The organism is Tenacibaculum gallaicum (genome assembly GCF_003387615.1).
Taxonomy (GTDB): domain Bacteria; phylum Bacteroidota; class Bacteroidia; order Flavobacteriales; family Flavobacteriaceae; genus Polaribacter; species Polaribacter gallaicus.
The window spans coordinates 230,687-461,372 of the sequence record NZ_QUNS01000002.1 but is presented as its reverse complement, the minus strand read 5'-3'; the positions used below and the strand labels follow the sequence as shown (position 1 = coordinate 461,372).

The 230,686-nt window shown below is 31.5% G+C and carries 193 protein-coding genes, 5 tRNA genes, 1 other RNA gene, 1 pseudogene and 1 riboswitch (1 of these 201 only partly in view); of the genes and pseudogenes, 83 read left to right on the top strand and 117 right to left on the bottom strand.

The window, feature by feature from the left end:
* The 7 genes and pseudogenes from C7448_RS06420 to C7448_RS06390 form a co-directional block, all read right to left on the bottom strand.
* A pseudogene (locus C7448_RS06420) lies at positions 1-11,620 on the bottom strand (amino acid adenylation domain-containing protein) (its annotated part extends 2,081 nt beyond the left edge of the window); the annotation flags it as partial.
* 120 nt (positions 11,621-11,740) lie between these two features.
* A complete protein-coding gene (locus tag C7448_RS06415; RefSeq protein WP_115900533.1) occupies positions 11,741-14,989 on the bottom strand; it encodes a condensation domain-containing protein in 3,249 nt (1,082 codons plus the stop codon).
* Positions 14,990-15,015: 26 nt separating this feature from the next.
* Positions 15,016-16,332: a KamA family radical SAM protein gene (locus C7448_RS06410; protein ID WP_115900532.1), complete on the bottom strand. Its 1,317-nt coding sequence runs from the start codon at positions 16,330-16,332 to the stop codon at positions 15,016-15,018.
* A gap of 46 nt (positions 16,333-16,378) precedes the next feature.
* Positions 16,379-26,374, bottom strand: a complete 9,996-nt coding sequence (locus C7448_RS06405) for a non-ribosomal peptide synthetase (RefSeq protein ID WP_115900531.1) — start codon at positions 26,372-26,374, stop codon at positions 16,379-16,381.
* Positions 26,375-26,424: 50 nt separating this feature from the next.
* On the bottom strand, positions 26,425-27,084 hold the full coding sequence (locus C7448_RS06400) for a 4'-phosphopantetheinyl transferase family protein (protein WP_115900530.1): 660 nt from the start codon (positions 27,082-27,084) through the stop codon (positions 26,425-26,427).
* 168 nt (positions 27,085-27,252) lie between these two features.
* A complete protein-coding gene (locus C7448_RS06395; protein ID WP_115900628.1) occupies positions 27,253-27,771 on the bottom strand; it encodes a UpxY family transcription antiterminator in 519 nt (172 codons plus the stop codon).
* A 150-nt stretch (positions 27,772-27,921) separates the two neighbouring features.
* On the bottom strand, positions 27,922-28,527 hold the full coding sequence (locus tag C7448_RS06390; protein ID WP_115900529.1) for a hypothetical protein: 606 nt from the start codon (positions 28,525-28,527) through the stop codon (positions 27,922-27,924).
* Positions 28,528-28,709: 182 nt separating this feature from the next.
* On the opposite strand from C7448_RS06390, the gene C7448_RS06385 reads away from it, so the two are divergent.
* Positions 28,710-29,468 carry a response regulator transcription factor gene (locus tag C7448_RS06385; RefSeq protein ID WP_115900528.1) on the top strand — a complete coding sequence of 253 codons (759 nt, stop codon included), beginning with the start codon at positions 28,710-28,712 and terminating at the stop codon, positions 29,466-29,468.
* Positions 29,469-29,470: 2 nt separating this feature from the next.
* On the opposite strand, the gene C7448_RS06380 is transcribed toward C7448_RS06385, so the two are convergent.
* The 5 genes from C7448_RS06380 to C7448_RS06360 form a co-directional block, all read right to left on the bottom strand.
* On the bottom strand, positions 29,471-30,226 hold the full coding sequence (locus C7448_RS06380) for a ThiF family adenylyltransferase (RefSeq protein WP_317124706.1): 756 nt from the start codon (positions 30,224-30,226) through the stop codon (positions 29,471-29,473).
* A gap of 366 nt (positions 30,227-30,592) precedes the next feature.
* Positions 30,593-30,666: transfer RNA gene (locus C7448_RS06375), tRNA-Arg, on the bottom strand.
* 29 nt (positions 30,667-30,695) lie between these two features.
* Positions 30,696-30,770: transfer RNA gene (locus C7448_RS06370), tRNA-Pro, on the bottom strand.
* A 23-nt stretch (positions 30,771-30,793) separates the two neighbouring features.
* Positions 30,794-30,875: transfer RNA gene (locus C7448_RS06365), tRNA-Ser, on the bottom strand.
* 92 nt (positions 30,876-30,967) lie between these two features.
* The gene (locus C7448_RS06360; protein ID WP_115900526.1) at positions 30,968-33,010 is read right to left on the bottom strand and encodes an HD family phosphohydrolase; all 2,043 of its coding nucleotides are present in this window, start codon (positions 33,008-33,010) and stop codon (positions 30,968-30,970) included.
* A 207-nt stretch (positions 33,011-33,217) separates the two neighbouring features.
* Here C7448_RS06360 and C7448_RS06355 point away from each other — a divergent pair, with 207 nt between their 5' ends.
* Together C7448_RS06355 and C7448_RS06350 are read left to right on the top strand one after the other, a co-directional pair.
* On the top strand, positions 33,218-34,393 hold the full coding sequence (locus C7448_RS06355) for an acetyl-CoA C-acyltransferase (RefSeq protein ID WP_115900525.1): 1,176 nt from the start codon (positions 33,218-33,220) through the stop codon (positions 34,391-34,393).
* Positions 34,394-34,416: 23 nt separating this feature from the next.
* Positions 34,417-35,190: a C40 family peptidase gene (locus tag C7448_RS06350; protein WP_115900524.1), complete on the top strand. Its 774-nt coding sequence runs from the start codon at positions 34,417-34,419 to the stop codon at positions 35,188-35,190.
* A 72-nt stretch (positions 35,191-35,262) separates the two neighbouring features.
* On the opposite strand, the gene C7448_RS06345 is transcribed toward C7448_RS06350, so the two are convergent.
* Complete coding sequence (locus tag C7448_RS06345; protein WP_115900523.1) at positions 35,263-36,501, bottom strand: tetratricopeptide repeat protein; 1,239 nt, start codon at positions 36,499-36,501, stop codon at positions 35,263-35,265.
* 16 nt (positions 36,502-36,517) lie between these two features.
* The gene (gene gyrA / locus C7448_RS06340) at positions 36,518-39,019 is read right to left on the bottom strand and encodes a DNA gyrase subunit A (RefSeq protein WP_115900522.1); all 2,502 of its coding nucleotides are present in this window, start codon (positions 39,017-39,019) and stop codon (positions 36,518-36,520) included.
* Between the two features lie 308 nt (positions 39,020-39,327).
* Here gyrA and C7448_RS06335 point away from each other — a divergent pair, with 308 nt between their 5' ends.
* The 9 genes from C7448_RS06335 to C7448_RS15790 all read left to right on the top strand — a co-directional run bounded on the left by C7448_RS06335 (position 39,328) and on the right by C7448_RS15790 (position 49,252).
* Complete coding sequence (locus C7448_RS06335) at positions 39,328-41,889, top strand: ATP-dependent Clp protease ATP-binding subunit (protein ID WP_115900521.1); 2,562 nt, start codon at positions 39,328-39,330, stop codon at positions 41,887-41,889.
* A 104-nt stretch (positions 41,890-41,993) separates the two neighbouring features.
* A complete protein-coding gene (locus tag C7448_RS06330) occupies positions 41,994-42,338 on the top strand; it encodes a 5-carboxymethyl-2-hydroxymuconate Delta-isomerase (protein WP_115900520.1) in 345 nt (114 codons plus the stop codon).
* A 62-nt stretch (positions 42,339-42,400) separates the two neighbouring features.
* A complete protein-coding gene (locus tag C7448_RS06325) occupies positions 42,401-42,961 on the top strand; it encodes a helix-turn-helix domain-containing protein (RefSeq protein WP_115900519.1) in 561 nt (186 codons plus the stop codon).
* 86 nt (positions 42,962-43,047) lie between these two features.
* On the top strand, positions 43,048-45,465 hold the full coding sequence (locus C7448_RS06320) for a heavy metal translocating P-type ATPase (RefSeq protein ID WP_115900518.1): 2,418 nt from the start codon (positions 43,048-43,050) through the stop codon (positions 45,463-45,465).
* 156 nt (positions 45,466-45,621) lie between these two features.
* Positions 45,622-45,843 (top strand): heavy-metal-associated domain-containing protein, encoded by a 222-nt coding sequence (locus C7448_RS06315; RefSeq protein ID WP_047789774.1) that lies wholly within the window; start codon positions 45,622-45,624, stop codon positions 45,841-45,843.
* A gap of 566 nt (positions 45,844-46,409) precedes the next feature.
* Entirely contained in the window at positions 46,410-47,246 is an 837-nt protein-coding gene (locus C7448_RS06310; protein WP_115900517.1) for a hypothetical protein, read from the top strand.
* A 153-nt stretch (positions 47,247-47,399) separates the two neighbouring features.
* Positions 47,400-47,900: an N-carbamoyl-L-amino acid amidohydrolase gene (locus C7448_RS06305; protein WP_115900516.1), complete on the top strand. Its 501-nt coding sequence runs from the start codon at positions 47,400-47,402 to the stop codon at positions 47,898-47,900.
* An 89-nt stretch (positions 47,901-47,989) separates the two neighbouring features.
* Positions 47,990-48,922 (top strand): hypothetical protein, encoded by a 933-nt coding sequence (locus C7448_RS06300; protein WP_115900515.1) that lies wholly within the window; start codon positions 47,990-47,992, stop codon positions 48,920-48,922.
* 168 nt (positions 48,923-49,090) lie between these two features.
* Positions 49,091-49,252, top strand: coding sequence for a hypothetical protein (locus tag C7448_RS15790; RefSeq protein WP_170137006.1), 162 nt, complete (start codon positions 49,091-49,093; stop codon positions 49,250-49,252).
* Between the two features lie 151 nt (positions 49,253-49,403).
* On the opposite strand, the gene C7448_RS06295 is transcribed toward C7448_RS15790, so the two are convergent.
* Positions 49,404-50,003 carry a leucine-rich repeat domain-containing protein gene (locus C7448_RS06295; protein ID WP_115900514.1) on the bottom strand — a complete coding sequence of 200 codons (600 nt, stop codon included), beginning with the start codon at positions 50,001-50,003 and terminating at the stop codon, positions 49,404-49,406.
* Between the two features lie 211 nt (positions 50,004-50,214).
* Between C7448_RS06295 and C7448_RS06290 the strand changes: the two genes are divergently transcribed.
* The 17 genes from C7448_RS06290 to C7448_RS06205 all read left to right on the top strand — a co-directional run bounded on the left by C7448_RS06290 (position 50,215) and on the right by C7448_RS06205 (position 65,181).
* A complete protein-coding gene (locus C7448_RS06290) occupies positions 50,215-50,592 on the top strand; it encodes a nuclear transport factor 2 family protein (RefSeq protein ID WP_115900513.1) in 378 nt (125 codons plus the stop codon).
* 17 nt (positions 50,593-50,609) lie between these two features.
* Positions 50,610-51,233 (top strand): hypothetical protein, encoded by a 624-nt coding sequence (locus tag C7448_RS06285; protein ID WP_115900512.1) that lies wholly within the window; start codon positions 50,610-50,612, stop codon positions 51,231-51,233.
* Positions 51,234-51,359: 126 nt separating this feature from the next.
* Entirely contained in the window at positions 51,360-51,887 is a 528-nt protein-coding gene (locus C7448_RS06280) for a sigma-70 family RNA polymerase sigma factor (RefSeq protein WP_115900511.1), read from the top strand.
* Between the two features lie 93 nt (positions 51,888-51,980).
* Positions 51,981-52,982 (top strand): zinc-dependent alcohol dehydrogenase family protein, encoded by a 1,002-nt coding sequence (locus C7448_RS06275; protein ID WP_115900510.1) that lies wholly within the window; start codon positions 51,981-51,983, stop codon positions 52,980-52,982.
* An 11-nt stretch (positions 52,983-52,993) separates the two neighbouring features.
* On the top strand, positions 52,994-53,896 hold the full coding sequence (locus C7448_RS06270; protein WP_115900509.1) for a PhzF family isomerase: 903 nt from the start codon (positions 52,994-52,996) through the stop codon (positions 53,894-53,896).
* A 15-nt stretch (positions 53,897-53,911) separates the two neighbouring features.
* Positions 53,912-54,721, top strand: a complete 810-nt coding sequence (locus tag C7448_RS06265) for a hypothetical protein (protein WP_115900508.1) — start codon at positions 53,912-53,914, stop codon at positions 54,719-54,721.
* A 7-nt stretch (positions 54,722-54,728) separates the two neighbouring features.
* A complete protein-coding gene (locus tag C7448_RS06260) occupies positions 54,729-55,697 on the top strand; it encodes an aldo/keto reductase (protein WP_115900507.1) in 969 nt (322 codons plus the stop codon).
* Between the two features lie 209 nt (positions 55,698-55,906).
* Positions 55,907-58,237: an endonuclease/exonuclease/phosphatase family protein gene (locus C7448_RS06255; protein ID WP_115900506.1), complete on the top strand. Its 2,331-nt coding sequence runs from the start codon at positions 55,907-55,909 to the stop codon at positions 58,235-58,237.
* A 572-nt stretch (positions 58,238-58,809) separates the two neighbouring features.
* Positions 58,810-59,775, top strand: a complete 966-nt coding sequence (locus C7448_RS06245) for a hypothetical protein (RefSeq protein ID WP_115900504.1) — start codon at positions 58,810-58,812, stop codon at positions 59,773-59,775.
* A 185-nt stretch (positions 59,776-59,960) separates the two neighbouring features.
* Positions 59,961-60,779, top strand: a complete 819-nt coding sequence (locus tag C7448_RS06240; RefSeq protein WP_211321890.1) for a bifunctional helix-turn-helix domain-containing protein/methylated-DNA--[protein]-cysteine S-methyltransferase — start codon at positions 59,961-59,963, stop codon at positions 60,777-60,779.
* 220 nt (positions 60,780-60,999) lie between these two features.
* The gene (locus C7448_RS06235) at positions 61,000-61,476 is read left to right on the top strand and encodes a DUF1203 domain-containing protein (RefSeq protein ID WP_115900503.1); all 477 of its coding nucleotides are present in this window, start codon (positions 61,000-61,002) and stop codon (positions 61,474-61,476) included.
* 132 nt (positions 61,477-61,608) lie between these two features.
* Positions 61,609-62,055 carry a MarR family winged helix-turn-helix transcriptional regulator gene (locus tag C7448_RS06230; RefSeq protein WP_211321889.1) on the top strand — a complete coding sequence of 149 codons (447 nt, stop codon included), beginning with the start codon at positions 61,609-61,611 and terminating at the stop codon, positions 62,053-62,055.
* Positions 62,039-62,461, top strand: a complete 423-nt coding sequence (locus C7448_RS06225; protein ID WP_115900502.1) for an organic hydroperoxide resistance protein — start codon at positions 62,039-62,041, stop codon at positions 62,459-62,461. Before C7448_RS06230 ends, C7448_RS06225 begins: the two co-directional genes overlap by 17 nt.
* An 11-nt stretch (positions 62,462-62,472) precedes the next feature.
* Positions 62,473-63,108, top strand: a complete 636-nt coding sequence (locus tag C7448_RS06220; protein ID WP_115900501.1) for a nitroreductase family protein — start codon at positions 62,473-62,475, stop codon at positions 63,106-63,108.
* 194 nt (positions 63,109-63,302) lie between these two features.
* The gene (locus C7448_RS06215) at positions 63,303-63,773 is read left to right on the top strand and encodes a DinB family protein (RefSeq protein WP_115900500.1); all 471 of its coding nucleotides are present in this window, start codon (positions 63,303-63,305) and stop codon (positions 63,771-63,773) included.
* Between the two features lie 21 nt (positions 63,774-63,794).
* On the top strand, positions 63,795-64,484 hold the full coding sequence (locus C7448_RS06210; RefSeq protein ID WP_115900499.1) for an ArsR/SmtB family transcription factor: 690 nt from the start codon (positions 63,795-63,797) through the stop codon (positions 64,482-64,484).
* A gap of 19 nt (positions 64,485-64,503) precedes the next feature.
* Entirely contained in the window at positions 64,504-65,181 is a 678-nt protein-coding gene (locus C7448_RS06205; protein ID WP_147300504.1) for an SGNH/GDSL hydrolase family protein, read from the top strand.
* On the opposite strand, the gene C7448_RS06200 is transcribed toward C7448_RS06205, so the two are convergent.
* The 3 genes from C7448_RS06200 to C7448_RS06190 all read right to left on the bottom strand — a co-directional run bounded on the left by C7448_RS06200 (position 65,178) and on the right by C7448_RS06190 (position 68,586).
* On the bottom strand, positions 65,178-65,804 hold the full coding sequence (locus C7448_RS06200; protein ID WP_115900497.1) for a tetratricopeptide repeat protein: 627 nt from the start codon (positions 65,802-65,804) through the stop codon (positions 65,178-65,180). The genes C7448_RS06205 and C7448_RS06200 overlap by 4 nt on opposite strands.
* An 84-nt stretch (positions 65,805-65,888) precedes the next feature.
* Positions 65,889-66,308: a DUF2141 domain-containing protein gene (locus C7448_RS06195; RefSeq protein WP_115900625.1), complete on the bottom strand. Its 420-nt coding sequence runs from the start codon at positions 66,306-66,308 to the stop codon at positions 65,889-65,891.
* A gap of 121 nt (positions 66,309-66,429) precedes the next feature.
* A complete protein-coding gene (locus C7448_RS06190; protein WP_115900496.1) occupies positions 66,430-68,586 on the bottom strand; it encodes a TonB-dependent receptor in 2,157 nt (718 codons plus the stop codon).
* Positions 68,587-68,821: 235 nt separating this feature from the next.
* Between C7448_RS06190 and pdxH the strand changes: the two genes are divergently transcribed.
* From pdxH to C7448_RS06175, 3 genes are read left to right on the top strand one after another with little or no spacing between them, the layout of a single operon-like run.
* Positions 68,822-69,469 carry a pyridoxamine 5'-phosphate oxidase gene (pdxH, locus tag C7448_RS06185; protein ID WP_115900495.1) on the top strand — a complete coding sequence of 216 codons (648 nt, stop codon included), beginning with the start codon at positions 68,822-68,824 and terminating at the stop codon, positions 69,467-69,469.
* Positions 69,470-69,499: 30 nt separating this feature from the next.
* Positions 69,500-69,988 carry a SixA phosphatase family protein gene (locus tag C7448_RS06180; RefSeq protein ID WP_115900494.1) on the top strand — a complete coding sequence of 163 codons (489 nt, stop codon included), beginning with the start codon at positions 69,500-69,502 and terminating at the stop codon, positions 69,986-69,988.
* Positions 69,989-69,996: 8 nt separating this feature from the next.
* Positions 69,997-70,893 carry a Ppx/GppA phosphatase family protein gene (locus C7448_RS06175; protein ID WP_115900493.1) on the top strand — a complete coding sequence of 299 codons (897 nt, stop codon included), beginning with the start codon at positions 69,997-69,999 and terminating at the stop codon, positions 70,891-70,893.
* 125 nt (positions 70,894-71,018) lie between these two features.
* Here the strand turns inward: C7448_RS06175 and C7448_RS06170 are convergent, their stop codons facing one another.
* From C7448_RS06170 to C7448_RS06135, 8 genes are all read right to left on the bottom strand, one after another.
* On the bottom strand, positions 71,019-72,467 hold the full coding sequence (locus C7448_RS06170) for a DUF389 domain-containing protein (protein ID WP_115900492.1): 1,449 nt from the start codon (positions 72,465-72,467) through the stop codon (positions 71,019-71,021).
* A 246-nt stretch (positions 72,468-72,713) separates the two neighbouring features.
* Positions 72,714-75,215 (bottom strand): toxin-antitoxin system YwqK family antitoxin, encoded by a 2,502-nt coding sequence (locus tag C7448_RS06165; protein ID WP_115900491.1) that lies wholly within the window; start codon positions 75,213-75,215, stop codon positions 72,714-72,716.
* 215 nt (positions 75,216-75,430) lie between these two features.
* Positions 75,431-76,543: a C1 family peptidase gene (locus C7448_RS06160; RefSeq protein ID WP_115900490.1), complete on the bottom strand. Its 1,113-nt coding sequence runs from the start codon at positions 76,541-76,543 to the stop codon at positions 75,431-75,433.
* 70 nt (positions 76,544-76,613) lie between these two features.
* Positions 76,614-79,013, bottom strand: coding sequence for a TonB-dependent receptor (locus tag C7448_RS06155; RefSeq protein WP_115900489.1), 2,400 nt, complete (start codon positions 79,011-79,013; stop codon positions 76,614-76,616).
* Positions 79,014-79,127: 114 nt separating this feature from the next.
* Positions 79,128-79,210, bottom strand: a tRNA-Tyr gene (locus C7448_RS06150).
* A gap of 47 nt (positions 79,211-79,257) precedes the next feature.
* Positions 79,258-79,330: transfer RNA gene (locus tag C7448_RS06145), tRNA-Lys, on the bottom strand.
* Between the two features lie 132 nt (positions 79,331-79,462).
* Positions 79,463-80,227: an ABC transporter ATP-binding protein gene (locus tag C7448_RS06140; RefSeq protein WP_115900488.1), complete on the bottom strand. Its 765-nt coding sequence runs from the start codon at positions 80,225-80,227 to the stop codon at positions 79,463-79,465.
* On the bottom strand, positions 80,227-80,967 hold the full coding sequence (locus tag C7448_RS06135; protein WP_115900487.1) for an MlaE family ABC transporter permease: 741 nt from the start codon (positions 80,965-80,967) through the stop codon (positions 80,227-80,229). Before C7448_RS06135 ends, C7448_RS06140 begins: the two co-directional genes overlap by 1 nt.
* A 118-nt stretch (positions 80,968-81,085) precedes the next feature.
* On the opposite strand from C7448_RS06135, the gene pafA reads away from it, so the two are divergent.
* Positions 81,086-82,723, top strand: coding sequence for an alkaline phosphatase PafA (gene pafA, locus C7448_RS06130; protein WP_115900486.1), 1,638 nt, complete (start codon positions 81,086-81,088; stop codon positions 82,721-82,723).
* 123 nt (positions 82,724-82,846) lie between these two features.
* On the opposite strand, the gene C7448_RS06125 is transcribed toward pafA, so the two are convergent.
* The gene (locus tag C7448_RS06125) at positions 82,847-83,002 is read right to left on the bottom strand and encodes a YqaE/Pmp3 family membrane protein (RefSeq protein ID WP_073184478.1); all 156 of its coding nucleotides are present in this window, start codon (positions 83,000-83,002) and stop codon (positions 82,847-82,849) included.
* Positions 83,003-83,258: 256 nt separating this feature from the next.
* Here C7448_RS06125 and C7448_RS06120 point away from each other — a divergent pair, with 256 nt between their 5' ends.
* Positions 83,259-84,164 carry a hypothetical protein gene (locus C7448_RS06120; protein ID WP_115900485.1) on the top strand — a complete coding sequence of 302 codons (906 nt, stop codon included), beginning with the start codon at positions 83,259-83,261 and terminating at the stop codon, positions 84,162-84,164.
* 156 nt (positions 84,165-84,320) lie between these two features.
* Here C7448_RS06120 and C7448_RS06115 read toward each other — a convergent pair whose 3' ends face one another.
* The 4 genes from C7448_RS06115 to C7448_RS06100 all read right to left on the bottom strand — a co-directional run bounded on the left by C7448_RS06115 (position 84,321) and on the right by C7448_RS06100 (position 88,979).
* Positions 84,321-86,819: a M14 family metallopeptidase gene (locus C7448_RS06115; RefSeq protein WP_115900484.1), complete on the bottom strand. Its 2,499-nt coding sequence runs from the start codon at positions 86,817-86,819 to the stop codon at positions 84,321-84,323.
* A gap of 114 nt (positions 86,820-86,933) precedes the next feature.
* The gene (locus C7448_RS06110) at positions 86,934-87,554 is read right to left on the bottom strand and encodes a thioredoxin family protein (protein WP_115900483.1); all 621 of its coding nucleotides are present in this window, start codon (positions 87,552-87,554) and stop codon (positions 86,934-86,936) included.
* Between the two features lie 7 nt (positions 87,555-87,561).
* Complete coding sequence (locus tag C7448_RS06105; RefSeq protein WP_115900482.1) at positions 87,562-88,062, bottom strand: TlpA disulfide reductase family protein; 501 nt, start codon at positions 88,060-88,062, stop codon at positions 87,562-87,564.
* 128 nt (positions 88,063-88,190) lie between these two features.
* Positions 88,191-88,979 carry a S1/P1 nuclease gene (locus tag C7448_RS06100; protein ID WP_115900481.1) on the bottom strand — a complete coding sequence of 263 codons (789 nt, stop codon included), beginning with the start codon at positions 88,977-88,979 and terminating at the stop codon, positions 88,191-88,193.
* A 122-nt stretch (positions 88,980-89,101) separates the two neighbouring features.
* Between C7448_RS06100 and C7448_RS06095 the strand changes: the two genes are divergently transcribed.
* The 11 genes from C7448_RS06095 to C7448_RS06050 all read left to right on the top strand — a co-directional run bounded on the left by C7448_RS06095 (position 89,102) and on the right by C7448_RS06050 (position 101,317).
* Entirely contained in the window at positions 89,102-89,962 is an 861-nt protein-coding gene (locus tag C7448_RS06095; RefSeq protein WP_115900480.1) for an SPFH domain-containing protein, read from the top strand.
* Positions 89,963-89,965: 3 nt separating this feature from the next.
* The gene (locus tag C7448_RS15785) at positions 89,966-90,133 is read left to right on the top strand and encodes a hypothetical protein (RefSeq protein WP_170137005.1); all 168 of its coding nucleotides are present in this window, start codon (positions 89,966-89,968) and stop codon (positions 90,131-90,133) included.
* A gap of 1 nt (position 90,134) precedes the next feature.
* The gene (locus C7448_RS06090; RefSeq protein ID WP_115900479.1) at positions 90,135-90,302 is read left to right on the top strand and encodes a DUF4177 domain-containing protein; all 168 of its coding nucleotides are present in this window, start codon (positions 90,135-90,137) and stop codon (positions 90,300-90,302) included.
* Between the two features lies 1 nt (position 90,303).
* Positions 90,304-90,804: a hypothetical protein gene (locus tag C7448_RS15935; protein WP_211321888.1), complete on the top strand. Its 501-nt coding sequence runs from the start codon at positions 90,304-90,306 to the stop codon at positions 90,802-90,804.
* A gap of 138 nt (positions 90,805-90,942) precedes the next feature.
* Positions 90,943-91,107: an Arc family DNA-binding protein gene (locus C7448_RS06080; protein WP_115900478.1), complete on the top strand. Its 165-nt coding sequence runs from the start codon at positions 90,943-90,945 to the stop codon at positions 91,105-91,107.
* A 99-nt stretch (positions 91,108-91,206) separates the two neighbouring features.
* On the top strand, positions 91,207-94,401 hold the full coding sequence (locus C7448_RS06075; protein ID WP_115900477.1) for a WD40/YVTN/BNR-like repeat-containing protein: 3,195 nt from the start codon (positions 91,207-91,209) through the stop codon (positions 94,399-94,401).
* 45 nt (positions 94,402-94,446) lie between these two features.
* On the top strand, positions 94,447-96,366 hold the full coding sequence (locus C7448_RS06070) for a S9 family peptidase (RefSeq protein ID WP_115900476.1): 1,920 nt from the start codon (positions 94,447-94,449) through the stop codon (positions 96,364-96,366).
* A 140-nt stretch (positions 96,367-96,506) separates the two neighbouring features.
* Positions 96,507-97,172, top strand: coding sequence for a DUF2490 domain-containing protein (locus C7448_RS06065; protein ID WP_115900475.1), 666 nt, complete (start codon positions 96,507-96,509; stop codon positions 97,170-97,172).
* Positions 97,173-97,216: 44 nt separating this feature from the next.
* Complete coding sequence (locus C7448_RS06060; RefSeq protein ID WP_115900474.1) at positions 97,217-98,524, top strand: DUF819 family protein; 1,308 nt, start codon at positions 97,217-97,219, stop codon at positions 98,522-98,524.
* A gap of 39 nt (positions 98,525-98,563) precedes the next feature.
* Positions 98,564-99,268, top strand: coding sequence for a DUF4369 domain-containing protein (locus C7448_RS06055; RefSeq protein WP_115900473.1), 705 nt, complete (start codon positions 98,564-98,566; stop codon positions 99,266-99,268).
* 765 nt (positions 99,269-100,033) lie between these two features.
* On the top strand, positions 100,034-101,317 hold the full coding sequence (locus C7448_RS06050) for a glycosyl hydrolase family 18 protein (protein WP_115900472.1): 1,284 nt from the start codon (positions 100,034-100,036) through the stop codon (positions 101,315-101,317).
* A gap of 58 nt (positions 101,318-101,375) precedes the next feature.
* Here the strand turns inward: C7448_RS06050 and lgt are convergent, their stop codons facing one another.
* The 6 genes from lgt to C7448_RS06015 all read right to left on the bottom strand — a co-directional run bounded on the left by lgt (position 101,376) and on the right by C7448_RS06015 (position 106,795).
* Positions 101,376-102,236, bottom strand: a complete 861-nt coding sequence (lgt, locus tag C7448_RS06045) for a prolipoprotein diacylglyceryl transferase (RefSeq protein WP_115900471.1) — start codon at positions 102,234-102,236, stop codon at positions 101,376-101,378.
* Positions 102,237-102,322: 86 nt separating this feature from the next.
* Positions 102,323-102,565, bottom strand: a complete 243-nt coding sequence (gene yidD / locus C7448_RS06040; protein ID WP_211321887.1) for a membrane protein insertion efficiency factor YidD — start codon at positions 102,563-102,565, stop codon at positions 102,323-102,325.
* 91 nt (positions 102,566-102,656) lie between these two features.
* Positions 102,657-104,138, bottom strand: coding sequence for a cysteine--tRNA ligase (gene cysS / locus C7448_RS06035; protein WP_115900470.1), 1,482 nt, complete (start codon positions 104,136-104,138; stop codon positions 102,657-102,659).
* A gap of 108 nt (positions 104,139-104,246) precedes the next feature.
* Positions 104,247-105,704, bottom strand: coding sequence for a hypothetical protein (locus C7448_RS06030; protein WP_170137004.1), 1,458 nt, complete (start codon positions 105,702-105,704; stop codon positions 104,247-104,249).
* A complete protein-coding gene (locus C7448_RS06020; protein ID WP_115900467.1) occupies positions 105,685-106,254 on the bottom strand; it encodes a hypothetical protein in 570 nt (189 codons plus the stop codon). Before C7448_RS06020 ends, C7448_RS06030 begins: the two co-directional genes overlap by 20 nt.
* A complete protein-coding gene (locus tag C7448_RS06015) occupies positions 106,247-106,795 on the bottom strand; it encodes an RNA polymerase sigma factor (RefSeq protein WP_115900466.1) in 549 nt (182 codons plus the stop codon). Before C7448_RS06015 ends, C7448_RS06020 begins: the two co-directional genes overlap by 8 nt.
* A 100-nt stretch (positions 106,796-106,895) precedes the next feature.
* Between C7448_RS06015 and meaB the strand changes: the two genes are divergently transcribed.
* The 4 genes from meaB to C7448_RS05995 all read left to right on the top strand — a co-directional run bounded on the left by meaB (position 106,896) and on the right by C7448_RS05995 (position 109,696).
* Complete coding sequence (gene meaB, locus C7448_RS06010) at positions 106,896-107,969, top strand: methylmalonyl Co-A mutase-associated GTPase MeaB (RefSeq protein WP_115900465.1); 1,074 nt, start codon at positions 106,896-106,898, stop codon at positions 107,967-107,969.
* Between the two features lie 83 nt (positions 107,970-108,052).
* Positions 108,053-108,394, top strand: a complete 342-nt coding sequence (locus C7448_RS06005; RefSeq protein ID WP_115900464.1) for a tRNA-binding protein — start codon at positions 108,053-108,055, stop codon at positions 108,392-108,394.
* Between the two features lie 48 nt (positions 108,395-108,442).
* Entirely contained in the window at positions 108,443-109,231 is a 789-nt protein-coding gene (locus C7448_RS06000; protein ID WP_115900463.1) for a helix-turn-helix domain-containing protein, read from the top strand.
* A 102-nt stretch (positions 109,232-109,333) separates the two neighbouring features.
* On the top strand, positions 109,334-109,696 hold the full coding sequence (locus C7448_RS05995) for a cupin domain-containing protein (protein ID WP_115900462.1): 363 nt from the start codon (positions 109,334-109,336) through the stop codon (positions 109,694-109,696).
* A gap of 43 nt (positions 109,697-109,739) precedes the next feature.
* Here C7448_RS05995 and moeB read toward each other — a convergent pair whose 3' ends face one another.
* From moeB to thiS, 8 genes are all read right to left on the bottom strand, one after another.
* Positions 109,740-110,798: a HesA/MoeB/ThiF family protein gene (gene moeB, locus C7448_RS05990; RefSeq protein ID WP_115900461.1), complete on the bottom strand. Its 1,059-nt coding sequence runs from the start codon at positions 110,796-110,798 to the stop codon at positions 109,740-109,742.
* A gap of 111 nt (positions 110,799-110,909) precedes the next feature.
* Positions 110,910-112,022, bottom strand: a complete 1,113-nt coding sequence (gene thiH / locus C7448_RS05985; RefSeq protein WP_115900460.1) for a 2-iminoacetate synthase ThiH — start codon at positions 112,020-112,022, stop codon at positions 110,910-110,912.
* 195 nt (positions 112,023-112,217) lie between these two features.
* Positions 112,218-112,988, bottom strand: a complete 771-nt coding sequence (locus tag C7448_RS05980) for a thiazole synthase (protein ID WP_115900459.1) — start codon at positions 112,986-112,988, stop codon at positions 112,218-112,220.
* A gap of 5 nt (positions 112,989-112,993) precedes the next feature.
* Positions 112,994-113,644: a thiamine phosphate synthase gene (thiE, locus tag C7448_RS05975; RefSeq protein WP_115900458.1), complete on the bottom strand. Its 651-nt coding sequence runs from the start codon at positions 113,642-113,644 to the stop codon at positions 112,994-112,996.
* Positions 113,634-114,401, bottom strand: coding sequence for a hydroxymethylpyrimidine/phosphomethylpyrimidine kinase (locus C7448_RS05970; protein ID WP_115900457.1), 768 nt, complete (start codon positions 114,399-114,401; stop codon positions 113,634-113,636). The genes thiE and C7448_RS05970 overlap by 11 nt, the downstream gene beginning before the upstream one ends.
* 35 nt (positions 114,402-114,436) lie before the next feature.
* Positions 114,437-115,039, bottom strand: a complete 603-nt coding sequence (locus C7448_RS05965; RefSeq protein WP_115900456.1) for a thiamine phosphate synthase — start codon at positions 115,037-115,039, stop codon at positions 114,437-114,439.
* Between the two features lie 9 nt (positions 115,040-115,048).
* The gene (gene thiC / locus C7448_RS05960; protein ID WP_115900455.1) at positions 115,049-116,908 is read right to left on the bottom strand and encodes a phosphomethylpyrimidine synthase ThiC; all 1,860 of its coding nucleotides are present in this window, start codon (positions 116,906-116,908) and stop codon (positions 115,049-115,051) included.
* Positions 116,909-116,956: 48 nt separating this feature from the next.
* Positions 116,957-117,157 (bottom strand): sulfur carrier protein ThiS, encoded by a 201-nt coding sequence (gene thiS, locus C7448_RS05955; protein ID WP_115900454.1) that lies wholly within the window; start codon positions 117,155-117,157, stop codon positions 116,957-116,959.
* A 74-nt stretch (positions 117,158-117,231) separates the two neighbouring features.
* A riboswitch (TPP riboswitch) is annotated at positions 117,232-117,326 on the bottom strand.
* Between the two features lie 237 nt (positions 117,327-117,563).
* On the opposite strand from thiS, the gene C7448_RS05950 reads away from it, so the two are divergent.
* Together C7448_RS05950 and C7448_RS05945 are read left to right on the top strand one after the other, a co-directional pair.
* The gene (locus C7448_RS05950) at positions 117,564-117,848 is read left to right on the top strand and encodes a hypothetical protein (RefSeq protein WP_115900453.1); all 285 of its coding nucleotides are present in this window, start codon (positions 117,564-117,566) and stop codon (positions 117,846-117,848) included.
* 16 nt (positions 117,849-117,864) lie between these two features.
* Positions 117,865-118,323 carry a hypothetical protein gene (locus C7448_RS05945; protein WP_115900452.1) on the top strand — a complete coding sequence of 153 codons (459 nt, stop codon included), beginning with the start codon at positions 117,865-117,867 and terminating at the stop codon, positions 118,321-118,323.
* Positions 118,324-118,414: 91 nt separating this feature from the next.
* On the opposite strand, the gene C7448_RS05940 is transcribed toward C7448_RS05945, so the two are convergent.
* Together C7448_RS05940 and C7448_RS05935 are read right to left on the bottom strand one after the other, a co-directional pair.
* Entirely contained in the window at positions 118,415-119,368 is a 954-nt protein-coding gene (locus C7448_RS05940; protein WP_245939439.1) for an arginase, read from the bottom strand.
* 62 nt (positions 119,369-119,430) lie between these two features.
* Entirely contained in the window at positions 119,431-120,717 is a 1,287-nt protein-coding gene (locus tag C7448_RS05935; RefSeq protein WP_115900450.1) for a citrate synthase, read from the bottom strand.
* 456 nt (positions 120,718-121,173) lie between these two features.
* Here C7448_RS05935 and C7448_RS05930 point away from each other — a divergent pair, with 456 nt between their 5' ends.
* On the top strand, positions 121,174-122,028 hold the full coding sequence (locus C7448_RS05930) for a neutral zinc metallopeptidase (RefSeq protein WP_147300503.1): 855 nt from the start codon (positions 121,174-121,176) through the stop codon (positions 122,026-122,028).
* Positions 122,029-122,110: 82 nt separating this feature from the next.
* Here C7448_RS05930 and C7448_RS05925 read toward each other — a convergent pair whose 3' ends face one another.
* From C7448_RS05925 to rpsL, 36 genes are all read right to left on the bottom strand, one after another.
* The gene (locus C7448_RS05925; RefSeq protein ID WP_147300502.1) at positions 122,111-122,704 is read right to left on the bottom strand and encodes a hypothetical protein; all 594 of its coding nucleotides are present in this window, start codon (positions 122,702-122,704) and stop codon (positions 122,111-122,113) included.
* Between the two features lie 137 nt (positions 122,705-122,841).
* Positions 122,842-123,249: a hypothetical protein gene (locus tag C7448_RS05920; RefSeq protein ID WP_245939438.1), complete on the bottom strand. Its 408-nt coding sequence runs from the start codon at positions 123,247-123,249 to the stop codon at positions 122,842-122,844.
* A gap of 121 nt (positions 123,250-123,370) precedes the next feature.
* Positions 123,371-124,660 carry a phosphopyruvate hydratase gene (gene eno / locus C7448_RS05915; protein ID WP_115900447.1) on the bottom strand — a complete coding sequence of 430 codons (1,290 nt, stop codon included), beginning with the start codon at positions 124,658-124,660 and terminating at the stop codon, positions 123,371-123,373.
* A gap of 107 nt (positions 124,661-124,767) precedes the next feature.
* Positions 124,768-125,877 carry a glutamine-hydrolyzing carbamoyl-phosphate synthase small subunit gene (carA, locus tag C7448_RS05910; RefSeq protein ID WP_115900446.1) on the bottom strand — a complete coding sequence of 370 codons (1,110 nt, stop codon included), beginning with the start codon at positions 125,875-125,877 and terminating at the stop codon, positions 124,768-124,770.
* 96 nt (positions 125,878-125,973) lie between these two features.
* Positions 125,974-126,450, bottom strand: coding sequence for a 50S ribosomal protein L17 (gene rplQ / locus C7448_RS05905; RefSeq protein WP_115900445.1), 477 nt, complete (start codon positions 126,448-126,450; stop codon positions 125,974-125,976).
* Between the two features lie 63 nt (positions 126,451-126,513).
* On the bottom strand, positions 126,514-127,506 hold the full coding sequence (locus tag C7448_RS05900; protein WP_115900444.1) for a DNA-directed RNA polymerase subunit alpha: 993 nt from the start codon (positions 127,504-127,506) through the stop codon (positions 126,514-126,516).
* Positions 127,507-127,604: 98 nt separating this feature from the next.
* A complete protein-coding gene (gene rpsD, locus C7448_RS05895) occupies positions 127,605-128,210 on the bottom strand; it encodes a 30S ribosomal protein S4 (protein ID WP_115900443.1) in 606 nt (201 codons plus the stop codon).
* 134 nt (positions 128,211-128,344) lie between these two features.
* On the bottom strand, positions 128,345-128,731 hold the full coding sequence (gene rpsK, locus C7448_RS05890) for a 30S ribosomal protein S11 (protein ID WP_115900442.1): 387 nt from the start codon (positions 128,729-128,731) through the stop codon (positions 128,345-128,347).
* 33 nt (positions 128,732-128,764) lie between these two features.
* Entirely contained in the window at positions 128,765-129,130 is a 366-nt protein-coding gene (gene rpsM, locus C7448_RS05885) for a 30S ribosomal protein S13 (RefSeq protein WP_115900441.1), read from the bottom strand.
* A 2-nt stretch (positions 129,131-129,132) separates the two neighbouring features.
* Positions 129,133-129,249, bottom strand: coding sequence for a type B 50S ribosomal protein L36 (ykgO, locus tag C7448_RS05880; RefSeq protein WP_010519235.1), 117 nt, complete (start codon positions 129,247-129,249; stop codon positions 129,133-129,135).
* Between the two features lie 12 nt (positions 129,250-129,261).
* Complete coding sequence (infA, locus tag C7448_RS05875) at positions 129,262-129,477, bottom strand: translation initiation factor IF-1 (RefSeq protein WP_024740627.1); 216 nt, start codon at positions 129,475-129,477, stop codon at positions 129,262-129,264.
* 1 nt (position 129,478) lies between these two features.
* Entirely contained in the window at positions 129,479-130,798 is a 1,320-nt protein-coding gene (gene secY / locus C7448_RS05870; RefSeq protein WP_115900440.1) for a preprotein translocase subunit SecY, read from the bottom strand.
* Between the two features lie 12 nt (positions 130,799-130,810).
* Positions 130,811-131,260, bottom strand: coding sequence for a 50S ribosomal protein L15 (gene rplO / locus C7448_RS05865; protein ID WP_115900439.1), 450 nt, complete (start codon positions 131,258-131,260; stop codon positions 130,811-130,813).
* Positions 131,261-131,272: 12 nt separating this feature from the next.
* Entirely contained in the window at positions 131,273-131,455 is a 183-nt protein-coding gene (gene rpmD, locus C7448_RS05860; protein ID WP_115900438.1) for a 50S ribosomal protein L30, read from the bottom strand.
* Positions 131,456-131,466: 11 nt separating this feature from the next.
* Positions 131,467-131,991, bottom strand: a complete 525-nt coding sequence (gene rpsE, locus C7448_RS05855; protein WP_115900437.1) for a 30S ribosomal protein S5 — start codon at positions 131,989-131,991, stop codon at positions 131,467-131,469.
* An 8-nt stretch (positions 131,992-131,999) separates the two neighbouring features.
* Positions 132,000-132,350 (bottom strand): 50S ribosomal protein L18, encoded by a 351-nt coding sequence (gene rplR / locus C7448_RS05850; protein ID WP_115900436.1) that lies wholly within the window; start codon positions 132,348-132,350, stop codon positions 132,000-132,002.
* An 18-nt stretch (positions 132,351-132,368) separates the two neighbouring features.
* Positions 132,369-132,914: a 50S ribosomal protein L6 gene (gene rplF, locus C7448_RS05845; protein WP_115900435.1), complete on the bottom strand. Its 546-nt coding sequence runs from the start codon at positions 132,912-132,914 to the stop codon at positions 132,369-132,371.
* Between the two features lie 16 nt (positions 132,915-132,930).
* Positions 132,931-133,329: a 30S ribosomal protein S8 gene (gene rpsH, locus C7448_RS05840; RefSeq protein WP_115900434.1), complete on the bottom strand. Its 399-nt coding sequence runs from the start codon at positions 133,327-133,329 to the stop codon at positions 132,931-132,933.
* Between the two features lie 375 nt (positions 133,330-133,704).
* Positions 133,705-133,974 carry a 30S ribosomal protein S14 gene (gene rpsN, locus C7448_RS05835; RefSeq protein WP_028890738.1) on the bottom strand — a complete coding sequence of 90 codons (270 nt, stop codon included), beginning with the start codon at positions 133,972-133,974 and terminating at the stop codon, positions 133,705-133,707.
* Between the two features lie 4 nt (positions 133,975-133,978).
* Positions 133,979-134,530, bottom strand: coding sequence for a 50S ribosomal protein L5 (rplE, locus tag C7448_RS05830; RefSeq protein ID WP_115900433.1), 552 nt, complete (start codon positions 134,528-134,530; stop codon positions 133,979-133,981).
* Between the two features lie 2 nt (positions 134,531-134,532).
* Positions 134,533-134,847: a 50S ribosomal protein L24 gene (gene rplX / locus C7448_RS05825; protein ID WP_115900432.1), complete on the bottom strand. Its 315-nt coding sequence runs from the start codon at positions 134,845-134,847 to the stop codon at positions 134,533-134,535.
* 14 nt (positions 134,848-134,861) lie between these two features.
* Complete coding sequence (rplN, locus tag C7448_RS05820; protein WP_115900431.1) at positions 134,862-135,230, bottom strand: 50S ribosomal protein L14; 369 nt, start codon at positions 135,228-135,230, stop codon at positions 134,862-134,864.
* A 1-nt stretch (position 135,231) separates the two neighbouring features.
* Complete coding sequence (rpsQ, locus tag C7448_RS05815; protein ID WP_099215304.1) at positions 135,232-135,489, bottom strand: 30S ribosomal protein S17; 258 nt, start codon at positions 135,487-135,489, stop codon at positions 135,232-135,234.
* Positions 135,490-135,507: 18 nt separating this feature from the next.
* Positions 135,508-135,699 (bottom strand): 50S ribosomal protein L29, encoded by a 192-nt coding sequence (gene rpmC, locus C7448_RS05810; protein WP_028890733.1) that lies wholly within the window; start codon positions 135,697-135,699, stop codon positions 135,508-135,510.
* Between the two features lie 12 nt (positions 135,700-135,711).
* Positions 135,712-136,143, bottom strand: coding sequence for a 50S ribosomal protein L16 (gene rplP / locus C7448_RS05805; RefSeq protein ID WP_115900430.1), 432 nt, complete (start codon positions 136,141-136,143; stop codon positions 135,712-135,714).
* Positions 136,144-136,162: 19 nt separating this feature from the next.
* Entirely contained in the window at positions 136,163-136,879 is a 717-nt protein-coding gene (rpsC, locus tag C7448_RS05800; protein WP_115900429.1) for a 30S ribosomal protein S3, read from the bottom strand.
* A gap of 11 nt (positions 136,880-136,890) precedes the next feature.
* A complete protein-coding gene (gene rplV / locus C7448_RS05795; RefSeq protein ID WP_115900428.1) occupies positions 136,891-137,295 on the bottom strand; it encodes a 50S ribosomal protein L22 in 405 nt (134 codons plus the stop codon).
* A 9-nt stretch (positions 137,296-137,304) separates the two neighbouring features.
* Entirely contained in the window at positions 137,305-137,583 is a 279-nt protein-coding gene (rpsS, locus tag C7448_RS05790; RefSeq protein WP_028890729.1) for a 30S ribosomal protein S19, read from the bottom strand.
* Positions 137,584-137,589: 6 nt separating this feature from the next.
* Positions 137,590-138,414: a 50S ribosomal protein L2 gene (gene rplB, locus C7448_RS05785; protein WP_115900427.1), complete on the bottom strand. Its 825-nt coding sequence runs from the start codon at positions 138,412-138,414 to the stop codon at positions 137,590-137,592.
* Positions 138,415-138,425: 11 nt separating this feature from the next.
* Entirely contained in the window at positions 138,426-138,716 is a 291-nt protein-coding gene (gene rplW / locus C7448_RS05780) for a 50S ribosomal protein L23 (RefSeq protein ID WP_115900426.1), read from the bottom strand.
* Positions 138,717-138,724: 8 nt separating this feature from the next.
* The gene (gene rplD / locus C7448_RS05775) at positions 138,725-139,354 is read right to left on the bottom strand and encodes a 50S ribosomal protein L4 (RefSeq protein WP_115900425.1); all 630 of its coding nucleotides are present in this window, start codon (positions 139,352-139,354) and stop codon (positions 138,725-138,727) included.
* Positions 139,354-139,971 carry a 50S ribosomal protein L3 gene (gene rplC / locus C7448_RS05770; RefSeq protein WP_115900424.1) on the bottom strand — a complete coding sequence of 206 codons (618 nt, stop codon included), beginning with the start codon at positions 139,969-139,971 and terminating at the stop codon, positions 139,354-139,356. The genes rplD and rplC overlap by 1 nt, the downstream gene beginning before the upstream one ends.
* Positions 139,972-140,262: 291 nt before the next feature.
* Positions 140,263-140,568 (bottom strand): 30S ribosomal protein S10, encoded by a 306-nt coding sequence (gene rpsJ, locus C7448_RS05765; protein ID WP_024740605.1) that lies wholly within the window; start codon positions 140,566-140,568, stop codon positions 140,263-140,265.
* 5 nt (positions 140,569-140,573) lie between these two features.
* Complete coding sequence (gene fusA, locus C7448_RS05760; RefSeq protein WP_115900423.1) at positions 140,574-142,691, bottom strand: elongation factor G; 2,118 nt, start codon at positions 142,689-142,691, stop codon at positions 140,574-140,576.
* A gap of 5 nt (positions 142,692-142,696) precedes the next feature.
* Positions 142,697-143,173: a 30S ribosomal protein S7 gene (gene rpsG, locus C7448_RS05755; RefSeq protein WP_100925426.1), complete on the bottom strand. Its 477-nt coding sequence runs from the start codon at positions 143,171-143,173 to the stop codon at positions 142,697-142,699.
* A gap of 32 nt (positions 143,174-143,205) precedes the next feature.
* On the bottom strand, positions 143,206-143,586 hold the full coding sequence (rpsL, locus tag C7448_RS05750; protein ID WP_115900422.1) for a 30S ribosomal protein S12: 381 nt from the start codon (positions 143,584-143,586) through the stop codon (positions 143,206-143,208).
* A gap of 353 nt (positions 143,587-143,939) precedes the next feature.
* Here rpsL and C7448_RS05745 point away from each other — a divergent pair, with 353 nt between their 5' ends.
* The 5 genes from C7448_RS05745 to rlmB all read left to right on the top strand — a co-directional run bounded on the left by C7448_RS05745 (position 143,940) and on the right by rlmB (position 154,424).
* Positions 143,940-147,155 carry a SusC/RagA family TonB-linked outer membrane protein gene (locus C7448_RS05745; RefSeq protein ID WP_115900421.1) on the top strand — a complete coding sequence of 1,072 codons (3,216 nt, stop codon included), beginning with the start codon at positions 143,940-143,942 and terminating at the stop codon, positions 147,153-147,155.
* A 13-nt stretch (positions 147,156-147,168) separates the two neighbouring features.
* The gene (locus C7448_RS05740; protein WP_115900420.1) at positions 147,169-148,674 is read left to right on the top strand and encodes a SusD/RagB family nutrient-binding outer membrane lipoprotein; all 1,506 of its coding nucleotides are present in this window, start codon (positions 147,169-147,171) and stop codon (positions 148,672-148,674) included.
* Positions 148,675-148,795: 121 nt separating this feature from the next.
* Complete coding sequence (locus C7448_RS05735; protein WP_115900419.1) at positions 148,796-152,077, top strand: SusC/RagA family TonB-linked outer membrane protein; 3,282 nt, start codon at positions 148,796-148,798, stop codon at positions 152,075-152,077.
* Positions 152,078-152,097: 20 nt separating this feature from the next.
* Positions 152,098-153,609 (top strand): RagB/SusD family nutrient uptake outer membrane protein, encoded by a 1,512-nt coding sequence (locus C7448_RS05730; RefSeq protein WP_115900418.1) that lies wholly within the window; start codon positions 152,098-152,100, stop codon positions 153,607-153,609.
* A gap of 77 nt (positions 153,610-153,686) precedes the next feature.
* Positions 153,687-154,424: a 23S rRNA (guanosine(2251)-2'-O)-methyltransferase RlmB gene (gene rlmB / locus C7448_RS05725; protein WP_115900417.1), complete on the top strand. Its 738-nt coding sequence runs from the start codon at positions 153,687-153,689 to the stop codon at positions 154,422-154,424.
* Between the two features lie 31 nt (positions 154,425-154,455).
* Here the strand turns inward: rlmB and C7448_RS05720 are convergent, their stop codons facing one another.
* Entirely contained in the window at positions 154,456-155,160 is a 705-nt protein-coding gene (locus C7448_RS05720) for a rhomboid family intramembrane serine protease (RefSeq protein ID WP_115900416.1), read from the bottom strand.
* 76 nt (positions 155,161-155,236) lie between these two features.
* Here C7448_RS05720 and C7448_RS05715 point away from each other — a divergent pair, with 76 nt between their 5' ends.
* The 3 genes from C7448_RS05715 to C7448_RS05705 all read left to right on the top strand — a co-directional run bounded on the left by C7448_RS05715 (position 155,237) and on the right by C7448_RS05705 (position 158,409).
* Positions 155,237-156,508: a replication-associated recombination protein A gene (locus tag C7448_RS05715; protein ID WP_115900415.1), complete on the top strand. Its 1,272-nt coding sequence runs from the start codon at positions 155,237-155,239 to the stop codon at positions 156,506-156,508.
* A gap of 19 nt (positions 156,509-156,527) precedes the next feature.
* Positions 156,528-157,409: a LysR family transcriptional regulator gene (locus tag C7448_RS05710; protein ID WP_115900414.1), complete on the top strand. Its 882-nt coding sequence runs from the start codon at positions 156,528-156,530 to the stop codon at positions 157,407-157,409.
* Between the two features lie 76 nt (positions 157,410-157,485).
* Entirely contained in the window at positions 157,486-158,409 is a 924-nt protein-coding gene (locus C7448_RS05705) for a YeiH family protein (protein WP_115900413.1), read from the top strand.
* Positions 158,410-158,429: 20 nt separating this feature from the next.
* On the opposite strand, the gene C7448_RS05700 is transcribed toward C7448_RS05705, so the two are convergent.
* The 4 genes from C7448_RS05700 to radC are packed head-to-tail and all read right to left on the bottom strand — an operon-like array spanning position 158,430 to position 161,913.
* Positions 158,430-159,161: a hypothetical protein gene (locus tag C7448_RS05700; RefSeq protein WP_115900412.1), complete on the bottom strand. Its 732-nt coding sequence runs from the start codon at positions 159,159-159,161 to the stop codon at positions 158,430-158,432.
* Between the two features lie 45 nt (positions 159,162-159,206).
* Complete coding sequence (locus C7448_RS05695; RefSeq protein WP_115900411.1) at positions 159,207-159,896, bottom strand: YjjG family noncanonical pyrimidine nucleotidase; 690 nt, start codon at positions 159,894-159,896, stop codon at positions 159,207-159,209.
* Complete coding sequence (locus C7448_RS05690; protein ID WP_115900410.1) at positions 159,889-161,196, bottom strand: polysaccharide deacetylase family protein; 1,308 nt, start codon at positions 161,194-161,196, stop codon at positions 159,889-159,891. Before C7448_RS05690 ends, C7448_RS05695 begins: the two co-directional genes overlap by 8 nt.
* A gap of 30 nt (positions 161,197-161,226) precedes the next feature.
* On the bottom strand, positions 161,227-161,913 hold the full coding sequence (gene radC / locus C7448_RS05685) for a RadC family protein (RefSeq protein WP_115900409.1): 687 nt from the start codon (positions 161,911-161,913) through the stop codon (positions 161,227-161,229).
* A gap of 166 nt (positions 161,914-162,079) precedes the next feature.
* Between radC and trkA the strand changes: the two genes are divergently transcribed.
* The 7 genes from trkA (at position 162,080) to C7448_RS05650 (ending at position 171,936) form a co-directional block, all read left to right on the top strand.
* Entirely contained in the window at positions 162,080-163,426 is a 1,347-nt protein-coding gene (trkA, locus tag C7448_RS05680) for a Trk system potassium transporter TrkA (protein ID WP_115900408.1), read from the top strand.
* Positions 163,426-164,925: a TrkH family potassium uptake protein gene (locus C7448_RS05675; RefSeq protein WP_115900407.1), complete on the top strand. Its 1,500-nt coding sequence runs from the start codon at positions 163,426-163,428 to the stop codon at positions 164,923-164,925. The genes trkA and C7448_RS05675 overlap by 1 nt, the downstream gene beginning before the upstream one ends.
* 196 nt (positions 164,926-165,121) lie before the next feature.
* Complete coding sequence (locus tag C7448_RS05670; protein ID WP_115900406.1) at positions 165,122-165,712, top strand: phage tail protein; 591 nt, start codon at positions 165,122-165,124, stop codon at positions 165,710-165,712.
* 133 nt (positions 165,713-165,845) lie between these two features.
* On the top strand, positions 165,846-169,487 hold the full coding sequence (locus tag C7448_RS05665; RefSeq protein ID WP_115900405.1) for a beta strand repeat-containing protein: 3,642 nt from the start codon (positions 165,846-165,848) through the stop codon (positions 169,485-169,487).
* Between the two features lie 24 nt (positions 169,488-169,511).
* Positions 169,512-169,694: a hypothetical protein gene (locus C7448_RS05660; RefSeq protein WP_115900404.1), complete on the top strand. Its 183-nt coding sequence runs from the start codon at positions 169,512-169,514 to the stop codon at positions 169,692-169,694.
* A gap of 63 nt (positions 169,695-169,757) precedes the next feature.
* Positions 169,758-170,879 carry a phosphoenolpyruvate carboxykinase (ATP) gene (locus C7448_RS05655; protein ID WP_245939437.1) on the top strand — a complete coding sequence of 374 codons (1,122 nt, stop codon included), beginning with the start codon at positions 169,758-169,760 and terminating at the stop codon, positions 170,877-170,879.
* Positions 170,869-171,936 carry a nucleotidyltransferase domain-containing protein gene (locus C7448_RS05650; protein ID WP_115900402.1) on the top strand — a complete coding sequence of 356 codons (1,068 nt, stop codon included), beginning with the start codon at positions 170,869-170,871 and terminating at the stop codon, positions 171,934-171,936. The genes C7448_RS05655 and C7448_RS05650 overlap by 11 nt, the downstream gene beginning before the upstream one ends.
* Here C7448_RS05650 and C7448_RS05645 read toward each other — a convergent pair.
* A complete protein-coding gene (locus tag C7448_RS05645; protein ID WP_115900401.1) occupies positions 171,917-173,272 on the bottom strand; it encodes a UDP-N-acetylmuramate--L-alanine ligase in 1,356 nt (451 codons plus the stop codon). The genes C7448_RS05650 and C7448_RS05645 overlap by 20 nt on opposite strands.
* 180 nt (positions 173,273-173,452) lie before the next feature.
* On the opposite strand from C7448_RS05645, the gene C7448_RS05640 reads away from it, so the two are divergent.
* From C7448_RS05640 to C7448_RS05625, 4 genes are all read left to right on the top strand, one after another.
* Positions 173,453-179,569, top strand: a complete 6,117-nt coding sequence (locus tag C7448_RS05640) for an alpha-2-macroglobulin family protein (RefSeq protein WP_115900400.1) — start codon at positions 173,453-173,455, stop codon at positions 179,567-179,569.
* 42 nt (positions 179,570-179,611) lie between these two features.
* Positions 179,612-180,082: a hypothetical protein gene (locus C7448_RS05635; RefSeq protein WP_115900399.1), complete on the top strand. Its 471-nt coding sequence runs from the start codon at positions 179,612-179,614 to the stop codon at positions 180,080-180,082.
* 273 nt (positions 180,083-180,355) lie between these two features.
* Complete coding sequence (locus tag C7448_RS05630; protein WP_115900622.1) at positions 180,356-183,103, top strand: TonB-dependent receptor; 2,748 nt, start codon at positions 180,356-180,358, stop codon at positions 183,101-183,103.
* Positions 183,104-183,105: 2 nt separating this feature from the next.
* A complete protein-coding gene (locus tag C7448_RS05625; RefSeq protein WP_115900398.1) occupies positions 183,106-184,179 on the top strand; it encodes a phytase in 1,074 nt (357 codons plus the stop codon).
* Between the two features lie 56 nt (positions 184,180-184,235).
* Here C7448_RS05625 and C7448_RS05620 read toward each other — a convergent pair whose 3' ends face one another.
* The 3 genes from C7448_RS05620 to C7448_RS05610 all read right to left on the bottom strand — a co-directional run bounded on the left by C7448_RS05620 (position 184,236) and on the right by C7448_RS05610 (position 187,507).
* A complete protein-coding gene (locus tag C7448_RS05620; RefSeq protein ID WP_115900397.1) occupies positions 184,236-184,751 on the bottom strand; it encodes a DUF4136 domain-containing protein in 516 nt (171 codons plus the stop codon).
* Positions 184,752-184,852: 101 nt separating this feature from the next.
* Positions 184,853-186,337, bottom strand: a complete 1,485-nt coding sequence (locus C7448_RS05615; protein WP_115900396.1) for a S8 family peptidase — start codon at positions 186,335-186,337, stop codon at positions 184,853-184,855.
* 171 nt (positions 186,338-186,508) lie between these two features.
* The gene (locus C7448_RS05610) at positions 186,509-187,507 is read right to left on the bottom strand and encodes a M28 family peptidase (RefSeq protein WP_115900395.1); all 999 of its coding nucleotides are present in this window, start codon (positions 187,505-187,507) and stop codon (positions 186,509-186,511) included.
* A gap of 68 nt (positions 187,508-187,575) precedes the next feature.
* On the opposite strand from C7448_RS05610, the gene kdsA reads away from it, so the two are divergent.
* Together kdsA and C7448_RS05600 are read left to right on the top strand one after the other, a co-directional pair.
* Positions 187,576-188,394 carry a 3-deoxy-8-phosphooctulonate synthase gene (gene kdsA / locus C7448_RS05605; RefSeq protein WP_115900394.1) on the top strand — a complete coding sequence of 273 codons (819 nt, stop codon included), beginning with the start codon at positions 187,576-187,578 and terminating at the stop codon, positions 188,392-188,394.
* 40 nt (positions 188,395-188,434) lie between these two features.
* The gene (locus tag C7448_RS05600; protein WP_115900393.1) at positions 188,435-189,388 is read left to right on the top strand and encodes a transglutaminase domain-containing protein; all 954 of its coding nucleotides are present in this window, start codon (positions 188,435-188,437) and stop codon (positions 189,386-189,388) included.
* Here the strand turns inward: C7448_RS05600 and C7448_RS05595 are convergent, their stop codons facing one another.
* Positions 189,389-189,757 (bottom strand): DUF1801 domain-containing protein, encoded by a 369-nt coding sequence (locus tag C7448_RS05595; RefSeq protein ID WP_115900392.1) that lies wholly within the window; start codon positions 189,755-189,757, stop codon positions 189,389-189,391.
* Between the two features lie 78 nt (positions 189,758-189,835).
* Between C7448_RS05595 and C7448_RS05590 the strand changes: the two genes are divergently transcribed.
* The 4 genes from C7448_RS05590 (at position 189,836) to C7448_RS16150 (ending at position 192,665) form a co-directional block, all read left to right on the top strand.
* A complete protein-coding gene (locus tag C7448_RS05590) occupies positions 189,836-190,444 on the top strand; it encodes a hypothetical protein (RefSeq protein ID WP_115900391.1) in 609 nt (202 codons plus the stop codon).
* Between the two features lie 32 nt (positions 190,445-190,476).
* Complete coding sequence (locus C7448_RS05585; protein ID WP_115900390.1) at positions 190,477-190,773, top strand: winged helix-turn-helix domain-containing protein; 297 nt, start codon at positions 190,477-190,479, stop codon at positions 190,771-190,773.
* Positions 190,774-190,830: 57 nt separating this feature from the next.
* Positions 190,831-192,210: a cell envelope integrity protein CreD gene (gene creD, locus C7448_RS05580; protein WP_115900389.1), complete on the top strand. Its 1,380-nt coding sequence runs from the start codon at positions 190,831-190,833 to the stop codon at positions 192,208-192,210.
* 62 nt (positions 192,211-192,272) lie between these two features.
* Entirely contained in the window at positions 192,273-192,665 is a 393-nt protein-coding gene (locus C7448_RS16150) for a ribosomal maturation YjgA family protein (RefSeq protein WP_115900388.1), read from the top strand.
* Here C7448_RS16150 and C7448_RS05570 read toward each other — a convergent pair.
* Together C7448_RS05570 and C7448_RS05565 are read right to left on the bottom strand one after the other, a co-directional pair.
* Entirely contained in the window at positions 192,627-192,848 is a 222-nt protein-coding gene (locus C7448_RS05570; protein WP_115900387.1) for a DUF3820 family protein, read from the bottom strand. The two genes, C7448_RS16150 and C7448_RS05570, sit on opposite strands and share 39 nt — an antisense overlap.
* Before the next feature lie 40 nt (positions 192,849-192,888).
* Positions 192,889-194,097 carry an NAD(P)-dependent oxidoreductase gene (locus tag C7448_RS05565; RefSeq protein WP_115900386.1) on the bottom strand — a complete coding sequence of 403 codons (1,209 nt, stop codon included), beginning with the start codon at positions 194,095-194,097 and terminating at the stop codon, positions 192,889-192,891.
* Positions 194,098-194,326: 229 nt separating this feature from the next.
* Between C7448_RS05565 and ssrA the strand changes: the two genes are divergently transcribed.
* Positions 194,327-194,721: a transfer-messenger RNA gene (gene ssrA / locus C7448_RS05560) on the top strand.
* Between the two features lie 264 nt (positions 194,722-194,985).
* Here ssrA and C7448_RS05555 read toward each other — a convergent pair.
* The 14 genes from C7448_RS05555 to C7448_RS05490 form a co-directional block, all read right to left on the bottom strand.
* Positions 194,986-195,888 carry an HNH endonuclease family protein gene (locus C7448_RS05555; protein WP_115900385.1) on the bottom strand — a complete coding sequence of 301 codons (903 nt, stop codon included), beginning with the start codon at positions 195,886-195,888 and terminating at the stop codon, positions 194,986-194,988.
* The gene (locus C7448_RS05550; protein WP_115900384.1) at positions 195,885-197,630 is read right to left on the bottom strand and encodes an AAA family ATPase; all 1,746 of its coding nucleotides are present in this window, start codon (positions 197,628-197,630) and stop codon (positions 195,885-195,887) included. Before C7448_RS05550 ends, C7448_RS05555 begins: the two co-directional genes overlap by 4 nt.
* A gap of 124 nt (positions 197,631-197,754) precedes the next feature.
* Positions 197,755-198,360 (bottom strand): hypothetical protein, encoded by a 606-nt coding sequence (locus C7448_RS05545; protein WP_115900383.1) that lies wholly within the window; start codon positions 198,358-198,360, stop codon positions 197,755-197,757.
* 92 nt (positions 198,361-198,452) lie between these two features.
* The gene (locus C7448_RS05540) at positions 198,453-200,363 is read right to left on the bottom strand and encodes a UvrD-helicase domain-containing protein (protein WP_115900382.1); all 1,911 of its coding nucleotides are present in this window, start codon (positions 200,361-200,363) and stop codon (positions 198,453-198,455) included.
* Positions 200,348-202,426, bottom strand: a complete 2,079-nt coding sequence (locus tag C7448_RS05535) for an ATP-dependent nuclease (protein WP_115900381.1) — start codon at positions 202,424-202,426, stop codon at positions 200,348-200,350. Before C7448_RS05535 ends, C7448_RS05540 begins: the two co-directional genes overlap by 16 nt.
* A 1,041-nt stretch (positions 202,427-203,467) precedes the next feature.
* Complete coding sequence (locus C7448_RS05530; RefSeq protein ID WP_115900380.1) at positions 203,468-203,908, bottom strand: hypothetical protein; 441 nt, start codon at positions 203,906-203,908, stop codon at positions 203,468-203,470.
* A gap of 11 nt (positions 203,909-203,919) precedes the next feature.
* A complete protein-coding gene (locus C7448_RS05525) occupies positions 203,920-210,393 on the bottom strand; it encodes an FG-GAP-like repeat-containing protein (protein ID WP_115900379.1) in 6,474 nt (2,157 codons plus the stop codon).
* A gap of 12 nt (positions 210,394-210,405) precedes the next feature.
* On the bottom strand, positions 210,406-212,187 hold the full coding sequence (locus C7448_RS05520) for a T9SS type A sorting domain-containing protein (protein ID WP_115900378.1): 1,782 nt from the start codon (positions 212,185-212,187) through the stop codon (positions 210,406-210,408).
* Positions 212,188-212,444: 257 nt separating this feature from the next.
* Positions 212,445-213,068 (bottom strand): JAB domain-containing protein, encoded by a 624-nt coding sequence (locus tag C7448_RS05515; protein WP_115900377.1) that lies wholly within the window; start codon positions 213,066-213,068, stop codon positions 212,445-212,447.
* An 885-nt stretch (positions 213,069-213,953) separates the two neighbouring features.
* Entirely contained in the window at positions 213,954-215,162 is a 1,209-nt protein-coding gene (locus C7448_RS05510; protein WP_115900376.1) for a primase-helicase family protein, read from the bottom strand.
* 6 nt (positions 215,163-215,168) lie between these two features.
* On the bottom strand, positions 215,169-215,489 hold the full coding sequence (locus C7448_RS05505; RefSeq protein WP_115900375.1) for a hypothetical protein: 321 nt from the start codon (positions 215,487-215,489) through the stop codon (positions 215,169-215,171).
* 1 nt (position 215,490) lies between these two features.
* Positions 215,491-215,784 carry a helix-turn-helix domain-containing protein gene (locus C7448_RS05500; RefSeq protein WP_115900374.1) on the bottom strand — a complete coding sequence of 98 codons (294 nt, stop codon included), beginning with the start codon at positions 215,782-215,784 and terminating at the stop codon, positions 215,491-215,493.
* Positions 215,785-216,013: 229 nt separating this feature from the next.
* Positions 216,014-216,925, bottom strand: coding sequence for a hypothetical protein (locus tag C7448_RS05495; protein ID WP_115900373.1), 912 nt, complete (start codon positions 216,923-216,925; stop codon positions 216,014-216,016).
* Positions 216,926-216,939: 14 nt separating this feature from the next.
* Positions 216,940-218,184 (bottom strand): tyrosine-type recombinase/integrase, encoded by a 1,245-nt coding sequence (locus C7448_RS05490; protein WP_115900372.1) that lies wholly within the window; start codon positions 218,182-218,184, stop codon positions 216,940-216,942.
* Positions 218,185-218,603: 419 nt separating this feature from the next.
* Here C7448_RS05490 and C7448_RS05485 point away from each other — a divergent pair, with 419 nt between their 5' ends.
* Together C7448_RS05485 and C7448_RS05480 are read left to right on the top strand one after the other, a co-directional pair.
* The gene (locus tag C7448_RS05485) at positions 218,604-220,736 is read left to right on the top strand and encodes a S46 family peptidase (RefSeq protein ID WP_115900371.1); all 2,133 of its coding nucleotides are present in this window, start codon (positions 218,604-218,606) and stop codon (positions 220,734-220,736) included.
* 91 nt (positions 220,737-220,827) lie between these two features.
* A complete protein-coding gene (locus C7448_RS05480) occupies positions 220,828-221,391 on the top strand; it encodes an RBBP9/YdeN family alpha/beta hydrolase (protein ID WP_115900370.1) in 564 nt (187 codons plus the stop codon).
* A 57-nt stretch (positions 221,392-221,448) separates the two neighbouring features.
* On the opposite strand, the gene rpsU is transcribed toward C7448_RS05480, so the two are convergent.
* The gene (rpsU, locus tag C7448_RS05475; RefSeq protein ID WP_115900369.1) at positions 221,449-221,637 is read right to left on the bottom strand and encodes a 30S ribosomal protein S21; all 189 of its coding nucleotides are present in this window, start codon (positions 221,635-221,637) and stop codon (positions 221,449-221,451) included.
* Positions 221,638-221,937: 300 nt separating this feature from the next.
* Positions 221,938-223,014: a peptide chain release factor 1 gene (gene prfA / locus C7448_RS05470; RefSeq protein ID WP_115900368.1), complete on the bottom strand. Its 1,077-nt coding sequence runs from the start codon at positions 223,012-223,014 to the stop codon at positions 221,938-221,940.
* Between the two features lie 78 nt (positions 223,015-223,092).
* Between prfA and C7448_RS05465 the strand changes: the two genes are divergently transcribed.
* From C7448_RS05465 to C7448_RS05455, 3 genes are all read left to right on the top strand, one after another.
* A complete protein-coding gene (locus C7448_RS05465) occupies positions 223,093-223,527 on the top strand; it encodes a DUF6265 family protein (protein WP_115900367.1) in 435 nt (144 codons plus the stop codon).
* Positions 223,528-223,651: 124 nt separating this feature from the next.
* The gene (locus C7448_RS05460; protein ID WP_115900366.1) at positions 223,652-224,224 is read left to right on the top strand and encodes a YceI family protein; all 573 of its coding nucleotides are present in this window, start codon (positions 223,652-223,654) and stop codon (positions 224,222-224,224) included.
* 2 nt (positions 224,225-224,226) lie between these two features.
* Positions 224,227-224,799 (top strand): hypothetical protein, encoded by a 573-nt coding sequence (locus tag C7448_RS05455; protein ID WP_115900365.1) that lies wholly within the window; start codon positions 224,227-224,229, stop codon positions 224,797-224,799.
* A gap of 51 nt (positions 224,800-224,850) precedes the next feature.
* On the opposite strand, the gene C7448_RS05450 is transcribed toward C7448_RS05455, so the two are convergent.
* The 6 genes from C7448_RS05450 to C7448_RS05425 all read right to left on the bottom strand — a co-directional run bounded on the left by C7448_RS05450 (position 224,851) and on the right by C7448_RS05425 (position 230,592).
* On the bottom strand, positions 224,851-226,029 hold the full coding sequence (locus C7448_RS05450; RefSeq protein ID WP_115900364.1) for an AIR synthase related protein: 1,179 nt from the start codon (positions 226,027-226,029) through the stop codon (positions 224,851-224,853).
* Positions 226,030-226,134: 105 nt separating this feature from the next.
* On the bottom strand, positions 226,135-227,634 hold the full coding sequence (locus C7448_RS05445; protein WP_115900363.1) for a carboxypeptidase regulatory-like domain-containing protein: 1,500 nt from the start codon (positions 227,632-227,634) through the stop codon (positions 226,135-226,137).
* A gap of 11 nt (positions 227,635-227,645) precedes the next feature.
* On the bottom strand, positions 227,646-228,992 hold the full coding sequence (locus tag C7448_RS05440; RefSeq protein ID WP_115900362.1) for a CsgG/HfaB family protein: 1,347 nt from the start codon (positions 228,990-228,992) through the stop codon (positions 227,646-227,648).
* 31 nt (positions 228,993-229,023) lie between these two features.
* On the bottom strand, positions 229,024-229,440 hold the full coding sequence (locus tag C7448_RS05435; RefSeq protein ID WP_115900361.1) for a curli assembly protein CsgF: 417 nt from the start codon (positions 229,438-229,440) through the stop codon (positions 229,024-229,026).
* 12 nt (positions 229,441-229,452) lie between these two features.
* Positions 229,453-230,142, bottom strand: a complete 690-nt coding sequence (locus C7448_RS05430) for a CsgE family curli-type amyloid fiber assembly protein (protein ID WP_170137003.1) — start codon at positions 230,140-230,142, stop codon at positions 229,453-229,455.
* A 51-nt stretch (positions 230,143-230,193) separates the two neighbouring features.
* Positions 230,194-230,592 carry a hypothetical protein gene (locus C7448_RS05425; RefSeq protein WP_147300501.1) on the bottom strand — a complete coding sequence of 133 codons (399 nt, stop codon included), beginning with the start codon at positions 230,590-230,592 and terminating at the stop codon, positions 230,194-230,196.
* Positions 230,593-230,686: the final 94 nt, after the last annotated feature.

Genomic DNA, 230,686 nt, shown 5'->3' with positions numbered 1-230,686 from the left:
AATACTTTAACATACCGTAACCTATACCTTTGTTTGGTATACTTCGTAAAGAGTCTTTTACTTCTATTAAAACTTTAAATAAATCTTCCGTAGAATCTACATTTAATAAATAAGGGTACAAACTCGTAAACCAACCTACTGTTCTTGTGACATCTACATCTTCTGTAAAAGATAATCTACCATGTCCTTCTAACTCAAGTAAAGTTTCTTTAACTCCAAACGTCCTAGATAAACTTACTCCTAAACATGCTAATAAAATATCTTGAATATTCGTAGAATATCGACTGTGAAGTTCTCCTTCTAGCAAACTTGTGTAAGTTTCTAGCAATCTAAAACCTTCCTTACTATCAATTACAATAGGTGATTCTATCCTGTTATCTACTGGAAAAGTGACTAAATCTTTAAGTAATAAGTTTTCCCAATAAGAATGTTCTTTGGCGACTAATACTTCTTGACTATAATTATATTGTTCCTTGCTCCATTGTTGATATGAACTTGTTTTTAGAGGTAATGCCTCTTTTACTCCTTTAACCAAATTGGTATATAAACTTGATAAGTCTTCTAATAAAATTCGCCATGAAACTCCATCTACTACCAAATGATGAATAATAATACCCAAGTAATCTCCTTCTAAGGTTGTAATGTGAGCTACTTTTACTAACTCGCCTGTAAGGATATTTATACTACCTTGTAACTCGTCTCCTATACTCGTTATTTCTAACGATAAATCTTCTACTCCTGTTAAATCGTAATGTTGAATTATTGATGAATAGCCTAACTCTTCTCTATTATACTGACTCCATGAAGGTTCTTTACTAAAAATCATACGTAAAGCATCATGATGTTCTAACAATCTTGAAATGCTTTCTTCTAAAAACTCTTTATGTATAGGCAACCTGCTCTTTAGTAAAACCGATTGGTTATAGTGATTAGTAGTAACTATACCTGAGTCTTTGAAAAAATGTTGTTGAATAGGTGATAAAAATACATCTCCCTTTACAACCGATTGATCTTGAGTTTTTACTTCTTTTTTTATGTATAACGATAAGTCTGATAAAACTGGATGTGATAGAATATCTGAAACTCCTAATTCATAACCCAATGCTTTTAAGCGTGATACTACTTGAATTGATTTAATCGAATCGCCTCCTAAATTGTAAAAATTATCTAATACACTTATTCTTTCTCGTTGTAAAACAGATTCACAAACCTCTATTAAAACTTTTTCCTCTTCATTACGTGCTGATAAAAACGATTCTCGAAGCATGTCTGAATCGCTCACCTCTGGTAATAATGATTGTGAAACCTTACCGTTTGGGGTTAATGGAATTGCTTCTATAGACACATAATAATGTGGAACCATATATGAGGGTAAGCATGATTCCAACTCTTTACGTAATGTAACTCCTTCTACAGATCCTATAAAATACGCTACTAATACAGCCTCTCCTGATACTTCTTTAATAGATACAACACATGATTCTACTCCTTCTATTAAGTCTAACTCTCCTTCTATTTCTCCTAACTCTATGCGGTGCCCTCTGATTTTCACCTGATCATCTATACGTCCTATATATTCTAAAACTCCTCCTGGTAACCAGCGACAAACATCTCCTGTTTTATACAAACGTTCTCCTTCTTTAAATGGATGGGATATAAAACGTTCTGCCGTTAATTCTGGACGGTGTAAATACCCGCGTGATAAGCCTGAACCTGATATGTATAACTCGCCTGAAATTCCTTCTGCTACTAAACTCAATGAATCATCTAATACATAAACCTCTGTATTACCTATAGGGTTTCCGATCGGATATATTTTATTATTCAGATATTGATTTTCAAGATGATATTCTATTGAGGTAACTGTAGTTTCTGTAGGTCCATACTCATTATAGAAATAGGCTACCTTTCCCAATTTCTTTGATAACTCAGATGAACAAGCTTCTCCTCCTGCAATAATTCTTTTCAATTTTGTATCGCTTGTTAACGCTAAAGTTTTCAAATAACTTGGAGTAGCATGTAGATGTGTTATCTCTTTTTTATCAATTATTTTCTCTAAGGCTGTCGGATTTAAAATATCCTCTCTTGATACTAAAACTAATTCCGAACCATTTAAAATAGCTAAAAATATTTGCTCTACAGATGCATCAAACGAAATATTTGAAAACTGTAATACCTTTTCTGTTTCATCTATCTTAAACTTATTAGTCTGAGTAATTATTAGATTTACCACATTCCTATGTTCAATCATTACTCCTTTAGGTTTTCCTGTTGATCCTGAAGTATAAATAACATAAGCTAAATCTGTCGCTTGGGGTTGCTCTGCTAAAGCTTGTTTTGAATACTCTTCTTGTGTATTTTTAAAGTCCTTTAACAAAACATCATCTACACAAACCTTACAACCACTATCTTCTAGAATATATGCCTTTCGTGACTCTGGATAGTGGATATCTATTGGAACATAAGCTCCGCCTGATTTTAATACCCCTAAAATACTTGCTATCATCCATAAACCTCGCTCTAATTTTAATCCCACCAAGTCTCCTCTACCTATGTTATGGACTGATTGTAAATAATTCCCTAATCTATTTGATAACTCATCTAATTCTTTATATGTTAAACTTTCTTCTTCATAAGAAACTGCTATCAAATCTGGTATTGATAAAACTTGTGATTTAAATAAACTAACTAAAGTAGATTCTAAATCATAAGACATTTTAGTAGCGTTAAACAGTTCTAACTGCTCATGTTTTTCTTCTACTGTTAAAAATTCTAATGATGATAACTTTAAATATGGTGTGGTTATAAAGCTTGTTAATAATTGCTCAAAGTGAGACTTTATTAAATTCATTCGAGAGCTTGAATAAACTCCTAAATCATATTCTAATCGAATGCGTAAACTATCATTTTGAGGGTGAACTAGTAGTCCAAAATCATAATGGGTTTGTTCAAAACTATCTACTTCTTTTATAGTTAGTGATAAATCTGATTCTCTTTGTTTGATCGATTCTTGTAAAGCAAAATTCTCAAATACTAAAACATGGTTTATTAAATCCATGCCTAATCCACTATTTGACTGAATCTCTGATAGGTTTAAGTAATGATGAGATTGTCCTCTTATTGAGTCTTGATGAGCTTGGTTTAATAAATCTAAACCGGTGGTTAATGAATTATATTTTATTCGAACTGGAATTGTATTAATAAATAACCCAACCATATGTTCTACTCCTGATAAAGATCCTGGTCTTCCTGAAACTACACTTCCAAAAACTACATCTTGACTATTGTTGTATTTTGATAATAAATAACCCCAAACTCCCTGTATAAAAGTATTCTGTGTTATTGAATGTTGTTTACATAACGTTGATAGTGATTCATATAATGATGATTGAATGACAATTTCTTCACTTCCTCGAACTCCTTGTTGAGTTGAATCTCCACTTCCTTTATAAGGTAAACTTGCTATTTCTTCATAAAAGGATAAATAGTCTTCCCAATAGGATAATGATTTACTCTGATCTAATTGACTTAACCATTCTATATAACGTGAGTATGCTAATGGTTTATTTAATTTATGTGATATTCCTTTTTGGATAGAGTTTAAAATCTGATAGTATTCATTAAGTAAAATACTTATACACCATCCATCCATTAAAATATGGTGAAAACTCCAAATAAACTCATAATCGCCCAAACCGTAATTTACAACGGTTAATCGCATCTGTGAGCGTGATGATAAATCAAAGCCTAATAAACGATCTTCTTCCTTCAATTTGTCCACACAACTATCAAACGAACCTTTTGCTTCTTCTACTACTCTAAAGTTAACGTCGCCTTCTTTATATACAATCTGTAAAGGAATACCGTTATAATCGTTAGTAAAACCGGTACGTAAAACATCATGACGTGACTGTAGTATCTCATAAGCCTGCTTTGCTTGCGATAGATCTAAAGTTTTTGATGATAGTTTATACGATAACTGCTCAAAATATAAACTCGAGGAAACGTCTTGAAGCCAATGATAATACATTCCTTGTTGTAATGGCGACAATTCATAAACATCTAGTATCTCATGGTTCTTTGTTATGCTTGATAATGATGGTAACGATAGTGATTTATATGTTAAATCTGACGAGGTTAAATAGTCTCCTTCTTTTTCTTCTAATTGACTTATTAAACTCTTTAATGTTGACTCATATGAGTCAATCATTGTTTTTATTGTTGACCTCTTATATTGTAAGGAACTGTAATGAACATATATTTGTAATTCTCCAGAAATTATTGCTCCCGAGATACGAAGTGGTATACTACTCGATTCTTCTGTGGAAACATCTTTACCTAAACTTATATCACTAAAGCTAAACAATCCTCCATCTTCCTTCTTAAATTCATTACCAAATGTTCCTAAATAATTAAACTGAATTGTTGGTTGTACTTCTTGTAAGGTAGAGCCTGATAAATACTTTAACATACCGTAACCTATACCTTTGTTTGGTATACTTCGTAAAGAGTCTTTTACTTCTATTAAAACTTTAAATAAATCTTCCGTAGAATCTACATTTAATAAATAAGGGTACAAACTCGTAAACCAACCTACTGTTCTTGTGACATCTACATCTTCTGTAAAAGATAATCTACCATGTCCTTCTAACTCAAGTAAAGTTTCTTTAACTCCAAACGTCCTAGATAAACTTACTCCTAAACATGCTAATAAAATATCTTGAATATTCGTAGAATATCGACTGTGAAGTTCTCCTTCTAGCAAACTTGTGTAAGTTTCTAGCAATCTAAAACCTTCCTTACTATCAATTACAATAGGTGATTCTATCCTGTTATCTACTGGAAAAGTGACTAAATCTTTAAGTAATAAGTTTTCCCAATAAGAATGTTCTTTGGCGACTAATACTTCTTGACTATAATTATATTGTTCCTTGCTCCATTGTTGATATGAACTTGTTTTTAGAGGTAATGCCTCTTTTACTCCTTTAACCAAATTGGTATATAAACTTGATAAGTCTTCTAATAAAATTCGCCATGAAACTCCATCTACTACCAAATGATGAATAATAATACCCAAGTAATCTCCTTCTAAGGTTGTAATGTGAGCTACTTTTACTAACTCGCCTGTAAGGATATTTATACTACCTTGTAACTCGTCTCCTATACTCGTTATTTCTAACGATAAATCTTCTACTCCTGTTAAATCGTAATGTTGAATTATTGATGAATAGCCTAACTCTTCTCTATTATACTGACTCCATGAAGGTTCTTTACTAAAAATCATACGTAAAGCATCATGATGTTCTAACAATCTTGAAATGCTTTCTTCTAAAAACTCTTTATGTATAGGCAACCTGCTCTTTAGTAAAACCGATTGGTTATAGTGATTAGTAGTAACTATACCTGAGTCTTTGAAAAAATGTTGTTGAATAGGTGATAAAAATACATCTCCCTTTACAACCGATTGATCTTGAGTTTTTACTTCTTTTTTTATGTATAACGATAAGTCTGATAAAACTGGATGTGATAGAATATCTGAAACTCCTAATTCATAACCCAATGCTTTTAAGCGTGATACTACTTGAATTGATTTAATCGAATCGCCTCCTAAATTGTAAAAATTATCTAATACACTTATTCTTTCTCGTTGTAAAACAGATTCACAAACCTCTATTAAAACTTTTTCCTCTTCATTACGTGCTGATAAAAACGATTCTCGAAGCATGTCTGAATCGCTCACCTCTGGTAATAATGATTGTGAAACCTTACCGTTTGGGGTTAATGGAATTGCTTCTATAGACACATAATAATGTGGAACCATATATGAGGGTAAGCATGATTCCAACTCTTTACGTAATGTAACTCCTTCTACAGATCCTATAAAATACGCTACTAATACAGCCTCTCCTGATACTTCTTTAATAGATACAACACATGATTCTACTCCTTCTATTAAGTCTAACTCTCCTTCTATTTCTCCCAACTCTATGCGGTGCCCTCTGATTTTTACCTGATCATCTATACGTCCTATATATTCTAAAACTCCTCCTGGTAACCAGCGACAAACATCTCCTGTTTTATACAAACGTTCTCCTTCTTTAAATGGATGGGATATAAAACGTTCTGCCGTTAATTCTGGACGGTGTAAATACCCGCGTGATAAGCCTGAACCTGATATGTATAACTCGCCTGAAACTCCTTCTGCTACTAAACTCAATGAATCATCCAATACATAAACCTCTGTATTACCTATAGGGTTTCCGATTAATATCTTTTGTTCTAAGTTACTTGTATCCCATACTACACATCCAACAGTAGCCTCAGTAGGACCATATTCATTAATAATTTTTGCTTTAGGATAATACTTTCTTAAAATATTTATATGGCGATTTGTTAAAGCTTCTCCTCCTACAATTATTAATTCTTTTTTCCCTGGATTAAATTCTATACCTCCCAATAAAATGATGTGAGCCGGAGTCAGCTTAATACAAGGTATATCACTTTCAAAATAAAATTTTAATGAATCAGAAACTATTTCGTTACCTGAAAACACATTTAAAGTAGCTCCTGAAATTAATGGCAAAAACAAACTAGTTACAGTAAGGTCAAATGATAATGATGTGAATAAACCAAAACCTGCTTTCTCTTTTACTTCTCTCAAATAATAATTTTGCCCCCATTCTAAGTAATTTAACAAAGCTCCATGCTCAATCATAACTCCTTTAGGTTTTCCTGTTGATCCTGAAGTATAAATAACATAAGCTAAATCTGTCGCTTGGGGCTTAAAAAGTTGCTTTGACTCTGATAAATTAGCTTTATTCTGATTAAATTCATTTAAAATAGCTTCATCTACACTTAGCTTACATTTACTATTACTTTGAATATAATCTATTCTTGATTGAGGATAGTTTGAGTCTAAAGGAAGGTAAGCTGCTCCAACTTTTAAAATACCTAAAACTACAACTATTGTATCTACACTTCTATCTATGTTTATTCCTACTAAATCTCCCCTTTTTATTTCATGATTATCAATTAAATAATGAGCAAACTTATTTGATAGAATATCTAACTCCCTATAATTTAATGATTTTCCATTAAAATCCTTTAAGGCTATGGCATCTGAATTTTCATTAACTTGTTTGGTAAACAAATCAATTACTGATACACTTTCTGAAAAATAAGCTTGAGTATCGTTATATGATTCTAATAACCTAGTTTCTTCCTCCTCAGAAAGGTACTCTATATTTTCAATTTCAATTTCAGGTCGAGAGATTACTATATCTAAAACCTGCTTAAAATGCTTTATTAATTGAGGTATTAATTCCTGTTTATAAACATCTTTGTTGTAATTGATTTGAAACCATAATTGACCTTTTCTTTCCTGAAAAAACATTTCTAAATCAAACTTTGATATAATTTCTTCAGAAACTTCTATAGTTTCACTTAATACTTCTTTCCCTCTTGTTTGTTCAATTTCACTAGTATTTTGTAATACTAGCATTACATCAAACACAGGACTTCTATCTAAGCTCTTTTCAACATTTAGCTCTTCTATTAACCTATCAAATGAATACATTTGATTTTCAAGAGCTTCTAATGTATTTTCATCCACTTGTTGAAAAATATCTTGATAGCTTTGTTTAGGATTAATATAATTTCGTAGTGCTATGGTGTTTACAAAAAAACCTATCTGATCCTTTAAATCTTCATGTCCTCTTCCTGCTACGGATGTTCCTATAACTATATCATTGTTACCTGAATATTTATGAAGGATTAAATTCCAAATACTTACTAATCCAACAAACAATGTACTTTGATTCTTTTGAACAAATTCTTTTATTTTTTTTGTTTGTTCTAAATTCAAAGCTCCTTGATAAGCACCACCATTGTATGTTTTAATTTTAGGTCTGTTTTTTTGATATGGTAAATCAAGTAATGGCAATTCTCCTTTTAGTTTTTCTAACCAATAGTCTCTGTACTTTTTGTAGTTTACTCCCCTTACTTGCTCTTGCTGCCACGACGCATAATCTTTATATTGGATTTTCAATGATGGTAAATTAAGCTCGCTAGCTTTAAGCAAATTCTCGTAATATGCTAATACATCTCTTCTTAATATATCAATAGACCATCCATCACTAATTATGTGATGCATATTGTAATAAAAGACAGTTTTTTCATTGGAAAATTTAATAATACTTCCTCTAAAAAGAGCCCCAGAACTTAAGTTAAATGGAGTATTCTTATCTTTTCTTATGAATTCTAAGAATTCTTCATAAGGGTTATCAAAAGAACTAAAATCTTTGTGAGTTACTTTAAATTCAAAATCATCTTTTTCAAGTATCTTTTGTACTACTTCTCCTTTAGAATTTGTTTTAAAAACTGTCCTTAAAATTTCGTGTCTCTCTAAAACTAATTGAATAGCTTTTTCAAATTTTGACACATCATAATCACTATCTAATTCTAGATAAGACACCATGTTATAAGCAACCGAACTCTCTTCAAATTGACTTAGAACCCATAATCTTTTCTGACCATCTGACACTGGATAAAACTCTTGCTGCTCTAATAGTTTTATTTCTGTAAAGTTATTTTTATCTGAAGCCTCAATCAATAAAGCCTGTTGTTCAAGAGTTGGATTTGCAAATATTTGCTTTAACTCTAATCTTACTTCAAACTCTTTATGAATGGCACTAATAAGCCTTGTTGCTTTTAAGCTATGCCCTCCTAGTTCGAAAAAATTATGTTCTATTCCAAATGACTCAGTATTCAGTACATTTTTCCAAATATTAAAAAGTTTTATTTGAACATCTGTAATTGGTTCTTTTATATCCTTTTCATTTTTTTCTATACTGTCAAATGGACTTGGTAAATTTACTTTATCAATTTTCCCATTAGAGTTTATTGGAATTTGATCCATTTCAATAAAAAATGCAGGCACCATATATTCTGGCACTTTACTACCTAAATGAAGTTTTAAACTATTAATGCTTTCATTTTTATCAAGAACCACATAAGCTGCTATCCCTTTATCTCCATCAGAAAGTTCCAATAAGGTAATTGCACTCTCTTTAACTCCTTTATATGAATCTATTTGCTTTTTGATTTCGTCTAGCTCGATTCTATACCCTCTAATTTTAACTTGATCATCAATTCTTCCCAAATATTCTAACTCTCCTGAAGGTAAAAATCTAGCTAAATCTCCAGTTCTATACATAGTACTGTATTCATCAAAAGGACAAGGTAAAAACTTCTCTTCTTGCTGATCTGGTCTATTTAAATATCCTCTCGCTACTCCATTTCCTGAGACGTACAATTCACCAGGTCTTCCAAAAGGTACAATTTGACCATCTTGATCAACAATATAGCTATTCGCAAAAGATAAAGGCTTACCAATGTTACTTGTCGCTTTATACATATCATCGTTTGAAAGTTCTTTAAATGTAACATGTACAGTTGTTTCAGTTATTCCATACATATTTATTAAAGAAACTTCAGGGTTTTCGCTTCTCCATTTTTTTAACTTGATAGGATGTAAAGCTTCCCCTCCAAAAACTACATAGCGTAAAGTTGGTACTTTATTGTTTAACGCAATAAAATTATAGAACGCAGATGGTGTTTGACTAAAAATTGTAGAATTATACTTATTCATTAATTTTATAAAGACCTCATGGTCTCTTACCTCATCATTATTTAAAATCAGCACGTTTGCCCCAGTAAGTAACGCCCCAAATATTTCCCAAATAGAAAAATCAAAACAATAAGAATGGAAAAAAGTCCAAGTGTCTTTTTCTGAAAATTCAAATTTCTCATAACAAGAAGTCAACAAACTCAAAACATTCTTATGTTCTATCATTACTCCTTTAGGTTTTCCAGTTGTTCCTGAAGTGTAAATGATATATGCTAAATTTGAAGAACTTATTTCAGACTTTGATAAAACTATTGATTCTCGATTAATGTTCTCTTTAGTTTTATTAATAAAACTTTCATCTATTACCAATTTACATTCAGAATCTTCTATCATAAAATTCTTTCGCTCATCAGGGTAATTAATATCTATAGGAACATAAGCTGCACCAGTTTTTAAAACACCTATAATTGCAACTATTAGTTCAATAGATTTAGGAATTATAATTGCTACTCGATCTTCAGGTAGCACCCCACAACTATTAATCAAATAGTTCGCCAACTTCGCTGATTCATTATCTAAATCTTCATAGGTTACTTCTCCTAACGAACTACTAAGCGCTAACCTTGAACCAAACATTTTAACTTGTTTAGAAAATACATCTATTATTGAATCGGTTGAAACTTCCTGAATTGACGTACTTCCTACAGCCCTATTATATTCTTGTCCTGAAACTAGAGGTATTTCTTTTAAAATAACCTTATTATTTTTGACTATTCTATTTAGAATATCAATTGTTAGGTTTAGTAATGAATTTGCAGTTTCTTCTTTAAAATATAGTTCATTATATGTTAGCCCTAAATGAAAAAAATCATTTCTTTCTGTAACTAAAAGGTTAAAATCATACTTACCAAAACCTTTATTTACTATACTTTCGGTAATAAGATTCCTTTCATAAGCTTCTTCTTTCTCATAGTTGAAAAATATATCAAACAATGCTGTTCTACTCATATCTTTCTTAGGATTGAGCTCTAGAACCAATTTATCAAATGGCATTGTTTTATATTTTTCTGCTTCCTCTCTTCCTTCCTCGATTAAAAATAATAGCTCTTCTAAAATTTTATTTTTATCAACTTTTGAACGTAAAACAACTAAGTTCTCTATAGGACCTACTAATTCTTTAATTTGGTCATTTCTCAAATCCATTAAAGTTCCTATAACAATATCATTCAATCCTGTTAATTTTGCCAATGCCATTTTATAAGCACTTAAAAACAACGTTTCTGTATTTAGATTATGATTATGAGCAAATTGAGATATATCTTGTCGATCTAGCAATCTTAAAGTTGACTTTGCTTTATAAATATGCACTTGTTCTCTTTCAAAGTCTGTTGGATAATACAATACTTGTAAATCATTCAGTTTTGACCTCCAGTAAAATAACAGTGACTCTAAATCTTCCTCGTTTAAATTATTTTGCCAATTAGAAAAATGTTGGAATTGAATTTTATTATCAGCTCCTGAAGTAGGATTATCTAAGATTGAAATGAACTGATTTTTAATTAACCCAATACTTTTTCTATCAATTAAAGCGTGATGAATTACAAAATAAATCAGAGTTTTATCTTTTAAATTTTCAAAATAACATTTTATTAAAAAATTATCATCAAAAGTAAAAGCTAACTCTTGTAGATTCTTTAGCCTAGATAACAAGTTTATTTCTTGTTGTAATATCTTGTCTATTGAAACTTCATTTATGCTGTGAATTTCTTGAAAGACTGTTCCTTCAGACCTAGAAAAACTAGTTCTTAAAACTTCATTTTTTGATAACAGTTCATAAACAACTTTTTCAATATCTTCATATGACAGCTGTTTTTTAACACTAAAAATCAATGGTATATTGTGATAAACTGGTCCTTCAGGATATAAATCTCCTTTTTCAAAATAATCAATAAACCAAAGTCTTTGTTGATGGTAAGAACTTAATGTTTTCATTTTTATTTTTTTTACAACCATTCTAGCCTAATATTTTTAAATATCAGGATAATGAGGTTGATAATATTGTATATGGATTTACAAGTACTACATCTAAGAATAGTAACTTAGAATTGTTTTTTAAAAGCTAAAAGAAGGAATGGTTTCTTTATCTATTACATCAATTTCACCTATCTTTTTATCTGGTGAGTAGGTAAACTCTTCTAGGCATTTTATGAATCGATTGGCAATCTTTTCTATCTCTGTTTCACTAAATATATTTACTTGATATTCTATTCTAAAGGAAATAGACTCTTCGTAATTACTTATATAAAAGCAGATAGGAAATTTACTCTTTTTGTTTTTTCTAACCTCTGGGTAAACAGTTAGATTTTCAATATTTATATTAGAATCTTCATGATTAATGTAATTTACATAAACATCAATTCTATCAATCAAATTCTCTTTATGCTGTTGTTCAAAATCATCTACAATTAAATCGAAAGGATAAAAAGAATTATCTATCATTTTTATCTGTTTTTGTAAAGTTTCTTTTACTAAATCTTTAACAGAATCTTCTTCTTTAATTGTTACATTTAATGGGAGTAAATTTAAATATAACCCTACTTGATTTAGTAAATCAGGGTGATTTCTTAAATTCACTGGAACACCAATAACTACATTTTTTTGAGAAGTAGTTTTATAAACTAGAACCCCTAAAGCCGCAGATATTACTCCCATTAAATTATAATTATGCTTTAAGCATAATTCTTTAACATCTACAACTAATTTTTCTGATAATTGTCTTATAACATATCCTCCTTCAAATCTCTGTTCTTCAGAAATATTGTACCATTTAGATTGTTTATTTAAGTTTTTTAAGCAACCACTCCAAAATTCCTTTTCCTTAACAAATTCATTTAACTGTATACGATTCTTTATCCAATTAGCATAATCTTTATATTGAATTTTTAGAGGCTCTAAATCAATATTCTTATTGTCTTTAAAATTTATATATAAATCTACAATTTCTTTAATTAAAATTTGATCCGAAGTGTAATCACCTATAATGTGATGCATTACAGTACAAAGTTTAAACTTTGTTTCTTCAAGTTGAAGAAGCATTATTTTAAATAAAGGGGCTTGCTCAAAATTAAATAATGTTTCAGAGAAATCTGCTATAGATTTATCTATAAATGATGTATTGCTATTATCTATTCTATTATAAGAAAACATCAAGTTAACATCTATGTTTTCATTTATTATCTGCACTATATCTCCTTCTTTATTAAGTTTGAAAGACGTTCTTAATACCTCATGCCTGTTAACAACTTGTTGCAAGACCTTTTTAAACAGCTCTGTATTTAATTCTCCTTCAATGTTGTATGTATGGGGCATATTATGAGCTATTGATTCTTTTTCTGATTGAGACGTAACCCAGATTCTCATTTGTTCATTTGATACAATGTACCCTTCTTCTCTATTCTCTTCTAATTTTGGAATACTCTCAATTACTTTTACTTTATGCTTCTTTTTTCTATCTTCCAAAAGTTGACCTAGCTCATGTATTGTGGGATTAAGAAAGATTTCCTCTATTGAAATAGCAACTCCAAACTCTTTTTTTATCCTTGTTCTTAAAAGTATTTGCTTTATACTATTTCCTCCTAAAAAAAGAAAATTATCATTAATTCCTAGATTTTCTATAACCAAAACTTCTTTCCATAATTTTACCAAAACTTTTTCTACTTCAGTTTTAGGTTCAATCATTTCTCTACTTGTTATTCTTTCTGAAATACTTTCATACAAGTCTACACCATCAACCTTACCATTAGCTGTCATTGGAAATTCATTTAGCTTAAAAATCATGGATGGTATCTCATATAACGATAAAAATTTTGAGCAGTAATTTTTAATATCTTCATCTTTTGTATAGTCAGATTTATAAAAACAAACTAAAGATGCATCTATACTTCCTTCTTTAAAAACCATACACTTTACCATAGAGACATCTTCTATCTCAAGAATTACTTTTTCTATGGAATTTACATCAATCCTAACTCCATTTAATTTAACCATTCCGTCTTTTCTTCCTAAAATTACAATATCTCTTTCTTCATTATATATTCCATAATCTCCAGTATCATATACTATTTCCTTTTCTTTCGAAAGAGGATTCTGAATAAACTTTTCTAATGTTTGCTTTTCATTATTGTAATACCCTTTAGATAAAAAGGGGGTTCTAATGTATACACTTCCTTTTTCATTAACTCTACATATTTCGTTCTTACTATTCACTATCAACACTCTTGTGTTAGAAATAGGTTTACCAACACATAAAACATCAGACAATTTCCCTTCTAATTGATTTTCAATTTTATGATAAGTACTTAAAATTGTAGACTCAGTAGTTCCATAAAAATTATATATTCCTGTTTTTTTACCATGAAACTTTCTCCAGTTTAAAATATCCTTATTGTACAATTTTTCTCCTGCAAGTAATATATATTTTAAGCTAGGAAACTCTTTTATTCCCCCTTCTTTTTCAATTCCTACTCCTGTGAGAAGTCTAAACATAGTTGGAACCATATGCATAAGAGTTATTTTCTCTTTTAAAATCCATTCAGTCAATTTTAATGTATCTTGTTTTATATCTTCTGAAGGGATACATAATGTTGCTCCATTTATTAAAGAAATAAAAATATCTTTTAAAGAAGCGTCAAAAGAATAAGATATAATTTGACCTAACCTATCATTTTCATTCACCTCTAACTCCTTTGACTCCCAATGAATAAAATGGCTTAAACTCTTGTGTTTTCCTAAAACAGCTTTAGGTGTTCCTGTTGATCCTGAAGTAAAGAAAATATAACTAGAATCATCTCCATCAATATCAAAATCAGGATTATTATATTCTTCTCCAATATGTATATCTTCTTCAATATACTCTTCTTTTATTAACTTGAATAATGTAATTTTTAAATCATTCGTTTCATTTAAAGATAAATTAATAACAAGTGGAATTTGATAATCTAATTGCTTATTAAAATATTTTATTTTATCATGGTTTAAATTCGATGTAAGCATTACTTTAGGAGCTAGCTTATACATCTCTTTCCAATGTTTTTCTTGGTATTTACTATCTAATGGTAAGTAAACTTTTCCGCTTTTAAAAATCCCCAAAAGTGATACTAATTGATAAAGACGTTCTTCAAATAAAACCGATATTATGCCTTTATCTTCAATATTTAATGAATTTATAGTATGTGCTAATTTATTCGCTATTTCATTTAATTTTAGATATGAAAGTGTTCTATTTTCTGTTTTAACCGAAATATTGGCAGGATATTTAGCTACTGTATTCTCAAATACCGTATGGATTACCTTCTTATTCATTTCTTATTAATTTATTCTAATGCGTACTAAATATTTTGAAATAAATGTTCTTTTTCAAAAAAGAAGTTTTCTGCTCCAAAAGCTGGAATTAAATCATTTAACCAAACAGCTTTCTCATTATATTTTGAAAAAAAAGGTGCCCCAACCCAATTAGGGTTTCTTGCTTGGTTAAAACGCAGACTAAATAACTTTTCATTATTAATTTCATTAACACCCAATACCTGTATTTTTCCTTGATTTGCTGACATAACTGGTCCTTTTACTGTTCTTGCAAGACCTCCTACTTTTCTATATGCATTTTGATATATTTCTAGAGCTTCATTTAAAGTAACTGCAAAATAAGATTGAGCTCCTGTATCTCTCGCCAAAAACATATAATAAGGAACACATCCTAACTTTACTTGTTCTCTCCACATCTCCTCCCAAGCCTCACTTGAATCATTTATGTATTTCATAATAGGAGACTGAGTTCGTATCTGAGCTCCCGTTGAAAGTATTCTTTTAATAGCTTTTTTTACCGCTGTTGTTTTCAATTCATTAGGGTGATTAAAATGAGCCATAATAGTTAAATTATAACCTGCTGCTATAATTTCTTCAAATAAGGCTATAATTTCATCTGCATCATCATCCGTCAAGAACTTATACGGCCAATACCCAAGAGCTTTAGTGCCAATTCTTATATTTTGTAGATTTCCAACTTTATTCTTCAGTATTGACTCCAAATATCTTTTAAAAATTGACGCTTTCATTATCATTGGGTCTCCTCCTGTAAATAATAAATCTGTTACCTCTTTATTATTCTCTATGTACTTAATTAATAAATTAGTTTCCTTCATGGCAAATTTTACAGCATCAAGATTAACAAATTGTGGCCATCTAAAGCAAAATGTACAATATGCATGGCATGTTTGACTATTACTTGGAAAAAACAATACTGTTTCTTTATACTTATGCTGAATGCCTGTTAGAGGTACTCCATCTAGAAGAGGAATGTTTTCTACTTGAGAACTTGAGTGTGGGTTTAATTCTTGTCTAATTCTATTAATAAGTTCAACCATTTCACGCTTATTCATATTACTATCAATAGCTTCAGAAACTAACTTATAATGCTTTTCAGAGAGCATTTCTTTTTGTGGAAATGTTAATTGAAAAATTGGGTCATTCGGAATGTTATTCCAATCTATTAATTCTTCAATCACATAATTATTTACTTTAAATGGTAATACACTCCCTACCGTTCTGATTGCTTTAATCTCACCCTCAGAAAGATATGTTTTTACCTGTGGAATCTTTAAAAAGTTTGGTAAACTCCATGCCTGATATTTGTGTATGTTATTACTCATTTGTTAAAGTATATTTTTACGGTTTCTTATTTGATTATTTTTTCTTCTAGAAGTCTTCTCCTAAAGTTTCATTAAGCAATTCTGAAAATTCATTTTGCTCAACTTTTTCAGATAAATCTCTAATTTCATCTATATAGTTACCTATGGTTAGATTATTATTTTCAGAAATGGTTATCAATAAAGTTTCAAATTCAGCATACAATTTATCAATAACTGAATTCGTGTATAAGTCTAAATTATATACTATTTGAGTTTCAATTAACCCATTGCTTTCCTTTATAAAAAAAGTTAAATCTACTTTGCTTCTTACCTTTTTCTTATTAATCTTACCTAGAACTGTATTTTCTAAAGGAAACTTTTTCTCTGTAATATTACTTTGAACCATAACTAACATTATATCAAACAATGAGCTTCTAGAAGGATCATTTTCATACTGAATATCATTCAATAATTTATAAAATGGATAATCTTGATACTTTTGAGTTTTTAATACTGAATTTTTTATTCGTTTTAAACTAGTTTCATAGAGTTCATCTTCTTTAAATTTTAATCTAATAGCTACAGTATTTATAAAACACCCTATTTGGTCTTTTAGGTCTGAATGATTTCTACCTGCTGTAGGGCTACCAATTATAATATCATTTTGTAGTGAATATTTATAAAGTAAAATTTGTAATACACCAAGAGCATGCATATATAAGGACACCTCTTTATTTGTAACAAACGTGAATATTTTTTCAGAATCTCTAGTATCTATAACTCCTGAATAAATTCCTCCATTATATGTTTTTACTCTTGGACGGGTATTAGATATTGAAAGTTCAATTTTAGGTAACTCTCCTTGTAATTGACTCATCCAAAAACTCTTAGATTCTTTTCCACAGTTAATATCTTGTTTTAATTTCCAACTAGAGTAATCCTTAAACTGCATGGGTAGTTCTTTTCTTTTTAACGTTGAAATATCTTTGCTAATTTTATATTCATTCAGGATTTCATTTATCAAAATTTCAATAGACCAAGCATCACAAATTATATGATGGATATTTACATAAAGCATATAATTAAGATCACTTACCCTTAACATTGAAACTCTCATCAAAGGACCAGTCTCCAAACTAAATAATGTTTCATTTTCTTTTGAAACATATTCATTTACACAACTTAAAATATCTGAAGAATGTCTATAATCTTCATAATGAACTCTAAACTTCAATTCCTCAAAAGTCAAAACTCTTTGATATATTTTACCTTCTTCTGATTCAACAAATACAGTTCGTAAGATTTCGTATCGCTTAATTACTTCTTCAATTGACTTTTCAAGCTTTTTGGCATTCATTGTTACCTCAAAGTTAAACGACATATGATAAGCTTTTGACCCTTCTTTATATTGACTTGCAACCCATATATTCTTTTGATTTGAAGTTATAGGATAATATTCTGTATTTACTGCTTTTGGTATTCTTGTTTCTACAAGCTTAGGTGTATTTGATATTAATTGAGCGTGATCTCTAATACTTGTATGGGTAAAAATCAATTTCATCGATAATTTTACTTTGAAAACTCTCTTATATTCATTTATCAATTTTGCAGCACTCAAACTATGCCCACCTAACTCAAAAAAGTTATTATTAACACCGATACCCGCTACTCCTAAAACTGACTCCCATATACTTTGTACCTTCCTTTCAGTTTCGTTTTTTGGTTTTTCTATAATACCACTCTCAAACTCTTCATTAATTGCTGGTAATGCTTTTCTATCTACTTTCCCATTTGGAGTTAAGGGAATTTCATTTATAAAAATGAAATAGTTAGGAATCATATAATCTGGAAGAGTTTCTTTTAAATCTCTTCTTATTTTTGAAACTTCTATTTTATTAAGAGTCGTCAAATACGCTACTATAACTTTTTGTTTTTTTAAATCACTTAATATAACAACGACATTGGCTATATATGAAAAAGAAGACAATACATTTTCTATTTCACCTAATTCAATCCTATGCCCTCTTATCTTAACCTGATTATCAATCCTTCTCTCAAAACAAATACTTCCATTGAGTAATCTTTTCCCTAAATCTCCTGTTTTATATAATTTAGTTTTGGGATTAAAAGGGTTTGTTATAAACTTTTCATTTGTTAAACTGTCAAAATTTAAATATCCTTTAGCTAGTCCATCACCTCCTAAGTATATTTCTCCTATACAGCCTATTGGTAATAATTTACCAGATGAATCTAATATATATGCAGTGCTATTACTAACAGGATAACCAATAGGAATATTCTCTTTTACATCTATTACACTGTAGGTTAATGAAAATGTTGTATTTTCTGTTGGTCCATACCCATTAATAATTTTTAAATTTTTAAATTTTGACCTTACTTTTTTAATATGTCCTGAAGATAGCTTTTCTCCCCCTACTAAAACTGTAGAGAGTCTTTCGAATACATCAATATGATCATCTACTAGTTGATTAAACCAACCAGATGTAAACCACATAATATTAACCTTATTATGAAGCGTTAAAAACTTTAAAGTATTTGAATCTAATAATTTTTCTCTTGAGCTAAGGATGAGTTTTCCTCCATTTAATAATGGTCCCCAGTACTCAAAAGTAGTTGCATCAAACGAAAAAGCTCCTGTTGAAAGTAATACATCCTCTTTAGTAAAATGATAGTAATTAGATTCTTTTACTAGACGCATAATGCTTTTATGAGGTATCATAACCCCTTTTGGCTTACCTGTTGACCCAGAAGTATACATAACATAAGCTAAATCTGAAGAAGAGATATCTCTGTATACTTTTTTTGAATTCTTATCTGAAACTAAAAAGTTTAATATTATTTCTTCATTAATTGTTAGCTTACAATTAGTATCACTTTCTATATATTCAATTCTTTCCTGTGGATAGTTAATATCTATTGGCACATAGGCTGCTCCTAACTTTAAGACTGCTAATATTGATATGATAGACCATTCACTCCTTTCTAACTTAACACCTATAAAATCTTCTTTTTTAATTTCATTATTTTGTAAAACATAGTTAGAAAGTTGAGTCGATAACTCATCCAATTCAAAATAAGTTAGAGACTTATCTTCAAATATTAAAGCCTCATTATTAGGTGATTTTATTACCTGTTCTTCAAATAATAAAACGACATTTTTATTTTTCTGATAATCTGACTTTGTGTTATTAAACTCGGAAACTAACTCATACTTTTCTTTATCTGATAAATAATTTACTTCGTTAAGTTTAGCTTTTGAGTCATTAATAACATATTTAAAAAAGTTCTCTAGGTGTTTTCCTAATCTGCTAATAAAATCCTTTGTATACAAATCTGTATTATATTCAATTATAACAGACAATCCCTTAGCTGAATTAATAAAAGAAAATGTAATATCGAATTGACTCGTTTTCCTATAGTCTCTTATTACAGAAGACACTTTTACGCCTCCTCTTAAACTATCATACCTACCGGTAGAGCTTACTTCATCTTGTAAAACTACCATAACATCAAATAAAGCTGACCTTGCAGGATCTCTTTTTAGCTTTAATTCATCTATTAATGTATCAAACGGATAAAATTGGTGTTCGTATGCTTCTATTAAATTTTCCTTTTGAATTCTTAACAAATCTTCAAAAGTCTGATTCATATCAAAACTTGTTCTAATGGCTAAAGTATTTAGATATAAACCTATTTGACCCTCTAAATCAGGATGTTCTCTTCCTGCAACAGGAGTTCCTAAAACTATATCTGTTTGCCCTGTATATCTAGATAATACACCATTTAAACCTGCCATTAGTAGCATAAATAATGTTACTTCTTTCTTAGCTAAGTAAAGTTCCAATTTATTAGAAACTTCCTCTGAAAATTCATAGTAAACCCTAGCCCCGTTGTATGTTTTTATTAGTGGTCTTTTTTGATAAGTAGGTAATTCTAAAACAGGAACACCATTTGCAAATTTATTTAACCAATATTCTTTTAAATTATCAAATTCATTATTTAAAACTTGTTGATTTAACCAATTGGCATAATCCTTATATTGAATATTTAAAGAGTGTAATTCATTCTTTTCTTCATTATAAAACTTAGTCAATTCCTTTATAAAAACCTCCATTGACCAACCGTCTCCTATAATATGATGAAGATTGAATATTAGGTAATATTCTTCTTCTGAAACAGAGGCTAGACACAATTTTAACAATGGAGCTTTTGAGAGATCAAATCTATTAGAACTCACCTTTTCTATTAGGTCATTTATACTTTTATAATCCTGAAAACATAAATAATCTATCTCAAACTTAATTTCATCATAAGACTTAATTTTTTGATAAATACCATTATCATAATTAACAAAATAAGTTCTTAAACTCTCATGCCTTTCAATTACATTATAGATTGATTTTTTCAAAGAATCAACATTCAAAGTACCTTCTAATTTTAAAACTCCAGGAATATTATATGCTTCTGATCCTTTATCAAATTGACTTAAAATCCAAAGTCTTTTTTGTGCTGAAGTAACTTTTACCAAAGAACCTGATAATACCTTCTCTATTGGTTTATAGGTTTTCTTTTTTAATCTAGTAACTAATTCTTTAATAGTTGGATAAGCGAATATTTCTTTTATTTTAATATGATAATTTAGCTCCTTTTCAATTTTATTGATAAGTTTAATACTTTTTAAACTATGCCCTCCTAATTCAAAAAAATTGTCAATAACTCCAATATTTTTTACTTCTAGAGTATCCTCCCATATTTTTACTAGTTTTATTTCTAGTTCAGTACTGGGAGCAATATATTTTTTAGTACATTTTTGAAGATTATCAATACCCAATAATAGTTTTTTATCTATCTTTCCATTAGTTGTTAACGGTATTTCATCAATAAAAGCATAATAAGTTGGTAGCATATAATTTGCTAGCCTTTTACTTAAAAACTCTCTTATATCATTTATTGGTAAAGAATCTCCTACAATAAAAGAAACAATATCTTTAATATGTTCTTGTTCTTTTACAAGAACAACCGCTTTTTTAATATTTGGATGATTTAACAAAGCTTGCTCAATCTCTTCTAGTTCTATTCTATATCCTCTAATTTTAACTTGATGATCTCGTCTTCCTATAAATTCAAGATTACCACTTGGAAGCCATCTTACTAAATCTCCTGTTCTATAAATTTTACTTTCTTCTACAAAAGGGTGCTCTTGAAACTTTTTCTTTGTTAACTCTAGATCATTTAAGTACCCTTTAGCCAAACCTGCTCCAGATATACATAGCTCACCTATTACTCCTTTCGGGACTAATACATTTGTGTTTTCCTCTAAAACTAATAACTGATAGTTTGGTAATGGAATACCTATTGGTAAATTTGATGTGCTAATACTGTTTATATCCTCTACTTCGTAAAAACTAGAACAAATTGTTGCCTCTGTAGGTCCATAACCATTAATTATTCTAATCTTTTTATCAAAATACCATTGTATCGCCTCTTTTTTAATTCCTTCTACTCCAATAAGTATTCTTTCTAAATATAAATTATTATATAAGGATAAGTTCATACTTATTTCCTCTAAATGCATCGGGTGTATATAACAATGTTTTATTTTATTTTCATAAAGAAAAGAAGCATACTCTCTTGGAGACATAACAACATGCTTCTCTGGAATAACAAGAATACTTCCTGAGGTAATTGCTGAAAATATTTCCATTACAGATACATCAAAAATAAAATTACAGGTTAATGATGTTCTGGTTTTTTCAAGATTATAAAACTCTAAGAAATTGGTTAAACTAGCGTGAGATACCATCACTCCTTTAGGTGTTCCAGTAGAACCTGAAGTAAAAATAACATATGCTAAATCTTGTGAAGTAGTTCTATTTTTAATACCTGAACTAATCTTATTTTTAACCTGTAAAAACTCATTTAAAAAAACCTCATCTAAAACTACTTTTGACTTTGTACTGTCTTTTATATAGAACTTTCTCAAATCCGGAAAATCTGGATCTACAGGACAATAAGCTCCTCCGGTTTTTAAAACGGCTAGAATTGATATTATAAGCCATTCACTTCTTTCTAAAGAAACTACTACAATATCATTTACATTGATATTTGTTTTACTCAACAGAAAATTAGCCAATTCATTAGATAAAACATCTAACTCCTTATAACTTATTTTTCTTTCTTTATATTCTATTGCAATTTCACTTGGAGCCTCTTGAACTTTATCTTCAAATAATTCTAAAACATTACTACCAAAATTTTGTTTAATCACAGATCTTTGACTCATAGATAGCTGTTCTTCTTTTTCCTCTCCTTCAACCAAAGAAATTGCATCAACTACTTCATCAGGTTTGTTTATAATTTTATGTAAAAGTATATTAAGGTGCGTATGAATTCGTTGAATAAATTCATGTTCATAGATATCGGTATTATAATCAACCTCTAAAGTCAATTCTTCTTCATATTCTGAAAAAACAAATGAAATATCAAATTGAGCTACATCTCTATTAATGTGATACTTTTCTATTTTTAAAGATGATTCTTCCTCTTCCTTTTTTAAACTTGATAATTGCTGTTGATTTTGTAAAACTACCATTACATCAAACAAAGGTGATCTCGATAAGTCTCTTTCTAAATCTAACTTTTTAACCAGTAAATCAAAAGGATAATTTTGATTACTATACGCTTCTAATAATTCTTCTCTTTCTATATCTAATAATTCAAGAAAGTTCATTTGCCCATTAAAATTCGAGCGTATTGCAAGTGTATTTACAAAAAGTCCTATCTGATTTTCTATAGAAAGATGTTCTCTACCTGCAATAGGTATCCCCACTGTTATATCTGATTGATTTGAATACTTATAAAGTATAACCTTTATTACCGACATTAAAGTCATAAATAAAGTAACCTCATTATTACTAGAAAACTGTTTTAAACTTCTCAACAAAGAACCTTCTATTACTGAATGAGTTTGTTCTCCTGAAAAAGTCTTCTTTAAAGGTCTCTTTTTAAAACTTGGTAGTTCAAGTACGGGCGGACTGTTCTTGAATTTTTGAAGCCAATACTTTTCTTCTTCAAAACCAGATGATATATTTTTATTTAACCATTCTGAATAATCTTTAAACTGAATTTCTAACGGTTCACTAACTAATTCTTCCTTGTGTCTTAAATCTTCATAATTGCTTAAAACTTTAGAAACAAGAATTTCCAAAGACCAACCATCTATAATTATATGATGAGCAGAAAAATATAAAATAAATTTCGAATCATTCAGTTTAAAAAGATAACAGTCATATAAATTTCCTGTCTCAAAATTGTAGTTAATTTCTAAGTCTTGGATATAATTATTTATCTCATTATCTTGATTATTTTTCATTGAAGAAAAATCTACAACCTTTAAATCAACTTTTTTATATTTTAAAATATATTGTTTTAATTGTCCTTCCTGATCAAGTATAAAAGCTGTTCTTAAAATCTCATAATTATCTATTAATTGCTGAAAAGCATTACTTAAATCTTGAATATTTAATTCTCCTGATAACCTAACTGCAGCAGTTACATTATATGCTTTCTCAGCATTATGCAGTTGACTCAACACCCAAACCCTTAACTGAGAAAACGTTACTTTATAGCATTCTTTTTTCGGTGCTTTGTCGATACTTAAAAAACTTTGATTTTTCAAGTTCTTAATTACCCCTTGTATTGTAGGGTTTTTGTAAAACACCTTAAAAGAAATAGTTCTATTTAACTCCTTGTATATTTTATTTATAACTTGAGAAATCATTAAACTGTGTCCTCCCAAATCAAAAAAACTATCATTTACTCCAATTTTTTCAATTCCAATAATACTTTGCCATATCTTAGCTATTTTTATTTCTTTAGGAGTTTTAGGAGCTATATATTCTCTTTTTCTACTAAGTTCAGACACCAAACTTGAAAGAGCTTTCTTATCTATTTTACCGTTAGAATTTAAAGGGATTTCTTTTAATTTTACAAAGCTTCCCGGAATCATATAAGAAGGAAGTTTGGTTTTTAAATACTTTTTTAATTCATCTTCCTTGAAAAATTCACTTCCTACATAATAACCAATAAGCACGCTTCCTTTGTTAACTTGCATTAAGTCAACAACAACCTGAGTAATCTTATCTGAATATTTAACAAAGACATTTTCTATTTCCTCTAACTCTATTCTATATCCATTTAACTTAACTTGATTATCTCTTCTTCCAACAAATTCTAAAACACCGTCCTCATTCCATCTTACTAAATCTCCGGTGTCATACATTAACTTTCCTTTCTTAAAAGGATTAACTATAAACTTCTCGTTACTTAAGTCTTTTCTGTTCAAATACCCATTTGAGAGCCCATACCCAGAAAGGTATAACTTACCATTTACTCCAATTGGAACCAATTGTAAATAATCATCTAAAACATATACCTCCGTATTTGCAATTGGTCTTCCTATCGGAATTGTTTTATACTTCTTTTTAGAAAGTTTATAAACAGTGCTATAAGTGGTATCTTCTGATGGGCCATATAAATTTCTTATTTCAATATGATTATTATATTGAAATAGTTTTTCAGTAATATCAACGGGAAACTTTTCTCCTGCTAAATTAATAACCCTCACATTATCTAAATCTGCCTTTTCTTTTATTAAACTCCTCATTACAGAAGGCACAGTATTTATTAAAATCTGTTCCGATTCGTTCAAGTATTTCTTAATATCTAAAGCATTCTTTAGTAACCTTATTTTTTTACCTATTGATAATGCATAGAACATTTCAAATATTGATAAGTCAAAACAATGGGATGTAGCAGCATAAACTATTGAAAATTTAGAATCATCAAACTCTACTTCTGCCCATTTAATTAAAGCTACTGCATTGAAATGAGTAATCATAACTCCCTTTGGGTTGCCTGTTGTTCCTGAAGTATAAATAATATAGGCTAAAGAGCGACAATCTAATTCTAAATCTAAATTCTCTGGAGACAATTCCTTTTTACATCTCTTAAACTGATTGAAAATAGTATCATCAATTATTAATTTAGACTTACTATCTGTTAGGATATATTCTATTCTACTTTTAGGATAATTAATATCAATAGGCACATAGGTTCCTCCTACTTTTAAAACACCTAAAATTGTTGTTAATAGCTTTTCATTTCTTTTTAACTTTATTCCTATTATATCTCCTGATTGTACTCCTTTATTTTGAATTAAAAACCTCGCAAATCGATTAACTTCATTATTTAATGACTGATAACTTATTTCTTCATCTTTAAACTTAAATGCAGTTTTTTTAGGGCTTTTAAACACTTGTTTTTCAAAAAGAGTAACAAGAGTTGTACTTTCGTTGTATTTTAAGGAAGTATTATTGAGTTCTTTTAATAGCTTAGAACGTTCTTCTTTAAACACCAGTGGAATACTCCTTATTTCTTTATCAATATAACTTTCTAAATTAACCAACCAGTTTTCAAAAGATTTAAAAAAGCTATAAACTTTTTTCTCGCTAACAAAATCCTCATCAAACAAAATTCTGACAGATAACCCTTGATTAGTTTTCTCTATATGTAAATTAAAAGGAGTTTGTATTAGGCTAGAAGCACTATCTAAACTATTATAAGTAAAAGAATAAAGGGAGCTTTTTACTAAACTATCAAAAGTGTTCTCTATTTCAACATTAGAATATTTATAAGCCTTCTGAACTTCATTTTTAACTTCATTGAGATACTCTTTAAAAAATTTAGTCCCATTTTCTGTAGATAAAACAAATAACAAAGCCCCATCTTTTAAATTAGTTGTAGATACTACCCCTTTAACTTCAAAATATCGGTTTAACAAAGCATTAAATACACTTAATAAAATTGTATATTCTGCAGCCTCTCCAGAATTAGAAATTTTAAGAAAGTATGATATTCTTTCTAAATTTATAACCTCTTCTATTTTAGAATCTACTTTAAAGTTTAAAGTATTTATAACACCAATTCTTTCAACCTTTCGAGACCAATAGTCTTCTTTTATTTGTTCTTTAATAGTATCCAATGTAGTATGTACAACTTTTTATGAAAATTCTTTATGAAGTAATCCTATTTTTATATCTCTAAAAACTCTTTAATATCAATTTTTTTTACTGTAATATCTTCACTAGTAAACTTCTTATTTTGAGAAACATGACATGTATATTCTTTCTGCAAATCTATCTTTGAAACAAAAAATGTCTTAGCTTCAACACTAGTTTTATTGTTTTTTATTTCAAATGATTCTAGTGGAATTGACAACCCTCTTCCTGTTGCTTTTAAAACTGCTTCTTTTTGTGTCCAGTACTTAAAAAACTCATCTTGAGGACACTCTGAATTAAATATTTTTTGCTCTTCATATCCAGTCATTTGCTCCTTAAACTCTGTTACTTTTATAGGATGTGATTTCTCTATATCTATACCTATATCCACAAGTTTATTTGTAAAAATTACAACTACTAATTCTCCTGAATGAGAAACATTAAACTGTATGTCGTTATCTTTAAAATAAGGTCTATCATACTCTGTAAACATCAATTTTTTAAAATCTATTTCTTTTTCAAAGTATGATAGACCTTCTTTTATTAGCAATCGTCCTAATAAGGATAATTGAACGTCTTGCCATCTTTGATACCTTAAAAGTCTTTCTTTATATTTCCTTGGAAAAGAACTTAAATAAGCCGTTAAAAGATCTTCATGTTTAACTTCTTGTATTTTAGAATAAAGTAAAAGCAATACTTAGTTATAAATTAAGGCTTATTTTAACTGTTTCTTGATAACTGAAAGGATATAAAGTCACTCTTCTTTTACAGCTACATTAATAATCTTATATACTTAGCTTTATTTCACAAATACTATTTAAATTTAATAGTTAAAGCCTTTTTAGATAAAATAGATATTAATCTATTTTATACGTGGTTCTGATAAGATATGCAAAGGAATTGTTGCCATAATATTCTGCTGTAACGAGTCTATCCGTACAATAATTTTATTAAGGTTAGATACTTTAATGATTTCACAGTCTAACCCTTCTAAAGGACCGTAAGTAATTTTTTTCACTTCACCAACTTTAGGACGCTGTGTAGTTACTTCTACCCCATCAATATTTTCATCCCCAATTAAAAACTTTATTTGATTAACCTCTTTTTCCTGCACTCTTGCATATTCTTTACCAAAGCGAATGTAAGAGAAAGCTCCATTTACAGAAAGAGCTTTATGAAACCCTAAAGATGAATTTATATATACAAATACATATGAAGGAAATAATGGTTTCATTATAACCTTTTTCCGATCACTCCACTGCCTAATTGTTTTTACTTGAGGTAAAAATGACTCTAAAGAAATTTCCTTTAGTGATTCATGTACTTTCTTTTCCCAACAAGATTTAACGTATAATACGTACCAGCCACAATCAAATTTCATCATAATATACAACTGCGAAACACAGCTTCGCTTCTCCCTATCACAAGGGATTTATTTTATTTAATTTTTCAATTAGAACGCCGTAAATATAGTATTCAAAAAAAGGTGTAAAGCTACACAAAAGGGTAGTTTTCAATTTCATACCTAATATTACAATAACTTGTTATCTGAGATTAAACATTTATTTTTCTTGTAAAAATCTATAAGACCACAATAAGGTAAGCTTACTGGTATGGTTTCCGACCCTAAATAATTAATTGGCTTCCCTACAATTTTAGGTTTAATTCCTAATAAAAAAAGTATTCGTAATAGTTTACTATCACATTCAGCAAAAGCTATATTACCTTCATGACTGCATATGGGAGATATTGCACAGACCATTAATTTTTTAAACAAATTAACATCTTTACCCCCTTTTTTTATAGCAAATCGTCCTATATGCCATATTTCGTGTAATTCTTTATCTTCTACAATTAATAAAGGGTTTATTCCAAAAATATTCTCAATTGGTAACTTATCTATATAATTCCATCTTAAAACTCGTATAGCTCCTGTTATGTCCCCCTTATCATCTTTACAAACAAAAATTTTAGAACTTTCAATGTATTTTATTTCTTCTTGATACACTGATAAAATATCTTTTTCCATCGTTATTTTTCCATTGTATTCTAAATGATGATTGAAATTTTCCTCAACTACGAATTTTGATAAACTAAGCACCTCACTGGTTGACAACCTTTCTAAATAACTCTCCATAAGTATTATATTTTTTATTATACGCTCAAATCTAGCTAGTTAAAGTCACCAACTCGCTACACAAAATAGTAGTAGATACAAGAATTCATGAGGCTAAGCAGGAATAGAGTTACATTTAGAAAAAAAGTATTGTTTATTACTAAATTATTTACTTTATTTGGGGTCTAAGCCCCCCCTAATCTATGAATGACGTGAATGACTTTTTTTCATCACGAAACACTGTATACAATGTTTCTGATGAAGATAAAAAACAGACTGCAAATTACGCAGAGGCTATAAAAGCTTTTGCTAGAACCACTTACAAAAGTATTTATGTAATTGATTATCAAAAAAAAGGTTTTGAGTTCGTTTCTGAAAACCCTCTTTTTTTATGCGGCCATACCGCAGAAGAGGTTAAGGAGATGGGATACCTTTTTTATTTTAATTATGTAATACCTGAAGATTTAGAGCTACTTTTAAAAATAAATACTGTTGGTTTTGATTTTTATGAAAAAATACCTATTGAAGAGAGAATATACCATTCTATTTCCTATGATTTTCATTTAAAAAATAAAGAAGGAAAAATACTTTTAATTAACCAGAAACTCACACCTTTATTTCTAACTAATGAAGGAAAAATATGGAAAGCTATTTGCATAATATCAATTTCCAATGAACAAAACTCTGGAAACATCAGAATATCTAAAAAAGGTGAAAATAAAATTTTTAGATATGATTTGAAGGGTGATTTCTGGAAAGTAGAAGAAAAAATAGAGTTATCTAATAGAGAAAAAGAAATTTTAAGATACTCTGTAAGAGGGTTTACCATTAATGAAATGGCTGAAACAATGTATGTTTCTCCTGATACAGTAAAATTTCACAGAAGAAAGTTGTTTGAAAAATTAGAGGTTGCAAATATTTCAGAAGCAATTGTATATGCTACTAATAATAAACTAATTTAGTTTTAACCTTCTAATGAAGATAAATAAAACTCAGGAAAGCTCTTAACTTCCCTTTGTGTAGTTATATTAAAAAGTATGTGTGTACACATCCCTGCTACAACCCATGAGCCAACTGATAATTGAGGAGGTGACAGTTTTTCTCTTTCATTTTTAAATTTATCAATAATATCTTCTAACCACTCCTGAGGTTCCCCCCAAAATCTCATATAACTAGAAACATACTCCACTACGTTTAATTCATTAAAATCCCTCCCTTTTCTTGCAATAGAATTTAACGATAATCCTTTAGGAGAAATAATTGTCACTAAGCCACCCCAGCCTAAGTTGTATGGATGTAAAACAGGAATATCCATCTTTTGGCAAATTTCATCAAAAATCAAAGGAATCTCTGAAGAAAAATCTAATGCATTAATCGCTATTTTATGCCCTTTTATATACTCTTCAACATTATCACTTGTTAAAAAACAATTATGAATTTTAATATTTGCCTTACTGTTTATAGACTCAAGCCTCACTTTTATAGCCTCTACTTTATTAATTGATACGTCTCCTTCAGTATAGTTTTGTCTATTTAGGTTAGAGTCCTCTACTTGATCTCCATCAACTATAGTTATATTTTCAAATCCAAAACGCAATGCACATTCAGCTATTATACTTCCAATACCAGCCCCTCCCAATAAAATTGGGTAACTTTTAATAAGCTCTTGTTCTTTTGGATTTAAGTATAACCTATTTCTAGAATACCTATGTTTCATCATAGTTAATTTTATTACAAAAATAAGTTATCAAAAAAAGAAATACCTAAACAAAAGGGTAGTTTTTCTTTTTTCGAATAAAAGCTCATTATTAATTAACAAACTAAAAACCAACACCATACACATACATATCTTGCTAATTAACACAACATTAACAATTATACTCAATAAAAACACTAAGGTTTCTTATCTTAAAAGTATAACTCTAGCCCTTAGTATACTGACTTTTAATTTTATCAAACACTAATCAAAAACATAAATCACCGATATTGACTAAAATATAAGATTACTTTTTATACAATATCAGGTATGAACTGTAAAAAAATCTATAAAACAAAAAAGCCTCACTATTTCTAGTGAAGCTTATTGTGAGCCCGATAGGATTCGAACCTATGACCGCCTCCTTAGAAGGGAGGTGCTCTATCCAGCTGAGCTACGAGCCCGTAGTTTTTATGTTTCTACGAAAACAGTGTCGGGGTGGCAGGATTCGAACCTGCGACCTCCTGCTCCCAAAGCAGGCGCGATGACCGGGCTACGCTACACCCCGATTAGGTCATCTGCAATTTATTGCGGAGAGACCGGGATTCGAACCCGGGCATCCCGAAGGATGACAGCTTAGCAGGCTGCTGCATTACCACTCTGCCACCTCTCCTTTAATTCTTGCCGAAACGCGAACTAAAAATTGCGAGTGCAAATGTATAACTATATATACGTTTCTACAAACTTTTTTAATAAAAAAATTACCTATTCTGGATACTCAACTCGTAAGTGATAGATATTCATTAACTTATTCTTAATAATTTTTTTAATTTTTTCTATTTCTCTAAAAGTAATATCAGAATTTATGAACTGATTATCGTTTTTTTGCTTGTCTACAATACGATCAATTAAATTATCTATAGATTGTGCTGTTGGGTTTTTTAAACTCTTAGAAGCTGCTTCAGCTGCATCACACATCATTAAAATAGCAGTTTCTTTTGAAAATGGAATTGGTCCTTGATATTGAAATTTTTTTATGTCTACATCTGGATTCTTTTCTTGTTCTTTTTTATAAAAGTAATAAGTGACACTTGTTCCATGATGTGTACGGATAAAGTCTATTATTCTATCGGGGAGTTTATTTTTTTTTGCTAGTTCAATTCCATTAATTACATGGTCTAAAATTATGCGTGCACTATCTTCAGGTAACAAATCGTTATGAGGATTTACTCCTGTGGATTGATTTTCGGTAAAATACATCGGATTTACCATTTTACCTATATCATGATACAATGCTCCTGTTCGTACTAACATAGAATTCGCCCCTATTTCATTCGCTGCTGCTTCTGCCAAATTAGCCACCTGCATAGAGTGTTGGAATGTTCCTGGTGCTTTTTCATTTAAATCTCTTAATAGCTTTGAATTCGTATTAGAAAGCTCTAATAAGGTTACATCAGAAACTAACCCGAAAAGTTTTTCATAAAAATAAATAAAAAACACAGCTAAAAATGACAATAAGCCGTTGGCAGCAAACAGTCCAAAATACATCCAATTTATTTTATCAGCATTTCCTTCTTTTAAAATAGAAAAAGCTAAATAAGTTACCATATAAATTAGCGTAATTTGTCCTATCGACATGAACAAACTCGCTCGTTTATATAACTCTGAAACAGTTAAAATAGTTACGATTCCTGCAATTATGTGTAAATAAATAAACTCAAAACTATTAGGTACAATAAACCCTAATAGTAACACTGTAAGTACATGGGTAAACAGCCCTAATCGAGCATCAAAAAAAGCTTTTAGTACTATCGGCAAAATGCTTAGTGGAACAACATACAAATACTCTGAATTATACTTCACCACCATCGTCTGCACAAAAATCATCAAAAAAACATTAAAGAAGATAAACGTTACTTTATTGTTATCGTTGAATATTTCAAATCGATATCTTTCAAGAAAGAGCAATAACATTAGTAATGCTAAAGCCACTAAAACGGTATAACCAAAAACTATCCAGTTATAATTAGACTTTGTCCAAATTCTAGAACTCGATGCTACTTCGTACGATTTTAAAACATTGTACTTTCTTCCTTCAACAATATCTCCTTTTAAAATTATCAATTCTCCTTTTGAGACTTTTCCTTTTGCATAAGAAATACTTTGCAAACGTTCATTTAATTCCTTTTCGCTGTATTTATAATCATAAGTTACATTAGGGCGTAAATTGCTAGATAAGTAGTTTATAAGTAAGCGTTGTTTGTAATACTGAAGATCTTCTGTATTAGTTCGTAAAAAACTTAACACATCTTTGGTTTGTATTAACCTTGAAAACGGAACATCATCAATAGAGTTCCCTTTTCGTAACACTACTACATCTCCTCTGCTTGCTTTATCATTACTTGCATCGTCTAAAAAGCCATACAAGTATATTTTATCAATAAGCTTCTCTCCTTTTTTAATTAAACCTCTAATCGCACTAGTTGATAAAGAGTCAAGGTTTGTAACTTCATTAGTAAATAAACTTAATACCTCAGCTTTTACCGATGTATCAACTACAAAATATTTTTTTGAACCATTTTCAAGCTCCTTTTTTTCTTCGGTTACTTCTTCAGAAGTTTTTTGAATAGCAAAATCAAAAGGAGCATATAAATTATCATATTGCCAAGGTTTTCCTTGCGGAAAATCGTATTTAAACTGTCCTCCTTTAGGAAATAAATACACTATGGCAGTAACTGTAATTAGAAACAACAATACTTTGTAAATTATCGTGTTATTCTTATACAATCTATTAATTAAATCGTTCATTTTTGATGTTTATAAAATGTAAATATAACCTTTCTCTATAATTTGAGTACTTATTATAAAATGGTTATTTTCGCAAAACAAATCTTAATACAATTCACCCAATACACGAAAACAATAGTCGTAAAATAATTATTAAGCACTTAACAACTTTATTATTTTGGTTAGTTTGTAGTTTTGGGATAAATAAAAATTAACAAATAGTAGCACATGAAAGAAGTAGTAATAGTATCGGTTGCAAGAACTCCAATTGGTAGTTTTTTAGGAACATTATCAACTACACCTGCACCAAAATTAGGTGCTGTAGCCATTAAAGGAGCTTTAGATAAAATTAACCTAAAACCAGAAATGGTTGAAGAGGTTTTTATGGGAAATGTAGTTTCAGCAGGTTTAGGTCAAGCACCGGCTCGTCAAGCTGCCATTTTTTCTGGAATTCCAGATACTGTACCATGTACTACTGTAAATAAAGTTTGTTCATCAGGAATGAAGTCTATCATGTTAGCGGCTCAGACAATTGCTTTAGGTGATGCTGAAATTGTAGTTGCTGGAGGTATGGAGAATATGAGTATGATTCCTCATTACCAACATGCCAGAACAGGTTCTAAATTCGGTCCTATTAAAATGGAAGACGGAATGCAAAAAGATGGATTAGTAGATGCTTATGAGCAAGTAGCTATGGGAGTTTGTGCTGATGAATGTGCTGTAGAGTATAAATTTTCAAGAGAAGACCAAGATAATTTTGCTGTAGAATCATATAACCGTTCTTCAAAAGCTTGGAGCGAAGGTAAATTTGCAGATGAAATTGTTCCTGTAGAAATACCTCAACGTCGTGGTGAGCCTATTATTTTTTCAGAAGATGAAGAATATAAAAACGTGAAAATGGAAAAGATTCCTGCTTTACGTCCTGCATTTACAAAAGAAGGTACAGTAACTGCTGCTAACGCTTCTACAATTAATGACGGTGGGGCTGCTTTAGTATTAATGTCTGCCGAAAAAGCTACTGAATTAGGGTTAACCCCATTAGCTAAAATTAAAGGATATGCTGATGCTGCTCACGAGCCAAAATGGTTTACTACAGCTCCCGCAAAAGCCCTACCTAAGGCCTTAGCTAAAGCTGGAGTCGCTATTGATGATGTTGATTATTTTGAATTAAACGAAGCTTTCTCTGTAGTTGGTTTAGCCAATATGAAAATTTTAGGCTTATCAGCAGATAAGGTAAATGTAAATGGTGGTGCGGTTTCATTAGGGCACCCATTAGGGGTTTCTGGAGCTAGAATTATTATTGCTTTAACTTCTATTTTAAAACAAAACAATGCTAAAATTGGTGCTGCTGGAATTTGTAACGGTGGTGGTGGTGCTAGTGCAATGGTAATTGAAAGAGTTTAATTTTTTAAAGCCCCTACTAGCAGATGTCCTTTGGAATTTGTAATTTAAGTATTGTTCCTCTTCGATTAGAACCTTCTGATGCTTCAGAAATGGTTAATCAAGTTGTTTTTGGTGAACACTTCGAAGTTATAGAAAAATCTAAAAAATGGAGTAAAATCCGTTTAGCTTTCGACAACTATGAAGGATACATAGATAATAAACAATACGAAGAAATTTCAGAAGAAATACACATCCTTTTATCAAAAGAAAAAAAGCACTATGCTGGTGAATTAATCGATTTTATTACCGATAATAATAGTAATTTAACCACTATTCCTATGGGAGCTCGCCTTCCTCTGTTTAAAAATAATAAGATCAATATTAACAATACCTCTTTTTTATATGAGGGCAGAGTGTGTAATAATAAATTAGCAAAATCTGCTATAGTTGAAGCTGCTTTTTTATTCTTAAATGTTCCGTATTTATGGGGTGGTAAATCTCCTTTTGGAATCGATTGCTCTGGTTTTACCCAAACTGTATATAAATTATGTGGATACAACTTACTTCGTGATGCTAAACAACAAGCTACACAGGGTGAAGTATTGAGTTTTATTGAAGAGAGCGAACCAGGTGATTTAGCCTTTTTTGATAATGAAGAAGGCATTATTACTCATGTTGGAATTATTATGAATGACTACAACATTATACATGCTCATGGTAAAGTTCGTATTGACAAATTAGATCATAGCGGCATTTATAATGTTGATACACAACAACACACTCATAAACTTAGAGTTATTAAACGTTTAGTTGATTAAACTATTTAACTTTACTACATAAAAAAGCCGAAACTTTAAAAGTTTCGGCTTTTTTATACTTAAATAAATTTCTTATTTCATTGATTGATATAAATCTCTATATTCTGAAGCTTTATCGCTCATTTCTAAAACCTCATATAAATTCATTAAAGTTTTAACAGTTTCTACATTTCTGTTTAAACTATCAGCTTTTTCTAAAAATGGAATAGCTTCTTTGTAAACCTCTTTTTGCTTAGCTGCTAACTCATCATACTTCTTGAAATTTGACAAGTTTTTATTCATTTCCTCAACAATAGCTTTTTCTTTATCTAAAACTACTACTGCTAAATTCATATAAGCATCAGCATAATCTGGCTTTAACTCAACAGCTTTAGTATAATACTTCTTAGCATCATCCATTCTACCTTCGTTAAAGTTTACAACGCCTAAATTATAGTATAAAGTTGGGTTTTCTGGATCTAAAGCTACTGCTTCATTCATCAACTCTCCAAACTTATCCATTTTACCCATCTCAACATATAACTGAGCTTCATTTAAAATTAAATTTAAATCTTTAGGGTTAGAAGCACGAGCATCTTTAAAAGCTGCAATAGCTTCATCTGTTTTTCCTTGCTCTTTTAAAATTAAAGCTACATTTTTAACAATTGTTGCTGATTTAGAGTCAGAAGATTTAACTTCAGGTTTTACATAATTCCCTGTTTTTACCATTAAATCTCTTCTTGCTTTGTCATTACCAAAACTTTCTACCTTACCTGTAGCTTTGTCTGTAGCTACATATTGTTTTTCAACACCTGTATAACCTATTTTTTGTAACTCTCTATAATATTCAATAGCCTTATCATAGTCTTTAGCCTGAGTAGCTGAAACCGCAGCATTAAAAGCAAAAGAAGTATCCGTAGGACTTAATACATATGTTAAATAAAAATCTTCTGCTGCATTTTTATAGTCTTTCTTATTATTATATAAATCAACCGCTTTTTTTGAAACCTCTTGAATCAATTGGTTTAAGATAGGCTTAGCTTCATCAGTATACTTATTTTCTTTCATTGCTAATAAAGCATTCAAAGCTTCTCCTGCCTCTTTATAATCTTTTTTAGCTGCTAATGCCTTTCCTTTTAAAAAGTAAAATTTAGACTTATATTTATCTTCACCGTTCATCATTAAAGAACCCTCAATAGCGTTAAGGGTACTTAATGCTGTAGTAAAATCTTGTTTTTTTATAGCCTTCTCAGCAGCTTTAAGTTCTGATTTTTGAGCGATTGCCCCCAACGACATTAATCCTAAAGAAAGGGCTAAGATTTGTTTTTTCATTTTTGTTATGGTTTATTTATTGTTGTTCTTGACTTTCATTCGTTTCATTTTCAATTTCTGTGCCATTTTCTTCTTCGTCTTTTTCATGCATAACTTTTGCTACCGCAGCAATATCATCATTATCTTTAATATTGATTAACTTAACACCTTGAGTTGCTCTACCCATAACTCTCAAGTCTTCAACTGCCATTCTAATAGTTAAACCCGATTTGTTAATAATCATCAAGTCATTAGAGTTATCAACATTTTTAATAGCTACTAAATTACCAGTTTTTTCTGATATATTCAATGTTTTAACTCCTTTACCTCCACGATTTGTTATACGATAATCTTCTAACTTAGAACGTTTTCCATATCCCTTCTCTGAAACTACTAAGATATTACTTTCCATATCATTTACAGCTATCATACCAATTACCTCATCTTTTTCGTGTGACAATGTAATACCACGAACCCCAGATGCTGTTCTTCCCATTGGACGTGTTTTAGCCTCTTCGAAGCGAATTGATTTTCCTGACTTAAGCGCTAACATTACTTGGCTATCTCCAGTCGTTAATTTCGCTTCTAACAATTCATCTCCTTCTTTAATAGTAATAGCATTAATCCCATTAGCTCTTGGACGTGAATATTGTTCTAAAGGCGTTTTCTTAACCTGACCACGCTTTGTAGCCATAATAACAAAGTGATTATTGATGTAATCTTCATCTTTTAAATCTCCTGTTACTAAGAATGCTTTTACTTTATCGTCTTGTTCAATGTTTATTAAGTTCTGAATCGCTCTTCCTTTCGTATTCTTTCCTCCTTCTGGAACTTCGTATACACGCATCCAGAACACTTTTCCTTTCTGGGTAAAGAACAACATGTATTGGTGGTTAGTACCTACAAATAAATGCTCTAGGAAATCTTCGTTACGAGTCGTCGCTCCTTTTTGTCCGCGCCCTCCTCTATTCTGAACTTTGTATTCATCTAAGTTTGTACGCTTCACATACCCTGCATGCGAAATAGTTACTACTACTTTAGAGTTAGGAATCATATCTTCGATTCTCATATCTCCTCCTGCATATTCAATTACTGAACGACGCTCATCTCCATACTTCTCTTTAATATAAAGTAATTCTTCTTTGATTATATCATAACGTCTTGGCTCGTTTGCAAGAATATCTTTTAAATCTGCTATAGTTTTGATAATCTCATCATACTCCGCACGTAATTTATCTTGCTCTAGTCCTGTTAACTGACGTAAACGCATCTCTACAATTGCACGTGCTTGAATTTCTGACAACTCAAAACGTTCAATTAATTTTTCACGAGCTTCATCAGCATTTGAAGAACCTCTGATGATTGCAATCACCTCATCAATATTATCTGATGCAATAATTAACCCTTCTAAAATATGTGCTCGAGCTTCGGCTTTCTTTAATTCAAACTCTGTTCTACGAACAACAACTTCATGTCTATGTTCTACAAAATAATGAATTAATTCTTTTAAGTTTAATTGCTCTGGGCGACCTTTTACCAGTGCAATATTATTTACACTAAACGATGTTTGTAGTTGTGTGTACTTAAATAATTTATTTAAAACAATATTAGGAATTGCATCACGCTTTAATACATAAACGATGCGCATTCCTTTACGGTCAGATTCATCACGAATACTAGCAATACCTTCTAATTTCTTATCATTTACCAAGTCAGCAGTTTTCTTAATCATTTCTGCTTTGTTTACTTGATAAGGTATCTCAGTTACAACGATACACTCACGACCTTTTACTTCTTCAATCGTAGCTTTGGCACGCATTACAATACGTCCACGACCTGTATGAAAAGCATCTCTTACACCATCATATCCATAAATAATTCCTCCAGTTGGAAAATCAGGTGCTTTGATGTGTTGCATTAACTCATCAATTTCAATATCACGATTAGCTATATACGCAATAGTACCATTAATAACTTCTGTTAAGTTATGTGGTGCCATATTAGTTGCCATACCTACTGCAATACCTGATGCTCCATTTACTAATAAGTTAGGAACTCGTGTTGGTAATACGGTTGGCTCATGCAACGTATCATCAAAGTTTAATTTATGATCTACTGTATCTTTTTCAATATCAGATAACATTTCTTCTGATATTTTTTGCATACGTACCTCAGTATAACGCATTGCTGCTGGACTATCACCATCTACAGAACCAAAGTTCCCTTGTCCATCAACCATCATATAACGTACACTCCAGTCTTGTGCCATACGCACCATAGAATCGTACACCGAAGTATCTCCATGTGGGTGATACTTACCTAATACCTCTCCTACAATTCTTGCAGACTTTTTATATGCACCAGTAGCTTTAATTCCTAATTCATGCATACCAAACAAAACTCTTCTATGTACTGGTTTTAAACCATCTCTTACATCTGGTAATGCTCTTGATACTATCACCGACATTGAATAATCGATGTATGCGGACTTCATTTGCTCTTCAATGTTGATAGGGATCAACTTTTCGCCATCTGCCATATATTTTCTTTTAAAATATTAGTATTTATTTTCGTCAAAAAAGTGAATTTTACACTCGATAAAACTCACTTTTAAAATGCTTTCTAGTTCTCTGCACTTTCTAAAACATTGCAAGATACTACAACCCTCAGTTTTACACAAAAAATATATAAACTGTTTTATCGTTATTTATTAACAATTTTATAAGATAAAAAAACTTTAAAACACCTTATTTTACTCGTCAGAATGTCAGTAAAAAACTATTGGCATCTTTTTTGTAATTTTTAAGAAAAAAACTTACTAACTTTACAGAGACAGAAAATAAATTTATGGACGATAATTTTTCACCACAGGTTAGAGATGTGATTACTTTCAGTAAAGAGGAAGCCTTACGACTAGGACATGACTTTATTGGGACTGAACATCTTTTGTTAGGTTTGATTAGGAAAGGGGATGGAAAAGCCATTGAAATATTAACAACTTTTGATGTTGATTTAGATTTAGTGCGCAATAAACTAGAAAAGTTAAATCCTACAACTCCATCTATAACAAGCCCTCAAAGGAAGAGTTTACATCTCACTAGGCAAGCAGAGAAAGCTATAAAAACCACGTTTTTAGAAGCTAAACTATATCAAAGTAACGCAATAGACACCGCACACTTGTTGCTGTGTATTTTACGTAACGAAAACGACCCTACCACAAAGCTACTTCAAAAATATGATGTAGATTATGAACAAACTAAAAACTTGTACAAAGAACTACACGTAGATGATGACACTTTTATTTCACCAATAGGAGAAACACCATCTGATGATGAATTTGCTGACGAAAAGTCAAACCCTTACGGGCAACAGTCTCAAAAAGGAAAGCAAGTTAAAAAATCTAAAACTCCTGTTTTAGATAACTTCGGACGTGATTTAACAGCTTTAGCAATAGCAGGAAAGCTAGACCCTGTTGTAGGACGTTTGAAAGAAATTGAGCGTGTTTCTCAAATTTTAAGTAGACGAAAAAAGAACAATCCAATGCTTATTGGTGAACCAGGTGTTGGTAAATCTGCTATTGCTGAAGGATTAGCTTTACGTATTATTGACAGAAAAGTATCTCGAATTTTATTTGACAAACGTATTGTTTCTTTAGACCTAGCTAGCTTAGTTGCTGGAACAAAGTATAGAGGTCAGTTTGAAGAGCGTATGAAAGCGCTGATGAACGAGCTAGAAAAAAATGACGATATTATTCTTTTCATTGATGAAATTCACACAATTGTTGGTGCTGGTGGCGCTACAGGCTCATTAGATGCTTCTAACATGTTAAAGCCTGCTTTAGCAAGAGGAGAAATTCAATGTATTGGAGCCACAACCTTAGATGAATACAGAACTAATATTGAAAAAGATGGTGCATTAGAGCGTCGTTTTCAAAAGATAATTGTAGATCCTACTACGGTTGAAGAAACGATACAAATTTTACACAATATTAAAGGTAAATACGAATCACATCATCATGTAACTTTTACCGATGAGGCTATTGATGCCTGTGTAAAATTGACAAATCGTTATATGACTGACCGTTTTTTACCAGACAAAGCTATTGATGCTTTAGATGAAGCTGGATCGAGAATTCATATTACTAACATTGTGGTTCCTCAACAAATTTTAGAATTAGAAGCTAAATTAGAAGAAATTAGAGGACGCAAAACCAAAGCTGTAAGCGGACAAAAATATGAAGAAGCTGCAAAGCTTCGTGATGACGAAAAAAATATAGAAACAGCTTTAGAGTCTGCACAACAGCAATGGGAAGAAGACTCTAAATTACATAGAGAAACTGTTACTGAAGACAATGTAGCTGAAGTAGTATCGATGATGACAGGAATTCCTGTAAATCGTGTTGCCGAAGCAGAAAGTAGCCGTTTAGCAGAATTACCTCAATTAATAAAAGGTAAAGTAATTGGTCAAGATGAAGCTGTTACCAAAGTTGTTAAAGCTATACAGCGTAACCGTGTTGGATTAAAAGATCCTAATAAACCTATTGGTTCTTTTATTTTCTTAGGTTCAACTGGTGTTGGTAAAACACAATTAGCAAAAGTATTAGCTCGTGAGTTATTTGACTCTGACGATTCTTTAATTAGAATTGATATGAGTGAATACATGGAGAAATTTGCCATTTCTCGTTTAATTGGAGCACCTCCAGGATATGTTGGTTATGAAGAAGGTGGACAATTAACAGAAAAAGTACGTCGTAAGCCTTACTCTGTAATCTTATTAGACGAGATTGAAAAAGCGCACCCTGATGTATTTAACATGTTATTACAAGTGTTAGATGACGGACATATAACAGATAGTTTAGGTCGCAAAATAGATTTTAGAAACACCATTATTATTATGACTTCAAATATTGGAGTTCGTAAACTAAAAGATTTTGGTGGTGGCGTAGGTTTCGGAACTTCTTCTAAAAAAGAGCAAGAAGATGCACACGCTAAAAGTATTATTGAAGGTGCTTTAAAGAAATCGTTTGCTCCTGAATTCTTAAACCGTATTGACGATGTTGTAATATTTAATTCATTAGAGCGTGAAGACATCCATAAGATTATTGATATTGAATTAGACAAATTACTAAGACGTATTGATGATTTAGGTTACAAACTAAACTTAAGCGAAAAAGCCAAAGATTATATTGCCGATAAAGGTTTTGACAAACAATATGGTGCTCGCCCATTAAAAAGAGCCATTCAAAAATACATTGAAGATGCATTAGCTGAAGAAATTGTAAACTCAAAACTTGATGAAGGTGATACCATCTTTATGGATTTAAATGAGAAAGACAAAAAACTCATTATAAAAATAGAAAAAGGTGAAAAACCAAAAGAGTCTCGTACCGAAATAGACGAAGACCAATAAAACAAAAATCCCAAGCAAAACGCTTGGGATTTTTATTACACCATAACCTTTAAGAAGAAAAATAAATTACTCACACCTTCTTATAAATTAGATGAAAATAACTTATGCCACATTTCGTAATTGATTGCTCTAAAAACATTATAAAAATCAAAACACCAGCAGAAATTATTCAGAAAGTGTATGACACAGCAGAATCAACTGACCTGTTTGATAAAAGAGATATAAAAGTAAGAATTAACTCTTTTGAGCATTATACCACAGGAAACACAACTGATGATTTTATTCACATTTTTGCAAATATTATGGAGGGACGCTCTACCTCTCAAAAAAAGAATCTTTCTGAAAGAATTATTACTGAATTGAAGTTAATGTTTTCTGAAGTTCCTATTATTTCAATCAATATTAGAGATTTTGAAAAAGCAACTTATTGCAATAAGTCGATGATATAATTTAAAATAAAAACATTCCTTATTTCTATCTTTGCAAACCTAACACCTATACTAAAAACACTATGACACTCACTATTAAAAACATGGTTTGCAATCGCTGTATTATGGTCATTCAAAATGAGCTAGACAAACTAGGTGTAGGTGTAAAGAGTATTAAATTAGGTGAAGTTACACTTAAAAAAGAGCTTACTACCGAAGAAAAAGAACATTTAGACAAAACCCTAATTAACTTAGGCTTTGAAATTATTGATGATAAAAAAAGTCGCATTATTGAAAAGATTAAAAACCTAATCATCAATTTGGTACACCATCAAGACAGTGAAACAAAAATCAATCTATCTGAACTATTAAGCAACGAACTACATCACGATTATAATTACTTATCCAATCTTTTTTCTGAAGTAGAAGGCACTACCATAGAAAAGTATTTTATTGCTCAAAAAATAGAAAAGGTGAAAGAATTACTCGTTTACGATGAATTATCATTAAGCGAAATTGCCTTTCGTTTACACTACTCAAGCGTAGCATATTTAAGCAATCAGTTTAAAAAAGTTACAGGATTAACGCCTAGTCACTTTAAAAAAATTCGTAAAGACAGAAGAAAACCATTAGACGAGGTGTAAATCTTATAAATCAATTCCAAAATTCCACAATAAATTTTCTCTAACTTAATGCCAACTTTGTATTGTACAATTAATACAGTAAAAAAATGGCAACAAATAACAATAAAGAAATCATTTACCTACCTCTAGAAGGTGTGGAAAGTGAGCACTGTGCTTTAATCGTTGAAAAAGGACTAGCACATGTTGAGGGAATTGAAACCCACAAAGTAGAACTAAACAACCAAAGAGCTGCTATTACGGTTACTAATGAAGAAGTTCTTGCAAACGCCGTTACTACTATAAAAGACCTTGGCTATGGTGTTACCACTGTTAAAAAAGTATTTCCAGTATTAGGTATGACTTGCGCCTCTTGTGCAGGAAGTGCTGAAAGTATTGTTAGCTACGAACCAGGTGTAGTAAATGCTTCGGTAAATTTTGCTAACGGAAATTTAACGGTAGAATATCTTCCTAACATGACCAATGCTACAAAATTGCAAAAAGCAGTACAAGGTGCGGGTTATGATTTGCTAATTGAAGAGGAAACCAAACAACAAGAAACCCTCGAAGCTATTCATGAAAAGAAGTTCAAGCAACTAAAAACCAAAACCATGTGGTCGGTAATACTTTCATTACCTGTAGTTGTTATTGGTATGTTTTTTATGAACATGCCTTACGCCAACCCTATTATGTGGGCCTTCTCTACCCCAGTGTTGCTATGGTTTGGTAAAGACTTTTTTATCAATGCATGGAAACAAGCCAAACATCGTTCTGCAAATATGGACACCCTAGTAGCCTTAAGTACGGGTATAGCTTATATATTTAGTGTATTTAACATGCTATTTCCTAAGTTTTGGGAATCTAGAGGATTAGAAGCACATGTATATTTTGAGGCTGCTTCAGTTATTATTGCATTTATTCTTTTAGGAAAATTATTAGAAGAAAAAGCCAAAGGAAACACCTCATCTGCCATTAAAAAATTGATGGGTTTACAGCCTAAAACTGTGATTGTGATACAACCTGACGGAACGGAAAAGCAAACTGCTATTGAAGAAGTGAACGTAGGTGACACTATTCTTGTAAAACCAGGAGAAAAAATTGCAGTAGATGGTATGGTTACTACAGGAAGCTCGTATGTAGATGAAAGCATGTTAAGTGGTGAACCTGTTCCGGTATTAAAAGAAGAAAATGAAAAAGTATTTGCAGGAACCATTAATCAGAAAGGAAGTTTTCAATTTAAAGCTGTTAAAGTTGGAAAAGAAACCATGCTTGCTCAGATTATTAAAATGGTGCAAGATGCACAAGGTAGTAAGGCTCCTGTACAAAAATTAGTTGATAAAATCGCCAGTATTTTCGTACCTGTAGTTATGAGTATTGCTGTTATTACATTTATTATATGGTTTATTTTAGGTGGAGATAACGGAGTTGTTCAAGGATTATTAGCAGCCATCACCGTATTGGTTATTGCATGCCCTTGTGCTTTAGGTCTCGCTACCCCTACCGCTATTATGGTGGGTGTGGGTAAAGGTGCCGAAAACGGTATTTTAATTAAAGATGCTGAAAGCCTTGAATCTGCTAAAAAAGTAAACGCTATTATTTTAGATAAAACAGGAACCATTACCGAAGGAAAACCAGAGGTTACTGGTATATCTTGGTTACAGAATAATGATACCGCTAAAAACATTCTTTTAAGTATTGAGAAAAAATCTGAACATCCATTAGCAGAAGCTGTTGTAAAGTTTTTAGGAGATACTGCCACTACCACACTAACAAATTTCGACAGTATTACAGGTAAAGGTGCTAAGGCTGATTATAACGAGGAAACCTTTTTTGTTGGTAATAAGAAATTATTAGCTGAAAACAACATTTCCATAGCTGACGAACTTATAAAACAAGCTAACAAATGGAGTAAACAAGCTAAAACAGTTATTTGGTTTGCTAATAATAAGGAAGCACTTTCTGTACTTGCTATTTCAGACAAAATAAAAGAAACCTCAGTACAAGCTATTAAGGAGCTACAAGCTATGGATATTGAATTATACATGCTTACGGGTGACAACGAAGCTACCGCAAAATCTATCGCTGAAGAAACAGGTATTCAACATTATAAAGCTGAAGTATTACCACAACATAAAGCCGATTTTGTAAAAGAGTTACAGCAACAAGGAAAAACCGTTGCTATGGTTGGTGATGGTATTAACGACAGTACTGCCCTAGCTACTGCTGATGTAAGTATTGCCATGGGAAAAGGTAGTGATATTGCAATGGATGTTGCTAAAATGACCATTATATCATCTGACCTGAGTAAAATACCACAAGCTATAAAGCTTTCAAAACAAACGGTAGCTACCATTAAACAAAACCTATTTTGGGCATTTATTTACAACCTTATTGGTATTCCTATTGCAGCTGGTATTTTATATCCATTTAATGGTTTCTTATTAAACCCTATGATTGCTGGTGCAGCTATGGCTATGAGTAGTGTTAGTGTGGTTAGCAATAGTTTACGATTAAAATGGAAAAAGTAACAAGTGTTTCGGCACTAGCAAGTGTCGGAACGTTTTAAATCTCACTTAATAAGTAAATCTGTAAATCTCACAAATCAATCTTAAAATTGTACAACAACAAACACACCTGTTGTGCTGAAATTCGCAGTATTCAATAACAAATAAATTTTTAATATCATGGAAAACAATAAAGAGTTAAAATTCAAAACAAACCTTAACTGCGGAGGATGTGTATCAAAAGTTCAAACTGATTTAGACAATGCTGAAGGTATTTGTCATTGGAATGTAGATACTAATTTTGATGATAAAGTTCTTACCGTAAGTTCTAAAGGAATTACTGCGGATGAAGTAATTGCTATTGTAAAAAGTAAAGGTTTTAAAGCAGAGCCTTTAGTATAAAAACAATTACACAACTCTCACTTACGGTACAAATTGAAACAAACAAGAACACCACCTGTGCTTTTGTTAGCTGTTAAGTTAACTGTTTATAAAACTTTACACTTAAATACACTTCTCTTTGGGGTGTATTTGTTTTTTAAAATGGTTTCTTTATACACCACAACACCTAACAAACATTTTTCTACACAATACGAATATTTTACCTTTTTACTTGTTTGGTGTTGCTCCCCTTAGGCAGTGAATAACACTCCCCTTAGGCGGGGAGCATCGTTCCCCTTACCGAGGGAGTGTCACTCCCCTTAGGCTTGGGGTGGCGACCCGATTAGGCTTGGGGTGTCGACCCGATTAGGCTTGGGGTGTCGACCCGATTAGGCTTGGGGTGTCGACCCGATTAGGCTTGGGGTGTCGACCCGATAAAAAAGTTGCACTTTTTTATCTTACTTTTTTTATATTTGAGAGTGTTAATAAAATTGCTATATCTTATGATATTCCATTTTGTATCGGGTAAAAGAACTAAAATTTAGTATATAACGAGTTGTGCGTAATTAGTAAAAACTATCAAATAAATGAATGACCCTCTACCAATACTTGAGCCCTTTGCTGACAGCTTAAAAAAAATAAACGTTGGTCCTTTTCTTAAATCTAGAGATTTTAAAAGATTAAGAATTCAAGCTGGACTAGAAGAATATTGGAGAAACACCTATAATCATGTCAAGAATTCACGTAGGGTAATTTCTCTTGAAATGGATTATGAAAAATATGATTCAATTAATACGTTGAACATATTAATGAATGATCTCATAGAAAAAGCCAACAATCGGTTTTATCTATTTATTAGAGATTTTTTAATAACATTTTCAACTTGGCTTAATGAACCTTTTGATACAACAGAAATAATAGAAGATTTAGAGCTTTTAAACTGTCCAACTACAATAATAGAGGATGTTAAAAAATTAGATAGCACAAACAAAACTGCCGTTCCAAAACTCGAAATACCAAATATAATTGACAATTCTGACAAGCTTGAAGAATGTCTAAGAAAGATGGACGAGTCAATCCGAAACGAAGAGTTTAATCTAACTTTGACCTATGCATATTCATCATTAGAAGGAATTTTCAAGACGTATATTTTCTTAAAAGTTCCTTCACAAAAAGATGAAACTGAATTATCAAAAATTTCTAAAATTGTAAGAGAGGATTTAAAGGCTCGTTTTCTTGAAACTGACAAAAAATTCCCAGAACCAATGCTAAATTTAATTGGAACCATTACTAACGCAATATCTAATGCAAGAAATAATTTTAGTGAATCTCATTTTGATAAAGATTCTGATAAATGGCTAGCTGAATTCACCAGAGATTGTGTTAATTCAATTGGTAGGTTAATTCTAAAATTTGTAGAATAACTATAACCGCAATTACGACAGTTTTTACTATTTCTGAGTCAACTTGGAGTTATAAGTGTCAAAAAATATTAGACTTGAACCCATTACTTTTAATCATATGGAACTGTTAGCTATAACTTTCTAATTAATAACCTTTATTAAAACAACAATAAAATGTTCCACTCAAAAAATGAATCTCCATACATTAAATATGAAAATCGTTTAGCTGATGTTCTAGCCGCTATTCAAGTAATGTCTATCTATAAGTTTTATAAATTAGACTTTAAAAGTTGGTCTATGAGGATTTCTGGTGATGAATCTAATTTTGCTTATTGGAAAAAGGTTTTTGAAGAGCATCCTGAATTTTTCAGATTTAATAGTGATGAAGGAAAAGTTTCTTTAGCTTGGAGGAGAAGTAAACAAAGAAGGTTTCATGTTGATCTAAATAAAGAAATAACTTTAGACCAAATAAATAATTTACCAGCTACTGAGGCGAAAGAAAAAATTTCGAGGTCACCTTTAAACAGTTCAGAAGTCCAATCTTTAATAGCCGTTGCAATTGACTTGCACACAAGAGCTTTTGAAAATAAGAAAGATAGTAGATGGTGGGTTGTGCCAGTGATTAGCTCTATAAGTGGTTTAATTGGTGTTCTTGTAGGAGCACTTATAAAATAATACTCCTCATATCAATAGTTACAAGTAATTACTTACTCTTGCCTACCTCTTAACCAAAATTACTACCCCTAGCAAAACATTGAATACAAATGAAAAAACTTACAATAATATTAATTCTAGCTTTTATTGTGGTTGTTTCCTGTAAGCTGAGTAAACAAGAGAAACAACAAGTTACTCCTGAAAAATTTGAGTTTACCGAGCTTATAAAAGAAGGTTACGAACTTTATAAACCAACTAAAGAAGTTAAGGCGGTTTTAATTTTGTTTGGTGGCTACCCAGAAGTTGCTAAAGACATTAAAAGAGAGTTTAAAATTCTTGATATTGCTAGAAAAAATAATATTGCAGTTATACTTTCTAATCTTAATCAGAAATTATGGCTTGAAGAAAACGAACAACAACAACTTGCTAAAAGTTTACAAACTATAATTACAGAAAATCAATTACCAACTGACAATATTTTTATTGGAGGCTTTTCTAGCGGTGGAGTTGTTAGTCTTTTAATAAGCAATTATATTGTTGGGAAGAAACAGTTCTATATCGATCCAAAAGGAGTATTTATAGTAGATTCTCCAATAGATTTGATTGCTTTGTATAAGTCTTCAGAAAAAAATATAGAACGAAACTTTTCAGAGCCTGCAATTCTAGAAAGTACTTGGCTATTAGAAACATTAGGTGATAACTTTGGCAACCCTAAAAATAGTATTAAAAAATACGAGAAAAAAGCTGTATTTACCTCTAGTACAGACAATATTTCTAACATAAAGAAACTAAAAAACACTAAGATTAGACTTTACACAGAACCCGATACTCTTTGGTGGAAAAAGAATAGAATGGGCGATTATGAACAAATGAATGCTTTCTATATCAAAAAACTATATGAGAGTTTAAAAACTAAAGGTTTTAATAATGTTGAGTATATACCAACAACTAACAAAGGATATAGAGCAAATGGTGAACGACATCCTCATAGTTGGGCTATTGTAGACAAAAAAGACCTAATAAACTGGATATTGACAAAATAAATACTGGCTACAGCAACTGTTATAAGTAATTATATCTTCTTATTTTGTTTCAAATACTTTCATCTGTTAACCCCTATAAATAGGGTTTTACCTTACTTTTATTACGGTTTTAAAGGTTCTTTCATTTTTATTTATACCTAATTTTGATTAAATTTTAAACCAAAAATTATGTTAAAGAACATTTCAAACTTAGGTGCTGTTTTAAACAAACAGGAACAACAATTTATTAATGGAGGAATAAGAACTACTAAATGCCGTTTCCTTCCGCTTCCTTGTGATGAAGATCATGAGTTTGATGAAAATTGTAAGTGTGTTCCAAAACCAATGTAATTAAATTTATTAGCGAACTTCGGTTCGCTATTTTCTTTTTAAAACCTATTCTTGTTTTAAATACAATTAAGCTTAGTAACCAACTAAACATAAAAAACAGTCTCTATAACTTAATAAAGCGACTGTTTTTATTAGCTCTAATTAATATTACCTAGCACAACACAAAATCAATATTATCAATATCTGATCCTCTAAAGGCTCCAGTAATACTACCTTCTAATTTTTGAGGCAAGACTACCTTTTTTAACTTCTTGTTCTCTTTAAATGAATCGCTCCCTAGGGTTGTTATGTGCTCAGGAATCGTAAGCTCAACAAAATCATTCTCTGCAAAACAATCGTTATACAATGTAGTAACTGATTCTGGTAAATCTATACTTGTAAGTGCATTTCCTACAAAACAAAACATATGAATCGTTGTAATTGGCGCTTCAATAATAAGTTTTTCAATTTTATTTCTTCCAAAAGCCCCTCCTCTAATTTCTGTAACTTTTGAAGGAATTACCAACTCTTTAATTTCATTCTTATAAAAAGCATCTTCATCTATATACTCTAGAAATTTTGGTAAAACCACCGCTTTGAGTCCTTTATCATCAAAAGCTTCCCTTAATATATACATCACGGGTTTATTGTTTATATAGTCGGGTATCACAACACTAGTTGACTGTCCTATATAATCTAAAATTGCAATGCCTCCGTTAAGTTCTCTAAAAGAATAATCCTCATTTTTTAAAATAGCAACTTGTTCTTCCATCTTTGTTTGATATAATGTTTTATTATTAATTACAAGTGTCAAATGTATACGGTAGATAGTACTGTGTAAAAAGTAGTTTGTTTTCGCAGTGATTGTTTTTATATTCGTAGTTACACTGACCAAGTTTGTAAAAGTCACATTATACTATATAAAAATAGAAACCATACCTTTAGAATAACTGTATATGTAACCTTAAATAAACCTTGAACCAATGAATAAAAGTGAAGTAGCAAAAAAATATCTAGAACACCTAGAAAACGGAAATATAGAAAAGGTTATTGATTTGTTTAGTAATAAAGGAATTGTTGAGTCTCCTATCTATGGAGTTAAAAAAGCTGACGAATTTTATCGTGAATTAAATAATGACACTTCTAATTCTGAACTTTTCCAAAAAGGAATTTTTGAACAGAATGACTCAAATAATTTAGCTCTTTACTTTACCTATAAATGGACTTTAAAAAACAATGAAAAAGTAGAGTTTGATGTTGTTGATATTATTGAACTTGATTCTGAAAACAAAATAACGAAGCTAAAAATAATTTACGACACAGTTATTTCTAGAAAGTTAGTCAATGACTTAAATGAGTAAAACTCAACCAATCAAAAATGCTGAAGTTTTTAAAGAAAATATTTAGTAAAAAAGGCACCTTTTTCGGAGCTACAAACTATGAAATGAATAATATGATTTGTGGTATTGGAGAAGCTAAAATCTTAGAAACTGAGATTGAAATTTTAGCATATCCTTTTAAACCTTCAACTGTATTCCCAAATAAAAAAATTAAAGCTAAAGAAATAACAGCCATCTGTTATCTATCCTATCCCCCACTAATTAGAATTGATAACGAAGTTATATTTATTTCAAGAGAGCATACCAAGCCACTTAAAGAGTTTACAGAAAGAAACAACATAGCTACTTTTAAAGAAACAAAAAACTGGAACTGGTTACTAGAACCTTATCTAGATACGGCTACTACCCCAGAAGAAAATATTAAGACAACCCAGCTACTAAATGAACATGGTATTTCAACTGCTGAAATCACACAAATAAGAAACGAAATAGGAAAACAACTATATAAATACAATTTTGACACCATGCTTTGGGATTGGTTTAGTTTAGGCTTACCAGATGTTTTAGCAGCCATGAGAGTTAAGTACAACGAAAAAAAATTTGCTGACTTTTATAAAAGAGCAATGGAAATTGAGCTTAGAAAGACAAAAACTAATAATTAACTACTATTCTTCATTCTCCTATTTTGTTCCCCTATTGTTCAACACATAATAAACTATACATAGCTTTTAACTTGATGAAAAAAGTAGTAAATTTGAATATACTTCCATAATTTTAAACGAACTAAAATGAACAAAGACATAAAAATACTTTGGGATGACCTTCACCAAGAACTTTATCGTTTCATTTTAAGTAGAGTTAAAAACGAAGAGGACTCAAAAGATATCTTACAAGAAGTTTTTATAAAAGCTCTTACAAAAATAGACACACTTAAAGACACCTCTAAACTAACATCTTGGGTATATCAAATATGTAGAAATGTAGTTTTAGACTACTTCAGAAAAAAACAAACTTCAAAAGAAGGTCATACAGATATAGAATTTCCTGAAGAGGCTAAAGAAGATAACACCTATACAAAACTTTCTACTTGTATCAATGGTAAAATAAGTAACCTTTCAGAAAAATATAAAGAAGCAATATTACTTACTTCTTTCAAAGATTATTCACAATTACAACTCGCCCAAGACAAAAACATATCTTATTCAGGAGCTAAATCAAGAGTACAACGCGCCAAAAACCTATTAAAAGAAGATATTTTAGACTGCCCTAATGTTATTACCGATGACAACGGTAAAATCATTGATTTCTTAGAGTAATTTTTTTTGCGTCTTTTTTCTCCCCTTCCCGTCTATCGAATACAAAAGTACATTTAAAGCATCCCTGGCGGTGATCATAAAATTAGAAAACAGATGAAATTATTTAAAATCTCTAACGGAAAGTTACAAGTAACAACTACACAAATACCTGAAATAAAACCCAATGAAGTATTAGTCAAAATAAAGGCTATCTCATTAAACTATCGTGATATCCTTGTTACTGAAGGTTCAGGAAAGTGGAAACCAACCGAAAATAGAATTCCTGGTTCCGATGCTGCTGGAAAGGTTGTAAGAGTAGGTAATACAGTAACTAAATTTAAAGAAGGTGATAATGTTACCTCTTTAATTTTGCCCAATTGGGAAACAGGACAACTAAACGCTAATAAACTAAAAGAATCTTTAGGAGGTTCAGACAGAGATGGTATTATGGCTGAGTATGTAGTCTTACCTGAAAAAGCTCTTCATAAATTCCCTAACTATTTATCCTTTGAAGAAGCAGCAACATTACCAGTAGCAGCACTTACAGCTTGGAATTCTGTAGTAGAACAATCTAACCTAAAATTAGGCGATACTATACTCCTCATAGGCACAGGAGGTGTTTCTTTATTCGCGTTACAACTTGCAAAATTAGCTGGTTACCGAGTTATTATAACCTCAAGTAGTGATAAAAAACTACAAAAAGCAACAGCATTAGGAGCTCACCATACCATCAACTATAAAACAACTAAAAACTGGACTAAAGAAGTACTAAAACTAACCAATAACAAAGGAGTTGATCAAGTTATAGATGTTGTAGGAGGTTCACATATTAGTCAATCTTTACAATGTGTAAAAAGTGAAGGTACAATAAGTATGGTAGGTGTTATTGATGGTACTAGTGGTGTAATAGATACAGGAACTATTATGATGAAAGCAGCAAGAATACAAGGTATTGAAACAGGTTCAACAGAAATGTATAACAATATGTTACGTGCTTTTCAATTGCACGAAATTCATCCTGTAATTGATAAAACATTTGCTTTTGATGATACTTTAGAAGCTTTTGCTTACTTAAAAAAGGCTAAACACATGGGGAAAGTTAGCATTACATTATAAAAATTCTTCTTATGAAACCATATCTCACATATCAAATAGACGTTTTTACTACAGAAAAATTTAAAGGAAACCCTGCTGGAGTTATGGTAAATGCCGACGGATTATCAGATACAGAAATGCAACTAATAGCCAGAGAACTTAATAATTCTGAAACTGCATTTATCCTCTCATCAAACTCGAAAGATTATGATGGAGTCATTCGATATTTTACTCCCACAACCGAAGTTCCTATTTGCGGACATGCAACCATAGCTGCTATTTATGTAAAGGCATTAGAAGAACAATTAAACTCTTGTGTTTTAAACATGAAAACCAGTATTGGTATTTTACCTATTGAAGTTGTAAAAAACAACTCCAATTATCAAATTATTATGACACAAGGTAAGTTTGAATTAAGCCCAGAGTTTAATGTAACTACAACTGAAAAACTTTTAAATGCTCTGGGTTTACAAGGTTCTGATAGAGATAAAAAATATCCTATTCAAATTGCTTCAACTGGTCATTCTAAAGTAATGATTGGTATTAAAAGTAATGAAAAACTCAATCAACTAACTCCAAATATGGATGCCTTAGAAAGACTAAGTGAAGAAATAAACTGCAATGGCTATTTCGTGTTTACACTAAACCCTAACAATAAAAATGTTTTGACAAACGGACGAATGTTTGCTCCTGCCATTGGAATACATGAAGATCCTGTAACAGGGAACGCAAATGGACCTTTAGGTGGTTATTTGGTTCAAAACAAAATAATTAATTTTAACGGAAGTGTTTTTGAATTTACAGGAAGACAGGGTGAAAAAATGCAACGTTCGGGAGATATTTTTGTTCGAGTAGAAACATCAAAAAACATCCCTACTAAAATACAAATAAAAGGCAGCGCTGTACCTGTTTTTAAAACAACAATAGAAATCTAATTCAAAAACACAACTATGAAACGTATTTTATATATAACTGATTTATTTTATAAAGCCAACGGAAGAAATTATTACGAAGAAGACTTATTTATTATTTCAAAACTAAAGAAACATTTTAATATAATTATTGGTCACCCACAACAAGCTATTGAAAACCTACATATAGCAGACTTTATAGTTTATAGAAATACAGGAGCCGTTTTAGGCTACGAAACTTACTACAAAAATTTTGTTTCAGAAGTTAAAAAACAAAACATACATACTTTTAACTCTTTTGATGGAAAAGCAGATATGGTAGGTAAAGACTATTTAATGGAGTTAACTCAACTTAATTTTCCTGTAATACCAACTGTAGAAAACATTTCTGATATTTCATTATTAGGAAATCCTGAACAGTATATAGTAAAACTTAAAAATGGCGCAGATTCCATTGGTATGGAAGTATTAAATAAAAATGAACTAGAAAGAACAAACCTTGAAAATAAAATTATACAACCTTTTGTAAATTTTGAATACGAAATATCATTTTATTATATCAATCAGGAATTTCAATACGCTTTATATGCTCCTGATAAATCAAAACGATGGGAATTAGAAGAAATAGCCGTAACTTCAAAAGACCTTGAGTTTGCAAACAAATTTATTGAATGGAATACCCTATCTCAAGGTATTACTCGGGTAGATGCTTGCCGACTTAAAGATGGATCGCTTTTACTTGTTGAACTAGAAGATTTAAACCCTTTCTTATCACTACAACGTGCAAGTAAAAACTCTCAAAACCTTTTTTTAAACAACTTTACCAACACCTTACATACAATAATATAACTACAAGATGGAATATAAAACTTTAGGAAACTCTGGATTAAAAGTTTCAACATTATGTCTAGGTACTATGACCTTTGGAGGGGAAGCAGATGAATCAACTTCAAAAGCCATATATCAAGCAGCAAAAGATAAAGGAATTAACTTTTTTGATACAGCTAACATATACAACAATGGAACTTCTGAAAAAATTTTAGGAAAACTAATACATGAACATCGTGATGAAGTAGTTATTGCTACAAAAGCCTATTTTCCTACAGGAGAAGGTGTAAATAACAGAGGCTTAGGAAGAGGGCACTTAATAAAAGCCTTAGACGATAGCTTAAAACGTTTAAATACAGACTACATAGATGTTTATTATGCGCATGCTTTTGACGAAAACACACCTTTGGAAGAAACCTTAGCTACATTCGACAATTTTGTAAAACAAGGAAAAGTACGATATTTAGGTCTCAGTAATTTTGCTGCTTGGCAAGTAATGAAAGCCATTGCGGTTACACAACAAAACAACTACACTCCTATTTCTGTTATTCAGCCCATGTATAATTTAGTAAAACGTCAATGCGAATCAGAATTATTACCAATGGCATTAAGTGAAGGATTAGGAGTTACCTCTTATAGTCCACTTGGTGGAGGATTACTAACTGGAAAATATAAAACAGGTAAAAAAGAAGGTCGTTTTGCTGAAAGCACGATGTATCAAAAACGATATAATGATGAAATTACCTATAAAACAGTTAATAGTTATGTTGATTTTGCTAATCAAAACAACTTAAACCCTGTTAGTCTTGCCATTGCCTGGGTAAAAGCACACAAAGCAATAACTGCACCTTTAATTGGCGCTCGTAATTTAGAACAATTAAAACCTGCTTTAGCTTCATTAGATATAAGTATGACAGAAGAGTTGAGAGCAAAAATAACAGACTTATCTCCTGAAATGGTACTAGCTACTGGGCATAAAAAAAATGAAAGAAGCTAAACTTTTTCATTTGAAGAGAGCGTAAATTAACTTAAACAAAAACTTCATTAAAAACATTAAAACACAAAAATAACAATGTCTTAACAGACTGTTTACGCTCTCTTCACTCATGCAAACGATTAGTTTATACATTTGATGTTTAATCAATTAACTATTTCTGTAGATTAGATTCTATAAGAATTCATACAACATCAAAATAATTAACCCCCATGAGAAAAACTATTTTTTTTGCATGCTTCTTATTAGTAGGAAGTCTTGTTAATTTACACGCTCAAAGCGTAAGCCCCTCAAAAACAACTTATGCTCCTAACAAAGCTATTACCATCAATTTTTCAGACGGTCCTAGCAATGCAAAAGATTGGATTGGTATATATAACCAAGGTGATACTCCTGGTTTGGTTAGTTCCATTGATTGGTTGTACGTAAACGGACAAAAAAACGCCACTCAAAAGCTAAAGAATGGTGCTATTACCTTTTCATCAGGTTTACCAAACACAGGAACTTATGATATCTATTTTTTAAAAAATGATGGATATACTGTTTTAGCTTCCTCGAGTTTTACGATTACTACTGAAATTCCAACCTGCCCTCCTATTTCACAAACTGGGTGGAGTTTACAGTATGTTGACAGCCAAGAAACATCAGGTGAAAATGGGGTAGCAACCAATGCTTTTGATGGTGACACAGCAACTATTTGGCATACCGAATGGAGTGCTACCCAACCAACGCACCCACATGAAATCCAAATTAACTTAAACGATATCTATAATATTTGTGAGCTAAAATACCTACCTCGCCAAACAGGAACCAACGGTACAATTGCCGACTACAAAATTTATGTAAGTGATACGCCTTCAAATTGGGGAACAGCGGTTGCAACAGGTACTTTTGCTTCAAATCAAACAGAAAAAACCGTTAGCTTCCCTAAAAAACAAGGACAATATCTACGTTTAGTAGCCACTTCAGATATTAACGGTGGAGATTACACCTCAGCTGCGGAGATTAATATAAGCGGTACTTTAATTCAAACAGGAGCTCCTGTAGCTAATTTTACCTCGAATACGTCTTCTGTTATTGCAGGACAACAAATTTCTTTTACGGATAGCTCAACCAACACTCCTACCTCTTGGAACTGGACATTTGAAGGCGGAACACCTGCTACGAGTACTGCTAAAAATCCTACTATAACATATCCTTCTGAAGGAACTTACAGTGTTACATTAACAGCTACCAATGCTACTGGAAGTAACACGATTACTAAAACGGGTTATGTTAACGTACGCAATACAAACAGTCTTAAAGTACTACAGTTTAATATTTGGCAAGAAGGAACTTCGGTACCTAACGGAATGACTTATATTAGAGATGTGATTGCTGAAGTAAATCCAGATATTGTATGTTTTAGCGAAGTGAGAAACTATACGGGTGATTGGACCACTAAAATTGTAAACAACCTTGCGGCCATTGGCTTAAATTATAACAGAGGATATGCTTATGGTGATGTTTCTATCATTAGTAAATACCCAATTACCTCATCGGGCACAAACTTAGGAGCTATTTCTGTGTTTGATGTAGATGTTAACGGACAAAGTGTTGTGGTAGCTACAGCACATTTAGACTATACTTATTATGCTACCTATCTTCCAAGAGGATACAACTGTGGAGGCTCTTCACCATACAGTGGATGGAGTAAAATAGGATCTGTAAACCAAGATCCGCAACCTGTTACAGATCCTGCTGCAATTACAGAACAAAATTTAGGCTCACAAAGAGACGAGCAAATTGCTGCTTTTATCAATCACGTAAAAAATGAAACTCGACCAGTGATTCTATTGGGAGATTTTAACGAACCTTCGCATTTAGACTGGACCTCAAGACAAGCCAATATGTTTGATCATCATGGTGTTGTATTTCCTTGGCATACCACCAAATCTTTAGAAAATAATGGCTTTGTGGATGCTTATAGAGCAGTATATCCTGACGAAGTTGCCAACCCAGGTATTACGTGGCCTTCTGTAGCTACGGGTGTTGGAAGCACTAGCTGGACACCAGAAGCTGACGAAAGAGATCGTATTGATTATATTTTTTACCGAGGTGCTACCCTTTCAGCAACCAGTGCTGCTCTTGTGGGGCCAAAAGCTTCGTATGTTAACAATGTATCGAGTACTGCTAATACCCAAAATGACACGTTTGAAGCCAACCAATTACCATGGCCTTCTGACCATAAAGGTGTGAGTGCTGTTATCAATTTATCTGTGGGAAGTGCTTCTAGAATATCTGAAACAACCGATAACAGTTTACAAACAGCTGCAACCTTCAAGGTTTTTCCTAACCCAACAAAAGAGATGGTGAATATCAATTGTGCAGACTGTACTCCTTTTTCGTATACAGTACGAAACTTTTTAGGGCAAACTATTTTACAACAAAACGCTACACAAAATAACATTAATATCAATCTAAAATCAGCACCTAAAGGCTTGTATTTTATTGATGTAAAAACCAAGAAAAAAACTCTTACCTATAAAATTATAAAAGAATAAAACGCTTACAAGAAGCTACTACAGAAATAGATAATTATTGATACCATAAAATCCCAAGCAAACAGCTTGGGATTTTTTACTATATTTAGTTCTCAATAAATGAGAAGAGAATAAACATTGCTATAACTTCCATTCAACCTCATTATAAAAGAAGTCTCATAGTAAGTTTATTCTGCTTATAAACTAGTTGTGTTTCATTTGAAAAAAAATCTTAAGTGAAAGAATATTACTGTATTAATTTAAAATTCAAAAACACTGAAATTTCATCTGAAATCTTTCATTCTCATCTGTACGTTTCTGACAAAGAAATGTATTTCCAAATAATAGATAATAAGCCAAATTCTCAAATTGACAGACATTTTATGATGTCAAAAGGTTCACACGGACTATTTGAGGATAATTTTGAAATTTTAGAAACAGAAGTTACTCTTTTTCTTGACAAGAGTAGAATTTATAAGACCTAATCATTTCAAACAGACTTTCAGAATTCATATTTTACAATTTACGTAAGCAAAATAGCCTTAATATTCCCAAACAAACACAAAGAGTTTATAAACGAAGGTAAAGCATTTTTGAATAAAAATGGATTAAAAGTAGTTAATACATTTTACTCATATTTTTCAAATTACAAAAACAAAAATGAATTCTCAATTTCTAGAATGGATGGAATGTCTGAATACTACAATGCAGAACCTTTGACCTTTAGACCTGAACTGGAATTCACAAATAATGAAACACGAGGTAGTGAAAAATTTACAGTCAAAAAAATACCTACTATCAATTATAAATTTGAAAACGCTGACTTTGAAAACGCTAAAAGAAAAATTCAAATAATATGTAATTTTCTATCATTTTGTTTTGGAATTCGTATTGTTTGTAAAAAACTAACTTTCAGAACAGAGGAGCAAATTTTTATTTTTAGAGATACATCGCCAAACAACAAAACATTCGTTTCTGTTTTTAATACAATTTTTTATCATTTAGAAAAGAATTATAACATTCAAAAGACACTTAAAACGGATTGGTTCTCGAACTATCTAAAAAATGAACAAAAATTTAACAAAGCGATAAATAATTATTTGCACTCTAGAGAAGTTGATTTAAACGCTTCATTTCTATTGTTGTTTAATATAATTGAGATTTTCAATATCAAACAAGAAATTGAAAAATTTGAATTTAAGAAATCAAAAGAAGAGAATTTTAATAAGGCATTTGAATTAATTTCTAAAACCTTAGAAAATAGTGAAGAAAGTCAATTATTAAAAGATAAATGGAATGGATTAATTAATAAAATTGAAATAAAACCCTTAAAAAGTCCATTAGAAGAAACTTTAAACTTAAACAATATCAAACCTACTGATTTTGGGTTTTCTTTTGGAAGATTAAAAAAGACTCGTGATAAGCTAACACACGGAAGTGTGAGTTCAATAAAGGAAAAAGATTTGAAATCTCAAATTTACTGTTTAAGAAAAATAGCTATACAATTAATTTTAGCTAACTTGGGATTGAAAAATGATTTAAAAAACGCCACACAATAAAGACTATAAGCAATTGCTTGTTCCCGACTACTTACGAAAATCCTTACGGATTTTCTATTCAGTTTGTATTTGCTAAATTAGGTGCCTAAAAACACCAACTAATCTTGTACAAATAGGCCATGCAACATTATCAAAACAGCAACAATCGGATTGAAAATTAAGTAAAATGAATTGACTTTTGTAGTATGGAAAATATATACCATTACGATATAATTGCTAAAGCAATCAAATTCATCAAAGATCACTACGAAGAACAACCTAATTTAGAAGAAATTGCAAATCATGTTAATTTAAGTAAGTTTCATTTTCAACGAGTCTTTAAAAAATGGGCTGGTATTAGTCCTAAAGATTATGTTCAATTTGTAACATTAGAAAAAGCAAAAGAATTATTGCGAAAAGGTCAGTCTACTTTGGAAACCTCATATAATATTGGGTTGTCAGGAAACAGTAGATTGCATGATTTATTTATTAAAATAGAAGCTTGTACTCCAGGAGAATTTCAAAAAAGAGGAAAAAATTTGAAGTTCTATTTTGGAGAAATTGAAACACCTTTTGGAAGTGCTATAATTATTGAAACAGAAAAAGGGATTTGTAACTTGTCTTTTGATGATTTAAGTCTTGAAAAAATTAAGTCTGAGTATCATCAGGCAATTTTCACTAAAGAACTACAAAGTAACAGTAAACTTGTTCAAGAATACTTCAAAAATTGGAAAATCCCCACAACTCCAATTAGTTTAGATTTACAAGGCACTCCATTTCAAATTCAAGTTTGGAAAGCCTTACTTCAAATACCTTCTTCAAATTTACTTTCATATAAAGATATTGCCGAAATGATAAATAACCCCAAGGCTGTTAGAGCTGTTGGTAGTGCTATTGGAAAAAACCCTATTGCCTATTTAATTCCCTGCCATAGAGTTATTAAAAGTGATGGAAATATGGGAAATTATAGATGGAGTGCAGATAGAAAAATAATAATAAATAGTTACGAATCTGTAAAACTATAAATAGAGCAAGAATCTGATTGTTAACCTCTTCATAATTTGAAATTTTTGCATAAAAATATTATGTGGATACCCAAAAAGTATAGGATAAAAGATGATAAAACTATACGAGAATTATCATCAAAGCTACTCCACAATGCGAAATATTAAAACAGAACCCAACCCTTTAGTAATTTTTCAAAACTAATATCACAAACTATAAACCAATTTTAAAATAAAAATTATGACTCATAATTTTAGAATTTCAGCCATAGAAAACACCTTTAATCATTTATTTGACTTAAACACAGAAGAACTTTTATCTAACAGTATTGTAAAAATGATAGTAGATAAAAGCCCCGGTTTTCCTTGTAGAGTAAGTCTTCAAGATGCAGAAATAGGAGAAGAAGTTATATTATTACCTTTTAAACATCACAAAACTAAATCACCTTATCAATCAAGTGGGCCTATTTTTGTGAGAAAAAATGCTAAAACCCCAAAATTAGAAGTTAATGAGATTCCAAAATTTCTCAACCATAGATATCTTTCTTTGAGAGGATATAATAATGATGGAATGATACAGGAAATGGATACTTGTAAGGGTGATGATTTAAGAAATAAGGTTCTATTATTTTTAAGCAACTCTAAAGTTTCTTATATACAAATACATAACGCAAGACCTGGATGCTATAACTGTCAAGTAAATAGAGTAAAGGAATAAAGCGATGTCATTTTATTCATCAATCTATAACCTCAATTAACATTCTTAAAATAATTTTCACATAATTTTATAATAATTAAATTGTGCACAATTTAATTGTATAATATATTTGTATTGTTATTTAAGTCAATTATGTCAGAACAATTAAAATTAACCAATCAAGTATGCTTTCCAGTCTATACACTAGCGAAAGAAGTTATTAGTTTATACCGTCCTATACTAAAAGAGCTAGATTTAACATACCCTCAATATTTAGTAATGCTAGTTTTATGGGAAGAAGGAGATCAAAATGTTTCAGAAATAGGTGCTAAACTTAATTTAGATAGTGGTACCCTTACCCCTTTACTTAAAAGGTTAGAGCAAAAGAAACTTCTGGAAAGAAAAAGAGAGTTAACGGACGAACGTGTCGTAAAAATTAATTTAACAGAACACGGAAAGAACATACAAGAAAAAGCAGCATGTGTTCCTAGTCTAATTATGACTTCATTAAATATTTCTGCCGACAAATTAACAGAACTTAAAAATATAATAGAACATATCTTAAATCAGATCAATAAAAAAGATGAAACCAATTTATAATATCAGCGCCAAAGCAACTGGCGGAAGAAATGGACATGTAAAAAGTGAAAACGGAGTTTTAGAACTTGACGTTAGACACCCTAAAGCGCTGGGAGGAGCTAATGACGATTATCCAAACCCTGAAATGCTTTTTGCTGCAGGATATTCAGCTTGTTTTGACAGTGCTTTGAACCTAGTCATTAAAAAATCTAAAATCAACACTGGTATTACTACTGTTAACGCCAAGGTAAGTATCGGACAGATAGAAAATGGTGGTTTTGGACTTGCCGTAGCATTAGATGTAAACATTCCTGAAGTTTCTTTAGAAGAAGCAAAAGCCTTAACTGAAAGAGCACACCAAGTATGCCCTTATTCAAATGCAACTAGAGGTAATATTGAAGTAAAATTAAATACAACAAATAATTAAATATAAATAGAATGTCATTAATTGAAAACCTTAACTGGAGACATGCAGTAAAAGCTTTTAATCCAAATAAAAAAGTAAGCGAAGAAAATATTGAAAAGATTATTGAAGCAGCTAGATTAGCACCAACCTCATCTGGTTTACAGCAATTTAGAATTATATCAATATCAAATCAAGAAGTTAAAGAAAAATTAGTACAGGGAGCTTTGAATCCTGATTCAATGAAAGACTGCTCACATGTGTTAGTTTTTGCTGCTTGGGATAATTACACTGCTGAGAGAATTGATAAAGTATACGACTTTACCACAGAAGAAAGAGGACTCCCTCAAGGTAGATTTAGCAGCTATACGGACATGCTTAAAAAAGTGTATTTAGATCTTCCTGATGAAGTTAATTTTGCACACACATCAAGACAAACTTATATTGCTTTAGGGTTGGCTTTAGCACAAGCAGCAGAGTTAAAAGTAGACACTTGCCCTGCTGAAGGATTTGACAATAAAATTGTTGATGAAGTTTTAGAGTTAGATAAAATGGGCTTAAAAAGTGTATCATTGATGTACATTGGTTATGCCGACGATGAAAAAGATTGGATTAAACCAATGAAAAAAGTTAGAATTCCTAGAAATGAATTCGTAATTGATGTAAAATAGTACAGCAATAAACACCGTTTTATTAAAAAATAAAACACTCAACTAAATGCTTTTCTTACAGCTTTCTCTGTTTATAGAAAAGCATTTAGTTTTTTAGAGTATTTTCAATAGATAAAATTTCATGTTTCATTTTAAAATGAAATAAGATATAAAATCGTCATGTACTTTTACACTCAAATAAACAATAAGTAACTATGAACGCTATAGAGAATATATTATTAAACTTTTCAGAAACAAGAAGACGAAGTATAAAACTGTGGAAAGGTATTCCTGATGAATTTTTAACTTGGAAACCTGATACTAAAGCTTTTTCTATAATCGAAATGATAAGACACACGCTTGAAGGGGAACATTTGTTTCATACAATTATTAAAAACAGAGGTGATTTAGGTGATTATAAATCTCCTTGGGTAGATTTGGCCTACTCAGATTTAAAAAATGAGCTTAGCTTTGCTGAACAATACCGCAATAGTTTTATGGAGATGATCAAGACACTTAATGAAGCAGATTTAGAGAACATACGAATAGAGCGAAAAGAGGTAGGTCAGAGCAAAACATTAGGAGATTATTTAAATAGAATGGTGTATCACGAAGCTGTTCATACAGGTCAAATGTTAGGATATTTAAGAACACTTGGCGTTAAACGACCTCTAATATGGGATTAAAACAACACAAAAGTTACTACTATCGAAGAATTAGAACATCAGTTTAGTAAAGTCGCTGCTATTTTAGGAGACAAATCTCGCGCTATCATCTTGTGGAATTTACTCGATGGTAAAGCATATACTGCTACAGAATTGGCAGCAAGCGCTAATATTTCGTTACAGTCGGCCAGTAATCATTTAAAAAAAATGGTTTCGGCAAACATCTTATCTGTTGAAAAACAAGGAAGGCATCGTTATTTTAAATTTGCCAACGATGAAGTTGCGCAAGTCATAGAAGCGATGGCAGGTTTAATTTCTATCGATAAAGACTACAAGAAAATTAAAGCTCCCAAATTAAGTGATTTTACGTATGCCAGAACCTGTTACGATCATTTAGCAGGTAGCCTTGGTGTAAAAATAACAACATCTTTAATAGATAATGGAATCATTATAATTTCTGAGAAAGATTACATTGTTACGAAATCAGGTAAAGAATGGTTTAATGAAGTTGGAGTAAATATTAATACTATCCAACAGAAAAAACGTTCTTTTGCTCATCAATGTTTAGATTGGAGTGAAAGAAAGCACCATATTGCAGGAGCATTAGGTGCGTCTCTTCTTGAAATAATGGTAAAAAAAGATTGGTTACGTAAAAAACCAAACTCTAGAGAAGTAATTATTACCTCTATTGGAAGAATAGAATTAAAAAATAGGTTAAATTTAGAGGTGTAAATATATAATATCAACTTCTTTGAAAAAACTACTTTACTTACTTCTCTTTCTGCAATTTTCAGCGCAAGCACAACATATTTTGTTTGTTGGAAATAGTTTAACCTATACGAATAACATGCCTAAAATGTTGGAATATATTGGTAAACAACACGGAATAACTATAAAGACCAAAAGCTTGTCTTTTCCTAATTATGCTATTATTGATCATATTAATGACGGAAATCTTCAAAAACTACTGGCAAAAAAACAGTTTGATTACGTTATTATTCAACAAGGCCCTTCCTCACAAACAGCAGGAAAAAGAATGCTAATACAAGACGGAGCAACAATAAAAACTCTTTGTGAGCAATATAATCCCAAACTTGGTTACTTTATGGTATGGCCATCTGTTAGGTATTACCACACTTTTGATAAAGTAATTGAAAATCATAAGTTCGCCGCCAAACAAAACAAAGCTTTGTTATTTCCTGTGGGTAGCATATGGAAAGAATACAACACTTATAAAGACAAACAGTCTTTATACAGCCTAGATAACTTCCATCCTTCTACAACAGGTAGTTTTTTAGCAACACTTACTATTTTTCATCAATTACATCCAACAAAAAACCTCCAACAACTCCCTTTTAAAAAGTATAAAAAATGGGTAGCTGATGAAGATTCTTTTAATTTATTAGTTCAGTTAGTACAAAAATATTAAGACTTCATACATTTTTTCAATACCTGTTCTGCTCTTTGTACATTAAATTTCGGATAAAATTTTTCGCTTACTTTTTCTTTCTTACCTAACTCAATAGCTTTTTTGATAGTATTACAAAAGGGCGCTGTAGACTGTCCAAAAAAGCGAGCTGCTCCCATATCTGATTCAGCTTTACTTAAAATAACTCTCGGGTTATTAGGAGCTATTTTCAAGGCTTTTTCATACAGCCCTACATTTTTCATCGACATGGTCATTCCATATTTCTGTCCATCAAAAGCCATATATGAAACATGTAATAATGCTTGAATAATCAAAATTTCAGGGTTTTCAGGTGAAATAGATTTCGCGGTATCCAAAAATTCTTGTGCCTTATTTAATTTAGCAATTAACGTTGCTTCTTCTTTTATTTGAAAGCTTTCTAAAATTTCAATAGTCGCTGCATAATATGGAGGTAACCAATTGTCTTTTTCTGCTTTTGAAATTCGCTCAAATAGTTGAGCTGCTTCTGTAGTTTTATTTGCACCCCACAACTCAAAGGCCTTAGTCATTCCTCTTTCATATTGAGTTTGTGCCGAAATATTTACTGTAAATACAAGTAATATAAGTGTTATTATTTTATTCATCTTTCTAATTTTTATTGTTTGTTACTCTACGAAAAACAGGTTGTCTTCATTTGATATCTTGTCAAGTAATTAATCCATCTTTTATTAATTTATATTAATCTCTAATGACATATCTTTATTTACCAAAAACTTGGCTTCTTTATATCTTGGAGGCCCCATAAAACCTTTTGCATCATTAGAAATTCCTATTGGTTCTTTTGGTATTCCTATAAAATTTGTATCCATTTTATTATTATTATTTATATCGTGAAAGCAAGAAACCGCATATGTTCCTTCTGGAATGCCTCGAAACTCAACCGTCGCTTTTTTATCTTTTATCTTTACAATCTCTCCCTTATACCCTTCTTTTAAAAAGCTTTTTTCCTTATTGTATAACGCTACATATAATGCTCCTTTATCTGATTTTATCCCTTTAAAATCAATTAAAATTGTATGTGTGTTTTGAGCTACCATAATTGTTAAAGCTCCAAATAAAATTACTGTTGTTAAAACTGTTTTTTTCATGTGTTTCATATTTATTTTAGAGATATCGGTTTTATTTTGACAGTTCAAATATCTCTTGATTTTCTTTAATTATATAAAAAAGAATACCGAATCGTTATTTTTAATGACCGAACTGTTGTCGTTATAAGTTATTTAACTGATTGTCTTTTTTATCATTACTAATTGTCCAAAAGAATCCGACAAAAAAGAAACTATCCGCCGATGGTATCATAGCTTGTCGTTGGTAAGTACCCGTTGAGTTTGGCGTATTCTTATAATTATATCCGAATACATTTTGTGTCCCCAACACATTATTTACCGAAAAATACAAGATTTTTTGCTGACTGATTAAGTATGCCCAGTTTAAACTTACGGAGTTATAATTTTTAGTCTTCTGATTTAAAAACCCACCTTTGTTAGGATTGGTATAACTTCTTCCTGAAGCAAAACTATAACTCATTCCTACTTGGCTTTTCCAATCTGCAATCCAATGCTTAGCGACTACCGACAAGTTATGTTTTGACGCAAAATTAGGAGTCGCTTTTACAGCATAGTTTTTATAATTTCTCTCAGTATCTAAAAACGAATACGACACCCAATAATCCGTGTTTTTTATATTTTTATTATCTCTCCAGAAAACATCAATTCCTTTAGAAAAGCCTTTTCCTAAATTTGAATAGTTTGAATATGGTAAAGCTGTATAGGTATCGTACTTAACTAAATCTTTATACTTTTTATAATACCCTTCTACACGTAATATTTGTTTATTTTTCACGTACTGATAATTCGCTATAAAGTGTGATGTATTCTCTGCTTTAAACTCCGTATTGAATTTTAAATATTCATTTTTCGGATTTTGATAAAAACGTCCGTAAGCCAAAGAAAACTGAGCGTTTTTCCCTGATTTATATGCTAACGATGCTCTTGGAGAAATAGTAAACTCATCTAACAACTCTGAGTTCTCCATACGCACCCCTACTTTAGCTGCTAATTTTTTACTAAAAAAGATGTCTGCTTCAATAAAACTTCCAAAAATATTATTATTGAATCCGTAAATAGCATTCCCGTTTGTTTCACTTGTATAATCTTCATTGAAATCGGTTACAAAATATTCTACTCCAAAATTAAGTTTAAACCTATTTGAGAACCGTTTTTTTAATGTTGCTTTAAAGTGAGCGGAGTTTTCATTGTCTACAACTTTATCTTCAAATATTTTAATTTTTGAATGATCGTTTGTAAACGATGCCCCCCCTGAAACTGTCCAGTTATTAGCCAAATGTTGTTTATATGACCCGTTGAAATACAAGTTTCTATTTTTTAGTCCAAAACGAAATCCATCATCATAGTTAATATCCTCTTGAATCATATCAAGTTCTGAATAGCTATAAGCTCCATACAACTTCAACATCGATTCGTTAGCAAACTTAAATCGGTATACAGCTTCTCCACTTAACGACTGTACAGGTTTGTTCCAAGTATTTCTATCTGGAAGTAATTTTTGATAGGGTGCTAAATTAATATAGGAGGCATTTACACTTAGTGAGTTCTTCCCAAATACCTGAGTATTCCCCACTCCTAAACCAACGGTCATTAACGAGATATCTGTTTTTTCTTTTATTGCTTCATCATTCGTATTTAATAGTAAAACACTTGATAATGCTTGACCGTACTCTGCTGAATACCCTCCCGTAGAAAATGTAATTCCCTTAAATAAGAAAGGAGAAAATCGTCCACGAGTAGGAATATTTCTAGCTGAAGGACTATATGGAGTAAATACTCGAATTCCATCTATAAAAATTTGTGTTTCCTCTGCCTCTCCTCCACGTACAAACAAACGACCATCTTCGCTAACCGAAGAAGTACCTGGTAATGTTTGTAGTGCACCAACAAAGTCCCCCAAAGCACTTGCTGTTGTCACTACATCTAAGGGTTTTAACGCTGTTACTTTTGCATTGTCTCCTGCTTCAAAAGTTCCTGCATTTATAGTAACAGCATCTAACGTATTAACATCTTCTCGAAGTGCTATGTTTAAATTTTTAAATATTGAAACATCTCCCACTTTTCTATATGTTTCAAACGAAATGAAAGATATAATCAATTTTTGTTTTCCTTTTTCTGAAGTTGTAAAAGAGAAGTTTCCTTTTTCATCAGATGAAGCCCCATCATATGTTCCTTCTAAATATACATTTGCTCCTTCTATTGGAGTACCTTTAGTGTCGGTTACTTTGCCTGAAATAGTTGTTTGTGCACTTAATAATCCATGCATTAAAAAGCATATGGTAAGTAAAAAATGTTTCATTTTGTTCGTTTTTGACACTACAAAACTGCTTCCTTTTTAAACCTCAACACAAAAAGAAACACTCAACTGTATAATTTTACGGATGAATTGTTTTGCACACTAAAACTAAGATTACTTAACTACCCTCATTTTACCTTTCTTGCTTTTAATTATTCAAATCTTGCTAAATTTTAATACGTAAGACCTACAATACTTTTTATAAAGTTGTACTTTTACATAGTATAAATTAACAACAATGGCACACGATTTAAGTGACTATAGAAAGTCTTACGAAAAAAGAGAATTACTAGAAAAAAACTGTCCTGAAAATCCTATTGAGTTATTTAGAGATTGGTTTTATACTGCTACTGAATCTGAGGTGGTAGATGAAGCCAATGCTATGACAATTGCTTCTATTGGGCTAGATGGCTTTCCAAAAAGCAGAGTTGTTTTATTAAAAAAGTACACTTGGGAGGGTTTTATTTTTTATACCAATTATAATTCTGAAAAAGGAAAGGCTATTTTAAATAACAACCATGTATGTTTATCCTTTTTTTGGGCTGGTTTAGAGCAACAAATCATTATTAAAGGAAAAGCTGAGAAACTTGCTGAGAATTTATCTGATGGATACTTTGACTTGCGACCTGATGGTAGTAAATTAGGAGCTTGGGCTTCTGACCAAAGTAATGTTGTTAGTTCCCGTGAAGAACTAGATAATAAATTAGTTTCTTTTGAAAAAAAGTTTGCTGACAAAGAAATTCCAAGACCTAAACATTGGGGAGGCTTTTTAGTAAAACCTATTTCCATTGAGTTTTGGCAAGGACGTCCAAATAGAATGCACGACAGGATTAGGTATACTTTACAAAAAGATTTTTCTTGGAAACTTGAACGTTTAGCCCCTTAGTTTTATATTTACATAGTATTTTATAATTAAATGAAAACACTTTATATCGTTCGTCACGCAAAATCATCATGGAATTATGATAGCGTTAAAGATATTGACAGACCATTAAAAGAACGCGGTATTAACGACGCACATCTTTTATCTAAATACCTAGCGGAAGAAATAAAAAGACCCGATGTATTTCTTTCCAGTAGTGCCAATAGAGCACTTCATACGGCTGTTATTTTTTGTGAAAATTTCGGATACCCTTTATCCAACCTTAAAATAAAGCGTCAGTTATATAGCTTTAGTGATGGGTATTTAGTAAAAACTGTAAAAGCTCTTGATGATAGTTTTAACAGTGCAATAGTATTTAGTCACGACCACGGTATTAATAGTTTTGTAAATAAGTTTGGAAACAAGCCTATTGCACATGTAACTACTTGCGGTGTTGTTGGAATAGAATTTGATACGAAACACTGGAAAGATATTAAAAAGGGAAATACTATTTTAGTAGAGTTCCCTAAAAACCATAGATAAATCAATACATTTTGAAGATAAAAAAGTACGGCGCTATTGATATTGGATCTAATGCAGTAAGGTTATTAGTAGCCAACGTTATTGAAGAAAAAAACAAAGAACCACAGTTTAAAAAATCATCCTTAGTTCGCGTTCCCATTCGTTTAGGAGCTGACGCTTTTGTTTCTGGAAAAATTTCAGAGGCCAATACACAACGAATGCTTGATGCTATGCAAGCCTTTAAATTAATCATGAAAATTCATGGTGTTGAAAAGTACAAGGCTTGTGCAACTTCAGCGATGCGAGAGGCAGAAAATGGTGAAGAGGTTGCCGCTACTATTTTAGAAAATACTGACGTGAAAATTGATATTATTGATGGTAAAAAAGAAGCTGCAATAATTTCATCTACTGATTTAAATCAATTAATTGAATCTGACGCTACCTACTTATATGTTGATGTTGGTGGTGGTAGTACGGAATTTACCTTATTTTCTAAAGGGAAAATTATTAACTCTAAATCGTTTAAAATAGGTACCGTACGTTTACTTAATAACACTAAACCAGAAAACAAAGCTCTTTTTAAAAAGGTTCAAAAATGGATTGAAGAAAACACAAGTAGTTACAAGCGCATTTCTTTAATTGGTTCAGGTGGAAACATTAATAAATTGTTTAAAATGTCAGGTAGAGATAGTGGCAAGCCTATTTCATACATCTACCTTAATGCTCAATATCAATTCTTAAAAAAGATGAGTTATCAAGAGCGAATTTCAGAATTAAGCTTAAACCCTGATAGAGCTGATGTAATTATTCCTGCTACAAAAATATATCTTTCTGCTATGAAATGGAGTGGAGCAAGAAAAATATATGTTCCTAAAATTGGGCTTTCTGATGGAATCATTAAGAGCTTATATTTCAATAAGCTGTAGACTTTTTTAAAATTATAGTGTCATATAAAATGGTAATTAGAGTAATCTCTTATTTACTATGAATACTCTAACAAGTAATCAAAAAACAAAACCGAGCTAGTAGCTCGGTTTTTATTTTTAAGTTTTTATTTTCTTCTTACTTGAATTTTATCTGTTTTAAACTCTTTTTGTATCCAAGTTCTTAGCTCTTGTTCATTTTTTACCATAATAGAGTCTTTTAATTTTGCATTCCATTTTACAGAAATTACAGTAGTTGTATCTACTTTTATAAAATCGCTTGATGATAATACTTTCGCTAAACTCATTTCTTTTATATCATTAAATCGAATTTTAGCTTCTGTACTAATTTTACTAAAAGGAATCGAATTCTTATCTCTGTATAAAGCATCTTGTTCAATTGTTTGATTTAAATTAGAAATTGTACTCTTTAAATCATCAATCTCCATATGTAAGCCTTTTATAACATTATCCTTTTGATCTAGTTCTTTTACAGCTCTATCATAAGCATCCACTACCCTATCAACACTTTTAGCTTTATTTTCATTTATAACTAAAGAATAAGAGTCTATTTTAGGAAAGGCCTTTAATTCATTTCGTAAAAAAGACTCTGTTGCATCACTTACATCACCATTAAAAAATAAACTTATCGTTTTATTTTTAACTTCTAGTTTTTCACGCTGTAACCATAAATTAGGATTATCGTACACTTTTGCCTTTAAGAATTTTTTATAGCTTGCATCAATTACACTTTCATTGTATACTCCCACGAAAGTAAACACCGCAGGAACCATTACCAAAAAGGCAATAAAAGATGCTATTTGAGCTATTCTTTTACGTTTAGCAGAATTTACATAACGAATCATAGTAAATCCTAATAACTTTAACACTAAGAAGGTTGCTAAAGCAATAAAAATAGTGTTGATTGTAAATAAATACATTGCTCCCAAGAAGTAGTCAAAGTTACCTATTGCTAAACCATACCCTGCAGTACACAAAGGAGGCATTAAAGCTGTTGCAATTGCAACACCAAATATTACAGAAGCAATGGTTCCTTTTTTAGTTCGCGCAATAATTAATGCTAAACCACCAAAAAAGGCTATTAATACATCTCGAATATCTGGTCTTACCCTTCCTAATAATTCCGAAGTTTCTTCACGAAGTGGAAATATAAAAAAGAACAAGAACGCTGTTAACAAACTCAACACAATCATAGTTGCTAAGTTTATTAACGATTTTCGTAACGTATCAATATCATTAATAGCAATTGACATTCCTACCCCTAAAATAGGTCCCATTAAAGGAGATATTAACATGGCTCCAATTACTACTGCTGTTGAATTTGCATTTAACCCGATAGACGCCACAAAAATAGAACAGATTAAAATCCATGCAGTAGCTCCTTTAAAAGAAATATCGCTTTTTATTGCTTCTATTGTAGCATCTTGGTCTGTATCATCTCTAAAGTCGAGTAATTCTAAAATAAACTTTTTTATCTTTTCCCATAAACCTTTTGCGTCCTGTTGTATCTCCTGCTTTGACTGCTCTGCTGCTGCTTCTTGTTTATTTTCTTCCATAAATTTTGACTTTTGTTAACTCCGGAAAGATACAAAATTCAAAAATTAGTAAAGGCAAAAAAATCCTGAGAAATAGACTACTGTAGTTTGTTTAAATAATATTGTTTCAAAGACTTGTACTCTTTCTTTAAAATAGCCGCACTAGATAAAATATTTACGATGTTTATTTAATAATTTTAGAGATAACTATCAGCTAGTTACTCAACATAAAAACTCTAACAACCTGAAAACAAAATGAATTAAAACTTACTCTAAAATAAATAGATCGTTATGGTAGATTATTGCTCCAATTCCCAGTTTATATGGTAAGATTTGTTCAGAATACTCTTTATATAAACTAGGGTTTATTTCTCCTTTAAAGAGTAATTTTCCTTCCTCATTATACGTTTGTATTGTTATAATTTCATTTTCTTTACTCATTTTTAAATATACTTCAGATTGATATCTGGAGTTGGCTTTTAAATATACCATCCCTGTTACTAATTTACCTTTTGAGAAAACTGCAGTATATTTAGGTTCATTCTTTTTATATTGAACAACTTCACCATCTAATTGATTATTTATTTCTATATATGTTAATAGCACCTGATCTTGTAAATTGTAAACGGTAGTATTCGTTTCTTTTTCTGATATATATTGGGTAATTGTTTTTTGATTTTTATTTTGTTCTATTTTCTTTACAAGAGCCCCATTTTTATATGTTTTTTGAGTTCCATAAAGAGTATTCTTTTGTCCTTCAAAGGGTTTTCCATTTTTATATAATAATCGAGATATTTCTTTACCTTTTTTATCATAATATATAGTATATCCTTCTTTTTTATTTTCGTAATAATTTTCTTCTTTTTGTTTTTTTCCTCTTCTATAATACGTAAAAGTTCCGTGTTTTTTATCGTTAACATAATACCCAGTTTCCTTTAGAGTTTTTTCGTCGTATTCAAACTTTCGGTAGCTTCCTTCCTTTAATCCATTTTTTACACTTACTTCTCTTCGGTCTTTATAATCGTATATAACTCCTGTAGGCTCTTGATTAACAAAGGTTGCTTGTCCTATTAATTTTCCTTCCTCAGAGTAAAATTTAGCTTCCAAATTAACATCAATATCTTCCCTTAAAACATATTCATTACCTCCTTGTTTATATACTTTTTGATATCTTTTTGATTTTATGCGTTTTCCTTTATCTAACTCTGTAATTGCTTCTATTTGATCTGATTCATGAAAATACTTGTATTCTGTTCCTGTCTTAGTAGTGAAATTATAATTAGCAATAACTTTTCCTTTCTTACCATAATAAACTCCTATTAACTTTTTTAAGTACGAGTTAGGTTCATAAGTTATCTCACTTTTTTTTCCTCCATTAATGTAGTAGCTAATGATTTTTAATAATCTTTCATCTTCGTACAATTTTGTTTCTTTATAAAGAGTGTTATTTTCTTTATAAACATACTTAGTTCTTTCTACTAATTTTCCATCTTTAAAAACTTCTTTTTCTGAAATTTTGTTTTGGTAATTTTTATTAAACAGAGTCCCCTCAATAGGAGTTGGTGAATAATATCCTGTTTCTAGAGCTCTAGAGTTATAATATCCTTCTTTTAATTTTACTCTTAGTTTTCCTAATTTCTTTCCAGAAATATCATAATAGGTAATTTCTGAATCTTTTAAATGCGAAAAAACAGATGTAGTATCTTTATAATATTCAACTACTTCTTGCGCTATTCCACTTTTATAAGTAATATCTTTCTTATTACCACCTTTCTTTTTTACAACTCTACCTTCTAGTTTATCATTTATTTTTTCTAATACCCCTATTTGAGTACCTTGATCATCGTAACTTATAATCTTAACAAGATTCCTTTTATCTCCAAATTCTTCTTTTTTAATTAGAATCCCTTGTTTATTAAATGTTTTAGCCTTTTTTAAATATCCTTTCTTATAAGTACTTATTTTTTTTACAATCGTAGGTTTTGTAAAAAAAAACAAATATTTTTTTCCTTCATAAGGAACTTTATAATTTGATTCTTCTTCATACTTGTATTGTATAGCTCCTAACTTGATATTTTGTTCATCATAAAATGTTTCTGTTAAAGTATTTTTATCAAAACGATTACGAGTAACTCCATTACGATAAAAGTATTGAGTAAGAATCGGGTTTCCTCGTTCATATTCTGTAATAGATTTAACACGCATCGGGCTATAATAGTAGCTTACTTTTTTCCCGTCTCTATATCCTCTTTTGTCATAAATTATCTGACCTATTTTTTTTCCTTTTTTACCATAGTATATTTCTTTGGTTGTTCTTCCTTTATTATAATAATACTCATAACGAATATCATTTTTATCTCCTTGAAAACGTATTGTTTTTGTTACTTTTCCATTCTCATAGGTAACCTCTTCTACTTCTATAGTAGTTTTTTTATCTTTACTTTTAGCATAGTAAGTAGATATTCCTTTTAGTTGCTCATCATCAAAACTTATTTTTTTTATAGGATTGCCCTCTTTAGTGTACCAAACAGCTTGTTGCAAATAAATACTATCTTTACGCTTAGAAAGTCCTGTCATTTGTAATGTCCCATCTATATAAAAATCATTAATACGATATAACTTTCCTTCTTTTTGTATAGGGCTTCGGTAAAAAAAAGCATTCTCCTTACTAGTCTCTTTCCAGTGTTTATCTAACCAAAGTGTATCTTTTTGAGCATTAGCTATAGTTATACAACATAATAATAAAGCAATAGTAAAAAAGGATTTCATCTGTTAGTTTTTATATATTTTAAGTTAAATGTTTGTTGTGACTCGCAACAATTTTTTTTGAGTTTCAAAAATACAGAAATTTCAGTAGGTTATTAAGGTAAGTGCAAACCATATTTGGCTGCAAAACAAAAAAATAGAGGGCTTTGGAATATTGTCCAAAGCCCTCTATTTACTATTGAAGTTCTACCAAACTGGATAGTAATGTTTAAAAGCTATTAAATCTTTAACTTACTTTTCAAGTTCGATGAAACAGCGTCTTTATGTAATAAAACAGATATTGTTTTTAATTTAAAATAAGGAACTGACATATATACATACCCTTTGTTTCCTTGGTTTTTACCCCAAGAATTCTTTACTTTAAAATAAGTATTTCCTTTTTGGTCTTTTACCAAACCTACGATATGCATTAAATGGTCGTCAGTTGTGTTAAAATTTTCAAACTCTGATTGACGTAAACTTGGTGTGATTGTTCTTTCTTCTACTATTTCGGTTAATGCTTTTTTATTTTCTGTACTACTTGCAGGAATTACAGCCACTCCGTTTTTTGATGAAAATGTTTTTTCTGAAACATCACAATCTAGCTCTACTGTATATCCTTTTTTAATTGCCTCTTCTGTTACTGCAACCAATTCATCTAAAGAAACATTATAAAATGCCCCGTTTGAAAAATTATCTGGAATGTTTAAAATGAATTGATCGTATTTTTTTGCATGTTCAAAAGAGCTAATCGTTACATAATTTGAAGGATCTATTTTTACATATTCTGCAAACGATTTAGGAGTATATTTTTTCCCTTCAAAAGTAAACTCTTTTTTGTTTTTTCCTAAGTACACATCCAAAACACTTTCTACTGATTGTTTCCATTTTGGACTTAATTCTCCTGCTGGATTTTTAATGTAAGCATCCAACATTGATTTTAACACAGCAATCATTTCAGCATGATTGTGTCTGTCCTGTCCAAAATCTAAACCAGTAAAAACTTGCTCAGGTACTAATCCGTATTTTTTTACAGAGTTAATTACATCATGCGCTAAACCTCCTTCGCTAAATTGTGCTTTTCCTTGGCGATATAGGTAATTATTTGCTTTCTCAGAATAGGTGTTACGAACCGTATACATTTCAGATAAATCAATGTTTTTACCTGTTAATCTGATAATTTCCGATTCTAAAAAAGAGGTTGTAGAAAAACTCCAACATGTTCCTGTTCTTCCTTGACTTTTTACTTCAGTATCTTCAATATCTTTTACTGTAGAAAACTGATATTCTTGTGCTAAATTTGAAGTTATACTTAAAAAAGTGAATGCTGCTCCTAATAGAATTTTTTTCATATTTAAAAATCTTATGATAAATTAAGCTAGCAATTTACTCTTTTTAAAAGAGTATTAAACTTGAAAAGTGTTAAAAATCTACAATAACTCCTATACGTGGCAAAGCTCTCCCCGTAGTACTTTCTATTTCTTCCAACAAATACCTAGAACTATCGTTAGGATTTGTTACTCTTCCATTCCCATCTTCAATAGGCAATAAAAATGGTTGCTGTTTAGAACTACTAGCATATATATTTTGAACATCTAAATACAGGTTGATAGCTGCTTTTTTTAAGAACCATGTTTTATCTATACGTATATCTAATTGTGTATACGTATCTAATCTTTCCGTGTTGAGTTTGGTATAATCTAAAATTCCTCCGTTTTGCACATCGTAATTATCTTTTAAAGAAGACGCATCTAAATCGTATGGTGTATAAGGCTTCCCCCCAACCAATCGAAATTTTGTTCCTATTTCCCAATTTCTCTTTAGTTTTTTTCCTGCTGTAATTGTTAACAAATGTTTGTTATCCCATGTTGAAGGAATATAGCCTCCTTGAGCATCTTTAAATTCACTTCTCACAAAAGTATATGATGCTATTCCATACAGTCCACTATACGATTTTTTCTGTGCTAATAACTCAAATCCATATGCTCTACCTTCAGATGTTGAACTTACGGCTTCATTTCCTATAACACCGAAATCAGCACCTAGATTTGCCAAACTTATTTGATTCCTTATTGAGAATGGGTAGTTTTTATATCCTTTATAAAACCCTTCAAAAGTTATTTTTGAGCTTGTACCAGGCTTATAACTCAATCCGCTTACAAAGTGATCTGATTGTATATACTTCAATCCCTTTTTATTCTCAAACTCACCTACATCATTCTTATACCCTAATACCGTATAAGATGGTAATTGATAATAGCGCCCTACTGAAGAACTCACCGTCCATTTTTCAGATAAATTATAACTCAACGACAACCTCGGTGAAAACTGATTGGATGAATTCTTCATCGTTGCATTATAATCAATTCCATCCATTCTAAAACCAAAAGAAACTCCTAATTTTTCATCTAAATATCTTTTCGATACTTGTCCGAAAACTCCATACTTCACAAAGTCTATGGCTGAATTAAAATCGTAGATAATTACTCCATCTGAATTGACATTTTTCTGATAGTTACTATTTGTATATCTTGCTGTTTCTAGATTAAAACCTAGGTTAAAATCAATCTTGTTAGCACTTTTAAAACTGTTTTCATACCTCAGCTTGTTTTCTATCTCTTTTGATGAGTAATCTAACAGTAAGTTTGCTGGTATTTCTTCATTTAAAAAATACTTTACAGCCTTATTTTTCCATTCATTTCGACTAAGCACAACCAAGTGTGTTGAGTTTGGAGCAAAATACTTATAACTTGCTCCTACCGTATAATTCCATTGACTGTTTACAGGAACTGAATTTAAAATAACTTTATTTCTTTTAATGGTTTCTAAATCTGTTTCACCATCGTTTACTTCTTTATTTATTTCAAAATCATCAATAGCTCCCAAAGCAACTATTGATAATTCACTATTTTTTGATAATTGCGACTTAACATTTACTTGAAAATCACTATAAGTTGGTAAAAAGGGGAGTTTTATCAGCTTAAACAAGAATTGTAAATATGATTGTCGAGCAGAAAACATAAAGGTTGTATTCTCTCCCAATGGACCATCTAAGGTAATTCCAGCATCTGATGTTCCAATTGTGGCTCTCGTATTTAATGATGTTGGATTTCCGCTCTTCTGAGTAAATTCTATAACAGAACTTAAAGAGTTACCTCTATTGGCAGGAAACGCACTTGAATAAAAGTCTACCTTACGAATTAAATCTGCATTCATAACTCCCACAGGTCCGCCAGTAGCTCCCTGTGTTTGAAAGTGGTTTATTACAGGAACTTCAATTCCATCTAAATAAAATTTATTTTCAGAAGTTGCTCCTCCTCTAATAATAATATCATTTCTAAATCCAGGATTCGATGCTACTCCCGGCAAAGACTGAATTACTTTTAGCACATCTCTGTTTCCTCCTGGGTTCTTTTCTATCTCAACAATTCCTAAACTTTGAAGTGATAATGGACTATCTACAGATTCTTTAAATAGCGGTGCTTGTACTTGAACCTCATTTAACTGTGCTGCATCTTCAGTTAACTCTAAAATTATATAAGGCGAATTATCTTTCGTTACTAAATACTCATCAGAAATTAACGTTTTGTAACCTACAAACGAAGCTTGTACCTTATTATAACCTAAAGGAACATTACGCAATATAAATTCTCCTTTTTCATTGGACACCGTTCCTATTTGTGTTCCATAAACCAAAACGTTTACAAAAGGAAGTGTTTCTCTTGTTTTAGAATCGATAACCTTCCCTGATATTTCTCCTTCGCTTTGAGACATTCCCACTAACGATTGAAGTAAAACTAAGAGTATCAACACTTTTCTCATATCAAAATATTTAAGGCCTAGCAAAAATACATATTTTGTTTAATTAAAAATAAAAAAGATTAAACAAAATTATCTCAAGAACAAAAAAACTCAATCGGTATGATTGAGTTTTTGTGGGGAGAGCAGGATTCGAACCTGCGAAGTCGTAAGACAACGGAGTTACAGTCCGTCCCATTTGGCCGCTCTGGAATCTCCCCAGAACTTTTTAAAAAAGCTTCTCTGTAAAATCGAGAAGCTGTACTAGTGACCGGGCTGGGGCTCGAACCCAGGACCCTCTCCTTAAAAGGGAGATGCTCTACCAACTGAGCTACCCGGTCATTTTTTGCTTTTGCTTTTCTGCGTTTGCGGGTGCAAATATAGAAGCTTTTATTGTTCCCACAAACTTTTTTTTGAGTTTATTTTAAAATTTTTTTGTGTTTTTTGTTACCCATTAATTAACAGAAAGTTACCTAAACATCATTTAAATATGCTTTTCTAACTTTTTTGAATAAGTTGGATGAATACACAAAATCTACCACTGCTTCATTATCTGTTTTGAAGATTTCTTTGTGAGATCCTTCCCATGCTTTCACTCCATTTTTTAGAAAAACAATCTTATCTCCTATTTCCATCACCGAATTCATATCGTGTGTATTTATTACTGTAGTAATTTGATATTCATCAGTAATTTCTTGAATTAGGTTGTCAATAACAATAGACGTTTGTGGATCTAATCCTGAATTAGGCTCATCACAAAATAAATATTTAGGGTTCATCACAATTGCCCGTGCAATTGCCACACGCTTTTGCATTCCTCCTGATAACTCTGCTGGAAATTTTTTATTCGAGTTCTCTAAGTTTACACGATTTAAAACAAAGTTTACTCTGTCTAGCATTTCACTTTCTGGTTGCTTTGTAAACATTTTTAAAGGAAACATTACATTTTCTTCTACTGTTTGTGAATCAAACAACGCACTTCCTTGAAATACCATTCCTAATTCTTGTCGAAATTGACGCCTATCTTCTATCGTCATATCAACATTAGCTAGTCCATCATAAACAATTGTTCCTTCTTCGGGTCTATGCAAACCAATTAATGATTTTAAAAACACTGTTTTACCAGAACCACTCTGCCCAATAATTAAACTTGTCTCTCCTGGTTTAAACGAGGTTGTAATTCCTTTTAAAATCTCAACTCCACTAAAGCCTTTATGTAAATTATTTACTTCTATCATTAGGTTAATAACATTTGGGTTAAGAAATAGTTTGCAATTACAATAAGTACCGTTGTCCACACAACCGACTGTGTACTTGCTTTACCAACTTCTAACGAACCTCCTTTTACATAATATCCGTGGTATGAAGGTACCGTAGCAATTAAAAAGGCAAAAACTATTGTTTTAATCAATGCATAAGTAATCAAAAACGGGTCAAAATCTAATTGAACTCCTGCAATATAATCTGCCCCTGAAAACAATCCTGATAAAACGCCAGCTACCCATCCTCCAAAAATTCCTAAAAACATTCCTAAAATTATTAAAAATGGATAAAAGAAAACAGTTGCTATTATTTTAGGCAGCACTAAATAGTTTAGTGAGTTAATCCCCATTACTTCAAGTGCATCAATTTGCTCGGTAACACGCATGGTTCCAATACTTGAAGTTATATACGAGCCTACTTTTCCTGCTAAAATAATAGAACAAAACGTTGGTGCAAATTCTAAAATAACAGATCGTTTTGCTGCAAAACCAATCAATGATTTTGGTATAAACGGACTTTCTAAATTCAAAGCGGTTTGTAAGGCAATTACTCCTCCAATAAAAAATGAGATAAAAGCGATAATTCCTATCGACTTATGCCCTAACTCATCTATTTCTCTAAACAAAGCTTCACGGAATACTCTTGCTCTTTGAGGTTTAGAGAAAACCTGTTTTAGCATTACAAAGTATTTACCTATATGCTCAATGTAATTCATCAAACGAAATATATTTTCTTTTTTGCTAAAGTATTAAAAAACCATTAACTCATCGCCTTATTTACAAGTTTTAGCTTGCTTTTTATGTACCTTTGAGTTTTAATTTTGAAAAAATAAAATGAGAAAAATAGCTTTTTTAGCAGCCATAATATGTTTAACAAGCTGCTCTGTTAACAAAAAAACAACTACTCAAAAACCAAAACTTGTAGTTGGTGTTGTTATTGACCAAATGCGTTACGATTACCTAACTCGATTTGCTAATAGATATGGAAATGATGGTTTTAAACGTTTGCTAAGGGAAGGGTATTCTTTAGAAAATGCACACTACAATTATATTCCTACCTACACAGCTGTGGGGCATACTTCTATTTACACAGGAACTACACCAACACACCATGGAATTATTGGTAATTATTGGTACGATAAATATGTAAAAAAATCTATTTATTGTGTTGATGATAATAACTACAACACTATTGGTAATGATAGCGATGGAGGTAAAAAATCTCCTTATAGAATGTTAACTACAACTGTTACTGATCAGCTAAAACTAGCGCAAAACATGAATGGTAAAACCGTTGGTATTGCTATAAAAGATCGTTCTGCTATTTTGCCAGCAGGTCACACAGCAAATGCTGCTTACTGGTTTGATGGTGGTGATAAAGGTCAATGGATTTCTTCTTCTTTTTATTTGAATGAATTGCCTACTTGGGTACAAGAGTTTAATGCTTCTGGAAAAGCTGACGAATACTTAAGTAAACCATGGGAAACTTTATATGATATTAGTACCTACAAACAAAGTATTGAAGACGACAACGATTTTGAAGCTACTTTTAAAGGACAAGAAAGACCTGTGTTTCCTCATGATATTCCAACCTTAAGAAAGAGTAATAACAATTATAGTATTATAAAAGGTATTCCAGCCGGTAATTCTATCACTACTGATTTTGCTAAAGCGGCTATAATTGGTGAAAACTTAGGAAGATCTGAGTATACTGACTTTTTAGCAGTTAGTTATTCTTCAACCGATTATGTTGGACATCAATTCGGAGTTGCTTCCAAAGAAATTGAAGATACTTATTTACGTTTAGATCAAGATTTAGCAGAGTTATTCAAGTTTTTAGATACTCAGGTTGGAAAAGACAACTATACATTATTCTTAACAGCTGATCATGCTGCTGTACAAGTTCCTTCTTATTTAGAGTCTTTAAAAATACCTGCTGGTTATGTAAAGCCTGTAGCTTTCAAAAACTTTTTAAATGAAATTACTGTAAAGCATTTTAAATCGGATGAAATCATTGAAAACGTTTCTAACTTCCAGGTTTTCTTAAATAAAGATAAGATTAGAGAGTTAAACCTTGACTATGAAAACGTAGCACAAACTATAGCGGATGAAGCAATTAATCATAAAAAGATTTATAAATCGGTAACTGCTAGAACCATGCAAACTACTACGTTTACTAACGGAATTTTACATGTTTTACAAAATGGTTACAATCAAAAGTTTTCGGGTGATGTTATTTTGATCCCTAATCCGTCAACTATAGCTAGTAGTTCAAGAAAAGGAACTACGCATGGTTCAGGATACTCGTATGACACTCATATTCCTATGATTTTTTATGGAAACGGAATTAAGCAAGGTGTTTCTAAAAAGAAATACGAAATTGTAGATATTGCTCCAACGATTTCTAATTTATTACAGATAGAATTCCCTAACGGATGTTCTGGAAAGATTATTGAAGAGGTTCTTGAATAGGAACTTTAGAGGTGAGAAAAAAGAGGCAAAAAAATAGACTTTTGAAAAACTCCAATTTGATTTCATCAAATTGGAGTTTTTAATTGATACATTTTCAAATCACCAAATTGTTACATTACAATACTAATTTGGGTTATTTAATATGATTAATGCTGCAATAACTCCTGGAACCCATCCGCAAAGTGTTAGTAAAAACACTATAATAATAGATCCGCATCCTTTACCTATCACTGCCAACGGTGGAAAAAAAATTGCTAGTAAAACTCTTAATAAACTCATAGTACTTTTTTAGTTAGTATACTTAAAAGACGAGTTGGTTGAAATTTTGTTACAATTATTTTAATAACTTCATAAGTTTATTTAAAAAAAATATTCTACTTATGCAAGCAAACTGTTTTTAAAAGAAAATTATTTGTTGTGATATAGAAATGTCAATATATTTGAGAACTATTTAAATTCAAAAAAATTGACATTTTCGAAAAAGAATATTTTGTACCTATTGAGGGTGTTTTGTAGATACTACATTGCCCTTCAAATGTTTTCTTATGCATTTGCTAAAATCCTTAAAACACAATTTAATTTAGGTTTTTCTTCAACCATTGATGAGAATGTAAATAGCTTTAATGGTTTGATGCTCACTTGGCATTATTATGGTTATTCTAGAACTTATGGATTAGTCATCGCAGGCGCTCAAATAGCATCAGCTTTACTCTTATTATTTAGAAAAACTGAACGCATTGGAGTCATACTTTTTCTAAGTATTATGGTGAATATTTTATTAATAAATTACTTTTATGAAATTGATGGTGCAAAACCTATGTCAATTCGATTGACAATAATGGGGTTCTTCCTTTTATTTTCAGATTGGAAAGCTTTGACAAACTATTTTTTAAAATCTACTTCAAAAGAGTGTATTATTCCTGAATTAATACCCGCTAAAATGAAAGTTCTTTATTGGTTAAAATTTATAATCATTCCTTCTATGATACTATACGGGTATATACACATCAATAACCTTAAAGAAGAATATATGGTTAAAAACGAGCTTTTTGGAGTATGGGAAATTACCCCAAGAAACGCTAAAACCAGAATTGACAAACTTTATATTGAATTTAACAATAGTATAAAGGTTAGAGATACATCTGATAATTTTTATTATGGAAAAATAGAGCTCGATGATAAAAACAAAAAATTAAAGTTTAAAGTAAAACATTACTCCGATAGAGCCTATAACTTTATTCAAGATAGTTTAAAAAAATTGACTATTAAAGAAGAAAACCTTAAAGAAACTAAGAGTAATATTCGAGAATATTATAACTCCAGAAAAAATACGTTACCCATAGAACTGAGTTTTAACTATGAATTAAAAAATGATTCATTGATTTTAATTGGAAAAAGAAAAAACACTTATTTAAATATTACTCATAAATATAAAAACTAGTACAATACTAATAAAATAATAGCTGCTTAATCTTTTTTATATAAAATTAAGCAGCTAATACACTACTGATTTATTTTCAATAAACTGATAATTTTAAAGTCGTTATTTATAATTGTACTATTAATCTCCATCAAACCTACACAAAAACACAAACCACTACATCAACTTTCCAAAGAAAATGGCATTCATCAGTAGTTTATTGGTTCCAAACCAAAAACCTCTAAAATTGGTATTGTCTGTAAAAACAATTACTCTTCCACTACCTAATCGCTGAACTTTAAACGGAACGGTGTTTTTCAATTCTTTTAAGTTTTCTTTAGATATATAACCACTCAATAAAGGATTGTTAGTGTACCGAATTGGGTTGTTATAACTTTTCGCGTCAGGTTGTATAAACTGTTTTGTGTTTCTGAATAACGCTATTTTATCATTTTTATATCCAAAATTTATTGGATGTGAGCGATCAATCTTTGCTTCAAAAATGGCTCCTCCTATTACTTGCGCTCCCGATTGTAACGAACGATTTTCAAAAGATACATTATTAATAGAATCTATTTTAGTTTTATTAAACTTTACATTAATAAACCCTCTGTTAGATAACCAATTTACCGCATTTCTATATCCGACTAACACTCCTCCATTACGAACCCATACTTTTAGTTTCTCTACTAAGTTTTTATCAAGTGAGCGACTATTTGGAACAATAATCGTTGTGTATTTATCAAAGTTTACTCTAGAAGCATACTCGGTATCTAATTTGGTAATTTTTATATCGTAACGCTGATCTAACAAATGCCAAATTTCTCCTGCATCGTAACTCGTTACTCCTTTTCCAACTAACATAGCTACTTTTTGCTTTTTAACAGTTTCAAAATTTCTACTTCCTAAATCAATTCCTTCGTTCAACCCTGTAGATACTCCTTTAATTTCAATATGATTTTCATTGGCTACTTTTCCTAAGAAATCAAATAATTCATTTCCACTTATTTTTTGATTCTGAGCTGGAATAAAAATAGTTCCATAGTCATACGAATTGCCATCGTTTGCAAACTTTTTCATCGCTACTTTTGCTCGCAATCCTTTTTCTAAAATAGCATTTAAAGCTTTAGGAGTGTTATATTCATTCCAAGGAAATAAATATCCCACACTACTTTTTTGTTGAATTGTTCCTTGTTTTGATTTTAATTGAGTCACCTCATCTCCTGCTTTTGATAATGAAACATTATCAGCAAAATCAACTCCAAATGCATAATTAAAAGTCCAAGCAGATACATCATAAAACAAGCTGTCTTTAAATGTAGTTCGTACATCAAACATTGCTTTTACCAATCGATGATTTTTTTGATTCATTGGCACTACATAGCTATATCCTTTTTTGAAACGTTTACCTTTCGATACAAAATCTTCTTTCAATTCACGAAGTTTAATTTGATGACGTTGTAAAACCTCAGCTAAGTGATTTGTTTTCATTGCATCTTTCTCATCACCAAATACAATAACCTTATTCGTTTTTGAACCCCTCGAGTTTTTATAAAAATCTTGTTGGTATTGTAAGATTTTAGCTCGCATGTTTTTAGCAGCTTCCAGCGTTGATAATGCTGCTGTAAACTGATTCCGAATTGTAAATGGAAAAGTTAGTATTCCATTTTCACTTTCTTGCGCATGTCCACGAGAACTTCCTTGCTCAAACAAAATTCCGATACTTCCATTGATATCTGGAAAGGTTGACCCTTTTCCATAGTAAAAGTCATCAAAGCTTTCTTCTGAATAATAGGTTGACCCAATTTTATCAAATGCTTTTGCGTGATAGGTTGCTATTTCTTTTGTTAACTCTTGATTCATTTTTGGTGTTAGCGGATTCGTTCTACTCGGAATTCCTGGTTGAAAAAAGAACGTAGAATTCGTACCCATTTCATGATGATCGGTTAAAATATTAGGCAACCATTTATGGAATGTTTTAACTCTAGCTCTACTCTCTGGTAACTGCACAGGTAACCAATCACGATTCATATCAAACCAATAGTGATTAGTTCTTCCTCCTGGCCAAACTTCGTGATATTCTCTATCATTCGGATCAGGATTGATGTTATTTGCCTTGTTTGTATTTGTCCAATATGCAAAACGTTGTAATCCGTCAGGATTCATTGCTGGATCAAAAAGTATTACTGAATTATTTAGTAATTCCTCTATTTTTTGTCCTTGAGCAGCTGCTAAATAATAAGCTACTGCCAAGGCTGCATTTGAACCACTTGCTTCATTTCCATGAATAGAAAAACCTTGATATACCACAATCGGGTTATCAGTCACATTTACCGAAGTATCGTTTGTTGCTTTTATATGATTCTCTCGTATTTCTTTTAAATTTTGATGATTTTTAGAAGAAGTAATTGTTAATAACACTAACGGTCTTCCTTCATAGGTTGTTCCTCTGCTTTCAAGTACCACTCTATCGGAAGCTTTCGCAATTGCTTTCATATACTCCACTAATTTATCATGTGTTACATGCCATTCCCCTACTTCATGTCCTAAAACTGATTTTGGAGTCGGAATATTTTGATTGTAAGAAACATCCTTAGGCAAGTAATAATTCAAATCGATGGTTTGTGCCGTTAATGTTGCACTGATAAACAGTAGTGATAGTAATAATTTCTTCATTATTTTCTTGGTTTCTTTTTACGATTGATTATAAAATTAGGTAATAAATAATACTAATAGACAAAATCTCGCATAATCCGCGAGATTTATCTTTTTAAAATTTTTATTTGTTAATTACCAACTTCTTTTATCTTTAATTGTGCAACCTATTGCCCTTGTATCAGTTTTTGTTGGTTTTTCTCCTTTTAACAAAGCATCTACAGCATTTTCAACAAAACGTTCTTTTACATTTGCTTCATTGCGTGAACTATCGTCTACAGCTCCAATATACTCAACAATTAATTTGTCATTCTTTTTATTCAATACATACACGTGAGGAGTCTTAGTTGCTCCGTATTTGGGATATACTTTTTGTTCTTCATCAAACAAATATGGAAATGTAAAACCTTTTTCTTTAGCACGTACTTTCATTGCCTCATAACTATCTCCTTTCGATACTTCTGGGTCATTCGGATTAATGGCTACTACAGGAAACCCTTTCTTTTTATACTTTTTATCTAAAGCGATTAATCTATCTTCATTAGCTACAGAGTACGGACACATATTGCATGTAAAAACGACAATAAACCCTTTCGCTTCTTTATAATCTGCTAAGGAAACCATTTTACCATCTATATTTTTTAATGCAAAGTCCGAAGCTTCATCTCCTACTTTATAACCTCTGGAGTTATCATTAGTAAATGCTGAAATTGTTGCAACTACCAATAACATTAGTATTATTTTAAATGTCTTCATAAATTATTTAGTTTAAAAAGGTTTGTAATTCGTTTTGTAACTCTTTATAGCTAAAAGTTCGTTCATAAAATTTTCTTTTGTTGGAATTGTAAATCAACGTAGCTGGTATAGCTCCAGACCAATTTTTAGCAATATCAGGTATCCAAAATTGTTCATTTGAATCTTCAAAATGAAGTATTTTAGATTGTAATTTTTTCTTTTGTATAAATGGTATAAGATTCGTTTCTATTTGCTTAGAAAAATCCAAACTTACCAAAACAACCTCAACATCTTTATTTTTATATTTTTGATAAAGTTTTTCAAAAGCTGGTAATTCTTTTACACAGGGCATACACCACGTAGCCCAAAAATTAACTACATAAGTTTTATCATTATTTTTATGTAAAAATGGTTTTAATTCTTCGTAATTTAATGTAGTTATCTTACTGTTTTTAACCTGAGCTTTTGCTATTGATCCGCTGAAAACAGCAATTAATATAAATATGAGCAAGTATTTATTTCTAAGCATTTTAAAATGATTTCTCTCAAAATTAACTGTTTATCATATTAAAAAGATAGAATTAACTAAATATTAACAAGAAAAAAAGCTCGGAAATACAATTTCCGAGCTCTTCTTATTATTTTTTATTTGTTGTACTAACAAAAAATTTCATTCAGTAATTTAGCTAAACGTAAACCTCCTTTTTGTAACTGTTCCCTAACTACAGGAAAATATACATACGAGTAACGATAGCGTAAATTCTCTCCTACCTCAGCTGACTTATATATTTCTTTAGTAATTTTATGTGTATCATGCAACCAATCTACAACACTCCCTTTTTGAATTAGTTTAACTTGTTCTTTAGATAAATCTCTAGCATTATCAGCAAGTTCAACATAACTCATATCCCACTTATTAATTAAATCCTCATCCCATACTCTGTGTAAGTTAGAACCTTTTCCATGCCATTGAACTTGAATTTTATTGCCTCCTAAATCTTCTTTTTGTCCAACATGCATAGGTTGATGTAAATCACCTACTAAGTGCACTAACATCTTTAAATAAAAACGCTTATCCTCTGTTGAACTATTTTCATCCTTTAAGACTTTCATACATTGCACTATACCTGTAATCATATCTCCTTTTGGATTCTTCTCGGTTTCTTCATAACGAGCATCTAATGGCATATTTACATAATGCCAAGTATAAAACTTCCCATATTTTTTTCTATCAGATTTTATTTCGTCAGCATAAGTGGATACAAATGCTAAACTTTCACCTTGTAGTAATTTTTCTATTTTCCTTTTAGCTTTTTTTGTTAAGTGTTTCTCAGCTATTTTTCCTGTAGCTCTGTGTCCTGTTGGTCCCCATACATCTTCATTATTTGCTATAGATGAAACACTTACTAACAAAGTAGTTATTACTATTAAAAAATTTGTTCTCATGAATGTTATATGTTAAAAATCAAGTGCTAAATTATAAAATATTTGCTCAAAAATTTGGAAATATCAAAATTTAATTTATATCTTTGTGATATCATTTTAATATCAATTCAAATAAAACAAACATGAAAGCAGAAAAAATCATCAAACCAGCAAACGGATATGTAATGTTTTTTATAGTTCTTATTCTTTTTATTACAGGAATTATTCTATCTATAAAAAACGAGACCCCAGTTTATTTACCTATTAGCATTCTTGCTTTGATACTAGCTTTAGGTTTTATTTTAGTAAACCCTAACTCCTCTAAAGTCTTATTATTCTTTGGAAAGTATGTAGGTACAGTAAAACAAAATGGATTGTATTGGGCTAATCCTTTATACAAAAAGAAAACTGTTTCGTTAAGAGCTAGTAATTTTGATAGTGAGCGTTTAAAGGTTAATGATAAACTTGGTAACCCAGTAATGATTAGTACCATTTTGGTTTGGAGGGTTACTGAAACCTACAGAGCCGCTTTTGATGTAGATAATTATGAAAACTTTGTTCGTGTACAAACAGACGCTGCTGTACGAAAATTAGCCAGCATGTATCCATACGATAACTTTGCTGATGAAGGACACGAAGAAGATATCACACTACGCTCAAGCGTTAATGAAGTAAGTGAAGCTTTAGAAAAAGAATTGGAAGAGCGATTAGCCATTGCAGGTATAGAGGTTTTAGAAGCGCGAATTGGTTATTTAGCCTATGCTCAAGAAATTGCAAGTGCGATGTTAAAACGCCAACAAGCAACAGCTATTGTTGCTGCGCGTCATAAAATTGTACAAGGAGCTGTTGATATGGTAGATATGGCTTTAGAAGAATTAAGTAAAAAAGAGATTGTTGATTTAGACGAAGAACGCAAAGCTGCTATGGTTAGTAACTTATTAGTTATTTTATGTGGAGACAAAGAAGCTTCTCCAGTCGTAAATGCAGGAACCTTAAATCATTAAAACATGAAAAAAAAGAATAAAGAAAATAAAATTATTTTAGGAACTACTGTAGGTTTAGCAATAGGTACAGCATTAGGAATTGCTTTAAACAATATTGCTATTGGAATTTCAACAGGAATAGCGATTGGAGCAGCTATTGGGTTGACTATGAACACTAATAAAGATAAATAAAATGAAAGAATACAAGATTATACATCGAAAATTTAGTTGGTCTAACGGAAGACAAAAATTTGAAGATGAAATTAATAATTATGCTAAACAAGGTTGGCGAGTTACCAGTACTTATCAAGTAAGTGATGGTAATATTGAAGTTATTTTAGAAAGAGATAAAAACCGATAAAATGAAAATTTTTAAAGAAGAACAACGGTTTACACAATCATGGTTAATTATTCTTATGACAATAAGTATAATTGTTTCTATTACCCTTATTATAAAAGAATATATGAAAGAAAGTTCAACCATGAGCTCAACCGAGTTTATAATAACGCTACTTGGTATCACCTTATCTATTACGTTTATATTCTTCTTTAAATTAACAACTAGAATAGATGAAATTGGAATTCATTACCAGTTTTTCCCGTTTCACCTTTCAATGAGAAAAATTACTTGGATAGAAATTAATAAAATACATATTAGAAAATACGAACCTATTAGCGAATATGGCGGTTGGGGTTTAAAAGGCGGTTTTCTTTGGAATAAAGAAAAAGGAACAGCTATAAATATTTCTGGAAACATTGGCATTCAACTAGAATTGAAAAGTGGTAAAAAATTATTGATAGGAACTAAAAAAGAACAAGAAGTTAAACGTGTATTAGAAAACTACCAATACAAAATCAACTAACGATGATACAAGTAATAACTATTACCATAGTATATATTTTAACCTTTATAATCTCTTTACTATAAATTAAAAAGAAATTTGAAATTGTATTTTTGTAACCATTTTTTGCGTTTCAAAAAACACTATTAAAAACACAACATGGCAAAGAAGAAAGCTTTTGCACTCCGCATTAATGAAGAAATGTTAAAAGCCATTGAAAAATGGGCTTCTGATGAGTTTCGATCTACCAATGGGCAGATTGAATGGATGCTTATGCAAACACTTAAAGAAGCCAAAAGGGAACCAAAAAAGAAAGAAGAATAACAACAAATCTTAAGAACTTGTTAAAAAAAACGTCCAATTTTATTGGGCGTTTTCTATTTTGTACATTGTACAAACTTAAATTACAAGCAACTAACCATTATGAAAAACCTTTTTTATCTACTGTTTATAACCTTCTCTTGCACTGTTTTTTCTCAAGAATTCTCAATGGATTTAGTCAAAAACATGAAACCAAGAAACATTGGTCCTGGTGGTATGAGCGGACGTGTTACTGCTATTGACGTCGTAGAATCCAACCCTGACATTATGTTTGTTGGTACAGCTTCAGGAGGTATTTGGAAATCTACTTCAGGGGGTATTAAATGGGAACCTATTTTTGACAAACAAGTAACTGCTTCTATTGGTGCTTTAGCTATACAACAATCCAATCCTAGCGTAATTTGGGCTGGAACTGGTGAAGGAAACCCACGTAATAGTTTAAATGGAGGTTACGGAATTTTCAAATCTCTAGACGGTGGAAGGTCATGGAAATCAATGGGGTTAGAAAAAACACGTCATATACATCGTGTAGTAATACACCCTAACAATCCAGATATTGTTTATGTAGGCGCAATTGGTTCTCCTTGGGGAGAGCACAAAGAACGTGGTGTATATAAAACTACCGACGGTGGTAAAACTTGGAAACAAATTTTATTCAACAATAACAAAACTGGTGCTGCTGATTTAATCATGGATCCATCCAATCCTAATAAACTAATAGCAGCCATGTGGGAACACAAACGTGACCCTTGGTTTTTTAAATCTGGAGGTGAAGGAAGTGGTTTATACATTACCCATGACGGTGGTGAAAACTGGAAGAAAATTACCGAAAAAGAAGGCTTCCCTAAAGGTGAATTAGGTAGAATTGGTGTAGCAATCGCTCCTTCTAACCCAAATACTGTGTATGCTTTAGTTGAAGCTAAGAAAAATGCTTTGTATAAAAGTGAAGACGGCGGTTTTTCTTGGAAAAAGATTAATGATAAAAAAGGCATCGGAAATCGTCCGTTCTATTATTCAGAAATTTATGTAGATCCTCAAAACGAACATAAGCTATATACTGTTTTTACGTACGTAAATGTTTCTATTGATGGAGGAAAAAACTTTAAACAACTCATGCCAGCGTATGGTGTTGATAATGGTATTCACCCTGATCATCATGCTTGGTGGATTCACTCAAAAAACGGAAAATTCATGATTGACGGAAACGACGGTGGAATGAACGTTACCAAAGACGGAGGTAAAACTTGGCGATTTATTGGTAATTTACCAATAGCTCAATTTTATCATGTTAATGTTGATAATGAATTTCCTTACAACGTTTATGGTGGTATGCAAGATAATGGTTCTTGGAGAGGACCTGCTTATGTGTGGAAAGCACAAGGAATACGAAATTCGTATTGGCAAGAAATTAGCTTTGGTGATGGTTTTGATGTTATTCCGGATAAAGACGACTCGCGCTATGGCTGGTCTATGAGTCAACAAGGATATGTATCTCGTTACGATTACAAAACAGGTAATAATTATACCGTTCGTCCAACACATCCGGATGCCGATGTAAAACTACGCTTCAATTGGAATGCTGCTATCAATATTGATCCTTTTGATAATTCCACACTATATTTTGGAAGTCAGTTTGTGCATAAATCAACCGATAAAGGGTTAACATGGAAAGTTATTTCTCCAGACTTAACTACAAATGATAAAAGTAAACTCAAACAGTCTGAAAGCGGTGGATTAACCATGGATGCAACCGGTGCAGAAAACCATTGTACCATTTTAGTTATTGAACCATCTCCTATTGAAAAAGATATGTTGTGGGCTGCTACTGATGATGGACAAGTACATATTACTAAAAATGGAGGTACAACTTGGACAAATGTTGGCAAAAATCTAAAAGGATTACCAGAAAACAGTTGGATTACGCAAATAAAAGCATCCAACAAAAATAAAGGAGAAGCCTTACTAGTTGCTAACGATTATCGTCGTTTTAACTATAAACCTTATGCTTACAGAACTAAAGATTATGGAACAACTTGGGAACGTATTGTTGATGAAAATGACGTAAGAAGCTTTACACAATGTATTATTGAAGACCCTATAGAACCTAATTTACTATTCTTAGGAACTGATGATGGTTTATATATTTCTTTAAACGCAGGAAAAAAATGGACGAAATGGACTGAGGGTTTCCCTACCGTTCCTGTAAAAGATTTAGTAATTCACCCTAGAGAACACGATTTAGTTATTGGTACTTTTGGTAGAGCAGCTTGGATATTAGATGATATTCGTCCATTAAGAGCCTTAGCTAAAGACAAAAATATTCTTACCAAAAACATTGAGTTATTCACACCACCAACAGCGTATCAGGCAGCGTATCAACAACCTACTGGTAGTCGATTTGGTGCTGATGCTATGTTTAATGGAACTAACAAAGGTCGTGGTGCTTTAGTTCAGTTTTATGTGAATAAACCAAAATCGGCAAAAAAACCTGAAGGAAAAGGTAAAAAAACTATCAAAAAAGAAGATGAGAATACAATAAAATGGGATTCTATAAAGTTTGAAGTTTTTGATAGTAACAGACTTATTCGAACTATTAAAAGAAAAACTCCTAAAGAAAACGGAATTCACAAAGGTGTTTGGTTTATGAGTGAAAAAGGTGTTACTCGACCTTCTAGAACTATCAGAAAACAAAAAAGAGAACCTAGGGGGGTACAAGTAAAACCTGGTACTTACAGAATAAAAGCTACGTTTGGTAACCAAACATCAGAAAAAAATATTACTGTAAAGTTTGATCCTAGACTTCGTATTTCTCAAAACGCAATCGATCAAAAATATACAACAGCTAAAGGCTTAGAATCTCAACAAAAAATCATAGCTGATGTGGTAAAACAGTTGGTTGAAAGTAAAAATATTGCAAACAATTTCAATCAAAAACTATCTAAAAAAGACAAAAAACTTTACAAAGAATCAATTAAAGACTCTAAAGATATTGTTCAGAAAATAGATACACTTTTAGCTGTTTATTTAGGTAAGGTAGACAAAAGACAGGGTATTACACGAAACCCTGAAATGAATGTTACGCAACGTTTAGGAATAGCTCGCAGATACGTTAATAGTAGATTTGGAGAACAAACTTCTACAGAAAAACAGTTAATTATTCAATTAAAAGAAGCGTTAAAGCCTGCATTAGAAAAAACCAATGCTTTCTTTGATAAAGATTGGAAAGAATATAAAGTTAAAGTTGAAAAAATAGATTTATCTCCTTTTAAAGAAACCAAGCAATTTAGCTTAGAATAAAAAAGCTTGGTTAAAAACGAAAATTAATAATCCAAACATACACTTATGAAAAAACATTTCTTACTACTAGCCATTGCCCTTTCCGTAGTTGCTTGTAAAACGGATAAAAAAGACTCTGATAAAACCAGTACAACGCTCAAAAAATATTCTATTGAGCAAATGATGGATAACGAAAATGTTTTTGGAGGAAGTTTTTCTCCTGACAACTCCAAACTACTCGTAACTAGTAATCGTTCTGGAATTTACAACATGTACACTGTTTCAACATCTGGAGGCGAGTTTGAACCTATTACAAAATCAGATAGTTCATCTGTCTTTGCTACATCTTATTTTCCAAAAGATGAAAGAATGTTATTCAGAATGGATAATAATGGTGATGAAATCTACCACATCTTTTTAAGAGAATTAAATGGGGACACTAGAAACTTAACACCTACTAAAGGTGCTAGAGCAGGCTTTTTTGGTTGGGCAAAAGACGAGAAGAGCTTCTTTTTCACTTCAAACAAAAGAGACAACCGTTTTATGGATCTCTACGAAATCGATCTTGAAACTTTTACTCCTAAAATGATTTATGAGAACAAAGAAGGTTATAACGTTTCTGCTATATCAAACAACAAAAATATATTAGCATTAAGTAAAACGGTTAATACTAACGATAGTGATTTGTTTTTGTTTGATAGAACTACCAAAGTAATCACAAAAATTAACCTAAGATTAAGTGGTAATTCAGCAGCTGATTTTTCTATCGATGATACTGAGTTTTATTACACAACAGATGCGGAAGGTGAATTTGCTACCTTAATGAAATATACTATTAGTACTAATGAAACAGAAAAAGTATTGGCAAAAGACTGGGATATTTCTGGAAGTTACTTTACCAATAATGGTAGCTACAGAGTAACATATATTAACGAAGATGCTAAAAATGTAATTGAAGTTTTTGATGTTAAAGCAGGTAAAAACATAGAGCTTCCTAATGTTGATGGAAAAAGTATTACTAGTGTTGGTTTTTCTAGAGATGAAAACATAATGCGTTTTTATGCTGGTGGATCTAACACTCCTTCAAACTTATATGTATATGACTTAAAAACAAAAAAACAAACGCAATTAACTGATGTTTTAAATAAAGAAATTAACCCTACTGATTTAGTAAACGCAAAAGTAATTCGTTATCCGTCTTTTGATGGAGTGACTATTCCTGCAATTTACTATTTACCTCATCAAGCTTCGGAAGACGCTAAAGTTCCTGCTTTGGTTTGGGTTCATGGAGGTCCTGGAGGACAATCACGTCAAAACTTCAGTTCAAGAATTCAATATTTAGTAAACCATGGATATGCTGTTTTAGCTGTTAATAACCGTGGAAGTAGTGGGTATGGTAAAACCTTTTTTACTATGGATGATTTAAACCACGGAGAAAAAGATTTACAAGACTGTGTAGAAGGTAAAAATTGGTTGGCAAAACAATCAGAAATTGATGCTGATAAAATAGGAATTATTGGTGGATCTTATGGTGGTTATATGACAATGGCTGCTTTAACTTATACTCCTGAAGAATTTGCAGTAGGTGTAAATATATATGGAGTAACAAACTGGATGCGTACCTTAAAAAGTATTCCATCTTGGTGGGAGTCTTTTAGAGAAGCTTTATATAAAGAATTAGGGAACCCACACTCTGCCGATTCTGTAAGACTTAAAAGAATTTCTCCTTTATTCCATACTGATAAAGTAACAAAACCATTAATGGTATTACAAGGTGCTAAAGACCCAAGAGTTTTACAAGTGGAATCTGATGAAATTGTAGCTGGAGTTAAGAAAAATGGTGTTCCTGTAGAATATGTTCTTTTTGATGATGAAGGTCATGGCTTTGTAAAAAAAGAAAATCAAATAGAAGCTAATAGTAGAATTTTACAATTTTTAGATAAATATTTAAAAAAAGAAGAACCTATTAAAACTGACGAATTATAAACAAACCCATGCAATTTTAACATCCTAATTTTTCGTAAGAAAAACCTGATTTTTATTTTTGCTCACATAACAATTAAATCTCCTACATATACCATATATGTGGGGGATTTTTAATATAAAAAACAACCACTATAACAATTATGAAAAAATTAACTTTATTAATTATCACTTTATTTTCATTAAACAATTTCGCTCAACAATCAATAGCTCCAGATCCAACAAAAGAACTCGGTGTTTGGTATATGTACAATGGATCACATCAAATTTCTGATAAGTTTAGTTTAAAAAGCATGGCGCATTTCCGTTTTTTTGAAATTGGAGACGATATGCAACAATTCATTGGACGTTTAGGTGGTAATTATAAGTTCAATAAAACTATAAGTGCTACTGTAGGATATGCCTTCTTAAATACAGATAGAACTTTTGATGCTAATGCTGGAGATTTTAATGAACATCGTATTTATGAAGATTTAAACGTAAAGCATAAAATAGCTAGTTTAAACTTAGCACATCGTTTTAGAGGTGAACAACGTTTTTTTGAATCAACTACTGGTAACTTTTTCCGATATCAATTAGCCCTAGGTCATCCTATTAATGAAAAATGGTCTACTTATCTATATAATGAAACCTTTTTAGACTTTAAAGGAGAATCTTACAATCAAAATTGGTTTGGAGCTGGTTTTAAATACAAAGTATCTGATATTGTAAAACTTCAAGCAGGGTATCAGTTAATAAATGTAAACGAAGTTGGTAACTTTAATAGAATCCAATTAGGTGTTGTTATTAGTACTGACCATAGAAAATAGAAGTAACTATTATTTCATACTTTAGCAAAAATTAAATTTTCACGATGAACGAACCTACTTTTACTAACGACGCAATAGTATTTGGTATTTTAATGATTTCTTTAGGTTTTGTATTTTATACAGAATCGAAAACTTCAGGATTTTGGCACAAGTTTTATAAAATAGTTCCTGGGTTATTCATGGCTTATTTTATCCCAGCAATATTTACTACTTTAGGAGTTATTTCACCAGAATGGGAAACTACCAATGCTGCAGGTGAAGTAATAAAAAGTAAATCACAACTGTATTATGTTTCTAGCCGATTTTTATTACCTGCGGCTTTAGTTTTAATGACCTTAAGTATTGATTTAAAAGCTATTTTCAACTTGGGTTCTAAAGCATTAATCATGTTTTTCACAGGTACCGTAGGAATTGTAATAGGAGGCCCTATCGCTATTTTATTAATCTCAGCTGTTTCACCAGAAACAGTAGGTGGAGCTGGATTTGATGCTGTATGGAGAGGACTTTCTACACTTGCAGGAAGTTGGATTGGAGGTGGTGCGAACCAAACTGCTATGCTAGAAATTTATCAATATAACCCTGCTAAGTATGGAGGAATGGTATTTGTTGATATTGTAGTTGCTAATATTTGGATGGCAATCATCTTAATTGGAATCGGTAAAAAAGATAAAATTAATAAATGGTTAAAAGCAGATACCTCAGCTATTGAAGACTTAAAAGTTCGAGTTTCTAACTTTACACAAAGTGTAAAAAGAACTCCAACTTTAACTGATTTTATAATTATGCTTGCCATTGCTTTTGGAACTGTTGGTTTCGGACATTTTGCTGGTGCATATTTAAGCGACATCTTTGCTTCTTTAACTGCAAGTATGGAATCTCAAACTTGGAAAAATATTTTCTCTTTCTTAGGTTCTAATTTTTTCTGGCTAATTAGTATATCAACCATTGTTGCTGTTGTCTTATCTTTTACCAAAGCAAAAAATTACGAAGGTGCTGGAGCTAGTAAAATAGGAAGTATTTTTATTTATATTTTAGTAGCAACCATTGGTATGAAAATGGACTTAACGTTGATTTTTGATAATTTCAACTTAATTTTTATTGGTTTGGTATGGATGGCAATTCATGCAGGATTGTTAATCTTAGTCGCTAAATTAATTCGTGCCCCTTATTTTTTCTTGGCAGTAGGAAGTCAAGCAAATGTTGGTGGTGCAGCTTCTGCTCCAATTGTAGCACAAGCTTTTCACTCATCATTAGCTACTGTTGGTGTTTTATTAGCTGTTTTCGGATACGCAATTGGTACCGTGGGGGCAATCCTATGTACAATTTTAATGGAAATAGCCTCAAAAGTTTAGGAGAAATCTGCATATTTGCAGCAGACAAATTTGAATTCAATGAAGAAAATTATTGCTCTTTTCGCAATTGCACTTGTTGCTTTTGCTTGTTCCTCTAAGAAAGAAGGAAACATGGTTGTTAAAGGTCAAGTTAAAGGATTAAAAAAAGGTACTTTATACCTTCAAAAAATGAAGGATACATTATTAGTATCTGTTGATTCTATGGCTTTATTAGGTGATGATAAATTTCTACTAACAGATAATGTTGAGTCTCCTGTAATGTATTACTTAACTTTTGACGGTAACACCACAGATAAACACATTATGTTTTTCGGTGAAGAAGGTGAAATTACTATAAATGACAAAATTGAAGAATTTGGTTTTAAACCTGAAATAAAAGGCTCTAAAAACCAAGAAGTAATGAATAAGTACCGTAAAATAAACCAACGTTTTATGGATCAACGTTTAGATTTTGTAAAAAAAGAAGTTGAGGCTCGTCAAGCTAAAGATGAAGTACAACTAGAGCAAGTGGAAGCTGATTATAAGAAAATGATACGTCGTCGTTTCTTATTCTCTACAAACTTTGCGATTGCAAACGGTGATAGTGAAGCTGCTCCGTACATTGCGTTGTCTGAACTATATGACGCTAACATTAAACTTTTAGATACTATTAATAACAGTTTAACTGATAAAGTTAAAAAATCAGAATATGGTAAACGTTTACAAAAGTTTGTAGACGATATAAAAGCTAAAGAAGGAAAGTAAAATTTTTTCTTATTCAATTATCCTAAAAACCGTTACAGTTTTTTCACTAGGTTAAAAAATAGCTAAATATCAGGTAAGGTAGTTGTCTTATCTGATATTTTCTTTTTATACGTTTTATTTTGGTTTTATTCTGTCCGCGCATTTGTTCGGGTGTTAACATTTGACAAGATAGATATAGCTCTTTAGAATTATAGACTTTACCACTTTTATAAAAAACTATCTGTAACTAAGGTATCAAGCAAATAATAACCGATTATCACCCTTGAATAAACATTTGCAATAAGCAATAGATACATTAGATTTTCTCTATTGTCTATGTATGTTATTGATATTTGATCTGATACCCAAGCTTACTTTGGTCTTTCTATACTTATATATACCCAAATATGTCTTTGTGCTTTCTAAAAATATGATATGAGTTAGTGGTCATATGATAGTTTTGCTTAGGTCTTATCAAGATATAATATACTTTTAAAGTTAAAAGTAGCAAAAAGATAATCTCTGTCTACTCCAATTCTTTAATTTTTTGTTGTAAAAATATGATATAATCTTCTTGTACAATACTTAATTTTAAACCTAAAGGGTAATCTTTTTGAGTATGTTTTTAAGTTTATTTTTTCTAAGCATTAACTAAAACCAATTTAATACTTTCGACTATGTATCTAGTTTTTAATCGATAAACTATTTTAAGAAAACTTGTTGTATTTTAGTAACTCTTAAAATTTGTGATAAGCTATGAATTTTACTAATCTATCTTTTTGTTAAATGAAGCACCTCCAAAATAAACAAATTAGGGTATTAATTGGCCTCTTGTTTTTAATCGCCTTAATTACTTCTTGTTCAAATCAAAAAAAGAAGAAAGTCCATGACAACAATAACCAACCATCATTCAAACATGAAAAAACAGCTAGAACTTCTGACAACAGTGAATTCATAAGCCAACGTCATTTGCATGAGCAAAAATATGGTAATCTCAACTTTTCTACCGAACGTCAATGGGATAGCTTAAACAATATTTCTCACAAACCCATACCTCATAAAAAAGAGAAGGTACATCCAAAGTATCGCACATTCGGATGGCATGTGTATTCCAACGGTTCTTCTTATAAAAGTTATAATTTTTCTATGCTTTGGGGAGTTTCGTACTTTTCATACACTGTTGAACCCAAAACAGGTAATTACAAAAGCATACATCAATGGAAAACTACTTCGTTAATTGACAGTGCTAAGGTAAAAGGTTGTAAGGTATTTTTGTCTGTTACTAACTTTGGAAGCGAAAACAACACTGTATTTTTGAACAACTCAAAAGCTCAAGCAAAACTTGTAGAGAACTTAACTAAATTACTTGCGTTAAGAAATGCTAATGGAATTAATATAGATTTTGAAGGTGTTGCCAAAGAAGATAGAAATCGTTTTACACAGTTTATCATTCAGGTTTCAAAAAAGCTAAAAGAGAAGAACCCTAATTATATGGTTTCTTTATGTTTGTATGCTATTGATTGGAACAATGTTTTTGATATTCCTGCTATCAATCCGCATATTGACTTTTACACGCTAATGGGTTACGATTACTACGGAAGTTTTAGTAAAACTACTGGCCCTGTAACTCCTTTTAAGTACAGTAAAAAATTTGGAAATGGTTTAGAAGCTTCTGTCAGTTACTATAAAAATAAAGGCGTCCCTTTGAATAAACTAATTGCAGGACTCCCTTATTACGGGGCAGAATGGTATACAAAAAACTCTGGGATGGGTGCTAAAGTAACCAAATTTAAATCGCATCCTCGTTACAATACCATACGAGATATTTACATTGATTCTTTACAAATCCCTATCAAATTTGATCCTAAAAGTGCTTCTAGCTATCTAATTATTAAAGATAGTAACCAAGAATATAGACAGTTATTTTTTGAAGATGTACAATCGCTTTCTTTAAAATACGACTGGATAAAACACAATAAAATAGGCGGCGTAGGTATTTGGGCACTGGGTTATGACAATGGCTATTCTCAGCTGTGGGATTTGTTGACTGAAAAGTTTTCAAAAGAGTAAAATAATTACTTTTAAACAATAAAAAACTCCAAGTGTTCACTTGGAGTTTTTTATTGTTTTATGCGGTTGCTTTGGGTTTTCTAAACATTAACCAAAAACCTATTAACACTAACGGAATACTTAATACTTGCCCTGTATTTAGTGTGTTAAACACCCAGTCTTCTCGTCCATCTACTTGCGCTTCTTTTAAGAACTCTATTACAAAACGTAACGACCATAGTACTACCATAAACAATCCGAATAAGAAGCCTGTTTGATTTTTCTTGTCTGTTTTCCAATAGAAATGCCATAATGCAAAAAATAAAACTAAATAACTTAACGCTTCATATAACTGAGTTGGATGACGTGGCACGGTTTCTCCTGCTCTTTTAAAAATTACTCCAAAGCTACTTCCTGTTGGCTTTCCGTATATTTCTGAGTTAAAAAAGTTTCCAAAGCGAATAAAAAATCCTGCTAAGGCTACCATGATTCCTAATCTATCTAAGATAAATAACCATGGTTTTTGTAAGTGCTTTTTAGCATAAAAGTACATCGCAATAGGAATTCCAATCGCCGCTCCGTGACTTGCAAATCCTGTAAATCCTGTAAACTTCCACCCATCTAACAATCCGAATAAAGCCGATGCTCCTTCTTGTTTTTTAAACGGTAATATGATTTCCAATAAATGGTTTTGATAATAATCCCAACTGTAAAAGAAAACATCTCCTAAACGCATTCCTACCAACATAGAAACGAATACGTACATAAACAACGGGTCTAGTTTCTCTACAGAAATATTGTCGTTGATGTATATCTTTTTCATTAATTGAAGCCCTAAAATAAACGCCGCTACAAACATTAAACTGTACCAACGAATACCAAAACCTCCTAAATTTATTATTTCTGGGTTCCAATCCCATACTATGGATAAAAAATTCATCTACTTTTATTTAGTTTTTGTGTCAATTCAAAACGCTATCGAGCTCTTTTTTGTTCTTTAAATTACTCTATAACATAAAATGACTGTTATTTTTCTTTTTTCTCTGGAACAGGATCGTAACCGCTTCCTCCCCAAGGGTGACAACTAAAAATTCTTTTCAATGCCAACCAACCACCATAAAACAATCCATGTTTTTGCAACGCTTCAATTGTATAGCTTGAACATGTTGGTGAATATCTACATGTTGCTGGCGTAAACGGAGATATAGCTGTTTGATAAAATCGAACTAGTAATATAAAAGGGTACGTTAAAATTGTTTTTAGTTTCAAATTTAAATTTTTAAGACTTCTTCTATATTATGAAAGATTTCTCAGTTCCGTTCGAAATGACATCGTCGTCACTTCTTACTTCACTTTCTCATTAATTAACCGTAAACGTTGTTCCTTCTCTACCATCTTTTAATTGAATACCTAGCTCCAATAATCTATCACGAATTTCGTCAGACAATGCCCAATCTTTATTTTCTCTTGCTTCTTTACGCATGCTAATCAACATATCCACTACTCCGCTTAACTTATTAGAATTGTTTCCTTCAGAAGTTTCGTTCATTAAGCCTAATACATCAAAAACAAAAGCATTGATTGTATTTTTAAATACCACTAAATCGTCGGCAGTTAAACTTGCCTTTTCTTCTTTTATTTGATTGATAACTTTTACAGCTTCAAATAAATGTGATATTAAAATTGGTGTATTAAAATCATCATTCATTGCATCGTAACAATCTTGTTTCCATTTTTGAACATCAAATGAAGAAGAAGTACCTGCTTCTATTTTGTCTAAGAAACCTACAGCTTCCATTAACTTCGCATGTCCTTTTTCAGCAGCTTCTAACGCTTCTCCAGAAAAGTCTAAAATGCTTCGGTAATTGGCTTGCATATTAAAAAAACGAACCACACTTGCAGAAAATGCTTTTCCTAAGATATCGTTTTCACCAGTTAAAATTTCGTTTGGTAAAATAAAGTTCCCTGTTGATTTTGCCATTTTTTGACTGTTCAACAACAACATATTGGTGTGCATCCAGTAGTTTACTGGCTGTACTCCAGAACAGGTATGCGATTGAGCTATTTCACACTCATGATGCGGAAATTTCAAATCCATTCCTCCGCCGTGAATATCAAATTGTTCACCTAAGTATTTTGTACTCATCACAGAACATTCTAAATGCCAACCTGGAAAACCGTCACTCCAAGGAGAAGGCCAACGCATAATATGACGTTCTTCTGCTTTCTTCCAAAGTGCAAAATCTTGTGGGTTTCTCTTATCTGATTGCCCGTCTAACGCTCTAGTATTATGAATAGCGTCTTCTATTTTTCTACCAGAAAGAATTCCGTAGTTACCAGTTTCGTTATATTTTAATACATCAAAATAAACTGAACCGTTTACTTCATAGGCAAAGCCTTTATCCATGATTTCTTTAATCATTTCAATCTGCTCTACGATATGACCCGTTGCAGTAGGCTCTATACTTGGTGGTAAAAAGTTGTAATTATTTAATACATTATGGAAATCAACTGTATAACGTTGCACTACTTCCATCGGTTCAATTTCCTCTAGTCGTGCTTTTTTTGCAATTCTGTCTTCACCTTCATCAGCATCGTTTTCTAAGTGACCTGCATCAGTAATATTACGTACATAACGTACTTTATACCCTAAGTGTAATAAATAACGATACACCACATCAAAAAACATAAAAGTTCTTACGTTTCCTAAATGGGCGTTGCTATATACTGTAGGACCACACACATACATACCTATGCGTCCTTCAATTACTGGTTTAAAAAGCTCTTTTGATTTGGTTAAAGAGTTATATATTTTTAGTTGATTTTCTTTGTATAATTCCATAGTAAAAGTGACTATTTGCAATCGCTAATATAGGCACTTTATAAAGAATATAGAAAAAGAATTTGGAAGCAATTTTATAGAAATAGAAAGTAGTTTTGTTTGTATTTCTTATTGATTTTTAACTTTTAATTGACTGTATTTACCGTCTATTTCAATTTCTTTATCGTTAGAAATTAAAATGAAGTCTCCGTTATACTCTACACTTCCACCTTTTAGTTTCTTAACCTTATCACTTTGAATATCAAATTTCTTATTTACACCTGTTAAATCAACTCCAGCATCTGAATAACTTAAAAATACTTTTAAATTATTATGACTTGGGTGTACTTTAGTAATGGTTAAGTTTCCAAACTTATTGTTTACTTCAACATTACTATATACATTACTTACCACCAAGCCTGAAGAGTTCGAATTTACTGTTGTGTTGGTAACCGATGCTAATTGAGCATCGGTTACATTATTTAAGAACAACGTACAAGCGTTTAATGAATTTATGTTTACTGGCGAATATGAAATATTTAATTTTCCTCCGTCAAGTGCATCAGCTTTAAAAGTTCCGTAACTAACTTTTCCTGAAGCTTTGGTTTTTGGCAGTTTTACTTTACAATGGCGGGTGTTCAAGTCAAACGTTGCTGATTTTGGAACTTTTATCGTAATCTTCTTTGTTATTTTTATTTTTTTACCATTAATCATAAGATTATTACTGTCAGAAGAGAAAGAATAGTTCATACGAGTTTTTTTCATTTCCTTTCTAACCTTATACATTTCTTCTCGTGCTTTTGCTAATTGTTTTCTAATTTTTTCTCTATCAACTTTTTTAAGCTCACTTTTAACTCTTTTAAGTTCTTCTTTTAATTTTTTCTCATTAAGAACTTGATGTTTTTTTGAGAAAAACATCTTTGTCTTAGAATTCTTATTATTCTTAAGATATTCTTTATATGCTTTAGTTTTCTTAAATTCTTCCCACTCTTCTTTTGATGTAATGTTTACATTATGTTTACCATCTTTCCATTTAAACCTAACAAGTTCTTCAGTTTCAAACATTTTTTCTACATCAAAATCTACATCTTGAAATAAATTTTCAAAATTAATTTCAGGGATTTCTATTTCAGGCATTTCTGGAATCTCTGGTATTTCAGGCATCTCAGGAATTCTCACTTCTGGAACTACCACAACCTCATCATCACTATCAAATTGAAATACTCTTGGATGATTATTATCTGACGAGTTAAAAAACACTATATTTTCTCCTCCTATTCTAAAGCTATTCTTATTGGCATTAATTTGCACCTTACTTTTATTCCCTAAAGCTTCAAATTTCCAATTGTCTAAATACTTTTGAGCTTCTTTTTTGTCAAGCCCTTCAACTTCGACAACTGCCTCTACCGAAACTTCATTTCTGTTCCATGTAGTCACATCAACATCCGCATTAGATGCATTGATATTAACTACTACGTCTTTATTTGTCTTAAAATTTTCACTGAACTTCTTGTTGTATTTCTGTGCAGATACAACGCCTGTCACTAACAGTAAAAAAACACTGATTTTAAATTGTTTGAATGTCATTTTGAGTTGGATTTTTAAATTCTTGTAATTGTTTTTGCATACGTTTTAACAGCTGTAAACGTAATTGCAGGTTTCCAATCAATGCATTGATAGTATCGTCGTTAATTCCTTTTGTATTGAGCTCTTCGGTTAACGATTTATATTCTTTGGTTAATTCTCCTATTTTGGTCAAATAACCATCAAAAAGTTCTTTGTTATCGTCAGTTAATTCTAACTGACTTAACTCGTAATTAATGGTATTTACATAATAATCTTCCACCGTTTTCAATTCGGGTGAAATGGTTCCTAAACTAATTTGATTTTTAATTTCTTTAGGCACTTCTTTAATATCAGTTCCTATGTTATTATTTGTTGGATAAAACTTTATTCCTAAACTCACCAATAATACTATAGACGCTGCAACATACAACCACTGATATGATTTTTTTGTTGATGGTTTTTCATGCAATTCATCTAGTAACCTTTGTTGAAAACGTTGTCTGTGATTTGTTGATAACCTCTCTGTGTTTTCAACATCTCTTTTTAATATTTCTCTAATATCTTTAGACATGATGTACTGCTTTTAATTGTTCTTGCACTTGTCTTTTTCCTCTTAATAAATGTGTTCTTGAACTCACTTCAGAAATTCCTAGTATTTGTGAAATTTCTCCGTGGTCATACCCTTCTAACAAAAACAGGGTTAACACAACTCTATACTTTTCTTTTAATTGCTGAATGCAGTTTACAATATCTTGATACGATATTGTAGAAGCTACATTCCAATTATCGTCATCAGCTACTCTGGTAATTTCTTCATTGATCGAAACCAGTTCTAGTTTTTTCTTCTTTAAATAATCAATACTTTGATTGATTACGATTCTTTTCAACCAAGCACCAAACGCTACTCCTTCTTTATATGAATCAATATTTTTAAATGCTTTTATAAACGCTTCTTGCATTACATCTTCCGCAGTAAATGAATCTTTCACGTAGCGTAACGCTATTGTATGCATAGCATCACAATACAAATCATACAGTTGCATTTGTGCTTTGGCATCATTGTTTTTACAGGCATCTATTACCGATTGATGTAACTGTTTAGTTGATTTCATTTTTAATTTCTTACCCTAAAGACGATACTTTTTCCATCGCGTTGCAGTTTCCTGCATTTTTATTTCTAAATTTACGTTATTATTTTGTTTTACCTACATAATGACCGACAAAGACACATCTGCACTTTCTGAAAAAGACGGAGTTTCTCAACCTGAAACTACCAGTAAATCATCTGCAGAAAAAATAAAACATAATAGAAGAAAAACTACATCTACCCAAGATTTTGTTACTCAAATAGTAGCAGGAAATATTCCTTTTTTAAGCAGAGCAATTACTTTGGTAGAAAGTACCAACCCAAAACACCAGCAACAAGCTAATGAAATTTTAGAAGCTTGCTTACCTCACGCCAATAAATCGGTAAGAATTGGAATTACAGGAGTTCCTGGTGTAGGAAAAAGTACGTTTATTGAAGCTTTTGGTAAACATTTAACTTCATTAGGTAAAAAAGTAGCTGTTTTGGCGGTAGACCCTAGTAGTTCAATTAATAAAGGAAGTATTTTAGGTGATAAAACTCGTATGGAAGAGTTGGTAACTGATAAAAACGCTTTTATTCGTCCTTCTCCTTCTGGAACCTCATTAGGTGGTGTTGCTCAAAAAACGCGTGAAAGTATAATTTTATCTGAAGCTGCTGGTTTTGATACCATTATTATTGAAACTGTAGGTGTTGGACAATCGGAGACTGCAGTACATTCAATGACCGATTTCTTTTTATTACTAAAGCTAGCAGGTGCAGGTGATGAATTACAAGGAATCAAACGCGGAATTATTGAAATGGCAGATGCTATTGTGATTAACAAAGCAGATAGCGGTAATGAAAAAAATGCTAAACTTGCGAAGGTAGAATTTAACAGAGCCTTACACTTGTATCCCGCTAAAGAAAGTGGCTGGCAACCTAAAGTTTTATTAGCGAGTGCACTCCATCATCAAGGAGTTGATGCTATCTATGCTATGATTGAAGAGTACATGAGTTTAGTGAAAAAATCAGGCTACTTTCAACAAAAAAGAAATGAACAAAATAATTATTGGTTGTTAGAAACCATTAATCAACAATTAAAAAACAATTTTTATAACAATCCAAAAATTAAAGAATTATTGCAGCAGGAGATTGCAAAACTAGAAAACGGGAAAACGACACCGTTTACTGCAGCAAAACGATTGCTAGAAAATAACTAAACTATGGAGTCCATGATAGGCACTTAATAAAATTTTATTTTTAAACAACTAATAAATACCTAACTGGTATAATTTACAAACATATGGAAGATAACACCCTCACTTGGAACGATTTTACAAAAGTAGAAATGCGTATTGGCACGATTATTTCTGCCGAGGTTTTTAAAGAGGTTAAAAATCCTGCCTATAAAATGCAGGTTGATTTTGGTGATTACGGAATTAAAAAAACCTCAGCGCAAATCACTAAACTGTATCAGCCTGAAGATTTGATAGGAAAACAAGTGGTTGCTGTGGTAAACTTTCCTAAAAAACAAATTGCTAATATGATGAGTGAATGCTTAGTATTAGGTGGTTTAGGTGATGACAAAGAAGTAACCTTATTAACTGCTGAACGTACTGTTAAAAACGGGACAAAGATTTCGTAAAAGTTTATTTAGGCTATAGCAGTTTTTTCATTCGATAATCTACTACAAATGATTAACATTCAAAAAATTGAAAACATTTCCAATCATGAACCACAGAGAATAAAGAAATACCTCTTTGTTTGGTGTAGCAAGGGTACAATAATCATTCTTGTTGACCAGAAACTTCTAAAACTAACCGAAAACCAAGTACTTACCATTACATCTGGACAATACCACTGTTTTAAAGATGTAAAGAATGCTAAAGGTTATGTACTTGATTTTACATTAAATTATATTTGTAAAACCAAAAAGGATATTGAATTAATTTTTCAGAATAGCTTATTTTGTCATTTCGATTACAACGAAATTATCACAATAAATCATCCAAAAGACATTGAACGTGAGTTACATAATATTGAAGATGAGCTTATAAATAAACCTTTTCAATATCTAGAATCTATTCACTCTCGAATTGAATTATTACTATTTGAAACCAACCGTTCTAAAATTTCTAATGGTGGTGAAGTATGGAAACCCGATGCTTTATTTTTAAGATTTTTGGAGTTTGTTAGAAATAATTTTGAATATAATTACTCCTTAAAAATTATAGCTGAACATCTTAAAAATTCTGAGTTAAAACTAAATGAACTTGCCAAAAAACATGTAGGTAAAACAGCTCAAAATGTTATATACGGCCTAGTCATTTCTGAAGCTCAACGAATTCTTCATTATGAAAATAAGAGTATAAAAGAAATAGCCTTTAAACTAGGTTTTAAAGACCCTTATTATTTTTCAAAATTCTTTAAAAACCATGTAGGTATATCACCATCTGAATTCCAAAATAGGCTAAGACATTAAATTTTACATCAAAAACTCAGTATTTTCCATTTTAAGAACTCTGGTTAAGTCTCAACTTTGCGATAACAAAATTTTATAAGTAATCGTAAAACTTAACCTATTATGAGTATTAAAAATTATATCACTAAAAGTGAACAAATCACATGGAATCCACTTATTGAAAACAACATTCATTATCAAGGTGTTTTTGTTAAATCATTGCATTTTGACAAAGCTACACAACGATCTAAAGCAATTTTATTAAAGTTTGAGAAAGGAGCTTCTTACCCTTACCATTCTCATCCAGCTGGAGAAGAAGTTTTTGTTTTAAATGGAAATTGTGAAATTTTTGGAGAAACCTTAGAGCAAGGAGATTATTTATATACACCTCCAAACGGAAAACATAGCGTGAAAACTCAACATGGATGTGTTTTATTTTTATCTGTTCCTGAAGAAGTTGTTTTAATAAAAAATGAAAATAATTAAAAAGGATGGAGAACCATCCTTTTTAATATAATTGTCTTAGAACTTATGAACTAAATCCATCTTTTAAATTTATAAAAGTAATATTTTCGAACTCTTGTTCTAGAAAATCTATAGCTCGTTGACTACGCACTCCTGATTTACAATAAACCACTAGGGGTTTATCTGTTTGTATTTCTTGGTATCGTTGCTGTAATTGTCCTAGTGGGATATGCTGTCCACCAATATGATGTTGTTCACGTTCCCAATCTTCACGAACATCTAATAAGTTATATGCTGACTGATTGTTTTGCAATTCTTTTAAGGTTATTTCGTGAGTGGCTGTTTTAATTCCACAGAAAAACTCATAATCGTTTTCTAATTCAGCAACCTCTGCTTTATCAGTTTTTTCATACTTTAAAATCATTTGACGCATACTTAAAGTATCGTACATCAATAGTTTGTTGGCTAATACTTCTCCTATCTCGCAGATAATTTTTATGGTTTCATTGGCTTGTAAACTTCCTATTATTCCTGGTAAAACACCTATTACACCAATTTCTGAGCAATTCGGAGACTCTTCTGGTTTTGGAGGTGCTGGATATAAACATCGATACGTAGCACTTCCTTGGTAGTTAAACACACTTACCTGTCCTTCAAACTTAAAAATAGCTCCGTATACTAAAGGTTTTTGAGTTAATACCGCTGCATCATTTGTTAGGTAGCGTGTTGCAAAATTATCGCTTCCATCAACAATTACATCGTATTGCTTAAATAAGGAAATTGCGTTTTGATTGGTTAGCTTTTCTCTGTATACATTGAACTGAACAAATGGATTCAATTTTGATAAGCGACTTGCTGCTGTTGCTGCTTTAGATTTTCCTATATCGTCTACCGTATATAAAATCTGACGCTGTAAATTACTTTGATCTACCACATCATTGTCTATAATTCCAATGGTCCCTACACCAGCTGCAGCTAAATATTGCAGTACAGGACATCCCAATCCACCAGCTCCAATTACTAAGACCTTTGCTTGCTTTAGTTTGAGTTGTCCCCTCTCTCCTATTTTATCGAGAATAAGGTGACGGTTATATTGTTTTTGTTCTTCGTTACTTAAGCTCATAATTGTATTAGATTCTGAAACAAGTTCAGAATAACGTTAATATTGTTTACAAGATGAATTTACCTCAACAACTCATAAAATCTATATTTTTAATTCTATCAGCATAGCAGTCTAATTTCTAAACTCCTCCCAATCTTTCCAAACTACTTCTAACCCTTGACCTTTTAGCATCTCTACAATTTCTTCGGTACTTCGTTCATCTGAAATTTCAAATTGCTCTAACGATTGTGGTTCAACGCTATATCCCCCTGGATTTGTTTTAGACTCTGCACTGATAGAAGTAGCTCCTAAATTAACAATATTATTTCTAAAAACTTCACTTTCTCGAGTCGACATAGACAATTCTACATCTTCATCTAACATTCTAAACGCACAGATTAATTGTACCAAATCTGCATCCGTCATTTCAACCTTGGGTTCTAAACCTCCTGAATGTGGTCTAAGTCTTGGAAAGGAAATTGAATATTTCGTTTTCCAGTAAGTTTTCTGCATATATTTTAAATGCAATGCCGTAAAAAAACTATCGGCACGCCAGTCTTCCAGTCCAAATAAAGCTCCTAAACCAATTTTATGAATTCCCGCTTTTCCTAATCTGTCAGGAGTTTCCAAACGGTACTCAAAATTAGATTTTTTTCCCTTTGGATGGTGTTTTTTGTATTCTTCTTGATGATAGGTTTCTTGGTATACCAATACGGCATATAATCCGTTTTCAATTAACAACTCATATTCATCTTGATCTAACGGTTGTACTTCAATAGTAATGTTTGAAAATTGAGTACGAATTAACTGAATCGCGTTTTTGATATAATCAACACCAACCGTTTTATTGGCTTCCCCAGTAACTAACAAAATATGATCGTAACCTTTTTTCTTTAAAAAAGCGACTTCTTTCAATATTTCATCATCGGTTAATGTTCTCCTCGGAATTTTGTTTGTAAAGCTAAATCCACAATAGGTACATATATTTTGACATTCATTACTCAAATACATCGGAGCATACATCTGAATCGTGTTTCCAAATCGTTTTTTGGTAAGCATACGACTCTTTTCTGCCATTTGTTCTAAAAATGGTTTTGCAGCAGGAGATATCAACGCTTTAAAATCTTCTAAATCAAGTTTATTTTTTGACAAAGCAGCTTCAACATCAACTGTTGTTTTATTGAAGATATTTTGTAAAGTTTCATCCCAATTATATTGGCTGAATGTATTTTTGAAACTACTCATAATATATTGTTAGTTTTATCTTTTTTCCATTGATGAAAAAAGAAACAAAAAAATCTAGCTTTATTAACTCTTAGCTGATAAAAATCACATCCTCGAAACTAAATGAAAAGAACTCGCTGCGCTCAAACAGCTTTTCATTTTTAACGTTTCTTTCGGTGGATTTCATCGCTAGACTTAATTATGACACAGTTTAATCTAACTTAAAAAACTGGTTAACGGACTACTTGCTTCTGCTTGTTTTCTTATAGGAGCTAGTTTTGCTTCATAGGCCATTCTTCCTGCTTCAACTGCCATTTTAAATGCTCTTGCCATTGCTACTGGATTTTGTGAAACTGCTATCGCAGTATTTACCAACACTGCATCGGCACCTAGTTCCATCGCATGTGCTGCGTGCGAAGGAGAACCTATTCCGGCATCTACTACTACTGGCACATTAGATTGCTCTATAATAATTTCTAAAAACTCTAAAGTTTTTAGTCCTTTGTTACTCCCTATTGGTGCTCCTAACGGCATTACACACTGAGTTCCTACTTCTTCTAATCGTTTACATAATACAGGGTCAGCATGAATATAAGGCATCACTATAAATCCCTTTTTCACTAATTCTTCAGCCGCTTTTAATGTTTCTATAGGATCTGGCAATAAATATCTTGGATCTGGATGTATTTCTAATTTCACCCAATTTGTTTCTAATGCTTCTCTGGATAACTCCGCAGCAAAAATGGCTTCTTTTGCTGTTCTAACTCCTGATGTATTGGGTAATAAATTAATTCGAGAATGATTTAAATGTGTTAAAATATCATCTTCTTCATTCTGCACATCTACTCTTTTTAATGCCACCGTTATTAATTCACTTTCACTTTCGAATAAAGCATCTCTCATTAATTCTGATGAACTAAACTTTCCTGTTCCTGTAAATAATCGAGAGGTAAATATTTTATCTGCTATCGTTAATTTTGTATTCATTTTCACTAGTTGTTATCACCTAATTTATACACTTGTTCGTTGGTACTCGGTGCGTTTAAAATTTTATGAAAAGTCGGTATCAAATTGAAATTTTGAGTAACGGCTTCTGAAACGGCAACACCATATATCCCAGTGTTAATAATATCAGAAACATCTTCTAAAGTAATTCCACCAACAGCTATTATAGGAGTTTCGGTTTGCAATTTTTCAAGTAGTGTTTTATAACCTTTAATTCCCAAAACAGGACTCAAATTCTTTTTTGTTTCTGTAAATTGAAAAGGTCCTAAACCGATATAATCTACTTTTTTTTCTAGTAGTTTTTTACAATCTTCTAAAGTATTAGCTGTTCCTCCAATAGCATACCATTTACCTAAATACTCACGGGCTGTTAACGGACATATATCCTTTTTTCCTAAATGAACGCCATCTGCATTTACTTCTTTGGCTACTTTGTAATAGTCGTTTATAATTAATCGTGTTTGAAAATGACTTGTAATTTCTCTCGCTTTTTGTGCTGTTTCTAAAATTGTTTTCGGATCCAGATTCTTCAATCTAAGTTGTACCCATTCCGCTCCTGAAGCACAAGCTCTTTGAATATTTTCTAAATGTTCTTCGGAAGTTTTCCCTTGCGTTATATAATGTAATTTACTTATCATTTTGTTTGTAATTATGGGTTCCTAATAAGGAATCATTAGAATTCAAAAATTGTTCTGTATAATACTTGGCATTTTTACAAGCATCTTCTAAAGGAAGTTGATTTGCTATATTTGAAGCTAAAGCTGAAGACAACACACAACCACTTCCGTGTTTTTCAAAAACCGAACCTGTAATCGGTGGGATATTTAGTTGCACTATTTTGCTATGGTATACTTCATCCCTTCCTTTTTTTTCTTCTCTATGACCTCCTTTTAAATAGGTATTGGTCCTTTTTGAGATAAACTCAATGGTTTCTTCGATTGTTTTTTCAGGAAATAAAGTTTTTATTTCATCATAATTTGGAGTTATAAAGTCACAATTCAGCAATACTTTTTCAAATACTTTTAAGTTTTCTTTGGAATGAAAATCAAATCCAGCACTCGCTTTTAATATTGGATCTAGCACAATTTTTATTGTAGGGTTACAACTTTTTAACACTTGAACAACCTCTAATAATACTTCCCAAGATTGAATAATTCCTATTTTGACTACAGAAATATTAAAGCGTTCAAAAAGTATTGTTATTTGATTGATAATTGTTTCTCTATCAATCCAAATACACTCCTTAAAATCAACATCATTTTGAACAGTAACCGCAGTACATACCGATAATCCGTACAAATCATGTGCCTCAAATGTTTTGATGTCTGAGGTGATTCCTGCTCCACTTGACGGGTCAAGACCAGCTACGGTTAATATATACGATTTTTGTTTCATGTTTTTTTATATACTTTTTTCCTTTGACTAAAAGTTTATTTCATCGTACGTTCTTCATAATGACGTTTAATATTTTTAAAACTTTCAACAGGATTTTCTGCATTCCATACGCCCCCTAAAACACCTATTCCTTGAAAACCTAATGCTACTGTCTTTTGAATTGTGTCGGTATTGATTCCTCCCATTCCTATAATCGTTTTATCTATATGATTTACATCAAAACCTCTTCCTTCATAACCTTTCTTTGAAATAGAAGAGAAAACAGGGCTTAATAAATGATAATCAAATTCAATATCACAATTTGCTAATTCTTCGGGTTCGTGAAAAGAACTACTCATTGTTTTTCCTAACATATTCAACCCAATAAAATATTCACTTCCGTTTTCTAAAGCATCTCTTCTTTTTTGTTCTTGAAAGTGAATGCCTTTTAAATTGAATTCATTAATCAATTCATGAAAATAATGCGTGATTATTCTATCATGGTATTTTTCATCTACCTGATTCAAATAAGCTACATGGTCTTTGTAATTCTTATCAGGTTTTCTAAAATGATAACATTCCAACCCTTCTTCAAATAATTGATTCAGCATGTCAATTTCATTCGGAACATCTTTTTCTGGTGCGATTAAAACAATCATATAATTTATTTATAGATATACTTCTGAACCTTTATCTTTAAATTCTTTAGATTTTTCCTCCATTCCTTTTGCAAAGACTTCGTCTCCTTCTACTTTATTCTCTGCTGCAAAATCACGCACTTCTTGAGAAATTTTCATAGAACAGAATTTTGGTCCGCACATAGAGCAAAAATGTGCAATTTTAGCCCCTTCAGCAGGTAAGGTTTCATCGTGATACTCTCTTGCTAATTCTGGGTCTAATCCTAAGTTAAATTGATCTTCCCAACGAAATTCAAAACGTGCTTTACTTAAAGCGTCATCTCTGTGTTGCGCTCCTGGGTGTCCTTTTGCTAAATCAGCTGCATGAGCTGCTAATTTATAAGTAACGACTCCTGTACGTACATCTTCCTTATTTGGTAAACCTAAATGTTCTTTTGGTGTAACATAACACAACATAGCACAACCAAACCATCCAATCATCGCTGCTCCAATACCTGAAGTAATATGATCGTATCCCGGAGCAATATCAGTTGTTAAAGGCCCTAAGGTATAAAAAGGTGCTTCATCACAAGCCTCTAATTGTTTATCCATATTCGCTTTAATCATGTGCATTGGTACGTGACCTGGACCTTCAATAAAACATTGTACTTCATGCTTACGAGCTATTTTTGTTAACTCTCCCAAGGTTTCTAATTCTGCAAATTGTGCTTCGTCATTTGCATCTGCAATAGAACCTGGACGTAGACCATCTCCTAATGAAAAAGCTACATCATAGGCTTTCATAATTTCACAAATCTCTTCAAAATGCGTATATAAAAAGCTCTCTTTATGATGTGCTAAACACCATTTTGCCATGATAGATCCTCCTCTAGATACAATTCCTGTAATACGTTTTGCCGTCATAGGCACATAACGTAGACGAACTCCTGCATGGATAGTAAAATAATCTACCCCTTGCTCAGCTTGCTCAATTAAAGTGTCTCTAAAGATTTCCCATGTTAAATCTTCAGCAACTCCATTTACTTTTTCTAATGCTTGATAAATAGGTACGGTTCCTACAGGTACAGGTGAGTTACGAATAATCCACTCACGCGTTTCATGAATGTTTTTCCCAGTAGATAAATCCATTATATTATCTGCTCCCCAACGACATGCCCAAACGGCTTTTTCAACCTCTTCTTCTATTGAAGACGTCGTTGCAGAATTACCAATATTAGCGTTGATTTTCACTAAGAAATTACGCCCTAAAATCATAGGTTCGGCTTCTGGGTGGTTTATGTTAGAAGGAATTACTGCACGACCTCTAGCTACTTCTTCCCTTACAAACTCTGGAGTAATTTTTGCTGGAATACTCGCTCCAAAATCTTGTCCTAGATGTTGTTCTGACAAACGCGTCATTTCATCTATTCGCTGATTTTCACGAATGGCAATGTATTCCATTTCTGGAGTAATAATTCCTTTTTTAGCATAATGTAGCTGTGTTACATTATGTCCCTTTTTAGCCCTCTTTGGTTTACTTTTTAAATTGAATCGTAAATGGTCTAAGCTTTTATCATTCAATCGTTCGTTACAATATTCAGAAGTAAATTCTGTTAACTCCTCTACATCTCCTCTGTCTAAAATCCATTGTTCACGAATACGTTCCAACCCGTTATGAATATTAATTTCTTTAGTTGGATCAGTATAAGGCCCTGAAGTGTCGTACACTGTTACGGGTTCGTTAGGAGTTCTTTTTTTTGTCATCGAATCCACCGTGTCACTTAATTCGATTTCACGCATTGCTACGTTTATCTCTGGATAAACCTTTCCTTGAACGTATATTTTTTTTGAATTAGGAAATGGATGTCTTGTAATACCACTTTTTTTAGGTGCTGTGTCCTTTTTTTTCATTTTTTTAAGGCTATTAGTTTGTATACTGTTGTTTGTTAATTGTTCGAATTATCCTCCTTGTGTAGATTTAATAATTAACACATTATCATTTCCTCTAAGTTTATATGAATTCCAATTTTCTTTTTTTATTACATTCTCGTTAACAGCAACAGCAATACCGTTCGCTTGAACCTGTAGCTCATTTATTAGTTCTTGTAACGTTAACGTACTTGAAAACTCTCTTAAAGATTCGTTTACTCTTATTGTCATTGTATTAACATTTTTCAAAGTAAACTATAGAAGAAGAAGTATAACATGGTTATAATTAACCTTATATACTAGCATACAATACTACAACTTTTCCCTACGCTGGTGTTAACCATATCAGGTTCTAAGGATGTTTCTCAAACTAGTGAACTAGCTACTCCTAAAGTTTACTCGACAAATATAAATGTTTATTTTTTTCTTATTTACTTTTTCTACCTCATTTTCTGACACTTATACCTAAATCACTAACATACAAATCATTAAATCCATTACTATCATTTTATTTTATGAAATTTATATACCTAAGTGGAGAAGCCCCTCTTAAAAAAACGACTCTTTCTGTTGAGTTAATAACAGAAGGCGGTAAACTGAAAAGCCTTACGAGTAGGTAAAACTAACCTTATTTATTATGAAAACTGAAACTTTACAACAAAACACTGAAAACTTAGTTGGAGGATGGTCTCCTTACAGAGATTTAACCTCTGAAGACAAAGTTATTTGGAATGAAACTCCAAAACCATTAGGGGTTGACTATACTCCTTTTGCTGTATCTACCCAAATAGTTAACGGAGTTAACTATCGTTTTAAATGTACCGCCTCTATGCCTCCTGCTGAAGTAGTTTGGGAAGCTATTGTAGAAATTTATAAACCTATTAATGGTAAACCTAGAATTATTGGAATTATCCGTTTATAATTAAAAACTAAAAATTATGGCAACTACAATAGAAAAAACTCACGTTAAGTCAAATCAAGAGTTAGAAAAATTAGCTTCTGGAGAAGTTGGAATTATAGCTAAATATGCTTTTCAAAACCCGTATTCCATCAACGGACCATTTGGCACTTTAGAATTAACTCTTTCTGGTAACAACTCTGACAAGGAAGTTGCAGTTGGAGAAATAGAGATTAATACGCTATGGGGATTGGGATCGTATACCAATCTTAAATTCACTGGTACAGGTAACTTTAATGGTAGTACGGGATATACAAGCATCCAAGCAAATTCTATCGGAACTATCACTATAAGACCTAATGCACCTAAACCTATTAAAGCCAAAGTAAATATTTCATTAAATCCAGGGTTTCAAGAAGGTACTTTAAGTATTGAAGGTTTCTTTAGTGATTTTACTATTAAAGCAACTTTTGTTCATTATATAAACAAAAACAATTAAGTATATTCTTTTTCGTTAACGTTTTTTATTCAAAAAAAGAAAGCGGGCTTTAAAAAGCCCGCTTTCTTTCAAGATACTTCTTGTATGTTTTTTATAAACTCTTTACTTTTTTTGTTACTTCTTCAAGCACCTCAAAAGCGGTTTCGGCCATTTTATTACCTCTTAAATCTAATAACGGGTTTACCTCTACAAACTCTAAACAAGCTACTTTTTTACTTGCTAATAATCCGTTTATAAGATTGATGATTTCGTATTGATCAAATCCCTTAGGTACTGGAGTACCTGTTCCATAAGAAATCATGTCACAATCCATTGAATCTACATCAAACGACACATAAATCACATCACAGTTAGAAAGTTTTTCCAAAGCTTCATTCACACAAACATCTAATCCACGGTAACGAACTTCTGCTACCATATAGTTTTTAATACCATGTTTTTCCATTTGTTTATCCTCAGGTTCTTCTGTGTCACGAACTCCAAAGAATACAATATCTTCTGGTAAAACTTTTTGTCCAGGAGTTCCTATATTTTTCATTCGCTCCCACAACTCTGATGTTTCTCTATCTACATCATTAATTTGACAATCTAAGTTGTCATCTGAAATAGCAGCTGACAAAGGCATTCCATGAATATTCCCAGATGGTGATGTATAAGGTGAATGCAAGTCTCCATGGGCATCAATCCAAACTACTCCAACTCTTTTAGTTGGGTTTGCTGCTTTTACACCACTAATTGTTCCTAATGCTGAAGAGTGGTCTCCTGACAATACAATTGGAAACTTCCCTTCTTGTAAATTTACTTTTACATGATTACTTAAACGTTTACACTGATTAAAGACGCTATCAATTCGTTTAGCAAATGAGTTATTTACTTTATTGTAAATAGATTCATTTTCTGTAATTACATCTTCAAAATCATACGAGTCAAAGTAATTACTTTTTTGATTTATAGCTGCAATTTCAATTGCATCTACCCCCATATCAGAACCACGAGTCCCTGCCCCAATATCTGATCTATTTTTGATAATTTTAATTTCTTTCATCATCAGTTATTTTAAATAAAAAAATGTCATTTAATTATTTTAAATGACACTTTTAATCTATTTTATCTCTTGTCTAATTCTACAAACTTCCTTGAGTTCTCTCCAACATAAACTTGGCGTGGACGACCTATAGGCTCTTTGTTTAAACGCATTTCTCTCCATTGTGCTATCCATCCTGGCAAACGCCCTAAAGCAAACATAACTGTAAACATTTCTACAGGAATTCCCATAGCTCTATAAATAATTCCTGAATAGAAATCTACATTTGGATATAATTTTCTTTCTACAAAATATGGATCATTTAATGCTTCATGTTCTAATCCTTTTGCTATATCTAAGATTGGATCTTCAACTCCTAAGTTATTTAGTACTTCGTCAGCAGCTTTTTTAATAATTTTCGCTCTTGGATCAAAGTTTTTATACACACGGTGTCCGAACCCCATTAAACGGAAAGGATCGTTTTTATCTTTGGCCTTTGCCATGTACTTTTTAGTATCTCCTCCATCTTCTTTAATTGCTTCTAACATTTCAAGTACTGCTTGGTTTGCTCCTCCATGTAAAGGTCCCCATAAAGCTGAAATACCTGCTGATAACGATGCAAATAATCCTGCATGTGATGATCCTACGATACGTACTGTAGATGTAGAACAGTTCTGCTCATGATCTGCATGTAAAATTAATAATTTGTCTAATGCATCTTTAACAATTGGATTTAACTCATACTCATCGTTTGGTTTTTGAAACATCATCGTTAAGATGTTTTCAACATAACCTAACTTACGAGATCCATAGTTTAGTGGTAATCCTTGTTTCTTACGTAAAGTCCAAGCTACTAATACAGGGAATTTCCCCATTATTTTAACAATAGCTTTATACATATCTTCTTCTGAATCAACATTTACAGAAGATGGGTTAAAAGCTGTTAAAGCAGATGTTAACGATGATAACACTCCCATCGGATGTGCATTCTTTGGAAAAGCATCAATAATTTTTTTGATATCATCATCTACAATAGCTTCATCTAGGATATCACCATAAAATTTATCTAGTTGCTCTTTAGTTGGTAATTCTCCAAAAATTAACGCATAAGCTACTTCTAAGAAATCTGCTTTTTCTGCTAATTCTTCAATTGAGTATCCACGATATCTTAAAACTCCTTCTTCACCGTTTAAAAATGTTATAGCACTTTGGCATGAACCTGTATTCTTGTATCCTGGGTCAATGGTTATAACTCCACCCGTGGCTCCTCTTAAGGCTTTAATATCAATTGCAGTTTCATTTTCTGTTCCTTTTACTAAAGGAAACTCGTACGTATTTTCGCCAATTTGTATTTTTGCTATATCTGACATTTTTTAACTATAATTTTTTATGATTGAAGTGAATTGCGAAGATACCATTTTTTGGATTATTTTAAAAGAGCGAATAGATAGATTTTTAATATAAAAAAATCAGTTCATTTTATTTAAAATAAACTTCAAAATACTAAAGCCACTCTTACCTGTGATACAATATTTTATATAGAAAAAGGTGATGTGAATTTTCCTTACAAAATTAGTTTTATCTAAATTATTTTATTTTTTTCAATCCTTACAAACTCATTTTAATATGATAGTTCTCGTTGTTCTTTTAGGTATATGAATTTTTCATTGATAAAAAGATTAAAATACAAAATGGATATTTCTTCATACTCTACATATTAAATAACATTATTAAAAAAAATGTTAATTTTTTGTTGTTATTTTATTAATTATTAATAAACATATATTTTTAGGAAAAATTAATTCAATTCATAAAACCCTTTCACAATGAAAAATTTTAAATTTATTATTGCATTATTATGCATATCCTTTCTTACTGTACAATGTACCCAAGAAGAAAATAATTTAACAAACGACAGCGCACCCATGGGTATTAACTCTCCAAGTATGTTAGAAATTAACAACGCTGAGTGCTACACTGTTGATGGTTTTGGTCCAAACTCTTATTGGGCTGAATATATAGTTAACCAATCTACTACTAATTTTTTAAAGACTGAACACAACGAAGCTGCAAGTTTTTTTGGAATGGGTAATGTCCCTTTATACTTAGCAGGTGGGGATGGAACTTTCAATGCTCTTTCTTATTCTAATGGTTACGTAGTATGGGGAGAAGAATTGCTTGCAAGTGCTTTAAATTATGGTAATGTTGCCATTGCTTACGTTGCAGCTCATGAGATGGCACATCAAGTACAGTTTAGAGACAATACCATTCCAAGTGGTAACCATGTTAGTGCTACTGAATTAGAAGCCGATGGATTTGGAGGATATTTTATCCGTAGAACTTATACCAGTAATTGGAATACTGCAGCGGGTGCTTACAACTTCTCACAAACATTAGCTGGGCCAAATGGAAGTTCTCATGGTACAGCTGCACAAAGAAGGTCTGCTTTTAGATTGGGGTATTTGTTAGGAGATAACGGAACTTATTCTAACAGAAACTTTGATGCAAACTTTTTTTACTACTATGACTATTATGTAAAAGGTGGTAGATTAAAATTAGAATTGGTTAAGCCTGCTACTATCGAACAAAGTCAACACGAGTATATTGTAGCGCACCTAGAAGAGTTACAAAAAATTGCTTCAGGAGAAATTTCTGAAGAAGAATTCTTAAACTTAAATTAAAATATAATCAACTAAAATAAACGAATTGAATTTGATTTCAAAGGCTGTCTTATATGTTAAGACAGCCTTTGTTTATTGTATACTACTTAGCCTTAATTTGATTTTTCTTGATCTTCTTCATAATTCTTTTCAAAGCACTATGAATAATGAGGTTTGAATTTTTAGAAAGTGCATAATCATTATCTCTTTCAGAAACAACTAATTTACCAACTACTGTTTGACTGTATAATATTTTAAACATGTTTAAATCGTAGATACTAAGTGTTACCTCACCAATGTTTTTTGAAGGATCAGTTTGAGAACTGCCTGTTCCTAAAATATCAACTTCATTGGCTATATTTTTAGTTCTAATATCAATAAAGTAATCATAACCTGTGCCGTTTTTTATATCTTTTAAAATAGATTTATCAAGACTAGCTGAAATATTACTGGGAATTAATATTCCTTTCATGTTGCTAACTACCAAAAGTCTATTACCTATAAGCTCAGAAAATCGTTCATTTGCCATTTCAGTTAAACCATCTTTTCTAGTGTTTTTAAAAGAGGTAACATCATTTAACAACCACTTTCCTTTTCTGAAATCTAATCGTGAATTTACATCTCCAGAATGAGTATATTTTACCGAATTGCAAGATGTAATTACAATAGCAACAAGTAATATGTATAAGTATTTCATATTTCTATAAATCAAACCCTAAATTCAATTGTACCATTAATGAAAAATAATAACCGTTACCATTAACATCAAAATAATAAATAGGTCCCATATCAAATAATAAATGGAAATTTTAACCATATTTAACGTTGAATTCCTCAGGTTGGTCCTACAGCAAAATCTAAACCATCGGTACCGTTGGAATTTCCAAACAATGATTCTCCTCTTGTTAAAAATCGTGCAGACACAAAATTCCCTGAATTATTGGTAGTATTCAACCCTTTGGTTTTACGCTTATCAAAATTATAAAACCACTTGTGTTGTACATCTAAAAAAGGGTTAAAAGACGTAATAAATCCAGAATTGTCGGTAACATCTGTATGAGGATAACTAACACTATACCCAACACCAGTTCCTATAGATAAAGTAGATATATTACCTGTTGGCATTTCATATTCAACACCTGGGTTTAAAAAATTAAGCCTCCAAATATTTTCAGTTTGTTTTTCTTGAGAAAATAATGTCAAAGTTATTAAGCTACTGATAAATAGCATTGTTCTTTTCATAGTTAATTTTTATAATTAAATAACAGAATAAAAAGACATTACCCTACTTTTAAAAAAAATAGTAATAACTAAAAAAGCTCGCACATATATGTACGAGCTTTAAAGACTACATTAAAATAAATTATTTTATTTTAAACGCTTTTTTTTGTGGATAATAAGCTACATCCGCTAATTCCTCTTCAATACGTAATAATTGATTGTATTTAGCCATACGATCTGAACGAGAAGCCGAACCTGTTTTGATTTGGCCTGTATTTAATGCTACAGCTAAATCTGCAATGGTATTATCTTCAGTTTCTCCTGAACGGTGGCTCATTACAGAAGTGTATCCAGCATTATGCGCCATATTCACGGCTGCAATTGTTTCTGTTAATGTACCAATTTGGTTTACCTTTATTAAAATTGAATTGGCAATACCGTTTTCTATGCCTCTTGATAAACGCTCAACATTTGTTACAAATAAATCGTCGCCTACTAATTGAACTTTATCTCCTACTTTTTCAGTTAAGTATTTCCATCCATCCCAATCATTTTCGTCCATTCCGTCTTCAATAGAAATAATAGGGTATTTTTCGCATAACTCTGCTAAGTAATCTGCTTGCTCTTGGCTAGTACGAACTTTACCTTTTGCTCCTTCAAATTTAGTATAATCGTATTTACCATCTACATAAAATTCAGCGGAAGCACAATCTAATGCTATCATAACTTCGTCTCCGAAGTTATATCCAGCATTTTTAGTTGCTAAAGCAATAGTTTCAATGGCATCTTCAGTTCCTTCTAATGTTGGTGCGAAACCTCCTTCATCACCCACAGCTGTAGATAAATTACGGTCATGTAATACTTTCTTTAAATTATGAAAGATTTCAGAACCTACTTGCATTGCTTCACTAAAGTTTTGAGCTTTAATTGGCATAACCATAAACTCTTGGAATGCGATTGGTGCATCTGAATGTGAACCTCCGTTTATAATATTCATCATTGGTACTGGTAACGTGTTTGCTGATACCCCACCTACATAACGATATAACGGTAAACCTAACTCATTTGCTGCTGCTTTCGCTGCTGCTAAAGAAACTCCCAAAATAGCATTGGCTCCTAGTTTTGATTTGTTTGAGGTTCCATCTAAATCAATCATTAGTTGATCAATCATGTTTTGCTCAAAAACTGATACTCCTAATAATTCTTGCGCTATAGCAGTGTTTACATTTTCAACTGCTTTTAACACTCCTTTACCCATATAATCATTTCCCTCATCGCGTAACTCAACAGCTTCATGTTCTCCTGTAGAGGCTCCTGATGGTACTGCTGCTCTACCTATGATTCCGTTTTCAGTAGTTACATCTACTTCTACTGTTGGATTACCCCTTGAATCAAAAATTTGACGTGCGTGAATGTTGATTATAATACTCATAGTGTTTATTTTTTACTCTTGAACAATGCTAAGAGTGATCTGTAATTTATTTTAATTATATATTCCCGTGAATTTTAGTCCACGAGAATCTCTATATTTTTATTTATTTAAGCTTTTACTTTTTTGATGTTTTCGATAAACTCGTCAAATAAGTATTCTGCATCGTGTGGACCAGGGCTTGCTTCTGGGTGATACTGAACAGAAAATACATTTTTAGATTTCATTCTGATACCTGCTACTGTATTATCGTTTAAATGTACATGTGTAATTTCTACATCTGGATGCGCTTCAGTTTCTTCACGATTGATTGCAAAACCATGGTTTTGAGAAGTAATCTCTCCTTTTCCTGTAAGCAAATTCTTTACAGGATGATTAATTCCTCTATGACCATTGTGCATTTTGTAAGTAGAAATTCCGTTTGCTAACGCAATTACTTGGTGTCCTAAACAGATTCCAAATAATGGTAAATCTTTCTCAATGATTTCTTTTGCTGTATTTTGAGCTTCTTCTAATGGTTCCGGATCTCCAGGTCCGTTAGAAATAAAATACCCATCTGGATTAAATTCACTCATTTGTTCAAAACTTGCGTTGTATGGGTATACTTTAATATAAGCACCTCTTTTTGCTAAATTTCTTAAAATGTTTTTCTTAATACCAATATCTAATGCTGATATTTTAATTGAGGCATTTTCATCACCAACAAAATAAGGTTCTTTGGTTGATACCTTTGAAGCTAATTCTAATCCTTCCATGTTAGGAGTATCAGCTAATTGCTTTTTTAATTCGTCAATTTTATCTACTTCTGTAGAAATGATAGCATTCATGGCTCCATTATCTCTAATATACGATACTAACGCACGTGTATCAACATCTGAAATGGCTACTAAATTATGCTTCTCGAACCAGTCAAATAAGTTTCCATCAGAATCTACACGAGAGTGTGTAAAACTGAAGTTACGACAAATTAATCCTGAAATTTTAATTCCTTCTGACTCTACTTCTTCATTATTAACTCCATAATTACCAATATGTGCGTTGGTAGTTACCATTAATTGTCCAAAGTAAGAAGGATCTGTAAAAATCTCTTGGTATCCAGTCATACCTGTATTAAAACAAATTTCTCCTGTTGCGGTTCCTTCTATTCCAATAGATTTCCCGTAGAAAATAGTTCCGTCTGCTAATAGAACTAATGCTTTTTTACGTGTTTGATATTTCATTTAGTGTGTTGTGTAATTTGTTTGCAAAAATATATAAAAAAAGGGACAAACATTAAATGTTTATCCCTTTGATATAATTTATAAAAATTTTCATTTTTATTCTTCTTCTTGTGAAGTTTGAGTTTCAACAGCAGCTGTTTCAGCTTTCTTCGCTCCACCACGACGGCTACGACGAGTATTCTTTTTAGCTTTGTTTCCTTTTGGATTGTATAACTCGTTGTAATCAACTAATTCTACCATTGCCATAGGAGCATTATCTCCTTGACGGTTTCCTAATTTGATAATACGTACATATCCTCCTGGTCTGTCTGCAACTTTTACAGAAATTTCTTTGAATAATTCTGTAACAGCTTCTTTACTTCTTAAGTAACTAAATACTACACGACGGTTGTGGGTTGTATCTGTCTTTGATTTTGTAATTAAAGGCTCAACAAACTTACGTAAAGCTTTCGCTTTTGCTTCTGTAGTATTGATACGCTTGTGCTCGATTAAAGAACAAGCCATGTTAGATAACATCGCTTTTCTGTGCGCTGTTTTTCTTCCTAAATGATTAAATTTCTTTCCGTGTCTCATGACATTTGGTTTTAGCTTTCATCTTGCTACTAACCCTAGTTTAGGGGAGCAAAATATGAAAGGTTAATCTTTATCTAATTTGTATTTGCTTAAATCCATTCCGAAATTTAAACCTTTGTTAGCCACTAACTCATCTAATTCAGTTAATGATTTTTTACCAAAGTTTCTGAACTTCATTAAATCGCTTTTGTTAAATGATACTAAGTCTCCTAAAGTATCTACCTCTGCAGCTTTTAAACAGTTTAAAGCACGAACTGATAAATCCATATCAACTAATTTCGTCTTTAATAACTGACGCATATGTAATGATTCTTCATCATATGTTTCAGTTTGTGCGATTTCATCTGCCTCTAAAGTAATACGCTCATCAGAGAATAACATAAAGTGGTGAATTAAAATCTTAGCTGCTTCAGTTAAGGCATCTTTAGGATTGATAGACCCATCAGTATCGATATCGAAAACTAATTTTTCGTAATCGGTCTTTTGTTCTACACGGAAATTTTCAACAGCATACTTTACATTCTTTATAGGAGTGTAAATAGAATCTGTAAAAATTGTTCCTAAAGGAGCACCAGCTCTTTTATTTTCTTCTGCTGGTACGAAACCTCTACCTTTTTCAATGGTAATTTCAGCATTTAACGTTACTGATTTATCCATGTTACAAATTACTAAATCTGGATTTAGTACTTGAAAACCTGAGATAAACTTTTGTAAATCACCAGCCGTTAATTGCTCTTGTCCTGATATTGCTATAGAAACTGTTTCTCTATCAGATTCTTCAATCTGTTTCTTAAAACGTACTTGCTTTAAGTTTAAGATAATTTCAGTAACATCTTCTACAACACCTTGAATTGTTGAAAACTCATGATCAACACCGTCAACACGTAATGATGTAATCGCAAACCCTTCAAGAGAAGATAATAATACTCTTCTTAAAGCGTTACCAACTGTTAATCCAAAACCTGGTTCAAGAGGTCTGAATTCGAATCTTCCTGAAAAATCAGTAGATTCAATCATTATTACTTTATCAGGCTTTTGAAAATTTAAAATTGCCATATTTTTTTCTTCGTTTTAATTGTTATTCAGTTGCGCGGTTTATAAGTGTGAAGAAATACGAACAAACCCTTTGGCTGAACACCAATATGATTAATTTATTACTTAGAGTATAATTCTACGATTAACTGCTCTTTGATATTCTCAGGAATTTGTAATCTCTCTGGTACTTTTACAAATGTTCCAGATTTAAGATCAGCATTCCAAGTTAACCATTCGTAAACATTACTATTAGCTGCTAAAGCATTTTCAATAGCTTCTAACGACTTAGATTTTTCTCTTACAGCAATTACATCTCCTTCTCTTAAACTATAAGATGGAATGTTAACAATCTCTCCATTTACAGTAATGTGACGGTGAGATACTAACTGACGTGCAGCTCTACGTGAATTAGCAACACCTAAACGGTATACTACGTTATCTAAACGTGATTCACATAATTGTAATAAAATTTCACCTGTTACTCCTTGAGAAGCTGATGCTTTTTTGAATAAGTTACGAAACTGACGCTCTAAAATACCATAAGTATATTTAGCTTTTTGCTTCTCCATTAATTGGATCGCATATTCAGATTTCTTACCTCTTCTTTTACCTACTCCATGTTGTCCTGGAGGGTAATTTCTTTTTTCGAAGTTCTTATCGTCTCCGAAAATTGCTTCGCCAAACTTACGAGCAATTTTAGTTTTTGGTCCTGTATATCTTGCCATTTCTAATTAGTTTAGTAGGGATTATGAATTAAGGCTTACTCCTTCGATAATCTTTATATCCTACTGTGTTAAAATATTTAATTTTCGTGTACAACTGTACACTCAAATAAAATATAAGTTGAAATTAATTCAACTTATACTCTACGTCTTTTTGGTGGACGACATCCATTGTGAGGAATTGGAGTAACATCAATAATTTCTGTTACTTCGATACCTGTATTGTGGATAGATCTGATTGCAGATTCTCTACCGTTACCTGGTCCTTTAACATACACCTTTACTTTACGTAAACCTGCTTCTTTAGCAACGTTAGCACAATCTTCTGCCGCTAACTGAGCTGCGTAAGGAGTGTTCTTTTTAGAACCTCTGAAACCCATTTTACCTGCAGATGACCAAGAAATAACGTCACCTTTTTTGTTTGTTAAAGAAATAATAATATTGTTGAACGATGCAGTTACGTGAGCTTCACCAACTGATTCTATTACAACTTTACGTTTTTTTGTTACTTTCGACTTTGCCATGATTCTTTACTATTAGTAAAAAATAATCAGTGATTATTTTTTCTTGTTAGCTACAGTTTTTCTCTTACCTTTTCTAGTACGAGAGTTATTCTTCGTTCTTTGACCTCTTAATGGTAAACCAAGTCTGTGACGAATACCTCTTTGACATCCGATGTCCATTAAACGCTTAATGCTTAATTGAACTTCAGAACGTAACTCACCTTCAATAGTGAAAGCTCCTACTTGCTCACGAATTGCTGCAATTTGATCATCAGTCCAATCTTGAACTTTGATACTCTCATCTATATTAGCAGCAGCTAAAACTTCTTTAGCTCTACTTTTTCCTATACCAAAGATGTAAGTTAAAGCGATAACACCTCTTTTATTCTTTGGAATATCTATACCTGCGATTCTTGCCATAACTACCCTTGTCTTTGTTTAAATCTAGGATTCTTTTTGTTAATTACATATAATCTGCCTTTTCTGCGTACAATTTTGCAGTCGGCACTTCTTTTCTTAATTGATGCTCTTACTTTCATCAGTGTGTGTTTTTAATATCTGTAAGTAATTCTTGCCTTTGATAAATCATACGGACTCATTTCTAACTTCACTTTATCACCAGGTAATAATTTAATGTAATGCATACGCATTTTTCCTGAAATGTGAGCCGTAACAATATGTCCGTTTTCTAATTCTACTCGAAACATAGCATTTGATAATGCTTCAGTAATTGTTCCGTCTTGTTGAATTGCTGGTTGCTTAGCCATATTATTTTAATGATTTTCTGTTACTGTTACCTGTTTTCATTAAACCATCATAACGACTGTTTAATAAATACGAGTTTATTTGCTGTATCGTGTCTATTGCAACTCCTACCATAATGATTAATGATGTTCCTCCATAAAACATTGCCCAGTTTTGAGTAACTCCAAACTTTACAATGATTGCTGGTAAAATAGATAAAGCTGCTAAAAATATAGACCCTGGTAATGTGATTCTCGACAATACTGAATCTAAAAAGTTAGCAGTTTCTTCACCTGGTTTATATCCAGGAACAAAACCATTACTTCTTTTTAAGTCTTCTGCCATTTTATTCGTTGGAATAGTAATAGCAGTGTAGAAGTAACTAAAGACAATAATTAATAATGCAAATATAACGTTATACCATAAACCGTTAATATCAGTTAAACTGTTTAATGCTGGGTACTTTTGCCCTAGTGCTATTGGTAAAAACATAATAGCTTGTGCAAAAATAATTGGCATTACTCCAGCTGCATTCAATTTTAATGGAATGTACTGTCTTGCGCCATCAACATCTTTAATGTTTGTAACTGCTGTACGACGTGCGTATTGAACGGCTACTTTACGTACTGCTGTAACTAATAATACGGTTAACAAGATTACTACAAACCAAACTATTAATTCGATTAAAATCATCATAATTCCTCCAGCACCTGCAGTTTGCTTAGAAACTAACTCTTGTATAAATGCTGCTGGGAAGTTTGCGATAATACCAACGGTAATTAATAATGATATTCCATTACCAACTCCTTTATCAGTAATACGCTCTCCTAACCACATTGCAAAAATTGTTCCTGCACTTAAAAGAATGATAGATGATATCCAAAATGTTGCTCCTGTTACTAAAAATGCTTCTTGCGGTAAACCCATTTGATTTTGAATTACTCCAATATAGGTTGGTGCTTGAAATAATGTAATAGCAATAGTAAGCCATCTTGTTATTTGCGTAATCTTCTTACGTCCACTTTCTCCATCTTTTTGTAGTTTTTGTAAATATGGTACCGCAATACCCATTAACTGAACTACAATTGATGCAGAAATATAAGGCATTATACCAAGTGCCATTACTGACGCTCTAGCAAATGCCCCTCCTGTAAATGCGTTTAATAAACCTAAAAGTCCACTGTCAGTACTGTCTTTTAATGCTGATAACTGAGTAGGATCAATTCCTGGTAATGGAACTGCTGCCATAAAACGGTAAACAGCGATTAAACCTAAGGTTAAAAGTAATTTCTCTTTTAACTCTTCAATCTTCCAAATGTCTTTTAAAGTATTTATAAAATTCATCATTTACAATTCTTATAATGTTACTGCTTCACCTCCTGCTGCTTCAATAGCAGCTTTAGCTGATGCTGTAAATTTATGTACAGTTATATTTAATTTAGCTTTTAACTCTCCACCACCTAATATTTTTACTAAGTCGTTTTTACGAGCTAATCTGTTTTCTACTAAAACATCTAAACTAACTGTATCTGTTATCTTTCCGTTATCTACTAATGATTGTAACTTGTCTAAATTTACACCAACATACTCTTTACGATTAATGTTAGTGAAACCAAATTTAGGCACACGTCTTTGAAGTGGCATTTGCCCTCCTTCAAATCCTATTTTACGAGAATAACCAGAACGAGATTTAGCTCCTTTATGTCCTCTTGTAGAGGTACCTCCGTGACCAGAACCTTCTCCACGAGCGATTCTTTTACCGCTTTTTGTAGATCCTGCTGCTGGTTTTAAGTTGTGTAAACTCATCTTTATATTGTCTTATTTAATTTCTTCAACAGAAACTAAGTGTGAAACTTTACTTACCATACCCAAAATTGTAGCTGATGCATCATGCTCTACAGTTTGGTTCATTTTACGTAAACCTAACGCCTCTAACGTTCTTTTTTGATTTTTAAGGCGACCGATTTGACTTTTTACTTGTGTAACTCTAATTTTACTCATCGTCTTAAATTTTAACCGTTAAAAACTTTCTCTAAAGATATACCTCTTTGCTTAGCAATAGTTGCTGCACTACGTAATTGTAATAAAGCATCAAAAGTTGCTTTTACTACGTTATGAGGATTTGATGACCCTTGAGATTTTGATAATACATCTTTAATACCAACAGCTTCTAATACTAAACGTACAGCACCACCAGCAATAACCCCGGTACCGTGTGAAGCAGGCTTGACGAATACTTTCGCCCCACCAAATTTACCTTTTTGCTCGTGTGGTAATGTTCCTTCTAAAATAGGGATACGTACTAAATTTTTCTTTGCGTCTTCTACTGCTTTTGCAATTGCAGAAGAAACATCTTTAGACTTTCCTAATCCATGACCTACAACTCCGTTACCGTCTCCTACTACTACGATTGCAGAGAAACCAAATGCTCTACCTCCTTTAGTTACTTTGGTAACACGTTGTACACCTACTAATTTATCTACAAGCTCTAATCCGCTTGGTTTTACTCTTTCTACGTTTTTATATCCTAACATAATATAATTTCTTAAAATTTTAAACCAGCTTCTCTTGCAGCGTCTGCTAATACTTTAACTCTACCGTGGTATAAATATCCGTTACGGTCGAAAGCAACAGTATCTACGCCAGCTTTAACAGCTTTTTCAGCAATTGCTTTCCCTACAGCTGTAGCCGCTTCTGCTTTAGAGCTAGATGTAATTTCTTTATCTCTTGATGATGCAGATGCTAATGTTACACCAGCAACGTCATCGATTAACTGAGCATAGATTTCTTTGTTACTTCTAAAAACTGATAACCTTGGTTTTTCAGTTGTACCTGTAACAATCTTTCTAATTCTATACTTAATTCGTTGTCTTCTTTCAAGCTTTGATAATGCCATAATAATTTCTCTTATTTATTATGCAGATTTACCTGCTTTTCTTCTTAATACTTCTCCTACAAACTTAACTCCTTTTCCTTTGTAAGGCTCTGGCCTACGGAATGAACGAATTTTTGCTGCAACTTGACCAACTAATTGTTTGTCATGCGAAGTTAATTTTACAATTGGATTCTTACCTTTTTCAGATACAGTTTCAACCTTAACTTCTGGAGCTAAATTTAAAACAATGTTGTGAGAGAAACCTAAGGCTAAATCTAACTTTTGTCCTTGGTTAGATGCTCTATAACCAACACCTACTAACTCTAATTCTTTAGTAAAACCTTTGCTTACACCTTCAACCATATTATTGATTAAAGCACGATATAAACCATGTGCAGCTCTATGATCTTTACTTTCTGATGGTCTTTCTAAAGTGACTGTACCATCTTCAACTTTCACAGTAATTCCAGATTTAATTTCTTGAGTTAACTCTCCTAATTTTCCTTTTACTGTTACCACATTTCCGTCTACTTTTACTTCAACACCTTGTGGCAATGCGATTGGATTTTTTCCTATTCTACTCATCTTACAAAATGTTTTTTTAGTAAACGTAACATAATACTTCTCCACCTACGTTCTCTAGTCTTGCTTTTTTGTTTGTCATTACACCTCTTGATGTAGAAACAATAGCAATACCTAATCCGTTTAATACTCTTGGCATTTCTTTAGCGCCAACGTATCTACGTAAACCTGGTGTTGAAATTCTTTGAATCTTTCTGATTACTGACTCTTTCGTATCACGATCGTATTTTAAAGCTATTTTAATAGTTCCTTGAACTTTATCTTCATTGAACTGATAACTTAAAATGTAACCTTGATCGAACAAAATTTTCGTCATTTCCTTCTTCAACTTTGAAGCAGGAACTTCAACTACTCTGTGATTTGCTGCAATAGCATTTCTCACACGAGTAAGAAAATCCGCGATTGGATCTGTATACATAGTTAATTAAATTGTGGTTTTGGTTTTTAGCGACTCTATTTTACTTGACAAAGTACAGTTACTAAACCTGAAACCAGTTAATATTTATTTTTCGCTTTTCAAGGTAAAATCTCGTAGGCATTATACTATTATAAGTATCTACTTACAAGGCATAATTTACCTCACAAAAACAGTGTGCAAATATACATAAACTTTTTGAAAATCAAACCTTTTTGATGATTATCATTTTTAGTATCAAAATATTACGTTTTTGCTAGTATGTTTAATCTAAAATGAAACTCAAAAAAACTACTTATTACAACTCTATATTAAGCACAAAAAGGCGTACAACTTTGTATTGTTGTACACCTTTATTTTTGTATCTAAAGAGCTTTTTTACCAGCTTGCTTTCTTTACTCCTGGAATTAATCCTTGGTTAGCCATTTCACGGAAAGTAACACGTGAAATTCCGAACTGACGCATATATCCTTTTGGACGTCCAGTTAGTTTACAACGATTGTGCATTCTAATTGGTGATGCGTTTTTTGGTAACTTTTGTAATGCTTCATAGTCTCCAGCTTCTTTTAAAGCCTTTCTCTTTTCAGCATACTTAGCAACCATTTTAGCTCTTTTGCGCTCACGCGCCTTCATTGATTCTTTAGCCATCTTATTAATTCTTTTTAAATGGTAATCCTAATTCTCCTAATAATGATTTAGCTTCTTTATCAGTATTTGCAGATGTTACGAAAGTAATATCCATACCACTAATTTTTTTCACTTGATCAATATTAATCTCTGGGTAGATGATTTGTTCAGTAACTCCTAAGTTGTAATTACCTCTACCATCAAAACCATTTGCCTTGATTCCGTTAAAGTCTCTTACACGTGGTAAAGAAGCTGTAACTAACCTATCTAAAAATTCGTACATTTTATCTCCTCTTAACGTAACTTTTGCACCAATTGGCATTCCTTTACGTAATTTGAAGTTTGCAACGTCTTTTTTAGAGATTGTAGATACTGCTTTTTGACCTGTAATCGTTGTTAACTCGTCAATAGCATATTCTATTAATTTCTTATCTGCTATAGCTGCACCAACACCTTTACTTACAACGATTTTTTGTAATTTAGGTACTTGCATTACATTGCTATAACCAAATTCATCAGTAAGAGCTTTGATAACTCTGCTCTTGTACTCTTCTTTTAATCTTGGTACGTAACTCATTGTTATATTGCTTTATCTGATTTTCTTGAAACTCTAACTTTCTTTCCACTTTCCTTATCTAAGTCATACCCTACTCTTACTGTTTCACCATTTTCGATTAAGGCAACATTTGATATATGTAATGGAGCTTCTTTCTTTACAATTCCTCCTTGTGGATTTGCAGCACTTGGTTTAGTGTGTTTAGACACCATATTTACACCTTCTACTACTACTCTATCCTTATCTTTAAGAATTTGTAAAACTTTCCCTTCAGATCCTTTGTGATCTCCTGCTATAACTTTAACAGTATCTCCTGATTTAATTTTAAATTTTTTCATTTTAAAATCTGATTTTATAACACCTCAGGTGCTAATGATACTATTTTCATAAATTGTTTCTCACGTAATTCACGAGCCACAGGTCCGAATACACGTGTTCCTCTCATTTCCTCAGTAGGATTTAAAAGTACACAAGCATTATCATCAAATCTGATATATGATCCGTCTTTACGTCTAACTTCTTTCTTAGTACGAACAACAACTGCACGAGATACTTGACCTTTCTTTACAGTTCCGTTTGGAGTTGCAGCTTTTACTGATACTACGATTTTATCTCCAACGCTAGCGTAACGCTTTTTTGTTCCTCCTAAAACTCTAATCACTAAAACTTCTTTTGCTCCAGTGTTATCTGCGACTTTTAATCTTGATTCTGTCTGTAACATATTATTTAGCTCTTTCTAGGATTTCTACTAATCTCCAACGCTTAGATTTACTCATAGGACGTGTTTCCATGATCCTTACAGTATCTCCTTCGTTGCAATCGTTATTCTCGTCATGTGCAACGTACTTCTTAGTCTTTAATACGAACTTTCCGTACATTGGGTGCTTTACTCTTTTTACCTCGTTTACAACGATAGATTTCTCCATCTTGTTACTAGATACTACACCGATTCTCTCTTTTCTAAGATTTCTTTTTTCCATCTTTAAAACTGACTAGAATTATTGTAATTCTCTTTTAGTTAACTCTGTAGCAATTCTTGCTACAGTTTTTCTTAAGCTACGTAACTCTAATGGATTTTCCAATGGAGTTATGGCGTGAGCCATCTTAAGATCAGTATAATTTTTCTTCAACGCCCCTAGCTTTTCTTGTAAGTCAGCTGTTGATAATTCTTTAATTTCTGATTGTTTCATGATCTAATAGAATTAAGCGTTATAATCAAAATCTCTTGCTATTACAAACTTCGTTTTTACAGGAAGTTTTTGCGCTGCTAAACGTAAAGCTTCTTTTGCTACTTCCATTGGTACTCCACCAATTTCAAACAAAATTCTACCTGGTTTTACAACTGCTACAAAATGGTCAGGTGCACCTTTACCTTTACCCATACGTACCTCTAATGGTTTCTTAGTGATAGGTTTATCTGGGAAAATTTTAATCCAAAGTTGCCCCTCTCTTTTCATATAACGAGTTGCCGCAATACGAGCTGCCTCAATTTGACGAGAGGTAAGTAAGTTCTGGTCTAATGATTTGATACCAAACATTCCGTTAGAAAGTTCAGTACCTCTACCAGAGTTACCTTTCATATTTCCTTTCGCCTTCTGTACCTTACGGTATTTTACTCTTTTTGGCTGTAACATTGTTAATTTCTTTTAAAAATTATTTTCTTCTGCGAGGTTGACGTTTACCACCACCTTTGTTTCCACTACCTTTTTGCTTAGATAGTCCAACTAATGGAGATAATTCACGTTTTCCATAAACCTCACCTTTCATAATCCATACTTTCACACCGATTCTTCCGTATGTAGTATGTGCTTCAACAAGTGCATAATCGATATCTGCTCTAAAGGTAGAAAGAGGAATTCTTCCTTCTTTGTAATGCTCAGAACGTGCCATTTCAGCTCCATTTAAACGACCTGATAATTGCACTTTAATTCCTTCTGCATTCATTCTCATTGCAGCTGCGATTGCCATTTTAGTAGCTCGCTTGTAAGAAATTCTGTTTTCGATTTGACGAGCAACACTAGCTGCAACTAATTTTGCATCTAATTCTGGACGTTTAATTTCGAAAATATTAATTTGAACTTCTTTACCAGTAATTTTCTTAAGCTCTTCTTTTAACTTGTCTACCTCTTGACCTCCTTTACCAATAATGATACCTGGACGTGCAGTAGTGATAGTAACGGTTACAAGCTTTAAAGTACGCTCAATAATAACTCTTGATACACTTGCTTTAGATAATCTAGCATATAAATACTTTCTTATCTTATCATCTTCAGCAATCTTATCTCCGTAGTCATTTCCACCATACCAGTTAGATTCCCATCCTCTGATAATTCCTAAACGATTTCCTATTGGATTTGTCTTTTGTCCCATTTCTACTTTGATTAATTACTGTTATTTTTAGTTCCTAACTCTAAAGTTACGTGATTAGAACGCTTACGAATTCTATGTGCACGACCTTGTGGAGCTGGTCTTAACCTTTTTAACATACCTGCGCTATCAACACAAATTGATTTTACGTATAATCCAGCATCTTCGATACTTGCATCTTCATTTTTAGCTTGCCAGTTAGCAATAGCTGATAATAATAACTTTTCTAAGTTACGTGATGCTTCTTTTGAACTGAACTTTAAGATTTGTAAAGCTTTTTCAACTTCTACTCCTCTTACTAAATCTGCTACCAAGCGCATTTTTCTTGGTGATGTAGGACAATTAGTTAATTTAGCAAAAGCTCTAGACTTTCTAGCTTCTTTTAACTGTGTTGCCATGTTATGTTTACGACTTCCCATAATTTCCTACTATTTTTTACCTTTATTTTTTGCACCAGCGTGTCCTCTAAACGAGCGTGTTGGTGAAAATTCGCCTAATTTATGACCTACCATGTTTTCAGTAACGTAAACTGGTACAAACTGACGTCCGTTGTGAACTGCAATTGTTTGTCCTACGAAATCAGGGGTAATCATACTTGCTCTAGACCAAGTTTTGATAACTGACTTACTACCTGCTTCTACGTTAGCTAACACTTTCTTCTCTAACTTATAGTGAACGTAAGGTCCTTTTTTTAATGATCTTGCCATGGTTTATTATTTCTTTCTACGTTCTACGATATACTTATTACTAGCTTTGGTCTTTGATCTAGTCTTATATCCTTTAGCAGGAATACCGTTTCTAGATCTTGGATGCCCTCCAGAAGAACGTCCTTCACCACCTCCCATTGGGTGATCAACTGGGTTCATTCTTACTGCGTTAGTTCTTGGTCTTCTTCCTAACCATCTACTTCTACCTGCTTTACCTGAAACTAATAATTGGTGGTCTGAGTTAGACACTACTCCAATTGTAGCCATACAAGTTAATAAGATAAATCTTGTTTCTCCAGAAGGTAACTTAACTGTTGCATATTTACCTTCTTTCGCTAGTAATTGAGCAAAAGCTCCAGCAGAACGAGCCATAACAGCTCCTTGACCTGGATGTAATTCTATACAAGAAATTGTAGTACCTAAAGGAATTTCACTTAAGTACATAGCATTTCCAACTTCTGGAGCTGCATCTTTTCCTGAAATGATTGTTTGACCTACTTTTAATCCGTTTTGTGCAATTACATAACGTTTTTCACCATCAGCATAACTAACTAATGCAATAAATGCCGTACGGTTTGGATCGTACTCGATAGTTTTTACTGTTGCAGGAATACCTTGCTTATCTCTTTTAAAATCGATAATACGGTATTTTTGTTTATGACCTCCACCGATGTTACGTGTAGTCATTCTACCCTGATTGTTTCGACCTCCAGATCGTTTTTTCGGAGCTAATAAAGATTTCTCCGGCTTATCAGTAGTAATGGTGTCGAACCCATTTACAACTCTAAAACGCTGACCTGGTGTTATTGGTTTTAATTTTCTAACTGACATTCTGTCTTTTCTTAAAGATTGTTATAAAAATCAATAGTTTCTCCTTCAGCTAACTGAACGATTGCTTTCTTGTACCCACTTGTTATCCCTGTTACTAAACCTTTTTTAGTGTATTTAGTTTTTCTTTGAATAGGATAGTTCATTGTTTTTACAGATTCAATCGCTACACCATAAGTAGCTTCAACAGCTCCTTTGATTTCTAATTTGTTAGCTTTCTTATTTACAACAAATGTATAACGGTTATTTAACTCGCTATCATTTGTAGCTTTTTCTGTAATAATAGGTTTAATTAAAATACTCATCTTGTTCCCTATTTACTTAAATTAGACTCAATTCCTTCTAGAGAGCTTTCAGAAATAACTACTTTACTAGCATTTAAAATGCTATATGTGTTAATACCTGAAGCATCTACTACTTTAGAACCTTTTAAGTTACGAGATGATAAGTAAACATTTTTACTTTCTTCACCTAATACGAATAAAGACTTTTTAGTGTCTAATTCTAAAGCTTTTAATACATTGGTAAACTCTTTAGTTCTTGGAACTTCAAAATTGAAGTCTTCTACAACTACTAAATTGTTTTCTTTTGCTTGAATACTTAAAGCTGATTTACGTGCTAAACGCTTTAAGTTTTTATTTAACTTAAAAGAATAGTTTCTTGGTCTTGGACCAAACATACGTCCTCCACCTCTAAAAACACCAGACTTGATACTACCCGCACGAGCTGTACCAGTTCCCTTTTGTTTTTTAATCTTTCTTGTACTACCAGCAATCTCAGCTCTTTCTTTCGATTTATGAGTACCTTGTCTTTGATTAGCCAAATACTGCTTTACATCTAAATAAATCGCGTGATCATTTGGCTCAATTCCGAATACCTCGCTAGAAAGTTCGACTTTTCTACCAGTATCTTTTCCTGTAATATCTAATACTGCTACTTTCATTATTTCTCGATAGTTACATAAGAGTTTTTGTGACCAGGAATTGCTCCTTTTACAACGATAAGATTCTTATCTGCAACCACTTTTAAAACTCTTAAATTTTGAACTTTTACTTTGTCTCCACCCATACGACCTGCCATACGCATTCCTTTGAATACTCTTGCAGGGTAAGATGCTGCACCAATTGAACCTGGAGCTCTTAAACGGTTATGTTGACCGTGAGTTGCTTGTCCAACTCCGGCAAAACCATGACGTTTAACAACACCTTGAAAACCTTTACCTTTTGAAACTCCTGATACATCAACGAATTCCCCTTCAGTAAAGTGTTCAACAGTAATTGAGTCACCTAATTTGTACTCACCTTCGAATCCTTGAAATTCAATGACTTTTCTTTTAGCAGATGTACCAGCTTTTTTAAAGTGACCATCTAAAGCTTTATTAGAGCTTTTTGCTTTTTTGTCATCGAAACCAAGTTGTAACGCGTTATAGCCGTCAACCTCTTCGGTTCTGACTTGGGTAACAACGCAAGGACCTGCTTCGATTACAGTACAAGGAATATTCTTCCCGTTTTCATCGAATAAGCTGGTCATTCCTACTTTTCTTCCTATTAACCCAGACATATTTGTTAATTTTCAGACGATTAGATATTTTTTATCCAGCGCGTCTATTAATAAAATAAATATTTGAAACAAATGTTTCTTATTTCACCTTTGAATTTCTCAAAAAAAAAGAGCGAAAACACCTTCACTCTCTGAATTTGTTTTTTACCGTTTTTCCTTCGCGAAACCCTCAGGACATGTAATTTCTGAATACTTTCCAGAAATTTTTACACTCCGAAACCAAAATTTCGGTGTGCAAAAGTAAAAAAAACTTTCGGCTTAACAAAATTAAACCGAAAGTTATTGATTTACTTATACTTTGATCTCAACTTCAACTCCACTTGGTAATTCAAGCTTCATTAACGCATCAATAGTTTTTGAAGAAGAACTATAAATGTCTAATAATCTTTTGTAAGCAGATAATTGAAATTGCTCTCTTGATTTTTTGTTTACGTGTGGTGAACGTAATACGGTAAAAATCTTTTTATTTGTTGGTAAAGGAATTGGTCCGTTTACTACAGCTCCAGTACTCTTTACTGTCTTTACAATTTTTTCAGCAGACTTGTCTACCAAATTATAATCGTAAGATTTTAACTTTATTCTAATTTTTTGACTCATCTTAATTAACCTTTAGCGTTTGCGATTACTTCTTCTGAAATGTTACTTGGAGTTTCTGCATAATGAGAAAATTCCATTGTAGAAGTTGCTCTACCTGAAGATAATGTTCTTAATGAAGTAACATATCCAAACATTTCTGATAAAGGAACGATAGCTTTCACTACTTTAGATCCAGCACGATCGCTCATATCGTTTACTTGTCCTCTTCTCCTATTTAAGTCTCCAACGATATCTCCCATGTTCTCCTCCGGAGTTAACACTTCTACTTTCATCATTGGTTCCATAATTACAGCTCTTGCAGCTTTTGCAGCAGCCTTGTAACCTAACTTTGCAGCTAATTCGAATGATAATTGGTCAGAATCTACAGGGTGGAAAGATCCATCCTTTAAGGTAATCTTCATCGAATCCATTTCGTAACCAGCTAAAGGACCATTCTTCATTGCTTCTTTGAATCCTTTTTCTACAGATGGAACAAACTCTTTAGGAACGTTACCACCTTTAATAGTAGATTCAAATTGTAATCCTGTTTCACCTTCATCAGCAGGCTCCATAGTAAATACTATATCAGCAAATTTACCACGACCACCAGATTGTTTCTTATAAACTTCTCTATGATCAGCAACAGCAGTTAAAGCTTCTTTGTACTCTACTTGTGGTTGTCCTTGATTTACCTCAACCTTAAACTCACGTTTTAGACGGTCTACAATAATATCTAAGTGTAACTCACCCATTCCTGATATTACAGTTTGCCCTGAAGCTTCATCAGTTTTTACAGTAAATGTTGGATCTTCTTCTGCTAACTTAGCTAAAGACATTCCTAATTTATCAACGTCAGCTTTAGTTTTTGGCTCAACAGCAATACCGATTACTGGGTCTGGGAAATCCATAGATTCTAAAACGATTGGATTCTTCTCATCCGATAAAGTATCACCTGTTTTAATATCTTTGAATCCTACTCCAGCTCCAATATCTCCTGCCTCGATATAATCGATTGCATTTTGCTTATTAGAGTGCATTTGATAGATACGAGAAATACGCTCTTTTTTACCTGAACGGTTATTTAAGATGTAAGAACCTGCATCTAAACGACCAGAATACGCACGGAAGAATGCTAAACGACCTACGAAAGGATCGGTAGCAATTTTAAATGCTAACGCTGCGAACGGTGATTTTGCATCTGGCTTACGAATTTCTTCTTCACCTGTATCAGGGTTAGTACCTATAATATTATCTCTATCCATTGGAGAAGGCAAATAACGACATACAGCATCTAATAAGAACTGCACCCCTTTATTCTTAAATGAAGACCCACACACCATTGGAATGATAGACATATCCATTACAGCAGCTCTAAGTGCAGCATGCACTTCTTCTTCTGTAATTGAATCTTCATCCTCCATGTACTTTTCTAATAAGTTTTCGTCATAAGCTGCAACCTCTTCGATTAACTTACCACGTAACTCACGAGCTTCTTCTTTTAATTCTTCCGGAATATCTACAACATCAAAAGTTGATCCGTAGTTATCATCATGCCATACAATAGCACGGTTCTTAACTAAATCAACAATTCCTTTAAAATCTGCTTCATCACCAATATTTAACACGATTGGCACTGCATTAGATTTCAACATGTCTTTTACCTGTTGACATACTGCTAAAAAGTTAGCACCTTGACGGTCCATCTTATTAACAAATCCAATACGAGGTACTTTATAATTATCCGCTAATCTCCAGTTAGTTTCAGATTGTGGCTCAACTCCATCAACTGCAGAAAATAAGAACACTAATCCATCTAACACACGTAACGAACGGTTTACCTCTACAGTAAAATCAACGTGACCCGGAGTATCAATTATATTAAAGTGATAATCTTTAGTTTCAGGTAATGGCTTAGCATTTTCTAATGGAAACTGCCAAGTACAAGTAGTTGCTGCTGAAGTAATTGTAATACCCCTTTCAGCTTCTTGCTCCATCCAGTCCATTGTAGAAGCACCATCATGCACCTCACCTATTTTGTGAGAAACTCCTGTATAGAAAAGAATACGTTCAGTTGTTGTAGTTTTTCCTGCATCAATATGCGCAGCAATACCTATGTTTCTTGTGAATTTTAAATCTCTACTCATTTCTATTAAAATCTAAAGTGTGAGAATGCTTTATTAGCCTCAGCCATTTTGTGAGTATCTACTCTTTTCTTAACAGCAGCACCTTCTTCTTTAGCAGCAGCTAATACTTCTGCAGCTAAACGCTGTGCCATTGTTTTTTCATTACGCTTACGCGCATACGAAATCATCCATTTGATCGCCATAGAAACCTTACGATCCGGACGAATTTGCATTGGAATTTGGAATGTTGCTCCACCTACTCTACGAGAACGAACTTCTACGTGAGGCATCACATTTGACAAACCATCTTTCCAAATTTCTAAAGCCGACTTTTCCTCGTCAGTTTTCTTTTCGTTTACGATATCCATTGCATCGTAAAACACTTTGAACGCTACAGATTTCTTACCGTCCCACATTAAGTTATTCACAAAACGTGTAACTAATTGATCGTTGAATCTAGGATCCGGTAACAAAACTCTTTTTTTAGCTCTTCTTTTCCTCATGTCTTTACATTAAAAAAGTTACTAATTAATTTTTACTTTTTGTCTTTAGGGCGTTTTGCACCGTACTTAGATCTACGTTGGGTTCTACCCTCAACTCCTGCAGTATCTAATGCTCCACGTACCACGTGATATTTAACACCTGGTAAATCTTTTACCCTTCCACCTCTAACTAATACTATCGAGTGCTCTTGCAAGTTATGTCCTTCACCTGGAATATACGCGTTGATTTCGTTACCGTTTGTTAATCTTACCCTTGCTACCTTACGCATTGCTGAGTTAGGTTTTTTAGGTGTAGTGGTATACACACGCGTACAAACTCCACGTCTTTGAGGACATGATTGTAATGCAGCCGATTTACTCTTCTTAGTTATTTTGGTTCTTCCTTTACGAACTAATTGTTGAATAGTTGGCATACTAAATTATTACTTGTTTTTAATTTGTACTTAAATTACTCTAATTTTAAGAGAGTGCAAATGTACGATAATTTTCTAATTATTCAAATATCAATAAGTTATTTTTAAAAACAACACACAGCTTTACCTTTAATTACCTTACTCTTCACCAGTCCTTTACTAACATTATCAAAACACAAAAAAACAACAAACCTTTATTAAGTATTAAAAAATTAAATAATCTTCAAAAAAAAACAACAAACACAACTCTTAAAACAAAAACACTATGTTTTTTTTAGAATTATTTAACAATTACCTTGTTTTTTTAAGTTTTATTTATGATTTTTGGCTCAATTAATTCAAATAATTACATAATGAAAACAAAGTTTAATGGAATTTTAACGCTACTCCTAGCGTTAATTGTGCAAATGTCCTTTGCACAAGAAAAAGTAATTTCAGGTACTGTCTCAGACGAAACGGGTCCTTTACCAGGAGTTAACGTATTAATAAAAGGGACTACTTCTGGTGTAGAGACAGATTTTGATGGTAAGTATTCTATTAAAGCAAAAACTGGAGATATTCTTGTTTTCAGTTTTGTTGGTATGAAAACTACTGAAAAAACAATTGGAAGCTCTAACACGATAAACCTGACAATGGCTACAGATAACGTATTAGACGAAGTTGTAGTTACAGCATTAGGGCAATCGAGAAGTGAAAGAGCCTTAGCTTTTGCCGCTCCTAAAGTAAAATCAGAGGAACTAAACGCTGCGCAAAACGATAATGCTATTAGTGCTTTATCAGGTAAAGTTGCTGGATTAAAGATCAACTCTCCTTCTGGAAACTTAGGTGGATCTCAAAGAATTTTAATTAGAGGAACAAACTCTGTTACAGGAGAAAACCAACCTCTTTTTGTTATTGATGGTATCCCTATGGACAACTCTAATTTCAATACTGAAGACACTCAAAGAGGGGCTGGTGGTATTGATTTTGGTAGTACAATTAACGATATAGACCCCAACAACATAGAAACTGTTACCGTATTGAAAGGTGCTGCAGCAGCTTTGTATGGATCTAGAGCATCTAACGGTGTTATTTTGATAACAACAAAAACTGGTAAAAACTCAAAGAAATTAGGAGTAAGCATTAATTCATCTATTACCTTTTCGGAAGTTGCTATATTACCTAAATTACAAAGAGAATATGGTGGTGGTTCTATAATCTCTGATGCAGATGGCGGTAGAAATGGCTTTGCCACACAAACGATCAATGGTACTGAGTATATGCTAGTTGCTTATGACACAGATGAGAGCTGGGGACCTAAATATGATCCAAGTTTAAAGGTCTTACACTGGGACGCGTTTGATCAAACTAGCTTTCCTAATGATTATTTAAAACCACGAGCATGGGTTGCTCCTGAAAATGATGTAGACTCTTTCTTTAAAACTGGTATCGCAACAAACAATAACATAACTTTAACTTCTGCTACCGATAAAGGAAACGTATTATTCTCAGCAGGATTACAAGAGAGCACAGGTATTGTTCCAAACACTGAGGTTAATCGTCACTTTGCTAAGTTCAGCATAAACCAAAAATTATCAGACAAATTAACAGCTGTAAGCACTATTAACTATGTACAAACGTCTGGAACAAGACCTGTTATAGGTTATGACGATAATAGTGTGACTCAAAAATTCTTTCAATGGGGACAAAGACAATTGGACTACAAAAGACTACAGAAGTATAAAAATAATGATGGCACTCAAAGAACTTGGAATAGAATTGCTTGGAATGACGCTAGACCAAACTACTCTGACAACCCATATTGGACTGTAAACGAAAACCTTCCAACCGACAATAGAACTCGTGTTTACGGAAACGCTAGTTTAAGTTATCAAATCACTGATGACTTAAGTGTTAAGGGAAGTATTTATGCAGATACATATAATTTTAGAAACTCAGAGAGAGTTGCTATAGGTTCTCAAGCTCAATCTCAATACCTAGAGAGAACTTATGATTTCAAAGAGTATAACTACGAATTTACAGCAAATTACAAAAAAGATATTTCTAACAACTTCAAACTTTCAGCTTTATTTGGAGCAAATAAAAGAAATAATACTTTGAATTACAGAATGAACCAAACTACTGGAGGGTTATCTGTTCCTAACATATACAATATGAATAACAGTTTAGGATTATTAGTAAAAGACTCAGATAATTCTCAAAAAGTTGTAAATAGCCTATTCGGAAGTATTAGCTTAGCTTTTGCTAATCAATTATTTATAGATTTAACTGCAAGGAATGATTGGTCTTCTACTTTACCAGAAGATAACAATTCTTATTTTTATCCTTCAGCTTCCTTAGCTTGGGTATTTAACGATATTCTTCTACCTAATGTTGATTGGTTTAACTACGGTAAATTAAGATTAGGGTGGGCTCAAGTAGGTAACGACACCAACCCTTATCGAATTATTAGAACCTTATCTTTAGATGATTCTTTCAAAGGAGACGGTAGAGTTACAGTACCTTCAAGATTATTAAACCCTAACTTAAAAAATGAAACTACTACTACTTGGGAAGTAGGTGCTGAATTAAGCTTCTTAAATAGGCGTGTAAATCTTGACGTTACTTATTATAATAATGAAACAACAGATCAAATAATACCTGTAGACCTTTCTTTTGGTTCTGGTTATGGTTCTCAATGGATTAATGCTGGTAAAATGACTAACAAAGGTATAGAGGTTCAATTAGGCTTAAAACCTATTGTTAGTGAAAATTTCAAATGGGATATTGATTTAAATTTTGCTAAAAACGAAAACTTATTAGTTGAATTACAAGATGGCTTAAGCTCTATACTTTTATCAGACGCTCCGTTTCAAGCTCAATTAGCTGCTACTGTAGGAAACCCTTATGCTACCATCATGGGAACTGATTTCATTTATGATGACCAAGGTAATAAAGTTATTAACAGTAATGGAGCCTATGCAGCTACAAGAGATCTTGTCCCATTAGGAAATACTAATCCTGACTTCACAGCTGGTTTACGTAACTCTTTTAAATACAAAAATTTTGATTTAGGAGTCTTAATAGAAATGAGTAAAGGTGGTAAATATTTCTCTACAACACACCAATGGGGTATGTACTCTGGTATGTTACAAGCAACTGTTGACAATAACATTAGAGAGGATGGTATAGTATTACCTGGGGTAACAGGAACTGTTACTTATAACGATAACGGCAACAGCTACACTGTTACAAACACAGCTCCTAATACTACAAGAATTTCAGCAGCGGATTACGGTGCTTATCATTATGGTGGTAACGGTACTCCTGATGCTCAAAATGTTTTTGACGCTGACTTCTATAAATTAAGAGAGATCTCTCTTGGTTACACTTTTAAAGGAGAGTTTTTAAAAGTTTTTGATAAGGCTAGACTTAGTTTGTTTGGTAGAAACTTATATACGTGGGGACTTGATTATGATGGTATTGATCCAGAAACAGTATCGACTGGCTCAGGCAATATTCAAGGTTTAGAAGGTGGTTTACAACCTTCTGTAAGATCTTTTGGTATGAACTTAAACTTATCTTTCTAAATAATAAAATAAGATGAAAAAAATAAAATATATATTCGCTTCACTTTTGCTAAGTTCATTTTTAGCATGTGATACAGATTACATTATCGATCCTGATAATCCAGAGGTAGCCCCTTCAACACATTTAGTAACTAGTGCTCAATTCGATTTAGCCTATGAATTAAATGATCAATGGACAGGAGCTAGAGGAACCCTAGGATTTGCTCAATATTGGGCTGAAACATTCTATACTGACGAAAATAGATATGCACTTAGAACATCCCAAATAGATGATCTATGGGAGTGGCCTTATCGTATATTAACTGACTTAAAAAAAGCTATAGAATTAGTAGAAGACCCTCAAACTTCTGACTTAATGGCTACTTATGGCGATAATAATAATCAAGTTCAAGCTTGTAGAATAATGATGGCTTTTACATTCTCTAAATTAGTTGATACTTTTGGTGACGCCCCTTATTGGAGTTATGGACAAAGAGATAATGCTGCTTTTGAAGGATTACGACTAGAAGAAGGAGTAACAAGCCCTGCTTATACTGACATTCAAACTATTTATGAAGATCTTTTAGCAGAATTACTAGACGCTGCCAATAAAATGGACGATTCTAAAACAGTATTTAATAACGGTGATCATTTATATGATGGGAATCCTGATAAATGGATTTCTTTTGCTCATTCAATACGACTTAGATTAGCTGCCCATATTAGTGATGTAAACAATGCTTTAGCTGTGCAAGTTTTTAATGAATCTGATTCAAAAGCTTTTAATTCTAGTGCTGATGAAGCAAATTTCACTTATGGCTTAGACGACATCACTGGAGGTCCTTGGCATCAAGCATTTACCGTAGAAGCAAGAAGAGACTTTGGTCCTGCATTATCTTTTACAGAGTTGCTATATAATCGAGTAGGCCCTTTTACTTCAATTACTGAAGAAGACCCTCGAACAACTCAATATTTTGACACTCGCTTAGGAACTACTGAAGTAGTAGGTTTACCATATGGCTTTGGAAATGCTACAGCTAGAGCTGTGAGTGACGAAGGAATTCCTAGCTCAGATATAATCAAGCAAAACTACAAGCAACCTATACTTACTTATTCTGAGATAGAATTTATTAGATCTGAATTCAATGGATGGAATCAAGCTAATTACGAAAACGGAGTAAAAGCTTCAATGGTGTTCTGGGGTGTATCAAATACTGATGCTGATTCTTATATAGCTAATTTACCTGCAGCTAATCAAGAAACCGTTTTAACCCAAAAATACATAGCTCTCTATATGGACGGTTTAGAAGCATGGACAGAATACAGAAGAACTGGCTATCCTAATACATTAACTGTTCCAGGTGACACTTATGGTTCTGCTACATTTACCACTCTTGTACCTGATTTGAATACAATACCTAATAGAGTTACTTATCCTCAAAAGGAGCAGTTATTGAATAATACCAACTGGAATGCTGCTAGACAGAGTTTATCTGATGGAGATACTATGGTCTCAAAATTATTTTGGGATGTAAATTAACATTTATATAACATCTTTTATTAAAAGTGTCTTGTTAACAAGGCACTTTTTTATGTTAAAAAATTGTTTATTTAAGATATATTTATGATTTTAGCAGCTAATTAATTCAAATAATTACATAATGAGAACAAAGTTTAATGGAATTTTAACGCTATTCCTAGCGTTAATTGTGCAAATATCCTTTGCACAAGAAAGAACGATTTCAGGTACTGTTTCAGATGAATCTGGTCCATTACCGGGGGTTACGATCTTAAAAAAAGGTACTACACAGGGTACTGAAACTGATTTTGATGGAAACTACTCTATTCAAGCTAAGACAGGGGATGTTTTAGTTTTCAGTTTTGTAGGTATGAAAACTACTGAAAAAACTGTTGGGTCTTCTAACCAAATTAGCGTTGTGTTAGAAACAGACAATTTATTAGAAGAAGTAGTTGTCGTAGGTTATGGTACTACTACAAAAAAATCTTATGCTGGTACAGCATCTGTAGTTAAAGCTGAAAACATTGAGGCTAAATCTTTTTCTAACGTATCTCAAGCATTAGCTGGTGAGGTTTCGGGTGTAACAGTAATTAACACTTCAGGGCAACCAGGTTCTATTGGTACTGTACGTATTCGTGGTTATGGTTCTCCTTTAGGTAATCGTAGCCCATTATATGTGGTTGATGGAATCCCTTTTGCTGGGAATTTTGACTTAAACTCGATTAACCCTTCGGATATCAAAAATACTACAATACTAAAAGATGCTACAGCAACAGCTATTTATGGTTCTAGAGGAGCAAATGGAGTTATCCTTATAACTACAAAAAGTGGTAGCAACAACTCTGAAAGAAGTTCTATAGAGGTTGATGTTAAAACAGGTATCAACACACAACTTATACCTAGATATGAGGTTCTAACATCTCCAGAAGAATATATCGGTTATACATGGGAAGGTATTTATAATGAGGGAGCTTTAGATGGTAGCGCTGACCCTGTAGCTTATGCTAATGCAAGGTTATTTACTTCAGTTGGAGCTGGTGACGGTTATAATATGTGGAATGTTGCTGATGCTTCTGCTTTAATAGATCCTGCTACAAAAACTGTTCGCTCTGGTGTTCAACGTCTTTTTACTCCAGAAAAATATGCTGATTTAGCTTTTGGTACTGGAATCAGACAAGAAGCTAACGTACGATTTTCTGGAGGTTCAGAAAAATCTAAGTATTTTGCTTCATTTGGATATCTTGATGACAGTGGCTATTCTTTAAACTCAGACTACAGAAGGTATACTACCAGACTTAATTTAAACTCTGATGTTAAAGATTGGTTAAACATAGGAGTAAATATAGGTTATGCTTATTCTGAAAGCACAAATAATGGTCAGATTGTAGGAGCTGAAAATGTATTCGAATTTGCTGATAAGATGGCTCCTATTTATCCAGTATATGCTAGATACCCTAACACAGGTCAATTAATTCCTGATCCTATTTATGGTGGCAACCAATTTGACTATGGTGCTCCAACAGGAACTACAAATGGTTTTAATAGAGATAGACCTATATCAAACTTATTAAACCCTATAGCTTCTGCTATTTTAGATTTGGATGCGTTTGACACACATGCATTAAATGGTAGTTTTAGTGCTAATTTTAAATTAACTGATAAGTTATCTTTTGAAACTAAATTTGGAGGTCAATACTCTATCGAACAAAGAAACAATATTAGTAACCATGCTTATGGTACTGCTGCTGGAGTTAATGGAAACATTACTGTTAGAAACAGAGTTAGATGGTCTCAAACATTCTTACAACTCTTACGTTATAAAACCTCTTTTGGAGATCATAGTTTAGAAGCTTTGGCTGCTCATGAAACTTTTGAAAGAAGATTTGTACAAGATCAAGCTTTTAAACAAAACATAGTTGTTCCTGGCTTATATAACTTAAATAATTATTTAGAAGCCAGTGCTGCAGCCTCAGGCTATGAAGTTGGCTCGGGAATTGAATCTTATTTTGGACAAGTAAACTATAACTATGCTGGAAAGTATTATTTCACAGGATCGTTGAGAACGGATGGTTCTTCTAGATTTGTAAACGATAAGTGGGGTGTATTTGGCTCAGTTGGTGCTTCATGGGTTGTTAGTGAAGAAGACTTTATGCAAAACAGTTTTATTTCTTACTTAAAAGCAAAAGCTTCTTGGGGTGTAACAGGAGATCAAGACGGTGCTTTAAATACTTCTGGTTTTGATATATTTAATGTTAATTTTATTGGAGGTGGTGCTGCTATTGATTTACGTTTAGCTGGTAATCCTGATTTAACTTGGGAAACAACTAGAATGTTCCAAACTGGTGTTGAATTAAGTTTAGGTAATTATGTTGATGCTAACTTTGACTATTATATAAGAAATACCGACAATTTATTTTTCAATAGAAGACTTGGACCTTCTTCAGGACTTTCTTCTATTTTGGTAAACGATGGAGAAGTTCAATATAACGGGTTTGAGTTTGATGTTACTACACATATCATAAATAAGGAAAACTTTAAATTAGACTTATCTTTAAATGGAGAAATCCTAAGTAACGAAATGAAAACTATGCCATTAGATCCTTCAACTGGTTTACCAAAAATTCTGGATTCAAATTCAAGTGAGGATGGAGGTTACGCTTATGCTCAAGGTCGTTCTATTTTTGACTTTTATATGCAAGAATGGGCTGGTGTAGATCCTGATGATGGTGCGCCATTATGGAATCAATACTATAATGATGCAAATAATAATGATATATTAGATGCTGGTGAAGATGATTTTAGCACTTTAGAAAATGGAGATGACAGTACTACTGGTTCTCTTTATGAGTATAGATTAAGCGCATCGAATGCTAATATTAAAAAAACTACAACCAAGAACTACTCTAATGCTACTCAAGTATTCCTTAATAAATCACTAATTCCTGATGTAAGAGGTGCTTTTAGATTATCAGGAAAATTAAGTGACTTTGATTTTTCTACTCAGTTTACTTACAGTTTAGGTGGATATGCATATGACAACACTTATGCTGAACTTATGTCTGGAAACAATAACTTTCACGTAGATATTAGAAATAGATGGCAAAATCCTGGTGACCAAACTAATGTGCCTCTCTTAGCTAACGATTCTGATGTAGTTGCTAATATTTCTTCAGCATCATCTCGCTTTATAACTAGTACTGATTTTATAGCTTTAAACAATGCTAGAATTGGATATACATTACCTAATAAGTTCTTAGGAGAGTCTGGTATAGATTTATTAAATATTTGGGTATCTGGAGATAACCTTTTTAATGAAACCACTAGAAGAGGTTTTAACCCTGCTGTTACAGAAACAGGAAGCTCTGCACGTAGAATATATGCTCCTGCTACAACATTAACTTTAGGTGTAAGAGTTAAATTTTAAATTTTATTAACATAATAATTATGAAAAAAATAATAAAAATATCATTAGCAATTGTGACTATAGGGTTTTCATATAGCTGTGCTGATGAACTATTAGATAATAGTGGAGTTTCTGGTGATAGTCAACCTACCCAGTACCTTACTAGCGCTCAAGCTGAATTTGGCACAAATACAAATCCAGACATACCTGCAGCTTTTGCTAATGGTATTTACGCACAAATGATTCAAGTTGGTAGTGGTGGTTCTGACTCTCAAACTGATTTTGGACAAAAAGGGCAAGATATTTATGCTGATATTGTATCTGGAGATATGGCTCTAACCGCTTCTGCTTTCCGTTGGTATAACAGAATCTCTCAACTTGATGTTACTCAAAACTTTATCAGAGGTGAAAATAGAATCATTTGGAGATATTATTATAGAATCGTTAGATCAGCTAATACAGTTATTAAGAGTTTAGGTGGTAACGACTTTACTCCTACTATTGATGAAAACAAGTTTGCAATGGGACAAGCTAAAGCAATGAGGGCTTATGCTTACTTTTATTTAACTCAATATTATCAAAGAGAATATAACCCTAGCGAGTTGATTTTGCCTATGCCTATTGAGGCCACTAGTACAAATCTTCCTAAATCTTCTGCCCAAGAAGTTTATGACTTAATGGAAAAAGATCTAACAGAAGCTATTTCTTTATTAGACGGTTTCGATAGAGCTACTAAAAATCAAGTAGATAAGAATATTGCTAGAACTTTATATGCTTATGTTTTAGGAGCTAGAGAGACAGATTACATAAAAATGGCTACCTTAACTCAAGAGGTTATTGATGCTAATAAATTTTTTATTAAGTCTTCAAGTTCTGTTACTGATGGTTTCAACAATGTTAATGATCCTAGTTGGATGTGGGGTATCGACATAGTTCCTGAAAATGGATTAGGTTTAGTTTCTTGGTGGGGACAAGTTGATGCATTTTCCTACAGTTATGGATGGGCCGGTGATTATAAAGCCATTGATATAGGACTTTATAATCAAATCCCTGCTAATGATGCAAGAAAAGCTCAATTTTTTGCGAACTCATCAAGTACTAGATATTTACAACCTTTATTTAAATTTTTCTGGAAATCTGGTGCAGCCATTGGTTCAGGACCTCAAACCGGTCTTAGTGCTGATTATGTTTATATGCGTATTGAAGAAGTTTATTTATTAAACGCTGAAGCAAATGCTCGCTCTGGTAACGAAGGTGCTGCTAGAAATAGTTTAAAAGCTATTATGCAAAATAGAGTTCCAGATGTCACTTATATTGATGCTTTAAGTGGTCAATCATTATTAGATGAAATATACTTACAAACTCGTATTGAACTATGGGGTGAAGGTAAGAGTTATTTAGCAATGAAGCGTTTTAAAGCTACGGTAAATAGAGGTTCTAACCATATTTTCTTAGCTAATGAATCAATTGATTATAATGAGGAGAGAATGACTTTTGAAATTCCTCAAGATGAAATTCAAAACAATCCTTTCCTAAACGATCAAAATCAATAGTTATTTTTGCTTACAATTTAAAACCACCTCTTTTCGAGGTGGTTTTTTTATACCATAAAATCAACTACATTTGCAGCATGGAACAAAACACAAACATTTTTGGTATTAGAGCCATTATTGAAGCTATTGAAAGTGGAGCTTCAATTAATAAAGTATACCTTCAAAAAGGCTTGAGAGGAGAATTGTTTTTTCAATTGGATAAACTTTTAAAGAAAAATAAAATATCAACTAGTGTAGTTCCTACAGAAAAACTAGATCGTTTATCCAAACACAATAACCACCAAGGTGCTGTAGCTAAAATTTCTCCTATTGATTTTCAAGATTTAGAAACTTTAATAGAAGCTACGTTAGAATCAGACGATACTCCCCTATTCTTATTATTAGATCAAGTTTCTGATGTTAGAAATTTTGGGGCTATTATTAGAACTGCGGAATGTACTGGTGTAAACGGAATTATCATTCAAAAAAGTGGTAGTGCTCCTGTAAATGCTGAAACCATTAAAACTTCAGCTGGTGCTGCTTTTAAAATCCCAATTTGTAAAGTAGATCATATAAAAGATGCTATCTTTCAACTAAAAGCGGTAGACATTAAGCTAGCTGCTGCAACTGAAAAAACTGAATCTTCAGTTTTTGATGTTGATTTTAATCAACCTATTGCTATTATTATGGGTTCTGAACACAAAGGTGTAAGTAACTCTGTATTAAAAATGGCTGACTATAAGGCTAAACTACCGTTGCTAGGTGAGATAGAATCTCTAAACGTATCTGTTGCTTGTGGTGCCTTTTTGTATGAAGTTGTAAGACAACGTTTATAATATTAAAAATCCTGCTTTCAGCAGGATTTTTTTATTCTTCTTCTTTATAAAAATATTTGTATTTAATTTCTTCTAACTCAACTTCCTCCTCAATTACTGGTGGAGCATAATTTCCTGCTTCATCGAACATGGAATCAAATTCTGTTTTAGTAAATTCAAATTTTTCTTTTACGATTCCTCTTTTTCTGTATAACAGTGCTAAAACGACCCCAGTTATTAGTCCTGATAAATGTCCTTCCCATGACATCCCTTCTTTGATTGGTAATACATACCAAACCATGCTTCCGTATAAAAATATAGTAACAAAAGAAACAGCTACTAATCTGTAGTTTTTCTTTATAATTCCACTAAAAAGAACAAAACTGAAAAGTAGATACACAATTCCACTCGCTCCAATATGGTACGATTCTCTTGCAATTAGCCAAGTTAATAATCCAGTCATAATCCCTCCAAACAACAAAACTTTAACTGCTACTTCCTTGTAAAAGTAAAAAAGACAAGCTGAGAGCACAAATAAAGGAACTGAATTATTAAAAAGATGTTTAGTATCACTGTGAATAAAAGGCGAGCATATAACCCCCTTTAAACCATCAAAACTTCTCGGAAAAACGCCAAACTTGTTAAAATTCCATCCGAATTTAATTTCTATCCAGTACACAAACCATATTACTATAACAAATAAAAAAGGTATAGTAAAAATCGATGGAGAAAATTTTAGCTGTTGTTCTGTATTCATGACCTTGAAAATAACAAAAATAAATCCAAAGTAGTATTTCTGAAGTTCTGTCATAAATCTTTGCTATTTTTACATTATGAATCAACCTTTGGCAGAAAGAATCCGTCCACAAAATTTAAGTGATTACATTAGTCAACAACATTTAGTAGGCGAAAATGGAATTTTAACCAATCATATAAAACAAGGAATTATTCCATCATTAATTTTATGGGGGCCTCCAGGAATTGGTAAAACTACTTTAGCTAATATTATTGCAAATGAATCTGGGCGTCCTTTTTATACTTTGAGTGCTATTAGCTCCGGAGTAAAAGATGTTCGTGAAGTTATTGAAAAAGCAAAGAAAAGTGGTGGATTGTTCACACAAAAAAACCCAATTTTATTTATTGATGAGATTCATCGTTTTAGTAAATCTCAACAAGATTCTTTATTAGGTGCTGTTGAAAAAGGTTGGGTAACTTTGGTTGGAGCAACTACCGAAAATCCAAGTTTTGAAGTCATACCTGCCCTACTCTCTCGTTGCCAAGTTTATATTTTAAATTCTTTTGACAAAAATGATTTGATTGCTCTACTTCATCGTGCAATGGAAAAAGATGAAATTATTTCTCAAAAAAAAATCAACTTAAAAGAAACCGATGCACTACTTCAAGTTTCTGGTGGTGATGCCAGAAAACTTCTGAATATTTTTGAATTATTAGTCGCTGCTAATGATGAAATTGAGGTTACCAATGAGTTAGTGTTATCTAAGATTCAAAAAAACACGGTTCGTTATGATAAAACTGGTGAGCAACATTACGATATTGTTTCTGCCTTTATAAAATCTATTAGAGGTAGTGACCCTAACGCTGCTGTATATTGGTTAGCTCGTATGATTGAAGGGGGCGAAGATGTAAAGTTTATTGCTCGTAGAATGTTAATTGCTGCTTCCGAAGATATAGGTAATGCGAACCCTACTGCATTAATTTTAGCAAATAATACTTTTCAAGCAGTTTCAGTAATTGGCTATCCAGAATCTAGGATTATTTTAAGTCAATGTGCTGTTTATTTAGCCAATTCTGCTAAAAGTAATGCTTCTTACATGGCTATTGGTGAGGCACAAAACCTTGTTAAAACTACAGGAGACCTGTCAGTTCCTTTACACTTAAGAAATGCTCCTACTAAACTAATGAAAGATTTAGACTACGGAAAGGAATATCAATACTCTCACAATTATGCAGGTAATTTTGTGAGTCAAGAATTTTTACCTGATGAAGTTAAAAACACTAAATTGTACGAACCTGGAAACAATGCTCGTGAAAATCAATTTAGAGAACTGTTAAAGCAACGTTGGAAAGATAAATACAATTATTAGTTAGTATACCATAAAGGCTATGAATTATAAACTAAAAACTTTTATCAAAGTTGCTCAGCATTCAAGTTTCACACTTGCTTCTAAAGAGTTGAATATTTCACAACCTGCTGTTTCTAAAACTATCTCTAAATTAGAAGAAGAATACAATACATCTTTTTTTAACCGATCAAGAAATTCTATTTCATTAACAAATGAAGGAAAAATTTTTCTTGATTACGCTTATAAAATTACTGAGTTGTTTGAAGAGTTAGAGAGCTCTTTTCTTTTAAATGAAGAGAGCACTTCTCTTGAATTTAATTTAGGATTAAGCACTACAATTGCTACGTATGTAATGCCAAAAGTACTTGCTAAAATACAGCAAAACTCCAACAATATAAAATTCAATATAATTAGTGGTAATACTAAAGATATTGAACATAAGATCTTAAACCAAGAATTAGAATTTGGTATTGTAGAAGGAAAATCCTCTAATCAATTATTACGATATTCTAAATTTATTAAAGATGAAATTGTACTGGTAACAAGTACTAACAATACTAATAGTAAAAGTTCTATATCAAAACAAGAACTAAGTAAAATACCTTATATAGGTCGTGAAATTGGTTCGGGTACGCGTGAAATAATTGAAGAAACTTTAAAGAAAAATAACATTACTAAACTAAACAGAGTAATTACATTAAACAATACTGAGGCTATTGAGCAATATTTACACTACTCTAACTCTTATGCTCTCTTATCTATTCATGCTGTAACAGAAAAACTCATTCAAAACAAACTAAAGATTGTTGATATTAAAGGACTTTCTTTTGAGCGTGAGTTTGATTTTGTTTGTAGAACAAATTATCAATCAAAAAAAATGAACTTACTTTATAAATTAATCAAAACCAATTATAACTTTTAGTTATTTGGCATAACCATTTAATTTGCTTTGTAGTTATATTTCAATCGTAGTTTTGTTTCATCAAATTCTTAGAAAAATGAAACAATTCTGTCAAATTAGCTTTTTTATATTCTTCATAACAATAGCCTTAACCGGTTATATTTCTAGTTCTTTTGCCTTAATATCTGGCTTTATTATAACATATATTTTTAGTAATCCTTTTCCTGAAAAAACGAAAAAAGCAACTCAAATACTTTTAAAAATATCTGTTATTGGTTTAGGTTTTGGGATGTCATTAACTGAAACTATACAAACAAGTAAAGAAGGGCTTACTTTAACTACTTTATCAATTATTCTAACCGTTATTCTAGGCCTATTTTTTAGTAAGCTTTTTACAATTGATAAAAAAATTGGGTTTTTGATTACTTCAGGAACTTCTATTTGCGGAGGCAGTGCTATCGCTGCTATTTCACCTGTAATTAAAGCTAGTCATAAAACTATTAGCATTGCTATTGGTGTCGTTTTCTTTCTAAATGCTATTGCCTTATTTATATTTCCTCCTTTAGGTCATATTTTAGGGTTAACTCAAAAGCAATTTGGCATTTGGTGTGCCATAGCTATTCACGATACTAGTTCTGTGGTAGGAGCTGCTTTAGAGTATGGTGATGAAGCTTTGCAAATAGCAACTACCGTAAAACTTGCACGCACTTTATGGGTTATACCTTTGTCTTTTTTTGCTATGTTTCTTTTCAAATCTGATGATAGGAAAATTAAAATCCCTTATTTTATAATAGGTTTCATTATAGCAATGTTACTCAACAGCTATCAAATTGTTCCAGAAAGTTTTTCGATGGACATCGTAGAATTATCTAAAAGACTCTTGGTAGCAACTTTATTTTTAGTAGGAATGAATTTAACCATTAAAGACTTAAAGGAAAGCGGTATTAAGCCTATTATTTTTGCTTCTCTTTTATGGACATTTATAAGTGTTTTTTCACTACTCTTTATTATCATTTTTTAAAGAGTAGTGAAAAACATGTGTTAGAACTTTATTTGGTACTGCTTTGTTACTTTAGTTCCATTTTTATAATATTCTGCAAACCAAGAATCACTATTTTTATATAAAATTCCATTTTTATCTTTGATTACAAAAACGTCTTTTACATTCGTTTTTAATACTTGAAAAACAACTTCAGGCTTTGTATTTACTAACTGAAATCCATTAGTTATTGATTGAGCGTATAATGTATTTTCCTCTTTAACTTCAATAGTTTTATTTTTTACTGTTTCAATCGCTGAAACTACTGGAGCTGTTACTTTCTTTTTTACAACAGCTACTTCTTTTGATGGAATATACGTATACTTTAATCCTTGTACAGACTTAAATGCATTGCGGATAGCTTCGTGATAAGCCTTTTTGTAATCTTTTTCTTTACTTTTACCTACTTGTGAAGTAAACACTACCTTATTATAACAATCTCTTAATTCTACAATACTCTTTGTTGTAAATAAACCTGAATCGTCTTTAACAGTACCTGTTAAAGCTAAACATCTATTATTTACAATATCTTCGGGTAATTTCTCGTCTTCTAAAAGAGCTGTAAAACCGTATTTATTAAATAAGAACTTTGTTAGTGAACTTGTTTGATATTTATCTTTTCCTTTCACAAAATCAAACTTCGTTGGTACAATAACATATTTATAGTTGTTAATTGTTTTTTGTGCAAAACTTGCTGTTGTTATAAATAATGCTATAAAAAGTATTTTTTTCATTTTTAGTTTTTGTTGTGTTTATTAAATATAGTTGTTTTTATAAACTTATAAATATTTTTTCAAATCTATTAATGAAGTTACTTGTTGAACTTCTTTGTTATTTACTTCTTCTGAAAAATGAATTGCTCTCATTCCTGAATTTATTGCCCCTATAATATCTGCTTCATAACTATCTCCTATCATAACAGATTCAACTGCCTTTGCTCCTGCCTTTTCTAACGCAAATTCAAAAACCTTAGGATTTGGTTTCTTAACTCCAACACACTCAGATGTAATTATCTGTTTAAAAAAGCTATGAATTCCCGATTTCTTCAGTTTTAATTTTTGTACTTCTTCAAAGCCATTTGTAATAATGTGTAAATGATATTTACTTTCTAAATACTCTAACACCTCTATCGCATTATCAAACAAATAATTGAAATTTGGTAAGTATCCAATATAGTCTTTAGACATTTGATTTATTGAATCATCAGAAATCTCGTATTCTAGATTATCAAAAGTTTCTTTTAAGCGATAATATCTTAATGCTGTTTTTTCTACCTTATCTTCTCTATATAGCCTCCAATATTTTAAATTTATAGGTATATACACTTCTAAAAAACTATGTATTGGGATGGTTATTTTTTGTTCTTCAAAAATTTGTTGAAAAGTAAGTTTTGAATTTCTATCAAAATCCCATAATGTATGATCTAAATCAAAAAATAAATGTTTTATTTCCATTTCTTCTTTAAACATTTCCTACTATTTTAAGCATTGAATTATACAACCTACTCCACCCTCTCCATCTTAAATAGTTACTCAAGCTTTCATTATGAAATACTGTAATAAAAGTACCATTTACTGCCTTTACTTCATTCTTTAAATCTCTAATTTTTCCTAACGACTGTTTTGGTGTTAACTTCATATAATCATTTAATGTCGTATCCATCAATGCGAACGGAAATATTTTTAAAGGTGTTTGAATTTCAAAATCTAAATCGTAAAAATAAAATGGAGTACAAGTACTTGCTCGAAACCCTACATGTGTTGCATATCCCATTGAGTAATCTTCATCTATCTCTAAATCTATTAACTGTTGATACGTTTCTGGCAAAGATACTCGTAAGTAATGTTGTCTTGAACGTTTAACAGGTATATTAGTTATCGCTTCTAAACGTTCTTTTTCTTTTTTTAACATTACAGAATCATTCATTGTGTAATATGACGGATGTAACCCTACGCGAGCATAATCAACCATATCTTTTATTAATAATTTGAATTTTCTTTTTGAGGCTGACACATTCGTATCAAATGTAGTATAGTCGCCTATTAAAAAGAAAAATATGGTTCTTACATTGTGAGTTTTCTTTAACTCAATAATTTTTTGAAATGTATTAAAAGGATCTTTTTTAAGATTGAAAAATACTGTAAATCGATCCCAAATTGTAAAAACCTTAAATTGAGAAACATCTTTTAAAAATCCTCCAATAGTTCTTATAAAACTCTTATGCTTATATGCATAAGCATTATCAACATCTATTGTAGAAATATATTGATATTCTCTTGTTATATGTTCAAAGTCTGGGAATTTTTGTTTTAAGGTCTCCAAAAACTTATATGCCCAAATATCTACCATAGGTTTTTCTAAAAATCCATTTTGGTGGGCTATACTTTCACTAGCTGTAAATCGTCCATGCTTATCTTTTATATGTGGTAAATATTCTTCATATCTTGAAATTAAGAAAAAGCTAGCAGCAAAAATATCAAACGGAATTTCAGAAGCTTCAACAGTTGGAAAGAAACAGGGAATTTCATCCCAATTTTGAATTATTATTTCTACATCCTTTATACCTTGCTGAAAAAGTAGTTCATTGCTCTGAACGAAAAATTCTTTTCCTAAAGGCACATTTGTGTATGAAAACTTAGGTCCATTGTAAGCCACAAACTCTTCTACTTTACCTGTAAAATCAATTTGAACTTGTAAAATACGAGTAAAAATATGTTTGAAAATATAACGTACTCTAGGAGTAACTTTATGGGTATAAATAAGTATCATAAATAGTAACTAGTAATCGTTGTAAAACGACTATAAAATTCCTTCATCTGCAAAGCTAAAATAAGCTTTTTCAGTAACTATTAGGTGATCTAGCAATTTAATATCTAAAGTAATACCTGCTTGTTTAATTTTCTCTGTTATTTCAATATCTGATTTACTCGGTGATAGTTTTTCTGAAGGATGGTTATGACAAACAATTACACCTATTGCAGAAAGTTCTAACGCCCTTTTGTACAGTAATCGTATATCTACTAAAGTAGCTGTAAAACCTCCTTTACTTAATTGGTGTTTTGCTAACACTTTATTTGAATTATTAAGGTACAACACCCAAAATTCTTCATAATACAAGTCCCCTATAAGTGGTTGCATAATTTTTACTACATCAATAGAGCTGCTTATTTTAGATATGCTTGCTCTTTCCTCAAATTGTTTTCTTTTTCCAAACTCCAAAGCAGTTACTATAGATATTGCTTTTGCCTCTCCTATTCCTTTAAATTTCATCAATTCTTCTACCGATAGTTTTGCTAATGCATTTAAGTCATTATTTACCGTTAACAATATTCTTTTAGCCAAAGCTACAGCACTTTCCTCTCTGTTACCTGAACCTATCAAAATAGCAATCAGCTCTGCATCTGATAATACTGTTTTTCCTTTAGACATTAGTTTTTCCCTTGGCCTATCATCTAATGCCCACGATTTAATAGAAATCTTATTCATGTTTTTTCCTTTTTTCACAGCCTTACATTACAACTCAATATGTTAATCCAGTTATTTAACCATGAATGTTAATTACTTTTTCTTATAGATTTATAAATATAATTCATTTTTTGCACAACCAAAAGAAGCACAGTATCTTTGTCTCTTATCTTTTTTAATTTTTAATATGAAGATTATTATAGCCGGGGCTGGAGACGTAGGTTTTCATTTGGCTAAACTCCTTTCTTACGAAGCACAAGACACATACGTAGTCGATTTTGATGGTGAAAAATTAGAATATCTAAACAATCATTTAGATGTTATTACCAAAAAAGGAGATGCTACCTCTATAAAACTATTGAAAGAAATAGGTATTAACTCTGCAGACTTACTGTTAGCAGTAACTGAAAGTCCTAATACAAACTTTACTATTTCTGTAATAGGTAAAGCATTAGGAGTAAAAAAAACAATTGCTAGAATTAGTAATCCTGAATTTTTAAACAACCCTTGTATCAATTTTAAAGATTACGGAGTAGATTTTATGATTTCTCCAGAAGAATTAGCTGCTGAAGAAATTAAATCTCTACTTAATCAATCTTCTTTTAATGATACGGTAGCCTTTGAAAACGGAGTTTTTAATATCATGGGGACAACACTTGGGTATAAATCTCCTATTCTTGATCTTACAGTTAAAGAAACTAAAGAAAAATATTGCTTAGTAGATTTTATTACTATTGCTATAAAACGTGAAGGAACTTCCCAAACAATTATTCCTCGTGGAGATACTGAGTACAAAATAAACGATCAAGTATATTTCTCTGTACCTAAATATAGTATTGACAAACTATATCCTATCATCGGAAAAGAATATATCGACATTACAAACGTGATGATTTTAGGAGGAAGCCGTGTTGGAAGAAAAACAGCTAGAAAACTTTGTAAAGACAACTTTAAAGTGAAGTTGATTGAAAAAGATAAAGACAAAGCCTTACAACTTGCTGAAGACCTTCGTAATACCTTAGTAATATATGGTGATGGTAGGGATTTAGAATTGTTAGAAGAAGAAAGTATTAGAGAAATGGATGCTTTTGTAGCTGTTACTGGAGATTCTGAAACAAACATCATGTCTTGTTTAGTAGCAAAATCTAAAGGTGTAAAAAAAACAGTTGCTTTAGTAGAAAATATGGATTATATCAATATTTCTCAAACTATTGGTATCGATACTCTAATTAATAAAAAGTTAATTGCTGCAAGTAACATTTTCCGCCATATTAGAAAAGGAGAAATTGTAGCTTTAGCCAATCTGCATAATGTTGATGCTGAGGTTTTTGAGTTTGAAGTACATCCTGGTGCTAAAGTAACCCAAAAAATAATTAGAGAATTACGTTTTCCTAGAGAAGCTATTATTGGTGGGGTAATTAGAAACGGAGAAGCATTAATGTCTTTTGGTGATTTTCAAATGCAAAGCGGTGACAAAGCCATTGTTTTTTGTTTACCCGAAGCTATAAATATTGTAGAAGATTTATTCAAATAATGGAAAGTCTTAATCTTAAATTAGTCTATCGCTTTTTAGGAGTTACAGCCATCCTTAATGGTTTATTTATGTGGCTTACTTTACCCATAAGTTTTTATTACGATGAATCCGCCAAACTTGGAATTCTAAATGCTGGAATCATAACCATAGCTATAGGTTCTTTATTGTTTTTTTTTAATAAGCCTGACAATAAAAACATCCATAAAAAAGAAGGCTACCTTATTGTTACTTTAGGTTGGCTTACCTTATCATTTACAGGAATGCTTCCTTATTTACTTACAGAAAGTATTCCTAATATTACCAATGCTTTTTTTGAAACAATTTCAGGATATTCAACCACAGGGTCATCTATTTTAACTGATATTGAGTCCATGCCAAAAGGGATTTTGTTTTGGCGTAGTTGTACCCACTGGATTGGAGGTATGGGAATTATTGTACTTACTATTGCTATTTTACCTTTATTAGGTATTGGAGGAATGCAGCTTTTTATGGCTGAAGCTCCTGGGCCTTCAGCAGATAAACTACATCCAAGAATTACTGATACAGCAAAACGATTATGGTTAATTTATGTATTATTAACCGCTGTTGAATTTTTACTACTAAAAGTGGCTGGAATGACTTGGTTTGATGCTATTAATCATGCTATGGCAACCGTAAGCACAGGTGGATTTTCTACTAAAAATGCAAGTGTAGCCCACTGGAATGGAACTCCATTGATTCAATATATAATCATTTTCTTCATGTTTATTGCAGGAACCAATTTTGTTCTTACTTATTTTGCTTTAAAAGGAAAAGTTAGAAAAGTGATACAAAGTGAAGAATTTAAATACTATTTCTTCGTAATTATTGGAATATCGACCATTGTTGCTTTAATGATTATCTTTTTCCAAGACCCAAACTTACAAAGTAGTATAGCACATCCTAAAGTATGGGGTGAAGTAGAGAGTGCTATAAGACATTCATTATTCTCTGTAATTTCTGTAGTAACCACAACAGGTTTTGTTACTGCTGATTTTACAATGTGGAGCTTTTTTGTTACTGCTATATTTTTCTCCTTATTTTTCTTAGGAGGATCGGCAGGATCTACAGCAGGAGGTGTAAAAGTTGTTCGTCATATTATCATGTTAAAAAACAGCTTTTTAGAGTTTAAAAAATCGTTACACCCAAATGCAATAATACCTGTTCGTTATGATGGTAAAGCAGTAAAACAAACTATTATATTTAATATACTCTCCTTTTTTGTGTTGTATATGTTAATTTTTATAATAGGTACCGTTGTTTTAGCTCTTTTAGGTTTGGATATAAAGTCTGCTTTAGGAGCATGTGCTTCCTCATTAGGCAATATCGGACCTGCCATAGGTAGCGTTAGCCCTGTGGATAATTTTAATCATTTATCAGCAGGCGCAAAATGGTTTTGTTCTTTTTTAATGTTAATTGGTCGTCTAGAGCTATTTACCGTGTTAATTTTGTTGACTCCTTTCTTCTGGAGAAAAAACTAAGCTTACCCCATTAACAGATATGCCACAAAAGCATACGCTTACATCTTAATAAAATACGTTTAAACAATGGAATAAAAGTTTAGCTTAGTTTGTTTGTAGGTTTGGTATTACATAAACAAAACTTTAGACAAATTAAAAGTATGTTAATTTTTCATTAACTTGTCTACATAATTTTAACTTTAAAAACTAAACTATTATGAGTCTTTCAGATCCTACAATAGGAGAAATTACAATGTTCGGAGGAAATTTCGCCCCTAGAGGCTGGGCTTTTTGTAACGGACAACTACTTGCTATTTCTCAAAATTCAGCTTTATTTTCAATTTTAGGTACCACCTATGGTGGGGACGGAAGAACAACTTTCGCTTTACCAGATTTACGAGGAAGAGTTCCAATTAACTCAGGTGGCGGTAGTGTTGGACCAGGACTTTCTCCTAGACCATTAGGACAAAGGGGTGGTCAACAAACACACACCCTAAATATTACTGAGATGCCTAGCCACAATCACCCTGTACAAACTAGCTCAAGTCACTTAGAGCTTAGTACTGACAATGCTGCTAACGAAACTCCAGCTGCAGGTGATGTACCTGCTGTATCTAATTTTCCTTCTGGAGTATCAGCTCAAAAGGTTAAAAGTTTTGGTCCTCCTACCAATACTGTAAATGGTCAAAACATAACCCCACCTACTATATTGAACAATGGTGGAAACCTAGCTCATAATAATATGCAACCCTATTTAGCAATAAACTTTGTGATTGCTTTAGTAGGAATATTCCCATCAAGAAATTAAATAGAAAATAAGGCAGTCCAAATTTGGACTGCCTTATTTTCTATAAAACATTAATTATAAATGATGTGTGTTTTATATATTAACTGTCCCTCGGTTGTGTGAACAACAATTAAACTTTAATCATATTTTTATTATGAAAAAAATTACTTTTTTATTGATCGGATTCATTCTATGTTTTTCTTCTCAACAATTACGTGCCCAAACAGTTTTTGACTGGGAAACAGCAGTTGATAATGGTCCTAATGTTACCCAAACAGTTAGTGGTATAATTGTTACGGTTACTGCTTCATCAGGAGACATTACTTATGTAGATGGTGCTGGTTATAATGGATCATCAGGTAATATTATTGCTCCTCCTTCTGCAAACGTAGATGCATCAATGACTGTGTCTTTTAACCAAGCTGTAGATATAGCAACTGTATTTGCTCTTGACGCTGACGCCACCACTGGGTCTACATGGACTTTTACACCAACTGGAGGAAGTAATTCTCCTGTGGATGAATTTGTTCCTCATAATGCTGGAGTGACAGTTAATTTAAACTGGACTAATGTCACCTCTTTTATAATCACTACTTCTCAATCTGTTGAATCGTTTGGGTTGGATGATATTACACTTGCTGCTGCATGTACTGCCCCAGATGTACCTACAGTAACAAGTACACCAGCTACTGTATGTACAGGAGGAACAGCTTCGCTAAATATTTCAGGTGCATTAAATGATGCTACTGCATGGCATATTTATACAGGCTCCTGTGGTGGAACACAAATTGGTACAACAACTACAGGGACTTTCGCAATTCCAGGAACAATATCATCTTCAACAACCTATTTTGTGAGAGGAGAAGGAGGATGTGTAACTCCTGGTTCTTGTGGTACTGTTACCATTACACCACAAGCACTAGACGATGCTTCTTTTAATTATGGTGCTGCTAGCTATTGTGCCAATGATGCTGACCCAACACCTACTATCACTGGTACAACAGGAGGAACTTTTTCTTCTACTGCAGGATTGAGCATCAATGCTTCTAATGGAACTATAGATGTATCGGCTTCTACCCCTGGCATATATACTGTAACATATACTACAGCAGGAACATGTCCTAATTCATCTAATGTAAGTGTTACTATTAATGCTGTAGACGATGCTTCTTTTAACTATAGTACTGCTAGCTACTGTGTGAATGACGCTGACCCAACACCTACTATCACAGGTACAACAGGAGGAACTTTTTCTTCTACTGCAGGATTGAGCATCAATGCTTCTAATGGAACTATAGATGTATCGGCTTCTACTCCAAATTCATATATTGTAACTTATACAACTACAGGAACATGTCCTAACTCATCAAATGTAATTGTAACTATCAATGCTTTAGACGATGCTTCTTTTAGTTATAGTGCTGCTAGCTACTGTGTAAGTGATGTTGACCCAACACCTACTATTACAGGTTTAGGTGGAGGAACTTTTTCTTCTACTGCAGGATTAAGTATCAATGCTAGTACAGGAGCAATAGATGTATCGGCTTCTACCCCAAATTCATATATTGTAACTTACACAACTGCAGGAACATGTCCTAATTCATCAAATGTAAGTGTTACTATTAATGCTTCAGACGATGCTTCTTTTAGCTATAGTGCTGCTAGCTACTGTGTAAGTGATACTGACCCAACACCTACTATTACTGGTTTAACTGGAGGAACTTTTTCTTCTACTCTTGGATTAACTATCAATGCTAGTACAGGAGTAATAGATGTATCGGCTTCTAATCCTAACACATATACTGTAACATATACTACAGCGGGAGCGTGTCCTAATTCATCTAATGTAAGTGTTACTATTAATGATATAGACGATACTTCTTTTAGCTATGGTGCTATTAATTACTGTGTGAATGATGCTGATCCAACACCTACTATCACTGGTTTAGCTGGAGGAACTTTTTCTTCTACTCCTTCTGTTGGATTGAGTATCAATACTAGTACAGGGACAATAGATGTATCTGCTTCTACTCCAAATTCATACATTGTAACCTATACCACGTCAGGGACATGCCCTAACTCATCTAACATATTTGTAGCTATCAATGCTCTGGACGATGCTTCTTTTAACTACAATGCTGCATCATATACCTCTACAGATAGTGATCCTACTCCTACTATTACAGGTTTAGGTGGAGGAACTTTTTCTTCTACTGCAGGATTGAGTATTAATGCTTCTACTGGAGCTATAGATGTATCGACATCAATTCCAAACACATATACTGTGACCTATACAACAGCAGGGACATGCCCTAACTCATCTAACGTTAGTGTAACTATCACAGGAACTTATACTTGGACAGGAGCTACAGACAATGATTGGAACACAGCCTCAAACTGGAACTACAATGCAGTTCCTTCAACCAATGCAGATATTGTAATTCCTTCTGGTTTAACAAACTATCCAACGGCTTCTTCAGCAGTTACGTTTAATTCGTTAACTATTAACAATGGTGCATCTTTTATACCGCAAAGTACTGTTACTGGTACGGTAACTTATAAAAGAAGTTTACCAACTACAAACTGGTACTTGGTATCACCTCCTGTTGTAGGAGAAACTATTCAAGATGTTATTGCTAACCATACATTAGCTTCTGGAACTGGTGGTAATTTAGGGTTGGCTCCTTATAGCAATATTACTGGGCCTGCATGGTTATATGCTCAAACTAGTAGTACAGGAACAGTGACTAGTGGAACAGGTGTTTCTATTAAATTAGCTTCCCCTGGAGATGTTTCAATTACTGGAACAATAAACACTTCTAACGTTAGCAAAGGAATCACAACAGGTAGTAGAACAAACTATAACCTTATAGGAAACCCATATACATCTTATATTAACTCTGCTAATTTTGCAGCTGCGAATACAGTTATACTTACTGAGGAAACTATTTGGCTATGGAATGGTTCACAATATATAACTAAGAATGCAATTGAAGACATAGAAATTGCTCCAGGTCAAGGATTCTTTGTAGAAGCTGCAGCAAGTAGCAATGTTATCTTTGCTTTCTCTAACCAAAGTCATCAAAATTCAGATACATTCATGAGGCAAGAACCTATTCCTTCAATTGAATTATCTGTTAATAATAGCGATATTAAGAGATCTACAAAAGTCTTTTATGCTTCAGGAAAAACTACGGGTTACGACAAAAGTTATGATTCAAAAATGTTTGGAGAAGATACTTCTGGTTTAGCTGTTTTTACTGAGTTACTAACTAACAATCAAGGAAAACAATTAGCTATTCAAACGTTACCTGATAATGATTATGAAAATATGGTAGTTCCTGTTGGTTTAAGAGCATTAAATGGTGAAGAGGTAACTTTTTCAATCAATACTAAAAATATACCAGCAAATCTTAAAGTATATTTAGAAGATAGAATAAATAACGTTTTTACTAATTTATCTGAGGAAAATTATACTACTACTCTTAACAAAGATTCAAATAGTATCGGGCAATTCTATTTACATACAAGTTCAGAAAAACCAACATCAATTATTCAACCTTCTATAGATAATATTAGTATTTATAGTTCTTCTAATAATGAAATAACCATTATAGGATTACAAACTAAAGCCAATGTAGCAGTTTACTCAATTTTAGGGAAAGAAATTTTAAACAAAAACATAACCTCTAACGGAGTAAGCAAAATAAGCCTTCCTAATATATCTACTGGTGTATACATTGTAAAGTTAAATTCTGATTTAGGAGAAATTTCTAAAAAAGTAATTTTAAAATAAGTAAGCTATAAAAATCGAGCAATTATGAAGAAAAACATAAAAAAGACTGATACAAATTCTAAAGATATTAATCGTAAAGAGGCCTTAAAAAAAATAGGAAGCTATAGTAAATACGCTGCTTTAACGGCCTTAGGAACTTATATGATTTTAAATCCTCAAAAAGCGCAAGCACAAAGCGCCCCAGACGATCCTGGAAGTGGATTTTAATCTTAAAAAAAATCATTTAAAAACCTCGATAGTTTTATCGAGGTTTTTTACTTTTAGTCAATCATGATGAATAAAATAATTAAACAAGATATAGAAAATAAAAGTATCGTTTGGTTTCAAGACAATAATGAATATCTTGTTGTAGAACCACTTGTAGCTGAAACACTCTTTCTTTTAAATCAAAATGTTGATAAACAAGAAATAATTACCCAAATAACTAAGCAACTTAACATCCCTTATAAAGAAACATTCAATTTAGTTCAAGATATTGAGGTTTTACTCAATACCTCGAAAGAAGCTAACAAGGAAAACAAACCTCTTCCTGTAATTAAACCAACTTCATTTGCCTCAATAAAACATTATAAAATTAAAGGTTTGATTTTAGAGGTAAAATATGCTTCTGACTTAGAAAGTTCTTTAATTCATCCCAAATTTGCCCATTTAGAAATTGAAAGAACCAAGAATATCAATCATAAATTTGAAGTTTTTAGCAATCATAATGCTATTTCTTTTTCTGTGGATGATGTTATTATTGACACTTGGAACTTAAGAGAAATACATTATTTCCAAGGTAAATTCTCTATGGAACTAGTGCAAAAAATCCATAACAAAAAAGAAGATAAATGGACAGGTGTTTTTCATGCTTCAGCTGTTAGTGACAATAGTAATTCTGTTTTATTTTTAGGTGATTCTGGTAATGGGAAAAGTACTTCTCTGGCATTATTGCAAAATAATGGTTTTATTTGTTTAGCTGATGATTTTGTACCTGTAGACAATAATTTAAATGTGCACAGCTTTCCTGCTGCTATATCTATCAAGAAAAATAGTCTCGACACCTTACTTCCAATGTATCCTGAGTTAAAAACGTCTGCTGAATATCATTTTGAAAGACTAAATAAAACAGTTCGTTATCTACCTACAAATAATCACGATTATTCTTTAAAACTACCTTGCAAAGCTTTAATATTCATCAAGTATCAAAAAGGCAGCAATCTAATTATTAATAAAATTTCAAGTATTACAGCTTTTGAACAATTAGTTCCAGATTCGTGGTTGTCTCCAATTCCTCAAAATGCTAAACTTTTTTTAGATTGGTTTGAAAAATTACCATGCTACCAATTAACCTATTCTGATAATGAAAAAATGATTGAAACTGTAAAAAAAATATTTGCTGATGAATTATAAAGAAACCCTATTATTTGTTGCAAAGTGTTTAACAATCACTCATGAAAGAGATAATCGCAAAATGATTGAAGAAAAAATAAAAGCCAACACGGTTGATTGGGATGCTGTTGTTAAGGTAAGTACTGCCCATTATGTTTTTCCTGCATTGTATTGTAATTTAAACCGTGCTAATTTTTTACATTACCTCCCTACTAATTTAGTAGAATATATGCAACATATTACTAACCTCAACAGAGAACGTAATAAAAGTATTATAACAGAAGCTAAAGAAATTAATAAGCTTTTGGTTTCAAACAACATCACTCCTATCTTTTTAAAAGGAACAGGTAATTTACTTGAAGGATTATACCAAGATATTGCCGAACGCATGGTAGGTGATATTGATTTTTTGGTCAAGCCTGAACTGTTTAACCTTACTGTTAATATTCTCAAAGAAAACGGATATAAAGAGAAAACTTCTAACTACATAGATAATACCGTCTTAAATAGACATTACCCTAAAATAACTAAAGAAGGAAAAATTGCTGCGGTCGAAGTACATTATAAAATGATTACAAATGAAAAAGGGTTTGATTATAATTTTATTAAAAATAGTTTAAAAAGACTAACTAATAACACTAATGTTCTTTCGTATGAAAATCAAGTTCTTTTAACTTCTTTTAATAAACAAATTAACGACAAAGGTCAATGGTTCAAATCAATTGCTTTAAGAAACTCTTATGACATCTATATGTTATCCAAAAAAGCTTCGATAAAAACAGTTTTAAACAACTTTTACCATCCTGAATCTGACCATTTAAAAAACTTCCTTGCTACTACTAGTTATATTCTTAATTCTCCTCAATCACTAGAATATACAAAAACACATAAGACAAAGAGGTACATCAATAAAGTACTTTTCTTTATGAATAACCCTAAAAAAAGTGCTGATAACAAAAAAAAATGGGAGCTATACTTTTTATACAAACACCGCTTTTCTGTTATTTTAAAATCTTTTTACTTAAAAAAGTACAGAAAGTATTTATTTGATATATTTTTTAATCAACCAAAGCTTTGACCTCATCAAAATCTAAACCTCCGTAGTTCCCTGAGCTCATCAACAACAAAGCAGTATTTTCAAGGTTTTGACTAAATAAAAACTCTTTAAATTCTTGTGGTTTTGTATAAATAATCAAATCATCACGTTCAAAAGCTCTAGCTATTTGTACTGATGAAACTTCTTCAAGTTGTTTAATTTTCACAGCATGTGGAGAATAAAACACCACTGCTTTATCAGCTTTATTTAAAGCTCCTTTGTATTCTGATAAAAACTCAGCGTTTAGACTTGAATAAGTATGAAGTTCTAAACATGCTAACAAAGTTCTATTCAAATACTGGTCTTTAACCGCTGCTGTAGTCGCTGCTACTTTAGATGGTGAATGTGCAAAATCCTTAAACACAACTGTTAAGGAACTTTCAGCAATCTTTTCTAATCGCTTACTAGCCCCTTTAAAACTAGCAATTGCTTCATAAAACTCATCCTCATCAATTCCCATGTGTTGGCAAATCCATTTTGCTCCTGCCAAGTTTTGTAAATTATGCTCTCCAAAAATTTCTAACGGTAAATTACCTTCAGGTGTTTCTAAATAAGTAATTCCATTATCAATAAAATAATCAGGGGTTTTATAAGGATATTTTTTTATCGGGTGATTAGAATTTTCAACAACCTCTTTTAACACCTCATCTTCTTCATTATATACCATTATTCCACCATTCGTCAACGAATCAGTAAAGGTTGAAAACTGTTCAACATAATTTTCAAATGTTGGAAATACATTAATATGATCCCAAGCAATTCCACTTAACAATGCAATATTTGGTTTGTACAAATGAAACTTCGGACGCATATCTATTGGAGAACTCAAGTATTCATCACCCTCCAAAACAATAAACTCATTTTCTTGAGTTAAATGCACCATGGTATCAAAACCTTCTAACTGTGCACCCACCATATAATCCACTTCCCTATCATGATAATTTAACACATGTAAAATCATTGAAGTTATGGTCGTTTTTCCATGAGATCCACCAATAACCACACGAGTTTTATCTTTAGATTGTTCATATAAAAACTCAGGGTACGAATAAATTTTCATTCCTAGTTCCTGTGCTTTCAACAACTCTGGGTTATCTTTTTTTGCATGCATTCCTAAAATAACAGCATCTAAATCAGTAGTTATTTTCTCTGGAAACCAACCAAACTCACTAGGTAACAAACCTTTATTTGCTAAACGTGTTTTTGATGGATCGTGAATTGTATCATCACTCCCTGTTATTTGGTATCCTTTTTGTTGTAATGCGATTGCTAGGTTATGCATTGCGCTACCTCCAATAGCTATAAAGTGAATTTTCATAGTGCTGTTATCTGTGATATAAGCGTCAAAAATACAAAACCAAGCGAGAATTTTAAGTATCTTTAAATCGAAACTCACTGAAAAACTACTTACACTCACTCAAATGTAGGTTTTACAAGTTTATCCTTGTTATAATCTCCCATTTTTAAGTATTTTGTGTAGATAAACGAACAACATGTTATGAAGAAATTAACCTCCATTTTGCTAATGATTTTATTTTCAACCTTAGTACATTCCCAAGAAAACTATAATAATTTATGGGAAAAAGCTCACAAGTTTGAGGCAGAAAACTTACCTAAGTCTGCTTTAAAAATAGTAAATACTATTTACGATAAAGCTGAAAAAAGCAACAATGCTCCTCAGATTATAAAATCTTTGTTTTATAAAAGTAAGTACTCTTTAACTTTAGAAGAAAATGCACAATTAAAGATTATTGATGAGTTCAAACAGCAGATTAACAAAAGTAAATTTCCGACAAAAAATGTGCTAGAAAATGTATTAGCTAACTTATACTGGCAATATTTTAATCAAAACAGATGGAAATTTTACAATCGTACCCAAACACAAGAAAAAGTAGATGGAAATGATTTTAGAACATGGGACTTAAATACGCTGTTTGCAGAAATTCATTGCCACTATCAAAATTCTTTAGAAAATGAATATGAGTTACAAAAAACTGATATTTATACCTTTAAAGATATTATTCAAACAGAAAAAGACTCTAAAAAATACCGTCCTACCCTATTTGACTTTTTAGCGCACAATGCCTTAGAGTTTTATAAAACCACAGAAACTAACATTACAAAACCTACTTATCAATTTAAAATTGATAACGCTTTATACTTAAGTGAAGCTGATAAGTTTTCTGCATTAAACCTTACTACAAAAGATGATTTATCATTGCAGTTTAATGCCTTAAAAATCTATCAAAAATTAATTAGCTTTCATTTAAAAAACAAGAATCTTAACGCCCTTGTAGATGCTGATATTCAACGATTACAATTTGTGGATCAACATGCAACTTTTAACAACAAACAAAACTTGTTACTAAGAACTTTAAAAAACTCCGCAGAAAATAATCACAATAACAAAGAGTTTAGTGGATTGTACGATTATGAAATCGCTAGAGTTTACAGGCAACAAGCAAACACATATCATACTAATAAAAACAAAGATTTTCGATTTAAAAACAGACAAGCGCTTGCTATTTGCAAAAAAATTATTGAACAATTTCCTAAAAGTTTAGCTGCTGAAAAATGTGAAGCTTTACAACAACAAATCACAGCCACATCACTTAGTCTTCTTTCTGAAAAATTTGTTCCAATTCAAACCCATTCAAGATTATTAGTTACCTATAATAACATTGATAAACTATACTTTTCTGCTTATAAAATTAATCGAAAACAATTAGATGAACTTCAACAAATTTACAAAAAGGAAGAGCGTTTTAATTTTATTCAAAAACTTCAAAAAGCGACTTCGTGGAATAGTAACTTACGAAACGAAAAAGATTATTTAGTACATACTACCGAAATAGTAGTTCCTAAACTTGTTCAAGGAAACTATTTAATTGTAGCACATCAAAACCCAACTTTTAATGCTACTAGTTTATATGCTACAGCTAATTCACAAGCTACAAATTTAGTTTTAGTAGAAAACAATAATGACGGTATAAAAACCTACCAAGTTCTTGACAGAAATACAGGAAACCCAATTAAAAGTGCTGAATTATTATTACAAAATGAGCAACGTAGATACGCAAAAACGATTCATAAAAAACTAACAACTGACAAAAACGGGTTTGCTTCTTTTAAAAGTGATGCTAATTATGGTAATGTATATGTTACAGTTACATCTAAAAACGATGCCGCTGTTTTTGGTAATTACTACCTGAATAAACATCAAGAACAAGCTACTACAAATGATGATTATACGAGCATAAGACCTTTTATTTTTACCGATAGAAGTATTTATCGCCCAGGACAAACCGTACATTTCAAAGCTATCTTCATTCAAGAAAGAGAAGACAAATCAACACCTTTTACTAATGAGTTTGTACAAATAACGTTGAATAATGTTAATGGAGAAGCAGTAAAAACACTTGATGTAAAATTGAACGAATACGGTTCAGCTTCAGGAGAAATTATATTACCTAATACAGGGTTAACAGGTGAATACTGGTTTTCTATAGATAAAAGTAAAAAACAAAAAAGTGAGTTTTATAACAACGTAGATTTTGATTTTAAACAAGAAAACTATATTACCCGTATTTCAGTTGAAGAATACAAACGTCCAAAGTTTAAAACCGAGTTTAACCCTATCACTAAAACCTATAAATTAAATGATAGTATTACAGTAAACGGATTTGCAAAAGCTTTTGCTGGTTCAAATATTACAGATGCTAAGGTGGTGTATCGCGTACATCGTAAAGTACAATACCCTATTTGGTGGTATTGGCGTAGACCTCAGTTTACTTCAGAAGCACAAGAAATTACACACGGTGAATTAACAACCGATACACAAGGTAACTTTTCAATTATATTCAAGGCTTTACCTGATGAAAGTGTTGATAAAAAAAGCTTACCTGTTTTTGAATATGAAGTTACCGCTGATGTAACCGATGTTAATGGAGAAACTCGCTCAGCTACCTCTATTGTTAAAGTTGGATATCATGCACTACTTGCCAATGTACAAGTGCCTCCAACAATAGATAAGTCAGATAAGGAAACAACAATTGGAATTTCAAGTAGAAACTTAAATGGAGAGTTTATTCCTGCTAAAGGAAACATTAAAGTCTATAAATTACAAGCACCTAAAAATCCATTACGTAAAAGACCTTGGGATACTCCAAATTACCAAGACATTTCCGAAAGTGAGTTTAGAAACTTATTTCCTCATGATCCTTATACTTCAGAAGAACAAAATCCTAAAAATTGGAAAAAAGGGAAATTAGTATTTGAACAAAACTTCGACACAAAAGAATCCAAAAAAATTACGCTTAGTAACTATAAAAAATGGATTTCTGGTAAATACATTATTATTCTAGATACTAAAGATGAATTCGGACAAAAAGTTACCGATAAAGCTCTTTTTACAGTAACTCATGCTACTGAGAAAAAAGTAATTGATAATCAATTGTTCTTTTTCAAAACTAATAAAACAAACTATAAACCAAACGATATTGTAGAGTTACAAATTGGCTCTGCTTCAAAAGATATAACTGTAGTTATTCAAGTTGAAAAAAATCACACTGTTATAAATACTGAGCTTATTCATTTAAATGATAAAGTTAAAACAATAAAAGTCCCAGTTACTAAAAATGACCTTGATGGATTTGTTATCAAATATTATTTTGTAAATTATAATAGTTTTGCAAGTGGGATAATTCCTATTTCGGTTCCAAACGAACAAAGTACTATTACTATAGAAACCAATACTTTTAGAGACAAACTACAACCTGGAACTCAACAAACATGGAGTTTTACCATTAAAAACGATAAAAACAATAAAGTAGCGGCCGAAGTACTAGCAAGCATGTACGATGCTTCTTTAGATGAATTTAAACCACATAATTGGAGCTTTAACCCTATCTCTACCTCTACATATTACTCTTATAGTGGTAACGCAAATGCTTATCAGAGTTTTGGTAATGAACGATTCAGAGTTTTTAATAATAACTATCCTTCATCCTTTAAAACTCAACAATATGACCAATTGAATTGGTTTGGGTTTTACTTCGGAATGAATAGAAATATTCGTTTAAGAGGATTGGCTATGAGCTCCAAAATGCAACCTTCTCCAGAAGTAGAAATGATTGTTGAAGAGAAAGAACTTTTAGATACTCAAGAAGCTGATTTGGCAAATGAGTCAGTTATGACGGGATACGCTAAAAAAGAACCTAAACAAGAAAAAGTTTCTTTAGACGGAGTACAAATTCGTAAAAACCTACAAGAAACTGCTTTCTTCTATCCACATTTACAAACCGATAAAGATGGAAATGTTACTTTTAGTTTTACAACCCCTGAAGCTTTAACACGTTGGAAATTGCAGTTATTAGCACACACAAAAGAACTACAAACAACTACTAAGATATTAACTACCATTACCCAAAAAGAACTAATGGTAATCCCTAATACTCCTAGATTCTTAAGAGAAGGAGATCAAATTACATTAAGTACTAAAATTGCAAACATTTCTGATAAGAACTTGCAAGGTACAGCACAACTTGTATTAACCGATGCTGTTACAGGGAAAGAAATTAACCTGTTGGACAATTCTGCGAAAAATCAATCTTTCAGTGTTGATGCTAATGGGAACACCAATGTTTCATGGAATTTGTCTGTTCCAGATACCTATCAAGCAATTCAATACAAAATTGTTGCGAAAGCTGGAGATTTCTCTGACGGAGAACAAAATGTATTACCCGTTTTATCTAACAGAATGTTGGTTACTGAAACCTTACCTATGTGGGTTCGTTCAAATCAAACTAAAACATTTACGCTAGATAAGCTACAAAATCAGACTTCGACTACGCTCAGTCACCATAAATTAACATTAGAAGTAACTTCAAATCCTGCATGGTACGCAGTACAAGCTTTACCGTATTTAATGGAGTATCCGTACGAATGTAGTGAGCAGACTTTTGCTCGTTATTATGCGAATACTTTGGCGAGTCATATTGCAAATTCAAACCCAAGAATTCAAGAAGTCTTTAATGCTTGGAAATCTTCTGATGCTTTGTTGAGCAACTTAGAAAAAAATCAAGAATTAAAATCGTTGATTATTCAAGAAACTCCTTGGTTACGCGACGCACAATCAGAAACCGAACAAAAGAAGCGTATTGCTTTGTTGTTTGATTTAAACAAAATGAACAACGAGCAACAAAACACGATCCATAAACTACAGCAAATGCAATTAAACAATGGAGGTTTCCCTTGGTTTAAAGGCGGCGACTATCCAAATGCTTATATCACCAATCATATTGCTATTGGTTTTGGTCACTTACAAAAATTAGGCATTACCAAAATAGATGATTCTACAAAAAAAATGCTTGTGAATGCTATCCACTTTTTAGATACTGAAATTGAACATACATATAAAAAATTATTAGAGAAAGCTGAACGTATTAAAGCTGAAAAAGGACAAAAAGAATACACTAAGTATTTAGAACAAAACCACCTAAACTACTTTATCATTCAGTATTTATACATGCGTTCTTTTTATAAAGATATCGATGTTAATAGTACAACTAAAACCGCTATTGAATACTATAAAAATCAAACAGCAACTTACTGGAAAGAATTTAGTTTATACGGAAAAGGACAAATTGCCTTACTACAGTTTAGAAATGGAGAAGCATCAATTGCTGATAAAATTTTAAAATCCTTAAAAGAAAATAGTATTACTTCTGATGAATTAGGAATGTACTGGAAAGAAAATCAACCAAGTTGGTACTGGCATCAAGCACCTATTGAAACACAGTCGTTGTTAATTGAAGCTTTTTCAGAAATTGAAGATGACACTCAAACTATTGACAACCTAAAAATATGGTTACTAAAAAATAAGCAAACCAATCGTTGGAAAACTACCAAGGCAACTACCGAAGCTGTATATGCTTTACTATTGCAAGGTAGTGATTGGATTTCGGTAACTGATATGGTAGATGTGAAAATTGGAAGCAAAACCATCAATCCTTCTAAACTAGAAGATGCAAAGGTTGAAGCTGGTACTGGCTATTTTAAAACCTCTTGGAACGGTTCTGAAATAACTCCAGAAATGAGTACGGTGAGTATTACTAAAAAAGGAAAAGGTATTGCTTGGGGTGGATTGTATTGGCAATATTTTGAAGATTTAGATAAAATTACCTCTGCTAAAACACCTTTACAATTAAAGAAAAAACTATTTAAAAAAGTAAATACTAATACGGGTAAACAACTTCAAGAAGTTACAGCACACACACAGTTACATGTGGGAGATTTAATTACTGTTAGAATTGAACTTCGCTCTGATAGAGATATGGAATTTGTACACATGAAAGACATGAGAGCAAGCGGAGTTGAACCTATTAATGTACTGTCTCAATACAAATGGCAAGATGGTTTGGGCTATTATGAAAGTACAAAAGATGCTGCAACAAATTTCTTTTTCGATCGTTTACCTAAAGGAATATATGTTTTTGAATACGATGTTCGTGTAAATAATGCAGGAAACTTCAGTAATGGAGTTACCACAATTCAAAGCATGTATGCTCCCGAGTTTAGTAGTCATTCAAAAGGAGAAAGGTTACTAATTAAGTAAAATAATTTATCTTAGCATTCACAAAACACTAAATTAAAAATTATGAAGAAAATCTTTTTATTCATCGGTTTTTTAACCATTTCATTTTTCACCGCAAATGCACAAGACATTTCAAATAATGCAATAGGTCTTCGTTTAGGAGATAATGATGGTTTTGGAGCTGAAATAACTTACCAACGTAGGTTAAGTGACGCCAATCGTTTGGAAATAGATTTAGGTTTGCGTAACGGTAGTAATTATGACGGATTTAAAGCTACTGGTTTATACCAATGGGTATGGCAATTAGAAAATCGTTTTAACTGGTACGCTGGTGCTGGTGGAGGTTTAGGTCATTGGAACATAAACAATGCAGGTTCTGATACTTTTATATTTGCTGCTGGTGTTGTTGGTATTGAATATAATTTTGATATTCCTCTAATGTTATCGTTAGATTATAGACCAGAAATAGGTTTTGGCGACACATACGACGGATTTAACTCAGATTTTGGTTTAAGTATCCGTTACCAGTTCTAAAAAAGATAACAATAAAATTTATAAAAGCCTCTAAAGTAACTTTAGAGGTTTTTTTATTGTAAACCCTCTGAGTTAAACACTTATTACCAATGTTTTCACAAAGTAACTTTTACATTAAATAAAAAACCCCTAAATATTATAAAAACATTAACCTATTAACACTTTGTAAACTTTATATATAAGTTTTAATAATTGTTTACTAACAAATTTGAAATCTGGTTGCTAGTTATCATAAATAATTTCGCCATGGATAATTTCACTAAAGATTTCAAAATGAAAAAATTAATACTAATTACGCTTTGCTTTATAAGTATTTTAGGATATTCACAAAGCAAATCGGGGTTAAAAGGAAGAGTTTTAGACGAAACAAATCAACCTTTACCTGGAGCTACAATAAGCATTCCTTCTTTACAAGTTGGATTTTCCACCGACTTTAATGGAAACTACGAACTTTTAAATATTCCTATAGGAAATTACGAAGTTCAAATATCTTTCTTAGGCTATCAAACCTTAACAGAAACCATTACACTTACAAACAATATTCAATCTAAAAACTTTTCCTTACTACCTAAAATAGATAGATTGGATGAAGTTGTTATTAAAGGAAGTATTGGTAAAGGACAGGCAAAAGCCTTAAATCAACAAAAAAACAAAGAGAATATAACCAATATTATTTCTGCTGACCAAGTAGGAAAGTTTCCTGACGCTAATATTGGTGATGCTTTAAAACGTGTTCCAGGTATTTCTATGCAAAATGACCAAGGAGAAGCTAGAGATATTGTTATTCGCGGATTAGCTCCTCAATTAAACTCAGTAACCTTAAACGGTGATAGAATTCCGTCTGCTGAAGGAGATAATCGTAGAGTTCAAATGGATTTAATTCCTTCAGATATGATTCAAACCATTGAGGTTAACAAAGCCGTTACTCCTGATATGGAAGGTGACGCTATTGGTGGTTCCGTTAATTTAGTTACGCGTTCTGCTCCTACTACTTTTAGAGCTTTCGTAGCGGGTTCTTACGGACAAAATCCTGTAAGAAACACACCTAACTATAACGTTTCTGCTTTGGTTGCTAACAGAGCTTTTAAAGAAAAACTAGGCTATGTAGTTAACGCTTCCTATAATTCTAACGATTATGGTTCTGATAATGTTGAGTTTGAATGGGAAAAAGAAAATAACAAAACATACATTGGTGAACACGATATTAGACGTTACGATGTAAAGAGAAACAGAATGAGTGTTGCTGTTAACTTAGACTGGGCTCCTGACAACAACAATACGCTTTTCTTTAAATCAATGTACAATCAGAGAAACGACTATGAAAATCGTTATAGAGTACGTTTTAGAAAAATAGATGAACCAGATGCTACAGGAGTATCAAAAGCTGAAATACGTCGTCAAACTAAAGGAGGTATTAATAATGATACTAATGACAACACACGTTTAGAACGTCAAAGTACTTACAACGTATCAGTGGGTGGTGAACATATCATTTTTGGAAACATTAAATTGAACTGGAAAACGGGAACAGCCAAAGCAAAAGAAGAACGTCCAGACGAACGTTATATCAGTTTTGAAAACGATGATATTGAAGTTATGCAAGACTTCTCACGAGCAAACTTTCCTGTATTACGTCCAACAAATAACGATTTTAACGATCCTTCAACTTTTGAATACAATGAAGTAACCCAACAACAAGGGTTTACACAAGAGCGTAAAATCAGTTCTAATGTTGATGTTTTAATTCCTATTAATGCTACAGGAGCTTACAAAAACTCATTAAAGTTTGGGTTTAAGCACAAGTACAAAGAAAAAGTAAGAGACAATAGTTTTTATGAGTATGATTTAGAAAATCAATTTCCAACGATGAATACCACCACTACTAATGATTATACTATTAATGGTTATTTAGCAGGAGATGATTATAAATCAGGGCTCTTTGTTTCAAAAGAATTTTTAGGAAGTTTAAACTTAACAGGAGGAGAACTTGTGTTAGATGAATTTGTTCCCGAAAACTATGATGCTAATGAAAATATTTATGCAGCATACGGAATGTTACAACAAAAATTGAATGATCAATTCTCTTTTATAGCAGGTGTAAGAGTTGAAAAAACAACAATAGATTATAATGGTTTTGCTATTGATGTTGAAACTGCTGAAGATTTAAGTGATGTAACCAAAACATTTGGAACTCGAAACTATACCAATTGGCTACCTAACCTACAAGCTAAATACAATATTAACAAAAACACCATTGTTAGAGCAGCTTGGACAAATACTATTGCAAGACCTAACTATTTTGATTTGGTTCCTTATAGGAATATTAATAGTGATGATATGGAAGCTGAATACGGGAACCCTAATTTAGACCCTACTGAAGCGATGAACTTTGATTTAATGTTTGAACATTACTTTAGTAATGTGGGTATCATATCAGCAGGAGCATTTTACAAAGATTTAGATCAATTTATTTACAACTCAATTACTGAAGAACCAATCTCTGTAGGTGGGATTACAGAAACCTACGATGTAACAAGACCTTTTAACGGGGGAACTGCTGAAATTTATGGTTTTGAAGTTGCTTTACAACGTAAATTAAACTTCTTACCAGGTTTCTTAAGAAACTTAACAGTATATGGTAACTATACCTACACAGATTCTAAAACGGATGGTATTGCCGACAGAGAAGATGGGTTACCTTTGGCTGGTGCTGTTAAAAACATGTTTAACGGATCGTTAGCCTACGAAAGTTCTAAACTATCAGTTAGAGCCTCTTTAAACTTTGCTGATGATTATATTTTTGAATACGGAGACGATGCTTTTACAGATGTGTTTTATGACGAACAATTGTTTGTAGACCTAAACGCATCTTACCGTATTACTAAAAACTTACAAATCTTTGCTGAAGCAAAAAACTTAACCAATCAAGAATTACGCTTTTACCAAGGTACAAAACATCAAACAATGCAAGCTGAGTTTTATAACTACAACTGGAATGCTGGTTTAAAATACAATTTTTAAGAATGAATAATGTATACAAAATAACACTTACTTGCCTTATTTTAAGCGCTTGTAAAGTTGAAAAAATAGTCCATCAAAACCCGCAAGCGAAACTAGTAGTAGCTTTAACTGCTGATGCTGAAACAGCACCTGTTACTTCTTTTGACGATGCTGCTGATGATCCGTGTATATGGATAAACCCTGTTGATGTAACAAAATCAACCATAATTGGGACAAACAAAAAAGAAGGTTTAGAAGTTTATAATTTAAATGGAAAACGCTTGTATTCTTATAAAATAGGACGTGTAAATAATGTTGATATTCGTGATGGATTCTTATTAAACGGAAAAGAAGTTTCGGTTGTTACCGCTAGTAATAGAACCTACAATACTATTTCTATATTGATTGTAAAACCTACAGGTGAATTAGAAGATGCTGCTGCAAGAAAAATAACTTCTAACTTAAAAGAAGTATACGGTTTAGGAATGTACAAGAGCCCTAAAACTAACAAATTTTATGTTTTTATGGTTGGTAAAAAAGGGGGTGTTGAACAATGGGAACTGTTTGAAAACAACAGTCTAATTGATGCCAAGTTAGTCCGTGAATTTTCATTAGGAAGTCAAGGAGAAGGTATTGTTGCTGATGATGTACATGCCAAGGTATATATTGGAGAAGAGAACAAAGCTTTGTGGAAATACGATGCAGAACCTAATGCTTTAAACAACCGTGTAAAGGTTATCAGTACCAACGATTTGAATATGAAGGATGATTTTGAAGGCGTTACCTTATACGACGCTGGAAACGGAAAAGGATATATTATTTTATCCTCACAAGGAAATAACAGTTATGCTGTTTTCGATAGAGTTAGCAATCAATATCTAGGAAGTTTTTCTTTAAAAGATGGTGCTATTGACGGTACCTACGATACGGATGGAATTGATGTAACTTCTGTTAATTTTGGTACAAAATACCCTAAAGGATTCTTTATTGCGCAAGATGGTGCTAATACCCAAGGTAAAGACAGTTTACATCAAAATTTTAAACTGGTTGATTGGCAAAAAATTTCTAAAAGTCTACATTTAGATTCGTCAAATTAGTGTGTTTGTTGTGTAATTTAAAAAGCCTTTTGGTAAAACCAAGAGGCTTTTTTCAACTATTTCGGCGGATAATTATTGATCACCTTACCAATTACCTTTTGAAAATGTAATTTCTTTTGTTCTGGAGTGGCTTTTTCTCTTACTTCACTAGTAACAATTCCTTGCCATATTAACTGATTGTCTTTACTTTCAACAAAATCAATGGTTAATTGCTGGTTTATTTTTCTACTTTCAATAGGGATGCCCCCTGAAATTCCAAAACCAACATTTCTTCCTCCACTTCCTAAGCCAACACCTATCGTATTCCTATTAAGAGACTCTCTTTCTTCAGATAAAATATTGATATACATATCTGGTTTTTCAGCCAACTGCATCCCTTTGGCTTCCAAAGCCGTCGTTATTTCATAAGTAACTCTTTTTACATCTAATTCATTTAAACCTTTACCGGCATCTTCAAAAAAATTAAAAGTTTTATACTGGTTAAAATCTGTTTGACTATCGTAGTCATACACCACTTTAGAGGATGAACAACTAATAAAAACTATCAGAAAAAAATACTTGTAATACTTCATAAATAAATTCTTTACAATGTAATTAATCAAAAATTACACCTTATAAAAATACAAAAAGCCTCGTTTACACGAGACTTTTTCTAAGGTTAGTTAATTGATTTTTATTGAACTGCCTTTAAAGCATCAATATTTCCATATCCAAACTCTGAATGTTTGTTCGGATAAAAATCAGCGGATTCTTTCATTTTTTGTAAAACTTGTTCTCTTGACCAACTTGGGTGCTTTGCCCATACCAATGCAGCAATACCAGCAGTAGTTGCTGTTGCTACAGATGAACCTCCTACATAATTTGCTTGTCCATCATAATAACTCAATACAGGAATTTTATTATCAGTTCCGTTAGTTCGTTGCATTTGTACCGTAAAATCAATTTGTGACCCTGTATGACATACATCACACTTACTATATTGTCCTTCTTTAACACCAGTTACCGCAACAGTTTCAGACATACTTGCTGGAAAAATTACTCCATACCAAGTAGTAAACGAAGTAGAAGTTCCTCCAGCAGCTAAAATCATCTTTCCTTTGCTGTGTGCATACTTAACTGCATCCGATACATTACCAATACTAAACGGAGAACCTAACGACATAGAAATAACTTTTACATCACTTCTATTTGCCAACGCTGTTAATGCTTCAACAACTCCTCTTTTTTCATGATAATCATCAATTACCACATTTTCAACAGCTCTATACGTTACCAAGTTTGCATTGTACGCAACCCCTACAGGTAAATTATCATTATTTCTTGGTGCGGTTGCTACTGCTGCCATTTTCGTTCCATGACCACACTTATCATTTACGCCATCATAATTATTTGACCACGCCCACCAAGAATCTACAAAGGTTCCATATTTTTGAACTGTTCTTCCTGATGAATATCCATCGTTAAAATATTGATTCATCCATTTTTGCTCTGGTGATAAACCAGAATCAACTACAGCTACCGTTACTCCCGAACCTGTACTATAAGTCCAAGCTTGTGAAATATTATGTGCATCAAAAGACCATGGTAATCTAGCACCTGGTGATACTGTACGATAATCACTAGTATTTAAAGTAACAGTACCATAGCCACATCCTGAAGAACCCGATGAACTTGACTTAGCTTGTGTAGTAGGCTCTAAAAAACTATATCCTCCAGGTTCTATATAACGAACTCTACTATCTTTTAAGAGAATATTAATTATTTCTTTGTTTGTTACTTTAATATCTAGTACATTAATATTGTCATTTACATACAATTCCGTTTCTCCCTTAGCAGAAGTTGATTCAAAGCTTTTTATTAATGTTATTAACTCGTCTTTTATATTGGTACTTTCTTCACTCCTAGCATAATTATTTTTTGAAGTACCGTAGCCTATAGTTAAGATATTTTCTCCATGATTCACCGCACTCCATATTGTATGAGTGTCTTGAGACATCCATTTAAAATCTCCTGTTTTTTGTAAAGATTCCTTGATTTTTGAATTGATTTCTTTTTTGGTAAGTAAACCTTGATCTTGCTTTATATCTAATGTTTCATCGTTATTAGAACATGAGATCATAGTTAAAACAACTGTTAGACTTAAAAGTATTTTTTTCATTTCTGAAGGGATTTAAATTAAACTCTTCGAATATAGTAAAATTTTAATACAATTTTAACACTTTAAACAATTTAACCCACATATAATTAACACTTTCTTAAAACCACACATACAATTCCAATAAAAAAAGGAGCTCAAGGCTCCTTTTTTTACGTTAAGTTTTCAATATGTTTACTCCATCTTTACTCTTGTTGGTGTATCTTTTCCTTCAATAATACTTTGAGTTCCTCTAGCAACCGCTTTTACGGTTTCTGTTAATACAGTCATATTTAAGGTTTCAGCTTCATCTGTTACTTTATGATAATCTGCATCGATATCAATCGGAGTCGTTGAAAATGTATGAGACGGCACACCTAAACGTGCTAAAGAAGCATTATCCGATCTTAAGAACAATTGAAATTTCGGGTATGGATCTGGAAACAACTTGTATCCAGAACCTTCTAAGTTCTTCTGAATTATTTTTCCAAAATCCGATTTATCAAAACCTGTTAACCATGCTGTTTTTGGTCCTGTTTTAGGTTGTTTCCCTATTAACTCTAAATTAATCCCTGCTACAAACTTACTAGCGTCAATTCCTTTACCAAAGTATTCAGAACCTACCAATCCCATTTCTTCAGCAGTAAAACATACAAACAAAATACTACGCTCATTATTTCCCTTTTTAGCATAATATTCAGCTAAAGATAATACGCCTGTAACTCCTGAAGCGTCATCATTTGCTCCGTTAAAAATTCTATCCCCTTCTCCATCTTTCTTTACACCTAAATGATCGTGATGAGCTGATACAATAACAAATTCATCTTTTTTAGACTTTCCTTCTAACAAGCCTATAATATTACTCATTTTAATACCTTTGTATTCAAAATTTTGACGATAGGTAGTTAATGTATCAAAGGTTTTTAAGCCTATTCTTTTGTATTCATTCTCTATATACTGAGTTGCTTTTTCCATTCCCTCAGTTCCTGGCTTTCTACCTTCCATTTCATCTGAAGCAAGTGTATATAAGTGTTTTCTTACTAAAACAGAGTCAATTAATTCTTCTTTGCTTTCTTTTTTCTGAGTTACTTCAACAGTATTCATAGCAACCTCGTTACTAGTGTTTTTAGTTTGCTTACATGACAGTAAAACTGATACACTTACAAGTGCTAATGGATATAAAACTTTTTTCATTCTTTATTTATTTAAAAGCCTAAATATAGCCAATTTAATTTCTTAATTTTGTTTAAAACTTTTTAAGGATGACTTTAACTGATATTCCAAATATAAAACATATTGATTCAAACAATTTTTTCTTGCTTGCTGGCCCTTGTGCTATTGAAAGTGAAGATATGGCGATGCGAATTGCTGAAAAGGCAATTGCGATTACTGATAAATTAGCAATTCCTTATGTATTTAAAGGAAGTTTTAAAAAGGCCAATCGTAGTAGAATTGATAGTTTTACAGGTATTGGTGATGAAAAAGCATTAAAAATTTTACGTAAAGTTTCTGAAACTTTTAATGTTCCTACTGTAACCGATATTCATGAAGTTTCTGATGCTGGAAAAGCAGCTCAGTATGTAGATGTGTTACAAATTCCTGCTTTCTTAGTTCGTCAAACTGATTTGGTCGTAGCAGCTGCCGAAACTGGTAAAGTAGTAAACTTAAAAAAAGGACAATTTATGAGTCCTGAAGCCATGCAACATGCAGTAAAAAAAGTTCATGATGCAGGAAATAAAAAAGCGTGGATAACCGACAGAGGAACTATGTTCGGGTACCAAGATATGATTGTTGACTTCCGCGGAATTCCAACTATGCGTCAATACGCTCCTACTGTATTAGATGTTACCCATTCGTTACAGCAACCAAACCAATCAAGCGGTGTTACTGGTGGACGACCAGATATGATTGAAACTATTGCACGCGCTGGTGTTGTTAATAATGTTGATGGATTGTTTATCGAAACTCATTTTGATCCTGCAAATGCCAAAAGTGATGGTGCAAATATGTTACATCTTGATTATTTAGAAGGTTTATTAACCAACTTGGTTACCATTAGAAAAACTATTAATAATTTATAGGCACAATTTTTGTTTTACAAAGTTGTTTTTAAACACATATATGAAACAACTTCTTTTTATATTCTCTTTTCTAATTACTACTATTGTTAGTGCACAAGACTTTTCTTTTATTGAGGGAAAAGTAAGCAGTTATCCTAACTTTAGTAAGGTTGGTAATTTAGTTCAACAGATAGTAAACGATTTTAAAACTGAAGAACAGCAAGTACAAGCTGCCTTTTATTGGCTTAGTCATAATATACGATATGATTTAGATGCATACTATCACCCTAAACAAAAACGAATTTCTTTTAGGTTTAGAAGTGAACAAGAAAAATTAGAAAAACTACAGGCAATAAAAGACGGTATTGTCAATGAAACTTTATCAACTCGAAAAGCTGTTTGTGAAGGATATGCACAAACTTTCGCCAAAGTTTGCACAATGCTCCAAGTTGAAAATGAAGTTATAAAAGGCTATATTAGAAATTCTTCAAACGATATAGCTAATCCTAAAACAAACTCTAATCATGCTTGGAATGCTCTTAAACTAAATGACAAATGGGTTTATGTTGATGTTACGTGGGCTGCGGGTGTTGTAAATAACAACAGATGGCAACCTTTATTTAATACTTACTATTACAATATTCCAAAAGAGAAGTATTTTAAAACACATTTTCCTGAAAAAAAACTTTGGCAATTAAGAATTGGTAGAATGGATAAAAAAGACTTTTATAATCAACCAATTTACGATGCTGCTTTCTTAAAATCAGATTTAGAGTTAATAACTCCTTCCAAAGGAATATTAGATAGAAACTCTACTATTGAGTTAAAAATTCAAAATTTACGTCCTAATCAATCAGTTTTCTTAGGCTATAGTGGATATAGATATGCCATAAAACCAAATAGTATATCTACCAAAGATAATATTACTACAGTTACAACAACTCCACTTGAAAAAAGCAAGCAGCTATTTTTGATTATTGACAAAGAAGTTATGCTTGAGTTTTTAATTCAGTAATTATTTCCTCCAAAAACCTTTATGATTGTGTTTTGCTACTTCTTCTAAAACTTGTAACAGTATTTCTTCGTTAATTTCTTCTATTGATGAATAACGAAGTGATTTTACAACTGCTCTTCCTTCTGAAACTAAAAAAGCATCAAAATCTTCTAAAATACCTTTTGCCCAAAACCCAACATCTACAAAACTTTTTTTATGGGATGCATTCATGTAGCACAATTGCTTCCCATTGATATAATATACTGGTATTTTCCACTTATATTTTAATTCTAAATCCTCAAAATTACTTTCTATCAATACTTGTAAGTGTAGTAAAATAGACTTGAATGGTTCTGGCTGTTTGAGTATGTATTCTTCGGCTGGTTTCATGCTTTCAAAAATACATTAATTTTTTATTTGGTTGTTTCTCAAAATTAGCTTTACTTTGTTTTTCAAAGTTCTTTAAAAATGAGTTCAGAAGATTATTTAAAAGACATATCAGAAATTAAAAACCTAATGAGTAAATCCTCTCGATTTATATCATTAAGCGGCTTGTCTGGTATTTTAGCAGGAATATATGCCTTAATTGGAGCTGCTTATGCATATTGGTTGGTTAACAACAACTCAAACGGTTATTTGATGTTAGATGGAAAAATTTTCCAAATGGTCATCTTTGATTTATTGTTAGTTGGCTTTTTAAGTATTGCTACAGCTATCTTTTTAACCACAAGAAAAGCTAAAAAGAATGGAGAAAAAATTTGGGATGCCACCACAAGAAGATTACTATTAAATTTCCTTATTCCACTGGTTTCTGGAGCGATTTATATCATTATCATTCTAGGGCATCAAAAATATGGACAAACAGGTGCATTAATGTTACTTTTTTATGGCTTAGCGCTGATTAATGCTTCAAAATATACTGTAGGAGACATTAAGTATTTAGGCTATACTGAAGTTGTTTTAGGACTTATTGCTGCGATGTTACCTGGTTATGGTTTTTGGTTTTGGGTTATAGGGTTTGGAGTTATGCATATTGTTTACGGCGCGCTCATGTATTTTAAACACGACAGAAAATAACAGCTATTTTCATACTTTAAAATTTATCTTTTTTGAAAAACATTATTCTAAATATAAATAAAGCTTTTGATCATAGAATTAGACTGGGAATTATGTCTGTTCTTATGGTAAATGAATATGCCGAATTTACTACCCTAAAAGAATTATTAGGTGCTACAGATGGTAATTTGGCTAGCCATACTAAAGCGTTAGAAAAAGCTGAATTTATTAGGATAGAAAAACAATTTATTGGTAGAAAACCCAATACCAGATACTACGCTACCGAGCTTGGTAAACAAGAGTTTAAAAAACATATTGACGCTTTAGAAAAACTGATTAAAAATAAATAACAATAATTTTTTTACAATTAAACTTTGAATTTCAAAGTTCTTTTAAAACAACAAACCATGGAAACATCAAACAAACAAAACGGAAGGTTCGGAAAGTGGGTAAAAACATCAATCACTGCTAGAATGTTAATGATTGGATTCTTAATTCTAATTCTACTCATTCCTTTATCCTTTATTAAAAGCTTAATTGTTGAGCGAATGAATCGACAGCAAGAAGTTGTACAAGAAATCAATCAAAAATGGGGTAAAGAAGTTTTATTATATGGTCCTATTTTAAAAGTTCCCTATAAAACTTATAAAGAGAAATTTGTTAGAAACCAAAAAACAAAGGAAACTCGAACCGAGATCGAAGAAAAAATTAAGTATGCTTATTTTTTTCCGAAGAAATTAAATATCAAATCTTCTATAAACCCTGAAGAGAAAAAACGTGGTATTTATAAAACGGCTGTTTATAATAGTAAAATAAACATTGATGGAAGCTTTACGAAGCCTGATTTTAGTGAAAAAGATATTAATGAAGAAGATATACTTTGGAATAAAGCTCGATTAATTATAAAAACTTCTAATTTAAAAGGAGTTAATAATTTAGTTGAAATAAAACTGCATAAAAACGCCTACGCTTTTACTTCTAAATATGAGAATAATAACGAAAAAGCATATTACAACTATTTAAACCTTCATAAATTAGAAAGTAAATTTTTAAATGAAGAAGACCTTCCTAAAAAATCAGATACAAACTTTAGCCTATCGCTAAGCATTAATGGAAGTAAACAAATTCGTTTTATTCCTATTGGAAAAGAGACATCCGTTCATATAAACTCTGACTGGAAAACTGCTAATTTTATTGGAGAATATCTTCCTTTTAATTCTGATAAAATCTCTGATAATGGTTTTGATGCTAAGTGGAAAATATTAGATATTAACAGACCTTTTTCTCAACAATCTTTTAATGGAATTCCAAACTTAAAAGAATATGCTTTTGGTGTAAACTTTATGATTCCTGTAGACGAATATCAAAAAAGTGAACGATCGGCTAAATATGGATTCTTGGTGATTGGACTTACGTTTTTAATCTTCTTTTTAATTCAAACAATGAGTAAAATATCCATTCACCCATTTCAATATTTAATGATTGGTGTTGCCTTAACTATGTTCTATACATTACTAATATCAATTTCTGAACATAGTAGTTTTTTAAAGGCATATTTAATTGCTTCTATAGCTGTCGTATTGTTAATTGCATTGTATTCAAAATCAATTTTAAAAGGCATTAAGTTTCCGTTATTTATCGGAGCATCTCTTACCACATTATATGCCTTTATTTTTGTAATTATTCAACTAGAAAATTATGCTTTATTAGTGGGTAGTATAGGATTATTTATAATTCTAGCCTCAGTGATGTATGCTTCAAGAAAAATAGACTGGCAAAACGGTTAATTAACTATAATTAATGAGCAAACTATCATACTATATGGTAGTTTGCTTTTAAAAACACAAACATGAAATTTCAATTGAAATACTTCCTAGCTTTTATCTTTCTTTTACTACTAGAAATTGCAATAGCTCAAACTTCAGGGTTTATAAGACATACTTTTGGTGACTTTTTAGTAGTTATCCTTCTTTTTTATTTCGTGAAGTCATTCTTTAACCTATCAAATAAAACTATCGTCCTTTCAGTCTTACTTTTTGCTTATATAGTAGAGTTTTTACAATTAACTCCTCTTTTAGTGCTTCTTGGTTTGGAGAATAATCGTATGGCTGTTATAATATTTGGCGCTACTTTTAGTATTGGTGATTTAGTAACTTATACATTGGGAATTATTATCGTTCTACTTATAGAAAGTAGCTTTATATTAAGATATTCTACGTATTTTTCTAAGAATATCTTCTAACCCATTTAATTGTAATTCATGCACTAGTGACATCATAGTCCCTAGTTTTCCTTGAGGAAATCCTTTATTTTTATACCATACAATATAATATTCAGGAATATCTATTAAATAGGTTCCTTTATATTTACCAAAGGGCATTTTCATATTAGCTGTGTCAATTAAAAACTGTTTGTCTGGTATCATTTTAAATAAAAAATCCCGCCGAAGCGGGAGTTAAATTGTATTATTCTTTTCCGTCTACGTAATCCTGCAAATATGCATAACGTTCGGTTAATTTACCAGTATTAGTTGTCATTTTTGCACGCGCTAAAATTCCATCTTTATCATCGTTGTAAAAAGCAGGAATTACATGCGCTAAAAACATATCTCCAAAACCTTCACTTGCATCTTTTGGTAACTCACAAGGCAAGTTATCAACCGCCATAACAGTAATGGCTTTTTTATCTTTATAATCAATTTCTGATTCCGTTTCTGGGTTGTAACCATAAATAGGATCAGCTATTGTAGAAGCTCTTAATGTTGATGCCACAGGTCCATCAATATCACATGAAATATCTGCTACATACTTTATTCTAAACTCAGGATGTTTTGCATCTTCACGTGTGTATAAATATGGAGCGCCGTCACCATAAAAATGACCCGCTATAAAAAAGTCAGTTTGTTTTGCATAGGGCATAAAATTACTTTCATACCCAATTGGATCTTTATAAAACTCAAACTTGTCTCCTACTTTACCGTCTTTACGTTTCCCATATTCCATAACATCTGCTATACAATATACAGGCTCAGTAAACTCAGTTGTTAAATATAAAGCATCACTTACTTGTTTAATTTTTAGATGATCTAATATTTCTTGTGCTCCTTTGGCTACTTTTCCTGTTCCTGTTAACAATATTTTTATGTTAGGTAAGCTAATTTTATCTAATTCGGCTTTTACAACATCCAAATCAGGTAACGTTTCAACTTTGGGTAAGTTAAACAATCCTTCTCTTATTCCTAATGCTCTAAACCCGTTATAAGCACCTACTAAACCAGCATAACGACCAAAACCAATTAAACGCGCTCCGTTTTCTTGTATAATAGTTTCATGGTCATACATTTCAATATTTCTCTCAAGCATCGCTTTTAATAACCTACGGTTGTAGGGTTGCTTTTTGATCGTATGACTAAAGAAAAAATATTTCTTATTAGGTATTAAACTGTCTACTGGAACTTCTTTTACTCCTAATAATACATCACAGTCAGAAATATCATTTGCAACTTTAAAACCTGCTTTTTCATAAGTTTTATCTGAAAAAACTCGGATATCTGAACTTTCTACCACTATTTCTGCCTCAGGAAACTGTTTTTTAAACTCTTGCAATTTTTCTGGAGAAAATACAACTCTTCTATCAGGTGGGTTTTTACGTTCTTTGATGATTCCGAATTTCATAATTGATTTTGTATTAAAATTAAACAATTTAATATATAATGTTATATATTATAACAATTGCAGCGAAAATACTCGTTTTAAAATGATTGTACAAGTAGTATTTTTTTATATTTGCATTCTCTTGTTTAAGTAGTATTCATTTACAGTACTGCCGAACAAAATTGCATAGAATTACAAAGATTATCTGGTATATTTTTTGCAAGGATACTTATAGCATCTTTGACATATTGGGGACGACTGGTTTTGACAGCAAGATTAGTAAAAATGTAAGCATACCGAGGAGTGAAATGATAACTCGTTAAACTTATTTCAACCATTTAAACGGCGAAGATAACTACGCTTTAGCTGCATAATCTGAATTAACAGTAAGATTAGCCTCGGCGCACAAGGTGCGCAAGCTTTATGTCCACGAAAAGCCTTGGTTTACGGCGTTTCATTTTTGGGCATCGTAAAAGTAAACATAGAAAACCTAGAGCTTCGATAGGTTTTCGAAACTAAAGAAGATAAGTTAAGGTTGGGCAGTTTTTGGTCAGGTCTTAATCGAAAATTAAACAAAAACTAAGTATGTAGAAAGCCTTTGAGCTACTTGTTTGGACCCGAGTTCGATTCTCGGCGTCTCCACTATTAACCCTTATAAACCTAGTGTTTATAAGGGTTAATTTTTTTAGGTGTCAATTTTGGTGTCAAAAAAAAATAGTTACTACGTTATACAATTACATCTAACTTAAAACATAATTTACTAACATCAATAATACTTTTTAATATGGCATCTATTAAGGAAGTTTATTCTGCCATTGTGTTATTACTTTTCTTCTGAAATTATACTGTATTTAAATAAACTATTTTACCATATAGTTTTACACACATTTAATTCATTGAATGAAATAATTAAATGGAATTAAATACGGCTAGAACTATATTTTGAATATTATTAGTTAGATAAGGAATCATTATAGCTGAAAAATTTTGTGAATTTTTTACAATATATTTTCTTAATAAAGTATGTGTACTTTTCTCATTATTCGCATTACTTTTCAATTGTCGTAATTGAAAAATTATCTGGCTATTAAGTTGGTCACTACTAAGCGTTCCATCAGCCAGCATCACAAAAGCACTTTCAATTGCTTGTTTAAAAGGATTAATTACATTTTCAACTCTTTCTAATCTTAATTCCTGACGATTAAGTTTACAAATCTTGATTGTGTTCTTACCTCTATCTTGATTATCAATTCCTCTTATTCTAATTCCATTTCCTAAAGGATCATTAAAAAAATCAAAAAATAATTCAGGGTTATCTATTTCAGGATTTAAGAGATATGGTGCTTCAGCTAACAATGGATTGTTTTGAGCTAATTGATGCGAAAGATTTAGCTCTCCATTTGCTAAAAAACTTGGTACAATTACCCTATTACCAATTATTGGAAACTTATTGTGTTTCCCTCCATCTCTGTTACATTTAACGCAAGAAGGTAATAGATTAGTCCATTCGTAGCACAACCAATAATATCCATTATGTGTTTCATCCTCACTCACTTTTTTCTTTGGTCGATAATGTTCAATATCTGCCTTGGCTAATCTTTCACAATAAGCACATTTATTATGATAACTAATAGCTAATTGATCCTCTACTTTAGATCTATTCTCATCTGGATCTCCATATGGTTCCCTATAAATGCTATCTGAAATATTATCCTTAGCTATATTCTTAGCTATATCTAACAGAGCTTCTTTAGTTTCATCACTAGACAACTTTGCTGTTTTATGACTATTAGGCTTAATTACAAATCTCATTTGCGTTTATTTTTAAACCTTTCTATTAATTCTTTTTCTTTTGCATCATCTAAAAATGCCATAATCTTATTCTTAAGCCTATCATTAAACTCTAATTCTTCAAAAGATTCTTCAGTTCTAACAAAAGTTCCTTTATCTCTACTTTCATTAGAAATATTGTCCATACCGAAAATGGGGGACGTCAAAATAGTATTAGGTAAAAGTTCTTCTAAATATATTTTATCGTCAACTCTTACTAAATAAGTTCCTTTTTTCTTATCCCTTTTTACAACACAAACAACACTACTCTTTGGAGCCCCTAATAAAGGAATTGGACTATGTGTTGAAGCAATAAATTGCACTTTAGGAAAAGCTTTTGTTAATTGCTCTACTAAATGTTTTTGAAACTTAGGATGCAGATGTATGTCTATTTCATCAATAAAAACAAGTCCTCTTAATTCTCCTGGGTCATCTACTTTGGGTTGTTGACGATACAACCTTACTAATAAATCACTCATCATAGCAAAAATACTCATATACCCTGAAGATAATTTTTCTATAGGAACTGGTTCTAAAAGATCTTGATGTTCATCAATTTCTTGTACTTCTGTAAAAGGACCTTCATCATTAAATCCAAATTCTACTTTTCCTACATTCAATAACAATTCTTCCAAAAACTCTTTGATAGCATAGGACCTTTTAGTAAATTCCTCATTGTTAGGAGATTGAAACCACTCTTTATACTGAGTTTCTAAATCGAGTAAGTAAGCATTATTATTAAATAACGTACTTGAATGTCCATTTTTACCTCTAGCTTCTTGTAGTTGGTTTTCACTTAAATTATTATGAATCGGATTCAATCTCATTGCGCCATAAGCAGCAAAGCCTAAAAAGAGTGTTTTTCTTTTTTTCGTTTGGTTATTACCTTTCCTCTTAAAAAACTGATTAAATCCTGTTACATTGTTAGATAAATGTGTGTCTATTTTACACTCAAAAGAACCTACATCTACTGATTCTTTCTCTGATACTTTACTAAACCCTATAGTTCTTGCCAGAGCTTTTAAAACACTACTTTTTCCCACTCCATTCTCTCCTGTTAAAAAAATCCATTGGCTATTTATAGGAATATTATCTAATTTCAACGATTTTATCGGTCCGTAATTCCCTATTTCAAAACTTTTAATTTTCAATTTCCGAATAGAATCTAACTCTCGTTCGTAATGTTCTATTTTATATTTATAACCTTTTACTTTACTTAGGTCTTGTATAAACTCCTCTTTTGGAATTATTCCTATTCCAAAATCTTCATTATTACTCTTTTCTTCACGAATTAATGAATCAATTTTAGACCAATATTTAGTTAGAAACTCTGAGAGGCAATCCTTAAGCCCTCTACTCTTAAATTCAAAAGTATGCTTGCTTGACTTAAGTAAAAAGTCTTTTTCTCTCATTTCAACTCCTAAACTAGGAAACACTTTATCTAATATAAAATCAAATTTTTCTCTATCATCTGATACAGAAAAATGTAACCAACAAGCTCCATGATAATCTACCATAAAACTTATATTAGGCACTTTTCTTTTCCAATCGGAACCTTTCCAAAAACCTACAGAAAGATATTCTGTATTTCCTAAAAACCAATAACCTTCTTCTAGTCTATTAGATCTGTTTGTTTTTCTTAAACGAAATACTATATCTGGGTTCTCTATAGAAGCTTTATCTAACAACTCTAAAAGCTCATTGTGTATATCTGTAATTGCCATTTTTTTACTTTCCTTATTTCTTTTAATGTTTAACCATCTTTATTTGCTAGTTATAATCCAATTGCACTTTTAGCAGACTCTAATACCTATTAACTTAAAACCACTCATAACGTATAAATTTACATTAAACTATCTCTTCCTTACTTTCTATTAAAACAACATCCTCAACAACCGTTTGTTTCGATATTTTTAATTCTGTCTCAGCAATGGAAGCTGTAATCTTAATAGCCTCTCCTTTATGGTTTTCTATCTGCTCAGTAATATTTTTATACTTATCGTAAGTTCTTAACTCTAATCTCATTTTTATATTTTGAACAAATTCTTTAACATTAGCAAGAGTACCGAAAGCTATAAAAGAAAACAAAGCCATAATTATTAACGCAAATTGATTCCAGTTCAGCAAATCACCAAGTTTTGTTATTTTAAATAAGAAATAGAGCGATAGATTATATCCAACAAATAAAGATGCTAAAACAAAACGAACACCAAAATAAATTCGCTTAAACTTCTTGTTTAATTTTATATTCAACTCCTCTTTCCTTTGTATCAATTCTTTAAGCTTTTTATGCCTCGCTTGTAGTTTACTTAAACTATTTTTTTCTTCATCACTTTGTTTATTACTTTTCTCTAAAGTAACATCTACTTGACCTAAAGAGGCTACATAAATTATAATTACTACTACAATTACTAATGCTAGTAAAAAGCTGTTATTACTCTTTTTTCTATTCATACTTATAAATTTTCACTCTCTTAAAAGTCAGGCACAACAAACTGTTTTTCTAGACCTTTAAATGAGTCTTTTCTTTGTTCTTTTTTCTAATCTCAGCTAACAGAATCTAAATCAATTACATTTTCTGTCCCAAACCATTCTTTAGCTTTATCAATTACAGCATTACTAGGGGAATTGAAATAGATTGCTAATTTTTCTTTAGACCTTGTACAGCAGACATAAAATAGTTTTTGTGTTCTTTTTAATACTGACTCTGTTCCTGAACCTAAAAAGAGGTTTTTAAAATTATATTTGTTCCAGCCTCCGTTGTCTAAAATCACCAATACATTATCAAATTCTGCTCCTTTAGTTTTATGTTGAGTTGAGAATGGAGTCAAACCTTCCAAGTAAATAAATAACTTTTGAAACTCCTTATATTTCACTTCCTTAACCCTGTTAAATAAATACTCTTTATCAACCATAAATCTTTCTAATTTATCATCAATTAAACAAATACCATTTTCATTAGCTTCATTTATTACTTCTTCAATAGTTTTCTCTTCAACATTAATTAATGATTCAATACTTGCTTTTAATGTTCTTTTATCTTCTATTCTTTTGATACTAAATCTATAATCTGTAGCTCTTAAAAATTCATTATACCGTTTGTTTGAATAGAGAAAAATATTAGTTTCTATTTTATATAAATGTTTAATTAAAGCATCTCTTTTTGAGCCTTTTTTATTTTCATCATCTTCACTTTGTTTCTTATCATCAAGTAATTGATCTTTATCTACATATATTTTTGAAAAAACTTCCCAATTTTGATTTCTAGCAACATTATACAGTTCTGGATTATCATTGATAAATTGTTGCATGCTATTTGTAGGGTTAACACCTTCTAAAAAATCTGAAACTTCCCCAAATGTCATAGCTGAGAAATCTTGATCTATTCCATTATCTTTTATGTATTTCCGAACTTTATTTTTATATTTTAAAATACCATCGTTATTATAGATATTCATTAAATTTCTAATTCCAGCTTTATCCGCAATTAGATTATGAGTTAAATTAAGTTCTTTAGTGTTTTTCGAATCATTAAAATCCCAACCAAGATATCCCTTTACTTTATAGATATTTTCATTGTCAGAATATAAAAATTGAATATCTCCTGTCTTTAAGACACCTTTTTCATCTATATTTGGTGCATTTTTATCATTAGATTCTGTTTGTTCTAAACCATCTGTTCTCAGTCTATTTGCTAAATCAATTATTAATTTAGGATTCCTTCTGTTTTGTTCCTTTTTCACTTCTTTTACCCTTCCTTCTTCTTCCCCTTTATAACCATCTAAACCTCCAATACCATCATCATAAATTGATTGCATAGAATCCCCAAAAAAACCAACAACATTACTTTTATTACTTAATTTAAAGTACTCTAAAAATATCTTTATTACTAATTCATTAGTATCTTGGTACTCATCTACGAAAATGAACTTAAATTTATCCTTAAGTATATCACTAAGTTTTGGATATGTTTTAAACATATGATTCGCTAAGATCAATAATTCATCGTGAGATATAATCCCTTCTACTAATCTTAAATATTCTTTGTATTGTATTCCTTTTTCAAGGTCTTTAAAATAATCTGTAGGAACTTCTGTATCTGAAATTTTAATCCTTGTTATTTCATCATCATTTGCTAAATCAACCAGACCTTTTTTGAGTTCTTTTTGAAAATGTTTAATGTTATCCCATAAAAAGTCGTGAATAGTAGTAACATTTAGGTTTTTATGATTTACTCTTTCCTCTATTTCCTTTACAGCTGCATTAGTATAAGTCATACAAGCAACTTTTGAAGTTGGATATTCTTCAATTACTTTTTTTATAACTTGAACAAGTGTAAATGTTTTACCACTTCCTGCTCCTCCACTTAATAAAAAATTATCTTTATTTTCAATGTGTCTCAATATTTGTTGAAACTCATCCAATTCTTGAGTGTTTTCTTCTACTGTTTCAACCATAATAAGCCTTCTTTTATATACTGTGGAATTTGCCAATTTGTAAAATTTTCATCAGTATGAAACAAAATATCGAGAGCGAAATGTGTTTTTTTATTGACACATTCTTCTGCTAATTTGTAAGAATCATTTTCAGCAATATCAAAATACGGTCTATTTTTCAATCCTTTAAATTCTTCCTTATTATCATTAATAAACTCTCTATTTATTTGAATAAATGCATCTTCAAAGCTTCTAGCATTTACTCCATTTTCCATTGTTTGATAAACAACACAAAGATTTCCATCGGTATCTGATTGCCATATTTCTCCATTCTTTACAACTTTTTTATTATCAATCGTAAACGATTTTAATTGATTTAAAGTAGCATCGTTAAAGAATAATCTTAATGCATCATTAGAGTAATTTGTTCCTTCAGCAACTCTACACTTTTTTGAGTCAGCTCCTACAGCATCTAGATCGGTTATTATTAAAGATTTAATTCCTACAAATTCTATAAACTTTTCAAAAATTTGCGAATAAGCCCCAACTTCAATAACAGAAATATTTTGGGAACATAAAGGTAGTTTTAGGTCATCTTGACCTAAAACTTCATATCTCCTCTTTTCTTCAAAATCTATTTTTTTCATTAGAGTAGGGAATAAAATTCTTTCAGTATCTCCTTCAATAAGAATAGCTTTATCTGCAAAAAATATTTCAGCTCTATTTAGTGTTAGGTATTGTTTTAAAAATTGATATTGTTTTGGGTCTTCTTGATATTGTATTTTAAGGTCTATAAGATTTTTTGAAATAACATTATTCTCACCTTCCTTTTTTAAATACTTTACATCATCAAAATTACTTTCAGCAACGATATGAGAAGAATGAGTCGTTATTACCGTTTGTAATTTTCTATTATCTTCGTCCTCACGAACAATACCTTGATTAAGAATTGATTTTATATTTTTTATAAAAACATATTGCATTTGAGGATGAGTATGAGCTTCAGGTTCTTCTATGAAAAACAAATTAATATCAGATGGTCTTTCTAGCTTACTTTTTTTGAATTCTTGAATCTTAATTTCGATTTCGAAAATCATGCTAATTAGATTCATATATCCTAAACCATTATTATATTCAGGAAGGGTAGTATCATTATGTTTATACATTACCGTTGTATTTCCTGACAATAACTCTCTATGTTGCAAAGACGATTCTATGGTAATTGTGGAGTCATCATTTCTAATGCCTCCGAATTTCCTTACTTTCTCAACAACACCTTCAAATAACGATCTATAAATAATAGACAAAGTATAATCTGTTGATATTAATTCATCTTTAAACTTTTCTATTTGTTCATTTTGTTCATCTGTTTTTTCTGTTTGTTTATATATTTCAGATGTTTGAGTAGATAAGGTTTTATTGTTTTCGTTATTAGTGACACTTCTTTTAGCACTAATAAACTTAAAATTAATTATTTCTTTTGTAGAGATTTTTTCGGAATCTAAATCAATATATACATCATCATTTTCTTGATTTTCAGTTTTATTATATTCAATAGACTTTCTATTTGATTTGAAAAAATCTGCTTGATATATTTTTAAGAAATCATATGTACCCCTTATTATATAATTCTCATTCTCAGTTTTTTTACTAGCTTCTGTTATTAGAAATTCAGAATATTTCTCTTTAATACTTTCAAGACTATCGTATGTTAAAATGTATTCATACCCAAGTATAATTTTATTACTTTCAGGGTCTAAATCCATCATTACTCTACTGATATTAGTTAAATCATCACTCTCATTATATTCAATGAAAAGTTTAAGTTTTATTCCAATAGGTTTATAGTCTGATTTAAGAGGTAAAGCCCCTTCAATTAAAGTTTTTAATTCTTTTTTAAAACCTATATTAAAATCATCAAAAGAAAATTGACCATTTTCATTTAAAAAACGATTTACTACAGTAAGTAATGATGTTTTTCCTGTATTGTTTTTACCAATTACAAGAGACATTATCTCTTCTAAATCAATAGAAAAATTCTTTAATAATCGAAAATTTTCAATCTTAATTTTTGTTATTTTCATAAATGACTATAATTAATTATAGTGAGGAACCATTTATCTAAATGAAGAATTTATAGACATCTTTGGTCTTAATGACTTTCAATAATTCTTTTTCTCTCACAATTTTTCAATATCATAAATGTATGAAAATTTAATATTTTTTAATACGGATTACCGTATTTCAATAAAAGAAAGTAAAGTTTAATCTTTTATTCTTTATTTCTAATGCAAATAAACTGAGTGAAAAACACAAAAAACTATTTTGGAAACAAATAGTTTGGTTACACTCTTATAATCTAAAAGAAAATCATTATTTTTACACCACTAAGAGTTGTTTAAACCTTTGACAATTGGAGTCTTCTGGTAATTAAGCAACTCTTTTTGTTTTTAAGTCAAATTCTTCACATGAGTTTTGCGTTTTTTATAAAACGCAATTAATTAAGAAGTGCAGTACAATAACCACAACACATTATAATTCAACACTTTTTATACCCTTAATTTTTTTTGCGTTAAAAACGCAAAAAAAAACGAAAAAAGTATTATGAACTAATAAGAATACTACCTTTGCACAGAGTGCTACCCATACCAAAGAAAGGTAATTGTAGCTTATAGTGAGATTGGATGTCTTTTTTATTCATTTTGCGTAAATAACGCAAAACGCAATAATTAACTTAATTAAGAAAGAAACTAATAGTTAAATTTTCGTTGCTGTGTTGAACAATAACTATAACCCTATGTAAAAGAGAGGTTACAGGTTCAACAAAAAATCAAAGTTGGTCAACATCCGTTTTTTGCGTTTTATGTTGACCAACTGTTCAACTATTGTTTACCTCTGAATATTACCGTATCACTAGTTAATAAATAGATTTGTCAATAATCAACAGTATTTCTATAAAATCTTTCTTTTTCAACCCCATAACACCTCACTTTCATAGTTTCAAAATTAACTATTTTCTCCTTTTACACTAAAAGAATCTTCTCAATAGTTACAGTAGAACTGTTTACTACATACTTTATCTTTAGGTATTTTTCATATGAGAATATTCTTACGGAACAAATATCTTATTTTGTATTTATTATAAACTCCGATTTTAGGTCTACTTTCCTTTGCTTATTACTTATTCTAACATACCCAGTATAACTGATCTCTAATCTATAATTGATTTCTTTTTTTAAATTATAGAGATCATATAGATTAAATAAACCATCTACTAAAAAATCATCACAAGGGGATATTTCTACATACTGTGGCTTACAATCCAAGTTCGGATGATATATTTTTATTGGAAATATTTCATTTTTTTCAGAACTTTTAAAAACCCTTAATTTATAAAAACGTTTACATTTAGGGTTACTAATCTTAATTGTTTCATTCCCTTTATTTATAAATAATACCTTTACAAACCCGTTATTATTTAATGATGCTTCAAAATGTAACTTTTCTTTAAAAGAATCTTTATTAAGAAAGTTAATCATTAATATTACTAATATTATTTTTTTCATATTCTTTATGTTTAAAATCTCTTAGGTAAAGTATACCACCATTTATTCTTTAATACTCCTTTAGCATACCAAACAGGATTATAGGGAGCCTCATTTAACATAACTGTATTGCCATACTCCCAAATATTGACCCATTCAGGATTACTTTCAAAATACTTTAATCTTTTTAAGGTTTTTATTCCTATATTCATTTCCCCACTTCTCTTTATGGCTTCTTTATAACCAGAAGTTCCATCATAATTATTCCATTCAGCTCTACCATAAATTTTCAAAACTTTTTCTCCATTGTGTACAGCTATATCATTAATATAGTGACCATATTCGTGAGCCATAGTAGATTTTAAAATATCCGAAGATTCAAAAGCATCAATTCCTATCCCTATACTCCCATCTGTATTGGTTACTCCTAAATGTTCTAATTCAGAGTCATAATAATAGTTTGGACCTTCTAACTTATAAGTGTCTTGCACATAGTTCATAGCGCTCTTATATTTTCCTGTTTTTATATATTTTTTTAACACCCCTTCATTAGTTCTAAAACCATGCCCTTTAATAGCATTTTGAGTTGCTTCAATTCCAGAAGTTACAGTTGCAAACGCTGCTCCCCATAAAGCTCCTGATTTTAAACCATTCCATATATTGTTTCCCCACACAACAGAGTTAAGAACACCTACCGCTGCACCTTGAACTGCCCCCATTAATACATTAGACAAAAAACCTCCCCCTCCTATCTGACCTAATGCACCTCCAACAGCTCCAACAAAGGCTCCTTTCAAAAAACCTTGATACCAAGGCTTTCCTTGGCTAACAGCTTGTGATGCTCCCACAACACCGCCAAAAACAGCAGATGCAATAACAACCATCCAAAAAATCTCCCCACTTGGATCAGTGAATTTAAGCGGATTATTCCAAACATACCCAAAACGATTAAAACTTTGCGTACTAAAAGGTTCTTGCATGTAATTATCAGGAGACAAAAAACGACCTAACTTCGCATCATACATACGCCCATTCATATGTATTAAAGCCACTCCCATAAAGTGTTCATGCCCTGTATAGCCTCTATTTATTAGAGTTGTATCGTGTTCATAATCAATTTCACTATTTAAACTTTTAAACTTATCTACTTCTCCCCATGCTCCAAATTGACGTTGTTCTTGTACTGTTCCATCACTCTTAGTTATAGCCAGAACGCTACTTAAATAATCTCTATGTAAATAGTGATAGCCATTAGCACTACCCGAAGCTGTTTGTTTTACATGCATTAAGGGTGCTGAATAGGCATCTCCACCTATATAGGTAATAATTTTTGTGTTTCCTTGCTTATCTACTTCTATTTCAACTGGAGTTATTGCTGAATAGTGTTTTTGATACCTACGATGTAGCTTATTATCTTCATTTCCTCCGTAATAGGCGTGACTCCTGTTTTGTAATAAACCATATTCAAAATCTACTTTAGCTTTATCCTTTACTGAAATTGATATAGGCTTTTTATAAGCATTGTATTTAATTTTTTGCAAAGGGTGATTTTGATAATATAAATCTCCTTGAGTATTTAAGTCTACTTCTTGTAAACGATACGAAGTAGTACTACCATAATTATACGTTCCTAATACTGAATTGGAAGTAATACGACCTCGACCGTCGTATTCTTGTGCTCTACTTACCGAACCAGAAATATTGGTTAAACGATCTAAGTTATCATAACTAAAGTTTTCATTCCAGCCTAAATTATTGTTCTTTCTAGTGTTTAAATTCCCTCGAACTGTGTTAAAACTATAATCAAGATGTAAGGCTTTTTTTGATGCATCAGAAGTTTGGTCTAATATTTTTGTCAAAAAACCATATTGGTCATAGGTTCTTTTCTTAATCATGCCATTACCTAACAATACTTCTTTTGCCTGTCCTCTTTCATTTACTTCTTTAATTTTCCATAAAATAGTATTCGCGTTGTAATCTTGTATTTCTGTTAAAACACCTGAGTTTGCATCATATACGTTTTTAACTTTAACTGTACTACTTATGCTGTTTCCTAAGTTTTTACTAATATAAGTCTCAACATTCACTCTACCATATGAATCCCTTATTACTTGATGTTCGAAGTATGCTTTGCCATTTTGTTCTTTAGTTTTATAAGGTCTTTTCTGACTATCATATAGGTAAGTGTATAAGTAATCTTCATTAGTTCTAACATTTTTTCCTCGTATATATTCTAACAAGTTATCGGCATTGTATTCATACTTCAGAGATATGTTTGTTTCATCTCCTTTTATATCCTTTGTTATAATCTTACCATACTCATCATAATCGTATTTTGTATATCCTTTTGGAGTGGTTTCCTTTAAAACTTCCCCAATACTGTTGTATTCATAAGTGTATACACCAGCAGAGGGATCTGTTAGTTTTGTTTTTCTTCCCCAACCATCTATTTCAGTGCTTACTACATGACTACCATAGTTAGCAGATTTCATTACTCCATTACCATAATATGAATAAGTAATAGTTCCGCCAGGGTCTTCCATTTTAACAATATTACCACTACCATCTTTGGTTGTCTTTACTGTTTTAGCACCATCATCAACTGTAGTTCTTAAACCACTATAACTAATGTTAGCTACTAAACCGTTAAAACTAGTTCTAGCTATTGCTCGACCATAATCATCATATGAAGTGGTATTCCATTGACTTGGAAAGCTGAAATATGGTTCACTTTCCTTTATAACTCTTCCAACAACATCATATTGCACACTTTTGTATGTCCACTTATTATTAAGCCCTAACCTACCTCTTTTGGTAACCCAACCCAAAGCATTATATTCTTCAATCTCATCAGCTCCTTGCGGGTAGTTGGTTGTTTTTTTCAACCCACCTCCACTTAGTTTGGTATAAGAAAAAGTTGTTATTTTTCCTAAGTAATTTTTTTCTGAAATTAAACGATTCCAGCCATCATAGGTAAATGTAGTAATTTGATTGTACGGGTTGGTTGTCGTTAATGGGTTACCAAAAACATCATAAGTAAACTTGGTTACTTGTCGCTCTATATCAGTTGATTCAGTCAAAAAACGTTTCGTCTCATCATACTTGAATTCTTCTTTTCTTGCTACAACATCTCCGCTTGGAGTTAGTGTTTTTTCAGTCACATTACCGTAAGCATCGTAGGTAAAGTTTTCTGTATTCCAAGAAGTGCTATTTCCTTTTACTTTTTGTTGCGTTAAAAGATTGTTACTATATACATATTCTTCTTCAGTTGTAAAAACATTCCCTCCAATAGTATTGGTTTTTACTTTTTTTACAAGCCTACCTACATGATAATATTCATTGTTTACAGAACTATTATTACTGTATGCATATGTAATATTTTTACTACCTCCGTTATAAGTTGTATATTCTGTTAATGGATTTTTATAGGAATTATAGGTTAATGTTTTTGTTGTGGTTACTCCTGTTAAAGCATCATGTTGTACTATTTTTGTAGGAGTTATGGTAAACACCTTATTGTTTGCTAAATTTGAACTGTAGGTATTTGAGGTTTTAGATATGTAATTACTTCCTTCGTTATAGGAAGTAGAAACCCACTGTTCTGTGAGTGCCCCTTTTTTTAAAGGGTCATATTTTGAAATTGTCCATAACGTACTTACACCATTTCCATACCAATTACTCCGTTTTGTTTTTATAAAACCCTGAAACCCTATGTCTACATTAGATACTGCACCTTCGTACCTAAAATCTTGATAACGCTTAACACCAGCACCTTCCTCTATTAGTTTTTTTACCAACTGAAATGAAGGTGATTTATTAACATTTATGTAAGGATAAATTTGATTATAACTTTCAGTATAAACTATTGGTTCATAATTATTTTCTGGCATTCCTAAACGTTCATATTCCACAGTTGTTTTAACACCATTATTTGTTGCACTCTTTAATAAAACATCTTTTCGGTGGTCTTTCAAATATTTATATGCATATAATGTGTTTCCATAGATATACGAATACTCAGATTTATCATCAACCCCATCTATATCTAGATATAAACTAACATCATCTTTGCTATAAAAATCTTCATCTAACTCTTTCGTAAGGATCTTTTTGAAATTTTCATTTCCTGAATTTTCATAATAATGCAAATATGACTTTTGAGGCTTACCAGGAACAGGAACTTGTTTTATTATATTTGAATTATATGGAGAAATAGTATAATGTTGCATTATATCAGACTTTCCATCATTATTAAAATCGTTAGCATAATACTTCCCTATATATAAAGGGTTAATAATCAACCAACCGTTAACAATCGTTTTTACTTCTCCTACATAAGTTTTAAAATAATATACAACATCTTTCTCATACTTATAAAATCCATTCTCACCTTTTGAAATAAAAAATTTCCAAGTACTAGTTTTATCTTTAGTTGGTATTGCAAAATCTGTTTTTCCATCTCCATTATAGTCTCCTGGTAAAATGGAATAATCAGTATTAATTATTGGGTCTGATTCCTCATATAATAACTCTAAATTATTATTATCATTTAATGTGTAAACATAAATTTTACCATCAGAAACATGAATTATATCTACTTTACCATCCCCATTATAATCTCCTGGTATTATTAAGTCATTTAAACTTACTCCTTTTCTTAAGTATCCTGAAACTTTTGCGAAATTTGAATTTACATCTCTTTTTAAATCAATAAAATGAACTTTTGCATTATATTTATTTTGAGTATAAGTATCACACTCACAACACTCTTCAATAGGCAACCTAGCTTCTTCTACATTACTATTCTCTATTTTTTCTTTTTCCTCTGAAGTCTTCAAAGGAATAGGTTCGTCTAAACCACCTCCACAATCTCTTTTTTGATAACATGTTCTTGAGGTGTAAGGTTTATCAATTGCAATAACATCTGTTAGCCCATCTCCATTAAAATCTCCTGTTACATATTTTTTAGGAATAGTGTAATAATGAGTACTTCCACAATAGCTATCACTTCTATATTTATTTGTATTCCAAACTTTATCATATTGATGAACAGGTCCATAAGCAGCCATAGCAAAAGTTCTAAACCTTATCGATGAGTTAGTAGAAGTAGAGCTCGCTGTTTCACTAACTGTTGTGATAGCTTGTTGAGTTAAGATTTTATTATTATGAGATAAGATAGTGTTAGAAAACACATCTTCAAACTTTCCTGTAGCTATTTCATATGCCAAGTTATAGCTTGAGTTCTTAAACACATCTTGATAAACATATAATTTATCTTTTTTAGTCGGGTCAAAAATTAGAAAATCTGATTTCAAGTCACCATCAAAATCACCTCCAACCATTTTTGATTTTTTAATATCTATTGAAGTGGTTGAATATAATTTAGAACTATAAATATCTAATGTATTTGATGTATTCTCATAATTAAAGGTAATAGGATTTAAACCTTTATTTTCAGAATTGTATTCTTTCACTGAGGTTAACCGTTGGTAACCTAAAGATGTTGAACTATGATTCAGTTCATATTTTCTATACTGGTTACCACTAGAAGTAACTTGAATATTTTTTAACAAATTAGTTCTCTTAAAATGATTTCCTCCTACATAAACACTTTCTGATCTAGTTCTCGTAGTATATGTGAAGTTTATTTGATTCATTGGTGATGTCCCACCAACTCTTCCTCCATAATTAATTGTTTTTATGCTTAATAATCCATTATCTGATTGGTAATTATAATCTATATAATTACCTTGTGGATCACGCGATCTAAAAATAGCCCATTCTAATCTACTCCTTGAATTTCCTGATTTTCCATACCAAGTTCTAGTTCCGTTTGGATAATATACAATAAAGTATTCAGGACCATAAGAAACTCCGTAAGGGGATGTTCCATGAGCAACTACTTTGATGTTTGAATAATTTTCTGTTTGGTACACAGAACCATTTGCTCCATAAGTGCCCGATTTTAAAATTAAGCGTTGTCCATCAAGAGAAAAACGATCACTTTTAAAATCAATTCCGTCATGTTTATCATCATAATACTTTGTGGCGGGTATTCTACTAATTGTGGACAACCCTGACACGTTCCACCCCCATCCTGCTAAACCATTGGCTCCTTGACCTGAATAACTAACACTAATATTAGGTACTACATCTTTAATGCCAGGAGGTACCATTATAGGTATTGAGTAACTTGCTGCACCTGTTAAAGAAACAGATAAACTACCTGCGGTGCTTCCTGCTTCTGTTGTAATTACAGGGTCGGGATCTATTGGGTCTGGGTCAACACATTCTCCCGTATCGGGATCTACAAGACAAGGTTCTTCTATCCTTATGTTATTGGAGTTTAATAGCTCATTAGGGCTTTTCTTTGTTTTTAATTTTATCTTTTTATACTTTATTTTAACAGAAGAGTTGCCTCCTACTACATTAGGGTCTTGTGCATTAGAAAATTGTATTCCTACAAACAATAAAAATAAAACACAGGTGTATAAATTTCTTTTCATTTTCTTAAACTTTTACTTTTTAACAATTTTTTTTGTAATACTTTTTCCTTTATTTAAATGAATATGAACAAAATACATTCCTACTGCCATAGTACTCATATCTAATTGAATACTACTACTTGTTACTTTAATGTTTTTTAATAAAACTGAATTTGAATTGTATAGTTTTATAGAGTGTAGATTATTTAACAAATCATCACTTAAATTGAGAGTGGCATAATTTGATGTTGGATTTGGGTAAATACGTACATCATTATTGAATACCTCTTTTTCCTTTTCTACATCTTCTTTCTCATCATCATTACTCACAATTATTGAAGAAGGAGTTTCTTCCTCTTCTTTTACTTTTTTAGCAGCTGGAGGCGCACAATATGAAGGGTCCCCACAATAAAAAGTTTGTGTTTGATTTCCCGCTACATCATAAGATACAATTAATTTTGATTCATTATTTATTCTTAATAAATCTTCGATTGTTGGTTCATTCCCATTTATTCTATCTATTCTAGGGGCATAAAAATATTGTCTATCTAGTATATTTGTATCATAATACAAATATGAACGGTGTCTTAAAGCTGTTACTGTATTTTTAAGTTTATAATCAGTTATTGTTCTTATTTTTTTTCCTGTAGTACCGTCATAAATACCACCTGTATTTGTTGTTCCTGTATGACTACTTTTATGAACGTAGCCTACAATTAAATACCATCTATTTAATTTAGGTAAATCACCAGACCAGAAATAAGGATTTTTATTATATGTCCCATCAAGTTTTAAAGAACCTTCATTATTGGCGTAAAAACCTAAATAAGTTGACCCATAATTAGAATTTGTTTTTTTTATCCATACACTAAAACGATAAGACATATCATCTGATGCATTAATCCATCCAGTACACCAACCACCATCAGCATCGCTAGCCGATCCAGGAACAGCTTTCCATAATACAACTTCTTCTCCTACATGATTTTTTCCTAACTCTCTTACATTTTCATTTTCAGCTCCATTTCTAGTAAACCCTGTAGTACTACCTGTTCCTACAGCCCAAGTAGAATAATCTAACATATTTGATGGATCATTACTTTTATTTAGCCCTAACAATTCTTGAACAGATGGTTCATTTCCATCTACTAACTCCATTCTTGGTGCGTAGAAATACTGACTATCAGAGGTGTTTGTGTCATAATATAAATATGTTCGATGCCTTAACTTTGTTGTAGAGGAAGAAAATTTATAATCAGTAATATTCACAACTTTATTTCCTGTGAGAGGATCATAAATTCCACCGTAGTTTAAACCTGAATTATAATTGCTTCCATGAACATACCCTACTAACATATACCATTTATTGAGTTGGGGTAAATCTCCTGCCCAAAAATAAGGATTCTGCCTTATGTCTCCATTTAACTTTAAAATGGTATAATTGTGTAGACTCATATCTGAGCTACTTTGCCACTCTTGACAACCAAAATAACTACTCCCATCATTTGAGTTTGTCTTTTTTAACCAAACAACTAAGCGATAGGTTTTTGTATGATCTATGTTTGAATAAGAAGAGTTCCAGCCACCGTCAGCATTACTAGAAGCATCAGGGGTAGCTTTCCATAGTAATACACTTGCTCCTTCAGGTCCAATTCCATATTCTCTACTATTTTCTGAAGTAGTACCATTCTGACTAAAACCAGATACAGAACCTGTACCAACTGTCCACGAACTAGTATTCAGTAAATTTTGAGAATTTGCAGTAAAAAAAGTTATACAACAGAGTATAACCACATAAGGTAGTCTTGTTTTCATAGAATTTTTTTTAAAAATCGTATAAATGTAATCTTATTTTCAAAAAAAACAAACTTATTTTCATGATAAACAGCAACTTACTAACAAGATACACTATAAAGGCATTTGTAATCATGAAAAACAAAGAGATTCATATTTTTAGCTACATCTACTATTTTAAACCAAATAGAGATGTTTTTAACGTTACAGTAAAGGAAGGTATATTAAATTGTAGTATAACTCTTAAAAGATAATTTTTAACTCATTGAAGTAATTTGTTACTTCTTTTTAACACGCAACTTCTCCACCTCTTCGATAGTAAGACCTGTGGAGTCTGCAATGGTACCTGTATCAATACCTTTCCTTTTCAAGTTTTTAGCTATTTCTATTTTTTCATTACGTTTAGCAATTTCAGCAGCCTCTTTTTTAAGACGTTGCTCTAGTACATATTTAGGTACGTATTTAGTACTTTTCTCTAACTCTTGTAAAAGACCAGTATTAGCAAAACTCAAATAGCTTTTATCAGAAATAATTAAATGATCTATTACACGTGTATTTACTATAATACCTACTTGTATTAATCTATCTGTTAGGTTTTTGTCATTGTCTGACGGAGTTAATTCACCACTTGGGTGGTTATGACATAACATAATTTTTACAGCTCTTTTTTGCAATGCAAGACTAAAAACTTCCATAGGTTCTACCAAAGTAGCATTGATAGTACCTAAGCTTATTAACTCAATAAAAAGAATACGGTTGTTGTTTTCTAGCCCTACAACCCAAAAGTGTTCACGGTTTTGGTCTATCTTACTTTCACGAAGTAATATTTTTTGCATTATTCCGTAAATATCATCGGAATTTAAGATTTTTATCTTTTCTTGTTCTGTCAATTTTATATCCATAAAAACAAAAATAAGATTTTATTTTGTTTCTTTTTACTGTAAATTATGCTCATTAATTATATATTAAATATTGTGTATAATAGTGCCATTCTTATCACAGGAATTAGTTATTGCTCCTTTTTACGTTTCATTGCGTCTCTTAAAAATCTTTTTTTCTCTTAGGATTGCATCATTTTATTTATACTCTTACGTTAAACATATTAATATCATTTATCATAGAAACTATTCCGTAAGTTGGTTTACATATGAGAGAATATAACTTTTATGTTTTCTTGCGCTTTTTGCGTGTATGCTCTTTTGTGTTGCTCTAAAAACCATCAAAAGTATAGCTAATACCATTTAAAAAGCTATAAACAAACACATTACATATGTTTTAAAAACATAATTTACAATTTTGCGTTTATCGTTGCTCTTTTTGCTTAATCCTGAAATACATTTACCGCATTATTTAATTCTTCCTTTTTTAAGGTTTCCTCATTGATTGGTTTTCTCTTGCATTTAAAGCTCTGTTTTAATTATTATGATGTATCATAACAGTTAATGCAATAGTAAGTCAGTTTGTACATAGGTGTATAGTTCCTGTAGCATAATTATCCTTTTTATATTTCTTGGTAGCCGTTGTAATTTTCTTTTGACAGGTGACTTTGCACTTTCTTGCGTTTTTTATTCAATTTGCGCAATTAACGCAAAACGTAATAATTAACTTAATTAAGAAAGAAACTAATAATTAAATTTTTGTTGCTGTGTTGAACAATAACTATAACCCTATATAAGAGAAGGGTTACAGATTCAACAAAAAATCAACAGTTGGTCAACATGCATTTTTTGCGTTTTGTGTTGACTAACTGTTGAACTCTTGTTTACCTCTGAATGTTGCTATTTTACTCACGAATGGGTTACTTTGTCAACAGTCAACGAGCTGTCTATGAAATCACTTTTTAAAAACTCATAGTACCTCCCTTTTTTTATTTCAAAATCAACTATTGTTTTTTGTGAAGTATTTAGAGTAAAATAGAATTTTTTATAACTTCCATTAAAAGGTTCTAACTTATAATCGTCTTTCAAGCTTTTTGAAATTTTTGACCGAGTGGTTCTTAATCCTTTACTTAACTTTTCAAATAAATCTGTTGCGGTGTAACGCAAAACATCAACTTCAAACGCAATGAAATCATCTGTTATAATTTCTTTTATTTCCTGACTTAAATATGTTTTGTTTCCTTTTACAACTTTATCTAACGCAGGCGTATAAATCTGTTGTTTTGTAAACCACATTCTTGTTTTTCTTTCTGAAACAATTTTTCGTTTATTCAAGAAATGCAAAAAATGAGGAATTTCTTTTTTTAACTTCTCCAACATATCTACATCTTCAACTTGAAAAGAGTTTACTTTAATTATCCAATAGCGAATTTCGTTTTCATCTATTTGAATAAAATTTTCTTCATTATTAGAACACAATATAAACTTACCAAAGAAATTGGTTTCTAATTTGTCTTTTCCTTTAGATTCAATTTTATACGTGCCCGCAGTAGAAAGGTTTTTAATTCGTTCACTATCTTCTCTTCTATCTAAAAGAACTTCATCGACTGAAATAATTAGTTTAGATGCCCAGTCGCTATTAAATCGACTTCTAAAATCCTCATTTTTATTAATAGTCATATTACCTTGAAATATAAGTTTCAACCATTTTAAAAATGAAGTTTTCCCTGTGTTCCGAGAATTGCTAACCAAACATAAAATAGGTAAAATTTGCGTTGGAATTTGCCATAATATTGTAAGATAATCTAAACCTAACTCATATTGTTCTCCAAAAATATGTTTCAAAAACTCCTTTGTTTTATCAAACTTACCTTCCTCTAAATTATATTCTAACTTTTCATATTGATTATAAAAAGAATTTATCTCTTGTTTATAATTTTGATGATCTGGGATAGTAATAAAGCCATCATACTTCTTGATTGATTGCAAAAAGTCTTTGCCTTTATCTGTAATTATTTCACCTTTTGACCATTTAAGCAATGTTCTATTTGCGTCTCCACTATAAAGCGGTACACTACAGATCTTGTAATAATCTGTACCTATTCTAACATAATCCATAACAACCTATAGTTTAAAGTTTAGCACTACTCTATTAGGACTTACATCATGTTTCCAATCGAAAAAGATATTTGCTCCTGTTAATGACTTATCTTTTTTAAAATTAGAGTCAATTTCTTGTTCTAAAAGTTGCCATTTAAACCTCGGATTATTTCCTATCAAACCTTTAATCTTATCTATTTCATTAGTATAAAATTCTAAATGTTTACTTAACAGAAAATCTGATACTCTGTTGACTTTCAATTTGTACATTTCTGACTGAAGATTATCAGCTATAAGAATCAAATTAGTGTTAAAGAACTCACTTTGCATATTAAAATCTTCCATACTATCTACGATATTTTAAAGATTTAACCTCCTTTAATGTATTCTCCAAAGCTTCAAGGTTTATAACAATTCTTCTTCCAATTTTTGAGGCATCAATCACTCCTTTTTTAATGTAGTTTCTTATCGTAAGTTCTGTAACGTTTAACCTTTTTGCTGCTTCTTTAACCGTTACATTTTCTTTTTTTGGATTTAACTTACTGTTGATTAAATCTTCTAATGGATTGATTCTTGTTGATACAGCTGTATCAATTATACCTATAAGTTCTTCGGGTGTTGTTACTATTATATTTTTCATAATATGTTTTTTTATTTTAATTAATATTTAAAAACATATCATATTCAGTAATTACTAATATCCATGGATTGAATATTTATGTTTTATTACCGCAAAGATTATTGGTTTAATGGTAAAATTAAAGAAGATGGAGTAAGCTCGGGGGAAGCTTGGAGTAAAACAACAAATTAAATTTCAATAACTTAAACAATATTTAATTAATAAAATCAGTAACTTTTGGAGTAAAAAATTATATTTTTGAAAGCTGATTGTATAAATATTGTGAGAATACTTTCAGTTCATAGGCTTCACATTTATCTATTAAAATATTTAATTTATTTCTCTTTTCTTTCTTCGAGACACTATAGTAATCATACCCTTTATGATATTTTTCATAAACAGTATCTTTAACTTTTTCGAGTCTTTTATCTGTAAATACCCCACAAGAAATTTTTAAAATTAGAGTTAATTCATAAACTGATAACTTCTTTTCTTGTGATCTTTCATGTTTAAACAAATAATGTATTAAAATAAATTTTTCCTCTTCGGTAAAAGGATTTTCATGTTTTTCTTTATTCAAGTTAACATTCTTTGTTTCTGCTTTTTTATCAACTTCTTGTGAAGTAAAGTTTTCTTTATTTTTATTTTCAGAAGTTTCTAAATGCTTTTTACTTATAGTCAATACATTTAAATCATCTTTAATATACTTTATATTAAAAAATTCATTTGCTTTTTCTTCATCTAATAAAGAATAAAAAAGCTTTCTATTTTCGTTCAAAAAGCTTCTATAACTATGAAGAGTTAAGGACTTTGAAAAACACTGAATGAAATGACTAAAGTTTTTATACTGAGAACATTTTCCATTACTTAAAAAATATTGATACACATCTCTGTTTATTATATTTTCTACTCTATTAAATTTATACTCTTTACCATACATATAACCTAAGGATATACCAGTTAAAGATGATTCCTTCATACCTATATTATCCTTTTCTTTAAGATCATTAACCCTTCTTTGAATTTCGCTGTTATACTTAGAGTATAAATCATTTGCCATTTCAGGAGATCCATAGTCTTTTTCAATTCTTTCTGTAATAACTTTTTTAAAAGCAGAAAGTTCTTCATTGTATAGTTTTATAAACTCTTTTCCGTAATTCATTATTTACTATTCTTTTAAAATTTTATATCAAAAGTTTCATTTACAGCATCTTTAACATCTTCATTTGAAACTTGGTAATATTGATTTAGTGTTTTCATATCATTATGTCCAGAAATTTCCGCTATTAGTTTATCACTCTTACCATTTCTTTTCATCATAGTAATAAAGGTTCTTCTAGCTGTATGAGAACTTATTCTCTTGTAAAAAGGCATTTCTTCTCGTATTACTTCTTTACCTCTAGTAGAAGTTTTCATAACATTATGAGTATAGCCCGCTTCTTCAAAAACATCTTTTATATAATCATTGTATTTCTGATTAGCAATTATTGGCAAAGTATAATCATATTTATCTAAAACATGTAAGGCAATACTACTCAAAGGAATCTCTCTACTCTTTTTACCTGACCCTTTTTCTTCTTTAAGTAATAATGTTTTCCCGTCTATAATATTTTTAGAAACAAACTTTAATTCACCAAACCTCATACCTGTAACACATGAAAAGATAAAAACATCCTTCACACGTTCTAATTTCTTAGAAGGCATCTCAGATTTTAACAAAATCTCTAAATCTTCTTTTCTAAGAGCTATCTGATTTGTAATAACTTTAGGCTTCTTCTTAAAACTTATAAAATCTGCTTTATAGGTATAACCATTTTTCAAAGCCCAAAAAAGAAAAGTTTTAACCAACCCAACGTTTCTGGTAAATGTATTATTAATATGCCCTCTGTTTACCATACAAAAATCGGTAAACTCAGTATAAAATTTTTGGTTAATCGTGTCAAATGTGATTTTGTACTTTTTTGTTTTTTCAAAATCTTCTAGTAAAGCTTTGATATTATTATATCTTTTTATCGTTGCTTTAGACCATTCTTGATTTTTTTGCTTAAAAGACATGAACTCTTCATAGGCTTCATAAAATTTATTTTTTCCAGCAGTAACTCTTTTAAATTCTTTATCAAATTCTTGTCTAATTTTCTCAACGGTTAACTCTTGATTTGTATTCTTATAAGTTTCCGTAATGAGCAAAAACAAATTAGAATACCTATCTAATTGTCTTTTTATAGTCCTATGACTATCTGCTTGCGAAGTTCTTCCTGTTAAATTACTAGGCTGTCTATTTTTAAAATCCCATTCCTTTGGATGAATAGACTCACCTGTTGAGTAAACAAATCTTTTTCCTTCTTTTTTAAAATAAGCTTTTAAATAAATTAAGGTTAATCCATCTTTCTTTTTATCCTTAAGGTTAAATGTACATGTCATAGCAAATGGGTGTCAATTTAGGTGTCAGTAAAGGTAGTATTTGATATATAATTTACCATAAAATAAATTATAAAAATTTCATAAACCCATTGTTTTCAGTAGACACAGTAAAGGTTTAGCTATAACAAGATAAAAGAAGGTCTATTCTCGGCGTCTCCACAATAATCCCTTACAAGCCTAATTTTGTAAGGGATATTTTTTAAAAAATTATAAAGCTCGTTTCTTCGCTATCTATTGTGTTAAAATTAACATACGTATCCTTATATTTTTTTAACGTTTACTTCCTTATACAAAATAAATTATTGAGTATTTTTACGAGCTGATTCTTTAATTGATTAAAGAACTTAATGTTTTTTAAAAGATGATATTCTAAACTAAAAAACAAAATCAACCTAATTTTTTATTATTCAAACTATATTATGAAAAAAACAAGCCTTTTTTTAATTGCTTTTTTAATCTTACTACCTGCTTCATTGTTCGCCAATGAAGGAATGTGGTTTTTAATGCATATTAAGCGTTTAAACGAACGTGATATGCAAAAAATGGGACTTCAACTAACCGCAGAAGAAATTTACAGTATCAACAATCAAAGCCTTAAAGATGCTATCGTTCAATTTAACGGTGGTTGTACAGCTAGTATTATTTCTGATAATGGATTAGTACTTACAAATCACCATTGTGGTTATAATGCTATTGCAGAATTATCTTCAGAAGAGCAAAATCACCTTAAAAATGGGTACTGGGCTAAAACATTAAAAGACGAGCTTAAACCAGAAAGCCTTTTTGTTCGATTCTTTGTTAGAATGGATGACGTTTCTAAACGTATTTTATCTAATGTAAACGATTCTATGACAGAAAAAGAACGTGAAGCTGCTATTAACAAAGAAATCGCAAAAATAGAACAAGAAAACAACGAAGGTGGTAAATACACTGTTTCTGTACGTTCTTTTTTCCAAGGAAATGAATATTACTATTTTGTATACGAAGATTATAAAGATGTACGATTAGTAGGTACACCTTCTGATAAAGTTGGTAAATACGGTGGAGACACTGATAACTGGGAATGGCCACGTCATACAGGAGATTTTTCTTTATTTAGAGTATATGCGGATGCAGAAGGAAACCCTGCTGAATATTCTGAAAATAACGTACCGCTAAAAGCAAAATACCATTTACCTGTTAATATTAAAGGTGTAAAAGAAAATGATTTTGCAATGATTTTAGGTTATCCTGGTAGAACAAATCGTTGGATGCCTGCAGAAGGAATTGAACAAAACGTAAACTATGCATATCCTGCTTGGGTAGAAGGATCTAAACTTAGCATGGATGTAATGAAAAAATACATGGATAAAGATGCTTCAATAAACTTGATGTATGCATCTCAATATGCTGGTATAGCCAATTACTGGAAAAATAGACAAGGTATGATTGATGCTTTAACAGCTCATAAAACTGCTGAGGCTAAACGTAAAGTTGAAAAAAAATTTGACAAATGGGCTAACAAAAAGTCTAACAAAGCTACTTACGGAAATGTTGTTACTAACATCAACAATTATTACAACTTAACCAACAATAAAGCAAAACATGATAACTACTTAATGTTATTATTACGTTCTAGTAAATTTGCAGTTTTACCATATCGAATAGGTAAAGGATTTGAGTCTTATATTGATGCTAATGAAGCTGCTCGTAAGAATTTAATGCCTAGATTAAATGCCTTTATAGAAAGTAATTATACAAACTATCATCTACCTTTAGAAAAAGAGGTTTTAGCTGAGCAACTTAAATTATATGCTGCTAAAGCAAATTATGAATTACCTGAAATCATAGCTAAAAACAGTGACTTTACTGATTATATCGATGCTATTTTTGAGTTAAGTATTTTTACATCTAAAGAGCGTGTTATGGCTTTCTTAAAGTACCCAAACAAAGAGTTATTAGCTAATGATCCACTATATATCTTATCATCTCAATTACTAGGCAAATACAGAGAGCAACCTGAAAACTTAGTACAACCTTTAAACGATTACCAAAAATCATTTAGATTATTAGTGGATGGTTTACGTAAATCTGGTCTAAGCAATATTAAATATCCAGATGCTAACTCCACTTTACGTTTAACCTACGGAAAAGTAAGAGCTTTACCAAAAGACCCTAGAAACGATGCCAGTATTAATAATTACACAACGTTAAAAGGAATGGTTAAAAAATACAAACCAAACGATAGCGAGTTTGATTTATCTAAAGACATGTTAAATATCTATGAGAAAAAAAATTATGGAAAATATGCTAACAGTAAAGGTGAATTACCTGTAAACTTCTTATCTGATAACGATATTACAGGAGGAAATTCTGGTTCACCTGTTTTAAACGGAAAAGGTGAACTAATAGGACTAGCTTTTGATGGTAATATTGAAGCGATGGCTGGTGATGTTATTTTTGACAAAAACTTACAACGAACTATTAATGTAGACATTCGATATGTACTTTGGTTAATTGACAAGTATGCTGGTGCTAAACGTATTGTAGACGAATTAACTGTTATAGAGTAATCTAAATTAATATGTGTCGTCCTAAAAAAGCGTAACCAATTGGGTTGCGTTTTTTTATTTTAAGAAGACACACCGAAACAAATTAATAACTATGGACAAATATAAAATCTATGTAATTCATGGATATACAGCATCTCCTTATTCTAACTGGTTTCAGGATTTTAAAAAGAATTTAAAAAATGACTCTATTGAAGTTTCTATTTTAAAAATGCCTAACTCTCAAAACCCTAAACTAAGTGAATGGGTTGAGTTTCTAGAAAATCATGTAAAAGAAATAAATGAAAAAACAATTTTTGTTGGTCATAGCTTAGGGTGTGTAACTATTTTAAACTTTTTAAATAAGTTAAACATAACTAAAATTAAAGGCTTATTTCTAATTTCAGGATTCGTTGAATCTACTCCCATTCCTGAATTAATTGAATTTGTAAAACCCAAGCTAAATTATAGTTACTTAAAAGAAATAACCAAAATAAGAATTGCGATATCTGCCACTGATGATGATATTATTCCTTTCGAATACTCTAAAACTATGGCAGAGAAATTAGAAGCTAAATTTACCCTTCTTAAAGAAGGAAAACATTTTATAGACAGAGATGGGGTTACTGAATTTCCTTTTTTAATAAAAGAGATAAAAAGAAACTTACAAGAATTGTAAAAAACAAAAAAGCGCAACCAAATTGGTTGCGCTTTTGTATTTTATATAGCTATACTACTATTCTTCTTTAAATAACTGCTCTTTATAAGCCGCTTTTTGAACTTGTGCTCTTCTAGTTACAGAAGGCTTCGTGTATTGCTTTCTTTCTCTTAATTCTTGTAAAACTTTTACATTTCTAAACTTACGCTTGTAACGTTTTAAGGCTCTATCGATATTTTCACCTTCTTTTACAACTATTCTTAACATACTATAAGGTTTTATTATTAGACATACTTTAAGTCATATAAATTACAGCGCAATACTACACATAGTATGAACTATGATTTACATGATATTTATTTTAGATTAAAAATTCTATTGAAAACGCTTTGTAAAGCAACTGAAGACTATAGTATCTGACGGTAACAGAAAAATAGTATAAAGACTTGTAGATTTTCTCCAAAAAGGACAGAACATTAATATTCTGCAAAGGTATGTTTTATTTATCGGCTCTACAAGAATTTGAGACATTAAAAAAGGCGTTACTACGATAGTAACGCCTTTTAATTAAATAGTTTCTCCTAATTCTTTTAACTTAGAAGTGTTTTCTGCGAGCATTAACTCATCTATAATTTTTTGAATATCTCCGTTTACAATATTTGATAAATCGTATAAGGTTAATCCTATTCTGTGATCTGTTACACGTCCTTGCGGATAATTGTATGTTCTAATTTTTGCTGAACGGTCTCCTGAGGTTACCATCGAACCACGTTTTGCAGCATCAGCTTCTTGCTTCTTCGCTAACTCCATATCATATAAACGAGAACGTAACACTTTAAATGCTTTTTCTTTGTTTTTATGCTGCGATTTTTGATCTTGGCATTGCGCTACCAATCCTGTAGGGATGTGTGTTAAACGTACTGCAGAATATGTTGTGTTTACCGACTGTCCTCCTGGTCCTGATGAACAGAAAAAATCGATACGTACATCTTTTGGATTGATTTCTACATCAAACTCTTCTGCTTCTGGAAATACCATACAGGTTGCTGCCGATGTATGTACACGCCCTTGTGTTTCTGTTTGTGGTACACGCTGTACACGATGTACTCCTGCTTCAAACTTTAACGTTCCATACACATCTTCTCCAGAAACTTCAAACTGAATTTCTTTAAATCCACCATTCGTTCCTTCAGAAAAATCTACTGTAGATACTTTCCACCCCTTACTTTCGCAATACTTAGTATACATTCTAAATAAGTCACCTGCAAAAATACTTGCTTCATCTCCTCCTGTTCCTGCACGTAATTCAACTACTGCATTTTTTGCATCTTCTGGATCTTTTGGAATTAGTAAAAACTTAATTTCATCTTCCAATTCAGGAATACGAGTTTTTGCTTCGTCCATTTCCATTTTCGCCATTTCTACCATTTCTGCATCTGATCCGTCAGCAATGATTTCTTTAGCCTCTTCTATAGTATTTAATAAAGTTTCGTACTCGTCTGCTTTTTTTACAACCTTTCCTAAATCTTTATATTCCTTATTTAATTGTACATAACGTTTTTGATCAGAAATAACATCTGGCTGTATGATTAAGTCTGAAACCTCATCATAACGTTGTTTAACTATCTGTAATTTATCTAGCATAGTATCTTTTCTTGGGGTGCGAATTTACGATTTTTTATCGAATTTTATTCATATCTTTAGTTCATTAAGGCTTTTGTTATGCGAATTTTAATCTTATTTTTTACTTGTACACTACTTTTTTCTTGTCAGCAAGAAAAGAAAATTAAAAAACCAACTTGGTTGTTTGGTAAATGGGAACGCCTTCATAACGAACCTGATAAAAAGACTTATGAGTTTTGGGAAAATGATTTTTCTGGAACTGGCTTTACTATGAAAGAAAAGGATACGATTTTTAAAGAAATATTGCACATCATTACTAAAAACGACTCGCTTTTTTTACAAGTAACCGGTGTAAATAAAAACCCTACCTTATTTGCTTTTACTCAACAAACAGACTCTTCTTTTATTGCCGAAAACAAGCAAAACGAATTCCCTACTTCCCTCCATTATTGGAAAGAAAAAAATCAGCTAAAAGCTACCGTTGCTAACGATGAATTTTCTATTGATTTTGTATTTGAAAGGCTAAATGAGTAAAAAGCTAAAGTAATTTACCTTAGATTGATACTTTTTCACATCTCTTGACTCTTTTTTTACTTTTTTTTGACACTTCTCTTTGAATACTGAAATAATTTTATCTGACATTTTAAAAATCAATCAGATGAAAAAAATTATTATTACACTAATTTGTATTACTTGTTTTTCTATTACTAATCAAACTCAATCAACTCAAAAAAAATTAAACATCAATATTCAAAAAAGCACCATTAAATGGATTGGGGAGTATACTTTTTATTTTGGAGGTCATGATGGTTTTGTTAACTTTAAAGATGGTTATTTTATTAAAAGTAATGATGCTATTTCTGGTGGAGAGTTTATTATTGATATGAATTCAATAACAAATACTGATATTAAAAAATTAGAAGGAAAGACAAATTTAGTAAACCACTTAAAAGACCCTGACTTTTTTAATGTTGAAAAACACCCATTGGCAAAACTGATAATTACTAAAGTTGAATATTTTGATAAAACACACGCAAAAATAGAAGCTGATTTAACTTTAAAAGGCATCACTAAACCTATTAATTTTAGAGCTGAACTTAACTATGAAGAAAGAAAAATGACCACTCGATTTAAAATTGACAGAAGAGCATGGGGTGTTAATTATAAAAGTAATTTTAGAGATGGTGCTATTTCGGACGCTATTGGATTTGAAGTTATCGTAAAACTATAGAGATGGAAAAAGTAATACTGATATTCGTTCTATTTTTTCAACTAACATTTTCTTTCTGTCAACAAAAAGAAGAATTATCAATTTTCAAAAATACTAAGAACTGGAAAAGAGAAATCATTAAGTTCCCTATAGATTGGGCTCCAGGTTTAAAGGTTATCGGTTTTGAAGAACTTCTTTTTTCTCCAGAATGGTCAACCCCAAAAAACAATCAATTTTGGTCACTAGTTATTGGCTGGAAGATAAACGCGGAATCCTTTTTAACTTTAAAAGAAATTAAATATAACCTGAAAAACTATTTTGATGGATTAATGAAACCGAATCATTGGGCCGTCAGTTTTCCAAACCCAAAAATTCATTTAATAAGCAACTCTAACAATAAGTTTACGGGACAAATGAAGTTTTTTGATGGATTTCACACAGGAAAAACAATAACTGTAAACATATTAATAGAACAATATTTGTGTAGAAAGCAACATAAAGCTATTATTGTTTTTCGAGTATCTCCTAAAAGTTTTCAGCATAATATTTGGAAAGACTTAAATGGATTTGAGTTAAACAGAAAAAATTGTAACTAAATAAAAAATCCTCAGATTTCTCTGAGGATTTTACTTTATATCTTTCTCGTATTAATATTCAAAAGTTCCATAGTCACTTTTGATAGTTAACTGCTTTTTATCAGAAACCTCTACACTACCCACAACTTGTGCATTTACATTAAACGATTTTGAAATAGTAATGATATCTTCTGCTATTGCAGGAGACACATACAGCTCCATTCTATGCCCACAATTGAATACTTGATACATTTCTTTCCAATCGGTTTTTGACTGCTCTTGTATCAATTTGAATAATGGCGGAATTGGAAACATGTTGTCTTTTACAATATGTAAATCATCTACAAAATGTAAAATTTTGGTTTGTGCTCCACCTGAACAGTGAATCATTCCGTGTACATCATCAGAGGTATATTTTGATAAGATTTCTTTGATAATTGGTGCGTAAGTTCTTGTTGGCGACAACACTAATTTACCTGCATCAATTGGAGAGTCTGCTACTTTATCTGTTAACTTTGTGTTTCCTGAATACACTAAATCAGATGGTACAGAAGCATCAAAACTTTCTGGGTATTTTTCTGCTAAGTATTTATGGAATACATCATGACGTGCAGAAGTTAATCCGTTACTCCCCATTCCTCCGTTGTATTCTTTTTCATACGTTGCTTGTCCAAACGATTCTAAACCAACAATAACATCTCCTGCTTTAATATTTGCATTATCAATTACATCGGTACGTTTCATACGAGCAGTTACTGTAGAGTCCACAATAATTGTACGTACTAAATCTCCTACATCAGCAGTTTCTCCTCCTGTTGAATGGATGGTAACTCCAAACTCTTTCAACTCAGCAATTAATTCTTCTGTCCCATTAATAATCGCCGATAAAACTTCTCCTGAAATATTACTTTTATTACGTCCGATAGTTGATGACAACATGATATTATCAGTAGCTCCTACACATAATAAATCATCTATATTCATAATTAAAGCATCTTGGGCAATTCCTTTCCATACAGAAATATCTCCTGTTTCTTTCCAGTACATATATGCTAAAGAACTTTTTGTTCCTGCTCCATCTGCATGCATGATTAAACAATAATCATCATCATTTGTTAAATAATCTGGAACAATTTTACAGAAAGCTTTTGGAAATAATCCTTTATCAATGTTCTTGATAGCGTTATGTACATCTTCTTTAGATGCCGATACTCCGCGTTGTGCGTAGCGTTTAGATACTTCGTTACTCATGTGTTGTGTTGTTGTTGGGTGCAAATTTAGTTTATATTACGCTTTTACCAAGAAAAAAGCGAACGTTTTTTACACGCTCGCTCTTTAATAATGGTTAGTTTTCCTTTATTCCCAATCTGGCATTGTGGCGTTTATAAATAACGCTGTTCTTGTGGTAGTACCTTCACTAAAAGGCACTTTATAAATTGTTTTTTCAGAAATTCCATCATTTGATGTATTTACAAAAATTATTTCAGCTTCATTTGGTGACAAACGCGGGTCTAAATCATTTGTTCCATCAGCTTTTCCTTCCGATAAATCAGTAACTTCTGTCGTTGCAAATTCATATAAAAACATATGACTGTTTAGTTGCCTATAATTACTTGATTCATATCCAGAAACATCTCTTGTGTATAACAGCGAGCTTCCATCTATTGTAAAATTAATTCCTCCTGCAGCTCCTTGTTCTCCTGTTAAAACAGTATCAATCATATTTCCTACCATATCAATCGTATAGATTTGTACATTATACCCACTTGTATTATTTGTTTTCAATGCTATTTTTGACTCATCATTACTCCAATCACATTCAGTAATGTAACTACCATCAGTTGTTTGGTATATTTGCTGTAACCCGCTTCCATCTTTATTTATCAAATATAATTTATCGTAATGCGGATATATAATTCGATCTCCGTTTGAAGACCATGAGAAATCAACTTCGTTTAAATCAAATGCAACTACAGGGACATTAGAAGTAACTTTTTTAACATCTGAACCATCTGTATTCATTGTATAAATATGAGTTTCGTTATTGTCTGTTCGTAAAAAAGCTACTAAACCTGCTGCTGAGTTTTTTCTTGGTCTCCAAGAATTTGTTGTTGGTAATGTTAATAGTAATTCATTTACAGAAGCTTCATTGATAAAATCTCCAGAATATATTACATTATTCCCCTCTTCTTGTCGTGTATAAAAATACCTATTATTAGGCGTTGATGTAACTTTAAATGTACTTACTGAACTTAATACTTCTGCATTAATGCCATCTGATGCTCCTATTTGCCAAAAATATTTTACTCCAAATTTTAAATCGGAAACTGTATATAAAGTGTCTTTTACATTTTCAAAAGATATAACATCATTATTAAAGTCGTTTTTAATTTCTATCCTGTATGTTATTTCATCTTCATCAGGGTCAGTCGATTTAAAACTTAGTTCTACCATATTATTTAAATCTTCTACGCCATTAGCTGGAGCTCTAAGTTCTGGTGTGGTTGGCGGATCGTTTAAAGCAGTTTCTATATCCATCTCAAAAACTACATTAATCTCACTTCCTGCATTCAATCCTACTGGTTGAAAGTTTGTTAAAAACCCTTCTTTAGTTGCACTTACCGAATATTCTTGCGCAGGTACATCTTCCATTAAAAAGTAACCTTCTTCATCAGTAAAAGCTGTATTATTGGTTGGCGATAGTGCTATTTTTGCGTTTGCTATAGGTTCAAAACTTCTCTTTTTTACCACACGTCCTTTAATTGTACCAAATTCCACAAAACCTACAGTATCTTCACTACAGTTAAATAAGGTTACACAAATTAAAAGTATTGTTATTTTTATTATATTTTTCATTGCTTTGCTTCTTAAAAATAAACGTTTAAACCTACTCCTACTCTCCAAATAAAGTCATTCCTTTTCCCCCTAACCAACTTATCTAGATTATCTGAACCTAAAAGGTAATTTTCTCCATAAAAAGTTAACCCTATTTTATTGGTTATTAAATATTCTAATCCTATTCCGTATTGAAATTTAAACATAGGATTATCAAGATTCTCCTCTAAAACTGAACCTACACCAACATACACGTAAGGTGTTAACTTATCATAAGGAAGTAAGTTATATTCTAAGAATATACTAGAGGTAAGAAATGTATTTTTAAAAGATCGTTCGTTTTCTAATGAAAACCGTCCTACACTTCCTCCAAAACTAAATCGTGGGTTCTCAAAGAAATATCTGTATTTTAAATCAAACCCAAATCTTGCAACTGGGTTCGAATAGTCTCCTGAAATTATCGAAGTTCCAGCCATTACACTCATTGAGTTTCTCTCTCTTCTTGTTTCTTGCTTTCTATTAAAAAGTAAAGTATTATCTGCTTCATTTTTTTCTTTCAGATATTCCTTTTTAAAAAGGCTGACAACTGGTTCTCCTCCTTTAGGAGCCCATAAACCATCTACAACACCTTCTATAATCAACTGTTCAACTGCTTTATCTATAGCTTCTTTTACAGCTAATTGCATAGGTTCATTTTTGGTTACCCCTGTTTCTACTTCTAACAATCTTCTTAAAGAAACATACCTATATAAATTTGCTGAAATACCTTGAGAGAGTATTGTTTTTGACACATAAATATTTTTTAAGATTTGTCCGTTTGATGTAGATACAGCTCTTAAGTACACTGTTATTCTGTCCTCTCTATATTGATTAGATGCTCCCGCTCCAAAATATCGAACTCCTGAACCTCCTGTAATAATATTAGAATCATAAGAAACCACACCTCCTTCTAAAATAATCCCAGCAAAAAGTAATGGTGGCATTTTTGTGGAATTAACTCCCTGATATTCTTGCCTTGTCGACCTTATTATTTGTCGTTCATTTAATAAGTTAGCGATATTTTCTCTTTCTATTGGAGTAAACCATTTTGATTCTTCTAATGATTTTAATAGAATTGATGTACCTCCTTGCGTTACCGCGGTACTAAATGTAGAGCCGTTTTCAGTCGGCTTATATTGTCCTGTTTGATCTCTAAATTTATAAACTCCTACGATTACTTTTTCGACAGGTAGAATATTTTTAATTAAATCGTTTTGTAAAGAGGTGTTTTCTCCTATTCTAGCATTCGTTGTTTGGAATGGCTGATTTAGGTATGCTCCACAACTAGAAAACAAGATAAAACTTAAAGAGAATAGTAATTTGAATAGTAATTTTCTCATAAAATTTAAGTTATGGTTAGTCGTTTTGTTGTTAATTGTTTGGTATTATAATTTGTGTTTGTTCACCTGTTTGAGTATTTAAAATATTTACAGATAAACCTCCGCTAGTAGGTGTTACTTCAACTACTAAAGATCCAAACACATAAGTTCCAACAGTTAATCCTTGATCTCCAAATTGTTCTTGAAATAAATCTTGAGATAATGAGTTTAACAGTTGCCTGTTTAAACTATTGGTAAAATTTTCTAAGTCTGAAGGTTGCTGAAAAGGATCTTGTGCTTCTTCTTGAAAATCGTTTTGTGCATTTGCTGATGCCAAAATTTGCTGATATCCGAATGGATTATTTCCTCCAAAAAATGGATTAATTGGTTTATAAACTAGTTCTTGTGAAAAAGTAAATGAACTTATTAAAAATAAAACAATTGTTATAAGTTTGGTTGCTATTTTCATAACTTACTTTATTTAAATTTTATAACTTAATAATGTATTTCTCTGTTTTGAGTAACTGCTTAATCTTACTAAAGATGCTTTAACAGCTCGTTTAAGAAAATCTTCTCCTGGCATTGTCATGAACTCAAAAATCTTTTTATCATCAGCTTCAATAATTAAAACTGTAGTTCTTCTTAATCCTGGTTTCTCTTTTATTTTTATAATAAAAGGATATTTTAAGCCAGAGAGCAAGTACTCTTGGTAAAAAAAATCATAAAAGTCTTTCCCTATTTTTGTTATTGCTTCTTCAATAACCAATCCTTTTAATACAAAATTAGATTCGTCTATTTTTTCTTTTTTTATTACACCTACCTTTTTGGGTACTATTACTAGCGTATCTTTATCTATCAATGTCTCCCTGTACTTTACAAATAAATAAGCTTTTAATTCTTCATCAGGATTTAAACTTAACCTTATTAATGAAAGCTCTTTTTTCTCATTAGGTTTTAACGAAAATTCTCCTGATTGTTTATTGTTAGAATAGTTTCCTTCTTTATTTTTTTTTAGTACTAATAAGTTGTAGTTAAGCTCATCTTTAAACAACACCCCTTCATTTTCAGCTTGTGCTTTTACCGATATAAAATTATCTTTTTTAAGAACAAGTATTTTGGCTTTCACATCGTTTATTTCTTGAGCATAACTTGTTGCTACACAAAGTGACAACAGAGTAATATATTTTAAAGCGCTTCTAAAAAAAATAAACCTTAACATCTTTTAATAGTTCCTAACTATAATTGTTTTATAATTAGATTTTTGAATTATTTTTACATTTTCCATTAAAGAGTTTGTTCCATACACCTGTAATGAATTTGCATTTCCTTGCTGAAGGATATCCATTTTTGTGGGAGAAGTGTTGTAATAATCTATAAAACTATAATAGTTATTTTTACCCTTTTGCCCTACTAATTGCACATCTCTCGCTCCACTTTTTAATTCCGCTACATTATTTATTCCTATTTGATTTATTGATAAATAATTTTGATTAGCAGTTACATTACTAAAATCTTGTAAACCATTTAATGAATTAATATTTTTCTCTAGTACTATAAAAGAAACATCATTTCCTATTTGAGGCACAGACACAAAATATGTAGATGTCTTTTGCTGTGACATAATAGCCAGATTAATAGTAACCAACATTACAAACAATATTGTTTTCACCTCTTTCATTATCTTTACTTTAGTAAGTTAAGGAAAGAGTTTTTCT

Excerpts from the sequence above, each read along its gene's own strand:
- C7448_RS06415 (WP_115900533.1), bottom strand. The coding sequence starts at position 14,989 with ATGAATAAGAAGGTAATCCATACGGTATTTGAGAATACAGTAGCTAAA.
- C7448_RS06410 (WP_115900532.1), bottom strand. The coding sequence starts at position 16,332 with ATGAGTAATAACATACACAAATATCAGGCATGGAGTTTACCAAACTTT.
- C7448_RS06395 (WP_115900628.1), bottom strand. The coding sequence starts at position 27,771 with ATGAAATTTGATTGTGGCTGGTACGTATTATACGTTAAATCTTGTTGG.
- C7448_RS06390 (WP_115900529.1), bottom strand. The coding sequence starts at position 28,527 with ATGGAGAGTTATTTAGAAAGGTTGTCAACCAGTGAGGTGCTTAGTTTA.
- C7448_RS06385 (WP_115900528.1), top strand. The coding sequence starts at position 28,710 with ATGAATGACGTGAATGACTTTTTTTCATCACGAAACACTGTATACAAT.
- C7448_RS06380 (WP_317124706.1), bottom strand. The coding sequence starts at position 30,226 with ATGATGAAACATAGGTATTCTAGAAATAGGTTATACTTAAATCCAAAA.
- C7448_RS06360 (WP_115900526.1), bottom strand. The coding sequence starts at position 33,010 with ATGAACGATTTAATTAATAGATTGTATAAGAATAACACGATAATTTAC.
- C7448_RS06355 (WP_115900525.1), top strand. The coding sequence starts at position 33,218 with ATGAAAGAAGTAGTAATAGTATCGGTTGCAAGAACTCCAATTGGTAGT.
- C7448_RS06350 (WP_115900524.1), top strand. The coding sequence starts at position 34,417 with ATGTCCTTTGGAATTTGTAATTTAAGTATTGTTCCTCTTCGATTAGAA.
- C7448_RS06345 (WP_115900523.1), bottom strand. The coding sequence starts at position 36,501 with ATGAAAAAACAAATCTTAGCCCTTTCTTTAGGATTAATGTCGTTGGGG.
- gyrA (WP_115900522.1), bottom strand. The coding sequence starts at position 39,019 with ATGGCAGATGGCGAAAAGTTGATCCCTATCAACATTGAAGAGCAAATG.
- C7448_RS06335 (WP_115900521.1), top strand. The coding sequence starts at position 39,328 with ATGGACGATAATTTTTCACCACAGGTTAGAGATGTGATTACTTTCAGT.
- C7448_RS06330 (WP_115900520.1), top strand. The coding sequence starts at position 41,994 with ATGCCACATTTCGTAATTGATTGCTCTAAAAACATTATAAAAATCAAA.
- C7448_RS06325 (WP_115900519.1), top strand. The coding sequence starts at position 42,401 with ATGACACTCACTATTAAAAACATGGTTTGCAATCGCTGTATTATGGTC.
- C7448_RS06320 (WP_115900518.1), top strand. The coding sequence starts at position 43,048 with ATGGCAACAAATAACAATAAAGAAATCATTTACCTACCTCTAGAAGGT.
- C7448_RS06315 (WP_047789774.1), top strand. The coding sequence starts at position 45,622 with ATGGAAAACAATAAAGAGTTAAAATTCAAAACAAACCTTAACTGCGGA.
- C7448_RS06310 (WP_115900517.1), top strand. The coding sequence starts at position 46,410 with ATGAATGACCCTCTACCAATACTTGAGCCCTTTGCTGACAGCTTAAAA.
- C7448_RS06305 (WP_115900516.1), top strand. The coding sequence starts at position 47,400 with ATGTTCCACTCAAAAAATGAATCTCCATACATTAAATATGAAAATCGT.
- C7448_RS06300 (WP_115900515.1), top strand. The coding sequence starts at position 47,990 with ATGAAAAAACTTACAATAATATTAATTCTAGCTTTTATTGTGGTTGTT.
- C7448_RS15790 (WP_170137006.1), top strand. The coding sequence starts at position 49,091 with ATGTTAAAGAACATTTCAAACTTAGGTGCTGTTTTAAACAAACAGGAA.
- C7448_RS06295 (WP_115900514.1), bottom strand. The coding sequence starts at position 50,003 with ATGGAAGAACAAGTTGCTATTTTAAAAAATGAGGATTATTCTTTTAGA.
- C7448_RS06290 (WP_115900513.1), top strand. The coding sequence starts at position 50,215 with ATGAATAAAAGTGAAGTAGCAAAAAAATATCTAGAACACCTAGAAAAC.
- C7448_RS06285 (WP_115900512.1), top strand. The coding sequence starts at position 50,610 with ATGCTGAAGTTTTTAAAGAAAATATTTAGTAAAAAAGGCACCTTTTTC.
- C7448_RS06280 (WP_115900511.1), top strand. The coding sequence starts at position 51,360 with ATGAACAAAGACATAAAAATACTTTGGGATGACCTTCACCAAGAACTT.
- C7448_RS06275 (WP_115900510.1), top strand. The coding sequence starts at position 51,981 with ATGAAATTATTTAAAATCTCTAACGGAAAGTTACAAGTAACAACTACA.
- C7448_RS06270 (WP_115900509.1), top strand. The coding sequence starts at position 52,994 with ATGAAACCATATCTCACATATCAAATAGACGTTTTTACTACAGAAAAA.
- C7448_RS06265 (WP_115900508.1), top strand. The coding sequence starts at position 53,912 with ATGAAACGTATTTTATATATAACTGATTTATTTTATAAAGCCAACGGA.
- C7448_RS06260 (WP_115900507.1), top strand. The coding sequence starts at position 54,729 with ATGGAATATAAAACTTTAGGAAACTCTGGATTAAAAGTTTCAACATTA.
- C7448_RS06255 (WP_115900506.1), top strand. The coding sequence starts at position 55,907 with ATGAGAAAAACTATTTTTTTTGCATGCTTCTTATTAGTAGGAAGTCTT.
- C7448_RS06240 (WP_211321890.1), top strand. The coding sequence starts at position 59,961 with ATGGAAAATATATACCATTACGATATAATTGCTAAAGCAATCAAATTC.
- C7448_RS06235 (WP_115900503.1), top strand. The coding sequence starts at position 61,000 with ATGACTCATAATTTTAGAATTTCAGCCATAGAAAACACCTTTAATCAT.
- C7448_RS06230 (WP_211321889.1), top strand. The coding sequence starts at position 61,609 with ATGTCAGAACAATTAAAATTAACCAATCAAGTATGCTTTCCAGTCTAT.
- C7448_RS06225 (WP_115900502.1), top strand. The coding sequence starts at position 62,039 with ATGAAACCAATTTATAATATCAGCGCCAAAGCAACTGGCGGAAGAAAT.
- C7448_RS06220 (WP_115900501.1), top strand. The coding sequence starts at position 62,473 with ATGTCATTAATTGAAAACCTTAACTGGAGACATGCAGTAAAAGCTTTT.
- C7448_RS06215 (WP_115900500.1), top strand. The coding sequence starts at position 63,303 with ATGAACGCTATAGAGAATATATTATTAAACTTTTCAGAAACAAGAAGA.
- C7448_RS06200 (WP_115900497.1), bottom strand. The coding sequence starts at position 65,804 with ATGAATAAAATAATAACACTTATATTACTTGTATTTACAGTAAATATT.
- C7448_RS06195 (WP_115900625.1), bottom strand. The coding sequence starts at position 66,308 with ATGAAAAAAACAGTTTTAACAACAGTAATTTTATTTGGAGCTTTAACA.
- C7448_RS06190 (WP_115900496.1), bottom strand. The coding sequence starts at position 68,586 with ATGAAACATTTTTTACTTACCATATGCTTTTTAATGCATGGATTATTA.
- pdxH (WP_115900495.1), top strand. The coding sequence starts at position 68,822 with ATGGCACACGATTTAAGTGACTATAGAAAGTCTTACGAAAAAAGAGAA.
- C7448_RS06180 (WP_115900494.1), top strand. The coding sequence starts at position 69,500 with ATGAAAACACTTTATATCGTTCGTCACGCAAAATCATCATGGAATTAT.
- C7448_RS06170 (WP_115900492.1), bottom strand. The coding sequence starts at position 72,467 with ATGGAAGAAAATAAACAAGAAGCAGCAGCAGAGCAGTCAAAGCAGGAG.
- C7448_RS06165 (WP_115900491.1), bottom strand. The coding sequence starts at position 75,215 with ATGAAATCCTTTTTTACTATTGCTTTATTATTATGTTGTATAACTATA.
- C7448_RS06160 (WP_115900490.1), bottom strand. The coding sequence starts at position 76,543 with ATGAAAAAAATTCTATTAGGAGCAGCATTCACTTTTTTAAGTATAACT.
- C7448_RS06155 (WP_115900489.1), bottom strand. The coding sequence starts at position 79,013 with ATGAGAAAAGTGTTGATACTCTTAGTTTTACTTCAATCGTTAGTGGGA.
- C7448_RS06140 (WP_115900488.1), bottom strand. The coding sequence starts at position 80,227 with ATGATAGAAGTAAATAATTTACATAAAGGCTTTAGTGGAGTTGAGATT.
- C7448_RS06135 (WP_115900487.1), bottom strand. The coding sequence starts at position 80,967 with ATGAATTACATTGAGCATATAGGTAAATACTTTGTAATGCTAAAACAG.
- pafA (WP_115900486.1), top strand. The coding sequence starts at position 81,086 with ATGAGAAAAATAGCTTTTTTAGCAGCCATAATATGTTTAACAAGCTGC.
- C7448_RS06125 (WP_073184478.1), bottom strand. The coding sequence starts at position 83,002 with ATGAGTTTATTAAGAGTTTTACTAGCAATTTTTTTTCCACCGTTGGCA.
- C7448_RS06120 (WP_115900485.1), top strand. The coding sequence starts at position 83,259 with ATGTTTTCTTATGCATTTGCTAAAATCCTTAAAACACAATTTAATTTA.
- C7448_RS06115 (WP_115900484.1), bottom strand. The coding sequence starts at position 86,819 with ATGAAGAAATTATTACTATCACTACTGTTTATCAGTGCAACATTAACG.
- C7448_RS06110 (WP_115900483.1), bottom strand. The coding sequence starts at position 87,554 with ATGAAGACATTTAAAATAATACTAATGTTATTGGTAGTTGCAACAATT.
- C7448_RS06105 (WP_115900482.1), bottom strand. The coding sequence starts at position 88,062 with ATGCTTAGAAATAAATACTTGCTCATATTTATATTAATTGCTGTTTTC.
- C7448_RS06100 (WP_115900481.1), bottom strand. The coding sequence starts at position 88,979 with ATGAGAACAAATTTTTTAATAGTAATAACTACTTTGTTAGTAAGTGTT.
- C7448_RS06095 (WP_115900480.1), top strand. The coding sequence starts at position 89,102 with ATGAAAGCAGAAAAAATCATCAAACCAGCAAACGGATATGTAATGTTT.
- C7448_RS15785 (WP_170137005.1), top strand. The coding sequence starts at position 89,966 with ATGAAAAAAAAGAATAAAGAAAATAAAATTATTTTAGGAACTACTGTA.
- C7448_RS06090 (WP_115900479.1), top strand. The coding sequence starts at position 90,135 with ATGAAAGAATACAAGATTATACATCGAAAATTTAGTTGGTCTAACGGA.
- C7448_RS15935 (WP_211321888.1), top strand. The coding sequence starts at position 90,304 with ATGAAAATTTTTAAAGAAGAACAACGGTTTACACAATCATGGTTAATT.
- C7448_RS06080 (WP_115900478.1), top strand. The coding sequence starts at position 90,943 with ATGGCAAAGAAGAAAGCTTTTGCACTCCGCATTAATGAAGAAATGTTA.
- C7448_RS06075 (WP_115900477.1), top strand. The coding sequence starts at position 91,207 with ATGAAAAACCTTTTTTATCTACTGTTTATAACCTTCTCTTGCACTGTT.
- C7448_RS06070 (WP_115900476.1), top strand. The coding sequence starts at position 94,447 with ATGAAAAAACATTTCTTACTACTAGCCATTGCCCTTTCCGTAGTTGCT.
- C7448_RS06065 (WP_115900475.1), top strand. The coding sequence starts at position 96,507 with ATGAAAAAATTAACTTTATTAATTATCACTTTATTTTCATTAAACAAT.
- C7448_RS06060 (WP_115900474.1), top strand. The coding sequence starts at position 97,217 with ATGAACGAACCTACTTTTACTAACGACGCAATAGTATTTGGTATTTTA.
- C7448_RS06055 (WP_115900473.1), top strand. The coding sequence starts at position 98,564 with ATGAAGAAAATTATTGCTCTTTTCGCAATTGCACTTGTTGCTTTTGCT.
- C7448_RS06050 (WP_115900472.1), top strand. The coding sequence starts at position 100,034 with ATGAAGCACCTCCAAAATAAACAAATTAGGGTATTAATTGGCCTCTTG.
- lgt (WP_115900471.1), bottom strand. The coding sequence starts at position 102,236 with ATGAATTTTTTATCCATAGTATGGGATTGGAACCCAGAAATAATAAAT.
- cysS (WP_115900470.1), bottom strand. The coding sequence starts at position 104,138 with ATGGAATTATACAAAGAAAATCAACTAAAAATATATAACTCTTTAACC.
- C7448_RS06030 (WP_170137004.1), bottom strand. The coding sequence starts at position 105,704 with ATGACATTCAAACAATTTAAAATCAGTGTTTTTTTACTGTTAGTGACA.
- C7448_RS06020 (WP_115900467.1), bottom strand. The coding sequence starts at position 106,254 with ATGTCTAAAGATATTAGAGAAATATTAAAAAGAGATGTTGAAAACACA.
- C7448_RS06015 (WP_115900466.1), bottom strand. The coding sequence starts at position 106,795 with ATGAAATCAACTAAACAGTTACATCAATCGGTAATAGATGCCTGTAAA.
- meaB (WP_115900465.1), top strand. The coding sequence starts at position 106,896 with ATGACCGACAAAGACACATCTGCACTTTCTGAAAAAGACGGAGTTTCT.
- C7448_RS06005 (WP_115900464.1), top strand. The coding sequence starts at position 108,053 with ATGGAAGATAACACCCTCACTTGGAACGATTTTACAAAAGTAGAAATG.
- C7448_RS06000 (WP_115900463.1), top strand. The coding sequence starts at position 108,443 with ATGATTAACATTCAAAAAATTGAAAACATTTCCAATCATGAACCACAG.
- C7448_RS05995 (WP_115900462.1), top strand. The coding sequence starts at position 109,334 with ATGAGTATTAAAAATTATATCACTAAAAGTGAACAAATCACATGGAAT.
- moeB (WP_115900461.1), bottom strand. The coding sequence starts at position 110,798 with ATGAGCTTAAGTAACGAAGAACAAAAACAATATAACCGTCACCTTATT.
- thiH (WP_115900460.1), bottom strand. The coding sequence starts at position 112,022 with ATGAGTAGTTTCAAAAATACATTCAGCCAATATAATTGGGATGAAACT.
- C7448_RS05980 (WP_115900459.1), bottom strand. The coding sequence starts at position 112,988 with ATGAATACAAAATTAACGATAGCAGATAAAATATTTACCTCTCGATTA.
- thiE (WP_115900458.1), bottom strand. The coding sequence starts at position 113,644 with ATGATAAGTAAATTACATTATATAACGCAAGGGAAAACTTCCGAAGAA.
- C7448_RS05970 (WP_115900457.1), bottom strand. The coding sequence starts at position 114,401 with ATGAAACAAAAATCGTATATATTAACCGTAGCTGGTCTTGACCCGTCA.
- C7448_RS05965 (WP_115900456.1), bottom strand. The coding sequence starts at position 115,039 with ATGATTGTTTTAATCGCACCAGAAAAAGATGTTCCGAATGAAATTGAC.
- thiC (WP_115900455.1), bottom strand. The coding sequence starts at position 116,908 with ATGAAAAAAAAGGACACAGCACCTAAAAAAAGTGGTATTACAAGACAT.
- thiS (WP_115900454.1), bottom strand. The coding sequence starts at position 117,157 with ATGACAATAAGAGTAAACGAATCTTTAAGAGAGTTTTCAAGTACGTTA.
- C7448_RS05950 (WP_115900453.1), top strand. The coding sequence starts at position 117,564 with ATGAAAACTGAAACTTTACAACAAAACACTGAAAACTTAGTTGGAGGA.
- C7448_RS05945 (WP_115900452.1), top strand. The coding sequence starts at position 117,865 with ATGGCAACTACAATAGAAAAAACTCACGTTAAGTCAAATCAAGAGTTA.
- C7448_RS05940 (WP_245939439.1), bottom strand. The coding sequence starts at position 119,368 with ATGAAAGAAATTAAAATTATCAAAAATAGATCAGATATTGGGGCAGGG.
- C7448_RS05935 (WP_115900450.1), bottom strand. The coding sequence starts at position 120,717 with ATGTCAGATATAGCAAAAATACAAATTGGCGAAAATACGTACGAGTTT.
- C7448_RS05930 (WP_147300503.1), top strand. The coding sequence starts at position 121,174 with ATGAAAAATTTTAAATTTATTATTGCATTATTATGCATATCCTTTCTT.
- C7448_RS05925 (WP_147300502.1), bottom strand. The coding sequence starts at position 122,704 with ATGAAATACTTATACATATTACTTGTTGCTATTGTAATTACATCTTGC.
- C7448_RS05920 (WP_245939438.1), bottom strand. The coding sequence starts at position 123,249 with ATGAAAAGAACAATGCTATTTATCAGTAGCTTAATAACTTTGACATTA.
- eno (WP_115900447.1), bottom strand. The coding sequence starts at position 124,660 with ATGAGTATTATAATCAACATTCACGCACGTCAAATTTTTGATTCAAGG.
- carA (WP_115900446.1), bottom strand. The coding sequence starts at position 125,877 with ATGAAATATCAAACACGTAAAAAAGCATTAGTTCTATTAGCAGACGGA.
- rplQ (WP_115900445.1), bottom strand. The coding sequence starts at position 126,450 with ATGAGACACGGAAAGAAATTTAATCATTTAGGAAGAAAAACAGCGCAC.
- C7448_RS05900 (WP_115900444.1), bottom strand. The coding sequence starts at position 127,506 with ATGGCAATTTTAAATTTTCAAAAGCCTGATAAAGTAATAATGATTGAA.
- rpsD (WP_115900443.1), bottom strand. The coding sequence starts at position 128,210 with ATGGCAAGATATACAGGACCAAAAACTAAAATTGCTCGTAAGTTTGGC.
- rpsK (WP_115900442.1), bottom strand. The coding sequence starts at position 128,731 with ATGGCAAAGTCGAAAGTAACAAAAAAACGTAAAGTTGTAATAGAATCA.
- rpsM (WP_115900441.1), bottom strand. The coding sequence starts at position 129,130 with ATGGCAAGAATCGCAGGTATAGATATTCCAAAGAATAAAAGAGGTGTT.
- ykgO (WP_010519235.1), bottom strand. The coding sequence starts at position 129,249 with ATGAAAGTAAGAGCATCAATTAAGAAAAGAAGTGCCGACTGCAAAATT.
- infA (WP_024740627.1), bottom strand. The coding sequence starts at position 129,477 with ATGGCTAAGCAACCAGCAATTCAACAAGACGGAACAATTACTGAAGCA.
- secY (WP_115900440.1), bottom strand. The coding sequence starts at position 130,798 with ATGAATTTTATAAATACTTTAAAAGACATTTGGAAGATTGAAGAGTTA.
- rplO (WP_115900439.1), bottom strand. The coding sequence starts at position 131,260 with ATGAGTTTACACAACTTAAAACCAGCAGCAGGATCTACAAAAAGCGGT.
- rpmD (WP_115900438.1), bottom strand. The coding sequence starts at position 131,455 with ATGAGTAAAATTAGAGTTACACAAGTAAAAAGTCAAATCGGTCGCCTT.
- rplR (WP_115900436.1), bottom strand. The coding sequence starts at position 132,350 with ATGGCATTATCAAAGCTTGAAAGAAGACAACGAATTAAGTATAGAATT.
- rplF (WP_115900435.1), bottom strand. The coding sequence starts at position 132,914 with ATGAGTAGAATAGGAAAAAATCCAATCGCATTGCCACAAGGTGTTGAA.
- rpsH (WP_115900434.1), bottom strand. The coding sequence starts at position 133,329 with ATGTATACAGATCCAATCGCGGATTTTCTTACTCGTGTGAGAAATGCT.
- rpsN (WP_028890738.1), bottom strand. The coding sequence starts at position 133,974 with ATGGCTAAAGAATCAATGAAGGCGCGTGAGCGCAAAAGAGCTAAAATG.
- rplE (WP_115900433.1), bottom strand. The coding sequence starts at position 134,530 with ATGAGTTACGTACCAAGATTAAAAGAAGAGTACAAGAGCAGAGTTATC.
- rplX (WP_115900432.1), bottom strand. The coding sequence starts at position 134,847 with ATGAAAAAATTTAAAATTAAATCAGGAGATACTGTTAAAGTTATAGCA.
- rplN (WP_115900431.1), bottom strand. The coding sequence starts at position 135,230 with ATGTTACAGACAGAATCAAGATTAAAAGTCGCAGATAACACTGGAGCA.
- rpsQ (WP_099215304.1), bottom strand. The coding sequence starts at position 135,489 with ATGGAAAAAAGAAATCTTAGAAAAGAGAGAATCGGTGTAGTATCTAGT.
- rpmC (WP_028890733.1), bottom strand. The coding sequence starts at position 135,699 with ATGAAACAATCAGAAATTAAAGAATTATCAACAGCTGACTTACAAGAA.
- rplP (WP_115900430.1), bottom strand. The coding sequence starts at position 136,143 with ATGTTACAGCCAAAAAGAGTAAAATACCGTAAGGTACAGAAGGCGAAA.
- rpsC (WP_115900429.1), bottom strand. The coding sequence starts at position 136,879 with ATGGGACAAAAGACAAATCCAATAGGAAATCGTTTAGGAATTATCAGA.
- rplV (WP_115900428.1), bottom strand. The coding sequence starts at position 137,295 with ATGGGAAGTCGTAAACATAACATGGCAACACAGTTAAAAGAAGCTAGA.
- rpsS (WP_028890729.1), bottom strand. The coding sequence starts at position 137,583 with ATGGCAAGATCATTAAAAAAAGGACCTTACGTTCACTATAAGTTAGAG.
- rplB (WP_115900427.1), bottom strand. The coding sequence starts at position 138,414 with ATGTCAGTTAGAAAATTAAAACCAATAACACCAGGTCAGCGTTTTAGA.
- rplW (WP_115900426.1), bottom strand. The coding sequence starts at position 138,716 with ATGAGTATTTTAATTAAACCTATTATTACAGAAAAAGCTACAAATGAT.
- rplD (WP_115900425.1), bottom strand. The coding sequence starts at position 139,354 with ATGAAAGTAGCAGTATTAGATATTACAGGAAAAGATACTGGTAGAAAA.
- rplC (WP_115900424.1), bottom strand. The coding sequence starts at position 139,971 with ATGTCTGGGTTAATAGGAAGAAAAGTAGGAATGACCAGCTTATTCGAT.
- rpsJ (WP_024740605.1), bottom strand. The coding sequence starts at position 140,568 with ATGAGTCAAAAAATTAGAATAAAGTTAAAATCTTACGATTATAATTTG.
- fusA (WP_115900423.1), bottom strand. The coding sequence starts at position 142,691 with ATGAGTAGAGATTTAAAATTCACAAGAAACATAGGTATTGCTGCGCAT.
- rpsG (WP_100925426.1), bottom strand. The coding sequence starts at position 143,173 with ATGAGGAAAAGAAGAGCTAAAAAAAGAGTTTTGTTACCGGATCCTAGA.
- rpsL (WP_115900422.1), bottom strand. The coding sequence starts at position 143,586 with ATGCCAACTATTCAACAATTAGTTCGTAAAGGAAGAACCAAAATAACT.
- C7448_RS05745 (WP_115900421.1), top strand. The coding sequence starts at position 143,940 with ATGAAAACAAAGTTTAATGGAATTTTAACGCTACTCCTAGCGTTAATT.
- C7448_RS05740 (WP_115900420.1), top strand. The coding sequence starts at position 147,169 with ATGAAAAAAATAAAATATATATTCGCTTCACTTTTGCTAAGTTCATTT.
- C7448_RS05735 (WP_115900419.1), top strand. The coding sequence starts at position 148,796 with ATGAGAACAAAGTTTAATGGAATTTTAACGCTATTCCTAGCGTTAATT.
- C7448_RS05730 (WP_115900418.1), top strand. The coding sequence starts at position 152,098 with ATGAAAAAAATAATAAAAATATCATTAGCAATTGTGACTATAGGGTTT.
- rlmB (WP_115900417.1), top strand. The coding sequence starts at position 153,687 with ATGGAACAAAACACAAACATTTTTGGTATTAGAGCCATTATTGAAGCT.
- C7448_RS05720 (WP_115900416.1), bottom strand. The coding sequence starts at position 155,160 with ATGAATACAGAACAACAGCTAAAATTTTCTCCATCGATTTTTACTATA.
- C7448_RS05715 (WP_115900415.1), top strand. The coding sequence starts at position 155,237 with ATGAATCAACCTTTGGCAGAAAGAATCCGTCCACAAAATTTAAGTGAT.
- C7448_RS05710 (WP_115900414.1), top strand. The coding sequence starts at position 156,528 with ATGAATTATAAACTAAAAACTTTTATCAAAGTTGCTCAGCATTCAAGT.
- C7448_RS05705 (WP_115900413.1), top strand. The coding sequence starts at position 157,486 with ATGAAACAATTCTGTCAAATTAGCTTTTTTATATTCTTCATAACAATA.
- C7448_RS05700 (WP_115900412.1), bottom strand. The coding sequence starts at position 159,161 with ATGAAAAAAATACTTTTTATAGCATTATTTATAACAACAGCAAGTTTT.
- C7448_RS05695 (WP_115900411.1), bottom strand. The coding sequence starts at position 159,896 with ATGTTTAAAGAAGAAATGGAAATAAAACATTTATTTTTTGATTTAGAT.
- C7448_RS05690 (WP_115900410.1), bottom strand. The coding sequence starts at position 161,196 with ATGATACTTATTTATACCCATAAAGTTACTCCTAGAGTACGTTATATT.
- radC (WP_115900409.1), bottom strand. The coding sequence starts at position 161,913 with ATGAATAAGATTTCTATTAAATCGTGGGCATTAGATGATAGGCCAAGG.
- trkA (WP_115900408.1), top strand. The coding sequence starts at position 162,080 with ATGAAGATTATTATAGCCGGGGCTGGAGACGTAGGTTTTCATTTGGCT.
- C7448_RS05675 (WP_115900407.1), top strand. The coding sequence starts at position 163,426 with ATGGAAAGTCTTAATCTTAAATTAGTCTATCGCTTTTTAGGAGTTACA.
- C7448_RS05670 (WP_115900406.1), top strand. The coding sequence starts at position 165,122 with ATGAGTCTTTCAGATCCTACAATAGGAGAAATTACAATGTTCGGAGGA.
- C7448_RS05665 (WP_115900405.1), top strand. The coding sequence starts at position 165,846 with ATGAAAAAAATTACTTTTTTATTGATCGGATTCATTCTATGTTTTTCT.
- C7448_RS05660 (WP_115900404.1), top strand. The coding sequence starts at position 169,512 with ATGAAGAAAAACATAAAAAAGACTGATACAAATTCTAAAGATATTAAT.
- C7448_RS05655 (WP_245939437.1), top strand. The coding sequence starts at position 169,758 with ATGATGAATAAAATAATTAAACAAGATATAGAAAATAAAAGTATCGTT.
- C7448_RS05650 (WP_115900402.1), top strand. The coding sequence starts at position 170,869 with ATGAATTATAAAGAAACCCTATTATTTGTTGCAAAGTGTTTAACAATC.
- C7448_RS05645 (WP_115900401.1), bottom strand. The coding sequence starts at position 173,272 with ATGAAAATTCACTTTATAGCTATTGGAGGTAGCGCAATGCATAACCTA.
- C7448_RS05640 (WP_115900400.1), top strand. The coding sequence starts at position 173,453 with ATGAAGAAATTAACCTCCATTTTGCTAATGATTTTATTTTCAACCTTA.
- C7448_RS05635 (WP_115900399.1), top strand. The coding sequence starts at position 179,612 with ATGAAGAAAATCTTTTTATTCATCGGTTTTTTAACCATTTCATTTTTC.
- C7448_RS05630 (WP_115900622.1), top strand. The coding sequence starts at position 180,356 with ATGAAAAAATTAATACTAATTACGCTTTGCTTTATAAGTATTTTAGGA.
- C7448_RS05625 (WP_115900398.1), top strand. The coding sequence starts at position 183,106 with ATGAATAATGTATACAAAATAACACTTACTTGCCTTATTTTAAGCGCT.
- C7448_RS05620 (WP_115900397.1), bottom strand. The coding sequence starts at position 184,751 with ATGAAGTATTACAAGTATTTTTTTCTGATAGTTTTTATTAGTTGTTCA.
- C7448_RS05615 (WP_115900396.1), bottom strand. The coding sequence starts at position 186,337 with ATGAAAAAAATACTTTTAAGTCTAACAGTTGTTTTAACTATGATCTCA.
- C7448_RS05610 (WP_115900395.1), bottom strand. The coding sequence starts at position 187,507 with ATGAAAAAAGTTTTATATCCATTAGCACTTGTAAGTGTATCAGTTTTA.
- kdsA (WP_115900394.1), top strand. The coding sequence starts at position 187,576 with ATGACTTTAACTGATATTCCAAATATAAAACATATTGATTCAAACAAT.
- C7448_RS05600 (WP_115900393.1), top strand. The coding sequence starts at position 188,435 with ATGAAACAACTTCTTTTTATATTCTCTTTTCTAATTACTACTATTGTT.
- C7448_RS05595 (WP_115900392.1), bottom strand. The coding sequence starts at position 189,757 with ATGAAACCAGCCGAAGAATACATACTCAAACAGCCAGAACCATTCAAG.
- C7448_RS05590 (WP_115900391.1), top strand. The coding sequence starts at position 189,836 with ATGAGTTCAGAAGATTATTTAAAAGACATATCAGAAATTAAAAACCTA.
- creD (WP_115900389.1), top strand. The coding sequence starts at position 190,831 with ATGGAAACATCAAACAAACAAAACGGAAGGTTCGGAAAGTGGGTAAAA.
- C7448_RS16150 (WP_115900388.1), top strand. The coding sequence starts at position 192,273 with ATGAAATTTCAATTGAAATACTTCCTAGCTTTTATCTTTCTTTTACTA.
- C7448_RS05570 (WP_115900387.1), bottom strand. The coding sequence starts at position 192,848 with ATGATACCAGACAAACAGTTTTTAATTGACACAGCTAATATGAAAATG.
- C7448_RS05565 (WP_115900386.1), bottom strand. The coding sequence starts at position 194,097 with ATGAAATTCGGAATCATCAAAGAACGTAAAAACCCACCTGATAGAAGA.
- C7448_RS05555 (WP_115900385.1), bottom strand. The coding sequence starts at position 195,888 with ATGAGATTTGTAATTAAGCCTAATAGTCATAAAACAGCAAAGTTGTCT.
- C7448_RS05550 (WP_115900384.1), bottom strand. The coding sequence starts at position 197,630 with ATGGCAATTACAGATATACACAATGAGCTTTTAGAGTTGTTAGATAAA.
- C7448_RS05545 (WP_115900383.1), bottom strand. The coding sequence starts at position 198,360 with ATGAATAGAAAAAAGAGTAATAACAGCTTTTTACTAGCATTAGTAATT.
- C7448_RS05540 (WP_115900382.1), bottom strand. The coding sequence starts at position 200,363 with ATGGTTGAAACAGTAGAAGAAAACACTCAAGAATTGGATGAGTTTCAA.
- C7448_RS05535 (WP_115900381.1), bottom strand. The coding sequence starts at position 202,426 with ATGAAAATAACAAAAATTAAGATTGAAAATTTTCGATTATTAAAGAAT.
- C7448_RS05530 (WP_115900380.1), bottom strand. The coding sequence starts at position 203,908 with ATGAAAAAAATAATATTAGTAATATTAATGATTAACTTTCTTAATAAA.
- C7448_RS05525 (WP_115900379.1), bottom strand. The coding sequence starts at position 210,393 with ATGAAAAGAAATTTATACACCTGTGTTTTATTTTTATTGTTTGTAGGA.
- C7448_RS05520 (WP_115900378.1), bottom strand. The coding sequence starts at position 212,187 with ATGAAAACAAGACTACCTTATGTGGTTATACTCTGTTGTATAACTTTT.
- C7448_RS05515 (WP_115900377.1), bottom strand. The coding sequence starts at position 213,068 with ATGGATATAAAATTGACAGAACAAGAAAAGATAAAAATCTTAAATTCC.
- C7448_RS05510 (WP_115900376.1), bottom strand. The coding sequence starts at position 215,162 with ATGGATTATGTTAGAATAGGTACAGATTATTACAAGATCTGTAGTGTA.
- C7448_RS05505 (WP_115900375.1), bottom strand. The coding sequence starts at position 215,489 with ATGGAAGATTTTAATATGCAAAGTGAGTTCTTTAACACTAATTTGATT.
- C7448_RS05500 (WP_115900374.1), bottom strand. The coding sequence starts at position 215,784 with ATGAAAAATATAATAGTAACAACACCCGAAGAACTTATAGGTATAATT.
- C7448_RS05495 (WP_115900373.1), bottom strand. The coding sequence starts at position 216,925 with ATGAATTACGGAAAAGAGTTTATAAAACTATACAATGAAGAACTTTCT.
- C7448_RS05490 (WP_115900372.1), bottom strand. The coding sequence starts at position 218,184 with ATGACATGTACATTTAACCTTAAGGATAAAAAGAAAGATGGATTAACC.
- C7448_RS05485 (WP_115900371.1), top strand. The coding sequence starts at position 218,604 with ATGAAAAAAACAAGCCTTTTTTTAATTGCTTTTTTAATCTTACTACCT.
- C7448_RS05480 (WP_115900370.1), top strand. The coding sequence starts at position 220,828 with ATGGACAAATATAAAATCTATGTAATTCATGGATATACAGCATCTCCT.
- rpsU (WP_115900369.1), bottom strand. The coding sequence starts at position 221,637 with ATGTTAAGAATAGTTGTAAAAGAAGGTGAAAATATCGATAGAGCCTTA.
- prfA (WP_115900368.1), bottom strand. The coding sequence starts at position 223,014 with ATGCTAGATAAATTACAGATAGTTAAACAACGTTATGATGAGGTTTCA.
- C7448_RS05465 (WP_115900367.1), top strand. The coding sequence starts at position 223,093 with ATGCGAATTTTAATCTTATTTTTTACTTGTACACTACTTTTTTCTTGT.
- C7448_RS05460 (WP_115900366.1), top strand. The coding sequence starts at position 223,652 with ATGAAAAAAATTATTATTACACTAATTTGTATTACTTGTTTTTCTATT.
- C7448_RS05455 (WP_115900365.1), top strand. The coding sequence starts at position 224,227 with ATGGAAAAAGTAATACTGATATTCGTTCTATTTTTTCAACTAACATTT.
- C7448_RS05450 (WP_115900364.1), bottom strand. The coding sequence starts at position 226,029 with ATGAGTAACGAAGTATCTAAACGCTACGCACAACGCGGAGTATCGGCA.
- C7448_RS05445 (WP_115900363.1), bottom strand. The coding sequence starts at position 227,634 with ATGAAAAATATAATAAAAATAACAATACTTTTAATTTGTGTAACCTTA.
- C7448_RS05440 (WP_115900362.1), bottom strand. The coding sequence starts at position 228,992 with ATGAGAAAATTACTATTCAAATTACTATTCTCTTTAAGTTTTATCTTG.
- C7448_RS05435 (WP_115900361.1), bottom strand. The coding sequence starts at position 229,440 with ATGAAAATAGCAACCAAACTTATAACAATTGTTTTATTTTTAATAAGT.
- C7448_RS05425 (WP_147300501.1), bottom strand. The coding sequence starts at position 230,592 with ATGTCACAGCAAAAGACATCTACATATTTTGTGTCTGTGCCTCAAATA.